The sequence below is a fragment of the Pseudomonas lini genome, assembly GCF_964063345.1.
Classification (GTDB): Bacteria; Pseudomonadota; Gammaproteobacteria; order Pseudomonadales; family Pseudomonadaceae; genus Aquipseudomonas; species Aquipseudomonas lini_B.
In genome coordinates this window covers 4,015,085-4,245,770 of the sequence record NZ_OZ061318.1, presented here as the reverse complement: position 1 = coordinate 4,245,770, position 230,686 = coordinate 4,015,085, and the positions used below count along the sequence as shown (strand labels likewise).

Annotated in this window: 183 protein-coding genes, 5 tRNA genes, 3 rRNA genes, 1 other RNA gene and 2 pseudogenes (2 of these 194 cut by a window edge); 88 read left to right on the top strand and 106 right to left on the bottom strand. The window is 58.2% G+C overall.

Translation table 11 applies throughout. The annotated features are described in order from the left end of the window. The 5 genes from AB3226_RS19070 to pmbA all read right to left on the bottom strand — a co-directional run. Positions 1 to 164 carry the beginning of a superoxide dismutase gene (locus AB3226_RS19070; RefSeq protein ID WP_367374176.1) on the bottom strand. It extends 460 nt beyond the left edge of the window, so the window shows 164 of its 624 coding nt (coding positions 1-164); its start codon is at positions 162 to 164; its stop codon lies beyond the left edge, outside the window. Position 165: 1 nt separating this feature from the next. Further along, positions 166 to 606 carry a hypothetical protein gene (locus tag AB3226_RS19065; RefSeq protein ID WP_367374175.1) on the bottom strand — a complete coding sequence of 147 codons (441 nt, stop codon included), beginning with the start codon at positions 604 to 606 and terminating at the stop codon, positions 166 to 168. 27 nt (positions 607 to 633) lie between these two features. Then, complete coding sequence (locus tag AB3226_RS19060; RefSeq protein WP_367374174.1) at positions 634 to 2,010, bottom strand: class II fumarate hydratase; 1,377 nt, start codon at positions 2,008 to 2,010, stop codon at positions 634 to 636. Then, the gene (locus AB3226_RS19055) at positions 2,003 to 2,398 is read right to left on the bottom strand and encodes a FagA protein (RefSeq protein WP_305423527.1); all 396 of its coding nucleotides are present in this window, start codon (positions 2,396 to 2,398) and stop codon (positions 2,003 to 2,005) included. Before AB3226_RS19055 ends, AB3226_RS19060 begins: the two co-directional genes overlap by 8 nt. Positions 2,399 to 2,645: 247 nt before the next feature. After that, complete coding sequence (gene pmbA / locus AB3226_RS19050; RefSeq protein ID WP_367374173.1) at positions 2,646 to 3,992, bottom strand: metalloprotease PmbA; 1,347 nt, start codon at positions 3,990 to 3,992, stop codon at positions 2,646 to 2,648. 108 nt (positions 3,993 to 4,100) lie between these two features. Here pmbA and yjgA point away from each other — a divergent pair, with 108 nt between their 5' ends. Beyond that, on the top strand, positions 4,101 to 4,625 hold the full coding sequence (gene yjgA, locus AB3226_RS19045; RefSeq protein ID WP_007901505.1) for a ribosome biogenesis factor YjgA: 525 nt from the start codon (positions 4,101 to 4,103) through the stop codon (positions 4,623 to 4,625). A 60-nt stretch (positions 4,626 to 4,685) separates the two neighbouring features. Here the strand turns inward: yjgA and tldD are convergent, their stop codons facing one another. From tldD to mreB, 8 genes are all read right to left on the bottom strand, one after another. After that, positions 4,686 to 6,128, bottom strand: coding sequence for a metalloprotease TldD (gene tldD / locus AB3226_RS19040; protein ID WP_123498976.1), 1,443 nt, complete (start codon positions 6,126 to 6,128; stop codon positions 4,686 to 4,688). A 12-nt stretch (positions 6,129 to 6,140) separates the two neighbouring features. Then, positions 6,141 to 6,995 (bottom strand): carbon-nitrogen hydrolase family protein, encoded by an 855-nt coding sequence (locus AB3226_RS19035; RefSeq protein WP_367374172.1) that lies wholly within the window; start codon positions 6,993 to 6,995, stop codon positions 6,141 to 6,143. A gap of 191 nt (positions 6,996 to 7,186) precedes the next feature. Further along, positions 7,187 to 10,990 carry a YhdP family protein gene (locus tag AB3226_RS19030; protein WP_367374171.1) on the bottom strand — a complete coding sequence of 1,268 codons (3,804 nt, stop codon included), beginning with the start codon at positions 10,988 to 10,990 and terminating at the stop codon, positions 7,187 to 7,189. Positions 10,991 to 11,065: 75 nt separating this feature from the next. Continuing rightward, entirely contained in the window at positions 11,066 to 12,523 is a 1,458-nt protein-coding gene (gene rng / locus AB3226_RS19025; RefSeq protein ID WP_008008603.1) for a ribonuclease G, read from the bottom strand. Between the two features lie 57 nt (positions 12,524 to 12,580). Continuing rightward, positions 12,581 to 13,177: a nucleoside triphosphate pyrophosphatase gene (locus AB3226_RS19020; protein WP_367374170.1), complete on the bottom strand. Its 597-nt coding sequence runs from the start codon at positions 13,175 to 13,177 to the stop codon at positions 12,581 to 12,583. Positions 13,178 to 13,268: 91 nt separating this feature from the next. After that, on the bottom strand, positions 13,269 to 13,760 hold the full coding sequence (gene mreD / locus AB3226_RS19015) for a rod shape-determining protein MreD (protein ID WP_038978956.1): 492 nt from the start codon (positions 13,758 to 13,760) through the stop codon (positions 13,269 to 13,271). After that, positions 13,760 to 14,905, bottom strand: a complete 1,146-nt coding sequence (mreC, locus tag AB3226_RS19010; protein ID WP_367375818.1) for a rod shape-determining protein MreC — start codon at positions 14,903 to 14,905, stop codon at positions 13,760 to 13,762. The genes mreD and mreC overlap by 1 nt, the downstream gene beginning before the upstream one ends. Positions 14,906 to 15,048: 143 nt before the next feature. After that, complete coding sequence (mreB, locus tag AB3226_RS19005) at positions 15,049 to 16,086, bottom strand: rod shape-determining protein MreB (protein WP_002555108.1); 1,038 nt, start codon at positions 16,084 to 16,086, stop codon at positions 15,049 to 15,051. A 210-nt stretch (positions 16,087 to 16,296) separates the two neighbouring features. On the opposite strand from mreB, the gene gatC reads away from it, so the two are divergent. From gatC to AB3226_RS18975, 6 genes are all read left to right on the top strand, one after another. After that, positions 16,297 to 16,584: an Asp-tRNA(Asn)/Glu-tRNA(Gln) amidotransferase subunit GatC gene (gene gatC / locus AB3226_RS19000; RefSeq protein ID WP_007901429.1), complete on the top strand. Its 288-nt coding sequence runs from the start codon at positions 16,297 to 16,299 to the stop codon at positions 16,582 to 16,584. A 16-nt stretch (positions 16,585 to 16,600) separates the two neighbouring features. Further along, the gene (gene gatA, locus AB3226_RS18995) at positions 16,601 to 18,052 is read left to right on the top strand and encodes an Asp-tRNA(Asn)/Glu-tRNA(Gln) amidotransferase subunit GatA (protein ID WP_367374169.1); all 1,452 of its coding nucleotides are present in this window, start codon (positions 16,601 to 16,603) and stop codon (positions 18,050 to 18,052) included. Positions 18,053 to 18,062: 10 nt separating this feature from the next. Continuing rightward, entirely contained in the window at positions 18,063 to 19,508 is a 1,446-nt protein-coding gene (gene gatB / locus AB3226_RS18990) for an Asp-tRNA(Asn)/Glu-tRNA(Gln) amidotransferase subunit GatB (RefSeq protein WP_367374168.1), read from the top strand. Between the two features lie 128 nt (positions 19,509 to 19,636). Next, a complete protein-coding gene (locus AB3226_RS18985) occupies positions 19,637 to 20,011 on the top strand; it encodes a septal ring lytic transglycosylase RlpA family protein (RefSeq protein WP_123355900.1) in 375 nt (124 codons plus the stop codon). A 50-nt stretch (positions 20,012 to 20,061) separates the two neighbouring features. After that, positions 20,062 to 21,123: a calcium/sodium antiporter gene (locus tag AB3226_RS18980; RefSeq protein WP_367374167.1), complete on the top strand. Its 1,062-nt coding sequence runs from the start codon at positions 20,062 to 20,064 to the stop codon at positions 21,121 to 21,123. After that, the gene (locus AB3226_RS18975; protein ID WP_095055134.1) at positions 21,120 to 21,500 is read left to right on the top strand and encodes a carboxymuconolactone decarboxylase family protein; all 381 of its coding nucleotides are present in this window, start codon (positions 21,120 to 21,122) and stop codon (positions 21,498 to 21,500) included. Before AB3226_RS18980 ends, AB3226_RS18975 begins: the two co-directional genes overlap by 4 nt. A 136-nt stretch (positions 21,501 to 21,636) precedes the next feature. Here AB3226_RS18975 and AB3226_RS18970 read toward each other — a convergent pair whose 3' ends face one another. From AB3226_RS18970 to kdgD, 5 genes are all read right to left on the bottom strand, one after another. Next, entirely contained in the window at positions 21,637 to 22,578 is a 942-nt protein-coding gene (locus AB3226_RS18970; protein ID WP_367374166.1) for an AEC family transporter, read from the bottom strand. 184 nt (positions 22,579 to 22,762) lie between these two features. Then, complete coding sequence (garD, locus tag AB3226_RS18965) at positions 22,763 to 24,316, bottom strand: galactarate dehydratase (RefSeq protein ID WP_367374165.1); 1,554 nt, start codon at positions 24,314 to 24,316, stop codon at positions 22,763 to 22,765. Positions 24,317 to 24,327: 11 nt separating this feature from the next. Then, a complete protein-coding gene (locus AB3226_RS18960) occupies positions 24,328 to 25,695 on the bottom strand; it encodes an MFS transporter (RefSeq protein ID WP_123355908.1) in 1,368 nt (455 codons plus the stop codon). Between the two features lie 180 nt (positions 25,696 to 25,875). Beyond that, positions 25,876 to 27,321: an aldehyde dehydrogenase family protein gene (locus AB3226_RS18955; protein WP_367374164.1), complete on the bottom strand. Its 1,446-nt coding sequence runs from the start codon at positions 27,319 to 27,321 to the stop codon at positions 25,876 to 25,878. Positions 27,322 to 27,393: 72 nt separating this feature from the next. Further along, entirely contained in the window at positions 27,394 to 28,305 is a 912-nt protein-coding gene (gene kdgD / locus AB3226_RS18950) for a 5-dehydro-4-deoxyglucarate dehydratase (protein ID WP_123498947.1), read from the bottom strand. A 234-nt stretch (positions 28,306 to 28,539) separates the two neighbouring features. Between kdgD and AB3226_RS18945 the strand changes: the two genes are divergently transcribed. Genes AB3226_RS18945 through AB3226_RS18935 form a run of 3 tightly spaced genes read left to right on the top strand, consistent with a single transcriptional unit; the run spans position 28,540 to position 30,067 of the window. Then, positions 28,540 to 28,719, top strand: coding sequence for a hypothetical protein (locus AB3226_RS18945; RefSeq protein ID WP_367374163.1), 180 nt, complete (start codon positions 28,540 to 28,542; stop codon positions 28,717 to 28,719). A 14-nt stretch (positions 28,720 to 28,733) separates the two neighbouring features. Continuing rightward, positions 28,734 to 29,861 carry a phospholipase gene (locus tag AB3226_RS18940; protein WP_367374162.1) on the top strand — a complete coding sequence of 376 codons (1,128 nt, stop codon included), beginning with the start codon at positions 28,734 to 28,736 and terminating at the stop codon, positions 29,859 to 29,861. Positions 29,862 to 29,875: 14 nt separating this feature from the next. Then, positions 29,876 to 30,067 carry a hypothetical protein gene (locus tag AB3226_RS18935; protein WP_367374161.1) on the top strand — a complete coding sequence of 64 codons (192 nt, stop codon included), beginning with the start codon at positions 29,876 to 29,878 and terminating at the stop codon, positions 30,065 to 30,067. A 137-nt stretch (positions 30,068 to 30,204) separates the two neighbouring features. On the opposite strand, the gene AB3226_RS18930 is transcribed toward AB3226_RS18935, so the two are convergent. The 4 genes from AB3226_RS18930 to AB3226_RS18915 all read right to left on the bottom strand — a co-directional run bounded on the left by AB3226_RS18930 (position 30,205) and on the right by AB3226_RS18915 (position 34,773). Then, positions 30,205 to 30,954 carry a FadR/GntR family transcriptional regulator gene (locus AB3226_RS18930; RefSeq protein ID WP_050681317.1) on the bottom strand — a complete coding sequence of 250 codons (750 nt, stop codon included), beginning with the start codon at positions 30,952 to 30,954 and terminating at the stop codon, positions 30,205 to 30,207. Positions 30,955 to 31,133: 179 nt separating this feature from the next. Next, positions 31,134 to 32,861: an ABC transporter ATP-binding protein/permease gene (locus AB3226_RS18925; protein WP_367374160.1), complete on the bottom strand. Its 1,728-nt coding sequence runs from the start codon at positions 32,859 to 32,861 to the stop codon at positions 31,134 to 31,136. A gap of 96 nt (positions 32,862 to 32,957) precedes the next feature. Continuing rightward, the gene (locus AB3226_RS18920; protein WP_007901386.1) at positions 32,958 to 33,518 is read right to left on the bottom strand and encodes a response regulator transcription factor; all 561 of its coding nucleotides are present in this window, start codon (positions 33,516 to 33,518) and stop codon (positions 32,958 to 32,960) included. Next, positions 33,511 to 34,773 (bottom strand): ATP-binding protein, encoded by a 1,263-nt coding sequence (locus tag AB3226_RS18915; RefSeq protein ID WP_007901384.1) that lies wholly within the window; start codon positions 34,771 to 34,773, stop codon positions 33,511 to 33,513. Before AB3226_RS18915 ends, AB3226_RS18920 begins: the two co-directional genes overlap by 8 nt. Before the next feature lie 386 nt (positions 34,774 to 35,159). Here AB3226_RS18915 and AB3226_RS18910 point away from each other — a divergent pair, with 386 nt between their 5' ends. After that, positions 35,160 to 35,873: an SIMPL domain-containing protein gene (locus AB3226_RS18910; RefSeq protein WP_367374159.1), complete on the top strand. Its 714-nt coding sequence runs from the start codon at positions 35,160 to 35,162 to the stop codon at positions 35,871 to 35,873. Between the two features lie 209 nt (positions 35,874 to 36,082). Here the strand turns inward: AB3226_RS18910 and AB3226_RS18905 are convergent, their stop codons facing one another. Next, the gene (locus AB3226_RS18905) at positions 36,083 to 36,454 is read right to left on the bottom strand and encodes a DUF6124 family protein (protein ID WP_367374158.1); all 372 of its coding nucleotides are present in this window, start codon (positions 36,452 to 36,454) and stop codon (positions 36,083 to 36,085) included. Between the two features lie 561 nt (positions 36,455 to 37,015). On the opposite strand from AB3226_RS18905, the gene AB3226_RS18900 reads away from it, so the two are divergent. From AB3226_RS18900 to AB3226_RS18860, 9 genes are all read left to right on the top strand, one after another. After that, positions 37,016 to 38,626 carry an ABC transporter substrate-binding protein gene (locus AB3226_RS18900; protein ID WP_367374157.1) on the top strand — a complete coding sequence of 537 codons (1,611 nt, stop codon included), beginning with the start codon at positions 37,016 to 37,018 and terminating at the stop codon, positions 38,624 to 38,626. Positions 38,627 to 38,883: 257 nt separating this feature from the next. Continuing rightward, positions 38,884 to 40,509, top strand: a complete 1,626-nt coding sequence (locus tag AB3226_RS18895) for an ABC transporter substrate-binding protein (RefSeq protein ID WP_052965609.1) — start codon at positions 38,884 to 38,886, stop codon at positions 40,507 to 40,509. 301 nt (positions 40,510 to 40,810) lie between these two features. Then, positions 40,811 to 42,412, top strand: coding sequence for an ABC transporter substrate-binding protein (locus AB3226_RS18890; RefSeq protein ID WP_367374156.1), 1,602 nt, complete (start codon positions 40,811 to 40,813; stop codon positions 42,410 to 42,412). Positions 42,413 to 42,583: 171 nt separating this feature from the next. Further along, positions 42,584 to 44,017 (top strand): OprD family porin, encoded by a 1,434-nt coding sequence (locus AB3226_RS18885; protein ID WP_367374155.1) that lies wholly within the window; start codon positions 42,584 to 42,586, stop codon positions 44,015 to 44,017. A gap of 73 nt (positions 44,018 to 44,090) precedes the next feature. After that, positions 44,091 to 45,686, top strand: a complete 1,596-nt coding sequence (locus tag AB3226_RS18880; protein ID WP_367374154.1) for an ABC transporter substrate-binding protein — start codon at positions 44,091 to 44,093, stop codon at positions 45,684 to 45,686. A 73-nt stretch (positions 45,687 to 45,759) separates the two neighbouring features. Beyond that, a complete protein-coding gene (locus AB3226_RS18875) occupies positions 45,760 to 46,770 on the top strand; it encodes an ABC transporter permease subunit (protein ID WP_007900379.1) in 1,011 nt (336 codons plus the stop codon). Between the two features lie 10 nt (positions 46,771 to 46,780). Further along, positions 46,781 to 47,692 (top strand): ABC transporter permease subunit, encoded by a 912-nt coding sequence (locus AB3226_RS18870; protein ID WP_367374153.1) that lies wholly within the window; start codon positions 46,781 to 46,783, stop codon positions 47,690 to 47,692. 10 nt (positions 47,693 to 47,702) lie between these two features. Then, complete coding sequence (locus tag AB3226_RS18865) at positions 47,703 to 48,671, top strand: ABC transporter ATP-binding protein (protein WP_052965616.1); 969 nt, start codon at positions 47,703 to 47,705, stop codon at positions 48,669 to 48,671. Continuing rightward, positions 48,671 to 49,642, top strand: a complete 972-nt coding sequence (locus AB3226_RS18860; protein ID WP_367374152.1) for a peptide ABC transporter ATP-binding protein — start codon at positions 48,671 to 48,673, stop codon at positions 49,640 to 49,642. Before AB3226_RS18865 ends, AB3226_RS18860 begins: the two co-directional genes overlap by 1 nt. 189 nt (positions 49,643 to 49,831) lie before the next feature. Here the strand turns inward: AB3226_RS18860 and AB3226_RS18855 are convergent, their stop codons facing one another. Beyond that, on the bottom strand, positions 49,832 to 50,041 hold the full coding sequence (locus AB3226_RS18855) for a hypothetical protein (RefSeq protein ID WP_367374151.1): 210 nt from the start codon (positions 50,039 to 50,041) through the stop codon (positions 49,832 to 49,834). Positions 50,042 to 50,378: 337 nt separating this feature from the next. Continuing rightward, positions 50,379 to 51,962: a peptide chain release factor 3 gene (locus AB3226_RS18850; RefSeq protein WP_007942808.1), complete on the bottom strand. Its 1,584-nt coding sequence runs from the start codon at positions 51,960 to 51,962 to the stop codon at positions 50,379 to 50,381. 340 nt (positions 51,963 to 52,302) lie between these two features. Here AB3226_RS18850 and AB3226_RS18845 point away from each other — a divergent pair, with 340 nt between their 5' ends. From AB3226_RS18845 to AB3226_RS18825, 5 genes are all read left to right on the top strand, one after another. Beyond that, positions 52,303 to 53,019 carry an ABC transporter permease gene (locus AB3226_RS18845; RefSeq protein ID WP_007900385.1) on the top strand — a complete coding sequence of 239 codons (717 nt, stop codon included), beginning with the start codon at positions 52,303 to 52,305 and terminating at the stop codon, positions 53,017 to 53,019. A 20-nt stretch (positions 53,020 to 53,039) separates the two neighbouring features. Continuing rightward, a complete protein-coding gene (locus tag AB3226_RS18840) occupies positions 53,040 to 53,933 on the top strand; it encodes a glycine betaine ABC transporter substrate-binding protein (protein ID WP_367374150.1) in 894 nt (297 codons plus the stop codon). A gap of 12 nt (positions 53,934 to 53,945) precedes the next feature. Continuing rightward, the gene (locus tag AB3226_RS18835; protein ID WP_063341568.1) at positions 53,946 to 54,599 is read left to right on the top strand and encodes an ABC transporter permease; all 654 of its coding nucleotides are present in this window, start codon (positions 53,946 to 53,948) and stop codon (positions 54,597 to 54,599) included. Continuing rightward, entirely contained in the window at positions 54,596 to 55,753 is a 1,158-nt protein-coding gene (locus tag AB3226_RS18830) for a betaine/proline/choline family ABC transporter ATP-binding protein (RefSeq protein WP_367374149.1), read from the top strand. The genes AB3226_RS18835 and AB3226_RS18830 overlap by 4 nt, the downstream gene beginning before the upstream one ends. Before the next feature lie 465 nt (positions 55,754 to 56,218). Continuing rightward, on the top strand, positions 56,219 to 57,382 hold the full coding sequence (locus tag AB3226_RS18825; RefSeq protein WP_367374148.1) for a type III PLP-dependent enzyme: 1,164 nt from the start codon (positions 56,219 to 56,221) through the stop codon (positions 57,380 to 57,382). A gap of 49 nt (positions 57,383 to 57,431) precedes the next feature. Here the strand turns inward: AB3226_RS18825 and AB3226_RS18820 are convergent, their stop codons facing one another. The 4 genes from AB3226_RS18820 to AB3226_RS18805 all read right to left on the bottom strand — a co-directional run bounded on the left by AB3226_RS18820 (position 57,432) and on the right by AB3226_RS18805 (position 62,347). Then, a complete protein-coding gene (locus AB3226_RS18820) occupies positions 57,432 to 58,328 on the bottom strand; it encodes a hypothetical protein (protein WP_367374147.1) in 897 nt (298 codons plus the stop codon). A gap of 81 nt (positions 58,329 to 58,409) precedes the next feature. After that, positions 58,410 to 60,674, bottom strand: a complete 2,265-nt coding sequence (locus tag AB3226_RS18815; RefSeq protein WP_367374146.1) for an alpha-xenorhabdolysin family binary toxin subunit A — start codon at positions 60,672 to 60,674, stop codon at positions 58,410 to 58,412. A 236-nt stretch (positions 60,675 to 60,910) separates the two neighbouring features. Then, positions 60,911 to 61,609: a tetratricopeptide repeat protein gene (locus AB3226_RS18810; protein ID WP_367375817.1), complete on the bottom strand. Its 699-nt coding sequence runs from the start codon at positions 61,607 to 61,609 to the stop codon at positions 60,911 to 60,913. Positions 61,610 to 61,666: 57 nt separating this feature from the next. After that, positions 61,667 to 62,347 (bottom strand): Fe2+-dependent dioxygenase, encoded by a 681-nt coding sequence (locus AB3226_RS18805; RefSeq protein WP_123721297.1) that lies wholly within the window; start codon positions 62,345 to 62,347, stop codon positions 61,667 to 61,669. Between the two features lie 206 nt (positions 62,348 to 62,553). Between AB3226_RS18805 and AB3226_RS18800 the strand changes: the two genes are divergently transcribed. Both AB3226_RS18800 and AB3226_RS18795 read left to right on the top strand, forming a co-directional pair. Further along, complete coding sequence (locus AB3226_RS18800) at positions 62,554 to 64,812, top strand: TonB-dependent receptor (protein WP_367374145.1); 2,259 nt, start codon at positions 62,554 to 62,556, stop codon at positions 64,810 to 64,812. Positions 64,813 to 65,133: 321 nt separating this feature from the next. Then, complete coding sequence (locus AB3226_RS18795; RefSeq protein WP_367374144.1) at positions 65,134 to 67,662, top strand: PepSY domain-containing protein; 2,529 nt, start codon at positions 65,134 to 65,136, stop codon at positions 67,660 to 67,662. 178 nt (positions 67,663 to 67,840) lie between these two features. On the opposite strand, the gene AB3226_RS18790 is transcribed toward AB3226_RS18795, so the two are convergent. The 4 genes from AB3226_RS18790 to ptsP all read right to left on the bottom strand — a co-directional run bounded on the left by AB3226_RS18790 (position 67,841) and on the right by ptsP (position 75,106). Then, positions 67,841 to 69,382, bottom strand: coding sequence for an alkaline phosphatase (locus tag AB3226_RS18790; protein ID WP_367374143.1), 1,542 nt, complete (start codon positions 69,380 to 69,382; stop codon positions 67,841 to 67,843). A gap of 170 nt (positions 69,383 to 69,552) precedes the next feature. Beyond that, entirely contained in the window at positions 69,553 to 71,292 is a 1,740-nt protein-coding gene (locus tag AB3226_RS18785; protein ID WP_367374142.1) for a PTS fructose-like transporter subunit IIB, read from the bottom strand. An 11-nt stretch (positions 71,293 to 71,303) separates the two neighbouring features. Further along, complete coding sequence (gene pfkB / locus AB3226_RS18780) at positions 71,304 to 72,245, bottom strand: 1-phosphofructokinase (RefSeq protein ID WP_367374141.1); 942 nt, start codon at positions 72,243 to 72,245, stop codon at positions 71,304 to 71,306. Further along, positions 72,245 to 75,106 carry a phosphoenolpyruvate--protein phosphotransferase gene (ptsP, locus tag AB3226_RS18775; protein ID WP_367374140.1) on the bottom strand — a complete coding sequence of 954 codons (2,862 nt, stop codon included), beginning with the start codon at positions 75,104 to 75,106 and terminating at the stop codon, positions 72,245 to 72,247. The genes pfkB and ptsP overlap by 1 nt, the downstream gene beginning before the upstream one ends. Before the next feature lie 301 nt (positions 75,107 to 75,407). Here ptsP and cra point away from each other — a divergent pair, with 301 nt between their 5' ends. Both cra and AB3226_RS18765 read left to right on the top strand, forming a co-directional pair. Continuing rightward, entirely contained in the window at positions 75,408 to 76,403 is a 996-nt protein-coding gene (gene cra / locus AB3226_RS18770; protein WP_367374139.1) for a catabolite repressor/activator, read from the top strand. Between the two features lie 3 nt (positions 76,404 to 76,406). After that, a complete protein-coding gene (locus AB3226_RS18765; RefSeq protein ID WP_367374138.1) occupies positions 76,407 to 77,183 on the top strand; it encodes a TatD family hydrolase in 777 nt (258 codons plus the stop codon). A gap of 130 nt (positions 77,184 to 77,313) precedes the next feature. Here AB3226_RS18765 and AB3226_RS18760 read toward each other — a convergent pair whose 3' ends face one another. From AB3226_RS18760 to AB3226_RS18745, 4 genes are all read right to left on the bottom strand, one after another. Beyond that, positions 77,314 to 79,344, bottom strand: a complete 2,031-nt coding sequence (locus AB3226_RS18760; RefSeq protein WP_367374137.1) for a methyl-accepting chemotaxis protein — start codon at positions 79,342 to 79,344, stop codon at positions 77,314 to 77,316. A gap of 290 nt (positions 79,345 to 79,634) precedes the next feature. Continuing rightward, entirely contained in the window at positions 79,635 to 80,471 is an 837-nt protein-coding gene (ampE, locus tag AB3226_RS18755; protein WP_367374136.1) for a regulatory signaling modulator protein AmpE, read from the bottom strand. Next, positions 80,468 to 81,043, bottom strand: coding sequence for a 1,6-anhydro-N-acetylmuramyl-L-alanine amidase AmpD (gene ampD / locus AB3226_RS18750; protein ID WP_367374135.1), 576 nt, complete (start codon positions 81,041 to 81,043; stop codon positions 80,468 to 80,470). The genes ampE and ampD overlap by 4 nt, the downstream gene beginning before the upstream one ends. 64 nt (positions 81,044 to 81,107) lie before the next feature. Next, positions 81,108 to 83,315, bottom strand: coding sequence for a DUF1631 domain-containing protein (locus tag AB3226_RS18745; protein WP_367374134.1), 2,208 nt, complete (start codon positions 83,313 to 83,315; stop codon positions 81,108 to 81,110). 365 nt (positions 83,316 to 83,680) lie between these two features. Between AB3226_RS18745 and nadC the strand changes: the two genes are divergently transcribed. Beyond that, positions 83,681 to 84,529, top strand: a complete 849-nt coding sequence (gene nadC, locus AB3226_RS18740; RefSeq protein WP_367374133.1) for a carboxylating nicotinate-nucleotide diphosphorylase — start codon at positions 83,681 to 83,683, stop codon at positions 84,527 to 84,529. A 49-nt stretch (positions 84,530 to 84,578) separates the two neighbouring features. Here the strand turns inward: nadC and AB3226_RS18735 are convergent, their stop codons facing one another. Further along, entirely contained in the window at positions 84,579 to 84,884 is a 306-nt protein-coding gene (locus AB3226_RS18735; protein ID WP_258620015.1) for a DUF6388 family protein, read from the bottom strand. Between the two features lie 302 nt (positions 84,885 to 85,186). On the opposite strand from AB3226_RS18735, the gene AB3226_RS18730 reads away from it, so the two are divergent. Further along, positions 85,187 to 85,732, top strand: coding sequence for a hypothetical protein (locus AB3226_RS18730; protein WP_367374132.1), 546 nt, complete (start codon positions 85,187 to 85,189; stop codon positions 85,730 to 85,732). Between the two features lie 9 nt (positions 85,733 to 85,741). Here the strand turns inward: AB3226_RS18730 and AB3226_RS18725 are convergent. From AB3226_RS18725 to rlmE, 16 genes are all read right to left on the bottom strand, one after another. Next, a tRNA-Thr gene (locus AB3226_RS18725) sits at positions 85,742 to 85,817 on the bottom strand. A 263-nt stretch (positions 85,818 to 86,080) separates the two neighbouring features. Beyond that, positions 86,081 to 88,186: a polyribonucleotide nucleotidyltransferase gene (gene pnp, locus AB3226_RS18720; RefSeq protein WP_052965657.1), complete on the bottom strand. Its 2,106-nt coding sequence runs from the start codon at positions 88,184 to 88,186 to the stop codon at positions 86,081 to 86,083. A 195-nt stretch (positions 88,187 to 88,381) separates the two neighbouring features. Then, complete coding sequence (rpsO, locus tag AB3226_RS18715) at positions 88,382 to 88,651, bottom strand: 30S ribosomal protein S15 (RefSeq protein WP_003176135.1); 270 nt, start codon at positions 88,649 to 88,651, stop codon at positions 88,382 to 88,384. 142 nt (positions 88,652 to 88,793) lie between these two features. After that, complete coding sequence (gene truB, locus AB3226_RS18710; protein WP_008067213.1) at positions 88,794 to 89,711, bottom strand: tRNA pseudouridine(55) synthase TruB; 918 nt, start codon at positions 89,709 to 89,711, stop codon at positions 88,794 to 88,796. Positions 89,712 to 89,714: 3 nt separating this feature from the next. Continuing rightward, complete coding sequence (gene rbfA / locus AB3226_RS18705; protein WP_122595202.1) at positions 89,715 to 90,116, bottom strand: 30S ribosome-binding factor RbfA; 402 nt, start codon at positions 90,114 to 90,116, stop codon at positions 89,715 to 89,717. A gap of 159 nt (positions 90,117 to 90,275) precedes the next feature. After that, entirely contained in the window at positions 90,276 to 92,798 is a 2,523-nt protein-coding gene (gene infB, locus AB3226_RS18700; protein ID WP_367374131.1) for a translation initiation factor IF-2, read from the bottom strand. Positions 92,799 to 92,825: 27 nt separating this feature from the next. Then, complete coding sequence (nusA, locus tag AB3226_RS18695; protein WP_008057419.1) at positions 92,826 to 94,307, bottom strand: transcription termination factor NusA; 1,482 nt, start codon at positions 94,305 to 94,307, stop codon at positions 92,826 to 92,828. Positions 94,308 to 94,354: 47 nt separating this feature from the next. Further along, positions 94,355 to 94,813 (bottom strand): ribosome maturation factor RimP, encoded by a 459-nt coding sequence (rimP, locus tag AB3226_RS18690; protein ID WP_010463487.1) that lies wholly within the window; start codon positions 94,811 to 94,813, stop codon positions 94,355 to 94,357. A 138-nt stretch (positions 94,814 to 94,951) separates the two neighbouring features. After that, positions 94,952 to 95,028 (bottom strand) — tRNA-Met (locus AB3226_RS18685). A 96-nt stretch (positions 95,029 to 95,124) separates the two neighbouring features. Beyond that, a tRNA-Leu gene (locus tag AB3226_RS18680) sits at positions 95,125 to 95,210 on the bottom strand. A gap of 21 nt (positions 95,211 to 95,231) precedes the next feature. Further along, positions 95,232 to 95,615 (bottom strand): preprotein translocase subunit SecG, encoded by a 384-nt coding sequence (gene secG / locus AB3226_RS18675; protein ID WP_017336473.1) that lies wholly within the window; start codon positions 95,613 to 95,615, stop codon positions 95,232 to 95,234. Between the two features lie 4 nt (positions 95,616 to 95,619). Next, positions 95,620 to 96,375 (bottom strand): triose-phosphate isomerase, encoded by a 756-nt coding sequence (gene tpiA / locus AB3226_RS18670; protein WP_367374130.1) that lies wholly within the window; start codon positions 96,373 to 96,375, stop codon positions 95,620 to 95,622. A 66-nt stretch (positions 96,376 to 96,441) separates the two neighbouring features. Further along, positions 96,442 to 97,779: a phosphoglucosamine mutase gene (glmM, locus tag AB3226_RS18665; protein ID WP_367374129.1), complete on the bottom strand. Its 1,338-nt coding sequence runs from the start codon at positions 97,777 to 97,779 to the stop codon at positions 96,442 to 96,444. Positions 97,780 to 97,795: 16 nt separating this feature from the next. Further along, the gene (folP, locus tag AB3226_RS18660) at positions 97,796 to 98,647 is read right to left on the bottom strand and encodes a dihydropteroate synthase (RefSeq protein WP_367374128.1); all 852 of its coding nucleotides are present in this window, start codon (positions 98,645 to 98,647) and stop codon (positions 97,796 to 97,798) included. 8 nt (positions 98,648 to 98,655) lie between these two features. Further along, positions 98,656 to 100,566, bottom strand: a complete 1,911-nt coding sequence (gene ftsH, locus AB3226_RS18655) for an ATP-dependent zinc metalloprotease FtsH (RefSeq protein ID WP_030128083.1) — start codon at positions 100,564 to 100,566, stop codon at positions 98,656 to 98,658. Positions 100,567 to 100,768: 202 nt separating this feature from the next. Next, entirely contained in the window at positions 100,769 to 101,398 is a 630-nt protein-coding gene (gene rlmE / locus AB3226_RS18650) for a 23S rRNA (uridine(2552)-2'-O)-methyltransferase RlmE (protein ID WP_007900501.1), read from the bottom strand. A 101-nt stretch (positions 101,399 to 101,499) separates the two neighbouring features. Between rlmE and AB3226_RS18645 the strand changes: the two genes are divergently transcribed. Next, positions 101,500 to 101,808: a YhbY family RNA-binding protein gene (locus AB3226_RS18645; protein ID WP_007900503.1), complete on the top strand. Its 309-nt coding sequence runs from the start codon at positions 101,500 to 101,502 to the stop codon at positions 101,806 to 101,808. A gap of 9 nt (positions 101,809 to 101,817) precedes the next feature. Here the strand turns inward: AB3226_RS18645 and AB3226_RS18640 are convergent, their stop codons facing one another. The 8 genes from AB3226_RS18640 to grpE all read right to left on the bottom strand — a co-directional run bounded on the left by AB3226_RS18640 (position 101,818) and on the right by grpE (position 112,284). Then, entirely contained in the window at positions 101,818 to 102,222 is a 405-nt protein-coding gene (locus tag AB3226_RS18640; protein WP_367374127.1) for an MFS transporter, read from the bottom strand. A 28-nt stretch (positions 102,223 to 102,250) separates the two neighbouring features. Then, the gene (greA, locus tag AB3226_RS18635; protein ID WP_010463507.1) at positions 102,251 to 102,727 is read right to left on the bottom strand and encodes a transcription elongation factor GreA; all 477 of its coding nucleotides are present in this window, start codon (positions 102,725 to 102,727) and stop codon (positions 102,251 to 102,253) included. Beyond that, entirely contained in the window at positions 102,724 to 105,945 is a 3,222-nt protein-coding gene (gene carB / locus AB3226_RS18630; protein WP_038978902.1) for a carbamoyl-phosphate synthase large subunit, read from the bottom strand. Before carB ends, greA begins: the two co-directional genes overlap by 4 nt. A gap of 117 nt (positions 105,946 to 106,062) precedes the next feature. Beyond that, positions 106,063 to 107,199 (bottom strand): glutamine-hydrolyzing carbamoyl-phosphate synthase small subunit, encoded by a 1,137-nt coding sequence (gene carA / locus AB3226_RS18625; RefSeq protein ID WP_008005476.1) that lies wholly within the window; start codon positions 107,197 to 107,199, stop codon positions 106,063 to 106,065. Between the two features lie 261 nt (positions 107,200 to 107,460). Beyond that, on the bottom strand, positions 107,461 to 108,267 hold the full coding sequence (gene dapB, locus AB3226_RS18620) for a 4-hydroxy-tetrahydrodipicolinate reductase (protein ID WP_367374126.1): 807 nt from the start codon (positions 108,265 to 108,267) through the stop codon (positions 107,461 to 107,463). A gap of 9 nt (positions 108,268 to 108,276) precedes the next feature. After that, a complete protein-coding gene (dnaJ, locus tag AB3226_RS18615) occupies positions 108,277 to 109,401 on the bottom strand; it encodes a molecular chaperone DnaJ (RefSeq protein ID WP_367374125.1) in 1,125 nt (374 codons plus the stop codon). 297 nt (positions 109,402 to 109,698) lie between these two features. Then, positions 109,699 to 111,615 (bottom strand): molecular chaperone DnaK, encoded by a 1,917-nt coding sequence (gene dnaK / locus AB3226_RS18610; protein ID WP_030128089.1) that lies wholly within the window; start codon positions 111,613 to 111,615, stop codon positions 109,699 to 109,701. Between the two features lie 102 nt (positions 111,616 to 111,717). After that, positions 111,718 to 112,284, bottom strand: a complete 567-nt coding sequence (grpE, locus tag AB3226_RS18605; RefSeq protein WP_007900531.1) for a nucleotide exchange factor GrpE — start codon at positions 112,282 to 112,284, stop codon at positions 111,718 to 111,720. A 241-nt stretch (positions 112,285 to 112,525) separates the two neighbouring features. Here grpE and recN point away from each other — a divergent pair, with 241 nt between their 5' ends. After that, on the top strand, positions 112,526 to 114,199 hold the full coding sequence (gene recN / locus AB3226_RS18600) for a DNA repair protein RecN (RefSeq protein ID WP_367374124.1): 1,674 nt from the start codon (positions 112,526 to 112,528) through the stop codon (positions 114,197 to 114,199). Positions 114,200 to 114,274: 75 nt separating this feature from the next. On the opposite strand, the gene fur is transcribed toward recN, so the two are convergent. Beyond that, on the bottom strand, positions 114,275 to 114,679 hold the full coding sequence (gene fur, locus AB3226_RS18595) for a ferric iron uptake transcriptional regulator (RefSeq protein WP_003197684.1): 405 nt from the start codon (positions 114,677 to 114,679) through the stop codon (positions 114,275 to 114,277). Positions 114,680 to 114,776: 97 nt separating this feature from the next. On the opposite strand from fur, the gene AB3226_RS18590 reads away from it, so the two are divergent. Further along, positions 114,777 to 115,304: an outer membrane protein assembly factor BamE gene (locus AB3226_RS18590; protein ID WP_305483410.1), complete on the top strand. Its 528-nt coding sequence runs from the start codon at positions 114,777 to 114,779 to the stop codon at positions 115,302 to 115,304. A gap of 61 nt (positions 115,305 to 115,365) precedes the next feature. On the opposite strand, the gene AB3226_RS18585 is transcribed toward AB3226_RS18590, so the two are convergent. From AB3226_RS18585 to AB3226_RS18575, 3 genes are read right to left on the bottom strand one after another with little or no spacing between them, the layout of a single operon-like run. Beyond that, positions 115,366 to 115,680, bottom strand: coding sequence for an RnfH family protein (locus AB3226_RS18585; RefSeq protein ID WP_367374123.1), 315 nt, complete (start codon positions 115,678 to 115,680; stop codon positions 115,366 to 115,368). Beyond that, on the bottom strand, positions 115,673 to 116,107 hold the full coding sequence (locus tag AB3226_RS18580; RefSeq protein ID WP_030128093.1) for a type II toxin-antitoxin system RatA family toxin: 435 nt from the start codon (positions 116,105 to 116,107) through the stop codon (positions 115,673 to 115,675). Before AB3226_RS18580 ends, AB3226_RS18585 begins: the two co-directional genes overlap by 8 nt. A gap of 7 nt (positions 116,108 to 116,114) precedes the next feature. Then, on the bottom strand, positions 116,115 to 117,518 hold the full coding sequence (locus tag AB3226_RS18575; RefSeq protein WP_367374122.1) for a sodium-dependent transporter: 1,404 nt from the start codon (positions 117,516 to 117,518) through the stop codon (positions 116,115 to 116,117). Positions 117,519 to 117,636: 118 nt separating this feature from the next. Here AB3226_RS18575 and smpB point away from each other — a divergent pair, with 118 nt between their 5' ends. Next, positions 117,637 to 118,119, top strand: a complete 483-nt coding sequence (gene smpB, locus AB3226_RS18570) for an SsrA-binding protein SmpB (RefSeq protein ID WP_007900551.1) — start codon at positions 117,637 to 117,639, stop codon at positions 118,117 to 118,119. A gap of 144 nt (positions 118,120 to 118,263) precedes the next feature. Here smpB and AB3226_RS18565 read toward each other — a convergent pair whose 3' ends face one another. Beyond that, positions 118,264 to 119,031, bottom strand: coding sequence for a GntR family transcriptional regulator (locus AB3226_RS18565; protein ID WP_030128095.1), 768 nt, complete (start codon positions 119,029 to 119,031; stop codon positions 118,264 to 118,266). Between the two features lie 262 nt (positions 119,032 to 119,293). Between AB3226_RS18565 and AB3226_RS18560 the strand changes: the two genes are divergently transcribed. From AB3226_RS18560 to AB3226_RS18500, 13 genes are all read left to right on the top strand, one after another. Further along, a complete protein-coding gene (locus AB3226_RS18560) occupies positions 119,294 to 120,985 on the top strand; it encodes a lactate permease LctP family transporter (protein ID WP_367374121.1) in 1,692 nt (563 codons plus the stop codon). 151 nt (positions 120,986 to 121,136) lie between these two features. Then, the gene (locus AB3226_RS18555) at positions 121,137 to 121,961 is read left to right on the top strand and encodes a (Fe-S)-binding protein (protein WP_018929467.1); all 825 of its coding nucleotides are present in this window, start codon (positions 121,137 to 121,139) and stop codon (positions 121,959 to 121,961) included. Then, complete coding sequence (locus AB3226_RS18550; RefSeq protein WP_367374120.1) at positions 121,958 to 123,412, top strand: LutB/LldF family L-lactate oxidation iron-sulfur protein; 1,455 nt, start codon at positions 121,958 to 121,960, stop codon at positions 123,410 to 123,412. The genes AB3226_RS18555 and AB3226_RS18550 overlap by 4 nt, the downstream gene beginning before the upstream one ends. Beyond that, positions 123,412 to 124,083: a lactate utilization protein C gene (locus AB3226_RS18545; protein WP_367374119.1), complete on the top strand. Its 672-nt coding sequence runs from the start codon at positions 123,412 to 123,414 to the stop codon at positions 124,081 to 124,083. The genes AB3226_RS18550 and AB3226_RS18545 overlap by 1 nt, the downstream gene beginning before the upstream one ends. Beyond that, on the top strand, positions 124,080 to 126,890 hold the full coding sequence (locus tag AB3226_RS18540) for an FAD-binding and (Fe-S)-binding domain-containing protein (protein ID WP_367374118.1): 2,811 nt from the start codon (positions 124,080 to 124,082) through the stop codon (positions 126,888 to 126,890). Before AB3226_RS18545 ends, AB3226_RS18540 begins: the two co-directional genes overlap by 4 nt. Before the next feature lie 129 nt (positions 126,891 to 127,019). Beyond that, complete coding sequence (locus AB3226_RS18535) at positions 127,020 to 127,292, top strand: hypothetical protein (RefSeq protein ID WP_367374117.1); 273 nt, start codon at positions 127,020 to 127,022, stop codon at positions 127,290 to 127,292. A gap of 306 nt (positions 127,293 to 127,598) precedes the next feature. Then, a complete protein-coding gene (locus tag AB3226_RS18530; RefSeq protein ID WP_367374116.1) occupies positions 127,599 to 127,874 on the top strand; it encodes a hypothetical protein in 276 nt (91 codons plus the stop codon). A gap of 116 nt (positions 127,875 to 127,990) precedes the next feature. After that, positions 127,991 to 128,384: a transfer-messenger RNA gene (gene ssrA, locus AB3226_RS18525) on the top strand. A 187-nt stretch (positions 128,385 to 128,571) separates the two neighbouring features. Then, positions 128,572 to 129,828, top strand: coding sequence for an integrase domain-containing protein (locus AB3226_RS18520; RefSeq protein ID WP_367374115.1), 1,257 nt, complete (start codon positions 128,572 to 128,574; stop codon positions 129,826 to 129,828). A 1,030-nt stretch (positions 129,829 to 130,858) separates the two neighbouring features. Continuing rightward, positions 130,859 to 132,259: a YfjI family protein gene (locus AB3226_RS18515; RefSeq protein WP_367374114.1), complete on the top strand. Its 1,401-nt coding sequence runs from the start codon at positions 130,859 to 130,861 to the stop codon at positions 132,257 to 132,259. Further along, positions 132,243 to 132,602, top strand: coding sequence for a hypothetical protein (locus tag AB3226_RS18510; RefSeq protein ID WP_367374113.1), 360 nt, complete (start codon positions 132,243 to 132,245; stop codon positions 132,600 to 132,602). The genes AB3226_RS18515 and AB3226_RS18510 overlap by 17 nt, the downstream gene beginning before the upstream one ends. Further along, entirely contained in the window at positions 132,580 to 133,560 is a 981-nt protein-coding gene (locus tag AB3226_RS18505) for an integrase domain-containing protein (RefSeq protein ID WP_367375816.1), read from the top strand. Before AB3226_RS18510 ends, AB3226_RS18505 begins: the two co-directional genes overlap by 23 nt. Next, positions 133,557 to 133,883 (top strand): hypothetical protein, encoded by a 327-nt coding sequence (locus AB3226_RS18500; RefSeq protein WP_367374112.1) that lies wholly within the window; start codon positions 133,557 to 133,559, stop codon positions 133,881 to 133,883. The genes AB3226_RS18505 and AB3226_RS18500 overlap by 4 nt, the downstream gene beginning before the upstream one ends. On the opposite strand, the gene qatC is transcribed toward AB3226_RS18500, so the two are convergent. The 8 genes from qatC to AB3226_RS18460 form a co-directional block, all read right to left on the bottom strand. Continuing rightward, positions 133,856 to 135,094, bottom strand: a complete 1,239-nt coding sequence (qatC, locus tag AB3226_RS18495) for a Qat anti-phage system QueC-like protein QatC (RefSeq protein ID WP_367375815.1) — start codon at positions 135,092 to 135,094, stop codon at positions 133,856 to 133,858. The two genes, AB3226_RS18500 and qatC, sit on opposite strands and share 28 nt — an antisense overlap. 68 nt (positions 135,095 to 135,162) lie before the next feature. Next, positions 135,163 to 135,915 carry a hypothetical protein gene (locus AB3226_RS18490; protein ID WP_367374111.1) on the bottom strand — a complete coding sequence of 251 codons (753 nt, stop codon included), beginning with the start codon at positions 135,913 to 135,915 and terminating at the stop codon, positions 135,163 to 135,165. After that, positions 135,915 to 137,711: a P-loop NTPase fold protein gene (locus AB3226_RS18485; protein WP_367374110.1), complete on the bottom strand. Its 1,797-nt coding sequence runs from the start codon at positions 137,709 to 137,711 to the stop codon at positions 135,915 to 135,917. Before AB3226_RS18485 ends, AB3226_RS18490 begins: the two co-directional genes overlap by 1 nt. Before the next feature lie 382 nt (positions 137,712 to 138,093). Next, positions 138,094 to 139,260: a GIY-YIG nuclease family protein gene (locus tag AB3226_RS18480; RefSeq protein ID WP_367374109.1), complete on the bottom strand. Its 1,167-nt coding sequence runs from the start codon at positions 139,258 to 139,260 to the stop codon at positions 138,094 to 138,096. Continuing rightward, entirely contained in the window at positions 139,257 to 139,814 is a 558-nt protein-coding gene (locus AB3226_RS18475) for a hypothetical protein (protein ID WP_223543431.1), read from the bottom strand. The genes AB3226_RS18480 and AB3226_RS18475 overlap by 4 nt, the downstream gene beginning before the upstream one ends. A 75-nt stretch (positions 139,815 to 139,889) precedes the next feature. After that, positions 139,890 to 142,055 (bottom strand): DEAD/DEAH box helicase, encoded by a 2,166-nt coding sequence (locus AB3226_RS18470; protein WP_367374108.1) that lies wholly within the window; start codon positions 142,053 to 142,055, stop codon positions 139,890 to 139,892. Beyond that, complete coding sequence (locus tag AB3226_RS18465; RefSeq protein ID WP_367374107.1) at positions 142,052 to 143,113, bottom strand: YhcG family protein; 1,062 nt, start codon at positions 143,111 to 143,113, stop codon at positions 142,052 to 142,054. Before AB3226_RS18465 ends, AB3226_RS18470 begins: the two co-directional genes overlap by 4 nt. Continuing rightward, complete coding sequence (locus AB3226_RS18460) at positions 143,110 to 145,902, bottom strand: class I SAM-dependent DNA methyltransferase (protein ID WP_367374106.1); 2,793 nt, start codon at positions 145,900 to 145,902, stop codon at positions 143,110 to 143,112. The genes AB3226_RS18465 and AB3226_RS18460 overlap by 4 nt, the downstream gene beginning before the upstream one ends. Before the next feature lie 675 nt (positions 145,903 to 146,577). Here AB3226_RS18460 and AB3226_RS18455 point away from each other — a divergent pair. From AB3226_RS18455 to AB3226_RS18420, 8 genes and pseudogenes are all read left to right on the top strand, one after another. After that, positions 146,578 to 147,303 (top strand): zeta toxin family protein, encoded by a 726-nt coding sequence (locus AB3226_RS18455; protein WP_367375814.1) that lies wholly within the window; start codon positions 146,578 to 146,580, stop codon positions 147,301 to 147,303. Next, complete coding sequence (locus tag AB3226_RS18450; RefSeq protein ID WP_181150620.1) at positions 147,300 to 147,467, top strand: hypothetical protein; 168 nt, start codon at positions 147,300 to 147,302, stop codon at positions 147,465 to 147,467. Before AB3226_RS18455 ends, AB3226_RS18450 begins: the two co-directional genes overlap by 4 nt. 464 nt (positions 147,468 to 147,931) lie before the next feature. Further along, the gene (locus AB3226_RS18445) at positions 147,932 to 148,300 is read left to right on the top strand and encodes a DUF6124 family protein (protein WP_367374105.1); all 369 of its coding nucleotides are present in this window, start codon (positions 147,932 to 147,934) and stop codon (positions 148,298 to 148,300) included. A gap of 35 nt (positions 148,301 to 148,335) precedes the next feature. After that, positions 148,336 to 148,593, top strand: a complete 258-nt coding sequence (locus AB3226_RS18440) for a hypothetical protein (protein ID WP_367374104.1) — start codon at positions 148,336 to 148,338, stop codon at positions 148,591 to 148,593. Between the two features lie 228 nt (positions 148,594 to 148,821). Continuing rightward, positions 148,822 to 149,862: an EamA family transporter gene (locus AB3226_RS18435; protein ID WP_367374103.1), complete on the top strand. Its 1,041-nt coding sequence runs from the start codon at positions 148,822 to 148,824 to the stop codon at positions 149,860 to 149,862. A 201-nt stretch (positions 149,863 to 150,063) separates the two neighbouring features. Continuing rightward, a complete protein-coding gene (locus AB3226_RS18430) occupies positions 150,064 to 150,627 on the top strand; it encodes a histidine phosphatase family protein (protein WP_367374102.1) in 564 nt (187 codons plus the stop codon). Positions 150,628 to 150,715: 88 nt separating this feature from the next. Continuing rightward, positions 150,716 to 150,967: an IS66 family insertion sequence element accessory protein TnpB gene (tnpB, locus tag AB3226_RS18425; protein WP_367374101.1), complete on the top strand. Its 252-nt coding sequence runs from the start codon at positions 150,716 to 150,718 to the stop codon at positions 150,965 to 150,967. A gap of 81 nt (positions 150,968 to 151,048) precedes the next feature. Then, positions 151,049 to 151,210, top strand: a pseudogene (locus AB3226_RS18420) (IS66 family transposase); the annotation flags it as partial. On the opposite strand, the pseudogene AB3226_RS18415 reads toward AB3226_RS18420, so the two are convergent. Then, positions 151,153 to 151,320 (bottom strand): annotated as a pseudogene (locus tag AB3226_RS18415) (transposase domain-containing protein); the annotation flags it as partial. The pseudogenes AB3226_RS18420 and AB3226_RS18415 sit on opposite strands and share 58 nt — an antisense overlap. Before the next feature lie 17 nt (positions 151,321 to 151,337). On the opposite strand from AB3226_RS18415, the gene AB3226_RS18410 reads away from it, so the two are divergent. The 3 genes from AB3226_RS18410 (at position 151,338) to AB3226_RS18400 (ending at position 153,288) form a co-directional block, all read left to right on the top strand. Then, complete coding sequence (locus AB3226_RS18410; protein ID WP_367374100.1) at positions 151,338 to 151,994, top strand: VOC family protein; 657 nt, start codon at positions 151,338 to 151,340, stop codon at positions 151,992 to 151,994. Positions 151,995 to 152,204: 210 nt separating this feature from the next. Beyond that, positions 152,205 to 152,612, top strand: coding sequence for a DUF3224 domain-containing protein (locus AB3226_RS18405; protein WP_367374099.1), 408 nt, complete (start codon positions 152,205 to 152,207; stop codon positions 152,610 to 152,612). A gap of 307 nt (positions 152,613 to 152,919) precedes the next feature. Then, positions 152,920 to 153,288, top strand: a complete 369-nt coding sequence (locus tag AB3226_RS18400) for a DUF6124 family protein (RefSeq protein WP_367374098.1) — start codon at positions 152,920 to 152,922, stop codon at positions 153,286 to 153,288. Positions 153,289 to 153,435: 147 nt separating this feature from the next. On the opposite strand, the gene AB3226_RS18395 is transcribed toward AB3226_RS18400, so the two are convergent. Both AB3226_RS18395 and AB3226_RS18390 read right to left on the bottom strand, forming a co-directional pair. Next, a complete protein-coding gene (locus AB3226_RS18395) occupies positions 153,436 to 154,338 on the bottom strand; it encodes a nucleotidyl transferase AbiEii/AbiGii toxin family protein (RefSeq protein WP_367374097.1) in 903 nt (300 codons plus the stop codon). Then, the gene (locus AB3226_RS18390; RefSeq protein WP_367374096.1) at positions 154,325 to 154,834 is read right to left on the bottom strand and encodes a type IV toxin-antitoxin system AbiEi family antitoxin; all 510 of its coding nucleotides are present in this window, start codon (positions 154,832 to 154,834) and stop codon (positions 154,325 to 154,327) included. Before AB3226_RS18390 ends, AB3226_RS18395 begins: the two co-directional genes overlap by 14 nt. Positions 154,835 to 155,293: 459 nt before the next feature. Between AB3226_RS18390 and AB3226_RS18385 the strand changes: the two genes are divergently transcribed. Beyond that, on the top strand, positions 155,294 to 156,733 hold the full coding sequence (locus AB3226_RS18385) for an ArnT family glycosyltransferase (protein ID WP_367374095.1): 1,440 nt from the start codon (positions 155,294 to 155,296) through the stop codon (positions 156,731 to 156,733). Here the strand turns inward: AB3226_RS18385 and AB3226_RS18380 are convergent. Further along, positions 156,684 to 157,547, bottom strand: a complete 864-nt coding sequence (locus AB3226_RS18380) for a phosphatase PAP2 family protein (RefSeq protein WP_367374094.1) — start codon at positions 157,545 to 157,547, stop codon at positions 156,684 to 156,686. The genes AB3226_RS18385 and AB3226_RS18380 overlap by 50 nt on opposite strands. 34 nt (positions 157,548 to 157,581) lie before the next feature. Then, positions 157,582 to 158,253: a histidine phosphatase family protein gene (locus AB3226_RS18375; RefSeq protein WP_367374093.1), complete on the bottom strand. Its 672-nt coding sequence runs from the start codon at positions 158,251 to 158,253 to the stop codon at positions 157,582 to 157,584. Between the two features lie 260 nt (positions 158,254 to 158,513). Between AB3226_RS18375 and AB3226_RS18370 the strand changes: the two genes are divergently transcribed. The 5 genes from AB3226_RS18370 (at position 158,514) to AB3226_RS18350 (ending at position 174,666) form a co-directional block, all read left to right on the top strand. Beyond that, a complete protein-coding gene (locus AB3226_RS18370) occupies positions 158,514 to 160,433 on the top strand; it encodes a methyl-accepting chemotaxis protein (RefSeq protein WP_367374092.1) in 1,920 nt (639 codons plus the stop codon). A gap of 202 nt (positions 160,434 to 160,635) precedes the next feature. Next, positions 160,636 to 163,503: a Tc toxin subunit A gene (locus tag AB3226_RS18365; protein WP_367374091.1), complete on the top strand. Its 2,868-nt coding sequence runs from the start codon at positions 160,636 to 160,638 to the stop codon at positions 163,501 to 163,503. Between the two features lie 26 nt (positions 163,504 to 163,529). Next, positions 163,530 to 167,363 carry a neuraminidase-like domain-containing protein gene (locus AB3226_RS18360; protein WP_367374090.1) on the top strand — a complete coding sequence of 1,278 codons (3,834 nt, stop codon included), beginning with the start codon at positions 163,530 to 163,532 and terminating at the stop codon, positions 167,361 to 167,363. Beyond that, positions 167,360 to 171,850: a SpvB/TcaC N-terminal domain-containing protein gene (locus AB3226_RS18355; protein ID WP_367374089.1), complete on the top strand. Its 4,491-nt coding sequence runs from the start codon at positions 167,360 to 167,362 to the stop codon at positions 171,848 to 171,850. The genes AB3226_RS18360 and AB3226_RS18355 overlap by 4 nt, the downstream gene beginning before the upstream one ends. After that, positions 171,847 to 174,666 (top strand): RHS repeat domain-containing protein, encoded by a 2,820-nt coding sequence (locus tag AB3226_RS18350; protein WP_367374088.1) that lies wholly within the window; start codon positions 171,847 to 171,849, stop codon positions 174,664 to 174,666. The genes AB3226_RS18355 and AB3226_RS18350 overlap by 4 nt, the downstream gene beginning before the upstream one ends. Positions 174,667 to 174,723: 57 nt before the next feature. On the opposite strand, the gene AB3226_RS18345 is transcribed toward AB3226_RS18350, so the two are convergent. From AB3226_RS18345 to AB3226_RS18330, 4 genes are all read right to left on the bottom strand, one after another. Beyond that, positions 174,724 to 175,092 (bottom strand): glyoxalase superfamily protein, encoded by a 369-nt coding sequence (locus tag AB3226_RS18345; RefSeq protein WP_367374087.1) that lies wholly within the window; start codon positions 175,090 to 175,092, stop codon positions 174,724 to 174,726. A gap of 372 nt (positions 175,093 to 175,464) precedes the next feature. Then, positions 175,465 to 176,910, bottom strand: a complete 1,446-nt coding sequence (locus AB3226_RS18340) for a SulP family inorganic anion transporter (protein ID WP_367374086.1) — start codon at positions 176,908 to 176,910, stop codon at positions 175,465 to 175,467. A gap of 205 nt (positions 176,911 to 177,115) precedes the next feature. Next, the gene (locus AB3226_RS18335) at positions 177,116 to 178,027 is read right to left on the bottom strand and encodes a LysR substrate-binding domain-containing protein (RefSeq protein WP_367374085.1); all 912 of its coding nucleotides are present in this window, start codon (positions 178,025 to 178,027) and stop codon (positions 177,116 to 177,118) included. 224 nt (positions 178,028 to 178,251) lie between these two features. After that, a complete protein-coding gene (locus AB3226_RS18330) occupies positions 178,252 to 178,842 on the bottom strand; it encodes an NAD(P)H-dependent oxidoreductase (RefSeq protein ID WP_008005541.1) in 591 nt (196 codons plus the stop codon). Positions 178,843 to 179,002: 160 nt separating this feature from the next. Between AB3226_RS18330 and AB3226_RS18325 the strand changes: the two genes are divergently transcribed. Continuing rightward, positions 179,003 to 179,317: a putative quinol monooxygenase gene (locus tag AB3226_RS18325; RefSeq protein ID WP_367374084.1), complete on the top strand. Its 315-nt coding sequence runs from the start codon at positions 179,003 to 179,005 to the stop codon at positions 179,315 to 179,317. On the opposite strand, the gene AB3226_RS18320 is transcribed toward AB3226_RS18325, so the two are convergent. Beyond that, the gene (locus AB3226_RS18320; RefSeq protein ID WP_367374083.1) at positions 179,307 to 180,071 is read right to left on the bottom strand and encodes a sulfite exporter TauE/SafE family protein; all 765 of its coding nucleotides are present in this window, start codon (positions 180,069 to 180,071) and stop codon (positions 179,307 to 179,309) included. The two genes, AB3226_RS18325 and AB3226_RS18320, sit on opposite strands and share 11 nt — an antisense overlap. A gap of 234 nt (positions 180,072 to 180,305) precedes the next feature. On the opposite strand from AB3226_RS18320, the gene AB3226_RS18315 reads away from it, so the two are divergent. The 4 genes from AB3226_RS18315 (at position 180,306) to AB3226_RS18300 (ending at position 182,683) form a co-directional block, all read left to right on the top strand. Further along, the gene (locus AB3226_RS18315; RefSeq protein ID WP_367374082.1) at positions 180,306 to 181,190 is read left to right on the top strand and encodes a LysR family transcriptional regulator; all 885 of its coding nucleotides are present in this window, start codon (positions 180,306 to 180,308) and stop codon (positions 181,188 to 181,190) included. A 45-nt stretch (positions 181,191 to 181,235) separates the two neighbouring features. Beyond that, positions 181,236 to 181,811 carry an NAD(P)H-dependent oxidoreductase gene (locus tag AB3226_RS18310; RefSeq protein ID WP_367374081.1) on the top strand — a complete coding sequence of 192 codons (576 nt, stop codon included), beginning with the start codon at positions 181,236 to 181,238 and terminating at the stop codon, positions 181,809 to 181,811. Positions 181,812 to 181,859: 48 nt separating this feature from the next. Continuing rightward, entirely contained in the window at positions 181,860 to 182,231 is a 372-nt protein-coding gene (locus AB3226_RS18305) for a MerR family transcriptional regulator (protein WP_367374080.1), read from the top strand. A gap of 107 nt (positions 182,232 to 182,338) precedes the next feature. Then, positions 182,339 to 182,683: a cupin domain-containing protein gene (locus tag AB3226_RS18300; RefSeq protein ID WP_007900627.1), complete on the top strand. Its 345-nt coding sequence runs from the start codon at positions 182,339 to 182,341 to the stop codon at positions 182,681 to 182,683. A gap of 230 nt (positions 182,684 to 182,913) precedes the next feature. On the opposite strand, the gene mmsB is transcribed toward AB3226_RS18300, so the two are convergent. Together mmsB and AB3226_RS18290 are read right to left on the bottom strand one after the other, a co-directional pair. Next, positions 182,914 to 183,801 (bottom strand): 3-hydroxyisobutyrate dehydrogenase, encoded by an 888-nt coding sequence (gene mmsB, locus AB3226_RS18295; RefSeq protein ID WP_305423693.1) that lies wholly within the window; start codon positions 183,799 to 183,801, stop codon positions 182,914 to 182,916. A gap of 10 nt (positions 183,802 to 183,811) precedes the next feature. Continuing rightward, a complete protein-coding gene (locus tag AB3226_RS18290) occupies positions 183,812 to 185,329 on the bottom strand; it encodes a CoA-acylating methylmalonate-semialdehyde dehydrogenase (protein WP_367374079.1) in 1,518 nt (505 codons plus the stop codon). 161 nt (positions 185,330 to 185,490) lie between these two features. Here AB3226_RS18290 and AB3226_RS18285 point away from each other — a divergent pair, with 161 nt between their 5' ends. Further along, positions 185,491 to 186,438, top strand: coding sequence for a LysR family transcriptional regulator (locus AB3226_RS18285; RefSeq protein WP_367374078.1), 948 nt, complete (start codon positions 185,491 to 185,493; stop codon positions 186,436 to 186,438). Here the strand turns inward: AB3226_RS18285 and AB3226_RS18280 are convergent. From AB3226_RS18280 to AB3226_RS18220, 13 genes are all read right to left on the bottom strand, one after another. Further along, a complete protein-coding gene (locus AB3226_RS18280; protein ID WP_367375813.1) occupies positions 186,435 to 186,899 on the bottom strand; it encodes an OmpA family protein in 465 nt (154 codons plus the stop codon). The two genes, AB3226_RS18285 and AB3226_RS18280, sit on opposite strands and share 4 nt — an antisense overlap. Positions 186,900 to 186,943: 44 nt before the next feature. Continuing rightward, on the bottom strand, positions 186,944 to 188,212 hold the full coding sequence (locus tag AB3226_RS18275; RefSeq protein WP_367374077.1) for a diguanylate cyclase domain-containing protein: 1,269 nt from the start codon (positions 188,210 to 188,212) through the stop codon (positions 186,944 to 186,946). After that, on the bottom strand, positions 188,209 to 188,784 hold the full coding sequence (locus tag AB3226_RS18270) for a YfiR family protein (protein ID WP_258619873.1): 576 nt from the start codon (positions 188,782 to 188,784) through the stop codon (positions 188,209 to 188,211). The genes AB3226_RS18275 and AB3226_RS18270 overlap by 4 nt, the downstream gene beginning before the upstream one ends. Before the next feature lie 116 nt (positions 188,785 to 188,900). Next, a complete protein-coding gene (recD, locus tag AB3226_RS18265; RefSeq protein WP_367374076.1) occupies positions 188,901 to 191,009 on the bottom strand; it encodes an exodeoxyribonuclease V subunit alpha in 2,109 nt (702 codons plus the stop codon). Then, positions 191,006 to 194,695: an exodeoxyribonuclease V subunit beta gene (gene recB, locus AB3226_RS18260; protein WP_367374075.1), complete on the bottom strand. Its 3,690-nt coding sequence runs from the start codon at positions 194,693 to 194,695 to the stop codon at positions 191,006 to 191,008. The genes recD and recB overlap by 4 nt, the downstream gene beginning before the upstream one ends. Beyond that, positions 194,692 to 198,144 (bottom strand): exodeoxyribonuclease V subunit gamma, encoded by a 3,453-nt coding sequence (gene recC / locus AB3226_RS18255; protein WP_367374074.1) that lies wholly within the window; start codon positions 198,142 to 198,144, stop codon positions 194,692 to 194,694. The genes recB and recC overlap by 4 nt, the downstream gene beginning before the upstream one ends. A gap of 155 nt (positions 198,145 to 198,299) precedes the next feature. Then, positions 198,300 to 198,415 (bottom strand): 5S ribosomal RNA (gene rrf, locus AB3226_RS18250). A gap of 161 nt (positions 198,416 to 198,576) precedes the next feature. After that, positions 198,577 to 201,468 (bottom strand): 23S ribosomal RNA (locus AB3226_RS18245). Between the two features lie 236 nt (positions 201,469 to 201,704). Further along, positions 201,705 to 201,780 (bottom strand) — tRNA-Ala (locus tag AB3226_RS18240). A 30-nt stretch (positions 201,781 to 201,810) separates the two neighbouring features. Beyond that, a tRNA-Ile gene (locus AB3226_RS18235) sits at positions 201,811 to 201,887 on the bottom strand. 82 nt (positions 201,888 to 201,969) lie between these two features. Beyond that, positions 201,970 to 203,508: ribosomal RNA gene (locus AB3226_RS18230) — 16S ribosomal RNA — on the bottom strand. The 16S, 23S and 5S rRNA genes sit together here with 2 tRNA genes alongside, the layout of an rRNA operon. A gap of 636 nt (positions 203,509 to 204,144) precedes the next feature. Further along, positions 204,145 to 205,638: a CoA-acylating methylmalonate-semialdehyde dehydrogenase gene (locus tag AB3226_RS18225; protein ID WP_007906810.1), complete on the bottom strand. Its 1,494-nt coding sequence runs from the start codon at positions 205,636 to 205,638 to the stop codon at positions 204,145 to 204,147. Positions 205,639 to 205,707: 69 nt separating this feature from the next. After that, positions 205,708 to 207,057: an aspartate aminotransferase family protein gene (locus AB3226_RS18220; protein ID WP_030128382.1), complete on the bottom strand. Its 1,350-nt coding sequence runs from the start codon at positions 207,055 to 207,057 to the stop codon at positions 205,708 to 205,710. 139 nt (positions 207,058 to 207,196) lie between these two features. Here AB3226_RS18220 and AB3226_RS18215 point away from each other — a divergent pair, with 139 nt between their 5' ends. From AB3226_RS18215 to AB3226_RS18190, 6 genes are all read left to right on the top strand, one after another. Continuing rightward, positions 207,197 to 208,117, top strand: a complete 921-nt coding sequence (locus AB3226_RS18215; protein ID WP_008006295.1) for a LysR family transcriptional regulator — start codon at positions 207,197 to 207,199, stop codon at positions 208,115 to 208,117. A 208-nt stretch (positions 208,118 to 208,325) separates the two neighbouring features. Beyond that, complete coding sequence (locus AB3226_RS18210) at positions 208,326 to 208,976, top strand: TetR/AcrR family transcriptional regulator (protein ID WP_367374073.1); 651 nt, start codon at positions 208,326 to 208,328, stop codon at positions 208,974 to 208,976. 7 nt (positions 208,977 to 208,983) lie between these two features. Continuing rightward, positions 208,984 to 209,565, top strand: a complete 582-nt coding sequence (locus AB3226_RS18205; RefSeq protein ID WP_367374072.1) for a YigZ family protein — start codon at positions 208,984 to 208,986, stop codon at positions 209,563 to 209,565. 620 nt (positions 209,566 to 210,185) lie between these two features. Further along, complete coding sequence (locus AB3226_RS18200; RefSeq protein ID WP_367374071.1) at positions 210,186 to 211,751, top strand: ABC transporter ATP-binding protein; 1,566 nt, start codon at positions 210,186 to 210,188, stop codon at positions 211,749 to 211,751. 11 nt (positions 211,752 to 211,762) lie between these two features. Then, positions 211,763 to 212,869, top strand: coding sequence for an ABC transporter permease (locus tag AB3226_RS18195; protein WP_367374070.1), 1,107 nt, complete (start codon positions 211,763 to 211,765; stop codon positions 212,867 to 212,869). Next, positions 212,869 to 213,795: an ABC transporter permease gene (locus AB3226_RS18190; protein ID WP_367374069.1), complete on the top strand. Its 927-nt coding sequence runs from the start codon at positions 212,869 to 212,871 to the stop codon at positions 213,793 to 213,795. The genes AB3226_RS18195 and AB3226_RS18190 overlap by 1 nt, the downstream gene beginning before the upstream one ends. A gap of 80 nt (positions 213,796 to 213,875) precedes the next feature. On the opposite strand, the gene AB3226_RS18185 is transcribed toward AB3226_RS18190, so the two are convergent. After that, positions 213,876 to 214,298, bottom strand: a complete 423-nt coding sequence (locus AB3226_RS18185) for a hypothetical protein (RefSeq protein WP_367374068.1) — start codon at positions 214,296 to 214,298, stop codon at positions 213,876 to 213,878. 83 nt (positions 214,299 to 214,381) lie between these two features. On the opposite strand from AB3226_RS18185, the gene AB3226_RS18180 reads away from it, so the two are divergent. The 6 genes from AB3226_RS18180 (at position 214,382) to AB3226_RS18155 (ending at position 220,638) form a co-directional block, all read left to right on the top strand. Continuing rightward, the gene (locus AB3226_RS18180) at positions 214,382 to 214,747 is read left to right on the top strand and encodes a MerR family transcriptional regulator (protein WP_367374067.1); all 366 of its coding nucleotides are present in this window, start codon (positions 214,382 to 214,384) and stop codon (positions 214,745 to 214,747) included. 25 nt (positions 214,748 to 214,772) lie between these two features. Then, positions 214,773 to 215,459 (top strand): SDR family oxidoreductase, encoded by a 687-nt coding sequence (locus tag AB3226_RS18175; protein ID WP_367374066.1) that lies wholly within the window; start codon positions 214,773 to 214,775, stop codon positions 215,457 to 215,459. A 266-nt stretch (positions 215,460 to 215,725) separates the two neighbouring features. Continuing rightward, entirely contained in the window at positions 215,726 to 217,084 is a 1,359-nt protein-coding gene (locus AB3226_RS18170) for an 8-oxoguanine deaminase (RefSeq protein ID WP_367374065.1), read from the top strand. Positions 217,085 to 217,397: 313 nt separating this feature from the next. Further along, positions 217,398 to 218,480: a BMP family ABC transporter substrate-binding protein gene (locus tag AB3226_RS18165; protein WP_367374064.1), complete on the top strand. Its 1,083-nt coding sequence runs from the start codon at positions 217,398 to 217,400 to the stop codon at positions 218,478 to 218,480. Positions 218,481 to 218,637: 157 nt separating this feature from the next. Beyond that, a complete protein-coding gene (locus AB3226_RS18160) occupies positions 218,638 to 219,603 on the top strand; it encodes a 2-oxoglutarate and iron-dependent oxygenase domain-containing protein (protein ID WP_367374063.1) in 966 nt (321 codons plus the stop codon). An 81-nt stretch (positions 219,604 to 219,684) separates the two neighbouring features. Continuing rightward, a complete protein-coding gene (locus tag AB3226_RS18155) occupies positions 219,685 to 220,638 on the top strand; it encodes an adenosine deaminase (protein WP_367374062.1) in 954 nt (317 codons plus the stop codon). A 116-nt stretch (positions 220,639 to 220,754) separates the two neighbouring features. Here the strand turns inward: AB3226_RS18155 and AB3226_RS18150 are convergent, their stop codons facing one another. The 3 genes from AB3226_RS18150 to AB3226_RS18140 form a co-directional block, all read right to left on the bottom strand. Continuing rightward, entirely contained in the window at positions 220,755 to 222,137 is a 1,383-nt protein-coding gene (locus AB3226_RS18150; RefSeq protein WP_367374061.1) for an MFS transporter, read from the bottom strand. Positions 222,138 to 222,270: 133 nt separating this feature from the next. Further along, positions 222,271 to 223,005, bottom strand: a complete 735-nt coding sequence (locus AB3226_RS18145) for a helix-turn-helix transcriptional regulator (protein WP_030128369.1) — start codon at positions 223,003 to 223,005, stop codon at positions 222,271 to 222,273. 315 nt (positions 223,006 to 223,320) lie between these two features. Beyond that, positions 223,321 to 224,250 (bottom strand): LysR family transcriptional regulator, encoded by a 930-nt coding sequence (locus tag AB3226_RS18140; RefSeq protein WP_367374060.1) that lies wholly within the window; start codon positions 224,248 to 224,250, stop codon positions 223,321 to 223,323. A 117-nt stretch (positions 224,251 to 224,367) separates the two neighbouring features. On the opposite strand from AB3226_RS18140, the gene AB3226_RS18135 reads away from it, so the two are divergent. From AB3226_RS18135 to AB3226_RS18125, 3 genes are all read left to right on the top strand, one after another. Next, positions 224,368 to 224,661, top strand: a complete 294-nt coding sequence (locus tag AB3226_RS18135; RefSeq protein WP_367374059.1) for a putative quinol monooxygenase — start codon at positions 224,368 to 224,370, stop codon at positions 224,659 to 224,661. 32 nt (positions 224,662 to 224,693) lie between these two features. Next, the gene (locus AB3226_RS18130) at positions 224,694 to 225,707 is read left to right on the top strand and encodes a zinc-binding alcohol dehydrogenase family protein (protein ID WP_367374058.1); all 1,014 of its coding nucleotides are present in this window, start codon (positions 224,694 to 224,696) and stop codon (positions 225,705 to 225,707) included. 184 nt (positions 225,708 to 225,891) lie between these two features. Then, positions 225,892 to 226,062, top strand: coding sequence for a hypothetical protein (locus tag AB3226_RS18125; protein ID WP_367374057.1), 171 nt, complete (start codon positions 225,892 to 225,894; stop codon positions 226,060 to 226,062). 8 nt (positions 226,063 to 226,070) lie between these two features. Here AB3226_RS18125 and AB3226_RS18120 read toward each other — a convergent pair whose 3' ends face one another. After that, entirely contained in the window at positions 226,071 to 227,267 is a 1,197-nt protein-coding gene (locus AB3226_RS18120) for a multidrug effflux MFS transporter (RefSeq protein WP_367374056.1), read from the bottom strand. A 107-nt stretch (positions 227,268 to 227,374) separates the two neighbouring features. Next, positions 227,375 to 227,572 carry a heavy-metal-associated domain-containing protein gene (locus AB3226_RS18115; protein ID WP_008069687.1) on the bottom strand — a complete coding sequence of 66 codons (198 nt, stop codon included), beginning with the start codon at positions 227,570 to 227,572 and terminating at the stop codon, positions 227,375 to 227,377. A 160-nt stretch (positions 227,573 to 227,732) separates the two neighbouring features. Between AB3226_RS18115 and AB3226_RS18110 the strand changes: the two genes are divergently transcribed. Beyond that, entirely contained in the window at positions 227,733 to 228,116 is a 384-nt protein-coding gene (locus tag AB3226_RS18110; RefSeq protein WP_048396201.1) for a hypothetical protein, read from the top strand. A 198-nt stretch (positions 228,117 to 228,314) separates the two neighbouring features. Next, positions 228,315 to 230,686: the 5' portion of a heavy metal translocating P-type ATPase gene (locus AB3226_RS18105; protein WP_367374055.1), read on the top strand. It continues 22 nt past the right edge of the window; 2,372 of the gene's 2,394 nt are visible here — the first part of the coding sequence; its start codon is at positions 228,315 to 228,317; its stop codon lies beyond the right edge, outside the window.

The following is a 230,686-nucleotide window of genomic DNA, read 5'->3' as shown; positions in this document are numbered from 1 at the left end:
TTTTCCACGGGCCATTCAGCAAACTCAGTGCCTTCGACTGCAGCGTTGAGGTTGTTGATGTAGGTCTGATGGTGTTTGGTGTAGTGGATTTCCATGGTCTGCGCATCAATGTGCGGTTCCAGGGCGTCGTAGGCGTACGGCAAGGCTGGCAGGGTAAAAGCCATTTCAATGAACTCCATGTTGTAAGGGCGCAGGCTGATGCGAGGGCGAAGCGGTGTCGGCGTGCAGCAAACGGTGGGTACGCGGATACTCGCCGTGATCGCTGATGAAATTCAGCAGCTCGACATAGGTTTTGCTGCTCTGACGCAGCGCGGCTTCACGCAAAGCTGGCGCCAGTCGCGAGTTCTGCACGGTCTGCAACAGTCGTTGATGGATCGCGCACAGGTACTCGGCGCTCTCCTCCGGCTGGTTCAGGCGCAAATGCAAATCCGCCAGGTTGTGGTGGGAAATCACGCAGGCCGCCACCGCTTCGTCGGCATCCGCCCAGCGCTCGAACAACACTTGAGCCAGCGCCAGTGCCTGCAAGTAAGCCTCGCGGGCATCAACGAGTTCGCCCAGCATGAAATGGCGGTTGGCCCTTTCGATCGTGCGTTTCCAGTGCTCCATGGTGAGCCTCCAAAGCGGTAGCAGTGATTACACGCCGCCTGCGGTGAGCTTCTCTGGGTTGAGCAATTCTTCCAGTTGGCTGCGCGTCAGGTCGGTGTGTTCCAGGGCGACATCGATCACCGGCCGGCCCTGCTGATAAGCCTTCTTGGCAATTTCAGCGGCTTTTAAATAACCAATGATCGGATTGAGGGCAGTGACCAGTATCGGATTGCGCGACAGCGCTTCCTTGAGCCGGGCCTCGTTGACCTTGAAGCTGGTGATAGCCTTGTCGCCCAGCAGACGGTTGACGTTGGCCAGCAACTCGATACTGCTCAGCAGGTTCTGGGCGATGATCGGCAGCATGACGTTCAACTCGAAATTGCCCGACTGGCCGGCGACGGTGATCACCGTGTCGTTGCCGATCACTTGAGCGGCAACCATCGCGGTGGCTTCCGGGATCACCGGATTGACCTTGCCGGGCATGATCGACGAACCGGGCTGCAAGCCTTCGAGTTCGATTTCACCGAGCCCGGCCAACGGGCCGGAATTCATCCAGCGCAGGTCATTGGCGATTTTCATCAAGGAGACCGCTGTGGCCTTGAGCTGCCCTGAAACGCTGACTGCCGTGTCCTGCGAGCCGATCAGCGCAAACAGGTCCTTACCCGGCGTGAACTGCACCTGGGTCAGTTGGCTGAGTTGCTGGCTGAAACGCGCCGCAAACTCTGGATGGGCATTGATCCCGGTGCCCACCGCCGTGCCGCCCTGCGCCAGGGATTGCAGGCTTGGCAGCAGATCTTGTAGATGACCGATATTGGCCTTGAGCTGTTGCGCCCAACCATTGAGCACCTGACTCATGCGCACGGGCATGGCGTCCATCAAATGGGTACGCCCGGTTTTGACGAACGGATGAACCTGCTCGGCCTTGTGCTCAACCACCTGCACCAGATGCACCAGCGCCGGCAGCAACTGCTCATGCAAGCTCAATGCGGCACTGACATGGATGGTGGTCGGAATGATGTCATTGCTGCTCTGACCGCAATTGACGTGATCGTTGGGATTCACCGGCTCGCCCAACAAGCGGCTGGCCAGCGTGGCGATCACTTCGTTGGCGTTCATGTTGGAACTGGTGCCGGAACCGGTCTGGAAGATATCCACCGGGAAATGCTGCATGAAGTCGCCTTCGAGCAGGCCTTGAGCTGCGTCGACAATGGCCTTGCCCTGGGATTCGCTGATCTGTTTGAGCTCGACGTTGGCTCGGGCGGCCGCAGCCTTGGCCAGAATCAGCGCCCGGATGAACTGCACGGGCATCGGTTTTCCGCTGATCGGGAAGTTATCCACCGCGCGCTGGGTTTGCGCGCCATAAAGGGCGTCTATCGGGACTTGCAGCTCACCCATGCTGTCGCGTTCGATACGTGTGTTACTCATCGGGAGATCCTTGCACCAGTTCTATGAGGGGGATGGAGGGTTGCAACTCGCAGGTCGCCAGTTGCCAGGCGTAGCTTTGCCAGCGCTTGAGGCGGCAGCCGCAGAGTGATTGCCGTTCGAGATCGCGCAATGGCCGCCAAGCCTGGTCGAGACACAGGCTGCGCCAGTGCCAGGGCAGCGCGACATCGGTGGCGGTGTCGAGCAGCAAACGGAAAGAGGTTTCGGCGATGGTCCAGGGAGAGGTGGCCGTGCAACACGCCAGATACCGGCCTTCGGCCAGGTAATGTTCGATCAGGCGCGGCTCGTCAGGGTCCATGGCGCAACGGATCTGGCGACTCATCCAGCGCCAGCTTTCGAGGTAAGGCTGCTCGTGCAAGGCAGAACTCATGATCCGGGCTCATTCGGTAATGAGATTTATTATTAGATGATAATGAGAAGCAAAACAAGCATAGCCATCCATGGAGATTTATTGTGGGAGCGGGCTCGCTCGCGAAAGCGGTGTACCAGCCGACGCAGATATCGAATGTGATGGCCTCTTCGCGAGCAAGCCCGCTCCCACAGGGTCTGGGTTGCGGCCAATAAAAAAGGCGCGCCACCCAATGGGATGGCGCGCCTTTTTGTGCAGCAGTCGGAGGTCAGCTACCCGCCACTGTCATCCGCTCGATCAACACCGAACCGGTGCGAATGTTACTGCGCAATTCCAGGTCATTACCGACCGCAATGATCTGCTTGAACATGTCGCGCATGTTGCCGGCGATGGTCACTTCTTGAACCGCGAACTGGATTTCGCCGTTCTCGACCCAGAAACCCGCCGCACCACGGGAGTAATCACCAGTGACCATGTTCAGGCCCTGCCCCATCAATTCGGTGACCAGCAAGCCTCGGCCCATGCGCCGCAGCAAGGCAGCCTGATTTTCGTCGCCATGGGTGACGAACAGGTTGTGCACGCCGCCGGCATTGGCGGTACTCGGCATGCCTAGCTTGCGGCCGGAGTAGGTGCCGAGTATGTAGGACACCAACTCGCCCTTCTCCACGAACGGCTTGGCGTAGGTCGCCAGGCCATCGCCGTCGAAGGCCGAACTGCCCAGGGCGCGCATCAGGTGCGGACGTTCATCGATGGTCAGCCATTCCGGGAACAGCTTCTGCCCCAGTGTGCCTTCGAGGAATGATGATTTGCGATACAGACTGCCGCCGGAGATCGCCGACAGGAAACTGCCGAACAAGCCACCGGCCAGTTCCGCGGAAAACAGCACCGGCACTTCGCAGGTCGGTACCGGACGCGCGCCCAGACGGCTCGCCGCCCGTTGCGCGGCACGCTGGCCGATGCTCTCCGGAGAGGCCAGCAAATTGCCCTGACGGTTCACGTCATACCAGTAATCGCGCTGCATCTGGCCATCGGCTTCGGCGATCATCACGCAACTGAGGCTGTGACGAGTCGATGCGTAACCACCGATAAAACCATGGCTGTTACCGTAAACCCGGCAGCCCTGGTGAGTGCTGAGGGTGGTGCCGTCGGCATTCTTGATCCGGCTGTCGGTGGCAAACGCCGCCGCTTCACAGCCCAGGGCCTGCTCGATGGCTTGCTCCGGGGTGATGTCCCATTGATGGAACAGGTCGAAATCCTGCAGATCCTTGGCCATCAACGCGGCATCCGCCAGGCCCGAGGCTTCGTCTTCGGAGGTGTGCTTGGCAATGGCCAGCGCGGCGGCGACGGTTTCGCGAATTGCTTCCGGACCACTGGCCGAGGTGCTGGCCGAGCCTTTGCGCTGCCCCACATACAAGGTGATGCCAAAGCCCTGATCGCGATTGAACTCAACGGTTTCGACTTCCCGCTGACGCACCGTGGTCGACAAGCCCTGCTCCAGCGACACGGCCACTTCACAGGCACTGGCGCCCTGGCGCTTGGCTTCAGCGATGATCTGCTCGACTTGTTCTTGCAGTGCCGGCAACGCTTGTGGGCCGACGCTTTCAACTGCACTCATGCTGTTCTCCACTCAAATTCTGCTTTCGGCTAGGGCCTTCGAGCGACCGGGCCGGACAAGCGGCCCCCGACTGGTTATCATGGCGGCGTTTCTTTGCGGACGGCCACCATGGTTGATTCTTACGACGACTCCCTCGATACGGGAGAAAAAAGCAAATCCCAGGTTAAACGCGAGCTTCATGCTCTGGTTGACCTTGGCGAGCGCCTTACAACGCTCAAGCCTGACTTGCTGGCAAAACTGCCGTTGACCGACGCTATGCGCCGGGCCCTGGCCGATGCGCCCAAGCACACCGCGAATATCGCGCGTAAACGGCACCTTATGTTCATCGGCAAACTGATGCGCGATCAGGACACTGACGCCATTCTGACTCTGCTCGATCAACTGGATGCCTCCACTCGGCAGTACAACGAACGTTTCCATGGTCTGGAACGCTGGCGCGATCGCTTAATCGCGGGCGACGATGCAGTCCTGGAGAAGTTCGTGCTCGACTACCCGGAAGCTGATCGTCAGCAATTGCGCTCCCTGATCCGTCAGGCCCAGCACGAACTGGCGACCAACAAGCCACCGGCTTCGAGCCGTAAAATCTTCAAGTACATCCGTGAGCTGGACGAGACTCAACGCGGTCTGCGTTAAGTCCCGAATCGGGTGAGTTGCCTCGCAACTCACCCGAAGCTTCACTTTTTCAAGAGTCCCTTACGATCCTGTGCCACCCACAGTGATCGCATCAATTTTCAGCGTTGGCTGGCCGACACCCACCGGCACCGACTGCCCATCCTTGCCACACGTTCCCACACCGCTGTCCAGCGCCAGATCGTTACCAACCATCGACACCTTGCTCATGGCTTCCGGCCCGTTGCCGATCAACGTCGCCCCTTTGACCGGGGCAGTAATCTTGCCGTCTTCGATCAGGTACGCCTCACTGGTGGAGAACACGAACTTGCCGCTGGTGATGTCCACCTGACCGCCGCCGAGGTTGGCGCAGTAGATGCCCTTTTTCACCGAGGCGATGATTTCCGCCGGGTCGCTTTCGCCAGCCAGCATATAAGTGTTAGTCATGCGCGGCATCGGCAGGTGCGCGTAGGATTCGCGACGACCATTACCAGTGCGGGCTACGCCCATCAGGCGCGCATTGAGCTTGTCCTGCATGTAACCTTTGAGGACGCCGTTTTCGATCAGCGTGGTGCACTCGGTCGGCGTGCCTTCGTCGTCGACACTCAGCGAACCACGGCGCCCGGCGAGGGTGCCGTCATCGACGATGGTGCAGAGCTTCGAGGCAACCATCTCGCCCATGCGACCGCTGTAGGCCGAACTGCCCTTGCGGTTGAAATCGCCTTCCAGGCCATGGCCAACCGCTTCGTGCAGCAACACGCCGGACCAACCCGAACCCAACACCACCGGCAATGTACCGGCCGGGGCCGGGATCGCTTCCAGATTCACCAGCGCCTGACGCAACGCTTCGCGGGCATAGCCCATGGCGCGGTCATCGCTGAGGAAATAGCGGTAATCGGTACGACCGCCGCCGCCATGACCACCGCGCTCACGACGGCCATTCTGCTCGACGATCACGCTGACGTTGAAACGCACCAGCGGCCGCACATCCGCCGCCAGCCCGCCGTCGGTGGAAGCAATCAAAATCCGTTCCCAGACGCCGGCCATGCTCACAGTGACTTGCTGGATACGCGGGTCGAGGGCTCGAGTCGCCACATCGATGCGCTTGAGCAGTTCGACTTTCTCGGCACGGGTCATCACTTCCAGCGGGTTATCCGGCCCGTACAATTGAGCGACATCCTGGGTGGTGAACGCTTGCACAGTACCGTTCTGCCCGGCCCGGGAGATCGAACGGGCCGCACGGGCAGCCGCGCCCAGCGCTTCGAGGGTGATCGCATTGCTGTAGGCGAAACCGGTTTTTTCGCCCGATTGCGCCCGCACGCCGACACCCTGGTCGAGGTTGAAGCTGCCTTCCTTGACGATCCCGTCTTCCAGCGCCCAGGACTCGGAAATCTGCCCCTGGAAATACAGGTCGGCGGCATCGATGCCCGGGCCGGCCAGATCGCCGAGCACACCTTGCAGGCTCTCGATCGTTACGCCGCCGGGTGCCAGGAGGTGTTCACTGACGGAGGACAACAACTCGCTCATATGCTTTACGCCTTAAATTCGTCGTTCTGATGCAGGTCGCTGGGCGCCCTGCGAGAAAAAGCGCCGATGAGTAGACACCGGCATCCGCGCCCTGATGGACGCCTGTTCGCTGCTGTCGCGTTCGGCCAGCAGCACGGCCTCGCCTTGGTCCTGTTGTGCCAGCACACGTCCCCATGGGTCGACGATGGCGGCATGACCAAAGGTTTCTCGTGGCCCCGGATGCGTCCCACCCTGGGCGGCCGCAAGCATGTAACACTGAGTCTCGATGGCCCGCGCGCGAATCAGCACGTCCCAATGAGCCGCGCCGGTCACCGCGGTAAAGGCTGACGGCGCGGTAATCAACTCCGCGCCGGCTGCACGCAATTCACTGTAAAGCTCTGGAAATCGTAAATCGTAACAAACCGTCAGGCCGACTCGACCGACGGGCGTGTCGGCAACCACCACGCCACTGCCATAAGCATAGTCATCGGATTCGCGATAACGCCCGCGATTGTCCGCCACGTCTACGTCGAACAGGTGCAGCTTGTCATACCGTGCAACGGTTTCGCCCTGATCATCAACCAGCAACGAGCATGCATGCACTTTGGCTGTCGGTTGATCCACCGGCGGCAACGGCAATGTGCCGGCCACTATCCATAACTTGAGGTCGCGGGCGGTCTGTTTCAACCACGGCAGGATCGGGCCTTCGCCCAAGGCTTCGGCGCGGCCGATGTCGGCAATGTCGCGACGGCCCATGGCAGCGAAGTTTTCCGGCAGCACGGCAAGCCGCGCGCCACCGGTCGCCGCCTGCTCAAGCAGACGACGGGCCTGGGCCAGATTGGCCAGCACATCGCTTTGGCTGACCATTTGAATCACCGCTACAGACATGGCCTATTCCCTATGTGAAATCTACGCAGACCTGTAGGAGCGAGGCTTGCCCGCGAAGGCGTCTTTCCTGACGCACCGTGGTGCGTCGTTTCGCGGGCAAGTCGGACCGCCGCACCGCTCGCTCCTACAGGTGCATTAGAACGTAGGGACATGCTACTCCATAGGCCCAAGGAGTGCTTTTTCAAAAGAATTCAAAAAGGCTTGTCGAAGGTGATTTTCGGTTCTTTCCATGGGCCTTTGACGGTGTATTTAACGCTGGCAAAGCGCGCCACGCGGTCACCGATCAGCTTATCGATCAGGAACAGCGCCCCGCCGACGGCCGGGGCACCAACGATTAGCGCGGCAATCGGCAGATTGTTGGTCACCGGTAAAGTCACCAGCAACTTGGCATCGACCTGATCACCCACCAGGTCCAGTGTGCCGTTGAGCTCCACGTTGCTCGACGGCCCGGTCAGCAGAATCGGTTCACGGGTCACGTAGACCCCGTTACTGGCGACCAGCAGGCCTTTGACCCGGTCATAGCTCAAGCCTTTGCCAAACAGGTCGGAAAAGTCCAGGCGCAAGCGGCGGCCAATGGAGTTGAAGTTGAGCAGGCCGAATACCCGCAGCGCCTGAGCGCTGCCCTCGACTTCAACGAACTGACCTTTATTCAGTGACGCATCAAGGCTGCCGGAGAAACGCTTGGTCGCCAGCCACGCCGGTGACCCAGGCCAGCGACCGTCGACATTCATATGAAATTCTTCACTGGTGACGCTCGGCGCAAAGCCCCAGCCCTTGAGCACGTCGGCGAGGTTCTTGCCACTGACCCGGCCCTTGTACCAACTGCTGGAATTACCCGGCATGCCTTCCCAGCCACCGCTGCCCTGCAAGAGGATGCCCTTGAGGCCCAAATCCAGGGAATTGAAGGCAATGCCCTTGGCGGTCGGCCGAACTTTCAGATGCCACGCGCCCACCAGATCCGGCCCCTGGAACAGCTGATTGATAGTGACATCCAGCGCCGGAATCTTCGTCGGATCCACGGAGGCCAGCGGATCCGGCGAATTCTCGTCAGCCAGCACCGTAGGGTCTGGTGCCGGCAAACGTACGTATTGCAGATTGACCGCAATCGGTGCGGCTTTCGCATCGGGAATACCGATGCTGCCCTTGGCCTGCTGACTGTCGAGTTGCAGGGCCCACGCGGCGGGTTTACGCGTCAACTGCACCGACGCCTGATCGAGGGTGGTGCCGAAACCAGTGAGTTTTCCAACCTTCAAATCCACGCCGCTGAGCAGCTGTTTGGCGCTGCCACCTGGATCCTGACCGGCATACCTGGTTACCAGATCCTGCCAGGGGGCGACATCCAGCTCGGACAGTACTCCACGCACGCGCAAGCCTTTGGCACCGGGTAACACGGCATTGCCGCCACCGAGAAGCAACTCACCGCGACCGTCGGCGAAATTGCCGGTTGGTGCCGCAAACGTGAAGTTTGCCAGCTCACCGTAGTTGACCCAGTAACGCCGCTCCGGTCCTTGCAGGGTCATGCGGAACACGGTATCGCGCCCGACATCGGCCGCCATGCCGAACGGCGCCGGCAAATCCACCGCCACGCCCCTGAGGTTGGAGCTGACCATCAATTGACTGTCGGCGCCATCAAGGTTCAGCTGCAACTGATAAGGGATCATCCCCGTCACTGGCAATGGCTGAGTGACATTCAGCCAATCGGTGAGTTTCTTGACCTCGACCTCACCCGATGCGGCAACCCGAGTGTTGAGCTTGCCCGGGCTGCCTTCAGCGAAGATCTGTGCGGTCACTGGCTTGTCGAACGCACGCGCCGTGATCTTTTGCCCGCTTAAACCCTTGGTGCTGTCGAAACGGAAATCGCCCTTGAGTTGCGTCAGCTCCAGGGTGGGCTCGCGGAGCTTCAAACGGGCTTTGTCGGTCTTGAAGTCGACGAGGATTTTCGGCTTCTCGCCTTTGACCAGCGGGATATCGAGTTTGAGCTTGCCTTGCAGATCGCCCTCGCCTTCCCAACCGACGAAGGTGTCGGCGGTGCCGATCGGCGCTTCCTGCAGAATCTTCAGGCCATCGCCCAACCCGCCAGCGAACGCGCCATCGAGGAACAGATGAGTGCTCTGCCCGGCAGGTACACGGGGAATATTGACGTAGACGTCGCTGACCTGGGTGTCGAGCAATTGGCCCTTGCTGGCGATGATCCGCACACCGCTGTCTTCGATGAACACATCGCCGCTGACCTTGCTGACATGCGGCCAGCCTGGCTGAAACGCCAGTTCGGCATCGTGGACCTTGAAGAACAGGCTGATGCTGCGGGCCGTTTCGGCGGCGCCGTGGTTCAGCGAACCCTGGTACTGGAAGAAACCTTCATCCACCGCGCCTTTGAGAATCGCGGTGCGCAGCCATTCGTCCAGCCCCGGGCTGAGAACCGTGGGCAGGTACTTGGCGGTGTAGCGACCGTCGCCGTCGACCAGGCCGACCCGCAGGTCCATGTAGTCTTCCTGGGTGTGATCGAAATGCAGGCGGATCAGGAAGTCGCCGGCAATCTTGCCCTCCTCGCCCAGTACCTTCAGGTACGGTGCAATCAGGGTGAAACCTTCTTTGTCGAGTTTCCAGGTCAACCGGGCGTTGGCCTGAATGTACTGCCATGGCTTGGCGAAAATCGGGTCCAGGTGCAGGGAGAAATCCTTGCTGTCCATGCGCAGCTCGCCCTGCCCGAGGTCGCCGCCGATGTTGCCGCTGACATTTCGCACCGCTGGTGCACCGCGATAAGCGTCGAAGCCGACCTTTTCCAGATTGGCGGCAAAGCTGAATTTGCTGTCATCGGTAGCGGCTGGGCGGAAGTCGATCAGCACGTTGCGCAAAACTCCGGTGACCTTGAGCCGCTCGACCGCCGTGGCGACACCTTCGGGCAATGGGCCCAGGGCGTTCAGCAGCGGAGTGAGCGGTGTGAGATCGAGACGGTCGGCTTGCAGGTGCAAGAGCTCTGGCACCGTATCGGTCGCGGCAGTTTGTTGAAATTGCAGTTTCGATTCCCAGCGGGTGTCACCCAGGCTCATCGCCAGAGAATCCAGGGTTACCAGAACGCCTTTGGAACTGCGCTGGAAATACCCGTTCAGCGCCAGATTATTGATCTGGATCGGCTTGCGCTCGGCGTAGGCGCCCTTGAGTTGCGGCGCGTTCAAACGAATCGCGGCGCGTTGCAGGGTGCCCTTGCTCCAGTTCACCCAGAGCTCGCCACCGGCCTTGATCTCGGAGAAGTTCCATTGCTGGGTCAGGCGCTCGGGCAACCATTTCGACCAATCACTCTGCGGCAGGCTCAGGTAAGCGTCCGCTTCGCCGTCCTTCCATTGGGCAGCGCGCAAATGGGTGCGCAGGCTCATCGCTACCGGCTGACCGTCGGGCAGGGTCAAACGGGCATCGAGCCGTTGGTGGGATGGACCGGTTTTCAGATTCAGGCCGACGTATGTCAAGGTCAGCGGCGACTCCCCTAACGGCTGCAAGGTGATCTGGCTGTCGAGTACCGATAGCTGCTGGACGATCTGCATGCGATTGAGCAGTTGTTCCGGGTTCAGCGGCTGGTCCTGCTGCACCGGCAAACCTTCCAGCGCCCAATGACCGTCTTCGCCTTCCTTGAGGCTGATCTTCAGGCCGTTGAGCTCCAGATGTGCAATGCGCACTTCGCGCGCCAGCAAGCTGGCCCAAAGATCCGGCACCGCGCGCACCTGATCCAGGCGCAGGGCATTGGAGCCCTCGCCGACCATCACGTCGTGGGCCAGCAGAACCGGGGCGAGGCCACTCCAGTTACCTTCCAGCTTGCCGATCTGCAGGGGCATGCCCAAGGCATTGCTGGCTTTATCTTCGACGTCGGCACGGTACTCGGCCACCAGCGGCGTCAGTTCCCGGCCGAGGCTGACGAACAGCGCCATCAGCACTAAAACCAACGCACACAGGCCCAGACCCCAGCGGGTCAGTGCGGCCAAAATGCGTGTCAGACGCTCCATGTCAGGTGGCTCCCATGGCATAAATACTGCAAAAAGCTGAGGCCAGCCGTTCTAGTGGAGGTGAAACACAGCGATTCAGAGCAACACCACGTCGTATTGTTCCTGGGAATACATGGTTTCCACCTGGAACCGAATAGTGCGCCCGATAAAGCCTTCGAGCTCGGCAACGTTGCCCGACTCTTCGTCGAGCAAACGGTCGACCACTTTCTGATTCGCCAGCACCCGATAGCCTTCAGCCTGATAGGCCCGGGCCTCACGCAGGATTTCGCGGAAGATCTCGTAGCACACGGTTTCCGGAGTCTTGAGTTTGCCGCGACCCTGGCAGCTGCTGCACGGTTCGCACAGCACTTGCTCAAGACTTTCGCGGGTGCGCTTGCGGGTCATCTGCACCAGGCCCAACTCGGTGATGCCGATGATGTTGGTCTTGGCGTGATCGCGTTCCAGTTGCTTCTCGAGCGTGCGCAACACTTGACGCTGATGCTCTTCATCTTCCATGTCGATGAAATCGATGATGATGATCCCGCCCAGGTTACGCAGGCGCAACTGACGGGCAATGGCGGTGGCGGCTTCGAGGTTGGTCTTGAAGATGGTTTCTTCGAGGTTGCGATGACCGACAAAGGCCCCGGTATTGACGTCAATGGTGCTCATGGCTTCCGCCGGATCGACCACCAGATAGCCACCGGACTTGAGCGGCACCTTACGTTCCAGGGCTTTCTGGATTTCGTCTTCGACGCCATACAGGTCGAAGATCGGCCGTTCGCCAGGGTAATGCTCCAAGCGGTCGGCGATTTCCGGCATCAGTTCGGCGACGAACTGCGTGGTTTTCTGGAAGGTCTCCCGGGAGTCGATGCGGATCTTCTCGATCTTCGGGCTCACCAGGTCGCGCAAGGTGCGCAGCGCCAGGCCGAGGTCTTCGTAGATCACACTCGGCGCGCTGATGGTCTTGATCTGTTCGTTGATCTGGTCCCAGAGCCTGCGCAGATAGCGGATGTCCATGAGGATTTCATCGGCCCCGGCCCCTTCGGCTGCGGTACGCAAAATAAAACCGCCGGCTTCCTTGATGCCTTCTTTGGCCACGCAGTCGGTGACCACTTGCTTGAGGCGTTCGCGCTCGGCTTCGTCCTCGATTTTCAGGGAAATGCCGACATGAGCGGTGCGCGGCATGTACACCAGATAGCGCGAAGGAATCGACAGTTGCGTCGTCAGGCGTGCGCCTTTGGAACCGATCGGGTCCTTGGTGACTTGCACCACCAGGCTCTGACCCTCATGAACCAGCGCGCTGATGCTCTCCACCGCCGGGCCTTCGCGCAGGGAAATTTCCGAGGCATGAATAAATGCGGCGCGGTCCAGACCGATATCAACGAAGGCGGCCTGCATGCCCGGCAATACCCGCACGACCTTGCCTTTATAGATGTTGCCGACGATCCCGCGCTTTTGCGTGCGCTCGACGTGGACCTCTTGCAGGACACCGTTTTCGACCACCGCCACGCGCGATTCCATCGGCGTGATGTTGATCAGGATCTCTTCACTCATGGCAGGGTCTCGTTCAGGCATGTTCACGATAATGGCCGCATCTTGTCAGTACGACGCTCAACGCGCGTTAAAGGTTTGCCAACAGGGTATGCCGAAATGGCCGAGTAGCTCGCAGGTTTCGCACAGGGGCAATCCGACCACTGCCGAATAACTGCCATTGAGCCCGGCGACGAACACCGCGCCCAGCCCTTGAATCCCATAACCGCCAGCCTTGTCCCCAGGTTCGCCGCTGGCCCAGTAGGCCGCCGCTTCGTCGCGGTCGATGTTGCGAAAACGCACCAGGCTGCGCACCGCCAAAGACTCGCAGCGCTCGCCATCGCGCACAGCAATCGCCGTCAGCACTTCATGTTCGCGCCCGGACAACAGCATAAGCATGGCGCATGCATCGGCTTCGTCCACCGGCTTGCCGAGAATTTTCCCGTCCAGCACCACGGCGGTGTCGGCGCCCAGCACGCAGAAATCCGCGTCGGACACGACCGTCCCGTGTCCGGCCTCAGCCTTGCCGCGCGCCAGACGCTCGACATAGGCCGATGGGGATTCTTCAGGTAAAGGGGTTTCATCAATGTCCGCGCTGATGACGGAGAACGACACGCCGATCTGCGTGAGCAGTTCACGTCGACGCGGCGAGCCTGAGGCGAGGTACAGCTGCTTCATCGAGACATCTCCCTGTCCAGTGCCCTGTCTCACAAATACTGTTCCTTTTTGGCGAGACAGGGCACCAGGTGCGGGCACATGCCTGACCGAATTAATTGATTTTGTAGCGTCGACGCAAACCGCGCAAACCGTAGCTGATCCATGGCCAGAGCAACGCGCTGACCAGTGCCGGCAACACCAGCGCCAGGGTCGGCTGACGATTGCCGGTCAGGGCGCTCAGCCACAACTGAACCAGTTGGGCGAGGCCGAAGATCACCAGGATCACCAGGCTCTGTTGCCACATCGGGAACATGCGCAGGCGCTGTTGCAGCGATAGCACCAGGAAGGTAATGAGCGTGAGGATCAACGCGTTCTGACCCAGCAACGTGCCATACAGCACGTCTTCGGCCAGCCCCAGGCACCAGGCGGTCACCATGCCGACTTTCTGCGGCAGGGCCAACGCCCAGAAGGCCAACAGCAAGGCCAGCCACAGAGGACGCAGGATTTCCATGAATTGCGGCAACGGCGAAACGCTGAGCAGCATGCCAATGGCAAAGGTCAGCCAGACCATCCAGCCGTTTCGGGAGGAAGTTGCACCGCCCATTATTCTCTTCCCCCAGTGGTGGCCGGCGCGGAGACAGGCGGTTTGGCAGCAGGCTTCACGGCTGCGGGTTGGGCTGCCGGTGGTTTGGCGGCTGGTGCCGATGCGGGTGGCTTGCTGGCAGCATGGGCAGCGGCAGGTTTTGCCGGGGGCGCGGCAGCAGGTGCGATAACAGGTGCAGCCGCCGGAACAGCCGGAGCAGCGACAGTAGCCGGTATCACCGACACGGCCGGTTTCGGCACGGTCGCAGGAATGATCGGCCCACCGCCGTGCTGGTCCAGAGCTTCCTGAGCCTGGGCGGCTTCGTTGGCGCGCTCCTCGGCTGTGCGACCGTCACTGAACACCAACAGCAGATAACGGCTGCGATTCAACGCGGCGGTCGGCACCGCACGGACGATGGCGAACGGCTGACCGGAATCGTGAATCACTTCCTTGACCGTCGCCACCGGGTAACCCGCCGGGAAACGCTGGCCGAGGCCGGAGCTGACCAGCAGATCGCCTTCTTTAATGTCGGCGGTATCGGCCACATGACGCAGCTCAAGGCGCTCCGGGTTGCCGGTGCCGCTGGCAATCGCCCGCAGACCGTTACGGTTCACCTGCACCGGAATGCTGTGGGTGGTGTCAGTCAGCAACAGTACGCGGGAGGTGTACGGCATCAACTCCACCACCTGACCCATCAGGCCGCGGGCATCGAGCACCGGCTGACCGAGGATCACACCGTCGCGCTCACCTTTATTGATGATGATGCGATGGGTAAAGGGGTTGGGGTCCATGCCGATCAATTCGGCCACTTCGACCTTCTCGTTGACCAGCGCGGAAGAGTTGAGCAACTCGCGCAGCCGAACGTTCTGCTCGGTGAGGGCGGCCAGCTTTTGCATGCGCCCCTGCAACAGCAGGTTTTCGGTTTTGAGTTTTTCATTTTCGGCGACCAGTTCGGTACGGCTGCCGAATTGGCTGGCCACACCTTGCCATAGCCGCTGCGGCAGGTCGGTGATCCAGTAAGACTGCATCAGCACCAGCGACATTTGGCTACGCACTGGCTTGAGCAGTGTGAAGCGGGCATCGACCACCATCAGCGCGACCGATAGCACAGCCAGCACCAACAAGCGCACGCCCAGTGAGGGGCCTTTGGTGAAAAGCGGTTTAATAAGCCGCTCCTCCCAGGCAAATGTTCTCTTTATTCATACGGCATCAAACCGGCCTGGATGCAGACTGACAGAAGATAAACGTCAACAGGCAGCACTGCAAAGTGCTGCCTGCGCGCTCAACAGCATAGAGGCGATCCGGCGACTTATTCGCTGGAAAGCAGATCCATGGTGTGTTTATCCATCATTTCCAATGCACGGCCACCGCCACGAGCAACGCAGGTCAGCGGGTCTTCGGCGACGATCACCGGCAGACCGGTTTCCTGGGCCAGCAACTTGTCGAGGTCGCGCAGCAAGGCGCCACCACCGGTCAGTACCAGACCACGTTCGGCGATATCCGACGCCAGCTCCGGAGGCGACTGCTCCAGCGCGCTTTTCACTGCCTGAACGATGGTGGCCAGGGACTCTTGCAGAGCTTCCAGCACTTCGTTCGAGTTCAGGGTGAATGCGCGTGGAACGCCTTCGGCCAGGTTACGGCCACGAACGTCGACTTCACGAACTTCGCCGCCCGGGTAGGCCGTACCGATTTCCTGTTTGATGCGCTCGGCGGTGGATTCGCCGATCAGGCTGCCGTAGTTGCGACGCACGTAGGTGATGATCGCTTCGTCGAAACGGTCGCCGCCAACCCGTACGGATTCGGCATAGACCACACCGTTGAGGGAGATCAGCGCGATTTCAGTGGTACCGCCACCGATATCGACAACCATCGAACCGCGAGCTTCTTCTACCGGCAGGCCAGCACCGATCGCAGCAGCCATCGGCTCTTCGATCAGGAATACTTCACGGGCACCGGCACCAAGGGCCGATTCACGGATGGCACGACGCTCAACCTGGGTCGATTTGCATGGAACGCAGATCAGCACACGAGGGCTAGGCTGCAGAAAGCTGTTTTCGTGAACCTTGTTGATAAAGTACTGCAGCATTTTTTCGCAGACGCTGAAGTCGGCGATCACACCGTCCTTCATCGGACGAATGGCAGCAATGTTGCCCGGCGTACGGCCGAGCATGCGCTTGGCCTCGGTGCCGACAGCAACGACACTTTTCTGGTTACCGTGTGTCCGAATAGCCACAACGGAGGGCTCATTCAGGACGATACCGCGCTCGCGCACGTAAATAAGGGTGTTGGCAGTGCCCAGGTCAATGGAAAGATCGCTGGAAAACATGCCACGCAGTTTCTTGAACATGGGAAAGGGACCCTAGGCAACGCGTGGGTAAAAAAGTGCGGCAAACTCTAACAACGACAGGGATTTTGGGCAAGGCGCCAATATGTTAAATTGGCCGCTTTTCTGTGCACCAAGCCCCACAATCGCGGCCTTGAGACCGTAGAAATGCGGTAGTGTTCCGACAATCTAACACACGGACGCCGTCCGTTCTGTTTTCCACTGGAGAATCCCATGGCGCTTGAACGCTCCGACGTGGAAAAAATCGCTCATTTGGCCTGCCTTGGCCTCAATGATGCCGATCTTCCACACATCACTTCGGCCCTGAACAGCATTCTCGGGCTGGTCGACGAAATGCAAGCGGTCAATACCGACGGTATCGAGCCGCTGGCCCACCCATTGGAAGCGAGCCAGCGCCTGCGTGCAGACGTCGTGACCGAAACCAATCATCGCGAGGCCTATCAGTCCATCGCACCAGCGGTCGAAAACGGCCTGTATCTGGTTCCGAAAGTCATCGACTAAAGGGAAAGAGCCTGCAATGCATCAATTGACTCTGGCCGAGATCGCCCGCGGACTCGCCGATAAAAAGTTTTCTTCCGAAGAGCTGACCAAAGTCCTGCTGGCGCGTATCGCCCAGCTCGACCCGCAGCTCAACAGTTTCATCAGCCTCACCGAAGACCTGGCGCTCCAGCAGGCGAAAGCCGCTGACGCTCGTCGGGCCAATGGTGAGAGCGGCGCCCTGCTCGGTGCGCCGATCGCCCACAAAGACCTGTTCTGCACCCAGGGCATTCGCACCAGCTGCGGCTCGAAGATGCTCGACAACTTTAAAGCACCGTACGACGCCACCGTGGTCGCCAAACTGGCTGCGGCCGGGGCCGTGACCCTGGGCAAGACCAACATGGACGAATTCGCCATGGGGTCGGCCAACGAGTCGAGTTACTACGGCGCGGTGAAAAACCCGTGGAACCTGGAACACGTTCCGGGCGGCTCGTCTGGCGGTTCGGCGGCTGCGGTTGCCGCTCGTCTGTTGCCAGCGGCGACGGGCACCGACACCGGCGGCTCGATTCGCCAGCCCGCCGCGCTGACCAACCTCACCGGCCTGAAACCGACGTACGGTCGCGTTTCGCGCTGGGGCATGATCGCTTACGCGTCCAGCCTCGATCAGGGCGGTCCATTGGCCCGCACCGCCGAAGACTGCGCGATCCTGCTGCAAGGCATGGCCGGTTTCGACCCGCAGGACTCCACCAGCATCGACGAGCCCGTGCCTGATTACAGCGCCGGCCTCAACGGTTCGCTGCAAGGTCTGCGCATCGGCGTGCCGAAGGAATACTTCAGCGCAGGTCTCGACCCGCGCATCGCCGACCTGGTCATGGCCAGCGTTGAAGAGCTGAAAAAGCTCGGCGCCGTGGTCAAGGAAATCAGCCTGCCGAACATGCAGCACGCAATCCCTGCGTACTACGTGATCGCCCCGGCGGAAGCGTCTTCCAACCTGTCGCGTTTCGACGGCGTGCGTTTCGGCTATCGCTGCGAAGACCCGAAAAACCTGGAAGACCTGTACAAGCGTTCCCGTGGTGAAGGTTTCGGGGCGGAAGTGCAGCGCCGGATCATGGTCGGTGCCTACGCGCTGTCGGCCGGTTACTACGACGCCTACTACCTGAAGGCGCAGAAAATCCGTCGCCTGATCAAGAACGACTTCATGGCTGCCTTTAATGAGGTCGACATCATCCTCGGCCCAACCACGCCGAACCCGGCCTGGAAACTCGGCGCCAAGAACAGCGACCCGGTCGCTGCGTACCTGGAAGACGTCTACACCATCACCGCCAACCTCGCCGGTCTGCCGGGCTTGTCCATGCCTGCAGGTTTTGTCGATGGCCTGCCGGTCGGCGTGCAACTGCTCGCCCCGTATTTCCAGGAAGGCCGCTTGCTCAATGTTGCCCATCAGTACCAACTGAACACTGACTGGCACACTCGCACCCCAACCGGCTTCTGAGGAGAAACACATGCAATGGGAAGTCGTGATCGGGCTGGAGATTCATACCCAGCTCACCACCCGGTCGAAAATCTTTTCCGGTAGTTCCACCACCTTCGGTTCCGAGCCGAACACCCAGGCCAGCCTGGTAGACCTCGGCATGCCCGGCGTATTGCCGGTGCTGAACCAGGAAGCGGTGCGCATGGCGGTGATGTTCGGTCTGGCCATTGATGCCGAGATCGGTCAGCACAACGTGTTCGCCCGTAAAAACTACTTCTACCCGGACCTGCCCAAGGGCTACCAGATCAGCCAGATGGAATTGCCGATCGTGGGCAAGGGCCACCTGGACATCGCCATGGAAGACGGCACGATCAAACGTGTTGGTGTGACCCGTGCGCACCTGGAAGAAGACGCCGGCAAGAGCCTGCACGAAGAGTTCACCGGTGCCACCGGCATCGACCTGAACCGTGCCGGTACGCCGCTGCTGGAAATCGTTTCCGAGCCGGACATGCGCAGCGCCAAGGAAGCCGTGGCCTACGTCAAGACTGTCCACGCGCTGGTGCGTTACCTCGGCATCTGCGACGGCAACATGGCCGAAGGCTCACTGCGTTGCGACTGCAACGTGTCGATCCGTCCAAAGGGCCAGGTTGAATTCGGCACGCGCTGCGAGATCAAGAACGTCAACTCGTTCCGCTTCATCGAGAAAGCGATCAACAGCGAAGTGCAGCGCCAGATCGAGCTGATCGAAGACGGCGGCAAGGTGATCCAGCAGACCCGTCTGTACGATCCGAACAAGGACGAAACCCGTCCGATGCGCAGCAAAGAGGAAGCCAACGACTACCGTTACTTCCCCGATCCGGACCTGCTGCCAGTGGTCATCGAGGACTCGTTCCTCGACGACGTGCGCGCCACCCTGCCGGAACTGCCACCGCAGAAACGCGAGCGCTTCCAGGAACAGTTCGGTCTGTCGGTCTACGACGCCAGCGTCCTGGCTACCAGCCGCGAGCAAGCCGATTACTTCGAGAAAGTCGTGAGCATCGGCGGCGACGCCAAACTGGCGGCCAACTGGGTGATGGTTGAGCTGGGCAGTCTGTTGAACAAGCAAGGCCTGGACATCGACCAGTCACCGGTTTCGGCCGAGCAACTGGGCGGCATGCTGCTGCGCATCAAGGACAACACCATCTCCGGCAAGATTGCCAAAGTGGTGTTTGAAGCGATGGCCAACGGCGAAGGCAGTGCGGACGAGATCATCGACAAGCGCGGCCTCAAGCAAGTGACCGACACGGGCGCGATCTCGGCGGCGCTGGACGAAATGCTCGCGGCCAATGCCGAGCAGGTCGAACAATACCGCGCGGCAGACGAAGCCAAACGCGGCAAGATGTTCGGTTTCTTCGTCGGCCAGGCCATGAAAGCCTCCAAAGGCAAGGCCAACCCGCAACAGGTCAACGAACTGCTTAAAAGCAAGCTCGAAGGCTAACCACAGTGATCGTTCCCACGCTCCCGCGTGGGAACGCCTCACTGGACGCTCTGCGTCCGCTTTTGTGACGCGGAGCGTCACGGGCTGCATTCCCACGCGGAGCGTGGGAACGATCATGGGGTCACCTAATGAAGCGTCTGCTCAGTGCCTGCGCCCTGCTCTCTCTGCTGGCCGGTTGTGCCAGTACGGATACCATCGATCCACACGGCTACGACAAGACCGGCGTAGCTTCGTATTACGGCGCCAAACACCATGGCAAACGCACCGCCAGCGGCGAGCGTTTCAACCAGCACGGCCTGACCGCCGCCCATCGCCAATTGCCATTCGGCACCCGGGTGAAGATTACCAACCTGAATAACGACAGGTCCTGCGTGGTGCGCGTCAACGACCGCGGGCCATACTCTCGTGGGCGCCTGATCGACGTGTCACGTGAAGCGGCCGAACAGTTGGGCATGCTGCGCAGCGGCACCGCGAAGGTTCGCGTGCAAGCCCTCGACGACTGATAGACGGAGCGCTGACTATTTTCGGACTTGCCGATTTACCCCTGATCAGCGTGATTGAATTGTTCAGCGGTCTGTTTTTACTGATCGCGGGCGCCGAACTGATGGTGCGCGCCGCCGTGCGCCTGGCCGCGCGACTGCATGTGCGGCCGCTGATCATCGGCCTGACCATCGTGGCCCTCGGCAGCAGCGCACCGCAGATGGCGGTCAGCCTGCAAGCCACCCTGGCGCAAAACGCCGACATCGCCGTCGGCAGCGTGATCGGCAGCAGCATCTTCAACATCCTCGTCACCCTCGGGCTCTCGGCGCTGATTATTCCGCTGCGGGTTTCGCGGCAATTGGTGCGCCTGGATATTCCGCTGATGATCGGCGCCAGCCTGCTGGTGTTCGTACTGGCGTGGAACAAAGAACTGAACCGCACAGACGGCATTATTCTGCTGGGTGCGCTGGTGCTGTACCTGGGCTTGCTGCTGCGCCAGTCGCGGCACTCGACCCGTCCGCCATCGGGGGCGCATGAAGCGCCACAGGCACCGTGGTTCAGCAGCCTGCTGATGATCGTCGCCGGGCTGGCGATGCTGGTGTTCGCCGGGCACTTGCTGCTCGGCGCCGCAGTGGCGGTCGCGACCGACCTGGGGTTGTCGGAGCGGATCATCGGCCTGACCATCGTCGCCGTCAGCACGTCCTTGCCGGAGCTGGCCACTTCGTTGATCGCCGCGTTACGCGGTCAGCGGGACATCGCGGTGGGCAACGTGATCGGCAGCAACCTGTTCAACCTCTTGGGCGTGCTCGGGCTTACCGCATTGATCGCGCCTTCGCCGCTGTCGGTCTCGCCCAACGCCCTGGATTTCGACCTCCCGGTGATGCTCGGTGTCGCGGTGCTGTGCCTGCCGGTGTTCTATTCCGGCTACCGGGTGACTCGCGCCGAAGGCCTGCTGTTTTTGGGTTTGTACCTGGCCTATGGGCTGCACGTGGTGTCGTTCACCACCGGCATGCCGCTGGCCGGCAAGCTTGAACACCTGATGCTGTTTTTCGTCCTGCCGGCGCTGGGGGCGTTTTTGCTGTTCACGTCGCTGCGCGCCTGGCGTCGCCAACACCACAAGAGGGAATTGCCATGAGCACTGATAAAAAGGCTGGGGTTGAAGTCCGTCGCCAAGTGATGGGCGACGCTTTCGTCGACCGCGCATTGGGCAATGCCACCGAGTTCACTCAGCCGCTGCAGGACTTCGTCAATGAACACGCTTGGGGTGGTGTGTGGAATCGCGAAGGTCTACCGCTGAAAACCCGCAGCCTGATCACCCTCGCCGCGCTGACCGCATTGAAGTGCCCGCAAGAATTGAAAGGTCACGTGCGTGGTGCGCTGAACAACGGCTGCACCGTGGAAGAAATTCGCGAGGCGCTGCTGCATTGCGCGGTGTATGCCGGCGTGCCGGCGGCGATCGACGCGTTTCGGGCGGCGCAGGAAGTGATTGATAGCTACCAGAAGCCTGAGTGACTGATCTGACGCCTTCGCGGGCAAGCCCGCTCCCACAGGTTTCAGTGTTGTTAATCAAATTCCATTCACACCGAAGATCCCTGTGGGAGCGGGCTTGCCCGCGATGAGGCCCTAGAGAACACTACAGCTCCCGAGGTTAAATCCACCCACCCCACTGCAACAAGAAGATCCCGACGTTGGTAGTGACCGCCGCCATCAGCGTGGTAATCACGATGATTGCCGCCGCCAGTTCATGATTGCCATTAGCCTGCCGAGCCATGACGAAACTGGCTGCGGCGGTCGGGCTACCGAAGTACAGAAACAGAATCCCCAATTCCGCCCCGCGAAAACCCCAGAGCCAGGCACCGAGTGTCGCCAGCACCGGCAGGCCGATCATCTTCACCAGGCTTGAACTCAGCGCCATCGTGCCGCTTTTGCGCATCGCCGCCAGCGACAACGTGCCACCGATACAGATCAACGCCAACGGCAAAGTGGTTTGCGCCAGGTACTGGCCGGACTTTTCCAGCCACCCCGGCAAGCCGATTCCGAAATAGGCAAATGGCGCCGCCGCAAACACGCTGATGATCAACGGGTTGACCATCACGCTCTTGCAGATGCTCCAGGGGTCAGACTTGATCACCGGGCTGTAGACCGCCAGCACGATGGTCGAAAGCGTGTTGTAGAACAGGATCACCAACGCCGCGAGAATGGCCCCGAGGGAAATCCCGTAATCGCCGTACATGCTCGCCGCCAATGCCAGACCGATAACGCCGTTGTTGCCGCGAAACGCGCCTTGGGTGTAGATGCCCCGATCTTCCCGCGGGCATTTCCAGATCGCCCAGCCCCAGGCAATCGCAAAACATACCAGTGTGGCGATCGAGAAATAGATCAGCAGCGCCGGTTGCAGCGCGGCATGCAGGTCGGCATGCAAGATGCCCAGAAACAGCAACGCCGGCATGGTGACGTTGAACACCAGGGCCGACGCGGTATGAATGAAATTGTCGTTGATCCAGTCGATGCGCTTGAGCAGCGCCCCCAGAAACAGCATGGCAAACACCGGCGCGGTGATGTTCAGGGTTTCGAGGAAAATAGCCAGCATGCCGGGAGAACCTTGGGTGGGCGTCGTTAGGGGGCTAATGATAAGCCACCAAGTCCCCTGCCGTCTGGTAGATCGCCATCGCGGGCAAGCCCGCTCCCACAGGTTTCAGTGTTGTTAATCAAATTTGGTGAACACCGAAGATCCCTGTGGGAGCGGGCTTGCCCGCGATGAACGATGACGCGGTCTACGTGATCGGCGCAGGGTTGAACAAGGTAATGTCGTTATGCAGCTTGTGCTGCTCCGCCCACGTCTGTTTCTTGCCGCTGGCCACGTCCAGGTAGTAGTGGAACAACTCCCAGCCAAGGTCCTCAATCGACGCCCGCCCGGTGGCAATCCGCCCGGCATCGATATCGATCAAATCCGGCCAGCGTTGCGCCAGCTCTGTGCGGGTCGACACCTTCACCACCGGTGCCATCGCCAACCCATAAGGCGTACCCCGCCCGGTGGTGAACACATGCAGGTTCATCCCCGCCGCCAACTGCAACGTCCCGCAGACAAAATCACTGGCCGGGGTCGCGCAGAAAATCAGACCTTTGCGCTTGAAGCGCTCACCAGGACCGAGCACCCCATTGATCGCGCTGCTGCCGGATTTGACGATCGATCCCAAGGACTTCTCGACAATGTTCGACAACCCGCCCTTCTTGTTCCCCGGCGTGGTGTTGGCACTACGATCCGCTTCGCCCTTGGCCAGGTAACGGTCGTACCAGTCCATTTCCCGCACCAGTTCCTGAGCCACTTCCTCGGTTTCGGCGCGGGACGTCAGCAGGTAGATCGCATCACGCACTTCGGTGACTTCGGAAAACATCACCGTCGCCCCCGCCCGCAACAACAGGTCCGAGGCATAGCCGAGCGCCGGGTTGGCAGTGATGCCAGAGAACGCATCGCTGCCGCCGCACTGCATGCCGAGGATCAGTTCGGACGCCGGCACGGTTTCCCGGCGACGCAGATCGAGCTTCTTCAAACGAGTCTCGGCCAGCGCCATGATCTGCTCGATCATCTCGGTAAAACCGTGACTGGAATCCTGCAAGCGGTACAACCACGGATCGCTCAAATCCACCGAACTGTCGTTCTCGTGCATCACCTGCCCGGCCTGCAATTTCTCGCAGCCCAGGCTGATCACCAGCGCTTCGCCACCCAGGTTCGGATTGCGTGCCAAGTTGCGCACGGTACGAATCGGGATGTACGCGTCGGTGGCGGTGATCGCCACGCCGCAGCCGTAACTGTGGGTCAGCGCCACCACGTCATCGACGTGCGGATACTTGGGCAGCAACTCGTCCTTGATGCGCTTCACCGCGTGATCCAACACCCCAGTGACGCATTGCACGGTGGTGGTGATACCCAGAATGTTGCGCGTGCCGACGGTGCCGTCGGCGTTGCGATAACCCTCAAAGGTGAAGCCTTCCAGCGGTGCCTGCGCGGCCGGCACTTCGGTGGACAGCGGCAGGCTGTCCAGCGGTGGCGCGGTCGGCATGCGCAGTTGATCTTCCTTGACCCAGCTGCCGCGAGGAATCGGCTGCAATGCGTAGCCAATCGTCTGGCCGTAACGAATCACCTGGCCGCCTTCGGGAATATCCTCGAGCGTGACCTTGTGGCTCTGCGGCACGAAATCCACGGTGACCAGGCCATCGGGGAATTCAGTGCCGGCCGGAACGCCCTGATCGTTGACCACGATCACCACATTGTCCCGCTCGTGCAGGCGGATGTAGCGCGGCGAGTCGGAATGTTCAATCAACTGCATGACGCCGCTCCTCAGGAATGCGCTTCAGATAACTTATTGTTGGTTTCAGGACCGCTGACTGGCGGCTCTTTGAGCACTACACGCTTGATCGGGCCAACGATCACCAGATAGCTGAATACTGCCACCAGCGCGTTGCAACCGACGAACACCAGCGCCCATTTAAACGAGCCGGTGGAGCTGATGATGTAACCGATAACGATCGGCGTGGTGATCGACGCGATGTTGCCGAAGGTGTTGAACAAGCCACCGCTGAGACCGGCGATCTGTTTCGGCGAAGTATCGGACACCACCGCCCAGCCCAACGCACCGACGCCTTTGCCGAAGAATGCCAAGGCCATGAAGCCAACGACCATCCATTCAACGTCTACATAGTTGCAAGCCACGATGCTACTGGAAACCAGCAAGCCAGCGATGATCGGCGCCTTGCGGGCGAAGGTCAGCGAATGGCCTTTACGCAGCAGGTAATCGGAAATCACCCCGCCAAGCACACCACCGATAAACCCGCAGATCGCCGGCAACGAGGCAATGAAACCAGCCTTGAGGATGGTCATGCCGCGCTCCTGCACCAGGTACACCGGGAACCAGGTGAGGAAGAAGTAAGTGATGCCGTTGATGCAGTACTGGCCCAGATACACGCCGAGCATCATGCGGTTGGTGAGCAGTTGGCGGATGTAATCCCACTTCGGACCGTCGCCCTTTTTGCCTTTGCCTTTGTCCGAGTCCATGTCGACCATGCCGCCGTTGTCGGCGATGTGCTTGAACTCGGCGTCGTTGATCATCGGGTGTTGGCGCGGGCTGTGGATAACCTTCAGCCAGATCCCCGAGAAGATGATGCCGATTACGCCCATGACGATGAACACATGCTGCCAGCCAAAGGAATAAACGATCCAGCCCATCAGCGGTGCGAACAACACGGTGGCGAAATATTGCGCAGAGTTGAAGATCGCAGACGCTGTCCCGCGTTCAGCGGTCGGAAACCAGGCCGCCACGATGCGTGCGTTGCCGGGGAAGGATGGCGCTTCGGCCAGGCCCACCAAAAAGCGCAGCATGAACAGCGCAACCACCGCCGTGGACATGCCGAACTCACCAACATAGCCCTGCAGCACGGTGAACAGCGACCAGGTGAAGATACTTAGCGCATAGACTTTTTTCGAACCGAAACGGTCCAGCAGCCAGCCACCGGGAATTTGCCCGGCCACATAGGCCCAACCGAATGCGGAGAAGATATAACCGAGGGTGACCGCGTCGATGCCGAGGTCTTTTTGCAGGCTGGAGCCGGCGATTGCGATGGTGGCCCGGTCGGCGTAGTTGATCGTGGTCACCAGGAACAGCATGAGCAGGATCAAATAGCGGACGTGAGTCGGCTTGGTCGATTGCATTGTAGAGGTACTCCCACTGATTATTTTTATGCGCGGGTGATCATGTTGTTATGCGGGAACCGCTTTATGTGGGAGCCGGGCTTGCCCGCGATGCAGGCACCTCGGTATGTCAGTCACACCGCGGTGATGCTATCGCAGGCAAGCCAGCTCCCACACAAGCCGGTGCCTACAGGTGTTGCATTACGAACCGATGTAGCTGGTCTTCACGACCGTGTAAAACTCTTGCGCATAGCGACCTTGCTCACGTGATCCATAGGATGAACCTTTACGCCCACCAAACGGAACGTGGTAATCCACGCCGGCGGTCGGCAGGTTGACCATCACCATCCCGGCCTGGGAGTGGCGCTTGAAGTGGTTGGCATACTTCAGCGACGTGGTAGCGATGCCCGCCGACAGACCGAATTCGGTGTCGTTGGCCATGGCCAGCGCCGCCTCGTAATCGGCGACGCGAACGATGTTGGCCACCGGGCCGAAGATCTCTTCGCGACTGATACGCATCGCAGCGTCGCTGTCGGCAAACAGCGTTGGGGCGAGGAAGTAGCCTTCGGTGTCGCACGTCACCAGACCACCGCCGCTGACCAGACGCGCACCTTCGGACTGGCCGATGTCGATGTACTTCATGTCTTGTTCAAGCTGAGCCTGCGAGACGACCGGACCGATATCAGTGCCGGTTTTCAGCGCGTGGCCGACCTTGATCGACTTCATGCGCTCGGCCATGGCTTCGACGAATTTGTCGTGAATCCCGGCAGTAACGATGAAGCGGCTCGACGCGGTGCAACGCTGGCCGGTGGAGTAGAAAGCGCTCTGTACCGACAGCTCGACCGCTTGCTTGAGGTCGGCGTCATCCAGAATGATCTGCGGGTTCTTGCCGCCCATTTCCAGCTGAACCTTGGCCTGACGCGACACGCAGCTAACAGCGATCTGGCGACCCACGCCCACGGAACCGGTGAAGCTGATGCCATCAACTTTCGGGCTCTGCACCAGCGCATCGCCAACCACGCGACCGCTGCCCATCACCAGGTTGAACACGCCGGCCGGGAAGCCTGCGCGGGAGATGATTTCCGCCAGCGCCCAGGCACAGCCCGGCACCAGATCAGCAGGTTTCAGGACGACGCAGTTGCCGTAAGCCAGAGCCGGAGCGATTTTCCACGCCGGGATCGCGATCGGGAAGTTCCACGGGGTGATCAGGCCGACCACCCCGAGCGCTTCGCGGGTCACTTCAACGTTGACGCCCGGACGCACCGACGGCAAATAGTCGCCGGACAGGCGCAGGCACTCACCGGCGAAGAACTTGAAGATGTTGCCGGCGCGAGTCACTTCGCCGATGGCTTCGGGCAGGGTCTTGCCCTCTTCCCGGGCCAGCAAGGTGCCGAGTTCTTCGCGACGGGCGAGGATTTCAGTACCGACTTTATCCAGTGAATCGTGACGTGCCTGAATGCCCGAAGTGGACCAGGCCGGGAGCGCGGCGCGAGCGGCGTCGATGGCGGCGTGGACCTGAGCCAGATCAGCCTTGGCGTAATCGCCGATGGTATCGGTCAGCTCGGACGGGTTGATGTTGGCGCAGTAATCACTGCCCGCCACCCATTCGCCGTTGATGTAGTTATTGAAACGCTTTGAATCAGCCACGGGCTGCTCCTTTAAAAGAAGTCCTCACGCAAAAAGCCGCTGATTGCTCAGCGGCCCTGGTTTTGTGGGGTGTTACTGAGCACCTTGCTTGTCGATCAGCGCGGCGAGCATTTCGTACTCTTCGCCCGTCAGATCGGTCAGCGGTGCACGCACAGGGCCTGCGTCATAACCGGCAATTTTTGCCCCGGCCTTGACGATGCTCACGGCGTAACCGGCCTTGCGGTTACGGATGTCCAGGTACGGCAGGAAGAAGTCGTCGATGATCTTGCCGACGGTGGCGTGATCTTCGCGAGCGATCGCGTGGTAGAAATCCATCGCGGTTTTCGGAATGAAGTTGAACACCGCCGAGGAGTACACCGGCACGCCCAGCGCCTTGTAAGCCGCGGCGTAGACTTCAGCGGTCGGCAAACCGCCCAGGTAGCTGAAGCGATCACCGAGGCGGCGACGGATCGACACCATCAGCTCGATATCGCCCAGGCCATCCTTGTAACCGATCAGGTTCGGGCAGCGCTCAGCCAGACGTTCCAGCAAAGGAGCGGTCAGGCGGCAGACGTTGCGGTTGTAAACCACCACGCCGATTTTTACCGATTTGCATACCGCTTCAACGTGGTCGGCAACACCGTCCTGGCTGGCTTCGGTCAGGTAGTGCGGCAGCAGCAACAGGCCTTTGGCGCCCAAACGCTCGGCTTCTTGAGCGTATTCGATGGCTTGACGAGTTGCGCCACCGACACCGGCCAGGATCGGCACGCTGGTAGCGCAGGTGTCGACGGCAGTCTTGATGATTTCCGAATATTCGCTGGCCGCCAGAGAGAAGAACTCACCGGTGCCGCCGGCGGCGAACAATGCCGAGGCGCCGTATGGGGCCAGCCATTCGAGACGTTTGATGTAGCCCGCGCGATGGAAATCGCCCTGAGCATTGAAGTCGGTGACCGGGAACGACAGCAGGCCGGAAGAGAGGATGGACTTCAGTTCTTGTGGATTCATTATTCGAACACCCTGGAAGCAACGTTGTGTGAGAAAACCGTTCAGCCTTCGCCGAAGTTGTAGGTCATCGTACAACTTAAAATACAGCCGTCAACTGCATTTCATCGCTGCACTCAAAAATTGCGTCGGAAAAGGTAATTCCTTGACGTAGGAAAGATCTCATCTACGATCCAAACAGCTGTATATGCATACAGTTAAATTTGATTCTACCTACGACATATCAAGGAGCTAGAAATGTCAGGTCTACACGCAAAACCGAAGGAAAACCTGAAACAGGTCATTGCCGATCTGGATGATCTTTTTACCGAGCACGGCATCGCCCTTTCTGGCGATGTCGACACGCTTAAACTCACCGCCGGCAGCCATCACGGCCTCAAACATCAACGCCGAGGCCCGCTGCCGAAAAATCGCTGAAAGGCGCGCCCCAGTTGAGGTTTGAGGGTGCAGAACATACCGCGATCGGCGACAGCACCCTGCTGCGCTTCGTCAAGGATGCACCTGCCATACCGGCCTCGCAGGTGGAGTTGCACCTGCCCAATGGCCTGGCATTGACCTATGGACAAGTGATTGCGCTGGGGGGTGATTTTTATGGAATTCCCGACCAACCGATCTGCGAAGGCTCAACAGCAGCGGACCGAATCCAGCGCTTTACCAACGCCTTCAACTCCCTGGCGGTACTGCCGGCCTCAAACGCCGAGGCGAAGTTGATCCTCGGCGTCATGCAGAAGGAAATCGCCGCCATCAATCAAGCGATCAGGGACGGTAAACAACCTCACGAAGCTTATGACGCCCTCGGTGATACGTTGTCGGAAGAGTGGAACAAGATCACTGGCGGCGGCAGTTTCGTCTCGGCGCTGTTCCCTTTGGGGCGTTATCTGAAGCTGGCCGCCAACAATGCCGACCACTTTGCCGAATGGGCACTTCTGGCCTACATCGCCGGCCACGCCGCCGCGCTGCAACAAGCGGTGCTGGCCCACAACAGCGGCGATGAAAAGCAGTTGGAGCTGGCCTATGCGATGAACGCTTTTGCCGATCACTACCTGACCGACCTGTATTCCGCCGGCCATTTACGAGTGCCACGCAAACAGTTGGCGGCGGTGGTCACGCCCAGTGATCTCGGTTCGTTGATTACCCGTTTCATGCACGATGAAGACAGCAAGTTCGGCCTCAATGTGAGCAACGGCAACGGCGAACGCTGGCACGCCTACGGCGACAAGCGCTACTTCGACGCTATCGACAGCGCCAATCGCGCCCAAGTGAATCAAGCGGTTCAGGTGTCGGCGGATGAAGTGTTCGCGGCGTACCTCAGCGGCACGGCTCCATCAGCCGGCAGTTTTGCTGCGTTGAAAAGACTGCCCGACCTGCAAGCAGTACTGAACCCGGCAGGCAATTTCTCGCCACTGTTCAAGGTTGAGGGCAGCAAGGTGTTGCGGCGCAAGGACGTCAACAACCTCAACGACACCGCCACCATTGACGACTGGTGGGGCTGGAGCACTTATCTGCTGCTCAAGGACTACCAACCAACCGGCGTGCTGAATTCAGCGGCCAATGCCTGATAAGGAGATCACTGATGACTATCAAATTGAAACTGGAACTGGCTTCGGGCCAATCGATGAAAGGTGCGCCGCTGGAGTTGCTGTCGAAAGGCTTGCCGATTGCCCGGGCGCTTGTGGATGAGCGCGGGCATGCGGTTTTCGATGCCAAACCTGGGGCTGCTGAGTTGGCGGTGAGGGTGGATCGGGGAATTTTGAAGACAATCTGAAAGATTAATTGATGGCTACTGACCCCATCGCGGGCAAGCCCGGCTCCCACAGGTTTTGTGTGTGTTCACACTATTGTGATCGACACAAAACCTGTGGGAGCCGGGCTTGCCCGCGATGGCGTCCTTTCTGGCGACGCTCAGCCCCGCTGTGCCTGCGCCTCTTCATGGGCCTGGCGCAACCGCTCACGGCTATTCGTCAGGTGCAACCGCATCGCCGCCCGCGCCGCATCGGAATCCTGGCGGGCAATGGCGTCATAAATCTCTTCATGCTCGCGACTCAGTCGACTCATGTAGTGCTGCTGGTCGTCGTGGGCCAGGCGCGCAGAGTTGAGGCGCGTGCGCGGAATGATGCTGGTACCCAGGTGGGTCATGATGTCGGTGAAGTAGCGGTTGCCGGTGGCCAGGGCAATTTGCAGGTGGAACTGGAAGTCCGAAGCCACCGCATCGCTGGCGTGGGAAGCGCTTTCATTCAGCGCATCCAGCGCCGCTCGCATCAACGCCAACTGCTCAGGACTGCGGCGTTGCGCGGCAAGACCGGCGGATTCCACTTCCAGGCTGATGCGCAATTCCAGAATCGCCAATACGTCGCGCAAGGTCACCACGGTGGCCGGATCGATACGGAAACCGCTCGGGCTCGGCGTGTCGAGCACGAAGGTGCCGATGCCGTGACGGGTTTCAACCTGGCCTGCGGCCTGCAAACGGGAGATCGCTTCGCGCACCACAGTGCGGCTGACGCCATGGGCGTCCATGATCGCCGACTCGGTGGGCAATTTATCGCCACGTTTGAGATGACCGTCGCGGATCTGCTCGGACAGCACCGTCACCAGTTCCTGAGCGAGGCTGCGGCGCTTGCGAGGGAGGCGAGGTGCGTCGATCGGGTTTTCCATGGTGAACGTCTGTCTCGAAAATTCGGCTGAATCCGCATCATAGCTCAACGCGGTTGTACGATCACCACCACTCCCTCTGTAGGAGCGAGGCTTGCCCGCGAAGAACGATAACGCGATTCTGCAGGTGAACCGCGTCGAGGCCATCGCGGGCAAGCCCGCTCCCACAGGTCAAGTGGTGTTTATGCGGTCACGGTTTGGTCCACCAAGTGGCCATTCTCGATGCGCACATGCCGTGGATGGAAACGCTTCAGGCTACTGCGATGCCCGACGCTGACGATGCTCAGCCCCGGCAATTCATCGATCAACGCCTGATACAGCGACGCTTCATCCTCTTCATCCATCGCCGAAGTGGCTTCGTCCATGTACAGCCATTGGGGTGCATAAAGCAGCGCACGGGCGAAGGCCAGACGTTGTTGCTCACCCGGTGAGAGCATGCGCTGCCAGTGATTGGCTTCATCCAGACGCGAAACCAGGTGCGGCAAGCGGCAGGTTTCCAGCACATGGACGTAGCGCTCATGCGGGTAGGTGTCGCCAGGCTGTGGATAACTCAGCGTCTCGCGCAGGGTGCCAATCGGCAGATAGGGTTTTTGCGGCAGGAACAGATAACGCCCCGTCGGCAGACGGATGCTGCCGTGGCCGGCCGGCCAAAGGTGCCCCATCGCCCGCAGCAAAGTCGATTTGCCGCTGCCGGAACGACCGCTGAGCATGACGCGCTCGCCCTCCTCCACGGTCATGTCGGCGTTGGTCAGCAGGTGACGACCGTCAGCGAGGTCGAGGCCAAGGTTATGCACCTTCAACGCCGATCCCTGATTCTGCACGTCGATGGCCGGTGCGCGTTCTTCGTTGTCGGTCATGGCCTGGCGGAAACTCAGCAGACGATCACTCGTGGCGCGCCATGCCGCCAGATCCGTATACGCGTTGATGAACCAGCTGAAGTTCTCCTGCACGTTGCCAAAGGCCGAGTTGATTTGCATCAGCTCACCGAGTTCGATCTTGCCGGTGAAGTAACGCGGCGCCGCAACGATGAACGGGAAAATGATCGCGATCTGGCCATACCCCGAGGTGAAGAAAGTCAAGCGTTTGGACACGCGCATGATGTCCCAGAAGTTGTGCCAGACCAGCCCGAAGCGGTTGCTCAAACGTCGGTTTTCGTTCGGCTCGCCGTTGTACAACGCGATGCTTTCGGCGTTTTCGCGCACCCGCACCATGGAGAAACGCAGGTCGGCCTCAAAGCGCTGCTGGTTGTTGTTCAGGCCGATCAACCGTTTGCCGATCAGGTGCGTCAGCCAACTGCCGACCATCGCATACACCAGCGCGCACCAGAACATGTAACCGGGAATGGTGAAACCGAGCACCTCGATGCTGCCCGAGACGCCCCACAAAATGATCGAGAACGACACCAGGCTCACCACGGTGCGGATCAGCCCGATACTGAGGCTCAGGGTCGTAGTGGTAAACGTGTTGAGGTCTTCGGAAATCCGCTGGTCCGGGTTATCGGTGTAACCGCCCTGCTCCAACTGATAGTAATTTTTTTGCCCGAGCCAACGGGCGAAGTGCTTTTCGGTAAGCCACGCCCGCCAGCGTATGGTCAGCATCTGGGTCAGGTACAGACGATACACTGCGCCAAGGATCGCCACCGCCGCGATGCCGCAGAAATACAGAATCAACTGCCAGAACGCCGCTTCGTCCTTCTTCTGCAAGGCGTTGTAGAAGTCCTTGTACCAACTGTTGAGCCACACTGAAATCGCCACGCTGAACAATGACAGCGCGATTACTGCGATCAGTAACGTCCAGGCCTTGCCCTTCTCTTCGCTGCGCCAGTAAGGCGTGGTCATCGCCCAGACTTTGCGAAAAAACTGCCCGCGCACAGCATCGTTGACCGCGGAATATTCAGCGTTCTGATTCATGGATAAGGCTCGATAAAGAAAAGAACACACACGAGCCGATCATAAATGATCGACCCGGCTTGTAACGAGGTGTGACAACAATTGTTCAGCGCCAGTTCAGCGACGGACCGGACGCTTCTGCAGTTTGCGCTGCAGCGTGCGACGGTGCATGCCCAAGGCGCGGGCAGTAGCGGAGATGTTGCCTTCGTGCTCGGTCAGTACGCGCTGGATGTGTTCCCACTGTAGACGGTCCACGGACATCGGGTTTTCCGGCACCAGCGTGTCGAGGTCGGCGTGCTCAGAGAGCAACGCGGCCAGCACGTCATCGGCGTCCGCCGGTTTGCACAGGTAATTGCAGGCGCCACGCTTGATCGCCTCGACGGCGGTGGCAATGCTCGAGTAACCGGTGAGGATCACCACGCGCATTTCCGGATCGAGTTCGAGCAGTTTGGGCAGCAACACCAGGCCCGAGTCGCCGTCCATTTTCAGATCAAGGGCGGCGTAATCCGGAATGTCGGCCTGGGCGATGGTCAGGCCTTCTTCGGCGGAACCTGCTGTGCTGACGCGAAAACCACGGCGGGCCATGGCGCGGGCCATCACGCGGGTGAAGGTTGCGTCGTCGTCTACCAGCAGCAAATGCGGCAGTTCTTCGCCTTCGACTTGGATCTCGTCACTCATGTTCGTCTCCTCGGGCGACACGGGGCAGGCGCAGCTCGGTAAGCGTGCCACCTTCCTCATGACTGTAGAGTTTCACTGAGCCGCCGGCGCGTGTCACGCTGGCCTTGCTCAAAAACAGGCCCAGGCCGAAACCTTTGCCCTTGGTGGTAAAAAACGGTTTGCCAATCTGCTCGGCAATGGCCAATGGCACACCGGCACCGTGGTCGCGAATGCTGATGGTCAAGTCCTCGGCATTCCAGTCCAGGGTCACTTGCAAGCCTTCGGGGCACGCATCGGCGGCGTTGTTCAGCAAATTCAGCAGGGCCTGGGTCAGGTCTGGCGGTGGCGCCATGCGCGGCACGGTCCCCTGGCCCAGGCGCTGGAAGCGATAACTGGCTTCCGGGCGCATCAGGTGCCAGCGGTTCAGGGCTTCGTCGAGCCAGTCAGTGACGTCCTGCATCTCCACCGCCAGACGACGATTGGCTTCCGCTGCCCGAACCAACTGTTGCAAGGTCTCTTTGCAGAGTTTGACCTGATCTTGCAGCACGCTCAAATCGTCCTGCAACAACGGGTCGGGGTGGTCCTGACGCATTTCCTTGAGCAACACGCTCATGGTCGCCAGCGGCGTGCCCAATTCATGGGCGGCGCCGGCAGCCTGGGTCGCAACGGCCAGCAATTGCTGATCGCGCAGGCCTTCTTCGCGACGAATGGCACGCAGTTCTTCCTGGCGACGCAGCTCTTCGGCCATGCGGGCAGCGAAGAACGTGATGACCGCTGCGGCCAGGGCGAAGCTCAGCCACATGCCGTAAATCTGCAAATTCTCCCGTGCGATCGGGAACGTTTCCAGCGGGTAAAATCGCGCCAGCAGCAACGTATAAAGCGCCAACGCGATACCCGACAGAATTACCGAATAGCGCCACGGCAGCGTCACGGCGGCAATGGTCAGCGGCACCAGGTAATAAGAGACGAACGGGTTGGTCGAGCCGCCGGAGAAGTACAGCAAAGCACTGTGGATAAACAGGTCGCAGGCCAGTTGCACAGCGTATTCGAGCTCGGTCACCGGCCACGACGTGCGCAGACGAATTGCGGTCAGCGCGCAGAGCACCATGGAAAAACCGAGGGTGATCGCCAATTGCAGCCAGGGTAACGGCAGCAGGTCGAACCAGTAGGCCAGGCCTACGGAACCGGCCTGAGCGGCCAGCACCAACGTGCGGATGAACGTGAGCCGCCAGAGGTTCTGGCGAGTGGCGGAAGTGATTTGAACGGGGGCGAGCATGAGCTCTCCTGATGAGCGCTCCAGGCGGATCGCACGGAGTATAACCAAGCCACGGGCTTGAGAGGCGAAAGTGCGGCAAACGACCACAGTTACTGCGCGTGAATTTACCTTCAGCGGTGAGTTCCCCTGTGGCGAGGGAGCTTGCTCCCGCTGGACTGCGAAGCAGGCCACAACCATTTGACCGGATGAAACTGACAAACTGTGCATACCGATTTTGCGACTGCTTCGCAGCCGAGCGGGAGCAAGCTCCCTCGCCACAAAAGCCCTGGCATCACTTGAGACTGTATAGAAGTTGTAACTGTGCGAACCGGACCATTGAAGCTAGAGTCTGATGGTTTCACGCAGGTTCGGACCTCAACCCCTGCGCACCGTCCAAGGAGCTTTTCATGCACACATTGCGCCGCAGCGCCGCCCTTCTTGCCTTAAGCGTTGGCACCGTCGTCAGCCTCCCGGCCCTGGCCGTCGACGAACTGCATTACAACCAGATCTCCCTGCGCGCCGAAGTCAGCCAGGAAGTGGCCCGCGACCTGATGATCGTGACCCTCTACACCGAAGAGCAAAACACCGACCCGGCCAAACTCGCCGCCGACGTCAGCACCACCATGAACAAAGCACTGGCCCAGGCTAAAGAAGTCAAAGACATCACCCTGCGCCAGGGCAGCCGCAACAGCTACCCGATCTACGACACCAAAGGCCAGAAAATCACCGGCTGGCGTGAACGCGCCGAACTGCGCCTGGAAAGCTCGGACTTCGCCGCCCTCTCCAAACTCACCGGCGAACTGCTCACCGACCTGAAAATGGGCGGCATGGACTTCGCCATTGCCACCCCTACCCGCAAGGCCAGCGAAGACGCCCTGCTCAAAGAAGCCGTGACCGCCTTCAAGTCCCGCGCCCAACTGGCCACCGACGCCCTGGGCGGCAAAAGCTACAAAATCGTCAACCTGAACCTCAACAGCAACGGTTATCCACAACCGTACATGCGTGGGCCGATGATGATGAAAGCGGCGGGCATGGATTCTGCGCCGGTGACGCCCGAGGTTGAAGCGGGTACCAGCCAGGTCAGCATGACGGCGGATGGGGCGATTGAAGTGTTGATGTAGTGATTCGATAAGTCTGTACAAAAAAACGCCGATCACTGTGATCGCCGTTTTTTTGTGCCGGAAGAATCTGGTTAGTCAGTCCTGTGGTGAAAGCACGGCCGCCATCGCAGGCAAGCCAGCTCCCACAAGGTCATGCGCCATTTCAAGATCTATGCAGAGCCTGTGGGAGCTGGCTTGCCTGCGATGAACGATGACGCGGTGATTCAGGATTAAGACTGCGGGTCGACATTATCCAGCGCCCGATTCACCGCCAATTCCGCCAACATGATGATCTGTTGAATCGCCAATACTGTATTGCGCTGCGGGCCGATCAGGTTTGTGGCGAAATCACTGGCCAGGACACTGGCCGAGGCCAATGACTCGCAAGCTTGAACCAGAAGACTTTCAGTGTCGCTGTCCGGGGAAACCAGGAACATCGTGCTGGGGCGGCGTGGTTTTGCGGCGTAAGGTTTGGGCGGATCGAGGTAGTAGTCGAGGGCGCGTTTTATGGCTTCGCGGTCTTTGAGTAGCTCTTCGGTGCGCGAAGCTTCGGCGTTGGGTGTGGTGGTGTTGAAGGGTGGGTCGGGGATTAACTTATCCATAAAAACTCCTACTTATTGAGTGGGAGCCATCCGCTTGTCGTTTCCACACGACAAAGAGGTGGCAGCTGTACGCGGGGTGGAAAACCGGTAAGTAGGCACCCGGCCAGACCGAAGTCTGCCCACGCACAGCCGCCATAACGCAGTTTGCAGACGAAAGAAGACATCGGCAACGATTACGGTGGTGATGCAATGCAACTACTTAAGGTTCAGGTTTCCACACCTGCTCGCTGGTTTTGCAGCGACAACCAAAGACTAGGGAGCCCGCTTCCGACGCACAACCTGAAAAACATGTGGGAAGGTTCTGATGTTTTTACCAATCAATAAACATCGTTGCCTGTAAGGCCGCCATCGCGGGCAAGCCCGCTCCCACAGTGGAGCGGTGTATGTCTGCAATGAATTGGTCGGCTGTCAGGCCGCCAAGATCAAAAGATCGCCGAGATTCCGAATGATCCGGGGTGTATGCCACAACAGAGGGGTCCCCCTCAAAAAACGATATTTCCGCCGATCCCACCAACAACGCTACCCTCAGGAAAACACCGCCGCCAAGCCCTCGGGGACTCCATGGAAAGAACCACCGTCAAACCACTTCTACTCGCCCTTACCCTCGCAACAATCGCCACCACCGCACCACTCGCCCAAGCCGCCACCACCCTGGTCTATTGCTCCGAAGCCAGCCCCGCCGGCTTCGACCCCAGCCAATACACCAGCGGCACCGACTTCGACGCCTCCGCCGAAACCGTCTTCAACCGCCTCACCCAATTCAAACGCGGTGGCACCGAAATCGAACCCGGCCTGGCCACTAGCTGGGAAGTGTCCAAGGACGGTCTCAGCTACACCTTCCACCTGCGCGACGGCGTGAAATTCCACACCACCGACTACTTCACCCCGACCCGCGACTTCAACGCCGATGACGTGTTGTTCACCTTCCAGCGCCTGCTCGACCCGGAGAATACTTTCCGCAAGGCTTATCCCGCCGAGTCACCGTACTTCACCGACATGGGCCTGAACACGACGATCAAAAGCATCGACAAGCTCGACGACCACACCGTGCGCTTCAGCCTGAACAACATCGACGCCGCGTTCGTGCAAAACCTCGCCATGAGTTTCGCCTCGGTGCAATCCGCCGAATACGCCGCGCAACTGTTGAAAGAAGGTAAAGCCGCCGACCTCAACCAGAAACCGGTCGGCACCGGCCCATTCGTGTTCAAGCGCTATCAAAAGGACTCGCAGATCCGCTACGCCGCCAACAAGGCTTACTGGAAACCCGAGGACGTGAAACTCGATAACCTGATTTTCTCGATTACCCCGGACGCCGCCGTGCGCTTGCAGAAACTCAAGGCCGGCGAGTGCCAGGTCAGCGGCTACCCGCGTCCGGCGGACATCGAAGTGATGGAGAAAGACCCGAATCTGCAGGTACTCAAACAAGCAGGTTTCAACCTCGGGTTCCTCGCCTACAACGTGACTCACCCGCCGCTGGACCAGCTCAAGGTCCGTCAGGCCCTGGACATGGCCATCGACAAACCGGCGATCATCAAGGCTGTCTACCAGAGTGCCGGGCAACTGGCGCAGAACGCTTTGCCGCCGGCGCAATGGTCCTATGACCCGAGTATCAAGGACGCACCGCACGACCCGACCAAAGCCCGCGCGCTACTGAAAGAAGCAGGGGTTGCGCCCGGTACCACCATCGATTTGTGGGCCATGACAGTGCAGCGCGCCTCCAACCCCAACGCGCGAATGTCGGCGCAGATGATCCAGCAGGATTGGGAGAAAGTCGGCATCAAGGCCAATATCGTCAGCTACGAATGGGGCGAATACATCAAGCGCGCCAAGAATGGCGAACACGACGCCATGATCTACGGTTGGACCGGCGACAACGGTGACCCGGACAACTGGCTTGGCGTGCTCTACAGCTGCGCCGCAGTAAAAGGCAGCAACTACGCCAAGTGGTGCGACCCGGTCTACGACAAGCTGGTGCAGCAAGCGAAGGTGTCCACGGACAAACAGCAGCGGGTCAATCTGTACCAACAGGCACAGCAAATCCTTAAGCAACAGGTGCCAATTACACCGATTGCGAATTCGACGGTGTTCCAGCCACTGCGCAAGGAAGTGACCGACTTCAAGATCAGCCCGTTCGGCCTCACTCCCTTCTATGGAGTGGGTATAAATAAGTAACACCAGGCTCCAACCGGGTGCGCGAGACGCCCCGGTTGCCCCTTATCGGTGCGCGATTTGCACCGTAAAAAACCTGCGCAAATGGTCAAATACTTCAGTATTTATACATATGCGACATTAAGGTACGTTCGTGCCACTGTTTAAGGTTTGTGGCCATTCAGGATCTTGCATTGGGTATGGCCCCTGCATAAGTATCCGCAGGTCGACTCACGAGGTCGTCCTCTAATTCCAAAAATGACAACAATCATGAGGCCACCATGCTTAAACACGCGGTCATTCCGTTTTTAGTCGGCGCAAGCTTATTAGCCAGCGCACCTTTCGCCGTCGCTGCGACTAACCTGGTGTTTTGCTCCGAAGGGAGCCCGGCCGGTTTTGATCCTGGTCAGTACACCACCGGAACCGACTTCGACGCCTCTGCAGAAACCATGTTCAACCGCCTGACCCAGTTCGAGCGCGGCGGTACCGCCGTTATTCCTGGCCTGGCGACCAAGTGGGACATTTCCGATGACGGCCTGACTTACACCTTCCACCTGCGTGAAGGCGTCAAGTTCCACACCACCCCGTACTTCAAGCCAACTCGTGAGTTCAACGCCGACGACGTGCTGTTCACCTTTAATCGCATGATTAACAAGGATGACCCGTTCCGCAAAGCGTATCCGACTGAATTCCCGTACTTCACCGACATGGGGATGGATACCAACATCACCAAGATCGATAAAGTCGACGACAAAACCGTCAAGTTCACCCTCAAAGAAGTTGATGCCGCGTTCATTCAGAACATGGCCATGAGTTTTGCCTCGGTCCAGTCCGCCGAGTACGCTGCCCAGCTGCTCAAGGAAGGCAAAGCCGCCGACATCAACCAGAAGCCGGTCGGTACTGGCCCTTTCGTATTCAAGAGCTACCAGAAAGACTCCAACATCCGCTACACCGGGAACAAGGACTACTGGAAGCCTGATGACGTGAAGATCGACAACTTGATCTTCGCCATCACCACCGACCCGTCGGTGCGTATTCAGAAGCTGAAGAAGAACGAGTGCCAGATCACCCTGTTCCCACGTCCAGCCGACTTGAAGGCGCTGAAGGAAGACAAGACCCTGAAGGTGCCTGACCAGGCTGGTTTCAACCTGGGTTACATCGCCTACAACGTGATGGACAAGATCAAGGGCAGCGATCAGCCGAACCCGATGGCTCAGTTGAAAGTGCGTCAGGCACTGGACATGGCCGTCAACAAGCAACAAATCATCGATTCGGTTTATCAGGGTGCAGGCCAACTGGCCGTCAACGCCATGCCACCGACCCAATGGTCTTACGACACCACCATCAAGGATGCGCCGTACAACCCTGAGAAAGCTAAAGCGCTGCTCAAGGAAGCCGGCATCAAGGAAGGCACCGAGATCAACCTGTGGGCGATGCCGGTTCAGCGTCCATACAACCCGAACGCCAAGCTGATGGCAGAAATGCTGCAGTCTGACTGGGCCAAGATCGGTATCAAAGCCAAGATCGTGACCTACGAGTGGGGCGAGTACATCAAGCGCTCCAAAGGCGGCGAAAACGGCGCGATGCTGATTGGCTGGAGCGGCGACAACGGTGACCCGGACAACTGGCTGAACGTGCTGTTCGGCTGCGACTCGCTGCAGGGCAACAACTTCTCCAAGTGGTGCGACAAGAAATTCGACGGCATCGTCAAGGAAGCCAAGCGCACTACCGATCAGGCCAAGCGCACCGAACTGTACAAGCAGGCGCAACACGTCCTCAAAGACGCCGTTCCAATGACACCTATCGCTCACTCGACGGTGTTCCAACCCATGCGCGACAACGTGCAGGACTTCAAGATCAGCCCGTTTGGCTTGAACTCCTTCTACGGCGTCAGCGTCAGCAAATAAGAAAAGGCAGCGGCGACGTTTTCAGCGTCGCCGCTGCTTTTTTCTTCCGAGAACCTAGGAATTTGCCTACATCCAAATCCGCTGTCTCGTACAGCAGGACTTAGGACGCGTTGCCTTTTCCTACGAGTCTTTAGGACTCAGCGCATTTACTGCCAGACCCACGGCCCCTACCGTCGGGCTCTGACCAGTGACTGTGTGGGCTATCGGTTTGCTGCCCGTATTGGTTTGAACTCAATGCAGCCACAACGTCCCCGGACGGAATCGCGGCGCATTGAATAACACTACAAAAAGAGGGAGCGTCATGCGCCATACCTTGGTTTTATCCGCATTGCTGAGCACCGGCCTGCTGGCCGTCACTTCCATCAGCCAGGCCGCCAATAACAGCCTGGTGTTCTGCTCCGAAGGCAGCCCCGCCGGTTTCGACACGGCGCAGTACACCACTGCGACCGATAACGACGCCGCCGAGCCGCTGTACAACCGATTGGCAGAGTTTGAAAAAGGCGCCACCAACGTCGTACCAGGTCTGGCAACGAGGTGGGATATTTCCGAGGATGGCCTCAAGTACACCTTTCACTTGCGCGAAGGGGTGAAATTTCACACGACCAAATACTTCACACCGACCCGCGATTTCAACGCTGATGACGTGCTGTTCACCTTCAATCGCATGCTCGATCCGCAGCAACCCTTTCGTAAGGCTTATCCGACCGAGTTCCCGTATTTCAACGGGATGAGCCTGAACAAGAACATCGCCAAGGTCGAGAAGACCGGGCCGCTGACCGTGGTGATGACGCTCAACAGCGTCGACGCCGCGTTCATCCAGAATATTGCCATGAGCTTCGCCGCGATCCTTTCCGCCGAATACGCCGACCAGTTGCTGGCCTCCGGCAAGCCGAGCGACATCAACCAGAAGCCGATCGGCACTGGCCCGTTCGTGTTCAAGAGCTACCAGAAAGATTCCAACATCCGTTACAGCGGCAACAAGCAGTACTGGGACCCGAGCCGGGTCAAGCTCGACAACCTGATTTTCGCCATCAACACCGATGCTTCGGTGCGCGTGCAGAAACTCAAGGCCAACGAATGCCAGATCACCCTGCATCCGCGCCCGGCCGACGTGACCGCACTGAAAAACGATCCGAAACTGCAACTGATCGAGAAGCCCGGCTTCAACCTCGGTTACATCGCCTATAACGTGCGGCACAAACCGTTCGATCAGCTCGAAGTGCGCCAGGCGCTGGACATGGCGGTGAACAAGCAAGGCATTCTCAACGCCGTCTATCAAGGCGCCGGCCAACTGGCGGTCAACGCCATGCCACCGACCCAATGGTCTTACGACGAGACGATTAAAGACGCCGCCTACAACCCGGAAAAAGCCAAGGAACTACTCAAGGCTGCCGGCGTGAAGGAAGGCACTGAAATCACTCTCTGGGCCATGCCGGTTCAGCGTCCGTATAACCCCAACGCCAAGCTGATGGCCGAAATGCTCCAGGCGGATTGGGCGAAGATCGGCCTCAAGATCAAGATCGTCAGCTACGAATGGGGCGAGTACATCAAGCGCACCAAGAACGGCGAGCACGACATCAGCCTGATCGGCTGGACCGGTGACAATGGTGATCCGGACAACTGGCTCGGCACGCTTTACAGCTGCGATGCCATTGGCGGCAACAACTACTCCATGTGGTGTGATCCGGCTTACGACAAGCTGATCAAGCAGGCCAAGGTCGTGACCGATCGCGACCAGCGCACCGTGCTCTACAAACAGGCGCAACAGTACCTCAAGCAGCAGGTGCCGATCACGCCGGTCGCCCACTCGACGGTCAACCAGCCGTTGAGCGCCAAAGTCGAAGGATTCAAGGTAAGTCCTTTCGGCCGTAACGTGTTCTCGGGCGTCAGTATCGACCAATAACCGATTAGCCAGAACGCTGGGGGCGGAATCCGCCCTCACGCAAGCGTATTGCCGTAATTCGCCAATTCGGCCTGTAGCAAACGTTTGCGATGCGTGCATAAGTTCTAAACCAAATAGCCGGATCACCAAAAAAGACCGGCATTAAAAAAAAGTAAGTAAGGAGCTTCACCCATGAAACTGAGCAGCACCGCGTTATTGGCCTTGGCCATCAGCAGCGTGACCGCCACGGCGTACGCTGAATCCCAGAGCCAGGCTTTCACCCCGGTTACGGTCAACACCAAAAGCGCTCAAGCCGAAGCAACCGGCTTTGTCGAAGGCCAATCGGTCACCGGCAGCACGCGTAACTGGTACGCCAACGAGCAACTGAAACGTGGTGCCAAGTTCGCCTATAAGAAGGATGGCGTTTCAACCCCGACTGATCGTCGTATCAACTGGGTCCAGGGCACCATCATCAAGTACAACTCGGGCTTCACTGAAGGTACCGTGGGTTTCAGCACAGAAGTGGCGGCCTACAACGCCATCGCTCTGGATCGTGATCGCAAGGATCTGGCGTCCAACAACGGCGGCGCACCGGGTACCCGTCCTGGCGCGGGCAACAACCGTACCCTGACCGAAGAAGGTGGCGACGCCGTCGGCCAGTGGAGCAAACTGGGCCTGGCCAACGTCAAGGCCCGTGTGTCCAACACCACCCTGACCGCTGGCCGCCAGAACTTCAGCAGCCCGATGGTCGATGTCATCGGTAACCGTGCGCTGCCTTCGAGCTTTCAAGGTGTGGCCATCCACAGCGAAGAGCTGAACAACCTGGCTTTCGACCTGGCCACCTTTGATCGCAACTCTCCGCGTACCGAAGAAAGCCAGCGTAAATTCCGTACCGAATACGCCAACGGCATCGTTGAAACCGATCACGTCTACACGGGCGGCATCACCTACACCCCATTCGCCAGCCTGACCACCAGCCTCTGGGCGACCCAGGCCGAAGACATCTGGAACCAGTACTACTTCGGCGCCAGTCATGTGCTGGGCGACAGCCAGGTCTTGAGCCTGACCACAGGCCTGAACTACTACAAAACCCAGGAAGAAGGTAAAGCGCTGATCGGCAAGATCGACAACGACACCTACTCCCTGTCGTTCGGCCTGACCCACCAGGCTCACAGCCTGACCTTCTCCTATCAGGAAGTGAACGGTAACGAGTACTTCGACTACCTGCACGAAACCAACGGCATCTACCTGGCCAACTCCCTGCTGTCGGACTTCAACGGCCCGAACGAGAAATCCTTCCAGATTGCCTACGGTCTGAACATGGCCGAATACGGCGTGCCTGGCCTGAAATTCAACATCTACCAGGCTCGCGGCTGGGGCATCGACGGCACTCACTACACCGGCAACGGCGGCGTGGCAGACAAGGGTTATGACGGCATCCAGAGCCAGGATGGCGAACACCACTATGAATACGGCATCGGCGCTTCGTACGCCGTGCAGAGCGGCCCACTCAAGGCCACCGCCATTCGCGCGACCTACACCGCTCACCGCGCCAGCGAAAACCAGGCGGATGGCAGCATCAACGAGTTCCGTCTCGTGACCACCATCCCGTTCAACATTTTGTAAAACGCATGCCTGCGGCTGACTCATGATGAGTCAGCCGTGGCTTTTCTGTTCAACCGATTGCAGAGGGCTCTAGATGAAAATGCTTCCCCTACGAGCGGCCATCGCTGCCGCGTTGCTGAGTGTCGCCGTCGGCGCCTCGGCCAAACCCTTGGTGGTCTGTACCGAAGCCAGTCCGGAAGGCTTCGACATAGTCCAGTACACGACTGCAGTCACAGCCGATGCGGTGGCCGAAACCATCTTCAATCGTCTGGCAGACTTCAAGCCCGGCACCACTGAAGTGATTCCGGCACTGGCCGAGTCGTGGGACATCAGCGACGACGGTCTGACCTACACATTCCACCTGCGCAAAGGCGTCAAGTTTCACACCACCGATTACTTCAAGCCGACCCGCGACATGAATGCCGACGACGTGGTCTGGAGCTTCCAGCGTCAGCTGGACCCCAAACACCCGTGGCACAACAAGTCGAGCGTGGGCTTCCCGTACTTTGAAAGCATGGGCTTCAAAGAGCTGCTAAAAAGCGTCGAGAAGGTCGACGACAACACGGTCAAATTCACCCTGACCCGCCGTGAAGCGCCGTTCCTGGCCGACATCGCCATGGCCTTCTCCTCGATCTACCCCGCCGAGTACGCCGACCAGTTGCTCAAGGCCGACAAGACCGGCGACCTGAACAACAAACCGGTCGGCACCGGTCCGTTCATCTTCCAGCGTTACGCCAAGGACGCTCAGGTGCGCTTCAAGGCCAACCCTGACTACTTCCGTGGCAAACCACCGGCGGAAGCCCTGATCCTGGCGATCGGTACCGACAACAACGTGCGCCTGCAAAAGCTCAAGGCCAACGAGTGCCAGATCGCGCTGTATCCGAAACCGGATGACATCCCGAGCATCAAGAAAGACGACAAGCTGAAGGTCGATGAACTGAACGCAATGACCGTGTCTTACATCGCGATGAACACTCAGCACAAATACATGAGTGACGTGCGGGTGCGCAAAGCCATCGACATCGCGTTCGACAAGGAAGCCTACGTCAACGCGCTGTTTGGCAAAGGCAATGCGACCGTGGCGGTCAACCCGTACCCGCCCACCCTGCTGGGCTACAACCACAAACTGACCAACCCGCCACGTGATCTGGACAAGGCTCGCGCCCTGCTCAAGGAAGCCGGCGTACCGGAAGGCACCACGTTTACCCTGTTCACCCGTAACGGTGGTGGCCCGACCAATCCGAACCCGATGCTCGGCGCGCAGATGATGCAGGCCGACCTGGCCAAAGTCGGGATCAAAGTCGATATTCGTGTCATGGAATGGGGCGAAATGCTCAAGCGCGCGAAAAACGGCGAGCACGATATGGTGTCTGCTGGATGGGCCGGCGATAACGGCGACCCGGATAACTTCCTGACGCCTATGCTCAGTTGTGAGGCCGCCAAAAACGGCGAAAACTATGCACGCTGGTGCAACGAGAAATTCCAGGCACTGCTCGACCAGGCACGGGCCAAAGTGGATCCGGCCGAACGCGCCGCGCTCTACGAGCAGGCCCAGGCCATTTTCAATCAGGACCAGCCGTGGATCAGCATGGCGCACACCCGTATGTTCACCGCAATGCGCACCAACGTAGAGGGCTATCACATTAGCCCCCTCACCACTAATAACTTCGCCACCACTCAGGTGAAGTAGATAAGAAACGCCCGGCATCGCTGATCCCAGCGCTGCCGGGCATGCCTAACCGGCTGATGAGGTACCACACAAGATGTTTAGTTTTATTGCCCGCCGATTGGGGTTATTGATCCCCACGTTCTTCGGCATCACCTTGCTGACTTTCGCGTTGATTCGCATGATTCCAGGCGACCCCGTGGAAGTAATGATGGGCGAACGCAGAGTCGACCCCGAAATGCATGCTCAGGCAATGGAACGCCTAGGTCTGAACAAACCCCTGTATGCCCAATACCTGGATTACATCGGCAAGTTGGCCCACGGCGATCTCGGCGAATCCCTGCGCACCCGTGAAAGCGTCTGGACCGAGTTCAGCTCTCTATTCCCCGCGACCCTGGAGCTGTCCATGGCCGCCCTGTTGTTCGCCGGCATCCTGGGCCTTCTGGCCGGGGTGATCGCGGCACTCAAGCGAGGATCCCTGTTCGACCACGGGGTGATGGGCATCTCCCTGGCGGGATACTCGATGCCGATCTTCTGGTGGGGCCTGATCCTGATCATGTTCTTCTCGGTGAGCCTGGGCTGGACCCCGGTGTCCGGGCGGATCGACCTGCTCTACGACATCGAGCCGCGCACCGGTTTCATGCTGATCGACACGCTGCTGGCCGATGACGTCGGGGCGTTCTTCGATGCCCTGCATCACCTGATCCTGCCGGCCATCGTGCTCGGCACCATCCCGCTGGCGGTGATCGCGCGGATGACCCGTTCGTCGATGCTCGAAGTGCTGCGTGAAGACTACATCCGTACCGCCCGCGCCAAAGGCCTGTCGCCATCGCGCGTGGTGTTCGTTCACGGCCTGCGCAACGCACTGATTCCGGTCCTGACCGTGGTCGGCCTGCAAGTCGGCACGTTGCTGGCCGGTGCGGTCCTGACCGAAACCATTTTCTCCTGGCCCGGCATCGGCAAATGGCTGATCGAAGCCATTGGCGCACGGGACTATCCCGTGGTGCAAAACGGCATCCTGTTAATCGCCTGCCTGGTGATTCTGGTCAACTTCGTGGTGGACATCCTCTACGGTTTTGCCAACCCACGCATCCGTCATCAGCGCTGAGATCAAGACCATGACCACTCTCACTACACCGGTAGCAGTCGATCAAAGCCTGCTATATCCGTCCCCGTATAAAGAATTCTGGCACGCGTTCTCCAGGAACAAAGGCGCCGTCGCCGGCCTGATGTTCATGCTGCTGGTGATCTTCTGCGCGATCTTCGCCCCTTGGGTCGCACCGCATAACCCCAGCGAGCAATTCCGCGACTTCCTGCTGACCCCGCCGTCCTGGCTGGAAGGCGGGCAAATCCAGTTCCTGCTGGGTACCGATGAACTCGGTCGCGACCTGCTGTCGCGTTTGATTCACGGTTCGCGCCTGTCCCTGTTGATCGGCTTGTCGTCGGTGGTGATGTCGCTGATTCCGGGCATCCTTTTGGGTCTGTTCGCCGGGTTCTTCCCGCGCGTGCTCGGCCCGACCATCATGCGTCTGATGGACATCATGCTGGCCCTGCCGTCCCTGCTGCTGGCTGTGGCGATTGTCGCCATCCTCGGCCCTGGCCTGATCAACACCATTATTGCCATCGCCGTGGTTTCATTGCCGTCCTATGTTCGTCTGACCCGCGCTGCGGTAATGGGCGAGCTGAACCGCGACTACGTGACCGCCGCGCGCCTGGCGGGTGCCGGTCTGCCACGCCTGATGTTCGTCACCGTGCTGCCCAACTGCATGGCGCCGCTGATCGTTCAGGCCACTTTGAGCTTCTCCTCGGCGATTCTCGATGCCGCGGCACTGGGCTTCCTCGGCCTTGGCGTACAACCGCCAACGCCTGAGTGGGGCACCATGCTGGCTTCGGCTCGCGACTACATCGAACGCGCCTGGTGGGTGGTGAGCTTGCCTGGTTTGACCATTTTGCTCAGCGTGCTGGCAATCAACTTGATGGGCGACGGCCTGCGCGATGCGCTGGACCCGAAACTCAAGAACGCCGCCTGAGGAGATTCAAATGTCCCTGTTAGAAATCAAGAATCTCAACGTTCGCTTCGGCGACGCCAACGCCGTTCCGGTGGTCGACGGTCTCGACATTACCGTGGACAAGGGCGAAGTGCTGGCCATCGTTGGCGAATCGGGTTCCGGCAAGTCCGTGACCATGATGGCGCTGATGGGCCTGATCGAGCATCCGGGGATCGTCACTGCCGACGCCCTGAATTTCGACGGCAAGAACATGCTCAAGCTCAGCAATCGTCAGCGTCGGCAAATCGTCGGCAAAGACCTGGCCATGGTGTTTCAGGACCCGATGACCGCGCTGAACCCGAGCTACACCGTCGGTTTCCAGATCGAAGAAGTGCTGCGCCTGCACCTGAAAATGTCCAGAAAGGACGCCCGCAAGCGCGCCATCGAACTGCTGGAAAAAGTAGAAATCCCGGGCGCCGCCAGCCGTATGGACGCCTACCCGCATCAACTGTCCGGTGGTATGAGCCAGCGTGTTGCGATCGCCATGGCAATTGCCGGCGAACCGAAACTGCTGATCGCCGACGAACCGACCACCGCGCTGGACGTAACGATTCAGGCGCAGATCATGGACCTGCTGCTGGCCCTGCAGAAAGAACAGGACATGGGCCTGGTGCTGATCACCCACGACCTCGCGGTCGTGGCCGAAACCGCCCAGCGCGTGTGCGTGATGTACGCCGGCCAGGCTGTTGAAGTCGGTCAGGTGCCACAACTGTTCGACATTCCGGCGCACCCGTACAGCGAAGCACTGCTCAAGGCCATTCCGGAACACAGCCTGGGTGCCGCGCGCCTGTCGACACTGCCGGGCATCGTTCCCGGTCGCTACGACCGCCCGCAAGGCTGCCTGTTGTCGCCGCGCTGCCCCTACGTGCAGGACAACTGCCGCACCCAGCGTCCGGCCCTTGACCCGAAAAGCAACAGCCTCGCCCGCTGCTTCTACCCGCTGAATCAGGAGGTGGCGTAATGGCCGTCGTACTTACCGCCCGCAACCTGACCCGTCACTACGAAGTGTCCCGTGGCCTGTTCAAGGGTCATGCGACCGTGCGCGCCCTTAACGGGGTGTCGTTCGAACTGGAAGCCGGCAAAACCCTCGCCGTTGTGGGCGAATCGGGTTGCGGCAAATCCACCCTGGCCCGTGCCCTGACGCTGATCGAAGAGCCGTCCTCCGGATCCTTGAAAATCGCCGGGCAGGAAGTCGCCGGCGCCGACAAGGCTCAGCGCAAGCAGCTGCGTAAAGACGTGCAGATGGTGTTCCAGAGCCCATACGCGTCGCTGAACCCACGGCAGAAAGTCGGTGACCAACTCGCCGAGCCGCTGCTGATCAACACCAACCTGAGCGCCTCGGAACGTCGCGAGAAAGTCCAGGCGATGATGAAACAGGTGGGCTTGCGGCCTGAGCACTACCAGCGCTATCCGCACATGTTCTCCGGCGGTCAGCGCCAGCGGATTGCCCTGGCCCGCGCGATGATGCTGCAACCGAAAGTGCTGGTGGCGGACGAACCGACCTCGGCGCTGGACGTATCGATTCAGGCGCAGGTGTTGAACCTGTTCATGGATTTGCAGCAAGAGTTCAACACCGCCTACGTGTTCATCTCCCACAACCTGGCCGTGGTGCGCCACGTCGCCGATCACGTGATGGTGATGTACCTCGGTCGCCCGGTGGAAATGGGCCCGAAAGAGGACATCTACACTCGCCCTCTGCACCCGTACACCCAAGCGCTGTTGTCGGCCACTCCGACCATCCACCCGGATCCGGACAAGCCGAAAATCAAGATCGTCGGTGAGTTGCCGAACCCGCTGAACCCGCCGTCCGGCTGCGCCTTCCACAAGCGCTGCCCGTACGCGACCGAGCGCTGCACCACCGAAGAACCGCTGCTGCGCCTGGTCGACACCCGCCAGGTGGCTTGTCACTACGCCGAGCAATTCTTGGGTTAAAGGAGGGCGAACAGAAATTACTGTGGGAGCGGGCTTGCCCGCGAAGAGGCCGGCACATCCAACATATGTGGTGCCTGACACTCCGTCTTCGCGGGCAAGCCCGCTCCCACAGGGATTGTGCTTCTCAACCAACCCCTTCCGCCAGATTGCGCATCAGTCCGGCAGGAGGGGTTTTCTTTTGTCCGTCATCTACGTTTGCTTGTCTTCCTCATCCTCGTCGGCGTCTGGGTCGTCTTCGTCTGATTCGGTCGCAGCGATCATCAGCTCGCTGTGCACACCTTGCCCGTTAAAGGCCTGTTTTTCATGGTCCTGACATTCTGCCCACGCCACCGCCGACGTGCCGAGGGACAGCATCACCAAAACTTTAAGCAACAACACAATGCGTTGAAAAATACTCATAGTCGATTCCATCCTTTCTTGGGTGACGCGTGGATGCCTGAAAGGTACTGAATGAAATTTAGTTCCGATTGACCGGGTTCTCCAGACAGGACGCTACCGGGTAGCAGAAAATCCCGTTGGCGAAGAGATTGGTTTCGAATAAGTCTTATATCCAAACCCACTAACAATGATGATCCCATGTGGCAGCGGGCTTGCTCGCGAAGGCGTCGGGTCAGTCGACATCAATGTTGAATGAACGGCCGCTTTCGCGAGCAAGCCCGCTCCCACTGTTGACCGAGGCGGCACAAAAAAGCCCCGAGGCTTACGCATCGGGGCTTTGGGCGTTACAGCTCAGCGCTTAGTGATGCTCACGCGTCGCACGGAATTTCACGTCCGGCCAGCGCTCCTCCATCAGCGCCAAGTTGACCCGCGTCGGGGCCAGGTAGGTCAGGTGACCACCGCCATCGACCGCAAGGTTTTCCACGGCCTTGACCCGGAATTCCTCGAGCTTCTTCTTATCGTCGCAATCAATCCAGCGCGCGGAATAAACGGTGATCGGCTCATATGAGCACTCGACCTTGTATTCCTCTTTCAAACGGCTGGCGACCACATCGAACTGCAGCACACCGACGGCGCCGAGGATGATGTCGTTGCTGCGCTCAGGGAAGAACACCTGAGTGGCGCCTTCTTCGGCCAATTGCTGCAAGCCCTGACGCAGTTGCTTGGATTTCAGCGGATCACGCAGACGCACGCGACGGAACAGTTCCGGGGCGAAGTGCGGGATGCCGGTGAAGCCCAGGACTTCGCCTTCGGTGAAGGTGTCGCCGATCTGGATGGTGCCGTGGTTGTGCAAACCGATGATGTCGCCGGCAAACGCTTCTTCCAGTTGCTCACGCTCGGAGGAGAAGAAGGTCAGCGCATCGCCGATCCGTACATCTTTGCCGGTGCGCACGTGGCGCATTTTCATGCCTTTTTCGTACTTGCCGGAGCAGATCCGCATGAAGGCGATGCGGTCGCGGTGTTTCGGGTCCATGTTCGCCTGGATCTTGAACACGAAGCCGGCGAATTTCTCTTCAACCGGTTCCACGGTGCGTTCGTTGGCGACACGGGCCAGCGGTTTCGGCGCCCAGTTGACCACGGCGTCGAGCACGTGATCGACACCGAAGTTGCCCAGTGCGGTACCGAAGAACACCGGCGTCAGTTGGCCGTCGAGGAATTCCTGTTGATTGAATTCGTGGCAGGCGCCTTGCACCAGTTCCAGCTGATCAACAAAGCGATCGTACTCGTCGCCCAAGTGCGCGCGGGCTTCATCGGAGTCGAGTTTCTCGATGATTTTCACATCGGTGCGCTCGTGGCCGTGGCCAGCGGTGTAGACAATGATGTAGTCGTCGGCGAGGTGATAAACACCCTTGAAATCGCGGTAGCAACCGATCGGCCAGGTGATCGGCGCAGCCTTGATCTTCAGGACCGCTTCAATTTCGTCGAGCAGTTCGATCGGGTCGCGGATGTCACGGTCGAGTTTGTTGATGAAGCTGACGATCGGTGTATCACGCAGACGGCAGACGTCCATCAGGGCGATGGTCCGTGGCTCTACACCCTTACCGCCGTCGAGGACCATCAATGCCGAGTCCACCGCCGTCAGAGTGCGGTAGGTGTCTTCGGAGAAGTCTTCGTGGCCCGGGGTGTCGAGCAGGTTGATCATGTGGTCGCGATACGGGAACTGCATGACCGACGTGGTAATGGAAATACCCCGTTGTTTTTCCATTTCCATCCAGTCGGAGGTGGCATGGCGGTCGGATTTTCGAGATTTCACCGTGCCCGCAATCGCAATCGCCTTGCCCATCAGCAAGAGCTTCTCGGTGATGGTGGTTTTACCGGCATCGGGGTGGGAAATAATGGCGAAAGTGCGGCGTTTCGCGACTTCGGCGGCCTGTTTGGTCATGGGAAATCGCCTGGCAGGTGATTCAAAAAAGGGCGGCGAGTATAGCGCAAACCGACATCTACGGACCACCGTTCGCCCTGGGTAAACCGAGATGCGGGGTGGCTAAATGCTGTTAATTATGGAACCTTTTAAAAGGTGCAGACGTCCACTCCCCTGTTACGGCACTCGTACCAGGGGCTGAAAAATCAGCAAGTTAGCCTGACGAGGCTGCGCTTATGGCTCGATTCATGTCCCTTTGCGGACATAGAACGCGCTGCTTTTCGCGAACACTGACTTCGGCAGCCAGGAATGGCATTGCCACACGAAGCGGTGTTCGCCGACTGAAAAAAGGAGTCCGCCTGTGGCTATTCGCTATGGCAAAGGGCTGATAGGAGGTGCGGTTGTCGTCGCCCTTCTGGCCCTGCTGGTCCACTGGATTGGCATCAACACGATCGAACAGTACCGCGACGATTTGTTGTTTTACCTGCAAGCTCATCTGATTCTCGTCCTCGTTTCCATGCTGGCCGCCCTTGTAGTGGGCATACCCGCCGGTATCTTCCTCAGCCGCCCGACCATGGTTGGACGCGCAGAACGCTTCATGCAGATCTTCAACATCGGCAACACCGTGCCGCCTCTTGCCGTACTGGCCATCGCCCTGGGTATCCTCGGCATCGGCAGCGGCCCTGCGATCTTCGCCTTGTTCCTCGCCTCACTGTTGCCGATCGTGCGCAACACCTATGAAGGCCTGAAAAATGTTCAGGGTTCGTTGAAGGAAGCAGCCGTCGGCATCGGCATGACACCGACTCAGGTGCTATGGCGGGTCGAACTGCCGAACGCCGTGCCGATCATCATCGGTGGCGTGCGCGTGGCGCTGGCGATCAACGTCGGCACCGCACCGCTGGCGTTCCTGATCGGCGCCAACAGTCTGGGCAGCCTGATTTTCCCCGGCATCGCCCTGAACAATCAGCCGCAACTGCTGCTCGGCGCGGCCTGCACCGCCCTGCTGGCCTTGCTGCTCGACGGTCTGGTGACACTCGCCAGCCGCCTCTGGCTCGAACGCGGCCTCCGCCCGTCTTAAGCCTCGGCAAAGGAATATTTATGAAAAAGCTAAGCCTATTACTGGGCTGCGTTCTGCTGTTCGCAGGAGTTGCCCAAGCCGCTGAAAAACCGGTGATCCGCATCGGTGCCCGAGTGTTCACCGAACAAACCCTGCTGGCGGAAATCACTTCCCAATACCTGCGAACCAAGGGTTACGACACCCAAGTGACCGGCGGTCTGGGCAGCAACCTGGCTCGCAGCGCCCACGAAAGTGGCCAGCTGGATTTGATGTGGGAATACACCGGCGTGTCGCTGGTGGCTTACAACCATGTCACCGACAAGCTCGACAGCGCTCAGTCCTACGCCCGGGTGAAAGAACTCGACGCGAAAAAAGGCCTGGTCTGGCTCACCCCGTCGAAGTTCAGCAACACCTACGCCCTGGCACTGCCGGAAAACACCGCGAAGGCTTATCCGCAGATCAACACCATGAGCGAGCTGAACACGGTGATGCAGGCTGAGGCGAAGACCAATCACCTCGTCGCGTTGGACACTGAGTTTGCCAACCGTTCCGACGGTCTCGAAGGCATGGTGGATCTCTACGGCATGAACCTGACGCGTAAAAACATCCGTCAGATGGACGCAGGGCTGGTCTACACCGCCCTGCGCAATGGCCAGGTGTTTGCCGGTCTGGTCTACACCACCGACGGTCGTTTGAACGCCTTCAAGCTCAAGTTGCTGGAAGACGACAAGCACTACTTCCCGGACTACACCGCCGCGCCAGTGGTGCGTCAGGTTTACCTCGACGCCCATCCGAAACTTGCCGAAGAGCTCAAGCCGCTGGCCGAACTGTTCGATGACGCCACCATGCGTCAGCTCAACGCGCGGGTCGATGTCGATCACGAAAGTCCTTCATCCGTTGCTGCAGATTTCCTGCGCCAGCACCCCATCAACTGAGGAGGAAAAGCCATGGAATTTTTGAACGCCTTTTCCCATCTCGATTGGCCGCAGGTTTTGCACCTGACCTGGCAGCACATCACCCTGGTTGGCATCGCGGTGACGTTAGCGATTGTGGTCGGCGTGCCGCTGGGCATCCTGATGACCCGTTTCCCGACACTGGCCGGCCCGTTGCAAGCCAGCGCTACGGTGTTGCTGACCGTGCCATCGATTGCGCTGTTCGGCCTGCTGCTGCCGTTCTATTCGAAATTCGGCCAGGGCCTCGGCCCGATGCCGGCGATCACCGCAGTGTTTCTGTACTCGTTGCTGCCAATCATGCGTAACACCTATTTGGCGCTGACCGGCGTCGAACCGGGCATTCGCGAAGCAGCGCGCGGTATTGGCATGACCTTCGGCCAGCGCCTGCGCATGGTCGAACTGCCGATTGCCGTGCCGGTGATCCTCGCCGGCGTGCGCACCGCCGTGGTGATGAACATCGGCGTGATGACCATCGCCGCGACCATCGGCGCCGGTGGCCTCGGTGTACTCATTCTCGCTTCCATCAGCCGCAGCGACATGTCGATGCTGATCGTCGGCGCCGTGCTGGTCAGTCTCCTGGCCATCTTCGCCGACCTGCTTCTGCAATGGCTGCAACGCACGCTGACTCCAAAAGGATTGCTCAAATGATCGAACTTCAAAACCTCAGCAAGACCTTCCAAAGCAACGGCAAAGATGTGAAAGCCGTGGACTCGGTAAGCCTGACCGTCAATGAAGGCGAAATCTGTGTGTTCCTCGGGCCATCGGGTTGCGGCAAAAGCACCACGCTGAAGATGATCAATCGCCTGATCAAACCGACCTCGGGCAAGATCCTGATCAACGGCGAAGACACCACTGACCTCGACGCCGTGACCCTGCGTCGCAACATCGGCTATGTGATCCAGCAGATCGGTTTATTCCCGAACATGACCATCGAAGAAAACATCACCATCGTTCCGCGCCTGCTCGGCTGGGACAAACAGAAATGCCACGACCGCGCCCGCGAGTTGATGAGCATGATCAAGCTCGAACCCAAGCAGTATCTGACTCGCTATCCGCGTGAATTGTCCGGTGGCCAGCAGCAACGGATCGGCGTGATTCGTGCGCTGGCGGCGGATGCACCGCTGTTGTTGATGGACGAACCGTTCGGCGCGGTCGACCCGATCAACCGCGAGATGATTCAGAACGAATTCTTCGAGATGCAACGGGCGCTGAACAAGACCGTGATCATGGTCAGCCACGACATCGACGAAGCGATCAAGCTCGGCGACAAGATCGCGATTTTCCGCGCGGGCAAACTGCTGCAGATCGACCATCCGGACACGCTTCTCGCGCACCCGGCGGACGACTTTGTCAGCAACTTCGTCGGCCAGGACAGCACCCTCAAGCGCCTGTTGCTGGTCAAAGCCGAAGACGCTGCGGACAACGCGCCATCGGTGAGCCCGGGAACTCCGGTGGCCGAAGCACTGGAACTGATGGACGAACTGGACCGTCGCTACGTGGTGGTTACCTGCGCCGAGAACAAGGCCTTGGGCTACGTGCGCCGTCGCGACCTGCACCGCCAGGCCGGTACTTGCGCGCAATACCTGCGTCAATTCAACGCCACCGCAGCCTACGACGAGCATTTGCGCATCCTGCTGTCGCGCATGTACGAGTTCAACCGCTCGTGGCTGCCGGTGATGGACGCCGAGCGGGTGTTCCTGGGTGAAGTGACTCAGGAATCGATTGCCGAGTATTTGAGCTCTGGTAAGTCCCGTGGGGGCAAGACCAGTATTGTTTCGCCGGCCGAGACTGCATTGGCCTGACTGACGCTATCGCGGGCAAGCCCGCTCCCACAGGGTTCTTGGCGTACACAAGATTTGTGTACGCCGCAAATCACTGTGGGAGCGGGCTTGCCCGCGATTGGGGGCACAACAAATCCCTCTGACACCCCTCAAATATCCCTTCTACGGGAACATCACACTGTCATGCAGGTCGGTTACATCAGTAGCTGTCCGGGACCGCACGACGGAAGCGTGCAAAAACGCGACATTTTTTGTTGATCTCAAGCTCCTCACGCCCTAAAGTTCGCGCCGAACGTCCATGCTGGAAACGATCCATCCGGCTCAAGTACTGACGACGAGACAGCAAGGCCAAGGGAAAGCACCGCCTCCCGTGGCCTTTTTGCTTTCGGCGACATGCCTTGGGAAGTAGGCGAACCAAAGTGGGGATACGGAGGACGTTCATTTGCACCCATTGTTAATTTCAGTTTGCCAGTAGGAGTTCCCAGCATGTCGATCAACGTCGAAGACTATTTCGCGCGCGATACCTTCAACAAAATGAAGGCCTTCGCCGACAAACAAGAAACCCCGTTCGTGGTGATCGACACCGCGATGATCAGCCAGGCCTACGACGACCTGCGCGCCGGTTTCGAATTCGCCAAGGTCTACTACGCAGTCAAGGCCAACCCGGCCGTTGAAATCATCGACCTGCTCAAAGAGAAAGGCTCGAACTTCGACATCGCCTCGATCTACGAGCTCGACAAAGTGATGAACCAGGGCGTCGGCCCGGATCGCATCAGCTACGGCAACACCATCAAGAAATCCAAAGACATTCGCTACTTCTACGACAAGGGCGTGCGTCTGTACGCCACCGACTCCGAAGCCGACCTGCGCAACATCGCCAAGGCCGCTCCCGGCTCGAAAGTCTATGTGCGCATCCTGACCGAAGGCTCGACCACCGCCGACTGGCCACTGTCGCGTAAATTCGGCTGCCAGACCGACATGGCCATGGACCTGTTGATCCTTGCTCGCGACCTGGGCCTGGTGCCTTACGGCATCTCGTTCCACGTTGGTTCGCAACAGCGCGACATCAGCGTCTGGGACGCGGCGATCGCCAAGGTCAAAGTGATCTTCGAACGTCTGAAAGAAGAAGACGGCATCCACCTGAAGCTGATCAACATGGGCGGCGGCTTCCCGGCCAACTACATCACCCGCACCAACAGCCTGGAAACCTACGCTGAAGAAATCATCCGCTTCCTCAAGGAAGACTTCGGCGACGAGCTGCCGGAAATCATCCTGGAACCAGGCCGTTCGCTGATCGCCAACGCCGGCATTCTGGTCAGTGAAGTGGTGCTGGTGGCGCGTAAATCCCGTACCGCCGTCGAGCGATGGGTGTACACGGATGTGGGCAAATTCTCTGGCCTGATCGAAACCATGGACGAAGCCATCAAGTTCCCGATCTGGACCGAGAAGAAAGGCGAGATGGAAGAAGTGGTTATCGCCGGTCCAACCTGCGATAGCGCCGACATCATGTATGAGAACTACAAGTATGGTTTGCCGTTGAACCTGGCGATCGGTGACCGTTTGTACTGGTTGTCGACCGGTGCTTACACCACCAGTTACAGCGCGGTTGAGTTCAATGGCTTCCCGCCGCTGAAGTCGTTCTACGTGTAAGCGCTACTCGTAGAAATGAAAAAGCCCATGACACGTCATGGGCTTTTTTTTAAAGCACTTTCGCCATCTGAACCAATTGTTCAGACATCGTTTTTACTTCTTCGAGCGAACCCGTCAACAACGGCAGCGAAGCCTTGGCGCGCGCCATCGTCTGATGGGGATGAGAGGTGCGAAGCGTTCGCTTGGCCTCCTCCACCATATACGCCCATCGGTAACAGAAATCGCCGAGATTGTTTGCTGCCGTGCTGGCTTGCCGATAAAGGTTGAACAGCCGACCGATATGCGCCTTGGCCATTTCTAGCCGTTGGTCTTCCGAATACCCTTGGTTTGGGTTGTAACCCATTCCCGGCAGACCGATTCGGCCCAAGGTGTAGTAAGCCTCGATCTTGGGTATTGGACCATCGCAACTGCAAAGTGGCAGGGACAGCGATTCGATGAAACGGACAAATAAACCATGGATCGATTCGGCCAGTGTCGTTACCTGCGCTTTGAATTTCGCCACTGACTGCTGGCAATGCTCCAGCCGCGCATCAAGCTCGCGCATGACATCAATCACATCGGCGCATGGCGCATTTCCCCATCCGACGGATTTCACAACCGTGAACTGCTGCGGATCAATCCGGGATATTGGCAATCGTCGATTCTGAGTGACAGAGACAACGGTTTTAAATTCACTGATAAAACCGCTTACTTCCTGTAATACCCGGGCGGAAGTATTGCCCAACACAGGCACTGTAATGCCAATCGCACGCCAACATTGAGCATTGGTGAGCCCGGCCTGAATCAATGTTTGAGCATCGGGTGGTCGCAACAGCGTGTGCCCGGCCCGGGCTATGGAGTCGGAGAATCGATTGATTTCTCGTAGCGCATCGGGCAGCTCATTCAAAAAATTAACGTACTGCTTCAAGGTGGCAAAATTCTTTTCTGCCAATAAGTAATCAAGCATCAGGCATTCCTTTGTCTGACAAACTTCTACTGCCAGCCAGCCCGCCCACGACTGACTGGCAGTAAACGTTTATGGAGGGGCTTATCGCAGTGGCAACGACACTGGAGCAAGGAAGTTGATAAACAGCGAGGCCTGCTCTTTGAACGCAGCACTGCGCTCATCGTCATTGGCAAACTGTTTTGCATCGATGGTGGTCAGAAACTTGTCAAAGTTTGAAACAGCGACGCTGTATTCTCCAACGTATTTTTCTCGCGAATCTTCGATCGAGTGAACGGCCTGAAGGTAAATAACCTTCCCTGTCGATGCGTGAATAATGGAGTTCTCACGATCAATCTCGTTGATCAGGACTTCAATTTTTTGCTGCAGCTTGTCGCTCTCACGAAGCATATCCAAAAAGCGAACAGCCTTGCCGGCGTCGTTGATGGTTTTTTTCAACTGGTCGATCGCCATCATGACCAATTTAATTTCCGGCGGTGCCAGCCCCAGCTCGGTGATCTTGCCAAGCGTCAGCTCAATGTCCTTGCCCAGCTCTTCAATACCGCTCTTCTTCAGGATTATCACTGCGTCAATGATGACCTGACGCTCCTCATTGAACGCCGCCATCTTCGATTGCAGAGCCACGATTTCGGCGTTTGCCTGTTGCTCATCACGCTTGAAGTCAAGGATATAAGCCTCTGTCAGGCGCCGATCGAACCGATCCTGCATGTTGCCCAGGCAACGACGAACCTGCCCAGCCTTATCGGCAATAGCACGCGTTGCGCTATCCAGCAGATGCTTGCGCTCATCCTCAATTTCCTCGATAACCTCGGGGTCAGTTTCTTCCTGCCGTTCCTTTTCGTTACGCGCTATGCGGCGCAAGGTGTTTTCAAGTTCATTAATACAGTCCAGGGCCGAACTCTGCAGCTGGCTCGCGCCCTGACCAACGTTGGTCACCAGACGATTGAAGCGATCGAACAAATCGGGCAAGTAACCGAGCTTGATCAACCAGACGTTCGCCTGGGTGCGATCATCGCGCATTTGTTCATGACTGGAGGCCAACGCTGTCAGATTCAACGGTGGATAGGCCGGACTGAAAAGGCTGACAACATTCATCATGCGTGGAGCCAACGAGTAGTTACGCTCATATTCATCATCTGCCTCTTTGAAGACCTGGATGAGTCGATCCGAATCGGTTTCGATCTGTTTCCACGGATTAACCACTTCTTCAAACTCGGTCATGAAAATCCTCAAGCTCAACGCATCATTGATTTGATTGACGGCACCGACCGAGTTTTTGATGCACAGGTGCAAGACACTCCAGACGTGCATCAGGTTTCGCGTGGCGACATCAGCATCAATCGTCACGATCATCAGGCTTTGCAAATCGTGTTTTACACGTGCCAGAGAACCCAGTGTCTGGTTCTTGTTGGCCAGAACTTTAATATCCCGCTCCTGATCGGCATACAACTGGTTACGAGCCGCACGAATATTTTCAGCCTCGACCCCCATATAGATGGCCATCGCCAGGCCCACAATATTCATCCCCGCCGCGGCCTTAAGAGCTTCTTGTACGGCAGCCTGGTATTCGGTGTTTTTAATATCAATTTCCTTGGCCCGGTCTTCAATAACTGCTTTCAACAGTTTTACATCCGCCGCCAGGGAACTGCTGTCAATCAACCCCACCCTTAACTTGATACCAGGCAAGATATGTTCTCGAAGATCATAGCCGAACAGATCCAGGTCGGTTTTTATGCCCTCTACCACTTTCAGATTGCTGTCTATTTTCTCAAAAATCCGCGACAGATAGTAATCCAGCGTCTCGACAGTATCCGACTCGAGCTCAATACCCGGAAACTTATCGCCCAGTTCCAGCTCAAGCGCTTTCAGTTGGGCAAGGGTCTTGATATTGCGCTCTTGCAATAAACCGGATGCCTTGACTTCGCTGTACACCTCTTTCATCGAGGCGCCGTAGGTCAGCATACTGCTGGCAAAGTCCTTGAGGCCGCGTCCCGTCATCATGATGCGTTCGCGCAGTGGCGACCAACGCCTGGCGTGATTGCGGGTGTTCTGGAATGTGGTCAGAAAGTCGGCGGGGTGCAGGCCGGCCCCACCGTTCTGACCCGCGCCAAATCGCAGATAATCTTCGACGTCTTTGAGTGTGTAAGGGAGCGCAAGACCTGCGGCTTCGTATTTGCGCAAATCAATGATTTGTTTTTTTGTCAGCAGCAACCCTGTGTCTCGGACACCCACATCAGCATTTGACATAGAGGCATTTGTTAATAGCTTCGGCGCTCCGACCGCAAAGCCAATGACTTGTTCTGGCGTTGCATTCTTCAGGGCTTCGCCCCACAAATTAGTGCTAGACATAATTATTCCTTTAATTAGTCAACTTAAATTTAACAGCCACAAACATGGCCATTCAGCCAAATGAATAATCATTGAACTGCGAGCACAGAATAATCATAAAACTGATCAAAACCCAAGTAACAACCACGCTGAAAATGTATGTAAATATACAATTCCAACATTCTTCTCCAGCAATGAAATCATTCTTGACTGCGACAATTTTATATTTGTATTTGCGGGCGACGCACAGAGTTTATTTAATTACTTATCAGTTTTGCTTGCACACCGTATTCCCTGGCCATTGATTGCACCTCGGCGTGAGGCACTTTCAATAATGTCTGGGCACTGATTTCAAGAAAGGCCGAATGCCCTCCGAGCATTGCCTGCCGGAACCAGGCAAGTGCTTCTTTTATTTGCGTGCGCTCGACCAAAACACTGGCATAACTGAATTGACCGCGAAAATCTCCGTTTTCCGCTGAGCGTCGATACCACTCAAACGCCGCCGAGGGGTCAGCGCAGCAATACTGCCCTTCTTCCAGATACCGTCCTAACAGGTTCATCGATTTGGCATGGCCGAGTTCGGCGGCGTTGCGGTACAGCCTCAAGGCTTGCAGCTGATTCACCGCCACACCACGACCAGTCGCCAGCAGATTGGCGTAGTTGTACATCGCCCAATCCAGTCCGTCTTCAGCGGCAACACGATAATGCCCCGCGGCTATCGAAGCATCGGCGGTGCAACCCCAGCCATGTTCATGACAACGGCCGAGCATGTTGCGCGCCATCAAGTGTCCACCCTGAGCGGCAATCTCGAACCAGCGCACGGCCAGCGGCTGATCCTGAGCGATGCCTCGCCCGTCCAGCAGGATCTGCCCGAGCAACGCCTGAGCATCAAGCACGCCTTCACGCGCGGCGATCAGAATCGCCTGAGCCGCCCGCGCCGGGCTTTCTTCGAGCATTGATTTGAGGTGGTCGCCATCGAGGATTTCCTCGCGGCGTAACCGAAAGTCCGTCACTTACACCTCGACCCAGCGACGCAACAGGTTGTGATAGGTGCCGGTCAGGCGGATCAATGAAGGGTGGTCGGGCATGTCTTGGGTCAACTGTTGAATCGCGCCGTCCATCTCGAACAGCAAGGCACGCTGGCTGTCTTCCCGCACCAGGCTTTGCGTCCAGAAAAACGAGGCGTAACGGGTGCCACGCGTAACGGCGTTGACCTTGTGCAGGCTGGTGCCCGGATACAGGACCATGTCGCCGGCCGGTAATTTCACGCGCTGGGTGCCGAAGGTGTCCTGGATTTCCAGTTCGCCGCCGTCGTAGTCCTCCGGTTCACTGAAGAACAACGTCGCCGACAGGTCGGTGCGCACCCGCTCGATGCTGCCCTTGGGCTGACGCACGGCGTTGTCGATGTGGAAGTCGAAACTGCCGCCAGCCGTGTAGCAGTTCAGTAACGGAGGGAAGACCTTGTGCGGTAATGCCGCTGACATGAACTGCGGATTTTTCCACAACCGTTCGAGCATCGCCGCACCGATTTCCTTGGCCAGCGGATGCCCTTCAGGCAGTTGCAGATTGTGCTTGGCCTTGGCCGACTGATAACCGGCAGTGATTTTGCCATCGGCCCAATCCGCCTGCGTCAGGGCCTCGCGAATGCGCTGCACTTCTTCTTTCGCGAACACGCCGGGAATGTGCAGCAACATGAAAAGACACCTGAAGGCAAAGGAGCGCCAATGGTATTGATTCTTATTGCCCATGTAAAACCCGTGTGACGAATGAAACGACAAAAACCGTAAAGGTAAATTGTAAAGAATGTAAATTCATCGCAAATAGTAACGTTTCGCAATTGATACAGATACGTGTTTACCCTATATTCCGCGGCCTCAAATCCTTGGGGAGGGGAATTCACATGTCACGCCAACAACTACAATTAACGGTCAGCTCACCGCGTTTGCTCGCGTCTGCAATTGGCATGGCGATCACTGCCGGCTCTGCGGGCCACATGGTTTTCGCGGCCGAGAAGACCGACGAAAAAGCACCGAACAATGCCATTTCCCTGGACGCGACCAGCGTTGTGGGCGAGCAGAATGACACCTCCTACAAGACCGATACTTCGGTCTCCAAAAAGTACACCGCGCCACTGCGCGAGACGCCGAAAAGCGTCACTGTGATCCCGCAACAAGTGATTCGCGACACCGGCGCCACCAGCCTGGTCGACGCCCTGCGCACTACCCCGGGCATCACCTTCGGTGCCGGCGAAGGGGGCAACCCGGCGGGCGATCGTCCGATCATTCGCGGCTTCAACGCCGAAAGCGACACGTTCGTCGACGGCATGCGCGACCCGGCGTCCCAGAGTCGCGAGATCTTCAACGTTGAATCGATCGAAGTCAGCAAGGGCCCGGGCTCAGCCTTCACCGGCGCCGGTTCCACCGGTGGCAGCCTGAACCTGGTGAGCAAGACCGCCAAACTGGGCAATGCCTACAACGGCGGCTTCACCTGGGGTTCAGACCAGACCAAGCGCACTACCCTCGATCTGAACCAGCAGATGACCGACACCTCGGCCGTGCGTCTGAACCTGATGAAGCATGAAGCCAACGTCGCCGGCCGGGATACCGTGGACGTCAGTCGCTGGGGTGTGGCGCCATCCTTCGCCTTCGGCCTGGGCACCGATACCCGCTTGACCGTCGGCTACTACCACGTCGAAACCGACGACATGCCCGACTATGGCATTCCGTTGACCTTGAGCCCCAACCGCAGCAAGCACAACGTCGATAAACCTGTGAATGTCGATCGCGACAACTTCTACGGCCTCACCAGTCGCGACTTTCGCGAGACCACCAATGACAGCGGCACCCTCAAGATCGAACACGATCTGAATGAAGACCTGACCGTGTCGAACAGCTTCCGTATGTCCCGCTCAACCCTGGACTACATCGTCAGCAACCCGGACGACAGCAAGGGCAACGTGGTCAATGGCAACGTTTACCGTGGCGCGAAGAGCCGTAACTCGACGTCCAGCGGATGGATCAACCAGACCGACCTGAGTGCCAAGTTCAACACTGGCTCCATCGAGCACAGCCTGGTGACCGGCCTGGAGTTTTCCTATCAGGACACCCACAACCGTCCGTACACCCTGACTTCCACTGCCAGCGGCACCCGATGCAACCGCGCCCTGTTCACCTCCGGCGACTGCACCAGCCTGTACAACCCGACGCCTGGGGATAACTGGAACGGCACGATCGCCGACAGCACCGCGTTCACTGACACCGACACCAAAACCGCCGCGGCCTACGTGTTCGATACCCTGAAGTTCAACGAGCAATGGTCCCTGAACCTGGGCCTGCGTTATGACAACTACCAGGTCGAATCCAGCGGCCACGCCAACGCCAGCAGCACAGCGCCGGCGAACGATTTCTCCCGGGCGAACACCAGTGACCTGGTGAACTACCAGATCGGCGTGGTCTACAACGTGTTGCCTAACGGCAGCATCTACGCGGCCTATTCGACCTCCAGCAACCCGGCCGGTGAAACCAGCGGCAACGGTGGCCTGGAACTGGCAGCGAACAACAGCCGTCTGGATCCGGAAAAGAACCGCAACTACGAAATCGGCACCAAGTGGGACTTCTTCGGTGACGATCTGTCGCTGACCGCCGCGCTGTTCCGCACCGAGAAAACCAACGCGCGGATCAACGATCCGGACGGCGGCACCACGCAAGTGCTGGACGGCGAACAGCAGGTCAATGGCCTGGAACTGAGCTACGCCGGCAAGCTGACCCGTAACTGGAGAGTCTTCGGCGGCTACACCTACATGGACAGCGAAGTGGTCAAAACCACCCTCGCCGCCGATGAAGGCAACCACATGCCAAGCACCCCACAGAACAACTTCACGTTCTGGTCGACTTACGATCTGGTGCCGGACAAGTTGACCGTCGGTGCCGGTGCGACCTACGTCGATTCCCAGTTCGGCAACGTCGCCAATTCGGTGGAGATCCCGTCCTACTGGCGTTACGACGCGATGGCCAGCTACCGCCTGACCAAAAACGTCGACCTGCAACTCAACGTACAGAACCTGACCGACAAGCGTTACTTCGATCAGATACTCCAGAACCACTACGCCCACGTGGCGGCGGGCCGTACCGCCCTGCTGAGTGCCAACTTCCACTTCTGATAACAGAAGCGAAAGGCCAAAGCCCCAATGCGAGTCGTTTAGGCGTGATACTGAACCTGTGGCGAGGGAGCTTGCTCCCGTTGGACTGCGAAGCAGTCCCCCTCTTTTGGGATAAGGGGGCCGCTTCGCGGCCCAGCGGGAGCAAGCTCCCTCGCCACAGGTTACTCATCGCTTGTTCTATCTCTTAACTGACTGGCATCAGGCCAAAGCCCCGTTCATCGAAGTGAACGGGGCTTTTGTGTGTAAAAAAGAATCCTTCTCGACAACTCACGGCATAATGCGCGCCGTGATGATGACTTTTGAACGAACAAGGCGAGCGACGTGTTGAAGAAATCCCTGTTCCAGTTGCACTGGTTTTTCGGCATCAGCGCCGGACTGGTCCTGGCCCTGATGGGCATCACCGGGGCGGCGGTATCGTTCCAGGATGAAATCCTGCGAGCGTTGAACCCCTCTGTGCTGCACGTCGAGAAGCAGATTGCCGGCGTACTGCCGCCTGCCGAGCTGGTGGAAAAAATCGAAGGCGCTTCGGGCAAAAAAGTCTCGATGCTCTGGGTCGAGACCGACAGCGGCAACGCCGCGCGGGTGATCTTCACCGCGCCACCCGGTGAACGTCGCGGGCCGATGCGGTACTTCGACCCCTACACCGGCGAGTTCATGGGCGATGTCACGGGCCAGGATTTCTTTGGCCTGATGCTGCAACTGCACCGGGTCCTGGCCATGGGCGATACTGGCCGGCAGATCACTGGCGCCTGTACGCTGATTCTGCTGTTCTTCTGCCTGTCCGGCCTGTATATGCGCTGGCCGCGCCAATGGAAAAGCTGGCGCGCGTGGCTGACCCTGGACTGGAATAAAAAGGGTCGCAGCTTCAACTGGGATCTGCATTCGGTGGCCGGTACCTGGTGCCTGGTGTTCTATCTTTTGGCGGCGCTGACCGGTTTGTCCTGGTCGTACGAGTGGTACAACAAAGGCCTGACCCGGCTGCTTTCCGATTCGCCGCAGAACGAACGAGTGCGCAGTGGTCGCGGCCCTGCGCCAAGCGGTGCCGCTCCCACTGCCGATTACGCCGCCATATGGAGCAGCATCTACAGCGCCGCCGGTCCTGGTCTTTCGTCCTACAACGTGCGTATGCCGCCCGTGGCCGGGCAACCGGCAACCGTGTTCTACCTGCTGAAGAACTCACCCCACGACATGGCACGGAACCAGCTCACCCTCGATCCGGCGACCGGCATCGTCAGCCGTCATGACCGCTACAGCGACAAGAGCCTCAAGGCGCAACTGCTGACCAGTATCTACGCACTGCACGTTGGCAGTTACTTCGGGATTATCGGGCGGATTATGGTGACGATCGCCGCACTGGCCATGCCGCTATTTTTTGTCACTGGCTGGTTGCTGTACCTGGACCGTCGACGCAAGAAACGTCAGATCAAGGACGCCCGTAAAGGCCTCGTACAACCGGGCAGTGATGCGCCGGCATGGCTGATCGGCTTCGCCAGTCAGAGCGGATTCGCCGAACAACTGGCCTGGCAGACCGCCGGACAATTACAGGCCGCAGGGTTGCCGGTGAAGGTCCAACCATTGGCCAATGTCAGCGAACAAGACCTGCAGGATTCCAGCAACGCGCTGTTTGTGGTCAGCACCTTCGGCGACGGAGAGGCACCTGACAGCGCCCGAGGATTCGAACGCAAAGTGCTGGGCCGTGCGCTGAGCTTCGACAGCCTTAACTATGCCGTGCTTGGCCTCGGTGACCGCCAGTATCAACACTTCTGCGGCTTCGCCCGCCGCTTGCACAACTGGCTGGGCGAACACGGCGGCAAGACCTTGTTCGCCCCGGTGGAAGTCGACAGCGGCGACCCTTACGCCTTGCGTCACTGGCAACAGCAACTCGGCCTGCTGACCGGCCAGGCGCCAGTGGATACCTGGCAAGCACCAAGCTACGACAACTGGACCCTGACCCGCCGCGAATTGATGAACCCGGACAGCAGCGGCTCGCCCGTGTACTTGCTGGGCCTCAGCGCCCCCACCACCAGCAGCTGGCTGGCCGGGGATCTGGTGGAAGTGCTGCCGCGCAATTGTCCGTGGGCCATCGAGCATTTCCTCGACGGCCTGGGGATTGACGGTCGGGCCACGGTTGAATTCGATGGCCTGTCGCAAACGCTGGAACAAGCTCTCGCCAGTCGCCAACTGCCCGAGAACCGCGCCCATCTGGTCGGCCTGCACGCGCAAGCGCTGGCGGATGCCCTGGTGCCGTTGGCCATGCGCGAATACTCCATCGCCTCGATCGCCGCCGACGGGGTGCTGGAGTTGATCGTGCGTCAGGAATTGCACGCCGACGGCAGCCTGGGCGTCGGTTCCGGCTGGTTGACCGAACACGCTCCCGTGGGTAGCAGCATCAGCCTGCGAGTACGCCGCAACAGTGGTTTCCATCTCCCGAACGAACCGGTGCCGATGATCCTGCTGGGCAACGGCACCGGGCTGGCCGGGTTGCGCAGTTTGCTCAAGGCACGGATTGCCGACGGGCAGCAGCGTCACTGGCTGCTGTTCGGCGAGCGTAATCGCGAGCATGACTACCTGTGCCGCGCAGAGCTTGAAGAATGGTTGACTGCTGGAGATCTGGAACGACTGGACCTGGCGTTTTCCCGAGATCAGGCCGAGAAGATCTATGTGCAGGATCGCCTGCGCGAGTCGGCCGATGAGTTGAAAAAATGGCTGGCCGATGGCGCCGTGATTTACATCTGCGGCAGTTTGCAGGGGATGGCGTCAGGGGTGGATCACGCGCTCAACGAATTGCTGGGTATTGAAGAGGTCGACCGCCTGATCGAACAAGGCCGCTACCGCCGCGACGTCTACTGACACCCTTGATCCCCTGTGCGGGCTTTTGTGGCGAGGGAGCTTGCTCCCGTTTGAGTGCGTAGCACTCACAAGGTCTTTGGTACATCTGAGATTTTGGGGCCGCTTCGCAGCCCAACGGGGGCAAGCCCCCTCGCCACAGGTTTGCTCCCACATTGATAGAGTGTCGGCTTACTTCTTCTCACGCCGGCGCCAACTTGCGCTCAAACACCCCCACCCCATCCAGATCCCGCAGCACCACACTCATCTCCCCCGTCGGCCCATCGATATTCACCTCGCCAAAAAACTGAAACCCGGCAAACGGCGAGGTGTTCTGCGCCGGTGGGGCTTTCTCGAACACCACTTCGGGGCCGAAGGTTTTATCCAGCGCATTAGGCCCGAAGCTCCCCGCATTCAGTGGTCCCGCAACAAACTCCCAGAACGGTTCGAAGTCCTGGAACGCCGCGCGGTCCGGGTGGTAATGGTGCGCGGCGCAGTAATGCACATCCGCCGTGAGGAATACGAAATTACGCACCTGCTGCGCCCGCAGAAAACCGAGCAATTCAGCGATTTCCACTTCACGGCCCTGAGCCGGGCCAGGGTCACCATTGGCCACCGCTTCCCAACGCGCCACACCGGGGCTGACTTCGCCGTCGGGTACGCCGAGGCCGATGGGCATGTCGGCGGCGATGACTTTCCATTGGGCCCGGGAGCCTTTCAATTCACGTTTGAGCCAGTCCAATTGTTCTCGACCGAGAAACGGTTTGGCGGCACCCAGGTTGTCGTCATTGGCTTCGCGATAACTGCGCATGTCGAGCACGAATACATCAAGCATCGGCCCATAACTCAGCTTGCGATAAATCCGCCCGCCGTCATCGGCACTCTGCAAACGCATCGGCGCGTATTCCAGCCAGGCCTGGCGCGCACGGCCCACCAGGCTGTGGATATCTTTGCTCTTGTAACGCTCATCCAGTTGCTTGCCCGGCGACCAGTTGTTCACCACTTCGTGGTCGTCCCACTGCCAGATTTGCGGGACCTCGGCGTTGAAGCGGCGGATGTTTTCGTCCATCAGGTTGTAGCGGTAATTGCCGCGATAGTCGTCGAGGGTTTCGGCGACTTTGCTCTTGGCTTCGCTGGTGATGTTGCGCCACACACGGCCGCTCTCTGTTGCGAGCTGCGCAGGTACGGGACCGTCGGCGTAGATGGTGTCGCCGCTGTGGATAAAAAAGTCCGGCAGGCGCAGACGCATGGCTTCATAGATGCGCATGCCGCCAATGTCCGGGTTGATGCCGAAACCCTGGCCGACCGTATCGCCACTCCAGACAAACCGAATATTGCGCCGGGCAGTTGGCACACTGCGCAGATGGCCAAACCAGGGTTCACTGGCGACACCGCTCTGGGCGTCTTCGAACGTCACGCGGTAGAAAATCGACTGATCGGCGGGCAGGCCAGTGAGTTCGACCCGGGCGGTGAAATCGGTGCGGGCATCGGCCAATGGCGAGACGAATCGACGAGGGTTACTGAACAGGCTGCGCGTGTCCCATTCCACCACCATCCGCGCCGCACGGTCGCTGCGGCTCCAGATCATCGCCCGGTCGCCCAACAGGTCGCCGGACTGCACGCCATCGGTGAGTTGCGGCCGATCCTTGACCGAAGCAATCACCGCCGGCGCCAGGCCAGGCATCAACAGGCCAGCGCCAACGGCTTGCATGATACGACGGCGGCCGAGGTCGAATTCGCTCATGGTGTTCTCCCTGAAAAAGGAAAACTTAAGCACGTGCAAATGACGCCCGTGTGAAAGCGCGGTCCCTGTGGGAGCGGGCTTGCCCGCGATAGCGGTGAAACAGTCACCGAATGGGTTGAATGTTAAGCCGTCATCGCGGGCAAGCCCGCTCCCACAGGTTTTGTGGTGTGTCAGGCACTGGCCGGTTCCAGCGCCAACTCCACCATTTCCGGCCGCTTGAGCAGCGCATACGTCACCGCCGTCAGCAAACTCCCGGCCACGATCGCCAGCAGATACAACAGCGCATGGTTGATCGCATTCGGAATCAGCATCACGAATAACCCGCCGTGGGGCGCCATGAGTTTGCAGCCGAAGTACATCGACATCGCGCCAGTCAGCGCGCCGCCGGCGATGCTCGCCGGAATCACCCGCAACGGGTCTTTCGCTGCAAACGGAATCGCCCCCTCGGAGATAAAGCACAACCCCAATACCAGCGCCGCTTTACCGGCCTCGCGTTCAGTCTGGGCGAACTTGCGCCGAGCAATGAACGTGGCGATGCCCAGGCCAATCGGCGGCACCATGCCGGCGGCCATGGTTGCGGCCATCGGTGCATAACTTTGCGACGCCAGCAGCCCTACCGAAAACGCGTAAGCCGCCTTGTTGATCGGCCCGCCGAGATCGACGCACATCATGCCGCCCAGCAGTACACCGAGCAGGATGGCGTTGGTGGTGCCCATGCTGTCGAGGAAGTGCGTGAGCCCCGCGAGCATCCCGGCCACCGGCTTGCCGACCACGTAGATCATCACCAGACCGGTGAACAGGCTCGCCAGCAACGGGATGATCAGGATCGGTTTCAGCGCCTCAAGACTTTGCGGCAAGCGCGCATAGCGGTTGATCGCCTGGGCTGCATAGCCGGCGATGAAACCGGCAATGATCCCGCCGATGAAACCGGCGCCCAGGGTGCTCGCCAGCAAACCACCGATCATCCCCGGCGCCAGGCCCGGGCGGTCAGCGATCGAGTAGGCGATGTATCCCGCCAGCAGCGGCACCATCAGCTTGAACGCGGTGTCGCCGCCGATCTGCATCAGCGCCGCCGCGAGCGTGCCTTCCTCCTTGAACGCGGTGATGCCGAACACGAAGGACAAGGCGATCATCAGACCGCCCGCCACCACCATCGGCAACATGTACGACACACCAGTCAGCAGGTGTTTGTAGATGCCGGTCTTTTCTTGCTTGGCCGGGCCTTTGGCGCCGGTCGAAGCGCTTTCCTGCTTGCCTTCGGCCAGGGCTTTGTTCAGCGTCGCTTCGGCCTGTTTCAGCGCAATACCGGTGCCGCAACGGTAGATTTTCTTGCCGGCGAAACGCTCGGTGGCGACGTCGATGTCTGCCGCCAGCAATACCACGTCGGCATCGGCAATCGCCGCTGCGCTGAGTGGATTGCGAGCGCCGACCGAGCCTTGGGTTTCCACTTGCAGGTCGTAGCCCAAGCGCTTGGCCGCTTGCTGCAAGGCTTCGGCGGCCATGAAGGTATGGGCGACGCCGGTCGGGCACGCGGTGACAGCCACCAGGCGTGGCGCATTTTTAACCACGGTAGCCGGTTCGGCGACGGCTTCGGGCGCGACGTAAACCTCGGCCTCCTCCACCCCGCGACGCAGCACCGCTTCGACATCTTGCAGGGCCTGGGCCGGAGTGCTCTGGAACACACGTTTGCCGACGAACCGCGACATATCCACCGGCGCGCTGGTGACGAGCAACACCCACTCGGCGGCCTCGATGGTCGCGGCCGACAGTTGGCGTTCCGGATGGGCCGCATCAACGACTTCGACACTGGTGCTCCAGCCCTGACGCTGGGCCGCTGCATCGAGCAGACGAGCACACAGCACACTGGTGACCATGCCGTTCGGGCAGGCCGTAACAATGGCTAACTTCATTGCAAACCCTCTTATTGTTCTGTCAGGGGGCGCAGGCGCACGCCCTGTTCGAGCTGCGCCAATTGCGCGGCGTCGCCAATACCAAAACCGATCTGGGTGACGGCCATGGCGGCAATCGCGGTGGCGGTGCGCAAGGTTTGTTCGGGCGTGTCGGCGCTGAGCAAACCGTGGAGCATGCCCGCCAGCAACGAATCCCCGGCCCCAACGGTGCTGACCACACTGACCTTGGGCGGCGTGGCGTGCATGGCCGAGCCGACACTGAACCAGTTCACCCCGTCGGCACCGTCGGAAATCACCACGTGTTCGATGCCATGTGCATGCAAGCGGCTCGCTGCCTCGGCTTGGGCACCCACGGAAACCACTTCGCAACCCAGCGCATCAGCCAGTTCTTCGGTGTTGGGTTTGATCAGCCACGGGCCGGCAGCCAGACCTGCGCGCAAGGCTTCACCGCTGGTGTCGAGCGCCACTTTCAAACCGCGTTTTTTCAAGCGCTGGATCAACTCCCGCAACCACTGAGGATTCACGCCACGGGGCAAACTGCCGGCCACGACGACCGCGTCATGCCCTGGAGCAATCTGGTCGAGACGATCGAGCAAAGCTTGCTGCGCCGCTTCACTGACCCTCGGCCCCGGGCCATTGATGTCGGTGATGCGACCATCGCTTTCCGCCAGTTTGATGTTGCTGCGGGTCTCGCCGGGGACACGGACAAACGCGTCGGTAAAACCGCGTTTGGCGAACAGGGTTTCGAACGCTTGAAGGTTGTCTTCCCCGAGAAAACCGCAGACGGTCAGCTGATGCCCGAGGTCGGCCAGCACCTGCGCCACGTTCACCCCTTTGCCGGCGGCGTGGGTGTGCATTTCGTCGCTGCGATTGACCTGACCAGGGGTAAGTAGCGGCAATTGGACGGTGAGGTCCAGCGCAGGGTTAAGGGTCAGGGTTAAGATCTTGGCCATTACAGGGCCTCCACTAATGCACGAACTTCGTTCGCACTGCCCACGGCCAGGGCCTGTTGGGCAAGGGTTTGAGTCTGGGTCAGGCTGAGTTCACGAATGCGCGCCTTGACCTCGGCAATGCTGCGGCCCGACACGCTCAACTCATCCACACCCAGGCCCACCAGCACCGGCACCGCCAGCGGATCGGCCGCCAGTTCACCGCACACGCCGACCCACTTGCCATGAGCATGAGCCGCACGCACGGTGATGTCGATCAGTTGCAGCACCGCCGGATGCAAGCCGTCGGCCTGGGCCGACAAGGTCGGATGACCACGGTCGATGGCCAAGGTGTATTGCGTCAGGTCGTTGGTGCCGACGCTGAAGAAATCCACTTCCTTGGCCAGCACCGGCGCCAGCAAAGCAGCCGACGGCACTTCGATCATGATCCCCAGTTGCAGATCCGCAACCGGGATTTCCAGGCGTAGCCGTTCGGTCATGTCCCGGGCCTGACGCCATTCATCGACGCTGCCGACCATCGGGAACATGATCCGCAATGGACGGTTGTCAGCCGCACGCAGCAAGGCGCGCAACTGCGCTTCCATGACTTGCGGACGTTGCAGGGTCAAGCGAATGCCCCGCACGCCGAGGAACGGGTTTTCTTCTTTGGCGATCGGCCAGTACGGCAGCGGCTTGTCACCACCGACGTCAAGGGTGCGCACCACCAGCGGGCGACCGGCCAGGCCATCGAGGACACGACGGTATTCGATTTCCTGAGTCGCCTCGTCCGGCGCTTGGGAGTGAGCCATGAAAATCAGTTCGGTGCGCAGCAGGCCAATGCCTTCGGCGCCCTGCTCCACAGCACTGGTGACGCCGGCGCTTTCGCCGATATTGGCGAACACTTCCACTGCGTGGCCGTCGGTGGTCAACGCCGGTTGATGGCGTTGTTCGGCGGCGGCTTTCAAGCGCAGTTCGCGGGTGTCGCGTTCTTCGGTGGCGCGCTGCAAGGTGGCGGAATCGGCGTCCACGTGCAGGCGACCGCGCTGGCCATCGATCAACAGAGGCGTGCCCGGCTTCAGCAACAACACGGCGGCGCCGGCGCCCACCAGCGCTGGAATACCGAGGGCGCGGGCGACGATGGCGCTGTGGGCCGTGGCACCACCGCGAGCGGTGAGGATGCCGGCGACGCGCGTCGGATCGAGACGAGCCACGTCGGACGGGCCGACTTCATCCATCACCAGAATGTACGGCTGCTCTGGCTCGGCCGGGGTTTCGACGCCACTCAATTGCGCCAGCACCCGTCGGCCAATGTCGCGCAGGTCGGCGGCACGTTCGGCGAGCAAAGCGTCCTGCAACGATTCCTGCTGTTTGGCGGCGGCTTCAATCACTGTCATCCACGCCGCTTCGGCGCTTTCGCCCTGCTTGAGGCGGGTGTCGACTTCGTCGGTCAGTTCCGGGTCGTCGAGCATTTCCTGATGGGTGATGAAAATCTCGCGAATCGCTTTGGCCTTGCTGCGCTCGATCAGGCCTTCGATGTCGCGACGCACATCCGCCAACGCTTGCTTGAGACGTTCGCGCTCGATGGCGGCGGACTCACCGCGCAGCGGGTAATCGATGACTTGCAGCACTTGAATATGCGCCGGGCCGATGGCGATCCCCGGCGCGGCAGCAATCGCCTGAATCAGGCTGCCGGACGCGGGTGCAAGCAGCACTTCGGCGACGTCGGCAATCACTTCGCGCTGTTGGCTCACGACCGGCAGCGGCTCGACTTCTTCACCGAGGCCTTCTTCGATGGCCGCCAGCAAGGCAGGCAAAGCATCGGCGGCGATGGTTGGCTCGGCGATGAATTCCAGCACTTGGCCGCGACGGGCGCCGAGGCTGAGCAGTTTGCTCAAACTCTTCACCGACACCGCGCTGTCCTGGCCATCGACGATGCGCACGCGGATTTCGCCTTCAAAACTTTTCGCCAGTTGCGCGAGAATCTTCGCCGGACGCGCATGCAAACCGTGGGCGTTGGCCAGGGCAATGCGTGCGCTCGGCCAATCCGCCGGCACTTCACCGCCGAGGACTTCCAGCACCGCGCGGCTGCTGGTGGCACGGCCCAATTCATGACCACGGCCTTCGATCAGCAACGCGCAAAGGCGTTCGAGCAGCGCCTGATGGGCTTCACCCAGGCTGGCCAGACAGAACAGCCCGCTCAACGGCTGACCGAGGTAGCGCATGGGTTTGTCCGGGGTCACGAACGCCAGGCCCGGACGCTTCACCGTTTGTTCACTGTGCAGCCACCACAGGCCATCGCCCAGCGGCAGCGCGTCGACCTGCTGCAAGATGCCGGCAAAACCGTTGCTCACGCAATCGGCCTGACGCAGCAAACGGGCGCCGCGCCAGACCAATTCTTCAAAGTCATCGGCAGAAACACTGAGGCCGATCATCTGTGCGTCCAGCGCCAACTCCTGTGGCGCGCCTTGCAGCAGTTTCAACAAGGCTTCGGCGGAACTGGCGCGGCGCAGGGCCTGGCCCAGATCGGTTTCGCCGAGGGCGCGGGTCAGCAGTTGCAGCAGGCGCAGGTGTTCATCGGATTTGGCGGCGATACCAATCGCCAGATAAACGATCTGGCCATCGCCCCAGTCCACGCCGTCAGGAAACTGCATCAGTCGCACGCCAGTGGCGAACACCTGATCACGGGTTTCCGGGGTGCCGTGGGGGATGGCAATACCTTGGCCGAGAAAGGTCGAGCCCTGGACTTCCCGGGCCTGCAAGCCCGCAAGGTAACCATCCGCCACCAGGCCATCGGTCACGAGTCGGTCAGCGAGTAATTGCAGGGCGGTGGCTTTATCCACAGCCGACTGGCCCATGGATATCTGCTCTATGGTGAGCTCGAGCATGCTTTCTCCTTTTTGGCGCCGTGTGACGCCAGGTATTGTTTTGATTGATTCAGCTTAAGCCTTTGGGAGCGCCTTTTCAGGGGCAGTTTTGGCGGTTTCGCGGCAGAACCGACCAAAGCGACCTTTAGCGTAGAAAATACGCCTGCTGAAACGTTTAATCTAGAATGTTAGGCACGTTACTCGATAATGTCTCATCCTTGAAGTCCAATTGTCGGATCTGCTGCGACAATGGTCGCCTGCCCGAATCGGGTAGGATTGGCGAAAATGTCGGGCAAGCTCGAACAAAAAAGGAAAACCCGGGTTGAAACTCAGTGATATTGCACAGTTGGCCGGCGTCTCCGTGACCACCGCCAGTTATGTCATCAATGGCAAGGCTGAACAGCAACGTATCAGCAGCGCTACCGTCGAGCGCGTGCGCGCGGTGGTCGAACAACACGGCTTCACCCCCAATCCTCAGGCCGCCGGGTTGCGCAGTCGGCACACCCGCACCTTGGGGTTCATTCTGCCGGACCTGGAAAACCCCAGTTACGCACGAATCGCCAAACTGCTGGAACAAGGCGCCCGGGCTCGCGGCTATCAGTTGTTGATCGCCAGTTCCGACGATGCGCCGGACAGTGAACGGCAATTGCTGCAACTGTTCCGGGCCCGGCGTTGCGATGCATTGATCGTCGCCAGTTGCCTGCCGGCCGGCGATGACAGTTATCGTCAGTTGCAGGCCAAAGGCATTCCGATCATCGCCATCGACCGGGTGATGGAGCCTGAGTACTTTTGCTCGGTGATCAGCGACGACCGCGAAGCCAGTCTGCAGCTTACCCGCAGCCTGCTGAACCCGTTGCCCAAGCAGATCGCGCTGATCGGTGCCCGTCCCGAATTGAGTATCAGCCAGGAACGGGCGGCAGGTTTCAAGGAAGCGCTGAACGGCTTCAAAGGCGAGGCGCTGATCGAACACGGCGAGTCGTTCAGTCGTGAGTGCGGTAAACAATTGATGGAGGAATTGCTTCAGCGCCTGGGCCATTTACCGGATGCGCTGGTGACCACCTCCTACGTGCTGCTTCAGGGTGTATTCGATGCCTTGCACGACTTCCCTCTGAAGTCCCGCCCGCTACGTTTGGGCACTTTCGGTGATACGCAGTTGCTGGACTTCTTGCCGCTGCCGGTCAACGCCATGTCCCAGCAGCATCAGCTGATCGCCGACAAGGCGCTGCGACTAGCGTTGGCAGCCATTGAACAGGCCGATTACCAACCCGGCGTGCAGGCCATCGCGCGGACCTTCAAGCAGCGAATTCATCAGGACTGAGCCGTGGAACTGATCGACACCCACACTCATCTGGATTTCCCGGATTTCGACGTGGATCGTCAGGCGCTGCTGGCCGAGAGCCGCGCTCTCGGCGTGCGGCGGATGGTGGTGCTGGGGGTTTATCAGGCCAATTGGCAGCGGGTCTGGGATCTGGTGCAAAGCGATCCCGATCTGCACGCTGCGTTCGGTTTGCACCCGGTGTATCTGGATGACCATCGCCCTGAGGATTTGACCGAACTCGGTGACTGGCTGACGCGTCTGGCGGGGCATCGACAGCTATGCGCGGTGGGCGAGATCGGTCTGGATTACTTCATCGAAACCCTGGATCGTGAACGCCAGCAAGCGTTGTTCGACGCCCAACTGCAACTGGCGGCGGACTTCAATCTGCCAGCGCTGATTCATGTGCGACGCAGCCATGCGGCGGTGATTGCCACGCTCAAACGGTTTCGCTTGAAACGCGCGGGGATTATTCATGCCTTCGCCGGTAGCCAGGAAGAGGCCCGCGAATACATCAAGCTGGGTTTCAAACTCGGCCTCGGCGGCGCCGCAACCTGGCCGCAGGCCCTGCGCATGCACCGGGTACTCGCCGGTTTGCCTGTTGAATCGGTGGTACTGGAAACCGACTCACCGGACATGGCCCCCGCCATGTTCCCCGGTCAACGCAACAGCCCGGCCCATTTGCCGGCGATCTGCGAGGCACTGGCCGCCCTCATGGCGATCAGCCCCGAACAACTGGCTGCCGCCAGCACGGCCAATGCGTGTGAGTTGTTCAGCTGGTAGTCCGCTGATTCACGCAATACTTGTGGGAGCGGGCTTGCCCGCGATGACGGACTGTCAGTCAACATTGATGTTGAATGTTAAGACGCTATCGCGGGCAAGCCCGCTCCCACAGTAAATCTGCTGCGTGGCATCAAACCCGGAACGCGCTGATCAATTGTTTGAGTTCAACCACCTGCGCCGACAACGCTCGGCTGGCATTTTCAGTCTGGTGCGCGCCGTCGGCGGTGCGCTCACCGGCGCGGTTGATCTCGACAATGTTCTGATCGATGTCGTGAGCCACGGCGGTCTGCTGTTCTACGGCTGCAGCAATCTGCTGATTCTGATCGACGATCATGCCGACGGCGCCAAGGATGTTTTCCAGCGCCTGCTGGACCTTTTCCGACTGCCCGACCGTGCCGTTGGCCATCTGATGGCTGGTGCCCATCGCCTTGACCGCCGCCCCGACACCGCTGTGCAGCTTGGCGATCATTTGCTCGATTTCTTCGGTCGATTGCTGGGTGCGTTTGGCCAGGGTCCGGACCTCGTCCGCCACCACCGCAAAACCACGACCCTGTTCGCCCGCACGCGCAGCTTCGATGGCCGCGTTAAGCGCCAGCAGGTTGGTCTGTTCGGCGATGCTCTTGATCACTTCCAGCACACTACTGATGGACTGGCTGTCGCTGGCCAGTTGGTTGATCACCCGCACCGACTGATCGATTTCACTGGCCAGTGCAGCGATACTGCCCTGCTGGGACTCCACCAGCCCGCGCCCACTAATGGTTTCGTCGTTGACGCTGTGGGCGCTGCTGACGGCCGCCGCGGCACTGCGCGCCACCTCCAGAGACGTGGCTGACATCTGGTTCATCGCGGTGGCGACCTGCTCGATCTGTGTACGCTGCCCCGCCACTGCCTGATTGCTCTGCGCGGACACGTTTTCAACCTGGCCAGCCTGGCGCTCGACCTCACTGACGGTCTGGCCCACGCGCTCGATCAGATCATGGATCTTCTTCACGGTGCCGGTGAATACCTCGCCCAACTCGCCCAGCTCATCGCGGCTGTTGGCGCTGAAGGTCACGGTCATGTCGCCGGCCGCCACCTTGTCCATCACCGCGCCAAGACGCTTGAGGGTGGTGCGGGTCGAGGCGTAGAAACCGCCATAGAGGTAAAAAATCAACACAAACACCACCGCCAGTGCCACCGCCTGCAAAATCATGTGAGTGCGGTGCTGCTCCAGCCGCTGCTGCAACTGGGTACCGAGAAACTTCAGGGTGGCTTCATTGAGTTGGTAGGTCTGGTCGATCAAACCCGTAACCTGATCGTAAAAGCCCTGCCACGGTGCATCGAGGGTGTCAGCCATCACCACCTGTTCTTCGAACAGTTCACTGGCCTTTTTCAGAGAGGTCTTGCTGCTTTCAGCTTGAGCGGCCAGGGTTTCGTGCGCTGCTTTACTGGAACCCAAAGCATCCTGCAATTTCAGACTGTATTCGGCCTGAAGCTTTTCGATCTGCGCCAGCAACTCATCGAAACGGGTGCTCGACGCCGAATTGAGAAAGCCCTGCCCCAACGAGTAAGAACCCATCGCCCGGCCTTCGCCGAGCGTTTGGGTGACGGCTGGCGTGACGTTGGTAATGAGCTCGCTCAGCTGACGCATGTCGCTCTGGCTGTCGCGGCTCAGGCCGGCCTGACTGGCAATGATCTGGCTGAAAATCTGCGCATTGCCGAGCAACTTGCCGATCAGCGCACTTTTGCTTTGCAGGGAGGTTTCCGTTTGCTGGGCCTTGAACGCGGCGATCATTTCATCGCGCTTGCCATCGAAAAAGCTGATTTGCTCCGGGTCAGTGGTCATCGCCGCCAGCCCTTGCAAACGGGTCAGAACGCTTTGTTCCAGAGCGCTGATAGTCGATTCGACATGACCGGCCTTGCCGGACTGGCCAAGGGTAACGTTGATCTGCACCAGGTTGTTCAGGGTTTCCAGATCCCGGCGCAGGCTCAGGCCACTGCCCAGCAGGTCGAGGCTCTGCAGCTCGACCCGTGTGCCCTGGAATTCGCGATAGGAATCGCGCACCAGATAGAAGTTGGTCACCAGCATCGGCACGAGGAATAGCACGCTGATCAGGCTGAACTTCATGCCGAAGCTCAGGCGGTTCATCAGCGCGACGGCGGGATAGAGCAAGCTCTTCACTGTGAAGTCTCCCTTTGAATTCTTATTTTTATGGCGGGCGCGCAGAGACAGCAGATAGCCACTATTGGCGCTGTCTCTGTATAGCCTAAATCGACGGAGGGTTTTGTAACTTAAGGTTAACGGCGGGGTGCCGTTATTGGAGCGGATGAGCCCCCTGTGGCGAGGGAGCTTGCTCCCGCTCGGCTGCGAAGCACAGTCGTAATTCCGGATAACTTAGTCTGTCTGGACGGGCGCCGGGGGCCGCTTCGCGCCCCAACGGGAGCAAGCTCCCTCGCCACATGTGTTGTGGATTATGACAAAACAGTCCACAACGCAAACCCGGCATACCAAAGCACTGCCGCGCGCAGCAGCAGTTCCCAGATCCGGTCGAGGCTGTTGATGCCGTCCGGCCCGACCACCGGCGCCGGAATTTCACCGGCCACCAAGCCGACCTTCTCGATCAGTTGGGCGGCGCTGATGTTCCAGTTCAGCAGCTCGTGCAGCATCACCCGGCCGACCGCGACAAAGTTGCCGACCAGCGCAAAACTCGCCGCCAGCAGTCGCACCGGTACCCAATCGAACGCATGACGTAGCTGTGCTGCTCGCTCGACCACGGCCGGGTTCTGCCCGTGTTCCTCGGCCAGCGCCAGCAATCGATAGCTCAACGCAGCAACCGGGCCCAGCAGGAAGTACCAGAAGATCACCGCGAAAAAGCTCTGATAGGCCTGCCACAGCAGATGCCCTTCAACTCGCTCCAGCAGTTGCTCGCCGTTGTCAGCGCAAATGTTCAAATCGCGTTTGGCCACATGCGCGGCGGCTTGCAGGTCTTCCCGGCGCCAGGCATCGCGGAACGGCCCGAGGCCAGCCAGCAGATCACCTCGGCCCAGACTGTAAATCACCACCAGCAGGTGCACCGGTAACGCCAGCAAACCGTAGGCTACCGGCTCCAGCACCACCAACAGCAAACCCAGCAGCGCCACCGGCAACAACACCAGCACCACCAGTATCAGCCACGGACGGTTTGTCATGCGGGGGCTGGCTTCAAGCTTGTTCAGCTCGCGCACCCAACCGCCATCACGTTGAACCCGATGGCGCAGGGCCGAGAACTTTTCGATCCACACCGCCAATAGCAGCACCAGAAAACTCATTGTTGCTCCTTTTTTTCCAGAGCGGCTTCTGTCAGAGCCGCGCGATAGCGTACCCAGTCAAACGCCGGTCCCGGATCAGTCTTGCGCCCGGGTGCAATATCGCTATGCCCGCAGATGCGTTGTGCGGTGATACCCGTAAAGGCGCTTTGCAGCTGTAAAGTCAGGGCCGTCAACGCTTGATATTGGGCGTCGGTGAACGGCAGATCATCCGTGCCTTCAAGCTCGATGCCCACGGAAAAATCGTTACAGGTGTCCCGTCCTTCGAAACACGAGACGCCAGCGTGCCAGGCGCGCTCTAGACAGGAGACAAACTGAGTGACGGTGCCGTCACGTTCGATCAAAAAGTGTGCAGACACCCGCAGGTCGGCGATCCCTGCAAAGTAGGGATGTTCCGTGACATCCAGGCGATTCTGGAAAAATTCCTGCACCTTGCCGGTCAGAAACTGCGCGGGCGGCAGACTGATGTTGTGGATCACCAGCAGGGAAATTTCGCCCTCGGGGCGCGCATTGAAGTTGGGCGAGGGGCATATGCGCACGCCCTGACACCAACCGCTCGCGGGGTCCAACTGCATACAGGTTCCTTCAACGACGACTGTGTTGGTGCCCAGTATGCCGCGATAGACCCTCGGCGCGCGATCACTTGCCGCGATTGATGCGCCGCAGGTTGGCCAGCACCGACTCCAGCGCCCGGTCGAACAGCAAGGTGTCGTCCAGCGTTCGCACCGCGCCACGCCGAAACTTCAGGGCCAGACCGGTACGACTGTGCTCCAGCACTTTCATCCCGGTACGGTTGACGAAGATGTACTTGCCGGTGGCTTCAATGATCGCCGCCAGCTTGCAGCGCAGGGTGTTTTCCTCGTCCTCCTGAAACTCGACCCAGCAACCCAGGTGCAGCTGATCGACCTGAAGCAGAGCGATATCGCCCTCCGGCAAACGCATCGATGCCATTTCGACCGGGCCTTCGTCAGCGGTGCGAAGCACGATTTCCTGCTGCACTTCGACCATCATCGGTGCGTCAACAGTCGTGCTTTTCTGGTCTGGGCGTTCGAACAACTGAAGGTGCAAAACTTCCAGCTCGCTGAAAAACTCGCCGGTGGCAAACGGGTCGAATGCCGAACGGTTCAAGCCATCGCGCAACGACTTGAGCAACCCCGGCACTAGCGACAACAAGCGCAGGCTCGCGTCAGGTTCGTCATGGCGTTGCACACTCCAGATCAATTGCGCCATGGTCTGCACATCGGCATGCCATTCGGCGGACTGATCACCCTGCTTGAGGCAGGTCAGCAACAGCACTTTGCTCCAGGCCTCCTGGACAAACGCCACCACGCTGTGCGGCAGCACCTTGCCCACCAACGCCTGGTTCAGCGCCTGCTCGACGCGCTGACGCGCCAATTCGGTCCTGGCTCGGCCTTCTTCGGCGTCACGGGTACGCTGCTCGAGTAATTCGCTGCGACGGCGTTCGTCACTGGTGAAGGCGAGAAAATCCGCCAGCAACTCGGAAAAGATCGCCGGGTCATCGACAAAGTCATTCAACAAGCGCTGCACCACTTGCTCGATGCGCAGGTACAGGCTGTCGCGCTCACGGTCATCGCACTCGCCCCAGCCCATGGCCGCAGCGGCGATTTCGTTGAGTAAACGCCGGGCGGGATGGCTGCTGCGGCTGAAAAAGCTCTTGTCGAGTACCGCGACTTTCAGCATCGGAATCTGCAAACGGCCGATCAGCGCCTTGAGCGAGTCCGGCAGATTGCGGTCATCGAGGATGCATTCGAAGAGCATGGCAATCAGGTTGATCACGTCTTCGTCGGCCACCCCGACCACGCGCGACTTGCCACTTTTGACGCTGCCCCGGGTCAGCAGTTGTTCGAGCTGGTTACGCAGATCGAAGTCGTCCTGAGCCGCCAGCGTCGGCACGTATTGCTGCAAATGCGAAAGCAGGCGCAGCAGGTCGCGGGTAGAAATAGGCTGGGTCTGGGCACTGACTTCCAGGGTCGGCGCAACACTGCCACGCACGTGGAACAGCAACTCCTGCAATGCGGCGAAGACTTCCTGCACGCCTTCGTCAATCTGCGTATTGCCAGTCCGCACGCTTGTTTCGGCGGGGTCAGCACGAACACTGGCAGCCGCCCGATCGGCGGCACGCCGCGCCGGGGCGGGCTTGAGGTCCGGCAGCACGCCGGTGGCGATCAGCAGTTGATTGGCTTCGGCGTAGAGCTGATCAGCATCGCTGAGCACATAACGTTCGAACAGCTTGAGGATGATCAGCTTGACCTTGATCTCCATGCCCAGGTTGCGCCCGGCCTGCAAGAAATACTCACAGAGCAGCGTCGGCCCCAGGGGGTTGTGCTGTTCGACCAGCGTCTTGCTCAACAGTGTGCTGAGTCGGGCGGTGAGCTGGTCGAGGGCGAAACCGTCGCGATTGAGCACTTTGCCGACCATGGCCTCCACCGCCACGTTGCGCTCCATGTCGTCATTGGGCATCGACGCCGAGGCATCGAAAGCCAATGCCCGGGGCAAGGCAGCTTGGGAAATGTCGTACTGCGCAAGGCTGACGAAGGCCTCGAAGAATTGCTCGAGAAATCCGCGTTCGATGCTTTTGCGCTTGAGGCGCAAATCACGCATGGCTTCGAAGAAGATGTTTTGCTCGACGTTGTTTCGGGCCCGATCGGCCATTTCGAACAGGGTGTCGTCGGCGTTATCGAACAACTCCTGCAAACCTTGCTTGAGCTGTTGAGCGGCCTTGTCGCGAACCTGAAGCAGAATCACGGGCAGGCGGGCGAGCGGCGAGTGAATCGCCTGGTCGGTAGCGGCCTTGTGCAAAGGCACTACATTCCCGTCGATGTGCATCCAAGCCTCCTGAAACGGTGATTCTTCGGTTCGGTTCGGTAAGAAAGATCGAGTACGCAGGCCATACAGCCGACGCTCAACGGGGACAGTCACCACCCGTTGTCATTCAATCATCAGGAATCCAGAGTTACGTCAAAGCTATGACGTCAAATGCAAGGCGAATTATCTGCAAAAGACTCCCCTTGTGCCAGCAGACTCTGCGCTCCCCCAAGAAATAGACGCTATGAGGGAGCCCCTTGCTTAACACCGATTGCTGGCGCGAATCGACCAAATGCAGGTTTGCGAACAATTGAATGGCCGTTGATGCCTTGGGTTGCCTCGCACCATGGCCCTATAATCGGGCCACTTTGTTTGTGGAGCCCGTTATGCCGAATCTACGTCTCGCCGATTTGACCGCCGAAATCGAAGCCAACGTGCGCCGTGCGTTGCTCGAGGACATCGGCAGCGGCGATATCACCGCGCAACTGATCCCGGCCGAACGCCTGGCCAAAGCCACCATCATCACCCGCGATGAGGCTGTCATTGCTGGCACCGCGTGGGTCGACGCGGTTTTCCGGCAATTGGACCCACGGGTTGCCGTTCATTGGCAGGTGCGCGACGGCGAACGGGTGAAACCCAATCAGGCGCTATTCCATCTCGAAGGCCCGGCGCGCTCGCTGCTGACGGGTGAACGCAGCGCACTGAATTTTCTGCAAATGCTTTCCGGCGTGGCCACTCGCGCACAGTACCTGGCCGATTTCGTCGCCGAGACCCAGGTTAAGTTGCTCGACACCCGCAAAACCTTGCCGGGGCTGCGCCTGGCCCAGAAATACGCCGTGACCTGCGGCGGTTGCCACAATCACCGTATCGGTCTGTATGACGCCTTCCTGATCAAGGAAAACCATATCGCCGCCTGTGGTGGCATCCCTGAGGCTATCGCAGCCGCGCACAAGATCGCCCCGGGCAAACCGGTGGAGATCGAAGTGGAAAGCCTGGCGGAACTGAAGGAAGCACTGGCGGCGGGTGCCGACATCATCATGCTCGATGAACTGAGCCTGGATGACATGCGCGAAGCTGTGCGCCTGAACGCCGGCAAGGCAAAACTGGAGGCTAGCGGCGGTATCAACGAAAGCACGTTGCTGCCAATCGCCGAAACCGGCGTGGATTATATTTCGATTGGTGCGATGACCAAGGATGTGAAGGCTGTGGACCTGTCGATGCGGCTGAGTATCTGATCACGCCTTTGATAAAAAAATGCCAGCCTGATAAAGGCTGGCATTTTTTTTAGACCACCAGATTATTCATCTCGCAGTACTCTTCCCACTCGACGCCCAATACCTCGGCCGCCTCCTTGTGCAGTTCCAGACGCTTGGCCTCGAACTCCTCCGGCGTGCTCGTGTATTTGAGCGTCAGCTCCCACGGCTGCAAGCCCTGAGCTTCCGCCTCATCCTCAAACGCCCACTGGATCTGGTCTTTCTGATCGTCGGCGGGCAAGTCCTTGATCTCTTCCAGCAACTGGGGCGCGTCCAGCACGTACTTTTTAAGCGCTTCTTCGTGTCTGGCTTCTTGGGTCAATTCTTTAACGGTCATGGCGTTCTCGCTGATCTGGGGAATGGAAGATGGATCTGGATCATCAAGGATCTCTCTGACGCAAAAAACCGTTAGAAGCCCGGTTTGTCTGGCCTTCAGAACCATTCGGGATCATCTGAAAACTGCTGGGCGATGCTCATGCAGACAACGAATATAGGATGTTTTGTCGAGGATTCACACGGGTCTTTACATCTATTCCACAAAAAGCCACGAGCATAAGGTGCAGGAGGCCTTGGGAACATAAGTCGAAATCCCAAGTCATAGCGATGTGCCATATCAGCACTTCACAAGGAACTCCAGTGATGCACAGTTTTTCGAAGCTTTTGTCTGCCCAGCTTGCCACCGCTACCCTGCTGCTCTCCTGCCTGACATTGGCCAGTGCCGCCCAAGCGGCTGTCGAAGTCACCTCTGACCCTTCGTTGTACTCCGACAAAATCTCGGCTCTCCACAACTCATTCGGTAAAGACACGCTCGTCAGAACCAGCGTCAGCATCGATGATCTGGAAAACCTGCAAAAAACCGTGAAGGCCAATGCCACCGAACTGGAAAGCCAGAAGCGCACCATCAGTGAGCAGGCCCGTCAGATCGACGAACTCAAACGCAACAGCGGTTCCAGTTCAAACTCCAGCGGCAAGGAGATTGACGATCTCAAGCGCACGGTCAATGAACAGGAACGCGATCTGAACAACCTTGGCAAACAAGTGGAAGAGCTAAAGCGCAACAGCGGCTCCAGCTCAAGCTCGAGTAACAGCGAAATCTCCAATCTCAAACGGGAGATCAGCGATCAGGATCGCGCGATGGATCAGCTCAAACGCACTGTCGAGGACCTGAGCAGAAAGGTGAAGTGAAGAAGAGAATGGTGCCCGAGACAGGAATCGAACCTGCGACCTTCGCGTTACGAGTGCGCTGCTCTACCGGCTGAGCTACACGGGCGGTGGGCTAAACCTAGCATCAGGATCGGAGACCAGCAACTTGTGGCGAGGGAGCTTGCTCCCGCTCGGCTGCGCTGCAGCCGTAAACCGGTACACGCAGTGGCCTGCCGTAATACATCAGGGTCGCTTCGCAACCCAGCGGGAGCAAGCTCCCTCGCCACAGAAAGTTCATGTTCAGTTACTTTCCTGTACACAAAAAAATGCCCCGCCGTTTTCACGGCGGGGCATTTTTTATAACGATGAAGCGGTCAGACGCGGGGGTGTTTAAACGCCCGAAGCCTTGGCTGCTGCTACGTCTTTGATGGACAGCTTGATACGGCCGCGGTTGTCCACGTCCAGTACCAGTACTTCCACTTCCTGGCCTTCTTTCAGGATATCGGTCACTTTTTCAACGCGAGCATCGCTCAGCATCGAGATGTGAACCAGACCGTCCTTGCCCGGCAGGATGTTGACGAATGCGCCGAAGTCGACGATGCGCTCAACCTTACCGACGTAGATCTTGCCGATCTCGGCTTCTGCGGTGATGCCCAGAACGCGCTGACGTGCCGCTTCAGCCGCTTCCTTGGTTTCGCCGAAGATCTTGATCGAACCGTCGTCTTCGATGTCGATCGAAGCCTTGGTTTCTTCACAGATCGCACGAATGGTCGCGCCGCCTTTACCGATGACATCACGGATTTTGTCGGTGTCGATTTTCATCGCGATCATGGTCGGAGCGTTTTCCGACAGCTCGGTACGCGACTGGCCAATGATCTGGTTCATCTGACCGAGGATATTCAGGCGCGCTTCCAGGGCTTGGCCCAGAGCGATTTCCATGATTTCTTCGGTGATGCCCTTGATCTTGATGTCCATCTGCAGCGCGGTAACACCTTTGGCGGTACCCGCTACTTTGAAGTCCATGTCGCCGAGGTGATCTTCGTCGCCCAGGATGTCGGTCAGGACAGCGAATTTCTCGCCTTCTTTAACCAGACCCATGGCGATACCGGCAACCGGTGCCTTCATCGGAACGCCGGCATCCATCAGAGCCAGGGAAGCACCGCAGACCGAAGCCATGGAGCTCGAACCGTTGGACTCGGTGATTTCCGACACAACACGAATGGTGTACGGGAACACGTCGGCAGCAGGCAGCATGGCCTGAACCGAACGACGGGCCAGACGGCCGTGACCGATTTCGCGACGACCAGCACCACCCATGCGACCACACTCACCTACCGAGAACGGAGGGAAGTTGTAGTGCAGCATGAACGGGTCTTTTTTCTCGCCTTCCAGGGTATCCAGCAGCTGTGCGTCACGGGCAGTACCCAGAGTCGCGACTACCAGGGCCTGGGTTTCGCCACGGGTAAACAGTGCCGAACCGTGGGTCTTTGGCAGAACGCCGACTTCGATGTTCAGCGGACGTACGGTCTTGGTGTCGCGACCGTCGATACGTGGCTTGCCGTTAACGATGTTTTCGCGAACGGTGCGGTATTCGATTTCACCGAAAGCCGCTTTGACTTCAGCGGAAGTCGGCTGACCTTCTTCACCGGACAGGTTGGCAACAACCTGGTCTTTCAGCTCGCCCAGACGTGCATAACGGTCGGCTTTGACGGTGATGGTGTAAGCCTGGGAGATCGCTTCGCCGAACTCGGCGCGGATAGCACCCAACAGAGCGGTGGCTTCTGGCTGTGGAGCCCAGGTCCAGGTTGGCTTGGCAGCTTCAGCGGCCAGTTCCTTGACGGCGTTGATCACCACCTGGAACTCGTCGTGAGCAAACAGTACAGCGCCCAGCATCTGGTCTTCGGTCAGCTCTTTGGCTTCCGATTCAACCATCAACACGGCTTCCGAAGTACCGGCAACGACCATGTCCAGGCTCGAAGCTTTCAGTTGTTCGTAAGTCGGGTTCAGCAGGTAGCCGGTGCTTTCATGGAACGCAACGCGGGCAGCGCCGATCGGGCCATCGAAAGGAATGCCGGAGATGGCCAGGGCAGCCGAGGTACCGATCATCGCAGCGATGTCCGGATCGGTCTTCTTGCTAGTGGAAACGACGGTGCAGACAACCTGCACTTCGTTCATGAAGCCTTCTGGGAACAGCGGACGGATCGGACGGTCGATCAGTCGGGAAGTCAGGGTTTCTTTCTCGGAAGGACGGCCTTCACGCTTGAAGAAACCGCCAGGGATCTTACCGGCAGCGTAAGTCTTTTCCTGGTAGTGAACGGACAGAGGGAAGAAGCCCTTGCCTGGATCGGCTTGTTTGGCACCGACAACAGTCACCAATACGCTGACGTCGTCGTCAACGGTGACCAATACTGCGCCGGAGGCCTGACGGGCGATACGGCCAGTCTCGAGGGTAACGGTCGACTGACCGAACTGGAATTTTTTGATTACCGGGTTCACGGTGTCCTACCTTCTTTTGTGGCTCTTGGGGAACTTGTCTTCTTGCGAAATTCTTGGGCAATGTCGGGAATCGGCCCAACGCCTGTCCAGGGTAAAACGTATATCCAGATAAAACTTGAGGCTGGGAGCCTGCCATGCGCCAGCGGGAAACCCACTGACGCACGACAGACAACCAACCTCTAGCGCAATCGCTTATTAGCGACGCAGACCCAGGCGACCGATCAGAGCCTGATAACGACCCAGATCCTTGCCTTTCAGGTAGTCCAGCAGCTTACGGCGCTGGTTTACCATGCGGATCAGACCACGACGGGAGTGGTGATCTTTACCGTTGGCCTTGAAGTGACCTTGCAGTTTGTTGATGTTGTGGGTCAGCAGTGCAACTTGCACTTCTGGCGAACCAGTGTCACCAACAGCTTGCTGGTAGTCAGCTACGATTTGAGCTTTTTCTTGAACGTCGAGAGCCATGAGGCAATCCTTTTATCAGGAAACTGTTTCAAGGAAACAGCTTCAACAGGCCAGGGACAAATCCCTGTATCTATAAATGAGTAGTGACCGTGCCTGTTAACAGCCACACTCGCCGGCCTGCTGTTACACAGGCCGGTTTCGGTCATTCTGACCGAATCAGTCGACGCGGCGCGATGCGCCCGTCTTCGCTCACTTCACCGATACCGATGAAGCGACCGTTGTGATCCTGTACCCGTACCATGCCGAACTTCGGTGCATCCGGGGCGCGGACCGGTTGGCCGTTAAGCCAGTAGAACGCGCTGTGCTCCGAGAAATGCAACAGTGGCCAGTCCAGCAGGCCGCTGTCCGATGGCATCAGGAAGCGGTCGACCGCTTCGTTGCCGCCTTCGGCATGTACCGCTTCAAGCTCTTCCAGAGTGACGGTCTGTGCAAGCGTGAAAGGCCCGGCCTGGGTACGTCGCAATTCAGCGACGTAAGCGCCACAACCGAGTTGCTCACCGATATCCTCCACCAGGGTGCGGATATAGGTGCCTTTGCTGCAATCCACTGCAAGCCGCGCAGTATCACCCTCAAAGGCCAGTAATTCCAAGCGCGCAATAGTAACAGAACGCGGTTCGCGCTCCACTACTTCGCCTGCACGGGCCAGCTTGTACAGCGGCTGGCCATCACGCTTGAGCGCCGAGTACATCGGCGGTATCTGACTGATTTGCCCACGAAATTTCGGCAGCACAGCTTCGATATCGGCGCGACCAACGGTCACCGGGCGCTCCAGCAAAACTTCACCTTCGGCATCGGCCGTGGTGGTGGTCTTGCCCAGTTGCGCCAGGGTTTCATAAGCCTTGTCGGAATCAAGCAGGTATTGCGAGAACTTGGTGGCCTCACCGAAGCACAACGGCAGCACGCCGGTGGCCAGCGGATCAAGACTGCCGGTGTGCCCGGCCTTCTCGGCATTGAGCAACCAGCGGACCTTCTGCAACGCCGCGTTGGAGGTGAACCCCAACGGCTTGTCGAGCAGGATGATGCCGCTGACGTTACGACGGATACGTTTGACCTGAGCCACCGATTACTCCTTGGCGTCTTCGGGTTCAGCCGCTACCGGGTGCTGATTGTCTTCAGCCACCGCACGCTCGATCAGGGCAGACAGATGCGCGCCACGCACGACGCTCTCGTCGTAATGGAAGTGCAGCTGCGGAACGCTGCGCAACTTCATTTCGCGAGCCAACTGCATGCGCAGGAAACCTGCGGCTGCGTTGAGCACCTTGATGCTTTGCGCGATGTCTTCAGCGTTGTCCTGACCCATCACGGTGATGAAGATCTTGGCGTGACCGACGTCACGGCTGACTTCAACAGCGGTAATGGTGACCAGGCCGACGCGCGGGTCTTTTACTTCACGACGGATCAGCTGTGCCAGCTCACGCTGCATCTGATCGCCGATACGTTGGGTACGGCTGTATTCTTTTGCCATGTCTTGTTACCTGTTACTGCCCCACGGTGAAACCCGAGGGGTCTGAAAGCGGCAAACGCCCGGCCTGACAAAAGCCAGACCGGGCGTTGCGTTTAGAGTCCGGACGTTGCGCCGCGCATCTGCATGCGGCGGCTCATCGTGGCCCTTGAAGTGCGCGAGTTAGAGGCTGCGAGCAACCTGAACCTTCTCGTAGACTTCGATCTTGTCGCCAGCTTTGACGTCGTTGTAGCTCTTCACGCCGATACCGCATTCCATGCCGGCACGTACTTCGGAAGCGTCATCCTTGAAGCGGCGCAGGGATTCCAGCTCGCCTTCGAAGATAACGATGTCTTCACGCAGCACACGGATTGGACGGTTACGGTGAACAACACCTTCGATAACCATGCAACCGGCGATCGCGCCAAACTTCGGCGAACGGAACACGTCACGCACTTCAGCGGTACCCAGGATGTTCTCGCGAACATCGCTGCCCAGCATACCGGTGAGGGCTTTCTTGACGTCTTCGATGATGTCGTAGATCACGTTGTAGTAACGCATATCCAGACCTTCCTGCTCGACGATCTTGCGAGCGCCAGCATCGGCACGCACGTTGAAGCCGAACAGTACAGCGTTGGAGGCCAGTGCCAGGTTGGCGTCGGACTCGGTGATACCACCGACACCGCCACCGACAACACGCACTTGCACTTCGTCGTTACCCAGGCCGTTCAAGGCACCGTTCAACGCTTCCAGCGAACCACGGACGTCGGATTTGAGGACGATGTTGAGCGTCTTCTTCTCTGCCTGGCCCATGTTTTCGAAGATGTTTTCCAGCTTGCCGGCGTGAGCACGGGCCAGCTTGACTTCGCGGAACTTGCCTTGACGGAACAGAGCCACTTCACGGGCTTTCTTCTCGTCCGACAGCACGCTCATCTCGTCGCCAGCGTCCGGGGTACCGTCCAGGCCGAGGATCTCGACAGGGATGGAAGGACCGGCTTCCTTGATTGGCTTGCCATTCTCGTCGAGCATGGCACGTACACGGCCATAGTTCGAACCGACCAGCACCATGTCGCCTTGGCGCAGGGTACCGTCTTGAACCAGAACGGTTGCAACCGGGCCACGACCTTTGTCGAGACGCGATTCAACCACGACGCCACGGCCAGGAGCCGAAGGAGTCGCTTTCAGTTCCAGAACTTCAGCTTGCAGCAGAACAGCTTCGAGCAACTCGTCTACGCCAGTACCGACTTTCGCCGATACCGAGACGAAAGGCGTATCACCGCCCCACTCTTCGGAAGTCACGCCGTGAACCGACAGTTCGCTACGGATGCGATCGAGATCAGCGCCCGGCTTGTCGATTTTGTTCACTGCAACAACCAGTGGAACACCGGCAGCCTTGGCGTGCTGGACCGCTTCAATGGTCTGCGGCATTACGCCGTCGTCCGCTGCAACGACCAGGATCACGATGTCGGTCGCCTTGGCGCCACGGGCACGCATTGCGGTAAACGCAGCGTGACCCGGGGTATCGAGGAACGTGACCATGCCGCGATCAGTTTCAACGTGGTACGCACCGATGTGCTGGGTGATACCGCCGGCTTCGCCAGCAGCAACCTTGGCACGACGGATGTAGTCGAGCAGCGAGGTTTTACCGTGGTCAACGTGGCCCATTACGGTCACAACCGGTGCACGGGAGAACGTCTCACCTTCAAACTTCAGGGACTCGGCCAGGGAATCTTCCAGAGCGGTGTCGCTGACCAGGGTCACTTTGTGGCCCAGTTCTTCGGCTACCAGCTGAGCAGTTTCCTGATCAAGCACCTGGTTGATGGTCGCTGGAGTGCCCAGTTTGAACATGAACTTGATGATTTCAGCAGCCTTGACCGACATCTGATTGGCGAGATCGCCAACAGTGATGGTCTCGCCAATCTGCACATCACGCACGACAGGGCCGGTTGGGCTCTGGAAACCGTGGGCGTTGCGTTTCTTCAGCTTGGCCTTGCCGCGACCACCACGACGGAAGCCATCGCTTTCTTCGTCGGTAGTACGTGGGGCAACGCGTGGTGCAGGCGCTTTCTCTTTGACCGAAGCACGATGCGGAGCGTTTTTGCGCTCGCCATCGCCACTGCCACGACGATTGCTATCGTCGGCACGTGGTTTGTCCGGACGGCGCTGTTCGTTCTGCTTGTTGCGAACGTCAGCAGACGGTGCAGCTGCAACAACCGGCGCGCTTTCACGCACTGGCTCGGCAACGGCAGCAGGCGCTGCAACGGCGTTGTTAGTAGCGGTTTGCGCAGCAGCAGGCTGGCGACGCGCTTCTTCTTCGGCGCGACGCTTGGCTTCTTCTTCAGCCTTTTGACGTGCAGCATTTTCTACTGCGCGACGTTCTTCCAGTTCGCGTTTGCGCTCGGCTTCGATTTCTTCCGGGCTGCGTTGTACGAAGACTTTCTTCTTGCGTACTTCAACGCTGATGCTCTTGCTACCAGCAACACGCAGGGTGCTGGTGGTTTTGCGCTGCAATGTAATCTTGCGCGGTTCTTCCACTTTCGCCTTGTGGCTGCTCTTCAAGTGAGTCAGCAAAGACTGCTTCTCACTATCGCTCACACCTTCATCGGCGGCGGTGTGCGGCAGACCTGCCTCACGCATCTGCTGCAACAGGCGCTCTACCGGTGTTTTGACCTCATCGGCCAGTTGTTTCACCGTGACTTGCGTCATGCACTTCTCTCCTCAGGCCGCGCCTAATTACTCGAACCAATGGGCTCGGGCGGCCATGATCAACTTGCCGGCACGATCATCGTCAATGCCGTCGATGTCGAGCAGGTCGTCAATAGACTGCTCGGCCAGGTCTTCGCGGGTAATTACGCCGCGCACCGCCAGTTCCATCGCCAAATCCTTGTCCATACCCTCAAGCGAGAGCAGGTCTTCGGCCGGATGGGCGTCTGCCAGCTTTTCCTCAGTAGCGATGGCTTTAGTCAACAAACGATCCTTGGCCCGAGCGCGAAGCTCGTTGACGGTGTCTTCGTCAAAGCCATCGATGTTGAGCATTTCTTCCAACGGTACGTAGGCAATCTCTTCCAGGCTGGTGAAACCTTCATCTACCAGCACCTGTGCCAGGTCTTCGTCGACTTCCAGCTCGTCGATGAAGTTGCGCAGGATGTCGCCGGTTTCTGCTTGCTGCTTAGCCTGGATGTCCGATTCGGTCATCACGTTCAGGGTCCAGCCAGTCAACTGGCTAGCCAGACGCACGTTCTGACCACCGCGACCGATGGCCTGAGCAAGATTGTCTGCGCCAACGGCGATGTCCATTGCATGGGCATCTTCGTCAACGATAATTGCCGCCACTTCAGCCGGCGACATTGCATTGATCACGAACTGCGCCGGGTTATCGTCCCACAGGACGATGTCCACACGCTCACCGCCCAATTCGCCCGACACTGCCTGGACGCGCGAACCGCGCATACCGATGCAAGCGCCTTGCGGATCAATGCGTTTGTCCTTGGAGCGGACCGCGATCTTGGCGCGCGAACCCGGGTCGCGGGACGCAGCCATTACTTCGATCAGGCCTTCAGCGATTTCCGGCACTTCGATGCGGAACAACTCGATCAGCATTTCCGGCGCGGTACGCGACAGGATCAGCTGAGGGCCGCGGTTCTCGGTGCGGATTTCCTTGAGCAGCGCACGCAGACGCACGCCAACCCGGAAGGTTTCGCGAGAAATGATGTCTTCACGGGCCAGCAACGCTTCAGCGTTATTGCCCAGGTCGACGATCACGTTGTCGCGGGTGACTTTCTTCACGGTGCCGGAGATGATTTCTCCCAGGCGCTCGCGATAGGCGTCAACGACTTGAGCACGCTCGGCTTCGCGAACTTTCTGCACGATGACCTGCTTGGCGGTCTGTGCAGCAATACGGCCGAACTCGATGGATTCGATCTTTTCTTCGACAACATCGCCGACCTTGGCACCAGGATGCGTTTCAGCAACCTTGCTCGGCCAGGTTTCGATGGCCGGATCGTCCAGATCTGCTTCTTCGACGACCGTCCAGCGACGGAATGTCTCGTAAGCACCGGTGTGGCGATTGATTTCCACACGCAGATCGACTTCGTCCTCGAAACGCTTTTTGGTAGCAGTGGCCAGAGCCAGCTCCAGCGCTTCAAAAATTACGTTTGCCGGTACGCCCTTTTCATTGGATACCGACTCAACAACCAGCAGTACTTCTTTGCTCATCGTACGCCTCGCCTTTCGCAAGCCATTGGATCCGCGGGATCCGCGTCTCAGTCAAAACTGGGAATAATGTTGGCCTTGTCGATCATATCGATCGGCAACAGGAACTCATGGTCTTCAACCTGCACCACGACGTCCTGTTCTTCTACACCGCGCAGAAGGCCCTGAAAGTTGCGCCGACCTTCAAAAGGCGAGCGCAGCTTGATCTTCACTTGTTCACCGGCAAATTTTGCAAACTGCTCAATAGTGAACAGTGGGCGTTCCATGCCAGGCGAGGAAACTTCAAGGGTGTATTCAACGGCGATCGGATCTTCAACATCCAGCACACCGCTGATCTGACGACTGACGATGGCACAATCGTCCACCAGCACGCCGCCCTCTTTATCAATATAAACGCGCAACATTGAGTGGCGACCTTGAGCCGAAAACTCAATACCCCAGCATTCATAGCCTAGGGCCACGACCACCGGGGCCAGCAAGGCCTGCAACTCTTCTAGCTTGCTCGACACCTGAACCCCCTCGTGCATGTATGTGCATGCTGTGCAAAATAAAAAAATGGGCGAAACGCCCATCCTTGAAACGCCGTTGAACAGCGGCGTTGAAAGTGTCCAGCTAACAAAAAGCCCCTGAAAAGGGGCTCCTTAAACTGGTTGCGGGGGCCGGATTTGAACCGACGACCTTCGGGTTATGAGCCCGACGAGCTACCAGACTGCTCCACCCCGCGACAAAGCTGGGGCGGAAGTATACGACCGATCCCTAACAGGGTCAATGTAACCTTCCACCTACAAGAAAGCCCGCAACAGCGGGCTCTCCTGATAATTGGTACCGAGAAGGGGACTCGAACCCCTACACCCTATGGGCACAACCACCTCAAGGTTGCGTGTCTACCAATTCCACCACCTCGGCAATACTACGTTTGAAACCTTCTTACTTCTGCTCTTGAGCTGGAGGCACGTCAGTCGCTGGAGTAGCCGACTTTTGCTCTTGAAGCACCGGGACATCATCAGAAGCCGGTTGTTGCTTTGGAACTTCCAACACTGCTGGATTTGGCAACCCTACTTGAGTCAGCTGATGAGCCTTCTCTTTAGCAAAGTAACCTAACCCCAAGCTGGTTATGAAGAAACCGGCGGCAAGTATAGCAGTAAACTTACTAAGAAAGGTAGAGGAACCTTGGCTTCCGAACACAGTATTTGAAGCACCTGCTCCGAAAGACGCGCCAGCATCCGCACCTTTACCCTGCTGCAGCAAAACCAGAGCAACTACGCCCAATGCACCCAGCAGATGAAAAACGACTACGACTGTTTCCAGCATTTTTTCAGTTTCCCGCGGCGCGACAAATCGCACCGAACTCATCTGCATTCAGGGAAGCTCCACCAATGAGCCCCCCATCGATATCCGGCATGCCGAACAGTTCGACCGCATTGGCCGCCTTCACGCTGCCGCCGTATAGAAGCCGCACACCTTGCGCGACCTCAGAATTCTCTGCCGCCAACTGAGCGCGAATGGCTGCATGCACATCCTGCGCCTGTTGCGGCGAAGCAGTCAGCCCGGTACCAATGGCCCAGACCGGCTCGTAAGCAATTACTGCGTTTGCAAAGGCACCTACACCCAGCTCCTCAATGATACTGCCAAGCTGACGCCCGACAACCTCAAGAGTTTTCCCGGCTTCGCGCTCTTCGAGGGTCTCCCCTACGCACAACACCGGAATCAAGCCACATGCCTGCGCCGCTGCGAACTTGCGAATCAGCATTCCATCCTGCTCGCCCATTATCTGGCGGCGTTCGGAGTGCCCGACAAGCACCAGGGAACAACCTGCATCCACCAACTGACTCGGCGCAACTTCACCAGTCAATGCACCTTGCATGGATTCCACTGCAGAATTCTGCGCGCCGACCGAAATCGACTTGCCTTTCAAGCCATCAATCACTTGATTGATATGCAAGCAAGGCGGGAATACCGCGACATCAACACCGCTAGGCAAGGCCAGATGACTAAGGCCTTTGATCAGCTCAGCGACGCTGGCGCGGGTACCGTGCATCTTCCAGTTACCAGCTACCATAGGGCGACGCATGCTGTACCTCGTCGGTCAAAGTGGGCGCAGATGTTACCCAACACAATCATGGCTGGCAAGCCGAAATCAGACAGAAACTTCAGTTACCAGTTTTGCCAGCTCTTCGGCGTAACCGCGAACCTGCGTTTCGTCCTCGCCCTCGACCATGACCCGCACCAGCGGCTCTGTCCCGGACTTGCGTAACAGTACGCGCCCACGACCGGCCATCGCCTGGGTCACACGATCACTGGCCTCTTTGACTGTCGGATGTTCGATCGGATTCGCACCACCGCCAAACCGGACATTGATCAGCACCTGAGGACACTTGCGCAGCGCCTGACGGGACTGAGCCAGGCTTTCTACGCGCCTCTTAAGGGCCATCAACACCTGCAGCGCAGCAATGATCGCATCACCAGTGGTGGTGTGACTGAAGCAGACAATGTGCCCTGAGTTTTCCCCACCCACCAGCCAATCGCGCTCCAGCAACTCGGAGATCACGTAACGGTCGCCAACGTTGGCGCGCACAAAAGGAATTGCCAGATCCGCCAGGGCCAATTCCAGCCCCAGGTTACTCATCAGCGTACCGACGACACCGCCCTGCAACTTGCCGCGCTCTTGCAGATCGCGAGCAATGATAAACAACAACTCGTCGCCATCGACGACAGTGCCGGTGTGATCGACCATCTGGACCCGGTCACCATCACCGTCAAAGGCAATACCCAAATCGGCTTGCTCGGCCAATACAGCAGCTTGCAGCGGCTCCATATGGGTCGAACCGCAATTCTCATTGATGTTCAGGCCATTAGGATGAGCAGAAAGCACAACGACATCGGCTCCCAGCTCTCGGAACACACTAGGCGCCACTTTATAGGTCGCACCGTGGGCACAGTCGATCACGATCTTCAGCCCAGCGAAACTGGTGCCGGTCGGAACGCTGCTCTTGCAGAATTCGATATAACGACCCGAGGCATCGTTGATTCGCGATACTTTGCCGATTTTGCTCGACTCAACCACGGTCATCGGGGTGTCGAGCAACTCTTCAATCATCAATTCGACTTCATCCGGAAGCTTGGTGCCCTTCCCGGAGAAAAATTTGATGCCGTTATCATCATGAGGATTGTGCGAAGCGCTGATCACGATGCCGGCTTCGGCATGAAAGGTACGTGTCAGATAGGCGATGGCCGGCGTCGGCATCGGCCCCAGGAGCATCACATCAGCACCTGCCGAGGTCAGCCCGGCCTCAAGCGCCGATTCGAACATGTAACCGGATATCCGGGTGTCCTTGCCCACGAGCACCTTGCAGGCACCCATGCTGCGAAATGCCATGCCTGCCGCCCAGCCAAGCTTGAGCATGAAATCAGGAGTTATCGGGTATTGACCGACCCGACCACGAATGCCGTCGGTGCCAAAGTATTTTTTACTCATAAGTACTCCATCATTCTTATTCGGCTGATTCTACCGCAGCAATCATTCGCACTACGTCGACCGTTTCAGCCACATCATGGACGCGCAATATACGCGCCCCCTTGATTGAAGCCAGTGCCGCGAGCGCTAAACCGCCATGCAGGCGTTCTCCCACCGGCCGATTCAAGGCTTGCCCGATCATGCTCTTTCGCGAAACCCCGACCAACAGGGGCCGCCCCAAGGCATGCAAGGCCTCCATATGCTTAAACAAGCTCAAGTTGTGCTGCAAGGTTTTCGCGAAGCCGAACCCCGGATCGAGGATGATCCGCTCGGCAGGGATGCCTACCGATGCGCACTGAAGCATGCGTTCAGCGAGAAACTCACCGACCTCTTTCGTCACATCCTGGTACTGCGGATTGTCCTGCATGTCGCCCGGCTCACCGAGCATATGCATCAGACACACCGGCAAACCGGTGGCCGCTGCTGCATCCAGGGCTCCGTCTCGGCGCAACGAACGCACATCATTGATCAAGCCCGCCCCCAGTCTTGCGGTTTCACGCATGACCGCTGGCGTGGATGTATCGACCGAGATAATCACATCGAGTTCACGACTGATACGCTCAACGATAGGCGCTACACGCTCGAGCTCTTCAAGCGGTGAAACCGCCCGGGCACCCGGCCGGGTCGATTCGCCACCAACGTCGATCAGCGTCGCGCCAGCCGCCACCATCGCCTCGGCGTGGCGCAGCGCCGCATCCAGCTGGCTGTATTGGCCGCCATCGGAGAAGGAGTCGGGAGTGACATTGAGAATGCCCATGACATGCGTCTGGGCCAAATCAAGAACCCGGTTGCCGCAAGGCAACCGGGTTGAGGACTGAACAAAAGTCATTTCAAACCTTATACGTCAGCAGCCGGGCCACCGATTGGTGTTTCCGGACGCCCATCCTGCACCGCCGGAGGCGTGCCGGAAGTATCACTGCCGCCAGACCAGTCGCGAGGCTCGCGAGGCGCACGACCCGCCATGATGTCATCGATCTGATCAGCATCGATCGTCTCGTACTTCATCAAGGCATCCGCCATGGCATCAAGCTTGTCACGGTTATCCGTAAGGATCTGTTTGGCCGTGCCGTAGCATTGGTCAATGATGCTGCGTACTTCGGAGTCGATCAGCTTGGCTGTCTCGCCGGAGAAGCTGGCATGTTGACCACCGCCGCCACGACCGAGGAACACTTCGCCCTCTTCTTCGGCGTACATCAACGGACCAAGTTTTTCCGACAAGCCCCACTTGGTTACCATGTTCCGTGCGATCTGGCTGGCACGCATGATGTCGTTGGATGCACCGGTAGTGACGCCATCGAAGCCCAAGGTCATTTCTTCAGCGATACGACCGCCATACAGCGAGCAGATCTGACTGATCAGCGCACGCTTGGACAGGCTGTAGCGATCTTCTTCCGGCAGGAACATGGTCACACCAAGCGCACGACCGCGCGGGATGATCGACACTTTGTAGACCGGGTCATGCTCAGGGACGACACGACCGACGATAGCGTGGCCAGCTTCGTGATAAGCAGTGTTCTGCTTCTCTTTCTCGGACATGACCATGGATTTGCGCTCGGCACCCATCATGATCTTGTCTTTGGCCAGCTCGAACTCTTTCATCTCGACGATGCGCTTGCCGGCACGGGCTGCGAACAGCGACGCCTCGTTCACCAGGTTGGCCAGGTCGGCACCGGAGAAACCAGGAGTACCACGCGCGATCACGGCCGGAGCGACGTCGTCACCCATTGGCACTTTGCGCATGTGGACTTTGAGAATCTGCTCGCGACCACGGATATCCGGCAGGCCGACCACGACCTGACGGTCGAAACGGCCCGGACGCAGCAATGCAGGGTCCAGCACGTCGGGACGGTTGGTCGCTGCAATGACGATGATGCCGTCATTCATTTCGAAGCCGTCCATCTCTACCAGCAACTGGTTGAGTGTCTGTTCGCGCTCGTCGTGACCGCCGCCCATGCCGGCACCACGGTGGCGACCGACGGCGTCGATTTCATCGATGAAGATGATGCATGGCGCGTGTTTCTTCGCCTGCTCGAACATGTCACGAACACGACTGGCACCGACACCGACGAACATTTCGACGAAATCGGAACCGGAAATAGTGAAGAACGGCACTTTGGCTTCGCCGGCAATCGCCTTGGCGATCAAGGTTTTACCGGTACCAGGAGGACCAACCATCAGCACGCCACGAGGAATGCGACCGCCCAAACGCTGGAACTTGCCCGGATCACGCAGGAATTCGACCAGCTCGCCAACTTCTTCCTTGGCTTCGTCGCAACCAGCAACGTCAGCCAAAGTGGTTTTCACCTGATCTTCGGAGAGCAGGCGCGCCTTGCTCTTGCCGAAGCTCATCGGCCCGCCCTTGCCACCGGCACCGCCCTGCATCTGTCGCATGAAGAACATGAAGACAGCGATGATTACCAGGATCGGGAAGCTTGCGACCAGGAGTTGAGTCCAGATGCTTTGCTGCTCAGGCTGTTTGCCTTCGACTACCACGTGGTTATCCACGAGGTCGCCGATCAGGCCATTGTCCTGGATTGCCGGACGAATGGTCTTGAAGCTGTCGCCATCGTTGCGCTTGCCGGTAATCACGTAGCCATCAACCGCTACGCGCTCGACCTTGCCATCCTTGACCTGCTGGATGAAGTCGGAATAGTTGAGGGTCTGCGGCTCGTTAGGGCTGGAGAAGTTGTTCATCACCGTCACCAGGACAGCCGCGATGATCAACCACAGGATCAGATTCTTTGCCATATCGTTCAATTAACTACCCTCTGAAGCAAGCTCCGCTAATGGCGCGTGCTTCGCATGATATTCACCGGCCTAACTTACTACATTACCTACGGCTCTGGCAGGCGCCGTCTGTAACCCTTTGTGAAACACTTTCTACACAATATTCGCTAATGCTCACGGGACGAAATACGAAAATCCTATCGACCCGCAAAAAAACCTCGATTTACTCACTACGGCCGCGGTAGCCCCAAGCCAGCATGTATTGCTCGCGGGAACTGCCACGGGAAGAGTCCGGCTTGATCATCTGGACCTTGTCGAATTTCTGACGAGCGTCCTTCACGTAAGCATCAAACCCTTCGCCCTGAAACACCTTGATCACGAAATTACCACCCGGCTTGAGTATCCGAGCCGCCAGATCAAGAGCCAGCTCACATAGAAACATGGCTTTTGGCATGTCCACCTCAGGCGTACCACTCATATTGGGGGCCATATCGGAAATCACAAGGTCCACCTGCGAATTACCCACGGCTTCAAGGATCTGAGCGAGCACTTCGTCCTGGGTGAAGTCACCCTGGATGAAAGTCACGTCCGGAATGCTGTCCATTTCCAGGATGTCCGAGGCGATCAGACGCCCCTGACCACCGATCAGCCGACTAGTGACCTGCGACCAGCCGCCGGGCGCCGCACCCAGGTCGACAACGCTCATACCCGGACGGATCAGCTTGTATTTCTCCTGGACCTCCAGAAGCTTGTAACTCGCACGCGAGCGGTAACCATCCTTCTGCGCCTGCTTCACATAGGGATCATTGACATGTCTTTTCAGCCAACCAAGGCTTGTCTTGGAACGCGCCATTGGGCACCTCGATGATAAGGGTCGTGATTAATTGGGCGGATCCACGAACCCTCGGGTAAAATGGCCGCCATTTTACAGAATCCAGACTAAAGGGTCAGATTATGCCGCTCACTCAAGAGCAGAAGAAACAGTACAAATCCATTGGCCACCATCTGAAACCAGTTTTGATTGTGGCTGACAACGGTTTGACTGAAGGTGTGTTAGCCGAACTTGAACGCGCTTTGGCGGATCACGAGCTGATCAAAATCAAGCTCAACATCCTTGATCGCGAATCGCGCCTGGCAGCCATTGCAGAACTCTGCAAGGCCGGCAAAGCCGATCTGGTTCAGGTCATCGGCAAGATGGCACTGATTTACCGCAAGAACTTCAGCGTCAACAAGCAGCTGTCGAACGTCCATCGCTTCAAGTGATGACAAGGGTCAAGGGTGTGCTTCGCGCACCCTCACACTCCATCCCGGCACCGGTTGCATCACCAGCACCAGCCCGGAAAATCCCAGAACAAGATAGCTGAACAGCTGCCAATGCGCCGCGTGCGGCCAGCCGACGTGGACCGCGAAATACATCGCGCCCCCATACAGTGCCATCAGCAGCAGTTGCCCACGAATATCGCGCCATAGACTGGCAAGGCCCTTGGCCTGAACCAGCACCAAAGCCTGAAAACCCACACACGCCGTGGCAAATCCCACCATCAGCGTATTCAGCATGCCTGCAATTTCGTCGATCAGCAGCGGTGCCAGGCCTATTCGCCCCAGCACCGGCAGCAGACCGATGTGCAACAGCCACAAGCCGCCAACCCACAACATTTGGGTCAGCTGCCAAAGCATGGCGCCCGCACGTAGCGGGCGCCTTCTTTCAGATGTGGCGAACTTCGACAATCTCATACTCGATAACGCCACCTGGCGTTTTCACGGCGACCACATCACCCTCTTCCTTGGCAATCAAGGCGCGGGCCAGTGGCGAACCCACCGAAATCTTGCCGAGTTTGAAGTCAGCCTCATCCTCACCCACGATGTGGTAAGTGACGCTTTCATCAGTCTCGACGTTGGCGATTTCAACGGTGGTGCCGAAAATCACTTTGCCGGTGTGGGGAATGGTCGTGACATCAATGATGACCTGATTCTGAATCCGGCCTTCGATATCACGAATCCGCGCCTCGACCATACCCTGCTGCTCGCGAGCAGCGTGGTATTCGGCGTTTTCCTTCAAGTCACCCAACTCGCGGGCCGTACCGATGTCCTGGCTCAGCTTCGGACGGACGACCTTGGTCAGGTGAGCGTGCTCTTCTTCCAGGGCTTTCGCGCCCTGGACGGTCATTGGGTATTTGATCATGCCTTCAATCCTGCGTGTAGATCCTGCAAGCGGCGCACAGTCTTCTCGGGACCGAACTTCAGCGCTTCGCAGATAGCTTCGCCAGCAGCAATGGTAGTAGTGCAGTAGATCTTATGCTGCAAGGCATTACGACGAATGGAGTAGGAATCGGCGATCGACTGGCGACCTTCGGTGGTGTTGATGATCAGGGTGACTTCGTCGTTCTTGATCATGTCGACCACGTGCGGGCGACCCTCGGTCACCTTGTTCACACGGCGCACTTTCAGGCCTGCTGCTTCGATCAGCTTGGCAGTACCGGCAGTGGCGACCACTTCGAAGCCCAAGTTGATCAGATCACGGGCCACGCCTGCAACCAGTGGCTTGTCATCGTCACGCACGCTGATGAACGCGGTACCGCCAGTCGGCAGCACTTCGCTGGCACCCATCTGGGCTTTGGCAAAGGCTTCGCCGAAGGTGTCGCCCACGCCCATCACTTCACCGGTGGACTTCATTTCTGGGCCCAGGATCGGGTCCACGCCAGGGAATTTTGCGAATGGGAACACCGCCTCTTTCACGCTGTAGAAGTTCGGAATGATTTCTTTGGTGAAGCCGATTTCCTTCAGGGTTTTACCGGCCATCACGCGAGCCGCGATCATTGCCAGGGAAACACCGATGCACTTGGACACGAACGGTACGGTACGGGAAGCGCGCGGGTTGACTTCGATGACGTAGATGTCTTCGCCTTGCAGCGCCAACTGAACGTTCATCAGGCCGACAACGCCCAGTTCCAGGGCCATTTTCTTGACCTGTTCGCGCATCTCGTCCTGGATGTGAGCAGGCAGCGAGTACGGCGGCAGGGAGCACGCGGAGTCACCGGAGTGAACGCCGGCCTGCTCAATGTGCTGCATGATCGCGCCGATCACCACGTCGGTGCCGTCGCAGACCGCATCCACGTCCATTTCGATCGCGCAGTTGAGGAAGTGATCGAGCAGCACCGGGCTGTCGTTGGACACTTTCACCGCATCACGCAGGTAGCGCTTGAGTTCTTCTTCTTCGTAGACGATTTCCATCGCACGGCCGCCCAGTACATAGGACGGACGAACCACCAGCGGGTAACCGATCTTGGCGGCGGCACGAATCGCTTCGTCTTCGCTGCGCACGGTGGCGTTTGGCGGCTGACGCAGGTTCAGACGCTCAACCATTTGCTGGAAGCGCTCACGATCTTCGGCACGGTCGATGGCGTCAGGGCTGGTGCCGATGATTGGCACGCCGGCTTCTTCCAGGGCACGCGCCAGTTTCAACGGAGTCTGGCCGCCGTACTGGACGATCACGCCTTTCGGCTTCTCGACACGGACGATTTCCAGTACGTCTTCCAGGGTCACTGGTTCAAAGTACAGACGATCGGAGGTGTCGTAGTCGGTGGAAACGGTTTCCGGGTTGCAGTTGACCATGATGGTCTCGTAACCGTCTTCGCGCAGAGCCAGTGCCGCGTGTACGCAGCAATAGTCGAACTCGATACCCTGGCCGATACGGTTTGGACCGCCACCGAGGATCATGATCTTATCGCGGCCCGACGGAGCGGCTTCGCACTCTTCCTCGTACGTCGAGTAGAGGTAAGCGGTGTCGGTGGCGAACTCGGCCGCGCAGGTGTCAACGCGCTTGTAGACCGGGAAGATTTCGAGCTTGTGACGGTGGCGACGCAGAGCCTTCTCGGTCACGCCCAGCAGCTTGGCCAGACGCATGTCGGAGAAGCCTTTGCGCTTGAGGCGGAACATCAAGTCGTGGTCGATGCTGGCCAGACCCAAGGTCTTGACCTTCTCTTCTTCCTTGATCAGATCTTCGATCTGCACCAGGAACCACGGATCGATCATGTTCATGCCGAAAATATCTTCGACCGACAGGCCGGCGCGGAACGCGTCAGCGACGTACCAGATACGCTCGGCGCCCGGCACGGTCAGCTCGCGCTTGAGGATGCTCATGCTTTCCGGGTTGCTCAGGTCGAGCTTCTCGTCCAGGCCGCAAACGCCCACTTCCAGACCGCGCAGGGCTTTCTGCAGGGATTCCTGGAAGGTCCGGCCGATGGCCATGACTTCACCGACCGACTTCATTTGAGTGGTCAGGCGTGCGTCGGCTTTCGGGAATTTCTCGAAGGCGAAGCGCGGCAGCTTGGTGACGACGTAGTCGATGGACGGCTCGAAGGATGCAGGAGTAGCGCCGCCGGTGATTTCGTTCTGCAGCTCGTCCAGGGTGTAGCCGATCGCCAGCTTGGCAGCGATACGCGCAATCGGGAAACCAGTGGCTTTCGAGGCCAGTGCCGAAGAGCGGGATACACGCGGGTTCATCTCGATCACGACCATACGGCCAGTGTCCGGGCAGATGCCGAACTGAACGTTGGAGCCGCCGGTTTCCACGCCGATCTCACGCAGTACCGCCAACGAGGCGTTACGCATGATCTGGTATTCCTTGTCCGTCAGGGTTTGTGCCGGAGCAACGGTGATCGAGTCACCGGTGTGCACACCCATCGGGTCAAAGTTTTCGATGGAGCAGACGATGATGCAGTTGTCCTTCTTATCGCGGACAACCTCCATCTCGTACTCTTTCCAGCCGATCAGCGATTCGTCGATCAGCAGCTCTTTGGTCGGCGACAGGTCCAGACCGCGGGCGCAGATTTCTTCGAATTCTTCCCGGTTGTAAGCGATACCGCCACCGGTGCCGCCCATAGTGAAGGACGGACGAATGATGCACGGGAAGCCCAGGCGCTCAAGAACTGCGTTGGCTTCTTCCATGCTGTGGGCGATACCCGAACGCGGGCAGTCCAGACCGATGGATTTCATCGCCTTGTCGAAGCGCGAACGGTCTTCGGCCTTGTCGATGGTGTCCGCGTTGGCGCCGATCATCTCTACGCCGAACTTCTCCAGAACGCCTTCGCGCTCCAGGTCCAGCGCACAGTTCAGAGCGGTCTGGCCACCCATGGTTGGCAGCAGCGCGTCTGGACGCTCTTTCTCGATGATCTTGGCAACGGTCTGCCATTTGATCGGCTCGATGTACGTGGCGTCGGCCATGTCCGGATCGGTCATGATGGTCGCCGGGTTGGAGTTCACCAGGATGACGCGGTAACCCTCTTCGCGCAGGGCTTTACAGGCCTGGGCGCCGGAGTAGTCGAATTCGCAGGCCTGGCCGATCACGATCGGGCCAGCGCCGAGAATCAGGATGCTTTTAATGTCTGTACGTTTTGGCATGGGTTGTCACTCAAATCCGCAGGTCAGTCGGCAAGCCGTCTTGTTCAATCTCTGAAGCCTTGAGGGGGCCACCGGTTTCGGGACCGCCCTCAGGCTTCGCTACATCAGGGCGAGCGATTAGCGTCGCTTGGCCATTTCATTGATGAAGCGATCAAACAGTGGCGCTACGTCGTTCGGGCCAGGGCTGGCTTCAGGGTGACCCTGGAAGCTGAAGGCGCTCTTGTCGGTACGCTCGATGCCTTGCAGGGTGCCGTCGAACAGCGATTTGTGGATCGCCCGAACGTTACCTGGCAGGGTCGCTTCGTCTACCGCAAAACCGTGGTTCTGGCTGGTGATCATCACCACACCGCTGTCCAGATCCTGGACCGGGTGGTTGGCACCGTGGTGGCCGTGACCCATTTTCAGGGTCTTGGCGCCGGAGGCCAGAGCCAGCAGCTGGTGACCGAGGCAGATGCCGAATACCGGAATTTCGGTTTCCAGCACATCCTTGATTGCCTGGATCGCGTAGTCGCATGGCTCAGGGTCGCCCGGGCCGTTGGACAGGAACACGCCGTCCGGTTTCAGTGCCAGTGCTTCGGCGGCCGGAGTCTGTGCAGGCACCACGGTCACGCGGCAACCGCGCTCGACCAGCATGCGCAGAATGTTCAGCTTGACGCCGTAGTCGTAAGCCACCACGTGATATGGCAGCTCGGAGGCTTCCAGAGTCGCGTGGCTGTCGGTTTTCAGATCCCAGACCGTCGAGCGCCACTCGTACTTCTCTTTGGTGCTGACGACTTTTGCCAGGTCCATGCCTTTGAGGCCAGGGAAACCCTGAGCTGCGGCGATGGCAGCTTCTTCGGAAATGTTGTCACCGGCCATGATGCAGCCGTTCTGTGCGCCTTTCTCACGCAGGATGCGCGTCAGGCGGCGAGTGTCGATACCGGCGATTGCCACCACATTGTTGGCTTTCAGGTAGTCGGACAGTGACATCGTGTTGCGCCAGTTGCTCGCAACCAGTGGCAGGTCACGAATGACCAGGCCAGCGGACCAGACGCGGTCGGACTCGGCGTCTTCCGGCGTAGTGCCGGTATTGCCGATGTGCGGGTACGTCAGGGTAACGATCTGTTGGGCGTAGGAAGGATCGGTAAGGATTTCCTGATAGCCGGTCATTGCGGTGTTGAACACCACCTCACCAACGGTTTGACCGTCGGCTCCAATGGCTTCGCCGCGAAAAATGCTGCCATCAGCAAGGGCGAGTATGGCTGGCTTAGTCAAGAAGACCTCCCGTAAATATAAAGCCTGAAAGGGCGATCGCAGGTTGTAAAAAAGCGGAGTGACGTATGGACACGTCACCCCGCTTCTTCACCGAATTATTCTGCGCGCTTTTAGTGGACACACTAAAGCTGTAGCTTACAGAAAAAGGCATTTTTGGTCTACCGCCAATGAGCCCTAAAGGCCGGAGAATGCGACAGGACGTCGCTTGGCGGAATAAAACCGGGTCCAAACGATGAGTTTGAACCCGATTTCGGGCACATCTTACCGCAGGTCGAGCACGTCTTGCATGTCGTAAAGGCCCGGCTCACGACCGTCCAGCCACAAAGCCGCACGTACCGCGCCCTTGGCGAAGGTCATGCGACTGGATGCCTTGTGAGTGATTTCCAGTCGCTCGCCCTCACAGGCGAACAGTACCGTATGATCACCAACCACATCACCACCGCGAACAGTGGCAAAGCCGATCGTTTCACGCTCGCGCACACCGGTGTGACCTTCACGACCATAGACCGCGACCTTCTGCAGATCACGATCCAGCGCGCTGGCGATGACTTCACCCATGCGCAGAGCCGTGCCTGAAGGCGCATCGATCTTGTGCCGATGATGGGCTTCGATGATTTCGATATCAGCGTCATCGCCCAGCACACGAGCCGCCATGTCGAGCAGCTTCAGCGACAGGTTTACACCGACACTGAAATTGGCCGCGAACACAATCGCAATATCTTCGCTTGCCTCGACCAGCAACTGCTTCTGCGCGGCGTCCAATCCCGTCGTGCCGATCACCATGGCCTTGCCCGCCTTGCGGCAGAACTCCAGGTTTTTCAGCATGACTTCAGGGAGTGTGAAGTCGATCAACACATCGAACTCATCGGCCACCGCATCCAGCTTACCGGACAGCGGCACACCAATTCGTCCCAGCGATGCCAGCTCACCGGCATCCACGCCAATCAGCGTGCTGCCGGGGCGCACGATGGCTGCCGTCAGGCCAGTCAGCGGTGCGCGCTGCTGCACCGCCTCGACCAGAATCTTGCCCATGCGCCCGGCAGCGCCCATCACAGCTATACGTCGCATGCCGACTCCTTACAAATCGCCGAAGAAGCGCTTCACGCCTTCGAACCAACCGGTGGTTTTCGGCGAATGACTGTTGTCGTCCGCCAGGGAGCTGCGGAACTCCTCAAGCAATTCGCGCTGACGCCGACCCAGGTTGACCGGGGTTTCGACCGCCACACGGCACATCAGGTCACCAGCACCGCCACCACGAACCGGCGCGACGCCTTTACCGCGAACACGGAACTGCTTACCGGTCTGAGTCCCTTCAGGGATCTTCAGTTTGACCCGACCATCGAGGGTCGGAATCTCCAGCTCGCCGCCCAGCGCTGCATCGACGAAGCTGATCGGCACTTCGCAGAACAGATGCTTGCCGTCACGCTGAAAGATCGCGTGCTCACGCACGTTGATCACCACGTACAGGTCGCCGGTCGGGCCACCCTGCGCTCCCGCCTCGCCTTCACCGGACAGGCGAATACGGTCACCCGTATCGACACCGGCCGGCACTTTCACCGACAGGGTCTTGTACTCTTCGACACGACCTTCGCCGCGGCAGGAATCGCACGGATCGGAAATGATCTTGCCCTGGCCATGGCAACGCGGGCAGGTCTGCTGCACCGAGAAGAAGCCCTGCTGCATGCGCACCTGACCGATACCGCCGCACGTCGGACAAGTGACCGGAGAGGAGCCTTTCTTGGCGCCCGAGCCGTCGCACGGCTTGCAGTTGACCAGTGTCGGAACGCGGATATTCACGGTCGTGCCGCGCACCGCTTCTTCCAGGTTCAGCTCCAGGGTGTAACGCAGGTCGCTGCCGCGCTGAGCGCCGCCACGAGCACCGCCGCGACCGCCACCGAAGAAGTCACTGAAGACATCGCCAAAGATATCGGAGAAGTTCTGACCGCCAAACCCGGCACCGCCGCCACCCATGCTCGGGTCGACACCGGCATGACCGTATTGGTCATAGGCCGCGCGCTTGCTGGAATCGGACAGCACTTCGTAGGCCTCGTTGGCCTCCTTGAACATATCTTCCGACGCTTTGTCATCGGGATTACGGTCCGGGTGGTGCTTCATCGCCAGGCGACGGTAGGCCTTTTTCAGGTCCGCTTCGCTTGAACCACGCTCAACACCCAATACTTCGTAATAGTCACGCTTTGCCATAAGTCTTTGCACTCTTAAGGACGTTCGGCAAACCTCTCCTGAGCCTCGCCAAACTCGTTGAGCCCCAATACAGGCCCGGACCCAACTCACGTCAATTCAACGATCCTGGTCTTTGATTCGATGCGGTACTTTCGACTCGAAAAGCAGGAGCATTTCCGGTCATACCTTCAGCACCCGAGCGCTGTCGCATGCTGTAAAAATTCGCTAACTCCAGACACGCCAACGCGGGAGCAAGCTCCCGCGCGGCGACATCCTACCAGTCACCGCCTGAAGGCAGTCAACCGGGCGACCAACAACTTACTTGTGGTCTTTGACTTCTTCGAACTCGGCATCGACAACGTCGTCAGCCTTTTCAGCCGATTCGTCTTTCGGCGCCGCGCCTTCAGCTGGCTGAGCCTGATCAGCGTACATTTTCTGAGCCACTGGCGCGGAAACCTTGGACAACTCTTCAACCTTGGCTTCGATAGCGGCCTTGTCATCACCTTTGATGGCGGTTTCCAGGGCAACGACAGCGGCTTCGATTGCAGTCTTCTCTTCAGCGCTCACTTTGTCGCCAGCATCAGCGACCATTTTGCGCGTCGAGTGAACCAGGGCATCGCCCTGGTTACGGGCGCTGGCCAGCTCTTCGAACTTGCGGTCTTCTTCAGCGTTCACTTCAGCATCGCGAACCATCTGCTGAATTTCTTCCTCGGACAGACCGGAGTTGGCCTTGATCACGATCGACTGAGTCTTGCCGGTAGCCTTGTCTTTCGCGCCGACGTGCAGGATGCCGTTGGCGTCGATGTCGAAGGTCACTTCGATTTGTGGCACGCCACGTGGTGCTGGTGGAATCTCGGCCAGGTCGAACTTGCCCAGGGACTTGTTCTGTGCGGCTTGCTTACGCTCACCTTGCAGCACGTGAATGGTCACTGCGCCCTGGTTGTCGTCGGCAGTCGAGAACACTTGCGATTTCTTGGTAGGAATCGTGGTGTTTTTCTCGATCAGCGCGGTCATCACGCCGCCCATGGTTTCGATACCCAAGGTCAGCGGGCTGACGTCGAGCAGCAGAACGTCTTTCACGTCACCGGCCAATACCGCGCCCTGGATAGCAGCACCCATGGCAACAGCTTCGTCAGGGTTGACGTCTTTACGTGCTTCTTTACCGAAGAAATCGGTCACCAGCTTCTGAACCAGTGGCATACGGGTCTGACCGCCGACCAGGATCACGTCGTTGATCGCACCAATCTCGATACCGGCATCTTTCATGGCGATGCGGCAAGGTTCGATGGTGCGCTGAACCAGGTCTTCCACCAACGCTTCGAGCTTGGCGCGGGAGATTTTCACGTTCAAGTGCTTAGGACCGGTAGCGTCTGCAGTGATGTACGGCAGGTTCACGTCGGTCGACTGGCTCGAGGACAGTTCGATCTTGGCTTTCTCAGCGGCTTCTTTCAGACGCTGCATGGCCAGCGGGTCACCCTTGAGGTTCATGCCGCTTTCTTTCTTGAACTCGTCAACGAGGTAGTCGATCAGACGGATGTCAAAGTCTTCACCACCCAGGAAAGTGTCGCCGTTGGTGGCCAACACTTCGAACTGGTGCTCGCCATCGACTTCAGCGATTTCGATCACGGAAACGTCGAAAGTACCGCCGCCCAAGTCGTAAACGATCACGGTGTGATCGCCTTTCGCCTTGTCCATACCGTAGGCCAGTGCCGCTGCGGTTGGTTCGTTGATGATACGTTTAACGTCCAGACCCGCGATGCGGCCGGCGTCTTTGGTGGCTTGACGCTGGCTGTCGTTGAAGTAGGCCGGAACGGTGATGACCGCTTCGGTCACTGGCTCGCCGAGGTAGTCTTCGGCGGTCTTCTTCATTTTCTTCAGAATTTCAGCCGAAATTTGTGGCGGCGCCATTTTCTGGCCGTTCACTTCAACCCAGGCGTCGTTGTTGTCAGCCTTGACGATCTTGTAAGGGACCATCTGGATGTCTTTCTGTACGACTTCTTCGTCAAAACGACGACCGATCAGACGCTTCACCGCGTACAGGGTGTTATGCGGATTGGTCACTGCCTGACGCTTGGCCGACTGACCAACCAGGATTTCACCGTCGTTGGCATAAGCGATGATCGACGGCGTGGTACGCGCGCCTTCAGCGTTTTCAATAACTTTGGCTTTGCCGTTTTCCAGCACGGAGACGCAGGAGTTGGTAGTCCCCAGGTCGATACCGATAATTTTGCCCATGTTCACTCTCCCGAAACTTTGGATTTGGATGCCGCAGTAGTGGTGGCTGACTGCGGTAGCACTTAAACGCTTGACTTCTAAATGGGGGCCTTGCGGCTAATTTCAAGCCTGCTCGTCAATCGAAGGCGAAACGGGTGCAGGTGCCTTGCTGACCACAACCATGGCCGGGCGCAGCAGGCGACCGTGGAGCTGGTAGCCCTTCTGAAACACCTTGAGCACGCTGTTTGGCTCGACATCGGCGCTTTCCTGCATGGCCATTGCCTGGTGATGCGAGGCGTTGAAGGGTTCGCCTTCAGGATCGATCGCTTCCAGGTGATAGCGCTTCAGGGTGTCCTGGAACATTTTCAGGGTCAGCTCGATCCCTTCGCGCATCGGACGAATGTTTTCGTCGTCAGGGTTGGATAGCTCCAGGCCGCGCTCCAGGCTGTCGATGATCGGCAGCAGGTCGCCAGCGAACTTTTCCAGGGCGAATTTGTGAGCCTTTTCAACGTCCTGCTCGGCACGGCGGCGGACGTTCTGCAGATCGGCGGCTACACGCAAAGCCTGATCCTGCGCACCAGCCAATTGCTCTTCGAGCACTTGTACACGAGCCGCCAGGTCTTCACCCGAAGCCTCGGGGCCCTGGTTGGCGTCTAGATTTTGCGTATCCACTGTCTGTTCGTCAGCCATAGATTTCTCCTTCCAATATCGTCCGCGAGCTCAACTCGCGCTTCTGCCCCGGTATATGGGGCCGCAAAATTCAGCTTCAAGGGCTATTTGTTGATTAACCCTACAAAAAACAGCTGCATTGTCATTCCTCACCGCACTAAGGATTTCCTTCGATCAAGCAAATCGACCTAAGAGGGGGCATTGTCAGCCCGAAACAAAACACTGTATAAATAACCAGACCTAAAGCTTGGGAGCGGCCTTTATGCTGGTGCACCTGTCCGTACACAACTACGCCATCGTTGAACATCTCGATCTCGAACTCGATCGCGGGATGAGCGTGATCACAGGGGAAACCGGCGCCGGCAAGTCGATCATGCTCGACGCCCTGGGCCTGACCCTGGGCGATCGCGCCGACAACGGCGTGGTCCGCCCGGGTGCCGACAAGGCCGATATCCTGGCCACTTTCGACCTGATCGACATTCCGGAAGCCAGCGCCTGGCTGGCCGAGCGCGACCTCGAGAGCGACGGGCCGTGCATTCTGCGTCGAGTGATCACCGCTGAAGGGCGCTCGCGCGGCTACATCAACGGCACCCCCTGCCCTCTCGGCGACCTGAAGGCCTTGGGCGAGTTGCTGATTGATATCCACAGCCAGCACGAACACCAATCCCTGCTCAAAACCGATACTCACCGCCGCCTGCTCGACGAATACGCCGGCGCCACGGACCTGGCTCGCCAGGTGCAACTGGCCGCCCAACGCTGGCGCCAGACCCGCCAGGAACTGGAACGCCTCTCCAACTCCGGCGACGAACAGCGCGCTCGTCATCAGTTGCTCAGCTACCAACTCGAAGAACTGGAAAACCTCGGCCTCGGCGAGAACGAACTGGAGCAGCTGGAACAGGAACACAAAAACCTGACCAATGCCGAAACCCTGCTGGGCATTTGCCGGCAAGTGGTCGAACAATGCAGCGAAAGTGATTCCGGCAACGTATTGAATGCACTCACTGCCAGCCTTAACCGCCTATCGAGCGTAAACAATTCGATCGGCGCCCTGGGCGAAGCCAGCAGCCTGCTGACCAGCGCGCAGATTCAGGTTGAAGAAGCCGTGGGCGAGCTGAACCGCTTTCTCGACAATTTCGACGCCGACCCGGCCCGCCTTCAATACCTGGAAGAGCGCCTCGATGCCATCTACACCTTGGCGCGCAAACACCGCATCCAGCCGACTGAAGTCGCCGAGATGCAGCAGAGGCTACTCGATGAAATCGAAACCCTGAACGCCAACGACGAATCCATCGAGCGATTGAGCGATGAACTGGCCTCCTACGCCCGCCATTATCAGGAGAAGGCTCGGGAGCTGAGCGACTTGCGGCATCAAGCCTCAAGCAGCCTGGCCAGTGCCGTGGAACAGGAAATCCAGCGCCTGGGCATGCCCGGCGGCCGCTTCACCATCGAACTTCGCCCCAACAGCAGCGACGAACTGCTGCCTAACGGGCTCGAACAGGTAGAACTGCTGGTGAGCGCCAACCCGGGGCAACCGTTGAAAGCCCTGGCGAAAGTGGCATCGGGTGGCGAACTGTCGCGTATCAGCCTGGCGATTCAGGTGATCACTGCACAGACCTCGCGCGTACCGACCCTGGTGTTCGACGAAGTGGACGTGGGTATCGGCGGCCCGACCGCCGAGATTGTCGGCCAGTTACTGCGACGCCTCGGGGAGCGCGGGCAGGTTCTGACCGTGACTCACTTGCCGCAAGTGGCGGCGCAAGGGCATCAACATCTATTTGTACACAAGGTGCGCGGTGAAGACGCTACGCGTACGGCCGTTTCCAAACTGAGCAAGACCGATCGTGTCGAAGAAGTGGCACGGATGCTGGGTGGCATCGACCTCACCAAGGAATCACTGGCTCACGCGAAAAAGATGGTCGTTACCGCGAAAATTTAAGAACGGCAGAAAGCACGAAGGCGACCCTGGGGTCGCCTTCGTTCGTTTCGCGAACCTGAAGTTCGCGCGACATGCTTACTTTTTCTTGCGCACGTACAGTACAAGATTGTGATCAACCATCTCGAAGCCATACTTGTCGACGATTGCTTTCTGCAGCCGCTCGATTTCTTCGTCGAAGAATTCGATCACTTCACTGGTCTCGACGTTGACCATATGGTCGTGATGCTTGCCGTCGTCCAGCTCGAAGACCGCATGGCCTCCGTCGAAGTTATGCCGCACCACAAGGCCAGCTGCCTCGAACTGGGTCAGAACACGGTAAACCGTGGCCAGACCGACGTCCTCACCAGCCTCCATCAGCGCCTTGTAGACATCCTCGGCACTCATGTGGCGTTGCTCGGCGGAATCGAGCATTTGCAGAATTTTGACCCGTGGAAGGGTCACTTTGAGGCCGGCTTTGCGTAGTTCGCTATTTTCAACCATGGTCAGCTTTCTCGCGATGCTGCTTCGCAGCTTCTCTTAATGCGGGTATGATCGGCGTTTACGTTGTCCCAGCCAAGATAGTGGAAGTCGCCCACCGATGCAAAACACCAAGCTCTTGCTAACCAGTTTCACCTTTGTGGGACTGCTCGCACTCGCCGGTTGTTCATTCCCCGGGGTTTACAAAATCGACATCCAGCAGGGCAATGTCGTCACGCAGGACATGATAGACCAGTTACGCCCGGGAATGACCCGCCGGCAAGTACGGTTTATCATGGGTAACCCTCTGCTGACTGACACGTTCCATGCCGATCGCTGGGATTATCTCTACAGCCTGCAGCCGGGTGGCGGTGAACGCCAACAGGAACGCATTAGCGTTATCTTCAACCCAAATGACCAACTTGTCAGCCTCTCTGGCGATTTCATGCCGGGCGTGAGCCGCGACGAAGCCATTCTCGGCAAGGACAGTGGCACTACCGTGACCACACCTGCAGAAAACGCCGAGAAGCCGAAGCCAGAAAAACCGGTCAAGCCAGGTTCGTTGCTGGACCAGATCCAGAAGGACGTGGACAACGTAGAAACCGTTCCAGTCCCGACGCCAGAACCGCTGGAAACTTCGCCGCAATAATTTGCGACGCAATAAAAAACCCGGCATGTCCGGGTTTTTTATCGCCTGGCGTTTAACCGGATCACTGATTCCGGGCTTTGGTCTCGGCCGCTTTGGCGGCGCGTAACCGGCGAACTTCTTTTGGATCGGCAAGCAACGGCCGGTAAATCTCGAGGCGATCCCCAGGCTGGACCGGACGACTGGCCGGCTCAGCAATCACTTTGCCAAAGATCCCAACCGGACAACTGGCCAGATCCAGCTCAGGAAATTCGCTGTTCAGGCCGGATTTGAGCAACGCTTCTCGTACCGTTGCGCCCACCGGCACCGTCACGGCCAGCAATACCTGACGATCAACAGCGGCATACACCACTTCGACCTTGATCATTGCCTCAACCATGCATCTGTTTCGCACGCTGGCAAAACGCGTCCATCAGTGTGTTCGCCGCCTGATTGAACAAAGGCCCCAACGTGGCACGCACCAGCGGTCCCGAGTAGTCGAACGACAAGTCCAGACTGATCTTGCAGGCCTTCTCGCCCAACGGCTTGAACACCCAGACGCCGTGCAACTGGCTGAATGGACCTTCCTCGAGGTTCATCTCGATCGAACGCCCTGGCACCAGGGTGTTACGCGTCACGAAATGCTGACTCAGGCCACCCTTGGCCACGCCGACGCTGGCACGCATAAGCTCAGGAGTGCTTTCCAGGACTTCCGCCGACGAACACCACGGCAGGAATTCCGGATAGCGGGCCACGTCGTTGACCAAGTCATAAAGCGCTTGTGCCGGATACGGCAGCAGGGCCGAACGTTGAATGTGTGTCGTCATGTCAGCGTTACTTCCACAGCTGGGCGGCAAACACTACGAGAATGCCGATGGGCGCCACATAGCGCATCAAGAACAGGGACAGGGCGAACAGCACCGGACGATGGATCGACAACTCGTCGCGCACCGCTTCACGCCCCATCACCCAGCCCGCAAACATCACGAAACACAAACCACCGAGTGGCAACATGATCCGCGAGGTGAAGAAATCGATCACACCGAAGAAGTCCAGACCACCGGCTGCCCCCCATTGATAGAGGTGGAACATCCCGCCTTCGTTCACGAAAAACTTGGCTTCCTTCCAGATATTGAAGGAGAACACGGTGCCCAGACCGACGAACCAGCAGGTGAACGCCAGCCAGAAGGTGACCCAGGCGCGGCTGATCTTCGTGCGCTCAACCAGGTAAGCCACCATCGGTTCGAGCAGGGAAATCGCCGAACTCCATGCAGCAATCGCTACCAGCACGAAGAACACTACGCCCATCAACTGGCCGAACGCCACGTTGCCAAATGCAAATGGCAGGCTGACGAACATCAGGCCAGGGCCTTCGCTCGGGTTCAGGCCCGCGGCAAACACAATCGGAAACAATGCCAGACCGGCCACCAGGGAAACGAAGGTATCGAGCAGCGCCACGCCGACCACAGTCCCTGAGATCGACGAATTCTTCGGCATGTAAGCGCCGTAGATCATGATCGAACCGACGCCTACGCTCAGGGAAAAGAAAGCGTGCCCCATCGCCGGCAGCAAACCGTCGAGCACTTTTTCCGGATGAAAGTCGAACATGAAATGCACGCCTTCCATGAAATGGCCCGTGGTCATGCTGTAACCCAGCAGCACCAGGATCATTACGAACAGCAGCGGCATCATGATTCGCAAGCTGCGCTCAAGCCCGGCAACAACGCCTTTAGCGATCACCACCGCAGAGAGGAGCATGAAAATCGTATGCCAAAGTGTCAGGCGCCATGGGTCGGCGATCACATTGCCGAAATAAGCCCCGACCTGGTCAGGCGTTACACCCTGGAAGTCGCCACGCCCCATGTCGATGATGTAATCCAGCGACCAACCGCCGACCACGCTATAGAAGGAGAGGATCAGCAGCGCCGTGATCATCCCGGCAAATGCGCCCCAGGACCACTTCGCCGAATGCCCCGCTTCCAGTGCCAGGACCTTCAAGGCATTGGCCGGGCTCTGCCGCGCGCGGCGGCCGATCAGGGTTTCGGCCAGCATGACGGGCATACCGATCAGCGCGATACAGGCCAGGAACATCAGCACGAAGGCTCCGCCACCGTAGACGCCGACCATGTAAGGGAATTTCCAGATACTACCCAACCCCACGGCCGAACCGGTCGCGGCGAGTATGAAGACCCAGCGGCTAGCCCAACTGCCGTGGACAGAAACCTTGTCTGTCGACATCGTTATCACGCCCAAGCGATCAAAAAAGAGGCCGCATTGTCCGGGATTCAATCAACCTGCTCAAGCACGTAGCGTCACCGTAGCCGACTTGCTTGCAACTCCCTATAATGCCGCCCCTATGGCTAAACAGAAGAAACACCCAACAGGGACCATCGCGCAGAACAAAAAGGCGCGACACGATTACTTCATCGAGCATAAGTTCGAGGCTGGTCTGGTCCTGGCCGGCTGGGAAGTAAAAAGTTTGCGGGCTAGCAAGCTACAACTGGTTGACAGTTACGTATTGCTCAAGGATGGCGAAGCTTGGCTGCTCGGCAGCCACATTACGCCGCTGATGACTGCCAGTACGCACGTCATCGCTGATCCGACCCGCACCCGAAAATTGCTGCTCAACCGGCGCGAGCTGGAAAAGCTGGCCGCTGCCGTGCAGCAAAAAGGTTACGCCTGCGTATGCCTTTCCTGGTACTGGAGCAAGCACATGGTCAAGTGCGAGATCGCTCTGGGCAAGGGTAAGAAGGAATACGACAAGCGCGATACCGAACGCGAACGCGACGCCGGTCGTGAATTGCAGCGCGCGGTGCGAAACAAGGGTAAGGAAGATTAATTTTCCACCCTGATCGCGGCTTTTGTGGCGAGGGAGCTTGCTCCCGCTCGGCTGCGAAGCAGTCGTAAACGATCTGCTTAACGGTGCTGGCCTGGGGGCCGCTTCGCGCCCCAACGGGAGCAAGCCCTCGCCACAGTGAACTGATTACATCCCCTTGCGCCGCTCCGCCCGAGCCACGCGCTGCACTTCCTGACGCACCTCTTCCAGCACTTCCTGCACATACAAAATGTGCCGACTGGAAACTTCCCGCGCCTGCTCCGCCCGACCTTCGATAATCGCCAGATACAATTCTCTGTGCTGCGCAATCAGCATGTCGCGGGTTTCAGCACGCTGCTTGTACATGCCGCCGATGTTGGTCACCACGTTGCGCTTGAGCAGGTCGAACAGGCCACGAATGGTGTGCAGCAACACCGCGTTATGACTGGCCTCGGCGATCGCCAAATGGAATTTCGCATCTGCCGCGCCCTCTTCCGCCCGACCCACTTCGTCATGGCGCGAATAGCAGTCTTGCAACTCGTCGAATGCCGCCGTCAGCCGCTCGCGATCCACGTCCGTGGCGCGCAATGCCGCGTAGTAAGCACAGGATGCTTCCAGCGTATGACGAAACTCCAGCAAATCACGCTGAGCCTCGGGGTTGCTTTCCAGCAGATGCAGCAGCGGATCGCTGAACGTCGAGCCCAGGGATTCCACCACATAGTTACCACCGCCCTGACGGCTGACCAGCAGACCTTTGGCCGCCAGTTTCTGAATCGCTTCGCGCAACGAAGGGCGTGACACGCCGAACTGCTCGGCCAACGCACGCTCCGCCGGCAGCCGCTCGCCGGCCTTCAATGTGCCCTCGAGAATCATCCCTTCGAGCTGCTCGACAATATCGTCAGACAAACGGCGCTGCCGAATCTGATCAAACCCCATCACTCAATTCTCCACGATCCCGGCGGCTCGCCGGGCTCTCTATTCTGGCCTATTGACGCCGCACCAGCACCTACCAGTCGACGCTTGATCGAACGAATCAGATGCGTTCTGCACCGCTTATTCGACAAAAGTTTTAGGGCGGCAAATTGACACACCGTATACAAGGCTTTTACCCTAGCCAACAGCGATTGTAAATTGGTATTACCAATTATCCAAGAACGCTGACCAGTGCCTGACCAACAACAATTAGGGGCCACCCCATATGCAAACCTGGCAACAGCTCTACAGCCCGCTCGGCAGTCTCGGCGTGTCCGCACTCGCGGCCGTCATCCCCATCGTATTTTTCTTCCTGGCTTTGGCCGTGTTCCGCCTCAAAGGCCACGTGGCCGGCAGCATTACCCTCGCGCTGTCGATTGCCGTGGCAATCTTCGCGTTCCAGATGCCGGTCGATATGGCCTTTGCGGCAGCCGGCTATGGCTTCGCCTACGGCTTGTGGCCGATTGCGTGGATCATCGTGGCAGCGGTGTTCCTGTACAAACTGACGGTCAAGAGTGGCCAGTTCGAAGTGATCCGCAGCTCGGTGTTGTCGATCACTGACGACCAACGTCTGCAAGTGCTGCTGATCGGCTTTTGCTTCGGCGCCTTCCTGGAAGGTGCCGCCGGTTTCGGCGCACCGGTAGCGATTACCGCCGCGCTGCTGGTAGGGCTGGGCTTCAACCCGCTGTATGCCGCAGGCCTGTGTTTGATCGCCAACACTGCGCCGGTGGCCTTTGGCGCACTGGGGATTCCGATCATCGTCGCCGGGCAAGTCACCGGCATAGACGCGTTCAAGATCGGCGCCATGGCGGGTCGGCAACTGCCATTGTTGTCGGTGTTCGTGCCGTTCTGGCTGGTGTTCATGATGGATGGCCTGCGCGGCGTTCGGGAAACCTGGCCTGCCGCACTGGTGGCCGGTTTGAGCTTTGCCGTCACCCAATACTTCACTTCGAACTTCATTGGCCCGGAGCTGCCGGACATCACCTCGGCGCTGGTCAGCCTGATTTCTCTAACCCTGTTCCTGAAAGTCTGGCAGCCAAAACGCGCTGCAGGCGCACACATCGTCGGTGCCGTCTCGGCTTCCGTGGTGTCCAGCGCCGGTGGTTTCGGCCAGAAACGCACCACCGTGGCTTCGCCTTACAGCCTGGGGGAAATTTTCAAAGCCTGGTCGCCCTTTCTAATCCTCACCGTGCTGGTCACGATCTGGACGCTGAAACCGTTCAAGGCGATGTTCGCTGCAGGTGGCTCGATGTATAGCTGGGTGTTCAACTTCGCTATCCCGCACCTGGATCAAATGGTGATCAAGATCGCACCGATCGTGACCGCACCGACGGCGATGCCGGCGGTATTCAAACTCGATCCGGTTTCCGCGACCGGCACGGCGATTTTCTTCTCCGCGCTGATCTCGATGCTGGTGCTGAAGATCAATCTGAAAACTGGTCTGACCACTTTAAAAGAAACCTTTTACGAACTGCGCTGGCCGATTCTGTCCATCGGTATGGTGTTGGCCTTCGCCTTCGTCACCAACTACTCGGGCATGTCGTCGACCATGGCTTTGGTCTTGGCAGGCACGGGGGCGGCATTCCCGTTCTTCTCGCCGTTCCTCGGCTGGCTCGGCGTGTTCCTGACCGGTTCCGATACTTCCTCCAACGCACTGTTCAGTTCGCTGCAAGCAACCACCGCGCACCAGATCGGCGTCAACGACACCTTGCTGGTGGCGGCAAATACCAGCGGCGGCGTGACCGGCAAGATGATTTCGCCGCAATCGATCGCCGTGGCCTGCGCCGCGACCGGGCTGGTGGGCAAGGAATCGGATCTGTTCCGCTTCACCCTCAAGCACAGCCTATTCTTTGCAACGATCGTCGGCCTGATCACGTTGGCTCAGGCTTACTGGTTCACCGGCATGCTGGTGCACTAAGAACTACACGCGACACGGAAAAAACCGACGCCGGGTTACGCCCCCGGCGTCAGCTATTCACAACCGGGTCTGCAAGGCTGCTGAAAGCTTCCCTCTCTATATTCAGCAGCCTCAGCGGACGGATAACCGGGACCACCCGGAGACACGCCTGATGAGCGAGCTTTTTTACAACGCCGTGCCGAACGCGACCCGCGTCGCCCCGCCACTGCCCGAGCCTCGGCAATACCCCAGCGAAAAACCGTCACGGGTCTACCTGTTCGGGACTTGCGTGGTGGATCTGTTTTACCCGGAAGCCGGGATGGACGCGATTCATCTGCTGGAACGCGAAGGCATTCGTGTCGAATACCCGCAAGGGCAAAGCTGCTGCGGGCAACCGGCCTACACCTCGGGTTACACCGAACAAGCCCGGACCGTGGCGCGCTCGCAACTGGCGCTGTTTGCCGGTGATTATCCGGTGGTGGTGCCGTCGGGGTCTTGCGCGGGCATGTTGCGCGAACACTACGCCGACTTGTTCAAGGACGAGCCGCAAACGCTGAAACAGGTCCAGGCCCTCGCGGCACGGACTTATGAGTTGGCCGAATTTCTGCTGTTTGTCTGCAAGGTGCAACTCAAGGACAGTGGCGAACCGGTAAAAGTGGCATTGCACACGTCGTGCTCGGCACGCCGTGAAATGAACACCCACCTGCACGGCCGTGAGTTGTTGGCGCAGCTAAGCAATGTGGAGCGAGTCGACCATAGTCACGAAAGTGAATGCTGTGGCTTTGGTGGGACTTTCAGCGTCCGTATGCCAGATATTTCCGGCGCGATGGTGGCTGACAAGACCCGAGCGTTGAAGGAATCCGGCGCGCACAAGGTACTCAGTGCCGACTGCGGCTGCCTGATGAACATCAATGGCTCACTGGAGAAACAGCAGGAAGCATTGCGCGGTCAGCATCTGGCCAGTTTCCTGTGGCAGCGTACCGGGGGTGCCCGATGAGCACTTCCACGATTATTCCTACGGTGGCCGTAGAAGAAGATTTTCGCGCCAGGGCTCACAAGGCTTTGGCTGACACGCAACTGCGAAACAACTTTCGCAGCGCGATGGATTCACTGATGAGCAAACGGGCAGCGTCCTTCAGCGATGCCTTTGAGCGAGAACATTTGCGAGCACTGGGCAATGCTGTCCGCGCCCGTGCTTTATCCAAGTTGCCCGACCTGCTCGAGCAGCTTGAACAGAACCTGACCCGCAACGGTGTGACAGTGCACTGGGCGGAAACGGTGGACGAGGCCAATGGCATCGTCTTATCGATCATCCGCGCTCACGAGGCGCGGCAAGTGATCAAGGGCAAATCGATGGTCAGCGAAGAGATGGAGATGAACCATGTCCTCGCGGCTCAAGGCATTGAATGCCTGGAGTCGGACATGGGCGAATTCATCGTCCAGCTCGACCACGAGAAGCCTTCACACATCATTATGCCGGCGATCCACAAGAATGCCGGTCAGGTCGCGTCCTTGTTCCACGACAAACTTGGCGTGGAGTACACCAAGGACGTTGACCAACTCATTCAGATTGGTCGCAAAGTCTTGCGACAGAAATTCTTCGAAGCAGACATCGGCGTCTCCGGCGTCAACTTCGCCGTGGCCGAAACCGGCACCTTGCTGCTGGTGGAAAACGAAGGCAACGGGCGCATGTCGACCACCGTGCCGCCCGTACACATTGCCGTCACCGGCATCGAGAAAGTCGTCGAGAACCTGCGGGACGTTGTACCGCTGTTGTCGCTGCTGACCCGTTCCGCCCTCGGCCAACCGATCACCACCTACGTCAACATGATCTCCGGGCCGCGCAAGGAACATGAACTCGACGGCCCGCAGGAAGTGCACCTGGTATTGCTCGATAACGGTCGCAGCCAGGCGTTTGCCGACAGCGAATTGCGCCAGACCCTGAACTGTATCCGCTGTGGCGCCTGCATGAATCATTGCCCGGTCTACACCCGAATCGGCGGCCATGCCTATGGCGAGGTCTACCCTGGGCCTATCGGAAAAATCATCACTCCGCACATGGTCGGCCTGGCGAAAGTCCCCGACCACCCGAGCGCATCTTCGTTATGCGGCGCTTGCGGTGAAGTCTGCCCGGTAAAAATTCCGATCCCCGCATTGCTGCGTCGCCTACGGGAAGAGAACGTCAAAGCCCCGGACAGCCCGCATCAAGTGATGCGCGGTCAGGGCAGCAAGTTCTCACGCAAAGAACGGTTTATCTGGAATGCCTGGGCGAAGCTCAACAGTTCGCCAACGCTCTATCGTTTGTTCGGCTTTTTCGCCACTCGCCTGCGAGCGCTGACACCGAGCAACGTCGGCCCGTGGACCCAGAACCACAGCGCACCGAAACCCGCCGCCCGCTCACTGCATGACATGGCCCGCGAGCATTTGGCCAAACAGGGAGACCGCTGATGAGCGCCAAGCAAAATATCCTCGCCAAATTGCGCAACAGTCTGACAGGCACCACGCCGGTGCCTGACAACTTCGATGTCGAATTGGTGACCGAGCCTTACACCTACACGCCAGAGCAACGCATCCCACAACTGCGCAAACTGATGGAAGCAGTGCACACAGAAATTCATCTGACGCCCGGAGAAGGCTGGCCAGAATTGCTGGCGCAACTGCTGCAGGATCGCCAATTGCCGAGCCTTTTGATTGCGCCGACGACACCTCATGGTCAACGCATCACTCAGCATTGGGCGAAAAATCCTGGCCTGCCCGCGCTCAAAGCCTACGACCGTCCGGTCGAGGAATGGAAAGCCGAGTTGTTCAACGACACCCCGGCCAGCCTCACCACCACCCTCGGCGCAATCGCCGCGACAGGTAGTCTGATTCTCTGGCCGACGCGGGAAGAACCGCGCCTGATGAGCCTCGTGCCGCCAGTGCATTTCGCCCTGCTCAAAGCCAGCGAAATTCGCGACAACTTCTATCAGGTACAACAGGAATTCGAATGGGCCCAAGGCATGCCGACCAACGCCTTGCTGGTGTCCGGCCCGTCGAAGACTGCCGACATCGAGCAAGTACTGGCCTACGGCGCCCATGGCCCCAAAGATCTGGTCGTTCTGATTCTGGAGGACCAATGAGTCTACCGGCAGCTTTCCTGCGAGATGCGCAGCAACTGATTCCTCAGGCACGACGTTTCGACGATCCGCTATCGACCTTGGCCTTCGGCACCGACGCCAGTTTCTACCGGCTGATTCCGAAACTGGTGATCCGCGTCGAGTCCGAAGACGAAGTGGTGGCGCTGCTCAAACTGGCGCAACGGGATAAAGTCCCGGTGACATTCCGCGCCGCCGGTACCAGCCTGTCTGGCCAGGCCATCAGCGATTCGGTGCTGATCGTGCTGGGCGACAACTGGAACGGTCGTGAGATTCGCGGACAAGGAACACAGATCCGCCTGCAACCGGGCGTGATCGGTGCCCAGGCCAACGCCTGGCTGACACCGTTCGGACGCAAGATCGGTCCGGATCCGGCGTCGATCAACGCCTGCAAAATCGGCGGCATCGTCGCCAACAATGCCAGCGGCATGTGCTGCGGCACGGCGCAGAACACCTATCACACGCTGGCCGGGATTCGTCTGGTACTGGCCGATGGCAGCCGTCTCGATACCGAAGACGCCGCCAGTGTGGCGGCCTTCCGAGAGAGCCACGCCGATCTGTTGGAGCGTCTGGCGACGTTGGGCCGCGAGACCCGCGCCAATGCCGAACTGGCTGCGAAAATTCGCCACAAGTATCGTCTGAAAAATACCACCGGGCTGTCACTCAATGCCCTGGTGGATTTCGACGAGCCTGTGGATATCTTGAGCCACTTGCTGGTGGGCTCCGAAGGCACGCTCGGGTTCATCAGCGCGGTGACCTACGACACGGTGATCGACCACCCGAACAAGGCGTCGGCGCTGATCGTGTTCCCGGATGTAGAAACCTGCTGCAACGCCGTGACCGTCCTAAAAAGCCAACCCGTATCGGCGGTGGAATTGCTGGACCGTCGCAGCCTGCGCTCGGTGCAGGACAAGCCCGGCATGCCGGCTTTCGTACAACAACTGTCGACCAATGCCTGCGCCCTGCTGATCGAATCCCGCGCTGCTTCTTCCACTTTGCTGCAGGAACAACTGGCGCAAATCATGGCGTCGCTGACGGGTTTCCCGGTAGAGAAACAAGTCGACTTCACCGAAGACCCGGTGGAAAACGCCCGGCTCTGGGCGATCCGCAAGGACACCTTCCCTGCCGTCGGTGCGGTGCGCAAAACCGGCACCACGGTGATCATTGAAGACGTAACTTTCCCGGTGGAACAACTGGCCAGCGGCGTGAACCGCTTGATCGAGCTGTTCGACAAACATCACTACGACGAAGCGATCCTTTTCGGACACGCCCTGGAAGGCAATCTGCACTTCGTCTTCACCCAAGGCTTCAACAGCGCGGAAGAAGTCGCACGCTACCAGGCGTTCATGGACGACGTCGCGCAATTGGTGGCCGTTGAATTCGGCGGATCTCTGAAGGCTGAACACGGCACCGGTCGCAACATGGCGCCCTTCGTCGAACTGGAATGGGGCAGCGATGCTTACCAGTTGATGTGGCAGCTCAAACGCCTGCTCGACCCTAACGGCATTCTCAACCCGGACGTGGTACTCAGCGAAGATCCGCAGATCCACCTCAAGCACCTGAAACCGTTGCCCGCCGCCGATGAGATTGTGGATAAGTGCATCGAATGCGGTTTTTGCGAACCGGTGTGCCCATCGAAAGGCCTGACCTTGAGCCCACGCCAACGCATCGTGATCTGGCGTGACATTCAAGCGAAGAAACGCGCTGGGACAGACACCGCCGAACTGGAAAAAGCCTACGAGTACCAGGGCATCGAAACGTGCGCCGCCACCGGCCTGTGTGCACAACGTTGCCCTGTAGGAATCAATACCGGTGAGCTGGTGAAAAAACTCCGCGGCCGGCAAGCAACGCATACGAAAACCGCCAACTGGATTGAAGGACATTTCGCCACCGCGTTGCAAGGCGCGCGCTTCACCCTGCACGTCGCCAACGGTGCACGGATGTTGTTGGGCGCGCCGCGCCTGGCAAAGCTGTCGGCATCGCTGACGCGGTTGTCCAAGGGGCAGGTTCCGCAATGGACCAACGCCATGCCACAGCCGGAAAGGGCTATTCGCTTCAGCCCGACCGTGTCGGACGAGCGGCCTCGGGTGGTGTACCTGGCGGCCTGCGTGTCGCGGGTGATGGGCCCGGCGGCGGGCGATAAAGAGCAAATGTCGCTGTACGAAAAAACCCGTGGCCTGTTGGAAAAGGCCGGTTACCAGGTAGTTTTTCCGGACAATCAGGACAACCTCTGCTGCGGTCAGCCATTCGCCTCCAAAGGCTACGCCGAACAGGCCGAACACAAACGCCAGGAACTGATTGGCGCACTGTTGCACGCCAGTCGTGGCGGCCTCGATCCAATCTACTGTGACACTAGCCCCTGCACCTTGCGGCTGGTTCAGGACTTGGGCGATGTGCGACTCGACCTGTACGACCCGGTGCGTTTCATCCGCACTCACTTGATGGATCGTCTCGATTTCACCCCCCAGGAAGCGCCGATCGCGGTGCATGTGACGTGCAGCACTCAGCATCTCGGCGAGAGCCAGGCGTTGATCGATCTGGCGCGCAAATGCAGTAAAAACGTGGTCATCCCGGAAGGCATTCACTGCTGCGGTTTTGCCGGTGACAAGGGCTTCACCACCCCAGAATTGAATGCTCACTCGTTACGCACGCTCAAGGACGCGGTACAGCAATGCAGCGAAGGGATTTCTACCAGCCGTACTTGTGAGATTGGTCTGACGCAACACGGTGGAATTGATTATCACGGGCTGGTCTATCTGGTGGATCGGGTGACCAAGGCCAGGGTGATCTGAAGAAAAATAGAACCCTGATGTACTGCCGCAGTCCACCGATCAAGTCCCGCAAACGCGGGACCTTTCCCAAAATTGGCAGCCCGTCCTGATGGCCAGCGATGCCTGGACCCTCAGTTCAAGGAGATACACATGAAACGCTCTGTACTGTTAGGTCTGTTCGTTACTGCCTCAATGCTGGCGTCTCCCTCATTTGCCGCCGAAGACCTCTGTGCGGTCAACTTGAAAACCATCGAAAATGCCAAGGCACAGACTCCTCCAGAGATGACTGATCAGGTAATGGAAAGCGTCACGAAAGCCAAAGCCGATCAGGCAAAAGGCACCAAGGAAGGGACTAATGATTGCATAGCCGAGACCGAACAAACTATCCAGCAACTCAAGAACGCGAACAAAGGCGGGAAGTAATCCAGCACAAGGCCAACCTTCGGGTTGGCCTTCTGAGCCATGTAAACCCTAAGCTTGCGGAGCATCAGGCAGACTCACGACTGCTTCGCGGCCGAACGCAGCCTCGCGAGCTCGGCAGCTGCAACAGATCGCATTTCGTCTTAACTGACTGGCATCAGGCGTTTCTTGTCCCTTTTTCGCACCCGCCTCCCGGAAAAATCTTTCACCCTAACGCCCGCAAAAACAGAACCCTTGCCCGCCATCACAGTCCATTTGTTAAGCCCCAATCAGCGTGGCCCATCCCCACCCCCGTTCCAGGAGATACCCATGAAGCGTTCCGCCCTGGCTGGACTGCTCATCGCTGCAACAATGCTGGCCTCCTCCGCATACGCCTCAAACGATAGCGATCAATGCGTAATGAAGCTCCAGGAAGTCAACAGCAAGCTGTCCAGCGCAGCCACGCTGGACGCTGCCACCAAAGGCGTCGTCATCACCAAAACCGAACAAGCCAAGGCCGCCCACGCCGCCAACAATGACAAAGAGTGTGTCTCCCTGACGCAGCAGGCGCTTCAGGACATTCAAAGCCACATGAATAGCCATTAGGGCCGGGCCAGAGCCAATCCGACGCTGGTCCCGATGCACAGGTAAGGACAGAAGGTCGACTCGCCGCGCGCATTGGCGTACACTGCGCTTGCCTGCTGGTTACACACAGCAGGTTCGGGGCCGTTTAGGATTCGACGCCGGTTGCGAAACTTTAGGTGCATGCCGAGTTGGTAACAGAACTCGTAAATCCACTGTTGCAACTTTCTATAGTTGCCAATGACGAAACCTACGGGGAATACGCTCTCGCTGCGTAAGCAGCCTTAGCCCTTCCCTCCTGGTACCTTCGGGTCCAGCAATCATCAGGGGATGTCTGTAAACCCAAAGTGATTGTCATATAGAACAGAATCGCCGTGCAGTACGTTGTGGACGAAGCGGCTAAAACTTACACAACTCGCCCAAAGCACCCTGCCCGTCGGGTCGCTGAGGGTTAACTTAATAGACACGGCTACGCATGTAGTACCGACAGCGGAGTACTGGCGGACGGGGGTTCAAATCCCCCCGGCTCCACCACTTCATCATCTAAAGACGTCCACGGACGTCTTTTTTTGTGCCTGAAATTCAGTGAAATCAAGGGTTTAAGCGCTACTGGGCGCTGGAGAGGTTTTTTGAGTTCCAGCTGTTTGGGTATTCCAAATGGTATTCCAAGCCATCCGGTGCTATTTTTTGGAATACCAAAACGGTGTCAGAGGTAGCTCTCATGCCCGCTCTAGCCCTTCGCCTTTCCGACCGCCAGCTCAAGGCAGTCAAGGCAAAAGACAAGGATTACGTCCTCAGCGATGGTGACGGCCTTCAGCTCCGAGTCAGGAGCAATGGCTCGATGCTGTGGAACTTCAACTACCGCGAGCCGGTAACCAAAAATCGTATCAATATGGGGCTGGGCACATACCCAGAGCTCTCGCTAGCGAACGCCAGGAAGAAAGTGGTGGAAGCACGCGAGCTGCTTGCACAAGGCATTGATCCCAAGGTGCAACGCAATGCACAGGACGAAGCCAAACGAGCGGAGACGGAACATACATTCGAGAACGTGGCCACCGCCTGGTTCGAGCTGAAGAAGGACTCCGTCACGCCGGCGTACGCCGAAGACATTTGGCGATCGCTCACGCTGCACGTATTCCCAGACCTGAAAACAACGCCGCTCTCGAAAATTACCGCACCGATGGTCATAGAACTGCTTCGCCCGATTGAGGCCAAAGGCAGTCTCGAGACAGTGAAGCGACTGAGCCAACGGCTCAACGAGATCATGACCTACGGGGTGAACTCCGGGTTGATTTTCGCTAACCCCCTCAGTGGCATTCGGGCGGTATTCAAGAAGCCCAAAAAACAGAACATGGCCGCGCTACGACCCGATGAGCTTTCCGAGCTCATGATCGAAATTGCGAACGCCAGCATCAAGCGGATCACCCGCTGCCTGATCGAATGGCAACTGCACACCATGACCCGTCCTGCCGAAGCGGCCACCACCCGCTGGGCAGACATCGACTTCGACAAACGCATCTGGACCATCCCGCCGGAGCGTATGAAAAAGCGTCGTCCGCACACCATCCCGCTGACCGAACAGGCACTCGCGTTACTGGAGGCGCTCAAACCCCACAGCGGCCACAGGGAATACGTGTTCCCGGCAGATAGAAACCCGCGCACCCACGCCAATAGCCAGACCGCCAACATGGCGTTGAAACGCATGGGCTTCCAGGACCGCTTGGTCAGCCACGGCATGCGCTCCATGGCCAGCACCATCCTGAACGAGCATGGGTGGGATCCGGAGCTAATCGAAGTCGCGCTGGCGCATGTCGACAAGGACGAAGTCCGAAGCGCTTACAACCGAGCTGACTACATCGAACGCCGCCGTCCGATGATGGCTTGGTGGAGTGAGCACATCCAGAAAGCGGCCACTGGCAACCTGTCGGTAGCGGCCATCAATGACACCAGGAATCACAACGTCGTGCCGATACGGTGAGCGCTCACCGGACGCCGCCGGTAACCGAAAATGACTCCCCAGATGGAGTGATGGTTGATTTGGCGACAGCGGCGACACCGGCGACAACCCGCGTAATATCTGGTCTGCAGCATGGCGACAGAAGTGGCGACTGTCGCCACTGCAAGCCTCTCTCTTGAGGCTTTCTCGACCAAGCCCACGCGAGCGGGAAGGCTCCGCATTCCCACTCGCATGGGCTCACATTAAAAACCGACGAACGACCACCCGGCCATGGGAAACCACCGGTCTCCAAGGTCTTCCAGCATTACCGATTGGCGCAAGAGTCGCCCCCAAAATACTGTTGACCGCGAGCAGAACGAGCGCTAAATCAGAGCCGTACAAGCGCTGTCCTCGACAGGCCCCCAGGTAGCCAGAACCTTTGAGGCTACGCCACACCGTGGTGGTTCACCCCCAAGTGCGATTAGCGTCCGGCGGCTCGCACGGTCACAGCGATGTGATGGACGCCCACTCTTCCAGAATGCCCACTGCGGCAACTCAGGCCTTCTCCTGGCTGCCCTGCAGCAACTTATCCGCTTGGCCATTTCTTGCGCCAACCTGTTGCCCGTCTCTTTGCCCCCTAAAGAGACGGGCGCATCTCATACTGCTGCAGCCCTGCTCGCATGGGGCTTTGCGGCTTTCCCCCTCGTGACAATCGGCGTGACAAACACCGAATGCTCACTCACCACAGCGATGCCGATAATGGTGCCGCAGCCGATGGACAGGCTGCACCTGACTGACAGTCAGGCATGCCCCGGTCATCGCATAGCTGTCTTCACCCGACTCAGGATCTCGCGGCATTGGTCTCGTCAGCCAGTGCAGCCTCCACCCGCCCACTTCTTCGGAGGTGTTCAGGAGGCCGGATCATGAGATGCCCAAGCTCCCGGTCGTAAGGAGCCGCCAGTCCCGCGTTAGTGGAAAACCCTCACAGGTCGCAGGGACCTTGATCCCTGATAACACTCAACAACCGTGGCGGGATGAGTGAGGACGAATCGATAATCTCAGGAGAATTGCGATGCAACTGTGCGAAGCGTTCGAGCCACCACAACCGTTGCTGGAATATCAGCAGGCGCCACTGTCCTACCCGGTCGAAGCACTGGGGGAATTGTTGGGCCCTGCGGTCGAACGACTGGCCGAGGTGATCGGCGTGCCCTGCGCCATGGCCGCGCAATCGGTGCTGGCCAGCGCTGCTCTGGTGAGCCAGGGTCATGCCAATGTCCAACTCGACGGCCGAACCTATCCGCTGTCCCTCTACCTACTGACAGTGGCGTCCTCGGGTGATCGCAAAAGCGCGGTGGACCATCTGGCACTGAAGGCCGCGCGTGACTGGGAACGACAGCAGTGGACCCTGTATGCGGAAAAGCTCAAAGCCTATCGCGCCGCTACCAGCATCATGGCCAAACCCAAAACCGCAAAGAAACACGCGAAGTCGGAAAGCAGCGAACTATCTGAGCCGGTACCCCCGAGGCTGATCATTGCCGAACCGACCATTGAGGCCCTAGTCAAAAGTCTGTGCCAGGGCTTGCCCAGCATGGGCTTGTTCAATGATGAGGGCGGCCAGTTCTTGGGCAGCAGCACCATGAGCAAAGAGAATCGGCTCAAGGCGATCACTACCTTGTCGACACTGTGGGATGGCAGCCCGATCGACCGGGCGCGCTCTATGCCTGGAGAAAGCCTGCGGGCCTATGACCGCCGTCTCAGCCTGCATCTGATGCTTCAGCCCTACCTGGCCAATCAACTGTTCAAAGACCCGGTGATCAATGGCCAAGGCATCCTCGGCCGTTGCCTGATCAGTTGGCCCGAGCGCCTGGCCGGCCAGCGACTCTACAAGGCGATCGACCTAACCCGAGATGCCAAACTCCAGCGCTACCAACAGCGGATCACCGCCCTGCTGCAACAGCCCTGGTCGCTTCACCAGGATGGATCACTGAATCCCGCCACCCTGGAGCTGACTGCCCATGCCCGCCGGGCCTGGATTGATATTCACGACACCATCGAGTGTCAGTCTGGTGAGTTTGGCGAGCTGGCCGGCGTCCAGCCTGTCGCGGGCAAGGCCGCGGCAAATGTGCTGCGTATCGCGGGTGTGCTGGCCATGGTTGAAGAGGCCAGTCAGCTGGACGAAGCACACATCCAGCGCGCCTCCACGTTGATGGATTACTACCTGGCCGAGATCCAGCGCCTGACCGAACAGGAACCGGTCAATAGCCGATGCGAAGAGGCGGATCGGCTGCTGCGCTGGCTGGTGCAGAAAGGCTGGACCCACTTCACCATTCGCGACGTCAATCGCAACGGCCCTCGTTTTGCCCGCAAAAGCGCTGACCATACCGCCTCTTTATTGGTCGTGCTGATCACTCATCGCTGGCTGAGCAGCCGCGATGGAACGACCTTCGAGGTACGCCATGTTCCGCCTCAATGACGCGGTGCGCCGCTACCAAGCGCAACATCGACCACAGCCAGAATCGCGGAGTGTCGCCGCCTCTGTCGCCACCCTGTCGCCACGCGCCAGGCCAGAAACGACGCGGGTTGTCGCCACTGTCGCCGCTGTCGCCACACCACCATTTGAGCCTGCCAACCTCGCCCTGCTGATCGAGCAACTGCGCGAAGAAGGGGCACTGCTGCAACACCAGGAGAACGCCCTCCTGATCCGCCCGACACACTGGCAGCAGGTGGACAGGATCAGCCCCCACTGGAAAGCCCTGCTTCGCTTTCTGCAAACAAACGAAAACGGTGATGACGATGGCACTGGTCGGTCGGCGTGAGGGTCGCAACTTTGGCTATGGCCGCCAGCTGAGCTACGCCGGCCCACAAGCGCTAAAGGATCTGTTTGCCGGCGGCCACTTCGCCACGGTGAAAGCGCATAGCGATCGCTGGCAAGCGTTCGTGCGTTGGTGTCGATCAGAGGACGGCCCCGGTTACAACGATGCGCGCCAGATCGATCGACGGACGCTGCAAGACTACGCCGCTTACCTGCGTCAGCAGATCCAGCAAGGTGAACTCTGCATCGCCACCGCGCAGAACCGCCTGAGCAGCGTCAACCGCACCCTCGCTGCGCTGCGCGGTGATCAGGACGTGAGGATCGCCAGTCCGAGTCAGGCGTTAGGACAGCAGCGCTCGACCGTACGCACCCGCGCGCCGTATGGCCAAGACCACCAACAGGTGCGGCGAGTACTCGAGGCGCTTGGCGAACAGCAACACGAGCGGGTGGCCGCGATTGTCCTGTTGGCCCGAACAACCGGCATGCGCCTGCGCGAAGCGATCCTCGCCGACCTGCCACGCTTGCACCGCGAAGCCGAACACTTAGGCCGCATCAACATCCAGGACGGCACCAAGGGCGGCCGCTCAGGCGCATCAGCGCCGCGATGGGTCGCGGTAAATGAAGAGGTGAAAGCGGCGCTGCAGTTTGCTCGCAAGGCATCGCCGCCCCGCAGCCGCAACTTACTGGCCCGCGACGAAAGCTACGCCGCGTTTCTGCAACAGACCGTGCTCCCCGCCCGAGAAACGCTGCATGAACAAGGGCTGAAGGGTTTCCATGAACTGCGAGCAGCCTACGCCTGCGAGCGCTACGAACAGCTCACGGGGCACGCCGCACCAGTCAATGGCGGCCACTGCTATCGCATTGACCGCGACCTTGATCAACAGGCGCGCCAACAAATCAGCCTAGAGCTCGGGCATAACCGGATCGATGTGGTTTCGGCCTACATTGGAGGTCGAGAGTGACCAAACCATTCGATATAGCGCTGTTCCTGAGCGGCGTACTGACCGGCTCGCAGGTCACGCAGCAACGACACCTACGGCAAGCCCGAATCATGCAAGCGGCCATTCAACAGCGATGGCAGCGAGACAATCCCTGGACCTGGCAGCTCAAGCATGTGCGCTGGTTTCTCACTCAGCACCTGAGAGACCACTCGGACGCCTCCCGGTATTATTATCAGCTCACCGCCCAATTGGTCTGGAAGCGATTAGGGAACGACCGAGAATTGCTGATCTGGCACCTCGAGATTACAGCCCCCCTTCAGAGCAGACCGAGAGACCATAGATAGTTTCTGACCTCTCCCATGCCTCTAGTGGCCACGCCTATTAAACAATCACGAGACTGGCGTTGGAGTGGAAGCGGGCCGGATTGACGCACCCATTTCGCGACATCTTCTGCAGGCAATCTGCGGGCCGCCAGGATCATGGCCATCAAATCATCTCTGGCATTCGCATCCCGAATTACTGAAGTCAGATCCGCTCCTCTGGCATGGTACGCGGTGCCGTCCGTCATTCCGGCAGCGTGGAACGAGGCGCGTCGGATGACGCACGGGACGCACTTACCACACTGCCGGTGTGTCCGCTTCCACTTACCACACGATACCGTTTCCGATGCCAGGACCCTCAAGTTCGCTTGATCTAAGCACCCAGAAAGCATCTCTCCCTTCGTCTGAAGCGCGTACGGATTCTCGACTCGTACAGGCAGGCCGACCGTATCCAGGATTTTTTGGAATAGGCCCAAAAAATGTGGGTGCGTCGTCCTAGTACTCAACGCGCCAATGCGGCGAGCAGTCATTGGAGGGTTCAGCGCAATGAGCCCGTTCTCGGGAACGAAAAGTTCTACTGGTGTGCCAGTGACTCGTAGCTGCGCCAGTGTGGCCCCAACCAGTGCACCATAGGCGAGGAAATTGAAGCTTCGAGTGCGCATCTGCACATCGGTTTTTCTCCCAGTCAAGGACACCGGATTTGCCACCGCAGCGAATCTTGAGACCTCCACCGGTAGATGATCCCGAACCATGATTTGCTTTTCCGAGTCACCTCGATATGCATGACTTATCAACAATGGGCGCCTGCCCTCTGCTAATAAATTCAACGCTCCAATGCCGCTATCCATCCCCCCCGAGAACAAACTGACGCAATCGTGGCCGGCCATAACGGTGATGCGACCACGGTTCTGAGACGTGAGCTGTCTGGGTCCATCAGGCAATAGGATGATCTCCCAAAGATCGCCGCTTAAGAAATGCAGAGCCTTCTGTAAAAGCGGTATCGCGGGCTGCCAAAGTTGCGGATCAGCGATGGGGATGAATAAGCGAAGGTCCCGGGCCCAACCATCATCAGCTTCTGCTTTATCAACAAAAGTATCTGCGGCTGTTACGGCCATGGCTATGGTCAACAAATCGAACCCGGTTCTACTGACCGGAGCCCCCAAACGCCTCACTGCGGCGCGAACCGGCCCCCCTATAGAGCAAGTGCCCCGCGCCGGTGGGCGACTGCCGTACATCAGTACGGGAATTTCATTAGCCGTTTGCGAGCGAAGCTGATCAGCTTCGTGATGGAAAATGAGGTCTGTCACTCTTGGTATGCCTCCCATTCACTCCACACTTCGCGGATGGCGGCCATCTGAATCTTTTCAATTTGAGTGCTGGAGAGCGCTTTCAGACTGCCTCCCAACAAGGAACGCATGTGCTTGTCGGTCACCGATTCAACGAGAGAGTACAGTTCCTTCTCGGCCTGCTCGACTTGGCCAGGTGATTCAGCTTTTGCGAACGCATCGTTCGAATCGAGCACCACTTGTCCAAACACGCATTTGGTGACGTACACCAGCATCATCTGTACAAGCATCTCGTCAGTGATGCTCGCGAAATCGAACTCTTGGTAACCCTCTAGGCATTCAGAGAGCGCCTCGTTCATCGCAACCCGAACGCGATCAGAATCGCCGTCCTCAGTGGCAAGCGCCTGCACGATCATGTCGATAGCAATGTCCGTGTCCTGGCCGTTCAACGCAGCGAGATCCAGCCCCAGAGGGGAATGCCCTTCCCTCAATGTGGCCATCGCACCAAATAAGGCTCCCCCGGCTCCGGCCATGGAGCCAAACCGGGCAGGTCCAATGCCACTGCCACCGGTTGCACCGCCTGCATAGCTGCTTATCGCAGAGCGAAGGTAATCGCCGTCTCCTGTCGAGACGAATCTCCCCAGATTTGTGCGGAAGTCTTTAAATCGCTGCGGAGGAGCCTCGGGTACCTGCTGCCCATCGGTGTCCACCCACCCAGGCACAAATGGAGAATTACCCCCAGGCCCTTTGCTTGACGTAGAGGTTCCCATTACTTCTTCTCCCGCTCCTTGTACCAGCTCGCGCCCTTAAGCTTGCTGCTGAGCCAAGGCCGAATTTTGTCCGGCATTACGGTGTGAATGAAGTCCGATAGCAGCGCACCGGCTTCTGGTGACTTCTCGGCAAGCAACTGCGCACCGTCGAAGCCGACTGGCTTGCTTGTCCACTCAGAATGCGACCGCATCGATTCAATTAACTGGATCATGACGGCCGCGTGCTCACCACCGGATATGGTCTGTAGAGCAGCTTTTGCAGAAGGTGACGAGGTGTTGGACGTCCGTTTGAGCACAGCAAGCGCTTCGGCCGCATCAGCAGAAAGACCTGCGCGCAATACCCGTAAGGGAGTGGTTTCCCTGCTCAGATAAACGACCGGACGAAGGTCTACAGTCGAAAGCTGCGGTTCGAGCCTGATCCAATCTCGCACGAGGTCTACTTTGGTCCATAAATCCGGACAAGCCTCCGCAAATTTCACGGGATCTTCCAGTAGTCCCTCCAGTTCGGCCAGCACTTCAGGTTTGCCACCGGCAGCACCATTTATCATCGAGTAAAGATGGGCGACCGCTTTCTCCTCCATGCAACGCTCAAAAAGAGCTACCTTGGCGATTAGGGCCTCGTTTACAGGCATTTCACGCAGTGCCGCTACCCGTACCCTCATTCGAACGACGTTGAGCATACGCTTCACGATTCTGGGGTTACCCAACACGGAGCTGGAGCTTGCGAGCATTGGCGCAATTCGATCAGCAATCGGAAAAGCTTCGGCAACTTCCACTGGCACATTCGAGCCCAGCAACTCTAAGGCCCTCTCTGTGCTGATGGGCTCGTCTCTCCATGCCTTGCGCAAGTTATCTTCAAGCCCGATTCTCAAGGCCTCGATGCGCTCGCCAGGGACCTTGTTACCGGCCGAGGCAAACAGCATGAATAGGTACGCCCGAACCTCCTGAACGCCCAACCTTGGCACACGAACAGGCACTTGAATAAGTTTGTCCAAGTAATCAGTCACATGACGATCACCAGGATCTTTGAAATGCTCACTGACCGAATGGCGAACCATCTCCTCATCTGCCGCCACGACAAAAGCCGTATGGTTCATGAAGAGGAATAGACGCAAAGCCTCCAAGGTATGGATCGTCTGCTTGGGCAAGCAGCGATCTAAGTTGTCGACAAAAACGACCAACGTTTTGTCGAGACCAATGAGGACATCTGAGAACTCCTTTCGGAACGCCTCGATCTGTTGGGGGGGAGTTTGCTGCTTTTCTGGGCCAAGCAGCCCGGTAAAGCTGTCCTTCGCTTTACCACCTTCATCTTTGAGAGTTCCTAACGAGTCATGATCCGCTTCACCGGAAAAGAGCTTCCCCAGAGCTTCCACCCCTTTCGCACCAAAACCGAAAGCAGGCATACCCAAAGCAAGCGCTCCACCTTCGACCATGAGACCAAGCATTCGCATTTTGTTGGCCCGCGCAAAAAGCTTCTTCGCTTCAGGTAGAAAGCTGGTTTCTTTGGCAGCGTCGATAAGGGTGGAGGCGATGACCTCCATCAGCGCGGCGCGGGAGTCATCGAAGCCCTGATACAACCAGGCGTCAAAACGAACGACGACGAATTCAGACGCTCCCTGAGGAGGGTTCAGTCCATGCTCGATCAGATTGAGCAGCGTGGACTTCCCAGTACCCCAGGAACCGAACACGCCTACGGTAACCGGACGCATGGACGGATCACGGATGACGTCCACAACAAGATCGGCCACTTCTGAGTAATTCAGAAAATCGTTTTTTGTATCGACATCAGCCCACATCTGAGCCTCCTTGCTTGCGGACCATCCTTTGCTTACGAACTGGACTTACTGCCACAGACACGCAGCATCGCCTTCATAACCGCTATCATTCGTTAAAAAGCGATTCAATGCCATCATTTAGACATCCAGTGGATAACACCCTTCCTATCAGTCCATCGGGCCGTGTAGTCGCAGGCAAAAGCTCAGGAACGAGAAAACGTAAAGCACAACGAGCGGCAGCGCGAAAGCCGGGACCTGTAGATATCGTGCATACCATACTGACATCGGCAGTACCGCCACTTGCAGTTAGCGGACGCCCAGAGGAGTTTCGGGATCAGACGAGATCGATATCGCGCGTTTGCGCACGGCATCGATCTAGTCATCGCGTACCTCATCAGTGTCTTTAGCTGACGAGGCGAGCCGAGTGGGGATCATAGACCACGTCGGTAACCGACCCATCCCGAATGCGCTCAACCGCTTCGTCAATTACATGGAGAGGTACTAAAAACCACTCCCTGGGCTTGACCGGATGGCCGAAGCGATCTTCGATGGTTAAGTCGAGCTGAGCCCCACCGAACAGACGGTGGAAGATGTTTTCTAGCCTGGTGCGGTTCAGGTTATGCAGCTTGTAGGTGGCGACAACCTCCACGTCGGCCAGCAGATAGGTCGCATCTTTTTGCGCGTTAGCAATGCGTGTCTCCACTTTGCCGCCGGTCACGCCGATCTTGTGGATCAGCTCGCGGTGCTCGGCGACAAATGGGTGGCTAGACAGGCTGCGCAGCACATAAATTGTCCCGTTTTCAATATCGTCTGGCTCTGAAGCATTGCCAAACAACGGTCCCATGTCCGGATCGGTTACTCGCCGACCGGTTTCATCTTTGTAAAGCGCCCGTTGGAGCGAACGACGCAACAAGTTGCTTTCCGTTCCGTTGGCGTAGATGACACGCAGGCGTGCATCGCTTTCGCCATTGGGCGCCTTGATGGTTTCGCCGATTTCCGCCACGTAGGCCAACTGCCCGCCGACGATGAAGTAGTTCCCCGATTCAATGCTGGCATCGCGACCAAAGCGCAAGGTTTTGCGAACTTCAGATTTCAGATCCCTTTCAGCCAGCTCGAACAGTGGTTGAAACCTGTCAAAATCCGCACATGGCGTACGGTCGGCGATTTCCTCAGCTGCACGTTTTTCAGTGCTGGAGCGTACATGACGAAGCACGGTGATGTCGTCCTGGCCTGCGGGTTCACCGCCAATACCCAGCTCGGCCAGCAAGGCGTCCTCATCTAGGTCATTCACATCCAGCGTTACGGTCCCGGTCAGTAGATCGGGGCCATCCAGCTCAGCCAGTAGTATTTGCGCTTCCGGTAATTTGCGCAGCTGATCCAGGCGTACGGCGTACAAACGCTCGAAAACATCACGGTCTTCACCATGCAGTGGCGCGTGACCGTGGGTCTGATAAAAGCGCAGAATGTCCTCGAAACCAGCGATGATGCGTTCTTCACGAGGGGTTCGAGTGACTGTTTTGAGAGAGGGAACCTCTACCCCTAGAGCATCCAGTAGGTCGTCATCATTCATGTTAGCGCTCCATCTTTAGCGGCTTCTTTTGTGGTGCCGAACGATTTGGAGGGTTCATACTCTTCAGGGTAGTAGCGAGAGAAGTAGTTTGCCGCATCCTGCTCAGCCCGGTCAGCAAACCTAGGGTTCTCCGGAAAAATGCTGGTAGGCATATACTTATTTAAAATATTGCTCTTCTGTTTGTGCAGCAGTGTGCGTTCACTATCTATTTTCTGAGCGTACATGCTTCCGTCCGCAACAGATTGCCACTTATGCTCAGCCTCAATAAATAAAAGTTCAAGATCTTTAAGCATCAACGAAAACGTTTTGAGACGATCCGCGTAGGGGAGTAAAGGGTAGATGACTGAGAGCACCTGTGAGCCTGCGATAATAGCACCCCAGAGCACAGCCAGTTCTTTCCAGACAACCCAAGCACCGATACTTGCGCTAGAAGTTATTGCTATGACTGCTTTAATGAGGCGCTCTTTTGCCTCAGCTTCAAGCAAGAGCCGCTGAACGAAACCAATATTGAACTTCAATTCATGAAGTTCTTTCCAAAATCGCTCTTGCGCCATCCTTTACATCCCCGACACCGACATTAATAAAACCAATCAAGCTGAAACAAGTCGCTAATAAGCTTTTCTGCTCGGCTATTTTTCCGTCTTTTTAGGCGCTGCTACTTTTGGCATAGTTGGTGTTTCTTTAGGTATTGGTAGCCCCTTTTGGCCTGCTAATGCCTGAGCACGATAACGTGTTAAAGCAGCTACACCTTCGGCCATGCGCTTTTCCCAGCCGTCAGCGGAATTAATGTCTGGCAAGCGACCACGCTCGTTCTTGAACTGCAACGCACGCTTCGCCAGGTCGCGTGCTTCGTCTTCCGGGATGCTAACCTTCTTGGCAGAAATGCTGGCTTGGACTTGACGCAGGGATCTTTCATCCATCGCTTTCGCCAGCACAGCATAGGCGGCATCGAAGGGATTGATGCGATCGATTAAATCAATGTCCAGCTCGCGCACGTTAACGAACTTACGCACACCATCCAACAGCGCCGTACTGCCCTGCACTGCGTCGCCACCGTTTACATCGGCCTGGCCCAAGGCCAACTTGGCCTGCTGAGTAATGTTCATGGCGGCGATGGCGTGCTGGCGGATGGCTTCCTGATCGACGTCGCTCAAGTCTGGGTAACGCTCACGTACGATCTTGCCCATGCGCAATTGGGTCAGCTCTTCGGGCAGTGTATTTTCCTTGTCGAAAAGGCCGCGTTCCAGCACGGTTTTGTCCTGCAGGAAGTTGGTCACCACTTCGTTCAAATCTTCCTTGCAGATGCGCGTAGCCTCTGCGCTTTGCGGCGTGATCAGCCCCTTTATCTCGACATGGTACTGGCCTGTGGTTTCATTTACACCCAAGTTGGTGCCGCCTGGTTGATAACCATCAGGCCCATAAGTGAAACCCTCTTTCGGTCCTGTATCTTTCGGGGTGAACTCATAGCGCGGGGCTAACACCTGTTCCATCAGCAAGCTGGCGGAAATGGCCTTGAGCATATCGTTCACCGCCTCAGCAACAGCGGCTTGATCGGCTGCGGGCTCTGCGATCAGGTTGGTGAAGCGTGAGCGCTCCTTACCCTCGGCATCACGCGTTGCACGGCCAATGATCTGCACAATTTCGGTCAGGCTGCTGCGGTAGCCAATGGTCAGTGCATGTTCACACCAGATCCAGTCAAAGCCTTCCTTCGCCATACCCAATGCGATGATCACATCCACGTGGTCGCGGTTGTTCTTCTGCGCCGGGTCTTTCAGCGCGCCGAGCACTTTGGAGCGTCTGGTCGCGTCGCTGTCATCCACCAGGTCGGCCACTTTCAGCGTGCGACCGTCCTTGGCTTTGATGAGGTGGAAGCCGGTGGCCGGGTCGACACCCTGCCAATCGCCCAGCGCACTCATGATTTCGTTGACCTCGCGCTCCTTGTCTTTGAGGCTTTCGCGGGCATTCACATTAGGGATATGGATGATGGTTTTCAGCACTGGGTCCAGCACCTTGGCGACGGCATCCACATACTTGCCGGTGTAGAAGAAGTAGCCGATATCCAGCGACTTGAGCCAGCGGTAGCCGTTAAGCTGCTCGTAGTAAGTGTAAGTCACCGTCTCAAACCTGGCTTCTTCCGCCGGGGCCAGCACGGCCTCGCTGTCGCCACGGAAATAAGAGCCAGTCATGGCCACCAAATGCACTTTATCGCGGCCGATAAACGCGCTTAGCTGGCCGCCCAACTTGTTGTCCGGGTTGGCTGAAACGTGGTGAAATTCGTCGATGGCAATCAGGCGATTGTCGAAGGCTTCGATACCTAGCTCTTCCACGGCAAAGCGGAAGGTGGCATGGGTGCAGACCAGTGTCTTGTCGGCGCTTTTCAGGAAAGCGCGTACGGATTCCACCTTGGATTTGGCCACACGCGGCTCATCGATGCCAGGAGCATTGCATAGGTTCCACTGTGGAGCCACTTGCCAGTCCCAGTAAAAACCAAACTTGCTCAGCGGCTCATCGGCGAAGCTGCCGCCAATGGAGCGCTCCGGCACCACGACAATTGCCTGTTGCAAGCCCTGGTTATGCAGCTTATCCAGCGCGATAAACATCAGGGCGCGGGACTTGCCTGATGCGGGGGGCGACTTGATCAGTAGGTACTGTTCGCCGCGCTTGGTATAGGCGCGTTCCTGCATGGTACGCATACCCAACTCATTGGCTTTGCTGGAAGCCCCAGTGTGCGCCGTGGTGATGGATACCGATGGCACCGTGTAAGAGTTGGTTGGGTTGTGGTTCTGTTCGTTCATTGCGAGTCATCGTCCATGGATGCGTCATCACTTGCCAGTTCGCGCTCGATCTGTTCGATGCTGGGCAGGCTGGTTTGCAGCTCTGCCGGCAGGGACTCCACCAATTGGTATTCGGCCACACCGATGGGGCGGGCGTTATCACGCAGGGCGTATTCGGCCACTACCTTGTTCTTGCTCTTGCACAGCAGCAGACCGATGGTGGGGCCGTCCTGTGGGTGCTTGAGCTGGGCATCCACTGCAGTGAGGTAAAAACTCAACTGGCCCAGGTGCTCGGGCTTGAACTTGCCGGCCTTGAGTTCGATCACCACATAGCAGCGTAGCTTGAGGTGATAGAACAGTAGGTCGATAAAAAACTCGTCACCGCCCACATCCAGCAGCACTTGCTGACCGACGAAGGCAAAGCCTGCACCGAGTTCCAACAGGAACTCGGTGACATGCTTGACTAGAGCGTTTTCGATCTCACGCTCCTGCGCATCACAGGTCAGGCCAAGGAAGTCGAAGCGGTAAGGATCTTTCAGCGACTCGCGGGCCAGGTCGGACTGCGGTTTGGGCAGATGGCTCTCGAAGTTACTGACTGCCTTGCCACTGCGCTCCAACAGACGGGCCTCGATCTGCATCACCAGAATGTTGCGCGACCAGTTGTGCTCGATGGCCTTGGCGGCATACCAGCGGCGGGTTTCCGGGCCGGGCAACTTGTCCAGCAGCACCAAATTGTGACCCCAAGGCAATTGTGCAGCAGCCTGTTGCACAAACTCCGCATCAGGCCACGCCTCGGCAAAGGCACGCATATACTTGAGGTTGCGTGGCGAAAACCCATTCATATCGGGAAAGGCTGCGCGCAAATCCTGCGCCAAGCGCTCGATTACCTTGGCACCCCAGCCCTGTTGTGCTTGCCGGGTCAAAATATCGTGACCGATCTGCCAGTAAAGCTGCACCAGTTCGCGGTTCACTGCCAGCGTGGCGCGCTGCTGAGCATTATGGATGCGGCCTTTGAGGTCGGTCAGCCAGTCGCCGTAGCCCTCGGGTGGCATGCTCAGGCTAACAGGGGTGTCGCTCATGCCTTTATCCCTCGTGGCTTTTTCGGCGCGGCCTTCGCTGCGTTTGCCGCCATCTTGGTGTAGAGGTCAAACAGCTTTTCCAGCCGCTCGGTGTCGTTCTTGAAGCGACGGCCAATATAGATGCGCTCCAGCACTTCATCGTTGCGCTCGTGGGCACGGCGTAGGTTGTCCGGCATGCTGTCCGGGTTGTACAGATCGGCAATGGTGGCGGGGAAGTGCGCCTCTCGGGCCAACAGGATGTTTTCGGCGCAGGCGGTTAGGTCGGCCTTGTTTTGCTCTGTGAGCAGGGGGATCGGGAAGGTATTCCAGCCGAGGGTGTTGGAGTAGCGAAAGTCTGTTTTCATTTTGCCACAAACAGTACCAATCCAAACCAGGTGCAAACGGGAAGCGATAAGGGCCATATTCCAAAGAGGTGCATCGTAAAGAGCAAAGGCTAAGTCTGTGACTATTGAGCCTCTGGGAAGTAATCCTACGGGAAGATATTCACGGGACTCCGACGAAACCTTCGGAACAATCGTTACGACTTCATTGCCTATTTGTTTAACCTCTTCAAACTTGTGAGGCCAGGCAGCACCTTTCTTAGTGGCAGCCTTTGGGCTTTTTAGTCGAAAAGCAGCAACCGCATTTAATTTGCAATTGATGTCACTATTAGACTTAGCCTCTTGCTCTTGGCTGTCAGAAATCCACAAGCAGAAACGCACTTCACCTCGAATATACTCACTTGCACCATATACGCGCTTAAGAAATTTAACTACATCCACATTACCTTCTACTAGCCTTTGCTTTTCCTCCTCTGCGAAAAGCAAATTCCCACCTTCGACCGGCTTACCACCGGCATCCATCTGGCTTCTTTCATCGGCTGGGTACGTCTGTTTATCGACTATGACGTCTGCGCCGGATACCAAGTAAGCATTGATTCTATCGACATCTTTAACCGCCACCTCTCCATTGCTATTGGTCGAATAAATCCGCCGACTCCTCTCAGAGTCGTTAGAAATACAGACAATTACAACGGTCACACCTGCATTGTGACTTGCAAGATTTGTCCACTTAAATGAGGTATATGTAAATACGATCTGGTAGTTTTTTGCAAAAATTAACGGCCAGAGAATCGGTACTTGCTGCCCCTGACAAATGGAGTTGGTAGATACAAATGCAGCTTTTGCCTTGGTTTTGATACCATAGTCGGCAGCTTTCATAAACCAGCCCGCCACATAGTCTAGCGATTTCCAGTTTTTTGTGCGGGAGGCAAAGATGGCTTCCAAGTCTGCCTTCTGCTCATCAGTCTGCCAAGTTGAACCAAGATAAGGCGGATTACCACATATGTACGTCTCGCCACCTTCGTTCTCGAAATCGATTTCCGCCTGATTTAGTGGCGTGCCAAATAAGTCATCCGCAATTATCTTGACCGCCGTACCCGTAGGCCGGCAGACACTCAACCAATCTATTCGCAGCGCATTGCCACAAACAATCCAGTTCTGCGCATTCAGCGGTAAAAACTCCGCCAGAGCATCCTGCTGGCCGCGATAAAGCACATCGCATTGGAACTCGGCAATGATCAGCGCCAAGCGGGCAATCTCTGCCGGAAAGTCGCGCAACTCTATGCCGCGAAAGTTGGTCAACGGAATTTCAGACCTGTTGTTGGCCTCGCCTCGGCGGCGATTGATCTCTGCCTCGATCTCGCGCATCTGCTTATAGGCGATGACTAAGAAGTTCCCGGAGCCGCAGGCTGGGTCAAATACGCGGATACGCGCCATACGTTTGCGGAGGTTGAGCAGCTTGGCTTTGTTGTCTCCTGCCACATCGAGCTGAGCACGCAAGTCATCAAGGAACAGCGGATTCAGCACCTTGAGGATGTTGGGCACGCTGGTGTAGTGCATGCCCAGTGAGCCGCGCTCCTCATCATCGGCTACGGCTTGGATCATGCTGCCGAATATGTCTGGGTTGATTTTTTTCCAGTTCAGTTTGCCGGCATGAAACAAGTAAGTGCGTGCCATGCGTGTGAAGCGCGGTGCCTCGGTACTGCCTGAAAACAGGCCGCCATTCACGTAGGGGAAGCTGTTGGCCCAGTTGGGCAAGCGAAGCTGAACAGTGGCTCGCTCGGCCAGCTTGATGTTCATAGCGCGGAAAATTTCAGACAGCACCTGATGGGCGTTGGAGCCATCGCGTTCGGTGTACTGCTCAACCGTTTTGGTAAACAGGCCATCGCCATTAAAAATGTCGGTATCTTCAGCAAAAAAGCAGAACACCAGCCGCGCCATAAAATGGTTCATGTCGGCGCGGCGTTCGTCCTTGGCCCAGTCAGGGTTCTCGTTCAGCAACTCGACGTATAGCTTGTTCAGGCGGCTGGTAGCGCGCACGTCGATGGGGTTGTCCTTGATCTCCTTAATGGTGGAGATACCGGCCAAGGGCAACAAGAAGCCGAAATGGTTGGGAAAGTCCGGGTAGTCGCAGGCGATGGTTTCACCCGTAATGAGCTCTTCGGACTCCAGCGTTTGCCCGTCTGTGGCAAGGATGAACTTTGCTTTGGCCTTTGTGGTAGCCGGGCTGGCGCGCAATGCCTTGAGCGTTTCGCCCACGCTACCAGATTCGCATGCGGCGATATGAATGTTATTGCGCAGTAGCACGCCGCCAGGCACGTCGGAAGCGTTGTTGTTGCCGGCACGCAAGCGTTTGAGGGCTGTTTCCTTATTGCCAAAAGCGGCCAGGAAGACAAACGGAAATTCCACCGCGTCAAAGGGCTCAAGGGCCAGGTCCGAAATAGCGGACTCAATTTCTACTGCATTCATGATTTACCACTGTCCAGATCGCGTATGAACGAGTACGGCGAATTAAGCCGTTAATTTTGCGGATGATGACTAGGCCACTTGAGTGCTTCAACCTTCGTGCCGGCCACGGCCTGACATGATAACCCCGATAGCCTCGAACAAGGTCGTATCGCGTGTGGCGACAGCGGAACTACTAGAGCGGCGATGGCAGCATTGCAGCTGGATCACAGCAGTGACAGAAGAAAAACTTAACCCATTTCTGAAATTTAGTGGGGAAGCACGTTTGGGCTAAACGCAGAGGGCAGCTCACTGCCAATCATGGTAACGAAGCGTGCTGGTCAGATTGAATGAAATTGGGTGGCCAAGTGGAGTGCAGTATTCCAATTGGTATTCCAACCAAAAATAAAAATCGATATTAGTCTTATAAATCAATAAGATGCTAAGCGGATTCAAATTACCCCGGCCCACCAATCGAAGCTGACAAAGCCCGCCAAGTGCGGGCTTTGTTGCATCTGGGGTTTGGTAATCGATGGCTCACACATTCCCCTTTGCTGGCTCCTTTGCTTTTGAGTGTGCTGAACGGTTCTTGAAATGGTGCTTTGTAATCAGTAGGTCCCTGGGTCGACTCCGGGGCCGGTACGAAACCGACAAAGGAGTTTACTTGTGGCGAATGAGGTAACCCCAGCAAGGCAAGTAATGACACCCGAAGAGCTAGAGACTTCGGCTAAAGCAGTCAGCTTCGCTCGCGCACACAAGAAAGCAATCGCCAAGCGCCGGACTGACAAAACCATTTATCCGCCAGAGGAAGCTCCCGTGTCAGTGTTTATGGCCGGCTCCCCAGGGGCAGGTAAAACTGAAGCCTCAATCGCGCTTGTGAACCTTTTCGCTGACACGAAGATTCTAAGGATTGATCCAGACGAGCTTCGAAACGAATTTTCTGAATACTCGGGTAGAAACTCTTGGCTTTTTCAGGGTGGTGTTTCGATCCTGGTTGAAAAGATTCTCGACTTTGCTATCGATCAGAGACAGTCTTTTCTTCTCGACGGGACATTCTCCAACATCGATGTAGCCAGAAGAAATGTCGAACGGTCCTTGAAAAAGGGCAGATTTGTACAAATCTTGTACGTCTATCAGAACCCTCATCTTGCATGGGGCTTTGTCAAAGCTCGAGAGGAGGCAGAGGGTAGAAGGATTCGCAAGGAGCATTTCATCGATCAGTATTTCGCGGCGCGTGACGTTGTGAATACACTTAAGCTAGAGTACGGCGGCGATGTCCACGTGGATCTACTGCTCAAGCATATCGACAACTCGGGACGACTTTACAAAGCTGGTGTCGATAAAATTGACTACCATATACCTGAGCGCCACACGCGGGCCGATCTAGAGGCCGAGCTCGGGTTACCATCAGGAGCGCATTCATGATTTCGATTAAGCTAGGCCTTACCAAGGGCGCTAAAAGCCCATTTGCCGACTTTATTCGTAACGCGAAGTCGGAGCAAAAAAAGCGCGTTTACAGTGAGGTTCTGACCGAGGCGACCAAGCAACAAAACCTCGTGATGATGCAGGCCGAGGCGAAGCAAGCCTAATAGACCTGTATAGAATCAAAGAGAAGCCCGGCCAGATGCCGGGCTTTTTAGTTCCCGTATACGCTCGACATCCCCTTTCAGGGCCATCTTCATTGCGGCGGGACTCACGGCACATCCTTGAAAAAGACGGGGGTGCCCAAGCTCCAGCGTCGGCTTGGTCTTCAAGTCCCATGTTGGTGGCTTCACCATGGTGGCCGCATAGCGAAGGGACGGCCGGACGGTAAAGCACGGTACTCACTTCGATGTCGCTCAATAACGCCTGCGTCCGCCTCTCCCGATTTGCCTTCCCAACCTAGACCTTAATTGCAGCTTTACGTCCTAGGAAATTTCCCTCAAGTCGTGGCGAACTCCATGAACTGGCGAGTAACGATCCAAGAAGATAACCTTCCATCTTCGCTGCAACTCGGCGGACGGTTTTGACAGGCCGAAAAGCGTAGGGATCCCTAACCTTTCGGAGTTCCTGCATGAAAAAGACCAACCCACTTGAAAACCCAGCCCTTTCAGAGTCGGAAGACCTCGACCTGACCCAACTCTCCAAAGCCACCCAACGCGCCGTCAGCGCCCGCTTGCGCGACCCGAAACAGCCCGATCCCGTGAGTCATGTTTTCACCATTCTCCCCGACGTCGACACACCCACCCTGCTCGGCCACGCCAGCGAAACCCTGGCCTCCATGAACGTCATGACCACCGACCTGGCCGACCAGCTCGAAGGCTCGCATCGCAACGTGGCATTGGCGATTCAGCAATTGGCCGTGCTGGCCGAGATGTTGATCAATCGAGCACTGGATAACCTCGATTCGCCCACGCCTGCGGTCACGCCCGTCTGCCACTAAGTGATCACGCTCGTTGATCGAATGGAGGTTTTGTCATGGATCGATACATGCCGGTCACCGGCATCGACTGCACCATTGCGTCGCTGCTGATCGACACCGAAGCACCGTTGGATGTGCTGCATGAAACAGCGGCCTACCGCATCCGCACCGCGACTCAATTGCTGGAGAGCTTCGCCGTAAGCGAAGGCGTTCACAGTGAGCTGGCGCGGGTGTTGGTGACTTCGTTGCGCGATGGTTGCGATTTGCTGGATGTAGTTGGGCGGCGATTGCAGATGCAGGTTTCAGCGTCTTAACGAACCCGGCATAGAAAATCGTTGCCGCGCACCCAACGCAGAAAGGCACCTGACGAGCCTATCGCAGGTGCCTTTTTTGTGGATTTGGAATGTTGCGAATGTCCCCGCGCGCTCAGGTATTCTTCAGGGGCCCCGCCATTTTTTAGCGCACCCGCTGCGATTCAATGCACTATCCATGCGTGACGGGTATCGTGTTTCTCAACAATGCCTTTTGCTACGGAACAGACGATGACCAAAAGCGTCTTATACGCCTTGGGCGCTGCAGCCCTCTTTGGTGCCAGCACACCGCTAGCCAAGGTCCTGGGGCTGAACGTCTCCCCAGTCTTGCTCGCCGGTTTGCTTTACCTGGGAAGCGGCTTGGGTCTCACAATCACCAGGCTGATCCGTGATCGCGGTTGGCAGCCTGTCGGCTTAACAACCTCCGAATGGCCATGGCTCATTGGCGCTATCGCGTTCGGCGGAGTGCTGGGGCCGGTGTCTCTAATGTTCGGCCTTACCCTCACATCGGGTACCACTGCTTCGCTATTGCTAAACCTTGAGGCGGTGTTAACCGCCCTGCTTGCCTGGATGGTTTTCAAGGAGAACGCCGACCGGCGGATCGTCGTCGGAATGATCGCAATAGTGGCGGGTGGCGTGCTCTTGGGTTGGCCTCAAACTTCCGAGCAGATCCATGGTTGGGTTGGTCCGGTCGCAGTGGCGATTGCATGTTTTTGTTGGGCCATCGATAACAACCTGACCCGGAAGGTTTCCGCATCGGACGCATTGTTCATTGCAGGCATCAAAGGATTGGTCGCCGGGGGCGTGAACTGTGTTTTAGGGATTGCTCTTGGAATGCATCTCCCTGATTTGGCTCTGCTAGGGCCAACGCTACTCGTAGGATTTTTAGGCTACGGCGTTAGCCTGGTGCTATTCGTTCTAGCTTTGCGGGGGCTTGGAACAGCACGCACAGGTGCTTACTTCTCTACTGCACCGTTCTTGGGGGCCGCTATTTCAATCCTGTTTTTAGGCGAAGCAGTGACATGGGTGTTTTGGATTGCGGCAGGCCTGATGGGGTTGGGTGTCTGGATACACCTTACCGAGAGCCATTCTCACGAACACCAACACGATCCGCAAACGCATGACCATCCGCATATTCACGATGAGCACCATCAACATGAACATGCCTTTGAGTGGGACGGTACTCAACCTCATAGCCATTTACATGACCACGCTCCCATCCAACACAGTCATCCGCACTTTCCCGATATCCATCACAGGCACTCACACTGAGCGACTGAGATGGACGGCAGCGTGACCATACCGTTGAGTCGACAGCTATTTCGCAGAGGCAAGTGCACCGCTCGCCGGGGATAAAATCTGGATGCTGATCAATGCTTCAGGTTTATTATTCAGGCATGATCATCCCCCTCCAAATACCCGCAAGCGTGCATCCTTTGCACTCGCGGGGCCGCAGACAAGGACGTAATTACAATGGAAAGGGAAATTATCTTAATGCGTCATGGCCAGCCGAATCTGGCTGTGATCGACAAGATTTCATCAGTCGATATGAAACACTGGATCGAACAATACGACCTGTCCGAAATCATCAACCAGCTCGCCCCTGAGGCGAGTGTGGAGGTGGCCGCTACCGCCAAAGTGATCGTGTCGAGTACTGCGCCTCGGGCGTTGACATCCGTTCGGGCGCTGGGCCTGCAGCCCAGCCTTGTAGATGAGATCTTCTGCGAGGCGCAGTTGCCCTATGGGCGATGGACACGGCCGCGCCTTTCACCGTTTACGTGGGCATTTATTCTTCGAATCCTATGGTTGTGCGGTTTCTCAGGGACGGTCGAGTCTGCCCGCAAGGCTAAAATACGGGCCAATACGGCCGCTCAACAACTTCAATCGCTTGCCAGCGAAGGGCCAGTTCTCCTGCTCGGTCATGGATTCATGAATCGAATGATCGCCAAGCGATTGGAGGCTGCCGGATGGACTCGCCATAAAAGCAATGGCAACCGGTACTGGAGCGCGACGGCCTATCGGATGAATCAGGGTTAAGGCACGGTGATAGCCCTGCCTCGAAGAGTGATGGTCGGTATGCGTCCGGCAAAAGCATCTAGCCCGCTCTGCTAAGCCAAGACATGGTGTGCACTTCAATTTGACGCAGCCGCACTGTGCTTATCTATTTGCCAATCGTCGCGCCACGCGCATCAAAGTGTTGGTGCACGACGGGTTGGGTATTTGGCTGGCGGCCCGCCGCCTGCATCAAGGCAAGTTTTTCTGGCCGGGCTCTCGGCACGGCGCTCACGTGGAATTGAGCGCTGAGCAGTTGCACGTCCTTGTGCTCGGGCTACCCTGGCAAAGAGTCGGGCCAGGCGTCGCGATTTCTATCGTGTGACGCCTGCCATGACCTGCCTGGCCGTGCAATTGTCCGATGAGTCTATCGCTGGTATTGGCCTGCTCTGGCAAAATCGGCGGAATGACTTCGCTTCCCAATCTCGACCAACTAAACCCTGAACAACTGCGTGCCTTGGCGGCGCAGTTGATCCAACGCGTCGAGACGATGGACAAGCAAATTACCCATCACAAGTCGGTCAACGAGAAACTGGCCCACGAGTTCGTGCTGCTCAAGCGCTTCAAGTGTGATTTGATTGCCCAATTATTCGGCAACAGGTCAGCAACTTCACTCGCCCACTGCGTCGGCAGGCGCGTGAGAACGTCTTTCAGGTAAGCATATGGATCATGACCATGATTAAAGGGAATTAACGATGGAAATAGATCACATTTTTATTTGTGTGAATGATGACGGTATAGACGCTGATGCTCTGAAAGCCCTCGGGCTTGCTGAAGGGACGCCAAACGTACACCCCGGCCAAGGCACTGCCAATAGAAGGTTCTTCTTCCGAAACTCATTCATTGAGCTTTTACATCTCACCGACGAGTTAGAAGCTCAAAGTCAGTTAACAGCGCCAACCCAACTCTTTGACCGCCTCAAGTGCACAGATGGAGTCGCCTCGCCCTTTGGAATTTGCTTCAGACCATCCACCGAAGGCGAGAAACCAATATTTCCGGTCTGGGAGTATCGACCTGTTTACTTACCAGCTGCCCTGAAAGTCGACGTGGGACATGCGCCTATATCCGAACCGATGTGGTTTTTTCTTTCGTTTGCCAAGAGACCAGATGAGGCTCCGATTGAGCGAACGCAGCCGTTTGAACATCCCAACGGCTTTCGTGACATTACATCTGTGCGAGTTACCACTCCCAACAGCCAGGCTTTTTCTACCCCAGCCAACTGCGCAAACCAGCTGAAAGGATTTGAAATTGTTCATGGTGATGAGCATCTGGTCGTATTGGAAATCGATCATGGTGCAAGCGGCCATACACACGATTTCCGTCCAGAGTTGCCGATGATTATGAACTGGTGATGCATTGACCTAACCATTTAATCCCAACGCTGGGGGCGCTAGTTTGTGCTTCATTGAGGTTTGGATTCAGGAGGGTGGTTGGCCGGGCGCTTACGGAGTTGCTGCCGCATAGATGGAAATAGGCTTAGCTCCACAGAGCGTTTTGGCTCCATGCGTGCTGTGCTGTGGAGTAGAATGAGAACTTCACTCTTTGGATAGAGACGGATGTGAATGGAAGCGTTAGCCACTTTTTCTACTAAGAATTTCAAACCAACAGGTCTGAGCCCAACCCCCGAGATTACTACCTCCTTGCCAGTGTCTATCAGCACCATGGAGAAATGCTACTCGGGTGCTATCGACGGTGTTTCTTCAACAGTTTTTACTGCGGCATTCGACCAGACGACCAGGACAGGCAGTTACATCGCAATTGAGAGCTTCAAAGGTGCGGTGAATGGGAAAGAAGGCGCCTTCAATTTCATCCACTCTGCCTCCACAACCGGCACTGATCGGGCAGATGAGTTTTTCTGCATAGTCGGAGGCAGTGGTACAGATGATTTGAGAGGGATCTCGGGATCAGGAGGGATCAAGATCGACACCGATGGCACGCACCATATTTGGTTGAATTACCAACTCGAATAGATCAGAAATAGTTTTGAGGTAATGCCGCAGAGGACACCATTGCCCTGGATACTGCATCAGGGTAGGTGTCTTCGCCGGACGCTTACGATGGGCGCTCCGGGTCATGCGGGCTGAACGTAGCTAAAAAGAGTTTCTCTGACAGATTAGAGCCACGTCATCCTGGGAAATTTCCCGCAACCCGTAGCGGCTTCCATGAACTGGCGAACAAGGTTTCCGGAAGATAGTCTTCATTCTTCGCTACAAACCCTGCGGACGGTTTTCACAAGCCGAAACAGCGTAAGGATCCCTAACCCCATGGAACGCCCTTATGAAAAAAATCACCCTGCATTTAGTTGAAAATCCGGCCACTTCAGAGCCTGAAACCCTCGACCCAACCCAACTTCCCCAAGCCACCGAACGCGCCGTCAGCGCCCGCCGGCGCAACCTGAACAGAAACATCTTCAGCGTCCGCCCCGACGTCGATACGACCACCCTGCTCGCTCATGCCAGCGAAACCCTGGCGTCGCTCAACGTCATGACTTTGGACTTTGCCAATCAACTCGAAGGCTCGCAGCACAATGTGGCGCTGGCTCTTCATCAGTTGACGGTGTTGACCGAACTTTTGGTCAACCGAGCGAAGGATAACCTTGATCCGAACGGGTCGGTGACCGTGGGCAAACCTCCCGTCTTTCACTGAGTGATCGCGCTCGTTGATCGAATGGAGGTTTTGTCATGGATCGATGCATGCGACGGTCACAGACACAGATTTCGGCGTAGAAAAGCAAAATGGGCGACCTCATTGAGGTTGCCCATTTTTACGACTGCTATCGATTGTCCTTCGGTTTCACATCTTGAAGCCAAAACTCTGAACACTCTCTTGGCCGCTCAGCGCTTTATTTGTAGCCACATACAAATCACGTACATGTCCAACCAGAAACGCCCAAAACGCCGGTTCATTAACGGTTTGACTTACCAACTCCCCCGGCAGGAACCGACTCATTTCCTTGCGAAATTCAGTGGCTACTTTCGGATCGGTACCTAGCAGCGTTGAACGCTTCTTGAACAATCTCAAGAACTCGTCCTGTTCGCAGTGATGATCGCCCAGTTTTTTCGCAATCAGATCCAGTTGCGGTGTTATGCCTTGCTGACGTAGCCAAACCATGTCCCAAAGATCACGATTCTTGATTCGGTTAGGGCGCAGAGCAAACGCTACGATCTTGTCCGCATAGATTTCTTCGCGTGTCTCAGCCTGCAAGGTCAGACCGCTTGTGCCCATTTCGACACCATAAGGATTAAGCAACTGCATTGGCTGTGGCTGATAGCTCGGGATGGAGCACACGTCGATATTGATGCGCTGTGCCGGCAAGTCTTTGCGCCCTGGTCTGGTTTGAACCTTCAGTTTCCAGGTGTCGACATTCCCTTCCTCACGAACAGGCTCACCGACCTCAACTTCAAGGCCATATTTGGTTTTTAGTGTGGTGACCAATACATGGGCAAGCTCGGTCAGGCTCTCGCGATTGAAATCTGCACCACCGGTGAAATCCAGGTCCTCACTCAAACGGTTAGAACCGTAGCAAGCACGCAAACAGGTACCGCCAATAAAGGTCAGTTTAGCGAGCATGCCAGCAGAACTCAGCGCCAACATGATGTCGTGGTGCAGCAATTCCTTTTCTACCACGACCCGCAATGGCGCCAGATCCTGCTTGTTTTTTAGTGCCTCATCTACCAGTTCATCAAACAAACTCATTGGCAACGCTCCAATCGATCAAGTCCATATTTCGTTTCGCCGCCTTCATGTCTCGCAATGCCTGTTGTGGTGTTGCCCGCCATAGACGGCAACGTGCGTCATAGTGGAGCTGACCGACCAGATCCTGAGGTTTCTGGCGGGTGTGCACAAATTCGATAGTGCCCCAACGTCCGCATGAAAGAGTGCTGCTGCGCCCGGAAGACATCAGCGTGATCCAGTTGATGGGAATCTGCGAGATGACACCACAATCACTCAATGCTGTTTCAAGGCTGATGTAGTTGAACTGCATGGCACGCAGCCTGGCGGCGGCATGAAACAGCACCAGTCCGCTGGACGGCATGGTCGCTTCAAACAGGTAAAGCCCTCGGCACACTCGCGCCAAATAACCTTCCGAGGCCGCACGACTCAACAAGGTTTTGTACGCGCCTTCAGAAATGTCGGGCACCAACGCCCTGAGATCGTCCGGGGTGAACAGATAGCGCTCGTCACTGGCCAACTGGGTCAGTTTCCGGAGAAGGCGCCCCATTGGCTGGGTGGATTTTGAGTGTGAGTGCATACCCATGGCTCTACAGAAAGTTTCACTTTGTGTAACTTACTGTTGAGTCACCTCGCAAAGCAATGATTTTTTCAGCGCCTCTTCGGCAGTGAGCAACACGGAGAAGCCTTCCATCCACATGAATTTTTCTTCACCCCACCGCCTCTCTCCAACCTGTACATTCCTCTCGCTCATTCAAGAAACTACGGTTTGCCCGCCTCCCGCGGGCTTTTTTTTGTCTGTCGTTTTTTAGCGGTCATTTCGCGTGACCGGCACTCGGCCCCGGATGCTTCAGCGGTACAAACACGAATCCTGCTCCGCACACCGCGCCCGATAACAACGCGAGGCTGTTCACCCTTCGTTAAGCATTCCCTCGATATGCTCAAGCTTCCCGGTCCCCCGCTCGGTAGCCAGAAACTCATGTCACGTACCGCCTCTTCACTGTTTCTGCTCGCCGCTCTGTTGTTTTTCTTCGCGTTGGGCAATCACCAATTACAAGGCTCCACCGAGGCCCGGGTTGCCGGGATTGCCATGCAGATGCACCTGGATAACGACTGGGTGACGCCTCGTTTGTTCGGCGAACCGTTTCTTGAAAAGCCGCCCTTGAGTTTGTGGCTCGATACCGGGGCGATTCGCGCATTTGGCGGTACGCCATGGGCGGTGCGGCTGGCGTCGGCGTTTGCCGGGCTGTTCAGCGTGATGCTGTTGTACGCGATGCTGCGGCGGTTCGGCCGGCCCGAGGCAGTTGCCTGGATGGCGGGGATACTGCTGGCGACCATGGCCAGTTACTGGAGTAACGTGCGCGGCGTCGGTGAAGACGCGTTGCTGGCCCTTGGTGTGACCATGGTGTTGCTAGGTTTTTTTCAGAGTCAGCGACACTCAAGCATCGGCAACGCGTTACTGTTTGCTTCAGGAATCGCCATCGCGACCTTGAGCAAGGGCGTACTGGGGCTGGCGATGCCAGGGGTGGTGATCTTCGCGCATCTGTTGACCGAAACCTTGATGGATAAGCGCCTGAAGCCCTCGGACTGGCTGCGCCCCGGCGTGTTGACTCTGTTGGGATTGGTGCCGCTGATGATCTGGCTCGCGGTGCTGTATCAGCGCGGAGGGGCGAATGCCGTGGAGGAAGTGTTGCTGACCAACAGCATCGGGCGCTTCAGCGGTTCCTTCGTCGAGGCCGGGCATTACGAACCGTTCTACTACTACCTGGCCAAGCTGCCGGAGGCCTTCCTGCCCTGGAATATTCTGGTGTATCTGGGGCTGTGGCATTTTCGCAAAAGTTTGATGGCCAATCGTTACGTGTTGTTCTTCACGGTGTGGCTGCTGGCGCAGTTCGTCATGCTGACCCTGGCGTCGAGCAAGCGCACGGTGTACCTGATGTCCATGACGCCTGCGGCGGCGGTGATGGCTGCTGAATATGCGAGCGTGCTGTTAGAACGATTCAAAGCCCACATCGAAGCCCCGACCTGGCTGGGGCTCATTGCCCGACACCGTCACGGTGTTGCCATGGGCGTACTTGCCGTGGTGATCGGCGGTTACCTCGCCGCAGCGCAATGGGCATTGCCTAAGGCTGATCGCAAGCTGTCCTTCCTGCCGCTGACGGAGCAAATTCAGATGTTGCAGGCCAGCGGGCAACAGGTCGCCTTGTTTCAGGCGAACGAACGGGTGGGCGGCGCCAGCGTGTTCTACACCCGGCGCGTGCTCAAAGGTCTGGATACCGAGGCGCAACTGCATGAGTTTCTGCGTGCTTCGCCGTCCAACGTGGCACTCATGGCCGGGGCACATGAACCCGCTGCCCCCTTGAAGGTGCTCAAGACAATGAAGGTGGGACGTCAGGCTTACTACTTTGTAAACCTGTAAACGGCTCAACGACTGGTAGCGCGACCTTTTGCAGCACTGGCAGCTCCAGCCGCGCCCGTCCATAGAACGCCAACGCCGTCAGCAAACATGCCAGCCACACGAAGATTCCGGCCCAGAAAGTGTGGGACATGTAGTGCCAACCCTGTAGAACCCGCGTCGTGCCGTAGACGAAACCGAGCAGCAGCGAGCCATACATCAGCGCTTTGGAATACCGCCAGCGATAGCGGCGCGCCACGAAGTACAGCGCGAGCATGGTGAAGCCGCCCGACGCATGTCCACCCGGCCAGCAGCGACCGTCGCCGGCAACTTTCAGCAGATCGAAATTCTGGTACCACTCCTTGTGTTCGATTTTCCCGGCGTACTGAGTCGTCTCGACTGGGCAATACACACTGGTGTGGCCCTTGAGGTAATGGATAACGCCAGTGCTGATGGAAAACGCGAACACCACATAGAGGAAGTCCCGACGGTGTTTACTGGCGAACCGAAGCACCGGTGCGACTTTGATTTTTTCCAGGAACGCGATGATCTTCGAATGTTTTTCAATCTTCAGACGCGGCCAGAGAAACGACAACAAAGCGCCGATCATCGCGACCTCACCGGTCCAGTTCGGAATGATCCGCGCCCATTTGTGAGTGATTTTTTCGAACAGATGGACATGCTGCAACGGAAACAACCGTGTGGCCGGATCATAAAAAAGATCGCTGAAGGCGATGTCGATTTTGGTCATGTCAAACAGCAGGAACACCACGACCGCGCAGGCCAGCGCAATACCGAAGTTCGCCCAATAAAAGCGGTAACGGGAAGCAGTCAGCATCGTACGTTCTGATCCAGAGGAATAATGAAGAAACTCATTCGGTGGTCACCGAATGCCAATCAGAGGCTTCGATGAAACCGAGCATGCGCGGTGCCTGAGGCTTTTCAGCGGAGATAAACAGAGAGGCGCCGTAGCCAAGGGTGGCGGTCGGTAACTTGAGGTCTTGTTCCAGTTGCGACATGCATTCGCTGTGGGTCACCAGGATCAGGTTGCGTCCGGCCACCTTGTGCGCCAGGACATCACGCAACATGCTGCCTCTACAGTGAACCAACCAGTCTTCGCCAACGCCGACCTTGTTGAACATGTAACCGGCGGTTTGCGCCGTGCGCATCACCGGGCTGTTGTAGATGTCGGCCCGATCCAGGCCCAAATGCTCGAACTGCGCACCGACACGCACTGCCACGCTACGCGAGCGATCCGTAATGCCATCGTTGCCGATCAGACAGGCCGCGGAGGAGTGATCGCAGCGCTCGACGTGACGGACCAGCACGATCATGTCGCCCTTGGCCCAACCGACCGCCAACGCTCGGGCCCCCATTACATTGCCATGGGCCAAGTCCGGCACAGCAGCGGGCCGCAACAGCCAAACCGTCAACGGAATAACCAACAAGGCAGACACCAGCACGACTGCGGCGTTTCGATAACGGGCCAAACGACTCAGATCAATCGAGCGTTTTATCCCGAACAGACTCAGTCTCAATTCCACATCAAGCCGCCTCGCCGGCATGCACCCATTGTCATTCGATGACGCGAGGGTAAAGAGGCGCGCGTCGGCAGCTGGTGAAACCCATGTGAAAAAAAGCTTAAGACCCGCCAAAAAATCTTGTTACAGAATCCCTCCAGCAAAATCCTTTCAGCTCTCGGCATTACCGCCGATATAGAGCTGCTAACCCTTGCTGGCTCTTAAAACAACAATCTTCCAGCCAACCGACGATCAAGAAACACAACGTTCCTGGAGGAATATTGATGAATAACTGGTTCGGTAATATCAGCGTGAACCTGAAACTGGGCCTGGGATTCGGCCTGGTCCTGGCACTGACCTGCGTCCTCGCCCTGACCGGCTGGACAAGCCTGGGCGGGTTGATTGACCGCAGCAACTGGATGAGCGACATCACTCAGCTAAACGCTGGCCTGACCAAGCTGCGCGTGGTTCGCCTGCAATACATGCTGACCAACGGCGATGAAACTGCCGCACAGAATGTGCAGTCCACCCTCGACAGTTTCGTCGCTCAGCAACAAGCGTTGCTGTCGAGCTTCAAGAGCCCGGAAAACCTCAAGCTGCTCAAAGAGCAGAGCGCGACCATCAGCGCTTACCAGATATCCCTGAACAAAATGCGCAGCGCCTACCGCACCGGTAACAGCGCCCGCGACGCCATGGGCGCCAATGCTGAAACCGCCAGCAAGTTGATCGACGCGATCAACACCCGCGTGCAGCAAATGCCCCTGAGCGACCAACGCTTCGAACAATTCCAGGCGATCACTTCGGCCAAGGAAGCGTTCATCCTGGCTCGCTACGAAGTGCGTGGCTACACCGCCAGCACCAACGCCGAGACCGAGCAAAAAGCCGTCGGCCAACTGGACACGGCCATCGACAGCCTGAAACAGCTCAACGTGCTTTTTGCAGAGACTCAGCAAGATGCTCTGCGTCAGCTGGAAACCGCGCTGAGCAACTACCGCAGCGCCTTGCAAGCGTATAAAGCCGCCAATACCGATGCGGTGCAGGCGCGCAAGGAAATGACCGAACAAGGCGCGACCATCGTGACCCTGAGCGATCAGCTGTATCAGATCCAACTTGACCGTCGTGACGTCGAAAGCGCCCAGGCCCGCACACTGCAACTGATCAGCACGTTGCTGGCGTTGCTGGTGGGCGTCATTGCCGCCGTGATCATCACCCGTCAGATCACCGGCCCGTTACGCGACACCCTGGCCGTGGTCGAGCGCATCGCCAGCGGCGATTTGTCCCAGGACGTCAAAGTGACCCGCCGCGACGAACTCGGCGTGTTGCAGCAAGGCATCGCGCGCATGGGCGTGACCCTGCGCGATTTGATCAGCGGTATCCGTGATGGCGTCACCCAGATCGCCAGCGCCGCCGAAGAACTGTCGGCGGTGACCGAGCAAACCAGCGCCGGGGTCAACAGCCAGAAGATCGAGACCGATCAGGTGGCCACCGCCATGCACGAGATGACTGCCACGGTGCAGGAAGTCGCGCGCAACGCTGAAGAAGCGTCCCAGGCCGCAGCCGCCGCTGACGGCGAAGCACGCGAAGGCGATAAAGTGGTCAACGAAGCCATCGCCCAGATCGAGCGCCTGGCCAGCGAAGTGGCGCGCTCCACCGAGGCCATGAGCGTGTTGCAGAAGGAAAGCGACAAGATCGGCAGCGTCATGGATGTGATCAAGGCCGTGGCCGAACAGACCAACTTGTTGGCCCTCAACGCCGCCATCGAAGCAGCCCGTGCCGGTGAAGCCGGTCGTGGTTTTGCCGTGGTGGCCGACGAAGTTCGCGGCCTGGCCCAGCGCACGCAGAAATCCACCGAAGAAATCGAAGGCCTGGTGGCCGGTCTGCAAAACGGCACCCAGCAAGTGTCGGCCGTGATGAACAACAGCCGCGCCCTGACCGACAGCAGCGTGGCGCTGACCCGCAAGGCCGGCGTGTCACTGGATAACATCACCCGCACGGTGTCGAACATCCAGTCGATGAACCAGCAGATCGCTGCCGCCGCCGAGCAACAAAGTGCAGTGGCCGAAGAGATCAGTCGCAGCATCATCAACGTACGCGACGTGTCCGAACAGACCGCCGCCGCCAGCGACGAAACCGCTGCGTCCAGTGTTGAGCTGGCGCGGTTGGGTAATCAGTTGCAGATGATGGTGAGTCACTTCAGGGTGTAATGCCCTGTCTCTTCCCGCCAGTTCCTGCACTAGCGGGGAATTCAAGAACGCTCGGCCGTGGGGTTTGCAAATCCCACGGCCGCCTCCCCTTTTTCCCCGACCACGTGCTGAAAATTCCAGTCTTCCATCAGCGAAGTGACTGACAGCCCGCCCTCACGCCACGCCCTAATGTTGTTTGCTCCATCAAAGGAGCCCAATCGGCATGGACGACAATCCGTTACTCACCTCCCTGATCGGCGCCTACAGCACCGAGAAAACCCACAAAGAGTCACTTGAAAAGCTTTTTAAAAACACGCTGAAACTCACCTCGGTGTTCGATATCACCCGGCTCACCGAAACTCAATTCAAGGAGCGTTTACACAACGCCATCCAGAACGACGAACAGCTCAAAGGCTACGCAAAAAGTATCTACGACAATGCCAAATGCCTGGCCGCCCAGATCAGCCATTTGTATCGGGAGCAGCGGCTTTCAGACGGACTTGCTCAACACCAATGGCACCCTCTCGGCATTCGTGCGGTCGAGCAACAGGGGCCTTCCTACACCAATCTGTTCAAGGAAAACTGGAACGAAGCGTGCAAGACTGATTCGATCGCATCCATTGACTCACCGGTCGCCTACCTCAGGGCGCTGTACCTCTTTGCATTGCAACTGGAGTCCAGCACGTCGCAATCGGCGACTGAAAAAGCCAATCGAATCTTGCTGGAAAAACGACGACCCGACCTGGCAGATCTGTCGATCGATCAGCAAAGCACCTTCGCGGCACAACCGATGCTCGGGCTGGTCAATTCGATACTGGACCGCAATATTCAGAAGGCGCTGCCCCCCTCCGACCAGGGAAAATCGACCTATGACGTTCTGGCGCAAAAGTCCTATCCCTTCGCACTCCCCTATGAGTTTTTTCAACATCAGTGCCTGCTGGGACTGAGCGGGGGCAAACCGGTACTGGGAGAGCTGAACTACCTCATCAGCGACGTCCTGCCTCTGAATCCAAACCGAAACACACAGTACGGCAATGTATTGGAGACCACCTCTGATACCGCTCAGATGCTGATGTCCGGGCTTGGACCGAAACGCCAGGCACTGCTGACAGAGACGGCTTTCGCCAAAAACACCGACTGGACGCAGATATACGGCACCGCGTCAGTTTCCGACCTGAAGAAAATAAACAGCTTTCTGGAGCGAACCGAGCTCAAAGCCGAACAACTGGAGGCCTTGCTCGCACAAGGCAAGCACGCACCGAACACATCGCCTAACGTCTCAACCGGGGCACCACTCGTCCATCCATTCGGAGCCCGCTACGTAAACGGACCTCCTGCTGAAAACAGCACATCCATGAGCCTGGACACGGAAACAAAACCCAGGGAAATCGCCCATCTCACAGAGAAACGACTCGAGCGTCTGCATCGAATGATCCGTCTTCAACGTTGGCTCGACATTCCGTTCAGCGATCTGGACACCTTGATTTGCAGTGCATTCGAATCGCAGATACCGCGCAATCAAAAGATGCAGCTCGACGTTTATCTCATGCGGACTCTCGGCACTTACCGTTATCTGAGCCGCAGATATTCGATTACGGCTGAAGAGTTTGCAGCGCTGCTGTATCAGGTATCACCTTGCGCCAGCGGCGAAAACATCCCCCTGTTCGACAAGGTGTTCAATCGGGCCCGACTGTTCGATACGCCATTGAAACTGGATGGCCGAACGTTTACCGCGGGCGGTTCCGATCCCGATTCGCACACCGTGCTCCAACACTTGAGCGCCAGCCTTGGCTTGCCGCTTACAGAGGACTCGCTCCTGCAAGTGGTCAAGAACACGCAGAAACACCTGGGTTCGCTCAAATGTGATCTGCACACGCTGTCTTCCATTTATCGCCAGGTACGCACGGCTCGATTGTTCGGGCTTTCGATCACCGAACTGACGACATTGACGAATTTGCTCGCAGGGGAAAGCATTTCACTGTGTCTGGTAACCGGGCAAATGCCTGCGTCCGACATGTTCAACGTGCTGATGCAATTGGACTGGGTGACCCGCTGGATCAAAGAGTCCATCTTCGACATCCCCATGCTGCAACGCGTTCTTGCACTGTCGGACGCTGGCGACTATCCCTTGGGGGATCTGCAGCAACATCTCATTCAATTGAAACAGCAAACACGCCTGAACCTGATAACCCCACAGGAACTCGCAACGTTGGCGCTGCCGCAAACGGTGGATTTGCGCGCGGATCTGGCCAAGACACTGCTTGATGAGAAGGGTCTGGTGAAAAACTTTGCGCCCGGGATTTACAGCGATACATCGCAAAGTCTGACCCGGGCCGTGAACACAGCAATCGATGTCGAGACGCTCATCCTGGATGAGGACGCCGGAAAAAACCTGAGGCTCAAAAACGACTGCAAGCCAAAACTGACAAACCTTCTCCTGCGGGCCCATGACCGCCAACAGCATCTGGTCGAAGTGTTTTTGCAGGAAGCGCTCCTGCTGCCCATGAACTGCGCAAAGGATGTCGTGATCTGGGCGAACACCTCGGTGCATCAGATTCTCACCACGGTACTGGAGTCAAAGGACTCGCATCAGCTGGCGCGCCAGTTGCATTCGCTGTTGCGCCACGCGGAGGTCGCTGCACGGCTGCAGTTGAGCAACAAGGCCCTGACCAATTTGCTGCGCCGGCCCTCGTGGCTGGACACGCCCGACGGCCAACTGAGACTGTCATTCAAGGTTTTGTATCTGTTCGATCGCTTCATCCATTTCCTTGATGCTTACCGGCAACCGGAAGAAAGCCTGCTGAGTTACCTGGAGCTGGCTGACCTGCGCCATAGCGGAGGTGACTACAACGGCCGTCTGGCGCAATTGCTGAGCTGGACCACGGCAGAAGTAACCGTACTCACCTCGAACCTGACGTTCCGGCGCGCCATGACCATGAAGGAAATCGATTGGGTAGCGCGCTGCCACGCCACCTGCAAGGCCACCGGCCTCAGTGCCGCCGCCCTGCTCAAGGCCACTAGCCTGGACAACGCCAGCCCGGCCGATCAATGGAAAACCGTCGGTGAAGCGGTCATGGCTGCCAGCCACTGACTCCACTGCATGCTCAAGGAACGAACATGTGTGCTGCTATTGAAAAACAACTCAACGAGAGCCTGCGTGATGCGCAACTCGGGTTCTATCTGTCTGCAATCGTCCCTCAGGATGCAACACTCAAATCCCTGAAGATTGCAGAGCACCTCAAGACCGCCGATGACCTTTACCAGTACTGGTTGCTGGACGTACTGGTCAGCCAGGACGTGCCGACCAGTCCGGTGGCCTGTGCCATTGCCAGTCTTCAGCAATACATCAACAGCATTCTGGCCAATATGGAGCCTGGCTATCACACCGCGCAAATTCCTGCCGAGCAGGTCGAAGCCTGGCGCCTGGTCATGCATCACTACCAGGACTGGGCGAGCAATCAGCGTCTGTACCATTTCCCCGCGGCCTATCTTGACCCGACGCTTCGCAAGACCAGAACAGATAGCTTCGGGCAGCTGGAAAACGACCTCAACCGCAACCAGCTCACTGCCGAATCAGTGCAGACGGCGGTGCTGGCCTACCTGAGCCGACTGGAGGAAGTGGCCAACCTGGAAATCGTCAATGGGTACATCGATGGAAGCGATTTTGCCAACAGCACCTACTACTTCATCGCCAGGTCACGTGCGGCCAACACCTGGTATTGGCGCTCGCTGGACATGGCCTGTCGCCCCTTCATGCCGGGCTCCCGGACCGCAAAATACGATGCCCCGGAACCGCAGGCATGGTCCGACTGGCATCGGATCGATCTGCCAGTAAGCGACAGCACCATCGAACACACCACACGTCCGGTCATGTTCAATAATCGCTTGTATGTGATCTGGGCGGAATGCATCTGGCAGGATCAATCGGCGACAGATAAGCAGAGCGTAACCCGACCGCTGTTTCGCCTGAACATGTGTTTCAAAAAATACGACGGGAGTTGGAGCGCGCCACGAACCTGTGCACAAAGTTATGCCCCCAAAACTCTCGGAACGTCGAACTTGGCGATGTTGCAAAAAAGCACCCAGACCCTTGCTATGCAAACTTACAAGAGTGATTCCACAGTTCTGTTCATCGGTCTGTTCACCAAGGTGAAAATAACGGAGACACAGACTGAACTGTTCATGATGTCGGCCCGCATCGACAAGGATCACGTCATATCCACCGATATCATTTTCAAGGAATCAACCCCTGGGGTTGATGCTCATCTGTCGAAGCTGATCGAATTCTTATTGTTGGCCGAGCATAAACACTTCCAGTTCAAACTCACCCAGCCAATTTTCGAGCTTGATAAACAGCCCGACAAGAACGCCCCCAAGATTGATTCCTACACGGATACTGCGTTAGGCACGACAGACTTCATCGACTTCAAAAATACTGCGATAGAAAAAAGCGAAGTTCAAACCGACCAACCTCGCCATCCCATCCGTATGAACATCACCTTCGCCAGACACCTGATCGAACGCGCCGAAGAAAGCATGGACAAGTTGCTGAACTGGCCTTCTCAACATCTGCAGGAACCACCCTTCGAGAACAGTAAACCGTCAGAGCAACTGGATTTCTACGGCGCCTACGGCCGCTACTTCGTGGAGCTGTTCCTGTACCTTCCCTGGCTGGTGGCGCACCGCTTCAACCAGGAACGCCAATACAGCGAGGCCGAACGCTGGATGCATTACCTGTTTGATCCCGGCCGAAAAGAAGTCAGCGACGGTCATCCTGACTATTGGAACGCCGAGCCACTGATCAACAAAACGCCTACATCAGCCCAGTCCAGCCATGCCATTCAGGATCCACAAGATCCGCACCAGATTGCACTGAGTCATCCCGTGCACTTTCGCAAAGCCTTGTACATGCTCTACATCGACATTCTGCTCAACCACGGGGACCACGCGTACCGCGAATTGACCCCGGACAGCCTGACAGACGCGAAGCTCTGGTATCTACGCGCCCAGAACCTGCTAGGCCCCCGCCCCGATATCCGGCAGACCGATCTATGGACATCCCTCCCGCTGAAAACCTTCAGCGAGCAGACCAGCACAAAGCTGCGGGAGTTTGAAAAAACGCTGGGGTCAGAGGGCCAAAATCACCTGAACGTGTCCTCGACGGGGCTGGCTCCTGCGGTGTGCGTCCGCCCTTATGTACGCCCGCTTTCCACACAGGCCATTGACTCCCCGCATTTGCGCCTGCCCTTCAACCCCATACTGGTTCCACACTGGGACAAGCTCGAAAGTCGCTTGCACAATCTTCGGCATAACCTGGACATCGTTGGCCGTCCCCTGAGGCTCTCGCTCTTCGCCCCACCAGCCGTGGCAAATGAACTTATCGGCGCCAACACCCCACGCGCAGCAGAGCCCGGCACTGACCGACACCAGGGCGAAGAGATTCCGCCTTATCGCTTCAGCACGCTGCATGCCCATGCCATGAGTGCGGTAGAGACCGTGATCCAGTTCGGCGCCGCCTTGATGTCGTTCATCGAACGCAGTGAGCAAGCCAGCTACCAGGAACTTCAGCAACAACATGTCTGGGATATCGCCAACATCGCAGTAGACCTGCAGACCCAGGCCCTGAAGATCGATCAAAAATCCCGGGAAGCATTGATTGCCGGTAAAGCCATCGCCGAGGGTCGCCGTGATTACTACAGTCAGTTGGTCAACGAGGTGGTCAATCCAGAAGAAGTGGCAGCCGCCGCTTTGCATTTGACGGGGCGTATCACAGAAGGAGCGGCTCATGCGGCACATGCCGTCGGTGAAGGGCTGAAGGTTCTTCCCAACGTATTTGGCCTGGCGGACGGCGGCGCTCGCCTTGAAGGTCCTCCCTTCGCCGCGATGGCCCTGGCCCAAGGCGCGGCATCCGCGGCGTATGGCGCGGGCGATGCTCTGGAACGTGCTGCGCAGTACCGTCGCCGTCACCAGGATTGGACGCTTGCACGCGATCAGGCGACCCTGGAAATCGCCCAGATCGATGCACAACTGGCGCTGCAGGTCGAACGGGAAACCGCCTCACGACTGCTATTGCGGCAGACCCAAACGTCTCTCGACCAGGCCCGGGCCTCCTATGTTTTCCTCAGCAAGCGCTTCACCAACTCCCAGCTTTATCAGTGGTTCACCCAACAATTCTCCAGTTTCTATTATCAGGTGTATGACTCGACCTTCTCTCTGTGCCGGTCCACCGAACGGAGTTGGCGCTACGAGTCGGCCGACAACTCCACTCAACCGCTCTTCCAGAATTTGTCCTGGAACAGCACTTACCGTGGACTCGGCCCCGGCGAACGTATGAAGCTGGGCCTGCTGAAGATGAAGAATGCCTTCCTTCTGGGCAACGAGCGTGAGCTGGAAATCCGCAAGACCGTGTCGCTGTGCCAACTCAAGGCGAAAGACCAGACGCCGGCATCGATCAACAAGCCGTGGGATGACACGGCCGCATCAGACATCGGGGTAACGCGCACAGGAATCAAATCCGACCTCGTCAATAACGGCTGGTGCGAATTTGAACTGACGGCGCTGCTGTTCGACAACGACTACCCCGGGCACTGCCTGCGCCGGATCAAGAGCATCAGCATTTCCCTGCCTGCCGTCGTTGGTCCCTATGAAGACATCCGCGCCACGCTGACCCAGACCAGCAGCGAAGTGCTCATGCCCGGCGACGACAAGACCGTCCTGAAAGGTCTGAGAGCCAATCAGCAAATCGCACTCTCGACGGGTGTCGATGACAACGGTCTGTTCACGCTGAACTTCCAGGATGAACGCTACCTGCCGTTCGAGTACACCGGCGCTGTTTCGAAGTGGAAGTTGGCGTTTCCCAACCACACCGCTCAAAAAGTCATGCTCCAATCCCTTACCGACATCATCGTCCATGTTTGCTACACGGCCCGGTCAGGCGGAGGTTCGCAATGAACGGGCAGTCTGAAATTTCCGTGAACGCTCCGTCACTGCCCAAGGGTGGCGGTGCCATTCAGAGCATTGGTAAAGGCGCGGACAGTATCGGCCCCAACGGCGCGGCGACCTATGAGATCGCATTGCCGATTTCGCCGGGACGCGACTTTGCCCCGTCACTGGCACTGAGTTACCAAAGCTCTGCCGGCAATAGCGTGTTCGGCATCGGTTGGGCAATCTCATTGCCGGTTGTGGCGCGACGCACCAGCAAGGGTGTGCCGACCTATACGCAAGACGACGAGATTGTCGGTCCGGGCGGGGTTGTATGGTTGCCGGAGCGCGACACAAACGGCGCGCTCGTTGAACTCCAAATCAGCAAGTACAACGAGCTTCAACTGGATACGGCTTACTCAGTCGTGCGTCATTTTCCTCGTGTCGAAAGGACGTTTGAACGCATTGAGCATTGGTCCTCGGAAACCGACAAAGCAGGCTTCTGGCTGATCCACGGTGCAGATGGCAGCCTTCACTTGTATGGAAAAAACGCCTCTTCGCGTCGTGCCGATCCACTGAGCGCTAACCGGGTCGCAGAATGGTTGCTGGAGGAGAGCATGAATGCCCATGGCGAACACATTGTCTACCGGTACAAACCCGAAGTGAACAATGAGGGCCCCACGGCACAGCGCTATTTGAGCGATGTCTGCTATGGCAACTTTGCTGCGGATGCTCACCTGTATTCATGGAAAGAAGAGCGCCTGAAAACGGTGGAATGGCACTTCGAAATGCTGTTCGACTATGGCGAACGCAGTATCGGCTACACCGGAAAACCGTCCTACACGGCGCAGCAGTGGCTAAGGCGCGAAGACAGTTTTTCCAGTTTCGCTTATGGTTTTGAACTGCGTACCGAACGCCTGTGCCACCAGGTCCTGATGTTTCACCGCTTCCCTTGCGAGTTGGGCGTCGATCCGGTTCTGGTTCGGCGCCTGTTGCTGGAATACCGCCAAACGCCATTGGGTTATCACCACCTGTGCGCGGCTCATGAGCAGGCGTTTTCCGAATCGGCCACCGCCGATAATCATCCCCCGGTCGAATTCAGCTACAGCCCGTTCAATTTGAATTTTTCCGGCCAACGGTGGCAACCGTTTGACCACATGCCGGGGTTCAACGACGGACAACGCTATCAGCTGGTTGACCTCTATGGCGAAGGACTGCCAGGGATCCTCTACGCCAGTGACAATGCCTGGCTCTACCGCGAGCCCACGCGAGCCAAGGGCAAACAAGAAGCAGTGGCGTACGGTCAATGGCACACCTTGCCCGCTATCCCGATGTCCAGTGCCACAAAAAAGTCACTGAGCGATCTCACCGGTGATGGTCGTCTGGACTGGGTGATCAGCCGGCCCGGGCTCCACGGGGTTTTTTCTCTCAACCCTGACCGTACCTGGTCGAATTTCGCCGCTTTCAGTCAATTCCCTCTCGAGTTTTTCAACCTTGAAGGGCAACTGGCCGACCTGACGGGCCAGGGGTTCAGTGACCTGACGCTGATCGGCCCTCGCAGCGTGCGCTTGTACACCAACCAGCGAGAAGGGGGTTTTGCGGCGGCCCGCGAAGTCCCTCGTGCCCTGCATGACGATTCCCTGCCGGTGCTCAGACCATCACCCGCCGAACTGGTCGCTTTCAGCGATGTACTGGGCAGTGGCCAGCAGCACCTGGTGCGCATTCGTCACAACGAAGTGAAGTGTTGGCCAAACATGGGCCATGGACGCTTCGGCAACGGGATTGTGCTGGGCTCGCTGAACATTGCTCGCGAGACATTCGACGCGTCACGTATTCGACTGGCGGATCTGGATGGTTCTGGCGCTACCGATCTGATTTACCTGGACGCGGATCATGCACAGATCTTTATGAACCGATGCGGCAATGGCTTCGATGCGCCCATTGTCCTGCCCTGGCCGGCGAGCGTGAAGTACGACCGGCTATGCCAGGTGAGCGTCGCCGATCTGCAGGGGCTCGGCTGCTCGAGCCTGATTCTGAGTAGTACCCATGAAGCTACCCGGCATTGGCGCTACGATTTCATCAGTGCCAAACCCTACTTGCTCACCGGCACCAATAACAACATGGGCGCTGCCATCAGCATCGATTACCGCAGTTCAGCGCAGGAATGGCTGGATGAAAAAGAAGAGGAGCTCAAAGCGGATCGCCCTCCCATTTGCCATGTGCCGTTTGCCCTGCCCGTGGTTTCAAAGCTGACCCGACTTGATGAGATCACCGGCAACCGATCAAACCAGAGCTTTTCCTACAGAAAAGGCTATTACGATGGCATCGAACGTGAATTTCGCGGCTTCGGTCTGTTGGAGCACACCGACAGAGAAGAGACAGAGGGCAGTATCGACGGGGCAGCTTTCACCCCGTCATTTCTGCAAAGACGCTGGTTCCATACCGGGCAAAACATCGACATGCCACGTACCCGGTACAACCGGGCAGACAAGCAAGCGGTCCCCTTGGGCAAAACACTGCTCTGTCAGTATTCGGCAGATATCGGCAGCGACACTCTGATCCAGACACCGGATGAGCTGACCATCCTTGAAATGGCCCGAGCCCTTAGCGGTTATCCGCTGCGTACCGAGCTCTTTGGACTCGATAAGCGCAGCAAAACCAGAACACTTTATTCGATTGAAGAAAACCGCTTCCTGATTCGGCAGTTGCAGCCCCGAGGAATTTACCAGCGATACGCCAGGCTGTTGCCACTGCAATTGGAGGCCATCCGTTACCAGTACGAAAACGTTGCTGATGACCCTCAATGCCAGCACACGATCAATTTGCAACACGATGCCTATGGCGCCCTGACTCATAGCCTGAACGTCCATTACGCGCGACGTAAAACGGTCGACGACACGCCGCCGTACAGCGACGAAGACCCACAAAAATGGTGGCGCGACGCCCATGATCCGGAGCAACAGTTCTATTACCTGACCGAAACCCGTGCCGCATTCATTCATCTGGATCAGGTTCAGGGTTGGCGCCTGGGTCTGCCCTACCGTCAGCGCATCAATGGGTTGAAATTTCCCAAACTGCCGGAAACCGACGGTTTGACCGCCAAGGGCATAACCTATGAAAAACTTGTCACGCTCGTCACAAGTGCCATGTGGATGGATCGGTGCGTCCTGACCGGATTGAGTGTGCAACGCTACAGGCACGCATCAAACCCGCAGACCTTGCCGGATGGCATCGCAAGCTTCGAGGCGCTGATCGATCATGTGGAAACGGCTGAACTGGACAGAACGGCCTTCAGCGCATTCGACGTCCTGCCGCAAGCCTCAAGACCTAAAGGAGGGTTGCTCGAACGCAGCGGCTATCAGCGCATGAGCGATTTTTTCCCCGAGTGCTCCACCACGAAACTCTGGTCAGTCAAAAGCGCTTTCGTGACGTATGCCGCAGTGGAAGGTTTTTACCGACCGAAAACCTTTCAGCCCAGCAAGAGCCTTGGTGTAACCGAACTTCGCTACGACAACCGTTACTGCTTCATCACCGAGTTCAAGGGGCCCGATCGCTGCATCACCAAAGCCAATCATGATTACCGGACGTTCCAGCCTAAAAGCATCAGTGATCCCAATGGCAATGTGCAGGAAGGTCTCTATAACGGTTTCGGCCAACTGTTGGTCAGTAGTTTCCATCGCTATACGAACAACAAGCTTGTCGGCTTCAAACCTGTCACCGAGTACCAACGACCGGCATTCGAAAGTCCGGAAAACGCGATCACGCAAGAAAAAGCGGCCCTCCAGAACGCCGCCAGTGCCAGCTATTACGCGCCAATGAGCTGGATGGGCCGCGTTTCGGACGCCGCATTGGCGGACCCAGCCTGGCTGAACCGCTGCGTGAGCAACCACGACCTGCTCCCGACGGGGCATATCCGTTCTTCGGCACGAACCCGATTGGCAAACCTTCAACGCCCCTCGGTCGACGACGACACACTGCAAAACGAACTCGCTGCTGCGCCTCGCGAACCGGTGCACATGGCCGTCCTGGTTTGCGATCGTTTTCCAGATGACGATCAGAAACAGATCCGCCTATCGGTTACTGACTTCGACGGCTTTGGCCGCATGCTCCAGAACAAGCAAAAGGTCGAACCGGGAATAGCCTTTGTCGTCAACGACCAGGGTCAGTTGACAAGCGAAGGAACGGCCCTCCGGCAACAGGCCACCGCACAACGCTGGCGCGTCAGTGAGCGGGTGGAATACAGCGATAAGGGATTGCCGATCCGAATCTACCGTCCTTACTTCGCCGATCAGCATCGTTACGTCGATGACGCGTCCCTGCGTGCTCACGGCTGCCACGACGAGCAGTTTTACGATCCGTTGGAGCGGCTCGCCTGCACGCGTCTAGCCAAACAAAACGGCGTGTCACCTATGCGCCGATATACCCGTCACCCCTGGTACACCGTGTACGAAGACGAGAACGACACTCTGGAAGAGGTCATGTCTGAACTGGCCAAAACAACCGGAGGTGAGGCATGAGCGTACACAACAAGACCCCGACGATCACCGCCATCGACAGTCGCGGACTGCCCGTACGACATATTGCCTATTGGCGACGCAATACCGGTGACATTTGCCAGGCGCGGATCAGCAGCCAAAGCCATGACCTTTCCGGGCGCCTGGTGGCACAAAGGGATCCGCGGCTGTTCGGTAGGCTTACGAAGGCCAATCTGCTGACCCACTACAGCCTGTCGGGCAAGCCATTGCTGACCGACAGCATCGACGCCGGTTGGCGCGTCAATCTTCCAGGGGACGCCGGGCAGATACTGCGCATCTGGGATCAGCGAGGCAGTCATTGGCAAACGACTTTCGACAATCAATTACGGCCAGTCACGATCAGGGAAGAGGCGGCGGGACAACCGGCACGTATCGTCGAGCGCTTCAGCTACGGCGACAACTCGGCAGACTCGGCCGCGCTCAATCGATGCGGCCTGCTGATCCGCCACGACGACGAAGCAGGCACTCTGTTCATCGACGAATATGCCCTCGCAGGCAAACCTTCGCATCAGACACGCCACTTTCTGTTGAACACCGAACCTGTGAACTGGCCGGTAGAGGAACACAGTCGGGATCTGTTACGGGAAACAGGCGACGGCTTCAAAACGGTCTGGCATTACGACGCAACGGGAACGGTAGTCCGGCAGGAGAATGCCGGCCACCATCAACAGCGCTTTGCCTTCGACGTCGCCGGCCAGCTCAAAACCGTGGGGCTGACACTCAAAGGCGCCGCCAGAGAAAATATCCTGGTAAAGGACTTCGTGTACGACGCCGCCGGCCAGATTGAATCCCAGACCAGCGGCAACAACGTCATCAGCCGTGCGACATTCGATCCCGCCAACGGCCGCATGACCTCGCTGACCGCATCCGTATCAGGCAAAACCTTGCAAGCGATGCACTACAGCCATGACGCGGTGGGCAATGTGACGAAAATCGAGGACAGCGCCCAAGCGGTGCAGTTTGCCAGCAACCAAAAGATTGAAGCCGTCAGCACCTTTACCTATGACAGCCTCTACCAATTGACCAGTGCAAGCGGGAGGGAAGCAGCCGGCACAAGTGCTGCGCCATACATACCGCCTCTCGGCAGAATTCCCGACAACGCCCGACAACTGTTCAACTACACCCAGCACTACACATACGACGCAGGCAGCAACCTGACCGAGTTACGCCATGTGCGCGATCGCAACAACTACACCCGAACCTTCAATGTGGCAAACGTCAGCAATCGGCTTATGTCATGGCGGCAGGGCAGCGAGTCGCAAGACACTTCAATCACCTGTGATTCCAACGGTAATTCGCTCGCCTTGCAATCCGGACAGTCGTTGCAATGGAATGCCCGTAACCAACTGATCGGCGTGGTGTTGGTCAAGCGTGAAGGCGCCCCCAACGACCATGAGCGTTATTGCTACGACAGCAGCGGTCAACGCCTGCAAAAAACGACGGTCATCCTGGGTGCATCGGTCACTCACACTCAGGAAGTCCGTTACTTGCCAGGGCTTGAAATTCGTATCCGAGCGAAGGAGCGCCTGGAAGTCATTACCGTGCGAGCCGGTCGTGGCAGCGTTCGTTGCCTGCACTGGATCGAGGGTCAACCGTCGGGAATACCTGAGGATCAATTGCGCTATAGCCTTGACGATCATCTGGGATCAAGTTCACTGGAACTTGACGGCAACGCTGAGCTGATCAGTCAGGAGAGTTACTTCCCATTTGGCGGAACGGCATGGGCAGCCTCTCGTTCAGAGGTGGAAGCCAATTACCGGACCATTCGATATTCCGGCAAGGAGCGCGATGCCAGTGGCCTCTATTACTACGGGCAAAGGTATTACGCACCGTGGTTGCAGCGCTGGATCAGCCCCGACCCGACGGGGGTGGTTGACGGGTTGAACCTGTATTGCATGGTGAGGAACAATCCAATGCGTTACACCGACAAACACGGTTACAACAGGGAGGAACTCGACATCAAGGAAGAGATAGCCACCTATCCAGGCATTCTGTCCGAGGTGCGCAAAAGAGTCGGTTTGTTGAACCACCAGATCTACAACAGCACGAGCAATAAGGACATCACCAGACAACTGTTCCAGATTTACGGCTATAACGCAGCGCGACACTTGCTTAGCGTCGGAGCCGGCATACTGGCCTCACCTGGCGGCCCTGTTGCAGTGGTGGGGGCCATGACTGGCACCTCGTTAACAGTTGACGCGATCGCAGGGAAAGTTGGACCTGCACAGCATTTGACCGTGCCGATGTACCCGCAAACCAGTCGGTTGGCCCCCGACGAAATTGAACATGAGGGACGGACAGGTTTCTTTGACGTAACGACAAAGTCGCGCAAAGCGATCAAAGATCTGGATCCTCACAATCCCGCCGGACAGAAAAAACTGTCACTCATGATAACCAGCTTTATCCTGACAAAAGTCGCCGCAGTCAAAGGGGCCTGGATTGCCAATTTCGAAGCGTCCACTCAGGCAGCCAAAGCCATCAACGGCATTCCTTCACAAAAAATCCAGCGTCTGAACAACGCACTGGTTGAGCTTGATGGCTATCTGGAGAACGACTCCCGCGCCATTAATGACGCGTTTGATCAGTTGGGTATGGAAGAGATAGAACCGGGCGGACTGAAAGGTGGAATCAACCGGGTAAAGAGCTCGATTGCCAATCGAATGGGCATTGAAAGTTCAAATCCGTTAAGTCGCACAGCGATGCAACACGAAATAAACAATTCACGAGCAGAGATATCCAGAGGGAGGGAGCTTTTGTACCGGCTTAACGAGTACAACAAATCCCTGGGCAGAATGTGAGTGAAATCATCCAGCGAGTCTATCCAACAATCGATAGGCCTCGCTTGATCAGCTCACTCAAACACTAATTGCATTGGTAAACACCAACCGATTCCCGAACGGATCAGTCACGGTCATGTCTTGGCTACCCCATGGCATGGCCTGGATCTGTGGGTGCGCGAACTTGTAGTGCTTGGCCAGCAATTGCTGTTGAAAAGCTTCCAGCTCGTCGGTCTCGATGCGTAGGGCCGAGCCCGGTGTGCTGTCGCCATGGTGTTCGGACAGGTGCAGTACACATTCGCCGCGAGAGATTTGCAGGTACAGCGGGAAGTTTGTTTCGAAGCGATGCTGCCAATCGATCTTGAACCCCAGGAAGTCGACGTAGAACTCCACTGCCTTGGTTTCATCGAAAATCCGGAGGATTGGGGTGGTTTTGCCGAAGCTCATGGAGTTGCTCCCAAACTGAAAAGGCCCAGAGTGTAGCTGGGCTGGATGTCAGCGCTTCGGCTTGGTTGCGGCTTTCTTTAACTGCAATGTGCCACCATGAGGCACAGATCAAAAGATCGTCCGAACGCGGCCCGAGCCTTCGGCAGCTCCTTGTATCTCGACTATCGCTCCGTCAGGAGCGATAGTTCTCGACTGATCATCGAGGGAGGGACCTGGAAGCCGTGCAGCTCCTTAGGCTTTTTTCCTGTGACGTAGATCGTGCTCCAACCCTCCACATTCACTCGTACAGTTCGAACGGTATCTTGGGCCTGATCCGCCGCAGACGTTCTTTGATCGTTCCCACACGCTCGTGGGAACGATCACTTATCGATTTCAGTCGTGATGCTCACTGGCGCGTTTGAGCAGTTTCTTGCAGCGTTCGGACAAATGCAGAACACGTAGCTGCTTGCCAGCCTTGGCGTAACGCTCGCGCAATGTCTTCAGCGCAGCAACGGCCGAGTAGTCGACAAAGCTCAGGTGGCGACAATCAAGGGTCACCTGGGCCGGATCATTGGCTGGGTCGAACTGGTTGAGAAATGGCGTGGTAGAAGCGAAAAACAGGGTGCCATGCAGGCGGTAGAGTTTGCTGCCGTCGCTTTCCTGATGAATATCGGCATACAGCTCACGAGCCTGTTGCCAGGCAAAGTTGAGCGCCGCAATGATGATCCCGCACAACACGGCGATGGCCAGATCGGTGAACACCGTAATGACCGTCACCGCGATGATCACCAAGACATCGTTCAGCGGCACCTTGTTCAGCACCCGCAGCGAAGCCCAGGCGAAGGTCTGCTGCGACACCACGAACATCACCCCAACCAGTGCGGCCAGCGGGATACGCTCGATCAGCGGCGACAGAAACAGGATGAACAGCAGAATCATCATCCCGGCCACTGCACCGGATAGTCGACCACGACCACCGGAGCTGAGGTTGATCACGGTTTGCCCGATCATGGCGCAACCGCCCATCCCGCCGAACACGCCAGACACTATATTGGCGGCACCCAATGCCACGCACTCGCGATCCGGGTAGCCACGGCTCTCGGTGACTTCGTCGGTCAGGCTCAGGGTCAACAGGGTTTCCAGCAAACCGACCATCGCCATCAATATCGCGTAAGGGCCGATGATGCGCAGGGTGTCCAGGTTCCAGGGGATGTCTGGCAGCGCAAAAACCGGCAAGCCACCGGCAATGTGCGCCATGTCGCCCAGGGTTCGGGTCGGCAGACCGAGCAGATACACCGCCAGCCCAACGCCTAGAATCGCCACCAGCGCTGGCGGCACGGCACGTGTCAGGCGCGGCATCAGATAGACGATGGCCATCGTCAGCGCCACCAGCCCGATCATCAGGTACAGCGGCGAGCCACTCAACCACCCTTCACCACTTTTGAAGTGCTCGAGTTGGGACAGGGCGATGACGATCGCCAGACCATTGACGAAGCCGAGCATTACCGGGTGCGGCACCATGCGCACCAGTTTGCCCAGCCTCAACAGACCGAACGCCAGCATGATCAACCCGCCCAGCAGCACAGTCGCCAGCAAATACTGCACGCCGTGCTGCACCACCAGCGCGACAATCACCACGGCCATCGATCCGGCGGCGCCAGACACCATCCCCGGCCGTCCACCAAACAGCGCAGTCAGGGTGCAGATAATGAAAGCGCCGTAAAGCCCCATCAATGGATTGAGGTGGGCCACCAGAGCGAAGGCGATGCATTCGGGCAACAGGGCGAAAGAGGTCGTGAGTCCGGCCAGGACATCGGCACGCAGACGTTTGGGTTTCATGGCTTACCTAAAAATACAGGCGGGAGAAGAGAGGGCGGATGTTACGGAATTGAGGGCAGGCCGGCCAGTGAATGAGCCGGCAGAAACGCTTTCGCGAGCAAGCCCGCTCCCACAGTGGTCCTGTGTCGTTCCCATCATCGTGAATCGACGCAAGTCCACTGTGGGAGCGGGCTTGCTCGCGAAGAACGACGACGCGGTCTACGAATCAGCCCTTGAAATCCGCAATCGCATAAGCCGCCAATTTGCCCTGGATGAAGTCCAGGAAGCACTGAATCCGTAAGGCAAGTTGCGAGTTGCGGTAGTACACCGCGTTGATCGGTTGGCGATATCCGCTGTTGAACTCCGCCAGTAGCACCTGCAAGCGACCGGCGCGGATGTCGTCGATGGTCATGAAGTGCGACAAGCAGGCGATGCCCTGCCCTGCCAGCGCCAGGTGCCTGATCGTCTCGCCACTGGACGCACTGATCGACGCCTGGATCGGCCAGCGATCACCATGGACATAGCGCAACGGCCATTGGTTGAGGCCTTCGTTCTGGGTGAAACCCAACAGCGTATGTTCAGCCAGATCGGCAACAGCGGCCGGTACGCCGTGTTGTTCCAGATACGTCGGGCTGGCGACGATGTGCAGCGGGCTGCAACCCAGTGAGCGGGCGTGCAGGGTCGAGTCGGCCAGCGTGCCGATGCGGATGGCGATGTCGGTACTTTGTTCGAGCAGGTCGATGATCAGGTCGTTGCTGTTGAGTTCGAGCTGGATGTCCGGGTACAGACGGCGGAACTCATCGATGTACGGCACGATGGCGTGCAGCATGAACGGCGACGCGGCATTGATTCGCAGACGCCCGGAAGGGGTTTGCTGGCGTGAGGACAGGCGCTCTTCGAGTTCGTCCATCTGATCGAGAATCAGCTTGGCGTGTTCGAAGAAGTACTTGCCCTCCTCGGTCAAATCCATGCGCCGCGTGGTGCGGTTGATCAGCGTGGTGTCGAGCTTGGCCTCCAGTCGCGACAACGTGCGACTGACCGCCGACGGCGTTTGCCCGACCTGTTCGGCCGCAGCTGAAATCGACCCGCATTCAATTACGCAGACGAAAATCTGCAACTCATCGGATCTGGCTTTCACGGGTGTCCCTTATCGATTGTCCTGCGCCGTTCTGCTGCGGAGCGGGGCTTGCCTGTGGCGAGGGAGCTTGCTCCCGCTGGTGCGCGAAGCGGACCCAAAACCAGCACATGCGGTGGTTCAGCAAACCGCGTCGGCTGACTTTACGACGGCTTCGCCGCCGAGCGGGAGCAAGCCCCCTCGCCACAGATTCAGTGCCCGCTTCAGACATCGATAGTAGCTGAGCGTTATGCCTTAAGGCCAAACACCTCGCTCAAGTGCTGCTCATAACGCGCCACATCGGCTTCGACGTTCGGGCGTTTCATCACATCCACGCACAAGAAGGTCGGCAAACCGGTCATGCCGAGGAAGGTGTTGGCCTTGTGGAACGGGAAGTACACCGCGTCCACACCTTTGGCTTCGAAGAAATCGGTCGGGTCGTCGAAGGCTTGCTGCGGCGCGTTCCAGGTCAGCGACAGCATGTATTTTTTACCGTGCAGCAAACCGCCGCTGCCGTACTTCTGCGACGCGTCGGAGCGCGTGCGGCCATCGCTGGCGTAGAGGCTGCCGTGGCCTTCGGTGAAGACTTCATCAACGTACTTCTTGACTGTCCAGGGCGCGCCCATCCACCAGCCGGGCATCTGATAAATGATCACATCGGCCCAGAGGAATTTGGCGACTTCCTCCGCAACGTCGTAGCCCTCGTCGATGAAAGTGGCTTTTACATCCACACCGCCGCGATCCAGCACGCTCAGCGCCGCTTCGTGCAACGTCGTGTTGTAGCGACCATCGGAGTGGGCAAACTTTTTTCCGCCATTGAGCAACAGGACTTTTTTCATGAGAAGTCTCGCAAGGTTGAAATTCGATGGCGGCAGAGTAGCGAGTCGACTCGCTCGGAATAAGCGCTCAATCAGCAAAAAACATTTGACCAATACGCACGAATCGATAGGGAATTGTTGCCATAAACTTGCGCCGACTCTGACTTTCAAGGACAACCAGATGAGCGAACTGCAAGGCTTCATCCTGCACGCCAAGACCCGCCCGGAAAAAGCCGAGGCCTTCGAAGCGTTCTTCCGTGCCTATGTCGAACCGAGTCGCGCCGAGCCCGGCTGCATCGAGTACCACATGCTGCGCGACAAACAAGACCCGACGCTGTTTATCTTCTACGAAATCTGGCAATCCCAGGCGCATCTGGACGTGCACTCGAACCTGCCGCACATGCAGCAATTTCTTGAGGAGCGCATGGAGTATCTGGAACGGGATTTCGATATCCGCTCAATCGAAATGCTCAGCACTTCGTCCGCTAGCCGCTGATCAGCAAGTGGCCGCCGAGCACGCCGAGGCCGATGAAGAACACGCGTTTGAACAACACGGCGCTGATCCGCTGACGCAGCCATTGCCCCAGCAGCATGCCGAGCACCGCCGGAATCAGCGCCAACAGCGACGCGCTCAACTCGCCACCGCCGAGGGCGCCGCGCCATAACAGGCCGGCGGCCAACGCGAGGGTCGAGACGGTGAACGACAGGCCCAGTGCCTGCACCAGTTCATCCTTGCTCAAGCCCAGCGCTTGCAGATAAGGCACCGCCGGAATCACGAAGACGCCGGTGGCCGAGGTGACGATGCCTGTCAGCACGCCACAGAGCGGACCTAGCCAACGCTCGGTGCGACCTCCGACGCGCAAAGTCGGCAGGAACAACCCGCTCAAGGCGTAAATCAACAACGCCGCCCCCAGCCCCCGCACAACCCAGTGCCCACCGGTGATGCCGATCCACAAAGTGCCGGCGCCCGTGCCGATGAAAATCGCCAGCAGCATCGGCCACAACCGCTTCAGCAGCCCACACAAATGACCGCCGAATGCCAGTTGCCAGATGTTGGTCAGGGTCGCGGGGATGATCAACAACGCCGCAGCCTGCGATGGAGCCATAGCCAGACCGAGCAAGCCCATGGCGATGGTTGGCAGGCCGAGGCCGATCACGCCTTTGATCATCCCGGCCAGCAGGAAGGTGGTGATGACCAATAAGGACAGGGTCAAACCCAGATGTTGATAGAACGCGGCGAGTGTATTCATGGGGCTATGGTGAGCCCTGAAGGTTGCCTTGAAAATCTGCCATATACTGAGGCTGCCTCTTGATTTGGTAGAGGCTGGAATTTTCATTCCTGCTGCTGACGCCTTCGCGGGCAAGCCCGCTCCCACAGGTTTTTGAGGTGTAGTCCAGATTGCATGAACTCCACAGATCCCTGTGGGAGCGGGCTTGCCCGCGAAAGGGCCCGTCCAGACAACAAACCTCCCGAGGCTGTAACGATGCACTTCGACCTGACCGACCTGCGCCTCTACCTGCACATCCTCGACACCGGCAACATCACCGCCGGCGCCGCCCGCAGTCATTTGTCCCTGGCAGCGGCGAGTGCGCGAATACGCGCGATGGAATCTTCACTCGGCACTGATTTTCTGGAACGCGGCCGTCGCGGCGTAACGCCGACGCCCGCCGGCAAAGCCCTGGCGCAGCACGCCCGAGTTCTTTTGCAACAGGCCGAGCGCATGCAGCAGGACTTGGCCGAATACGCCAAAGGGGTCAAAGGCCAGGTGCGGTTGTTGTGCAACACCACAGCGATCACCGAGTACCTGCCGGAGTTGCTGGCAGACTTTCTGCGCGACCATCCGAACCTCGACATCGACCTGCAAGAGCTGCCCAGCGCGCGCATCACCCACGCCCTGCGCCAAGGTGCGGCAGACCTGGGCATCGTGTCCGACGCTGTCGATACAGACGGCCTTCAGACTCGCTATTTCCGCGACGATCCGCTGGCACTGATCCTTCCGCACGATCACCCCTTGGCCGACACCGGACCGATAAATTTCAGCGCCACCTTGCATCATGATTACGTCGGCCTGAACGCCAACAGCGCCTTGGCCGTGTACCTGGAAGAGCAAGCCCTGCACAGCGGCTTACGGATGCAGATCCGCATCCGTGCCGATGGTTTCGATGGCGTGATGCGCATGGTCGCCCGAGGTGCCGGGCTGGCGATCGTGCCCTTGGCGGCGGTCGAACGCTGGTCAGCTGAAACGCCGCTCAAAAGCATCGCACTGAAAGAGCCGTGGGCCCGACGCAAACTGTTGCTGTGCGCCCGGGACTTCGCCGTGCTGCCCGGTTACGCCCAGGCCTTGCTGAACGCCTTGACTCTCCCCTGAGGGGCAGACTTTACCCTTGAGGTTTCATCTTCAGGGACCGTTACGATGAGCAAACGAATTCTGGTGATCCTCGGTCATCCTTCAAGCAACAGTTTCTGCGGCGCACTTGCCGAACGCTACGCACAATCGGCGTTGCGTGCCGGGCATGAGGTGCGTCAGTTGTTTCTAGGAAAAATGGATTTTGATCCGGTGCTGCGTGAAGGCTATCAACAGATTCAGCCACTGGAAGCCGACTTGCGCCGTGCTCAGGCGGACATTCTGTGGGCCGAACACCTGACCCTGGTCTACCCGATCTGGTGGGGCGGCGTACCGGCCTTGCTCAAGGGTTTTCTTGATCGGGTGTTGCTTCCGGGCTTCGCCTTCAAGTATCGCGAAGGCAAAGCCTTTCCCGACAAATTGCTGCATGGCCGCAGCGCGCATCTGCTCGTGACCATGGACACGCCACCCTGGTACTACCGCTGGATCTACCGCATGCCCGGCCTGCATCAAATGCGCAAAACCACCCTGGCGTTTTGCGGCATCCAACCTCAGCGCACGCTCACCTTCGGGCCGGTTCTGGGGTCCAGTGTCGGTCAGCGCGAAACCTGGCTGCTGCAAGCCCAGGCTATCGCCAGCCGATGAGTCTGCCGATAATGGGGCTGGCTTACCCTCGGCAAAAAAGGACTTTTCATGTACATCGGCCAAGCCGCGCATCGCTCGGGCACGACGATCAAGAGTATTCGCCATTACGAGTCGATCGGCTTGCTGCCTGCCCCTCGGCGACAAGGAAAATACCGTGTCTATGATCAGCACAGCGTCGACCTGCTGATCTTCATCAAGTGCGCTCAACACTTAGGTTTCAGGCTCAAGGAGTTGCAGGCGATCTTTGCCGGGCATCAAGGCCTGGCGATGCCCTGGTCATTGGCGCAGCAAGCCATCGATGCCAAGAAGTGCGAAATCAGCGAGAGGATTGCCGCACTCACGCATCAACACGAGCAATTGGTCAAGTTTGAAGCCAGCCTCATACAGGCCAGAGCCGATTGCCCGTTGGAAAGTCTTTGAGAGTCTGCGCGTTTCTGGACAGCTCAATGTCGAATACAGACAACTGAACGGTGTGTGGGCGCTATAGGGTGCGACTTCAGTTCTTGAACCCACTGCCCGGAGTCATCATGACCGCACCGATTACCGTCCTTCGCGACACCCATCCGCTGCCAGTACTCGACGCCTGCAAATGGGAAAAGCTGGAAGGCGACCCGCACACCGTCAACCTCAACGCCTACACCAGCGAAGATGGCAGCAAGATCATGGGCACCTGGATCTGCACGCCGGGCAAGTGGTACGTGGAATACGTGAAGTGGGAGTACTGCCATTTCCAGGAAGGCTACTGCATCATCACCCCGGAAGGCATGGCGCCGATCCATCTGCGCGCCGGTGATATTTTCGTCATCGAGCCAGGCATGAAAGGCACGTGGGAAGTGGTTGAGACCGTGCGTAAGTATTTCGTGTTTGCCTGATGCAAAAAACCGAGAGACCACCCGACGTGGTCTCTCGGCAAAAAAACTGATTGGAATGTGCATCCCTTGTGGCGAGGGAGCTTGCTCCCGCTGGTTCGCGAAGCGAACCCAACAAGCTGATGCGGTGTTTCAGATACACCGCATGCTCAGGACTTACGACTGCTTCGCAGCCGGACGGGAGCAAGCTCCCTCGCCACAAAAGCTCCTTCGCCACAGCCTCTGGAAGCCCTTTATTGGGGCTTGCGATAGCTGTTGATGATCGCCGAGAAGTCCTTACCGCCTTCCCCGCGCTGGCTCATCGCCTGATACAACTGCTGGGCTACCGCGCCGAGCATTACCGGTTGGTGCGCCTGACGCGCCGCCTCAGTGGCCAGCCCCAGATCCTTGAGCATCAGTTCGGCACCGAAACCGCCGGTATACCCGCGCGAGGCCGGTGCCGTTTCGACGATACCCGGCCACGGGTTGTACATCTCCGAACTCCAGCAACGCCCGGTGGAACTGTTGATGATCCCCGCCAGCACCGTCGTGTCGATCCCCAGCGCATCGCCCAAGGCCATGGCTTCGCTGACACCGACCATAGAAATCGCCAGCAGCAGGTTATTGCAGATCTTGGCGATTTGCCCGGTGCCGACTTCGCCACAGTGGACAATATTGCGGCCCATCTGCGCCAGCACCGGTTGCAGGGTCGCGAACAGTTCAGGCGTGGCGCCGACCATAAAAGTCAGCGTCCCGGCCGCTGCACCGCCAGTACCGCCGGAGACCGGTGCATCGGCCATTGCCACGCCTTGTTTGGCAGCCGCTGCGGCAACGTCGCGTGCCGTCTGCGGATCGATGGTGCTGCAATCCACAGCGGGCACGCCCTTGGCGATCCCGGCCAGCACGCCATCTTCGCCCAGCCAGACGCTGCGCACATGCACAGCGGCTGGCAGCATGGTGATCACCAGCTCTGCATCTTGAGCCGCTTCACGTGCCGAAGCGCTGATGCTGCCGCCCAGTTGCTCGAGCTCTGCCAGCACAGCTTTGTTCAGGTCGACCAGGCGCAGCGAATGGCCAGCCTTGATCAGGTTGCGCGCCATCGGCGCGCCCATATTGCCGAGACCGATAAAAGCGATTTTCATGTCCGGCTCCTTAACGCAAGTGAATGGTGGTATTCACACCGTCGTTGACGCTGTCGTCGTCGAACCAGCGCGCGGTAACGGTCTTGGTTTGAGTGTAGAACTGCACCACTTGCTTGCCATACGGACCGAGGTCACCGAGCTTCGAACCACGGGAACCGGTGAAGCTGAAGAACGGCACCGGCACCGGAATCGGGATGTTGATGCCGACCTGGCCGACGTCGATTTCCGTCTGGAATTTACGCGCCGCCGCACCGCTCTGGGTGAACAAACCCGTGCCGTTGCCGAAAGGGTTGGCGTTGACCAGGGCGATGGCCTGATCGAGGGTATCGACTTCCAATACCACCAGCACCGGGCCGAAGATTTCCTGGGTGTAGATTTGCATCTCGGGAGTGACGCCAGAGAACAGGGTCGGGCCAACAAAGTTACCCTTCTCGTAGCCCGGAACGCTGATGTCGCGACCGTCCAGTTCGAGCTTGGCGCCTTCCTTGATGCCGCTTTCGATCAGATCGAGAATCCGCGCCTTGGCTCGCTTGGAAATCACCGGACCAACATCAGTGCCCGGCTCGCTGCCGGCATTGACCTTGAGTTTCTGCGCCAGTGCTTTCAGATCTGGCAGCCATTGCTTGGCCGCGCCCACCAGCACCACCACCGAGGTGGCCATGCAACGTTGCCCGGCCGCGCCAAAACCGGCGCCGACCAGAGCGTTGAGGGCTTGCTCGCGGTTGGCATCGGGCAGCACAACAGCGTGGTTCTTGGCGCCCATCATCGATTGCACGCGCTTGCCGTGTTTACCGGCCAGGTCGTAGACGTGAGTACCGACTGCGGTCGAACCGACGAACGAAACAGCTTTGATGTCCTTGTGGGTGCAAAGCGCATCCACCACATCCTTGCCGCCATGAACGACGTTGAGCACACCCGGCGGAATGCCGGCTTCGATGGCCAGTTCCACCAACAGCATGGTCGACATCGGGTCCTGTTCGGATGGCTTGAGCACGAAGGTGTTGCCGCAGGCGATGGCCATCGGGAACATCCACAGCGGAATCATCGCCGGGAAGTTGAATGGGGTAATGCCGGCACAAACGCCGATCGGCTGACGCAGGGTGTAGGTGTCGACACCGCCAGCGACGTTCTCGGCGAACTCGCCCATTTGCAGGCTGCCAATGGAGCAAGCGTGTTCGACCACTTCCAGGCCTCGGAAGATATCGCCTTCAGCATCGGCAATGGTTTTGCCCTGCTCATTGCTGAGCACCACGGCAATACGCTTGGAGTGTTCGCGAATCAGCGCCTGAAGCTTGAGCATGATGCGCATCCGCGCGCCAATCGGCGTCAGCTTCCAGGTCTGGAAGGCGCGATGGGCGGCGCTAATGGCGGCATCGACTTCGGCGGCTGTGGCGAATGGGACTTTGGCCAACACTTGTTGGGTCGCCGGGTTGACGATGTCGTGCCATTCGGTGGTCTGGGATTCGATCCACTCGCCATCGATCAACAATTTGACCTTTTGCACGGTGGTTTCTAACGATGCGTTCATTTTGGTCTCCGGACGTTGTTCTTATTTAGAGAGCGATCTTTGGAGCCAAGGCGAGAAAGTCGCCTTGAGATGAGGCGTGTGTCGCGAATTGGTTGTCGGACTGTTTTTGGAGTATAGATGTGCAAACTTCTAATAAGAACGCACATAAAAGCCGGTCCATCATGCAAAAAAACATCACGTCTTTAGGCTCGTTGAACTGGGATGACCTCAAGTTTTTCCTCGAGGTTGCCCGCACTCGCAAGGCCAGCACCGCGGCCAAGCGCCTGGCGGTGGATTACACCACCGTGTCGCGACGCATCAGTTCGCTGGAAGCTTCGTTGGGCACGTTGCTGTTCGAAAAGTCCCGGACCAGCGGTTTCGTCCTGACTGCCGAAGGCCAGCGGCTGCTGGGTTACGCCGAGTCGATCGAAAGCACTCTGCACATGGCCTGCGAGCAGGTTTCGGGCTCAGGCGTAGCGTTGTCCGGCCATGTGCGCATGGGCTGCACCGAAGGGTTCGGCAGCTTTTTCATCACTCCGCAGCTGAGCCATTTCGTCGACGCCTACCCGGCGATCTCGGTGGACATCCTGCCGCTGCCGCACTTCATCAGCCTGTCCAAGCGCGAGGCAGACATCGTCATCGCGCTGGAGCGGCCGGAGCACGGCCCGTATGTCTGCTGCAAACTCTGCGATTACAAATTGCAGCTGTATGCGACCCAGGATTATCTGGACAAGCACCCACCAATCCGCCGCCCGGCAGACTTGGGCAAGCATCAATTCATCAGTTATGTGGACGATTTGGCGTTCAGCTCGGAGCTGCTGTACCTGGCGAATGTGTTGCCCGGTGCCAGTGCCAATCTGCGCAGCACCAGTGTGATTGCGCAGTTCGTGGCGGCGCAGCAGGGACGGTCATTGGCGATTCTGCCGTGCTTCCTGGCGGCTCAGGACCCGCGATTGCTGCCGGTGTTGCCGCAAGAGATCACCATTACCCGGCAGTTCTGGATGTACTGCCGCGAAGACCTGCGCAAGCTCAAGCGGATCACGTTGTTGTGGGATTACATCCGTAGCGTTACCGAGCAGAATCAAGGGCTGTTGATGGGGGAAAGTCGGGAGATGTTGTTCGCCGATTAATCCGCGCTCACCACGATCGACACCCGACGGTTCTCGGTGCGTCCGACCGCGGTGTCGTTGGAAGCGACGGGCTTACTGCTGCCCAGGCCGTGCAGTTGGATGTTTTGTTCTTTTATGCCGACTGCGGCCAAAACCTTGCCGACGCTTTTCGCCCGCCGCAGGGAAAGCTGTTCGTTATAGGACTCTTGGCCCGAAGCATCGGTGTGGCCGTCGATTCTCACGCGCTCGATTTCCACACTTAATAACGCCTTGCCAATGCGCTCGACGATCTCGGTACTGGAGGTGTTGAGACTCTCGACATCACTGCCGAACAAAACTTTGCCTGACAGATCATAGGCCCAGCCATCATCCGTCATTTCGAAACCTTGCTGCTTGAGCACAGCGAGCTGCGCTGGGGTCAGGCCCTTTTGCGGTGCCGTCTGGCAACCGGTCAATGCCAGCAAGGCCAGGAAGAGGGTCATTGTGAAACGTCGTAACGAATGCTGATTGAAGGTGAACACAAAAATTAGCTCCTGGTTTGAACATGGACGACAGGGAGCTCCGCCCCTGCCGTTTGCTGCGCGCCTCGGGAAAGGCGTTTGGCCTGGTACATCGCGGCATCGGCAGCATGGAGCAACTCACCCGGTGTGACCCCATGATCGGGGTACACGGCGATGCCGATACTGAGTGAAGTCAACACCTGGATACTGCCCGGCAAGGGGATTGGCACTTCCATGCTGGCAATGATTTGGTTGGCAATCCGTTCGGCGTCTTCGGCCTTGTGCAGCGGTGTGAGCAGGATTGCAAACTCGTCGCCGCCCAGACGCGCGACCAGATCCTCTTCACGCAGTTGTGCACGAACCCGGGTTGCCACGGCGACCAGCACCGCATCGCCGGCAGCGTGGCCGAAGTTATCGTTGATCTCCTTGAACCGGTCGCTGTCGAGAAACAGCACGGCCACTCGCTCATCGAGCTTGCCGGCATTGCGCAAGGCACGCATCAGGCGGCCTTCGAAAAACGCTCGATTCGGCAGTCCGGTCAGGCTGTCATGGCTGGCTTGGTGGGCCAGGGTTTCGTTTTCGCTTTGCAGGTGGGTCTGCCAGGACTCGAGTTCATCGAGCAAGGCATTGAAGTCATTGCCCAGGTTGTCGAGTTCGGCAATGTCGGCGGGCGGTACGCGCTGGTCAAAGGCTCGCTCGCTGCGGGCGGCGTGAGCCACAGTAGCCAGGCTGCGCAAAGGGCCCGTGATCCCCCGCAATTGCCGCCGCGCCAGATAGAGCGCAACCCAGGCACTGATGGCGGTACACAAGACGATTCCCATCAGACCGCTGAGCAAAAAGCGCATCAGGCTGCCACCGTGCCCGATCAGCAAGATGCTGCCGATTTCCTGACCTTGATGGACGATCGGCATGCTGATGGGCTTTTCCAGAATCACCCGGGCGATCTGCATTTCAAGATCGGAGAGCAATCCCGTTTCCGCTCGTTGCCAACGTGCGAGCAACTCGCCTTGCTCGTCCATCACCTGTGCGTCGGCCACTTCTTCGGTGGACGCGATCAACGCCAGCGCCTCAGTGGCGGCGACCTTATCGTTGAACACCACCGCGGCTTCCACGGTGTAATTGATCGAACGGGCGATCAGATGCAGGTTGTGATCGGCATAAACCCGCAAGGCCAGAACACCCAGCAGGGTCAACGAAATACTGGCCATGGCCACGCCCACCAAGGCGACGATCAAATGCCCACGGCCGATAAGCGACCCTAATGTCGGACGTATACGAGATTTGAATAGACTCATGGTGCCGCCGGTTTGCGGCGCGACAGTTGCAGCACACTGGGATGAATGCGCACACCGCTGCGGGCGACCGAGTCGAGGTTGACCTCGAAGGACACCTGTTCATCGCCGACACGCAGACAGAACAGACTGCCGACGGTGCATTGATCGCCGCCTTCGCTGATGCTCACCACCGGGCGCCCTGTCAGCGAGGCGAATAATCGACTGCGTTCGTCGCTGGTCAACTTGCCGATGTACACCGCGTCGCATTCACCGGCAATCGCCGGGTTGTCGGCCAAAAGCCGTCGCACGGTGACAGGCCGACCAGTAGCCTGGGTAGCGCCCTTGACCAGGTCGTCGGTGTACTCGGTAGGACCGACCACGCACAGACGCAACTGTTGAGGCTCAACAGGCCACCGGGCATAACTGAGGATCCCGAGCACCACCTGAGTGACCGATCTGGCACGCTGGTCGGCCTTGCTCAGGGCGGTTTCCGGCTGAGCGAAGGCAACGCCCGTCAACAAACAGAGAAGGCCGGCAAGCAGCACTTGCTTGCAGCCAACAACGCGCTCTGTCGCCCAGACAGCCACCTTCATGCAGGGATTCTCTTCGATCGCAACGAAATGATGCCGCAACGATAGCACAGCACCGAAACACCAGCGAGGCCACGCACCACCGCACTTCGGACAGATTCCGTCGTCTGCGCCCCTTTTCAGTGACCCGGTTCGATCCCCTCTTCCAGCTCCAGCATCAACCCGCTCAAACGCTTGACCTTGCGCCGCACAGCCTCTTCGAATACACCGGCGCGAGGCTCAATCAGGGTGAACCAGTGTTTGGCCCGGGTTATTCCGGTATAGATCAGTTCCTTGGTGAGCACAGGGTTCAGGGCGTCCGGCAGAATCAACGCCGTATGGGCAAATTCCGAGCCTTGGGATTTGTGTACGGTCATGGCGTACACGGTGTCGACATCGTTCAGCCGACTTGGCAGGACGAAGCGCACACCGCCCTGACCATCGTTGCGCGGGAAGGCCACACGCAACACTTGCCGTCCAGCGTCGGGGCCCTCACGTTCCGGCAGCTTGAGGGCAATGCCAATATCGCCGTTCATCAGCCCCAGGCCATAGTCATTGCGAGTCATCAGCACGGGTCGACCTTCGTACCACTGGTGGTCGCTGTCGATCAGCCGAGCCTTGAGCAGCGCGTCGGTCACTCGCTGATTCAAGCCTTCCACCCCCCAAGGCCCTTTGCGTACCGCGCACAATAGCTGGAAGGCGTCGAAGGCTTGCAGCACCAGTCGAGCCCAATCGGCCCAGCATGGATCGTCGAGCGGGCTGTTGAGCGGAGGCCGTTGACTGCGCAAAAGACTCAGGTAATGCCGATAACCTTGCGGCCCCTCGCCATGCCCCTCGAGCAACAACCGCTCCAGCGCCCGGTCCTGCTCACCCTTGAGAGGCAGGGAAAATACGTCGCCATGGCTTCCAGCCGCCAGTAACTTGCGGGCTTCCTCAGGTTGCTGCTGGTTGACCCAACGGGCCAACTGACCGATGCCACTGCCCTCGCCGAAGCGCCGCGAGTGACGCAGCATCACAACTTGCTGAGCCAGGGGATGCGTTCCGTTGATGTCTTCGTGCAAACCGCTGCTACGGAGGTTTTCACCGCTGACTGCCTCCAGCCACTGACGTGTCTGCGGGCTGTACCAACCGGCTTCGGCATCGCGGCACAGATCGCCCAGGACGGCACCGGCCTCTACCGACGCCAGTTGATCCTTGTCACCGAGCAGCACCAGACGGGCATGGGCCGGCAATGCGTCGAGCAGATTGGCCATCATTTCCAGGTCGATCATCGAGGCTTCATCCACCACCAATACATCCAGCGGCAAGCGATTGCCGGCGTGGTGCCGGAAATGCCGGGTACCGGGACGACTGCCGAGCAAACGGTGCACGGTGGTCACATCCGACGGGATCTTCTCCCGCACTGTTTCAGCAACCTCCAGGGTTTGGACCTGCTGGCTGATGGACTCGGTCAATCGTGCGGCAGCTTTGCCAGTGGGTGCCGCGAGACGAATGCGCAGCGGTTTGCCGGCCTCAATCGCGGGAGCCTGGAGCAATGCGAGCAAGCGCACGACCGTGGTGGTCTTGCCGGTCCCCGGGCCACCGGTGACGATGCTGAATGCGCTACGGGTAGCCAGGGCGCAAGCGAGCTTCTGCCAGTCGATCACTTCATCAGGCCTGGCTGGACCGAACAGGCCGGTCAGGCGTTGGGGCAAATCACTCGGTGTTGTTTCGTGTGCAGCCAGGCGCTGATGCAGGGCGTTATCGATCCGCCGTTCGTAAGCCCAGTAGCGGCGCAGGTACAGGCGTTTGCCCGACAGCACCAACGGCCGGTGCTGCGCGGCTTCACGCCCGTCGACGGCCAGAGCCACCAGGGTGCTGGACGCCAGGACCTTGCACCAATGAGCACCCTCCAACGCCTCAAGCAATTGCGACGGCAGCAACATCGCGCCACTTTGCAGATCACCTTCCGGCGGCAGCGACAGGGCGAAGTCTGGCTCTTTCAGCGTTTCGAACAGATCCAGGCAAACATGGCCGTGGCCCAACTGATGACTGGTCAACGCGGCGGCCAGCAGTACCAGTGGATCATCGTCGGGGGCGAGTTCGTGGAGAAAGGCCACGAAGGCTTTATCCAGCGCCCGCAGCCAACCGCGTTCGACCCAGCGGGTGAGCAGCAGCAACAAGTCATCTGCGCGACTCAGGGGGGCCAGGTCCGCCAGACTTTCGGCCGCCAACGGCGTGGGCAGCAAATCGGCGAAGGTGCGACTCATAGCAGTACTCCCTGTTCCCAGGCGGGTTCGGCCTTGGGCTCTGGCTTGCCTTGGAACAACCGGTCCAGACGCTCGATCAGCTCCCGTGGCGGACGGGCGAAATACACGCCCTGGCTGGCCGCGCGCGTACCGCGAAGGAACAGGTACAACGCTCCTCCGACATGCCGGTCGTAATCGTAATCGACCAGCCGCGCCTTGAGCTGGCGATGCAAGGCGAGCAGGTACAACACATATTGCAGGTCGTATCGGTTATCGAGAATCGACTGCTCCATGGCCTGCTCGGTATAGGCCGCATCATCGATGCCCAGCCAGTTGGACTTGTAGTCAGCGACGTAATAACGACCGTCGTGCTCGAATGTCAGGTCGATGAAGCCTTTGAACATGCCATTGAGCAGCACCGGCTCGGCAGCCACCCTGGCCACGCCGTTGTGGGTGTATTGGCGCACCAGTTCATCGAGTTTGAGCACATCGACTTTGTGACTGGCGAACCAGAACTCCATCTCGACCCGGTATTGGGTCAGTTGCTCGAACACCACCGGTGCCTGCCCGCCGCCGATGTGCAGCGGGGATTTGAGCAAATGCTGTAGCCAGTCACTCAACGTCGTGATCCAGCCTTCCCAGCCGCGGCGATTGCAGCGGCGGGCGATGGCGTCTTCCACAGTCTGTGGTGCAGCGGTAAAACCTTCGTCACCGGCCCACTCAAGCAATCCATGGAGAAAAGTGCCGGGGTTCGGCCCGCGAGGGAATCGATGGATATCCGCACCGCCAGCAATCACTTCTCGCGGCGCTTGCGGATCGAGACGTTCGTCGTCAAAAAGCTTTTGTGCTTGCGGGCTCTCCGGAGCTTCGTCACTGCCCACGCTCAGACTGTCGCCAATGCGCAAGGCGCTGTAGGAGGCAATCCACCAGTTTTCGCTGGCCTTGCGTTTGGGTATCAGCGGCGCAAGCAAGGTCGCTTCATTGCGTGGCGGGTGGTAATGCTCGGCGCTCGCTTCAGGCATTTCACCGTAGTTCAGCGCCGGGCAGTCCTGCTGCAAATCTTCCAGCCAACGCCGCAACCCTGCCGACTCGACCAATGGCGCACCACCGCCCAGCAGATAACCCAACGCTGAAAGGTGCAACATCGAGCCGTTGTTATTGCCGCGCTTGAGGTCAGTCACACCGAGCCAGCAGGCATGTTGTGCCCGGGTCAGGGCGACATAGAGCAGCCGAAGATCCTCGGCCAAGCGCTCATCATCGGACTGGGTGACCAACTCCGGCGTTGGCTTCAAGCTCACCTGAGCCTTGCCCGTCGCATCGTGGTAATACAACGGCAATCGGCTGCCATCCACTGGTTTTGCCGAGCAAATGAACGGCAGAAACACCAACGGATATTCAAGCCCTTTGGATTTGTGGATGGTCACAACCTTGACCAGTTGCTCGTCGCTTTCCAGGCGCAGGATCTGTTCTTCGCCAGCCTGACAGGACAATGCCAGATGCTCGGACAAGTGACGGATCAAGGCTTGCTCGCCATCAAGCTCGGCGGCGGCCTGCTGTAGCAACTCCGACAGGTGCAGCAGGTTGGTCAGCACCCGTTCACCATCGTTGCGGGCGATTAACGCTTGGGGCAGTTGGAAGTCGTGCAGCAAACGTCGCAACATTGGTAGCACGCCCTGCTTGCGCCAGAGCTCGCGATAACCGCGGAACTGCATGACGCGCGCTTCCCAGGCCAGTTCGTCCTGATTCAACCGCTCCAGTTCAGCCAGCGAAAGGTTCAGCGTGATGCACGCCAGCGCGGCGCGGAGGGGGCGCTCGACATCTGGTTCGGCACACGCCTTGAGCCAGGTCAGCAGGTCATGCGCTTCCTGCGCAGCGAACACGGAGTCCTTGTCTGACAGGTAAACACTGCGCACACCGCGAGCCGAAAGTTCGCCACGCACAGCCTGGGCCTCTTTGCCGTCGCGCACCAGAATCGCGATATCCGCCGGCAGCAAACCTCTGAAGTCCTTAGCGTCCTGGATAAAGCCAGCACGACCTTGCTGGCCGCCATTGAGCAGCGCGGTGATTTCACTGGCGCAGGCGGCGGCCAACTGTTGTCGATACACCGCGCCAGACAGAGGCTGATCGGCGGACAGGTGCCAGATGTTCAGGGCCGGTACAACCTGACCATTGATGCGCAGGACTTCTTTGCGCCCTTGGGATTCGACGGGCAGGAACGGTACCGGGTTCTCGCCATTTTTCTCACGAAACAGGAATGCTCCGCGCCCCTGCTCACGAGATTCGGCGCGCTCGAACACATGGTTCACCGCATTGACCATGCCATGACTGGAACGGAAGTTGGTGCCAAGGGTATGCAGGCGGCCAGTGGTGGCCTGGCGGGCACGCAGGTAGGTATAAATGTCGGCCCCGCGGAAGGCATAAATCGCCTGCTTCGGGTCACCGATTAGAAATAGACCGGTTTCAGGGTTGTTGTCTTCGATACGATAAATGCTCTCGAAGATTCGATACTGTACTGGGTCGGTGTCCTGGAATTCGTCGATCAACGCGACCGGGAACTGCTCGCGGATCAGTGTTGCCAGGCGCTCACCGCCTTCGGACTGCAAAGCTGCATCGAGGCGCAGCAGCATGTCATCGAAGCCCATTTCCGCGCGGCGACGCTTTTCTTCCTCGAACCGTGCACCGACCCAGTGAGCGGCGTGTTGCAGCACGGCGGCATCGGGGGTCGGCAAACTATCGAGACTGGTCTTGAGACCTGGCATTGCATCGAGACCGGGATGACGGGGAGCATCACCCTTCCAGGCTTCAGCCATACCATCGGGGGTCAGGCGAGTGAAACCGGTGCCAATGTCCAACTGCTCGAGAGATTCGTCTTCGGCCCAGGCCCGGAGCTTTTCGAACCAGGGTTCGAAGTAGCGCGGCTGCATCTTGCGGCCATCGACGCTCTTGCTTGCGACGCCCTGGTGACAGATGGCAAGCAACTCATCCGCCCATTGGCGCCAGGGCATCTTGAGTTCGAGCAAAGCGGCCTGTCGCTCCAGCAGGCACTCGGCAATCAACTCGGCAGGTTCTTTACCTTCAACGCTGTCACGCTCGCTGGCGAACAACCCACGCACTCGCGGCAACAACGCCGCCGGGCCGCCCCAATTGCCGCGAACCCAGTTCAGTGCATCGCCTTGCATTGGATAGCAGAACAGTCGCCAGTAGTCGCGCAAGACTTCGCCGAGCAAATCGCTGTGATCGGTTTCCAGGGTCTGGGTGAACAGGCTGCCACTGTCGAACGCATGTTCGCGCAACATGCGCTGGCACCAACTGTGGATGGTCGATACCGCCGCTTCATCCATCCACTGGGCGGCGATGTCCAGGCGGTTTGCACATCCGGACCACTGTTCGGGGAGGTACTGCTCGCGCAACTCGGCAATGAGGCCATCCGGTGCCGGTGTCTCATCGCGGAAAAACCGTGCGGCTTCAGCCAGCCGTGTGCGAATACGTTCGCGCAGTTCTTTGGTTGCGGCATCGGTGAAGGTCACCACGAGGATTTGCGGCGGCAGCAACTCACGGCCAAAACCACTCGACTCACCGCCGTGGCCAAGGACCAGACGCAAGTACAGCGCAGAAATGGTGAAGGTCTTGCCGGTGCCGGCGCTGGCTTCGATCAGTTGGCTACCACGCAGAGGGAATGCCAGGGCCAGCGGTGTTTTCGTGGTCATGAGCGCGCCTCCTCGCTGCTCAATGAACGCCAGGAGGCCTCAAACAGCGGCCGATACAAAGCGTCGCACCAATCGGGGAAGGTCTCGTCGGCAATCAGTGCATCGTAATCGGCGTATTGCCGAGTGAGCGCCGGGCTTTCGCGGCGCTCGCCGTCAGTGGTCTGGCCATCGCCTTCATAGGCCTTGCGGGCAGCGGCGTCAGCTTTGGCCGGGTCGGTTTGAGCGAGCCAGGCGAACGCTGTTTTTACTGCAATCGGCAGCGGCTGGCGCATGCCCGATTGCCAGGCCAACAACAGATCGCCCAGAACCCGGGATGCTGCCGCCTCCTCTATCGGACCGAGCAGCAAACTGTCGTCGCTGGCCACCAACGCGGTTGTCATCGGCATGCCGCTGGCACAGGCAACCAGGTGATTGACCCAAGGTCGCGTCAGGCGATGCCATTTGCGGGCCTTGATCGAACCGATGCTGTTGGGAATCGTAGTCACCGACAACAACCCGCCATCTGCGCGTTGATGCAGGCCACTGAGCCAGCCCTCCAGACGCAATCCTTGTAGTTCCAGACTCACCGGCAACGCGCTGGTGAGCGGGGTCGGCCATAACGCCAGAAGTTGCTGATAGCGCAGCAGCAGATCCGGCAGCGGCTCGATCAACTCTCTCTGAAGACATTCGCCAAAACCGGCCATGGGCAAAAGCCCGCTGTTTTGCAGGCGTTTTGCCTGCGCCTCCAGTACCTGATCGGTTTGCTCCAGTTGCCCCAGCGCCGCTTCGAGCAAGCTGTCGCTGAGGCTATAGCGTTGCAGCGCATCGAGAACGAATGGCTCTTCATCTGCCAAAGGCACTTCGGCAGCCTCAAAGAACACTTTGAGCCGCTGACTGAAGAAATGTCGTACCGGGTTGCGCAGAAAATCCTGCAACTGACCCAGGCTCAGCGGTTCGTCCTGGACGTAGGGTTCAAGTACTTCGATATCAGTCGCCAGATCACCGGTTTGATGAAGAACCTGCCACTCGCTGGCGTAGCTGAATAGATCATCGCCTTCGTGAAAGTAGCGAGCGCTGAAAGGTTGCAGCGGGTGTTCCTGGGTCATGGACTCAAGCAGGTCATCATTGTCATCGCACAGTCGCCAGCCGCTGCCGAGATGGTCACGCAACTGCCCTATCAACACCGAAGCAGGACGCTCGCTGTTGTCCCGAATACTGCGGCCGACCCAGCTGATATAGAGTTGGTCGCGTGCTGACAACAATGCTTCCAGCAACAGATAGCGATCATCTTCGCGTCGGGAACGATCGCCGGGGCGGTAGTCACTGCCCATCAGGTCAAAATCCAGCGGCGGTTGCGCGCGAGGGTAATCGCCGTCATTCATGCCAAGCAGGCAGACCAGTTTGAAGGGGATCGCTCGCATGGGCATCAAGGTACAGAAGTTGACGGCCCCGGCGAGGAAACGCTGGGATAGGCGACCTTGGTCGAGACCCGCCAACCAGGCTTCCCGGACTACGGTCAGCGGTAAATCGTCCTGCAAACCTACAGACTCACAGGTCTCAAGCCAGGTCTCACGCAGCTCTTCGAGTTGGGCCAACAAATAGTCGTCATGCTCGTTACTGGCCAGGAAGAACAACTGCACCAGAGCTTGCAAGCGCGAGCCCCATTGTTTGGGCGCTGCAGGTTGAGTGAGTTCCTGGTGGGCAATTTCCAGCGCATCCAGCAGGGCGACCAAAGGACCTATGAGTGCGGCATCCAGACCACCAATCTCGTCATAGGGTTCGATCCCCTCGCAGGCACTGGCGCTACCCACGGCATAACCCAGCAGCATCCGTCGCAGTCCGAAACGCCAACTGTTTTGCTCCAGCTCATCAGGCAGGCCCAGACCCGCGCGCTGTTCGGCGTTCATCCCCCAGCGAATACCTGCGCCTTCAATCCAGCGATGCAAGGTCGGCAGGTCACGCTCCTCTACGCCAAACCGAGCGCGTAATGCCGGAACGTCGAGCAGATCAAGGATCTCGCTGACAGGGAAGCGACTGTCGGGCAGCTTGAGCAGATGTTCGACAGCGATCAGTAGCGGATCCCGGCCGCGCTGGCCTTGATCCGCAAGCGTGAAAGGAATGAAGCGCGGATCAAAGCGATCAAGCTGACCAAAGACAGCACGGATGTGCGGGGCATAACTGTCGATGTCCGGGACCATCACGATGACATCGCGAGGCCTCAGGGCTGGGTCAGCACTGAATCGTGCAAGCAACTGATCGTGGAGTATCTCCACTTCACGCTGAGCGCTATGGGCGATGTGAAAACGGATCGATTCGTCCTTTTTCAGATCGACAGCAGGCCAACGCTCGCGGGTCTCGTTCAGGGGACGCAATTCCAGGATGTCGTCCTGCAACTGATTGAGCATGTTCTGTGGCTGGTTTTCGCTGAATAAATCGATACGCCCGTCACGAAACGCCGAGCGATAGCTATTAGGATCGTCGTAGCTGTCGAGCAGATTGATGTAGTCCCGCCCCTGCTTACCCCACGCGGCCAGTAGCGGGTGGGCATGCTGATGGAGCGTTTGCGAGTCGAGCACAATCGGCATGCCGCTCTTGCGAGCCTGACGCTTGTACTGATGTCGCAACAGATCTTTATCGGCGACGATGTCCGCCCAATGGTGACGACATGGGTTGTGTACGCACAGCAAGACCTGGCTGAATCGAGCAAGCCCCGCAAGCGCTTCCAGGGCTTGAGCAGGCAGTGAAGAAATCCCGAAAACGATCACCCGTGAAGGCAAACCATTAGGCGCTACGTCGAGAGTATTGATCCGCTCGATAAAGCGTTGGTGGACGCCTGCGCGGCTTTGCGCCATGCCTTGTTCACCGACATCCAGCAACAACGCACGCCACAGCTCCGCCTGCCAGCAGTTGGCCGGAGTCAGGGCTTTGGCTTCGCCTCTGCCATTTCGTAGCTGATGGCGACCTTCTGCCCAGTCTTCGAGCCAGTCGGCACGGTAGACCTGATATTGGTCAAACAGGTCTGCCAGTCGCTCCGCCAATTGATAGCGTTTACGTAAGTCGGTGTCATTGGTAAGAAAGCGCTGCAGGGGTTCGAAGTGCGGTTGGTTGATCAACTGTGGTAGCAGACGCATCAGACGCCAGGTCAGCGGGGCTTTATCGAGCAGGGATTTGACCGGGATTTCGTCACGTCCCAGCACCATACGATAGAGCTGCCACATGAAGCTGCCCGGTAACTGCACGTCGATGGCGGCGGCGATTCCGCAGCCGCCCATGTCGTCATCTTCGGGGTCTTCGGCCAGTGCCAGCTTCAGCCATTGGGCGATGCCGTTACTCTGTACCAGAGCGATTTCATTTTCCAAGGGAGCCAACGGGTAGCGCCGCATCCAGCTGACCACCAGGCTGCGCAACTCGTCCAGGCGGTTGCCGTGAACCACCATAAAACCAGCACTGAGGGACGTAGCGTCCGGCATAAAGGCTTCCTTGGGAAATACAAAAGCTAGGGCCGAACCTTAGCACTGTCGGCAGACTGTGACAGCCGTGAACGGTCCGATAATGCTGTACGAACTTTCCTGCGGGCAAAACAAAACCCCTACCTGCATACGCAGATAGGGGTTTCGGAATTTAATCTTGACGATGACCTACTCTCACATGGGGAAACCCCACACTACCATCGGCGATGCATCGTTTCACTGCTGAGTTCGGGATGGGATCAGGTGGTTCCAATGCTCTATGGTCGTCAAGAAATTCGGTAGCCAGCTCGTTCTCTCTTGCGAGATCACGCTCCAGCGAATGGGTATGTGATAGATCTGGTGTTTCGTGAGTGTCACAAACTTTCGGTTCGTTTCGTCTTCACACACCGCAATCTGGCGCCTCTTCAGGTCAGCAAATTGCTTGGGTGTTATATGGTCAAGCCTCACGGGCAATTAGTATTGGTTAGCTCAACGCCTCACAGCGCTTACACACCCAACCTATCAACGTCGTAGTCTTCGACGGCCCTTCAGGGGACTCAAGGTCCCAGTGAGATCTCATCTTGAGGCTAGTTTCCCGCTTAGATGCTTTCAGCGGTTATCTATTCCGAACATAGCTACCCGGCAATGCCACTGGCGTGACAACCGGAACACCAGAGGTTCGTCCACTCCGGTCCTCTCGTACTAGGAGCAGCCCCTCTCAAATCTCAAACGTCCACGGCAGATAGGGACCGAACTGTCTCACGACGTTCTAAACCCAGCTCGCGTACCACTTTAAATGGCGAACAGCCATACCCTTGGGACCGGCTTCAGCCCCAGGATGTGATGAGCCGACATCGAGGTGCCAAACACCGCCGTCGATATGAACTCTTGGGCGGTATCAGCCTGTTATCCCCGGAGTACCTTTTATCCGTTGAGCGATGGCCCTTCCATACAGAACCACCGGATCACTAAGACCTACTTTCGTACCTGCTCGACGTGTCTGTCTCGCAGTCAAGCGCGCTTTTGCCTTTATACTCTACGACCGATTTCCGACCGGTCTGAGCGCACCTTCGTACTCCTCCGTTACTCTTTAGGAGGAGACCGCCCCAGTCAAACTACCCACCATACACTGTCCTCGATCCGGATAACGGACCTGAGTTAGAACCTCAAAGTTGCCAGGGTGGTATTTCAAGGTTGGCTCCACGCGAACTGGCGTCCACGCTTCAAAGCCTCCCACCTATCCTACACAAGCAAATTCAAAGTCCAGTGCAAAGCTATAGTAAAGGTTCACGGGGTCTTTCCGTCTAGCCGCGGATACACTGCATCTTCACAGCGATTTCAATTTCACTGAGTCTCGGGTGGAGACAGCGCCGCCATCGTTACGCCATTCGTGCAGGTCGGAACTTACCCGACAAGGAATTTCGCTACCTTAGGACCGTTATAGTTACGGCCGCCGTTTACCGGGGCTTCGATCAAGAGCTTCGCGTTAGCTAACCCCATCAATTAACCTTCCGGCACCGGGCAGGCGTCACACCCTATACGTCCACTTTCGTGTTTGCAGAGTGCTGTGTTTTTAATAAACAGTCGCAGCGGCCTGGTATCTTCGACCGGCGTGGGCTTACGCAGTAAATGCTTCACCCTCACCGGCGCACCTTCTCCCGAAGTTACGGTGCCATTTTGCCTAGTTCCTTCACCCGAGTTCTCTCAAGCGCCTTGGTATTCTCTACCCAACCACCTGTGTCGGTTTGGGGTACGGTTCCTGGTTACCTGAAGCTTAGAAGCTTTTCTTGGAAGCATGGCATCAACCACTTCGTGTACTAAAAGTACACTCGTCATCAGCTCTCGGCCTTAGAATCCCGGATTTACCTAAGATTCCAGCCTACCACCTTAAACTTGGACAACCAACGCCAAGCTGGCCTAGCCTTCTCCGTCCCTCCATCGCAATAACCAGAAGTACAGGAATATTAACCTGTTTTCCATCGACTACGCTTTTCAGCCTCGCCTTAGGGACCGACTAACCCTGCGTCGATTAACGTTGCGCAGGAAACCTTGGTCTTTCGGCGTGGGTGTTTTTCACACCCATTGTCGTTACTCATGTCAGCATTCGCACTTCTGATACCTCCAGCAAGCTTCTCAACTCACCTTCACAGGCTTACAGAACGCTCCTCTACCGCATCACCTAAGTGATACCCGTAGCTTCGGTGTATGGTTTGAGCCCCGTTACATCTTCCGCGCAGGCCGACTCGACTAGTGAGCTATTACGCTTTCTTTAAAGGGTGGCTGCTTCTAAGCCAACCTCCTAGCTGTCTAAGCCTTCCCACATCGTTTCCCACTTAACCATAACTTTGGGACCTTAGCTGACGGTCTGGGTTGTTTCCCTTTTCACGACGGACGTTAGCACCCGCCGTGTGTCTCCCATGCTCGGCACTTGTAGGTATTCGGAGTTTGCATCGGTTTGGTAAGTCGGGATGACCCCCTAGCCGAAACAGTGCTCTACCCCCTACAGTGATACATGAGGCGCTACCTAAATAGCTTTCGAGGAGAACCAGCTATCTCCGAGCTTGATTAGCCTTTCACTCCGATCCACAGGTCATCCGCTAACTTTTCAACGGTAGTCGGTTCGGTCCTCCAGTTAGTGTTACCCAACCTTCAACCTGCCCATGGATAGATCGCCCGGTTTCGGGTCTATTCCCAGCGACTAGACGCCCTATTAAGACTCGCTTTCGCTACGCCTCCCCTATTCGGTTAAGCTCGCCACTGAAAATAAGTCGCTGACCCATTATACAAAAGGTACGCAGTCACCCAACAAAGTGGGCTCCCACTGCTTGTACGCATACGGTTTCAGGATCTATTTCACTCCCCTCTCCGGGGTTCTTTTCGCCTTTCCCTCACGGTACTAGTTCACTATCGGTCAGTCAGTAGTATTTAGCCTTGGAGGATGGTCCCCCCATATTCAGACAAAGTTTCTCGTGCTCCGTCCTACTCGATTTCATGACCAAGAGATTTTCGCGTACAGGGCTATCACCCACTATGGCCGCACTTTCCAGAGCGTTCCGCTAATCTCAAAGCCACTTAAGGGCTAGTCCCCGTTCGCTCGCCACTACTAAGGGAATCTCGGTTGATTTCTTTTCCTCAGGGTACTTAGATGTTTCAGTTCCCCTGGTTCGCTTCTTAAGCCTATGTATTCAGCTTAAGATACCTAACTTATGTTAGGTGGGTTCCCCCATTCAGACATCTCCGGATCAAAGTCTGTTTGCCGACTCCCCGAAGCTTTTCGCAGGCTACCACGTCTTTCATCGCCTCTGACTGCCAAGGCATCCACCGTATGCGCTTCTTCACTTGACCATATAACCCCAAGCAATCTGGTTATACTGTGAAGACGACATTCGCCGAAAATTCGCGATTAAACTCACAAATTTTACCTTAGCCTGATCCGTTACCAGTGAAAGTAACGTTCAGTCTATCTTTCTATCACATACCCAAATTTTTAAAGAACGATCTAATCAAAGACTAGAAATCAACATTCATCACCGTCTTGGTGGAATGCTCATTTCTAAGCTTTCAACAAACAGAAGCAGTAGTGGTGGAGCCAAACGGGATCGAACCGTTGACCTCCTGCGTGCAAGGCAGGCGCTCTCCCAGCTGAGCTATGGCCCCGTATTTCTACAGGCGTTTCCCACACAAAATTGGTGGGTCTGGGCAGATTCGAACTGCCGACCTCACCCTTATCAGGGGTGCGCTCTAACCAACTGAGCTACAGACCCAATTTCGGGCTGCTTCTTATCGTCTTCTTCAATGAATCAAGCAATTCGTGTGGGAACTTATGGAGCAGCTGATGTCGTCGATTAAGGAGGTGATCCAGCCGCAGGTTCCCCTACGGCTACCTTGTTACGACTTCACCCCAGTCATGAATCACACCGTGGTAACCGTCCTCCCGAAGGTTAGACTAGCTACTTCTGGTGCAACCCACTCCCATGGTGTGACGGGCGGTGTGTACAAGGCCCGGGAACGTATTCACCGCGACATTCTGATTCGCGATTACTAGCGATTCCGACTTCACGCAGTCGAGTTGCAGACTGCGATCCGGACTACGATCGGTTTTCTGGGATTAGCTCCACCTCGCGGCTTGGCAACCCTCTGTACCGACCATTGTAGCACGTGTGTAGCCCAGGCCGTAAGGGCCATGATGACTTGACGTCATCCCCACCTTCCTCCGGTTTGTCACCGGCAGTCTCCTTAGAGTGCCCACCATGACGTGCTGGTAACTAAGGACAAGGGTTGCGCTCGTTACGGGACTTAACCCAACATCTCACGACACGAGCTGACGACAGCCATGCAGCACCTGTCTCAATGTTCCCGAAGGCACCAATCCATCTCTGGAAAGTTCATTGGATGTCAAGGCCTGGTAAGGTTCTTCGCGTTGCTTCGAATTAAACCACATGCTCCACCGCTTGTGCGGGCCCCCGTCAATTCATTTGAGTTTTAACCTTGCGGCCGTACTCCCCAGGCGGTCAACTTAATGCGTTAGCTGCGCCACTAAGAGCTCAAGGCTCCCAACGGCTAGTTGACATCGTTTACGGCGTGGACTACCAGGGTATCTAATCCTGTTTGCTCCCCACGCTTTCGCACCTCAGTGTCAGTATCAGTCCAGGTGGTCGCCTTCGCCACTGGTGTTCCTTCCTATATCTACGCATTTCACCGCTACACAGGAAATTCCACCACCCTCTACCATACTCTAGCTCGTCAGTTTTGAATGCAGTTCCCAGGTTGAGCCCGGGGATTTCACATCCAACTTAACGAACCACCTACGCGCGCTTTACGCCCAGTAATTCCGATTAACGCTTGCACCCTCTGTATTACCGCGGCTGCTGGCACAGAGTTAGCCGGTGCTTATTCTGTCGGTAACGTCAAAACAATTACGTATTAGGTAACTGCCCTTCCTCCCAACTTAAAGTGCTTTACAATCCGAAGACCTTCTTCACACACGCGGCATGGCTGGATCAGGCTTTCGCCCATTGTCCAATATTCCCCACTGCTGCCTCCCGTAGGAGTCTGGACCGTGTCTCAGTTCCAGTGTGACTGATCATCCTCTCAGACCAGTTACGGATCGTCGCCTTGGTGAGCCATTACCTCACCAACTAGCTAATCCGACCTAGGCTCATCTGATAGCGCAAGGCCCGAAGGTCCCCTGCTTTCTCCCGTAGGACGTATGCGGTATTAGCGTCCGTTTCCGAGCGTTATCCCCCACTACCAGGCAGATTCCTAGGCATTACTCACCCGTCCGCCGCTCGCCACCAGGTACAAGTACCCGTGCTGCCGCTCGACTTGCATGTGTTAGGCCTGCCGCCAGCGTTCAATCTGAGCCATGATCAAACTCTTCAGTTCAAACATCTTTGGGTTTTTAAGAAACCCTAAACTTGGCTCAGCAATCGTTGGTTACATCTTTGATTTCTCGCGGAGTAACTTGTGATGCTGATAATCTTGTTGACTATCAGTCTGACTCCACAAGCACCCACACGAATTGCTTGATTCAGTTGTTAAAGAGCGGTTGGTTAAGATCTTTCGTCTCAACCGAGGCGCGCATTCTACAGCAGCCTCTGTTGCTGTCAAGCGGTTATTTTCAGAAGTTTTCAAAGTTTCGCTTGGAAATCTTTAACAACTTCAACCACTTGCGCTTCCGATCTCTCGTTAGCGGGAGGCGAATTCTACAGCGTTACTCGCTGCTGTCAACACCTCTTTTTCTCCGCTTTCGACCGAGATGATCGAACCGTCAATAAGGCGAAAACACACGGCCTTACCAACTCCTTCTGGCTTCGATGAACTGAAGCGTAACCGCTGTCGAAAACTGCGTAACTCTTTGTTTACCAAGGAGTTTTCCGTTTCGACTGCGCCGGAAGTGGGGCGAATTATAGACTTCCAGAATCTGCCGTCAACAGCAATTTTCACATTTCTGTCATATAAGTCCAAAAAGCCCGAAAACACGAAGGCCGACCTCAAGAGGTCGGCCTTCTGCCCTTCTACTTACAAGCTAGGGAATGCGAACTGCGAAGCCTCATGGCTCGCTCGTTGCGGCCAGCGCTGGGTAATAGCCTTGCGACGAGTGTAGAAACGCACGCCATCCGGACCATACGCATGCAGATCGCCGAACAGCGAACGCTTCCAGCCGCCAAAGCTGTGATAAGCCACTGGCACCGGCAATGGCACGTTGACGCCGACCATGCCCACTTCAATCTCATCGCAGAACAACCGCGCTGCTTCCCCATCACGCGTGAAGATACAGGTGCCGTTGCCATACTCGTGATCGTTGATCAGTTGCATCGCCTCTTCCAGGCTGTTGACCCGGACGACGCACAATACCGGCCCGAAGATTTCTTCTTTATAGATGCGCATTTCTGGCGTGACGTTATCGAACAGGCAACCGCCCAGGAAGAAACCTTCCTCATGACCAGCCACGCTCAGACCACGACCATCCACCACCAAGGTCGCACCTGCTGAAACGCCGTCTTCTATATAGCCACTGACTTTATCGCGAGCCTGACCGGAAACCAGCGGCCCCATGTCCAAGCCACAGGTGGTACCCGCACCGATTTTCAGCGCCTTGACCTGCGGCACCAGTTTGGCCACCAACGCATCCGCCACCTGATCGCCAACGCACACGGCCACCGAGATTGCCATGCAGCGCTCACCGCACGAACCGTACGCCGCGCCCATCAGTGCGCTGACTGCGTTATCCAGATCCGCATCCGGCATCAATACCGCGTGGTTCTTCGCCCCGCCCAAAGCCTGGACGCGTTTGCCGCGCTTGGTGCCTTCGGCGTAAATGTATTCGGCAATCGGCGTCGAACCGACGAAGCTCAGCGCTTTGACTTCCGGCGCTTCAATCAAGGCATCCACCGCTGCCTTGTCGCCATGCACCACACTCAGCACGCCTTTCGGCAGGCCGGCTTCCAACAGCAGCTGAGCAATCAGCAGCGTCGAGCTTGGATCACGCTCGGACGGTTTCAGAATAAAGCAGTTGCCGCAGACGATCGCCAGCGGATACATCCACAGCGGCACCATGGCCGGGAAGTTGAACGGGGTAATACCGGCCACCACGCCCAATGGCTGGAAATCCGACCAGGCATCAATGTTCGGCCCAACGTTACGGCTGTACTCGCCCTTGAGAATTTCCGGTGCCGCGCAGGCGAACTCGACGTTCTCGATCCCGCGCTTCAACTCACCGGCCGCATCTTCCAGGGTCTTGCCGTGCTCTTCGCTGATCAGTTGTGCAATACGGGCTTCGTTCTGTTCCAGCAGTTGCTTGAAGCGGAACATCACCTGAGCACGCTTGGCCGGCGGAGTGTTACGCCAGGCCGGGAACGCAGCTTTGGCCGAGTCGATGGCTTTTTGAATGGTTTCACGGCTGGCCAATGGCAGCTTGTGGATCGCCTGACCGGTGGACGGATTGAACACGTCGGCCGTACGACCGTCTTCGGTCACCAGTTCGCCATTGATCAAATGCGGGATAAGGCTCATGCAGGGCTCCTGAAAAAGTTGTCCACGGGCGCCCTTCAAAGGGCGCCTTTATATATAGAGAGAGGAAGATCAGTCGATTTTGTTCAGCACTTCGCCGACCGCGTCGAACAGACGATCGAGGTCTTGCGGCTTGCTGTTGAAGGTTGGGCCGAACTGCAAGGTGTCGCCGCCGAAGCGCACGTAAAACCCGGCTTTCCATAGAGCCATGCCGGCTTCGAATGGACGCACAATGGCATCGCCATCGCGAGGCGCAATCTGGATGGCACCGGCCAACCCATAGTTACGAATGTCGATGACGTTCTTGCTGCCTTTCAAACCATGCAACGCATTTTCGAAGTGCGGCGCCACTTCCGCCACGCTTTGCACCAGGTTTTCCTTTTGCAGCAGGTCGAGTGCTGCCAGGCCCGCAGCACAAGCCACCGGGTGCGCGGAATAGGTGTAGCCGTGCGGGAATTCCACCGCGTACTCAGGCGTCGCCTGGTTCATGAAGGTCTGGTAGATCTCGGAGCTGGCAATCACTGCGCCCATCGGGATCGCGCCGTTGGTGACTTGCTTGGCAATGCACATCAGGTCCGGGGTCACGCCGAAGCTGTCGGCGCCGAACATCGAACCGGTACGGCCGAACCCGGTGATCACTTCGTCGAACACCAGCAGGATATTGTGCTGATCGCAGATCTCGCGCAGACGCTTGAGATAACCCTGTGGCGGAACCAGTACACCAGCGGAGCCGGCCATTGGCTCGACGAATACCGCAGCAATGTTCGAGGCATCGTGCAACTCGATCAGCTTGAGCAGTTCATCGGCCAGGGCGATACCACCTTGCTCCGGCATCCCACGGGAAAACGCATTGCTCGCCAGCAAAGTGTGCGGCAGGTGATCGACATCCATCATCGCCTGACCGAACAGTTTACGGTTGCCGTTCACGCCGCCGAGGCTGGTGCCGGCGATGTTTACGCCGTGATAACCACGAGCACGACCGATCATTTTGGTTTTGGTGGCCTGGCCTTTCAGGCGCCAGTAAGCACGCACCATTTTCACCGCTGTGTCTGCACACTCGGAACCCGAGTCGGTGAAGAACACGTGATTCAGATTGCCCGGCGTCAGGTCGGTGATTTTTTCGGCCAACTGGAACGACAGCGGATGCCCGTACTGGAAGCCCGGCGAGTAATCGAGGGTGCCCAATTGCTTGGCCACCGCTTCCTGGATTTCCTTGCGGGTGTGTCCGGCGCCGCAGGTCCACAGCCCCGAGAGCGAATCGTAGACCTTGCGGCCCTTGTCGTCTGTCAGCCAACTGCCCTCGGCAGCCACGATCAGTCGCGGGTCGCGCTGGAAATTGCGGTTCGCGGTGTAGGGCATCCAGTGAGCATCGAGCTTGAGCTGGCTGGCCAGGGAAGTCGGGGCGTTTTCAGGCACGTTCATGGGCAAAACCTCGCAGGGCAATAAGCGGCGTGGAGATGAAAAGCGTTCTTGCAGCTAAATTGCCACGGAGATAAAGTCGTTGAAATCCAACTTTTCTAACCTTCAGTCAGCCCATCACTAAACTTTGAGCAAACAAAGCATGAGCAGCCGTCGTCCCGATCCGCTGGCGCAAGTCAGTGACTTTGATATCCGCCTGTTGCGGATTTTTCGCAGCGTCGTGGAATGCGGCGGCTTCTCCGCGGCAGAATCGGTGCTGGGGATCGGTCGCTCGGCGATCAGCCAGCAGATGAGCGATCTGGAGCAACGCCTCGGCCTGCGTCTGTGCCAACGCGGTCGCGCCGGTTTTTCCCTGACCGAAGAAGGCCGCGAGGTTTATCAATCTGCGTTGCAACTATTAAGTGCGCTGGAAAGTTTCCGCACTGAGGTTAATGGCCTCCATCAACACCTGCGCGGTGAGTTGACCATTGGCCTGACCGACAACCTGGTTACCCTGCCCCACATGCGCATTACTCACGCCCTGGCGCAGTTGAAGGAGCGTGGTCCGGACGTACAGATCCAGATCCGCATGATCGCGCCCAATGAAGTCGAACAAGGCGTGCTCGACGGTCGCTTGCACGTCGGTGTGGTGCCACAAGCCAGCGCGCTATCGGGTCTGGAATATCAGCCGCTCTACAGCGAACGTTCGCTGCTGTATTGCGCGGTCGGCCACCCGTTGTTCTATGTCGACGACAAACAACTGGACGATGAACGCCTCAATAGCCAGGACGCCATCGCCCCGACCTTCCGTTTGCCCGCCGAGATTCAGGCCCATTACCAGGCACTCAATTGCACCGCCAGTGCGTCGGATCGCGAAGGCATGGCATTTCTGATTCTGACCGGGCGCTACATCGGTTATCTGCCGGATCATTACGCCAGCCTCTGGGTGCAACAGGGCCGATTGCGTGCACTGAAACCCAAGGCGCGTTTTTATGACCTGAGCCTGGCATCGGTCACACGCAAGGGCCGTCGTCCCCACTTGGTGCTGGAGAGTTTTCTGGAGAGTCTGGCGGCGACGCGTTGAACAACTATAGAAACCGGTGGGAGCCGAGCTTGCTCGCGATGGCTCCAGGTCAGTCACCATCGATGCTGAATGCTAAGCCGCCTTCGCGAGCAGCTCGGCTCCTACAGGGATTGCGGTGTTCAGGTTTTTCGCAACAGGACTTGTCTGCGGCCTGCGGGTGCGCTATCAACGCATCTGGTTGCACCCATTTACTTGTTCGGAAGTGCCTATGACCTTTGAAGTCCCAGCCCACGGCGGCAAACCCGCCAGCCGCATTCGTCAGAAGAACGAAGAGACCATCATCAAAGCCGCCGAAGACGAGTTCGCCCGTCACGGGTTCAAAGGCACTAGCATGAACACCATCGCGCAGAATGCCGGGTTGCCCAAAGCGAATCTGCATTACTACTTCACCAACAAACTCGGTTTGTACGTGGCGGTGCTGAGTAACATTCTTGAATTGTGGGACAGCACTTTCAATACCCTGACCGTCGAGGATGATCCGGCAGAAGCATTGACCCGATACATCCGCGCAAAAATGGAATTCTCCCGACGCCGGCCACAGGCTTCGCGGCTCTTCGCCATGGAGGTCATCAGCGGCGGTGAATGCCTGAGCGCGCATTTCAACCAGGACTATCGCACCTGGTTTCAGGGCCGGGCCGCAGTGTTTCAGGCGTGGATCGACGCCGGCAAAATGGACCCGATCGACCCGGTGCACCTGATCTTCCTGCTGTGGGGCAGCACCCAGCATTACGCCGATTTTGCCACGCAGATCTGCCGTGTCACCGGGCGCACCAAGTTGACCAAGCAAGACATGGAAGACGCCGGCAACAACCTGATCCGCATCATTCTCAAAGGCTGCGGCCTGACGCCTGCTATCTAAGACACTTATGCCTTTCACCCTCAGTGGTTCTTGCGAATACCGCGAAGAGATTCGCAAAAGCCGCTTCATCGCCCTCGCCGGACCCATCACTAGCGCAGCTGATGCCCAAGCGTTCATCGAGCAGCACAGTGACTTGAACGCCTCGCACAATTGCTGGGCCTGGAAACTCGGCGATCAATACCGCAGCAATGACGATGGCGAACCCGGCGGCACCGCTGGCCGGCCGATCCTGGCAGCGATCGAAGCGCAAGATTGCGATCAGGTCGCGGTGCTGGTTATCCGCTGGTATGGCGGCATTCAACTGGGCACCGGCGGCCTCGCCCGGGCCTATGGCGGCGGTGCCAACAAATGCCTGCAAGGGGCACCGAAGATCGAGCTGATCAGCCGGGTGCCGGTCAGTTGTGCCTGTGCGTTTGGCGAGTTGGCGCTGGTAAAGCTTCGGGTAGCGGAACTGGGCGGTTTGGTCGTGGAGGAAACCTTCACGGCCAATGGCGTGGAACTGCAATTGGCGATCGGCGATCGGCAGATAGATACCTTGCAAACGCAGCTGGCAGATTTGAGTCGCGGGCGCATTTTGTTGCAGCGATAAAAGAAAGATCAAAAGATCGCAGCCGTCGGCAGCTCCTGCGTCGACCGTGTACATCCGTAAAAAACATAATCCCATCGGAGCCGCCGAAGGCTGCGATCTTTTGGGGCGCCGCGATTTGCCCTGCCTTCGATACTTGCCCACATCTGCTGTGCACCCGGCTGTGGATAACCTGAGCACATTGCGCTGTAACCCTTCTGTCATGCGGCTTTGCGGGCTTTGCTCATTTTTCATCCAAATCCCCAGCAACAACATTTATTCCACGTAAAAACAATCAGTTAGAGCGGTTTATCGCCATTAGAAGAAAGCCCCTCAGTGCTTATGCCCCTCCGGTCGGCTTGCGCACAAATACTGTGGAACAACCTGTGGATAACCCGTTCATGGCTGGCGCAGCCCCATGTCCGACATAGCCTGCAGGGTATTGCTTGTTTTTTGATCAATTCACCGCGCGCAAAACCAGAGCCTGATCAAAGAACGTGCCCTCAAGTGGTGCCTGATTCAGAATTGGAATATGACGAGGCACCGTCCACAAGACCTATTCCAGCAAGGCTTTGCCGATTTCCTGACTCAATGGCCAGGAAATTGCTTTATCCAGGCACAACCTCTGTCGACCTGAGCCTGTCATGTCCAACCCCGTGCCGATCCCCGATCAAATACCCCGCCTGCAATTGCGCAGAATCAGCAAACGTTATCCCGGTTGCCTGGCCAACGATGCCATCGACTTGAGCATTGCGCCCGGTGAAATCCACGCCCTGCTCGGCGAAAACGGTGCGGGCAAAAGTACCCTGATGAAGATCATCTACGGCGTCACTCACGCCGACTCAGGGGAGATGATCTGGCAGGGCCAGCGTGTGACCATGCGCAACCCGGCCCAGGCTCGCGGTCTCGGGATTGGCATGGTGTTCCAACATTTCTCGCTGTTCGAAACCCTGAGCGTGGCGCAGAACATCGCGCTGGCAATGGGCGCGGCGGCGGGTACGCCGAAGCAACTTGAGCCGAAGATTCGTGAAGTGTCCCAACGCTACGGCATGGCGCTGGAACCGGAGCGACTTGTCCACAGCCTGTCCATCGGCGAGCGTCAACGGGTGGAAATCATTCGCTGCCTGATGCAGGACATCCGCCTGTTGATTCTCGATGAGCCGACGTCGGTACTGACACCGCAAGAGGCCGACGAATTGTTTGTCACATTGCGCCGACTGGCGAGCGAGGGCTGCAGCATTCTGTTTATCAGCCACAAGCTCGGCGAAGTACGCGCGTTGTGTCACAGCGCCACGGTGTTGCGCGGCGGTCGGGTGGCCGGGCATTGCGTGCCGGCGGAGTACTCGGATCGGCAACTGGCGCAGTTGATGGTCGGTGAAACCGCCGAACTGATCACCGACTATCCAAAGGTCATGGGCGCTGATGCGTTTTTGAACGTGACGAGGTTGTCCTGGCACAACCCGGACCCGTTCGGCTGTTCTCTGAAGAACATTGATCTCGATGTGCGCAGCGGCGAAATCGTGGGGGTCGCCGGGGTGGCCGGCAATGGTCAGGATGAGTTGCTGGCCTTGCTCAGTGGTGAAGAACGGTTACCCCGCGATGACAGAGCAACGATCAGTTTCGGCGGGCAAGCAGTGGCCCATTTGCGCCCGGATACTCGACGCAAACTTGGCTTGGCATTCGTCCCCGCCGAGCGTCTGGGCCATGGCGCGGTGCCGGAGCTGAGCTTGGCAGATAACGCCCTGCTCACCGCCTTTCAACAGGGGCTGGTCAGCAACGGCCTGATCCAGCGCCGCAAGGTCGAAGCGCTGGCCGAAGACATCATTCGCCGCTTCGGGGTCAAGACACCCGATGCCCAGGCACCGGCTCGCAGTCTGTCCGGTGGCAACTTGCAAAAATTCATCCTCGGCCGGGAAATCCTCCAGCAGCCTGAATTGCTGGTGGCCGCGCACCCGACCTGGGGCGTGGACGTCGGCGCGGCCGCGACCATTCACCGAGCGTTGATTGCCTTGCGCGATGCTGGCGCGGCGATTCTGGTGATCTCTGAAGACCTCGACGAATTGTTCCAGATCAGCGACCGCCTCGGCGCCCTGTGTGGAGGTCGGCTGTCGCCATTGCAGTCCACCGTCGACACCCATCTGAGCGACGTCGGCGGCTGGATGGCCGGCCAGTTCGACGCACCTCAATCACCTGCCCCCGTAGCGCTTTAACGGAGTTCCACATGCTGCTTTCTCTCGAACCCCGTGGCCAGCAATCACGCCTGATGTTGTGGTGCTCGCCCTTGCTGGCGGCCGTGTTGACGCTGGGCTGCGGCTCATTGCTGTTTATCGCGCTGGGCCACGATCCGTTGCTGACCTTGCACACGTTGCTGATTGCACCGATCAGCGACTTGTACGGCGTCTCCGAATTGTTGGTCAAAGCGTTGCCGATTCTGCTCTGCGCATTGGGCCTGGCGGTGGCGTATCAAGCACGGATCTGGAACATCGGCGCCGAAGGTCAGTTGCTGCTCGGCGCCCTTGCCGGCAGTGCGTTGGCAGTGAACATCATCGATATGCAAAGTCGCTGGGCGCTGGTGCTAATCCTGGTGGTCGGCACCTTGGCCGGCGCAGCGTGGGCCGGGCTGACGGCGTGGTTGCGCACGCGCTTCAACGCCAATGAAATCCTCACCAGCATCATGCTCAATTACATCGCCCTGAACCTGCTGCTGTTCTGCGTCCACGGCCCGCTGAAGGACCCGGCCGGGTTCAACTTTCCAGAGTCGGCGATGTTCGGCGATGCCAGTCGACTGCCGCTGTTGATGGAGGACGGTCGGGTTCACGCCGGGGTCTATTTCGCCTTGCTCGCGCTGGTGGCGGTGTGGGTGTTGCTGCAGAAAAGCTTTGTCGGCTTCCAGATCAAAGTGCTCGGGCTGGACAAGCGCGCCGCCGGTTTCGTCGGCTTTCGAGAGAAGCGGCTGATCTGGCTAGCGCTGTTGATCAGCGGCGGTTTGGCGGGGCTGGCCGGCGTGTGCGAAGTCACCGGGCCGATCGGTCAATTGGTGCCGCAGGTGTCGCCGGGTTACGGCTATGCGGCGATCACCGTGGCGTTTCTCGGGCGGTTGAATCCCATCGGCATTCTGTTTTCCAGCCTGTTGATGGCGCTGCTGTACATCGGCGGCGAGAGCGCGCAGATGAGCATGAACCTGCCGCAAGCCATCACTCAATTGTTCCAGGGGATGATGCTGTTTTTCCTGCTGGCCAGTGACGTGCTGATTCTCTACCGACCGCGTTTGAACCTGCGCTGGGCTCGCCGTGCACCAACCACCGCCGCACACGCAGGAGCCTTGTGATGGATATCGATCTGCTCAGCAATATTTTCTACGCCATGGTCCGCTGCGGAACGCCGTTGTTGCTGGTGGCGCTGGGCGAGCTGATTTGCGAGAAGAGTGGCGTCCTCAATCTGGGGCAGGAAGGCATGATGCTGTTTGGCGCGGTGATCGGTTTTATCGTCGCGCTGAACAGCGGCAATCTCTGGCTTGGCGTGTTGCTGGCGATGCTCGCCGGTATGCTGTTGTCGTCGCTGTTTGCCTTGGTGGCACTGGCGTTCAACGCCAATCAGGTGGCGACCGGGTTGGCGTTGACGATCTTCGGCGTGGGCCTGTCGACCTTTGTCGGCGCAGCGTGGGTTGGTAAACCGTTGGCAGGTTTTGAGCCAGTGGCGATTCCGTTGTTGAGTGAAATCCCGCTGATCGGACGGATGCTGTTTGCCCAGGATTTGTTGGTGTACCTGTCGTTCGCGCTATTTGCCCTAGTGGCGTGGGTGATTCTGAAAAGTCGCGTCGGGTTGATTATTCAGGCAGTCGGCGAAAACCCGGACGCGGCCAGCGCCATGGGCTTGCCGGTGTTGCGCGTGCGTACGCTGGCGGTACTGTTTGGCGGGGCGATGGCGGGGTTGGCCGGGGCTTATTTGTCCCTGGCCTACACGCCGATGTGGGCGGAAAACATGAGCGCCGGTCGTGGCTGGATTGCCTTGGCGCTGGTGGTGTTTGCCAGTTGGCGGGTATGGCGATTGCTGCTCGGGGCGTATCTGTTCGGGCTCGCCAGCATCCTGCATTTGGTGGCGCAGGGGTTGGGGCTGGCAATTGCGTCGAGCCTGCTGGCGATGCTGCCGTATGTCGCGACCATTGTGGTGTTGGTGCTGCTGTCCCGGGATGCCGTGCGCACACGGTTGTATGCGCCGGTTTCGCTGGGGCAGCCGTGGCAGGCCGGGCATTAGAGTCGGCTTCAAGGGCCTCATCGCGGGCAAGCCCGCTCCCACAAGTTTTGTGTCGATCGAAAATTCCGTGTTCGCCCAAATCACTGTGGGAGCGGGCTTGCCCGCGAAGGCGCCCGAACAGGCAACACTTGAACTACGCCCCACGCCAATTCAAAGAACAGGAAAATCGCCAGCAATGAACTGGCGCCATGGAGCAAGGCATACAGCTGCCAAGCCGAAAACAGAAACCGCCCCACCGCGTCATACCGCCCAAACACCAACTGCGGATCACGAATCCGCAGCACCGCCCAGACGCACACAATCGAACCCAACAAATTCGCCATCAGCATGTGCATCGGCTCGAACGGCGGTAGCTCGCCAGGCAACTTGAAAGTCTGGCTCAGGCTCAACAACACGCCATGCAACGCCGCAAAACTCCACGGTGTCACAAAAGCAGCGGTCACGATCAGGTCGTACCAGGCACTGCCACGCACTACTTGACGATATTGCGTTGAAGTCCACATCCGTCTTGCTCCATAAATTCAGGGAGCAACAAGGCTAAAGCCTGGAGTATGCTCCAGGGTCAAGCCCTCTCGAGACATTCAAGATGCGCATCGGTGAATTAGCCCAGGCCAGCGCCGTCAGCCGCGACACATTGCGCTTTTACGAGCAGCGCGGATTGATCGCCGCGCAACGCAGCGCCAATGGTTATCGCGACTATCCGGCGGAGATGGTGCAACTGGTGCTGTACATCAAGACGGCTCAGCGGCTGGGGTTTACCCTTGGCGAAATCGGTAATAGCGTTGCCGCGTTGTGGCAGTCGCCCGACCCGGACAGCGCCGTCACGCAACTGCTGCAAGACAAGCTCAAGCTGATCGAAACTCGCATGACCGAGCTCGATGTCTTGCGTCAGGAATTGCAACATCGGCTCGGTCAGCAGTGTCCTTTGAATCAGTATCCATTGAATCCGTGATTCTCATCCATCAAGGAAGCCATTCATGTCCAAGGCAAAAACCGCACTCATCATCGGTGCCTCCCGGGGCCTGGGCCTCGGTCTGGTGAAAACCCTGCTGGCCGACGGTTGGCAAGTCACCGCCACCGTGCGCAACCCGCAGAGCGCCGAAGCCTTGCAAGCGTTGGGCAAGGTGCGGATCGAAAAACTCGACATGGACGATCAGCAAGCGGTTATCGCCCTGAGCCAACAACTCAAGGGTGAAGTGTTCGACCTGTTGTTCGTGAATGCCGGAGTCAAGGGCCCGGAGGTCCAGACGCCGGGCGGCGCGACGTTGGCCGAGGTCGGTCAGCTGTTCTTCACCAACGCCGTGGCGCCGATCAATCTGGCTCAGCGTTTCGTCGGGCAGATTCGTGAAGACAGCGGCGTGCTGGCATTCATGAGTTCGGTGCTGGGCAGTGTGACCATGCCCGACGCGCCGGAGCTGGCGCTGTACAAGGCCAGCAAAGCGGCGCTGAACTCGATGACCAACAGCTTCGTCACACAATTGGGCGAACAGAAACTCACCGTGCTATCGCTGCATCCGGGTTGGGTGAAGACTGATATGGGCGGTGAAGGCGCGGACATTGATGTGCAAACCAGTACCCGCGGGTTGATCGATCAGGTGAATGCGTATGCCGGCAAGGGCGGGCATCATTTTGTGAACTACAGGGGTGAGACCATTCCCTGGTAACACCACCGCACCCTGTGGGAGCTGGCTTGTCGGATCGCCGCACCGCTGCGATAGCATCACCTCGGTATCGCTGAAAGACCGAGGTGCCTGCATCGCGGGCAAGCCCGGCTCCCACAGGGTTCTGCATCGTCTGGTCGGGGGAGGCTTGCCCGCGAAGCTTTTTTGTTCGAAACTCCGCACCTCGCCCCCGTGGCGACCCTGGATCAGCAGACAGGGCAACACTGAGCTGGCAACCCTGAACCCAACCTTCAGAGGAGCCGGCCACCATGCCTGCGACCCGTATCTGGTTAAAAAATCCCCTCGCCATTTTCACGGCCAACGCGCTCGATGCCCGTGGCGGTCTGGTGCTGCAAGACGGTTTGATCGTCGAAGTGCTCAGCGCCGGTCAGCAACCCTCCGCGCCCTGTGACCACGTTTTCGATGCGCGCGAACACGTGATCCTGCCGGGGCTAATCAACACCCATCACCACTTCTATCAAACCCTGACCCGTGCCTGGGCGCCGGTGGTCAATCAGCCGTTGTTCCCATGGTTGAAAACCCTCTATCCGGTCTGGGCTCGCCTCACCCCTGAAAAACTTGCCCTCGCCACCAAAGTTGCGTTGGCCGAATTGCTGCTGTCCGGTTGCACCACCGCGGCCGATCACCATTACCTGTTTCCGGAAGGTCTGGAAAATGCGATCGATGTGCAGGTCGAGAGTGTTCGCGAACTGGGCATGCGCGCCATGCTCACTCGCGGTTCCATGAGCCTTGGCGAAAAAGACGGCGGCCTGCCTCCGCAGCAAACCGTCCAGGAAGGCGAAGTGATCCTCGACGACAGCCAACGTTTGATTGCCGCATACCACGAGCGCGGCGATGGGGCGCAGATTCAAATCGCCCTGGCGCCGTGCTCGCCGTTCTCGGTAACCCCGGAGATCATGTCCGCCAGCGCCGAACTGGCAAATACCCTCGACGTGCGCCTGCACACGCACCTGGCAGAAACCCTCGATGAAGAAGATTTCTGCCTGCAACGTTTCGGCCTGCGCACCGTGGATTATCTGGACAGCGTCGGCTGGCTCGGCCCGCGCACGTGGCTGGCCCACGGCATTCATTTCAACCCCGACGAAATCGCCCGTCTCGGCGCGGCCGGCACGGGTATTTGCCATTGCCCGAGTTCGAACATGCGCCTGGCCTCCGGCATTTGCCCGACGCTGGACCTGACCGCTGCGGGTGCGCTGCTGGGTCTGGGCGTGGACGGTTCGGCGTCCAACGATGCGTCGAACATGATCCTCGAAACCCGTCAGGCGCTGTACATCCAGCGGCTGCGTTATGGCGCGGAAAAGATTACGCCGGAGTTGGTACTGGGCTGGGCGACCAAAGGTTCGGCGAGTTTGCTCGGGCGCAGCGATATCGGTGAACTGGCGGTGGGCAAGCAGGCGGATCTGGCGCTGTTCAAACTGGATGAACTGCGCTTCTCCGGCAGCCACGATCCGGTGTCGGCGCTGCTGCTGTGCGGCGCGGATCGGGCGGACCGGGTGATGGTCGGCGGCAAATGGCGGGTGATCGATGGGCAGGTTGAGGGGCTGGATCTGAAAGGGTTGATTGCCGATCATAGCCAGGCGGCCAGACAGCTGATCGCCGGTGTCTGATCGGACAACGATCTAATGTGGGAGCAACTGTCTTGATGGTCTTTATTTTGAAGGCATATTGATAGACAGCCGAACTCCCACAGTTTTGTGTAAGGCGTCCGCACCAGTGGATGGCGTGAGTTGGACCCGTTGCACCGGGTTGGCTCTAGTGAGGAATTGAACATCAAAAGATCGCAGCCTGCGGCAGCTCCTACAGGGGTACGCGAAATCATGTAGGAGCTGTCGCAGGCTGCGATCTTTTGATTTTGTTGTCCTGTTGGTCAGCAATTTGCATTGCCCTCCTCCATCTCACAACAAAATGGAGTTCCAGTTCATGCATAAACGTCCGTTGAAGCAGCTGCTTTGCGCCGTCGCCGCCACCATCGGTCTGAGCGCCAGCCTGACCGCCAGTGCTGCCGACCCGCTGAAAGTCGGCTTCGTCTATATCGGCCCGATCGGTGACCACGGCTGGACGTATCAGCATGAACAGGGACGCAAGGAGCTGGCTGAGAAGTTCGCCGACCAGATCACCACCAACTACGTGGAGAACGTCGCCGAGGGCGCCGATGCCGAGCGGGTGATCCGCAACATGGCCAAGGACAAATATGACCTGATTTTCACCACGTCTTTTGGCTACATGAACCCGACCCTGAAAGTCGCCAAGCAATTTCCCAAGGTGACCTTCGAACACGCCACTGGCTACAAGCAGGACAAGAACCTCGGCACTTACCTGGCGCGCACTTATGAAGGCCGCTACGTCGGCGGTTTCCTTGCGGCGAAGATGACCAAGACCAAAAAAGTCGGCTACGTCGCCTCGTTCCCGATTCCGGAAGTCATCCGCGATATCAACGCCATTCAACTGGCTCTGAACAAGTACAACCCGGGCACCGAGATCAAAGTGGTATGGGTCAATTCCTGGTTCGACCCGGGCAAGGAAGCTGACGCCGCCAACGCGCTGATCGACCAGGGCGTGGACGTGGTGTTCCAGCACACCGACAGCCCGGCACCGATCCAGGCGGCCGAACGACGCGGCGTGTACGCCGTCGGTTATGCATCGGACATGGCGCACTTCGGGCCGAAAGCGGTGCTGACGTCTATCGTCAATGACTGGGGGCCGCATTACATTCAGGCGACCCAAAGCGTGCTCGACCACACATGGAAATCCCAGGATTACTGGGGCGGTCTGAAGGAGGGCACGGTTGAGCTGCCGATCAGCGACCTGGTGCCGGCTGCGGTGAAAACCGAAGCCGAGCAGATCATCGCCGACATCAAGAGCGGCGCGTTGCATCCGTTCACCGGGCCGATCAAGGATCAGGCCGGCGTGGAGAAAATCCCGGCGGGCGCGACGGCAACCAATGCGCAGCTGGCATCGATGAACTATTACGTCGAAGGCATGAAGGCCGAGATACCGAAGTGACTTAGTCAGACACGAAACCCTGTGGGAGCGGGCTTGCCCGCGATGAGGCCATTACATTCAGCATCATTGTTGACTGTCAGTTCGCTATCGCGGGCAAGCCCGCTCCCACAGGGCTCTGCGGTGCGTTTTCAATCTGCGTACTCTTCAGGACAATCGCATGAACAGCCTCCCGATCATCGACATCAGCCCGCTCTACAGCGCCGATCAAAACGCCTGGCAATCGATCGCCACACAAATCGACCATGCCTGCCGCGAATGGGGCTTTTTCTATATCAAGGGCCACCCGATCGCCCCGTCGCGTATCGCCGCAGTGCTCGAGCATGCCCAACGTTTCTTCGCCCTGCCCCCCGCCGAAAAACTCAAGATCGACATCACCCAGACCCGCCACCACCGTGGCTATGGCGCCATCGCCACCGAGCAACTCGACCCGAGCAAACCCAGCGATCTGAAAGAAACCTTCGACATGGGGCTGCACCTGCCGGTCGATCATCCCGAGGTTATTGCGGAAAAACCCTTGCGCGGTCCCAACCGTCATCCGTCGATGCCCGGCTGGGAATCGCTGATGGAGCAACACTACGTTGACATGCAGGCGCTCGCCCAAACCCTGTTGCGAGCCATGACCCTGGCGTTGGGCATCGAGCGCGATTTCTTCGATACACGTTTCAAAGAACCGGTCAGCGTACTGCGGATGATTCATTACCCACCGCGCCACACTGCCAGCTCCTTCGATCAGCAAGGTGCCGGCGCTCACACCGATTACGGCTGCATCACCCTGCTCTATCAGGATGCCGCTGGCGGTCTGCAAGTGCGCAACGTGCAAGGCGAATGGATCGATGCGCCGCCGATCGAAGGCACGTTCGTGGTCAACCTTGGCGACATGATGGCGCGCTGGAGCAACGACCGTTACCTGTCGACGCCGCACCGGGTGATCAGCCCGCTAGGGGTGGATCGGTACTCGATGCCATTCTTTGCCGAACCGCACCCCGATACACCTATCGAATGCCTGCCCGGCTGCCAGGATGAACGGCACCCGGCGAAGTATCCGGCCACCACCTGCGCCGAATTCCTGCTGTCGCGCTTTGCCGATACCTACGCCTATCGGCGGGAACAGCAAGCCGTGTAATGAACCGGCTGGTCAGGTTTTGCTCATTGTTTCTGCGGGCATCTGTAGAATGTCCTCATTGCACCTGACGAGATTTCATAAATGTACGACTGGCTGAACGCTCTGCCCAAGGCAGAATTGCACTTGCACCTGGAAGGTTCGCTGGAGCCTGAGCTGCTGTTCGCCCTGGCCGAACGCAACAAGATCGCCCTGCCGTGGAGCGATGTTGAAACCCTGCGCAAGGCTTACGCCTTCAATAACCTGCAAGAGTTTCTCGACCTGTATTACCAGGGCGCCGACGTGTTGCGCACCTCGCAGGATTTCTACGACCTTACCTGGGCCTACCTGTTGCGCTGCAAGGCGCAGAACGTGATTCACACCGAACCGTTCTTTGACCCGCAAACCCACACCGACCGTGGCATCCCGTTCGAAGTAGTGCTCAACGGCATCGCCGCCGCACTGAAGGATGGCGAGCAGCAGCTGGGCATCACCAGCGGTTTGATCCTCAGTTTCCTGCGTCACTTGAGCGAAGACGAAGCGCAGAAAACCCTCGACCAGGCACTGCCGTTCCGCGATGCGTTTGTCGCCGTGGGCCTGGACAGTTCGGAGATGGGCCACCCGCCGAGCAAGTTCCAGCGGGTGTTCGATCGGGCGCGCAACGAAGGCTTCCTGACCGTGGCGCACGCCGGTGAAGAAGGCCCGCCCGAGTACATCTGGGAAGCCCTCGACCTGCTGAAAATCCAGCGCATCGACCATGGCGTACGCGCCATCGAAGACGAGCGCTTGATGCAGCGAATCATCGACGAGCAGATCCCGCTGACCGTGTGCCCGTTATCGAACACCAAACTCTGCGTGTTCGATCACATGTCCCAGCACAACATCCTCGACATGCTCGAGCGCGGTGTGAAGGTCACGGTGAACTCCGATGATCCGGCCTACTTCGGCGGGTATGTCACCGAGAACTTCCACGCGCTGTATACCGATCTGGGCATGACCCAGGATCAGGCCAAGCGCCTGGCGCAGAACAGCCTGGATGCGCGGTTGGTAAAGCAGTAAGCAACACCGCAAAACCCTGTGGGAGCGGGCTTGCCCGCGATGAGGCCATCAGCTTCGACATCTCGTTGACTGACAGACCGCTATCGCGGGCAAGCCCGCTCCCACAGGGACTGTGTTCAGCCGACGATCTCTACTTCGCTCAACTCCTCCAACGTCTTGCCCCGGGTTTCCATCCCGAACATCCACACCACCCCCGCCGCAATCGCAAAGCACATCGCCCCCAACGCAAATACCCCGCCCTGCCCGGTCATCGGGAACACCAGCCCGGTCACCAACGGCCCGAGCAATGACCCCACACGGCCGATGGCCGACGCAAACCCCGAGCCCGTGGCGCGTGCCGACGTCGGGTACAACTCAGGGGTGTAGGTGTAGAGCACCGCCCACATGCCGAACAGAAAGAACTGCATCAGCAGCCCCGAGGTAATCAACAGACTGACGTTGCCGCCGAACACTGCACTCTGGCCATAAAGAAACGCCATGACCCCGCCGCCGAGCAACGTCACGACGCACACCGGTTTACGCCCCCAACGCTCCACCAGCCAGGCAGCCATGAGGAACCCGGGAATCCCGCCGAGGGAAATCAGCACCGTGTAATACACCGACTGGGTCACGGCGAAGCCCGATTGTTGTAACAGCGCACTGAGCCAGGACGTCAGGCCATAGAAACCCAACAAGGCGAAGAACCACACGCTCCAGATCATCATCGTGCGCTGGCGATACTGCGGCGACCAGATCTCCCGTAGCGCCGAGAAGAAAGTGCCCGGTTGACTCGCCACCCGGGGCAGACGAATCGGTTCAGGCAGATCCGCACGGCCCAGTGAAGTCCGAACCCGGTCTTCAATGCCGCGCAAGACCTTATCCGCCGCATCATGATGCCCGGCTTGCTCCAGCCAGCGCGGTGACTCGGGGATGAAAAAACGAATCGCCAGGACGAACACCGCCGGCACCGCCAACACCAGAAAAATGTCGCGCCAGCCAATCACCGGCAACAGGAAGTACGACAGCACCCCGGCGGCGACGAAACCGAGCGGCCAAAAACCATCCATCAGCGCGATGTAACGCCCACGTCGCTTTGCCGGAATCAGCTCGGACAGCATCGACTGGGCAATCGGAAACTCCATGCCCATGCCGATCCCCAACAGAATTCGGAACAGTGTCAGCGTTTCGACATTCTGCGCCGTGGAGCACAGGTAGCTGGCGATGCCCCACAGCACAATGCTCCACTGGAACACCGGTTTGCGGCCGAAGCGGTCGGCCAGCATGCCGGACAGCGATGCGCCCAGAACCATGCCGAAGAAACTCGAACTGGCCAGCAACCCGGCCTGTGCCGTGCTCAGGCCGAACTCGGTTTTGATCGAGCCGAGCAGGAAGGTCATCATCGCCAGGTCCATGGAGTCGAAGAAAAACGCCAGGGCAATGATGATGAAAATGATGCGGTGATAACCGCTGATGGGCAGCCGTTCCAATCGTTCTGCCGCGCTGAAGCTTCGTGTTTCCATGCCACATTCCCCCAATCCTGAAAGTCCCCGGATCGAGTGTGCGCGATAGCGGCTGGGGATTATTGCTGGATGCGACCTGTCCACAGCTCTGAACGACGCCTGAAACAAATCCCGGACGTCGCACCTCAATGGTCTAAAGCGCCATTTCCAGCTCGGTTTCCTTGGCGAAGCGATGTATTTCCCTTTGCCCCGCAGCGGTGATCTGCAACGCTCGCGAATCGTTGGGCAGGCTCAACCAGCCGGATTGCATGAACAGCTGCAACAACGCCGCGCCCAATGAACCGCCCATGTGCGGGCGTCTTTCGCTCCAGTCCGGGCAAGCGCAAGCGACTCTGCTGTTGCGATGAGCCAGCGCCTGGATGAACACACCGCGCGTCGCCAATTGTGTGGCGCCCTTGTGGGTGATCATGACCCGCTGATCGAATTGCTCGATCCAGCCCGCATCCAGCAGGCGCTGATAGAGATCGGCGGCAAGGGTGCCACCCAGATGGTCGTCGCAAAGCCTGGCTCGCAACAATGACGAAGGCGCCGCCTGAGGTTTGGCGATAGGGCTGGTGCGTTTGAAAACCTCTGGAATGTCCCGAGGCGCGCTGGCCAGGGTCGCGCTGGCCAGGGCCTCTATCGCGGCGCCGACTTCGGGCGCGGCAAGCCGGAAAAACCGTTTGCGTCCACGGGTTTCGACTTTCAACAGACCTCCGGCCGACAAACGCCCTAAATGCGCACTGGCCGAAGACGGCGACAGGCCGGCCAGCAACGCCAGCTCTTCGGTTTGCCGCGCCGAGCCGTCCATCAAGGCCCACATCATTGCGCTGCGCTTTGGGTCAGCCAGCAATGTGGCGATCTGGCTGATGCAAGGTGCATGTTCCATGTATTCACTCCCTGTTGAATCGTTTCGTCTACTGCTCAGAGACATCTTGACCAGTAATGTGTCGTCGGCCAAGACGCGAAAACCGCCATAAACCGGCAAAGTCACCCACTCACCCAAGCGATTGCTTCGGGGGTGCAATGAAGGTCCGGCGATGACCATCGGGTCTGACCGAATCGAACCTGAACTCGCCATTGCGAGGTCGACGGTGCGTACATGAGGCGAGCGCTAGTATAAGCGGGTTAACCGCCGGTTCCTGCCCTCGGGGATCCATTGGTGGTGATAGTTCCTGACAGAAATTTCGCTATTTGCCTGCGACTAATGATCGACATCCGATTTAGTCGGAAATTGACTGCTTATACGAGCGCATCGGCTGGCAAGCATTTCCCGCAAAAGGTTCACCGGCTTACTCAATTGTGCGCGATGGGCGCACAGCAAATTCAGCGGTGCGCGCTCACAGAGCAGCTCCGGCATCAGCACTTTCAACCGACCGGCCAGCACATCGGCGGCGACATCGAGCCAGGACTTATACGCAATCCCTGCTCCCGCTACGGCCCACAGACGCACAACATCGGCGTCGTCACTGAAGCGATCGCCACTGACCGTCAGGCTTACTTCTCGTTTGCCATCGTGGAAACTCCAGTGATCGTGAACCCGGCCGCCGAGCATGAACAACAGGCAATTGTGCTGAGCCAGTTGCTCCAAATGCCGAGGTTCACCATGCCGAGCCAGGTAACTCGGTGCCGCACAGAGCACGCGACGGTTCTGCGGGGCGATGGGCAATGCCACCAGGCTCGAGTCTTCCGGCTCGCCATAACGCAGGGCGATGTCCACCGGTTGGCGGAACAGGTCGGCGATGCGGTCGCCCAACAGCAACCGAACCGTGAGTTTCGGATGCTCGCGCTGAAACTCGTCGAGCCAGGGCAACAGCAGGTTGCGACCGAAATCCGACGGTGCCGACAGCTGCAAAATCCCGCTGACCTGATCCTGCCCGCTGGCCAGCAAGCGGCGACCCTCATCGAGATTGCTCAAGGCTGCCCGGGCGTATTCCAGAAAGCCTTCGCCTTCAGCGGTCAGACGCAGACTGCGGGTAGAACGGGCGAGCAAGCGCGCGCCGAGTTGTTGTTCGATGCGCTTCAACGCCGCACTGGCCACCGCCGCCGACATATCCATCACCCGCGCCGCCGCCGACAGACTGCCCAGGTCCGCAGCCCGAACGAATAACTGCAAGTCATCGAAACGCAACATCGTCAGCCTCGATTATCAAAAAAATATTGAAAGAGACTGCTCTTTTAGCGGGTTTTATCTTTCCGGGAAATAACCAATCATCTGTCCCATCGAAATCATTCCGTTCCGGAGTCGAACATGTCCCAGCCATTTACCGCTATTGCCACCCTCATTGCTAAAACCGGTCAGCAGGACGCCCTCGAACAGCAACTGCGTGCGCTGCTGGAACCGACCCGTGCCGAAGCCGGTTGCAGTCAATACGACCTGCATCAAGACCTCGCCAATCCCCTGGCCTTTTACATGATCGAACACTGGAGCAGCGACGAAGCCCTGCAAGCCCATGACGCCAGCGCCCACATTCAGAACTTTCGTGCCAAGGCCGGCGACTTCCTCGAACACTTCGACCTCAAGCGCCTGCGCACCGTGGCTTGATTCCTTCTTCCATCACTTTTCAGGAGCCCCACATGAAAGCCATCGCCTACTACGCCTCCCTGCCCATCAGCGACGAAAAATCCCTGCAAGACATCGAACTGCCAGAACCGGTCGCCGGCCCGCGCGACCTGTTGGTGGAGGTCAAAGCCATCTCGGTCAACCCGGTGGATACCAAGGTTCGCCAGAACGTCCAGCCTGAAGGTGGCGCGGCAAAGGTGCTGGGCTGGGACGTGGCCGGTGTGGTCAAGGCCGTCGGCAGCGAAGTGACCTTGTTCAAGGCTGGCGACAAGGTGTTCTACGCCGGCTCCATCGCCCGTGCCGGCGGCAATAGCGAGTTGCATGTGGTGGACGAGCGAATCGTCGGCCATATGCCGAAAACCCTCGGTTTCGCCGAAGCCGCCGCCCTGCCGCTGACCGCCATCACCGCGTGGGAATTGCTGTTCGAACGCCTGCAAGTGCGCGAAAGCAAAACCGATGAGGGCCAAAGCCTGCTGATCGTCGGTGCTGCTGGCGGTGTCGGTTCGATCCTCACGCAACTGGCCAGCCAGCTCACCGGGCTGAAGGTCATCGGCACCGCTTCCCGTGCACAAACCCAGAGCTGGGTGCGTGACCTGGGCGCCGATCAGGTGATCGATCATAGCCAGCCGCTGAGTGAAGAACTCAAACGCGCGGGATTCGAGCATGTGACCCATGTCGCCAGCCTGACCCAGACCGATCAACACCTGGATCAATTGGTGGAGGCGTTGGCGCCGCAAGGCAAACTGGCGCTGATCGACGATCCGAAGTCGCTAGACGTGACCAAGCTCAAGCGCAAGAGCCTGTCGCTGCACTGGGAATTCATGTACACCCGCTCGCTGTTCGAAACCGCAGACATGATCGAGCAACACAAACTGCTCAACCGCGTCGCCGGGCTGATCGATGCGGGCACCCTGAAGACCACAGTCGGCGAGCACTTCGGAACCATCAACGCGGCCAACCTGCGGCGTGCCCATGAGCTGTTGGAGAGCGGCAAGTCCAAGGGCAAGATTGTGCTTGAAGGGTTCTGAAGATCTAAGGCAAATGATCGCAGGCTTCTGTAGGAGCTGCCGAAGGCTGCGATCTTTTGCCGTCAGTCAGAGAGTTGACCGTTGTCACAATTGCGATCGTATTCAGGTCTACAATCGAAAACTCTGCGAACAATCATTTACGTGATGTCTTTTACGAAACGTCTTTTACGAAAGGAGCTCAGCAATGAAGATCCAGATAAAAGAAGTGGCAACATCCCGCTGGCAGGTCCGACTGGATCAACACGCTGTGACGTTCCGCAGTGAAGCCGAAGCGCTGGCCTTCACTAAAACGCTTGAAGCGCGCTTGCACGCGCCCCATCAGTTTCCCGACCGTCAGCAGCGCGCTGCTGGCTGAGTCCGTCCTCAGACCTGGGCTTGCGTCAGCGCCCGGGCATTTTGCAAACGTCGGGTGAGCGTCGCCGCGCTCACCACCAGAATCCCGCACAGGCTGATGACCATGGCCATCGGCATGGCGCTGCCATCATGCAAAACACCCACCAATGCTGCGGCTCCGGCGGCGACGCTGAACTGCAGGCAACCAAGCATCGCCGAGGCACTGCCCGCCCGCGCGCCTTGCCCATTCATGGCGCAGGCCGAGGCATTGGGAACAATACAACCCAGACTGGCGATGCAGATAAAAAGCGGAATCAGCAACGGCCACAACTGCGCGGTATGCAACACGCTGACCGCCAACAGGGCCAGACCGCCCGCCAGATAGAGCCAGACGGTACGGGCCAATAAAAAGGCCGGACCGCGCTTGGCCAGCATCCGGGCATTGACCTGGGCCACCAGAATGAAACCCGCCGCATTAATGCCGAACAGCCAGCCGAAATGCTCGGCCGGTACGCCATAGAGTTTGATGAAGACGAACGGTGAACCGGCGATGTAGGCAAACATCCCGGCGATGGCGATACCACCGGTCAGGGCATGACCGAGGAAGATTGGGTCCGCCAACAACCGACCGTACTGACGCAGTGCGCCCGACAACGGTTGGCGCGGCACATGGGCCGGCAGACTTTCCGGCAGCCCGAGAGCCACTGCCAACCCTGCCAGTGCACTGAAACCGGTCAGCACCAGAAAGATCGACTGCCAGCCCGTCGTATTGACCAGCAACCCGCCCAGCATCGGCGCAAGAATCGGCGCCAGGCCCATCACCAGCATCAACTGCGAAAAGACCTTCGCCGAACCCACCGCATCGCATTTATCGCTGACCACCGCCCGGGAGATCACCATGCCCGCGCAACCGCCCAGCGCCTGGACGAAACGTGCACCGATCAGCCACTCCAGAGTCGGCGCATAAGCACAGGCCAATGACGCAGCAGTGAACAAACCGACGCCGGTCAGCAAGGGAATCCGTCGCCCAAAGCGATCCGCCACCGGGCCATAAGCCAATTGGCCGATGGACAGGCCGAGGAAATAGGCCGCCAGGGTCAGTTGAACGTGTTTTTCGTCGGTGCCAAAAGCGAGCGCCATCGCCGGGAATGCCGGCAGATAGAAATCGATCGCCAGCGGACCGAAAGCGCTCAAGGCGCCGAGAATCAGGATTGCGCGGAAGTTCATCAGGCGTCCAGGTTAGGCATGCAGGTTGGCCATGGATCGGCAGGCCAACAGTTTAGCCGGGCGTGGACGCCTTGAACATTCCGTTAGGTCGCTAACTATTAAAAAACTCAGGCCAGTTTGACGCCATAACCCTCTTCGCTGATCGCGGCAATCACCTGATCGGCCGTCAGCGCGCTTTCAACGCCGACTTCTTTTGCCGCCAGATCAATGCGCACGCTGGCCGCGGGATCCTTGGCTTGCAGCGCCTGAGTGATGGCCTTGACGCAATGACCGCAGGACATGCCTTCAACGTTGAACACTTGCATGGGACGTCTCCTTAATGGGGCCCTTTAATGAGGGTTGGTGGCAGTCTCGAGCTTGCCACCATGGCAAGGTCAAGTTCTAAGGCAAGCTGCCGGGCTGGCAATCGGCGCGGTGCTCGGCCAAGCTGCGTCCATCTATGACTCGACATCAGGAGATTCAGCCATGCGCTGGTCAGCTCTCAGCCTGTTTGGCTTCCTCAGCCTATTTGCCGCGACACCTTCGGTTCAAGCCGCCGGGGAGGATTACGGCGTGCTGATCATTTCCCGCGAGCGCCTGGAAGTGTCGACTTCCTGCGAAATCGGTGTGTACATCCAGGATCAGCTATCGGCGCGACTATTCCAGGAACAGAGCACCTCGTTCAACCTGCCGCCGGGCAATGTATCCCTGCGCCTCAAACTGCTGCCGGGCCAGGCGCCGGGTTGCAACCCGGGCATGCTCGCGCCGGGTTCACAGAACATCACGCTCAAGGCCGGGGATGTGTTGAAGTTCCGGATTGCGATGACGCAGGAAGGGATGTACCTCAAGCCTGCCGCCCTCGAATACTGATCACCACCTACCTGTAGGAGCGAGGCTTGCCCGCGAAGACGTCATAAGAGTCAGCATTGATGTTGAATGTTATGGACCCTTCGCGGGCAAGCCTCGCTCCTACAAAATGCAGGGTCGCAGCGATTTGCAGAGTGGCGCTTGACCTTGCCCGCATGGCAAGGTTGATCCTGTAGGTAATTTCTACAGGGAGCGTGACCGATGTCCGAATCCACCACTTTCGATCTGCCGATTGCCGGCATGACCTGTGCCAGTTGCGCCGGGCGTGTCGAACGAGCCTTGAGCAAAGTCATTGGCGCCACGGCCGTCAGCGTCAATCTGGCCACCGAACAGGCCCGGGTTCAAGCGCCCAGCGACAGCCTGCCGGCCTTGATGGAGGCGGTGCAGCAAGCCGGTTACAGCGTGCCCCAGCAGAGCCTGGAATTGAGCATCGACGGCATGACCTGCGCGTCCTGCGTCGGACGCGTCGAACGGGCACTGGCCAAGGTGCCGGGGGTCAAAAGTGTCAGCGTCAACCTGGCCAACGAACGTGCGCACCTCGAACTGCTCGGCCAGGTCGACCCGCAAGCTTTGCTCGACGCCGTGACCAAGGCTGGTTACTCCGCCAGCGTCTGGAAAGTCGAACACCCGCAAACCGACAATCAACAACAACGATTGCACCGCGAACGCTGGGCCTTGCTGGCGGCTATCGCCCTCGCTTTGCCGCTGGTGCTGCCGATGGTGCTGCAACCTTTCGGCGTGCACTGGATGCTCCCCGCGTGGGTGCAGTTTGCGTTGGCCACGCCGGTGCAGTTCATCTTCGGCGCGCGCTTCTATGTCGCTGCGTGGAAAGCCGTGCGCGCCGGCGCCGGCAACATGGATTTGCTGGTAGCCCTGGGCACCAGCGCCGGCTATGGCTTGAGCGTTTACGAGTGGGCCACCGCTGCCGGTCGCCTGCCGCACCTGTATTTCGAAGCCTCGGCAGTGGTAATCGCTCTGGTGCTGCTGGGCAAATACCTGGAAAGCCGCGCCAAGCGCCAGACCGCCAGCGCCATTCGCGCTCTGGAAGCCTTGCGTCCGGAGCGAGCCATTCAGGTAATCGATGGCCGCGAGCAGGACGTCGCGATCAGCGCTTTGCGCCTCAACGATCTGGTCATGGTCAAACCCGGTGAACGCTTCCCGGTGGATGGTGAAGTGGTGGAAGGCCAGAGCCACGCCGATGAAGCACTGATCAGCGGCGAGAGCCTGCCGGTGCCAAAACAGCCGGGCGACAAGGTCACCGGCGGCGCCATCAATGGCGAAGGTCGGCTGCTGGTTCGGACTTTGGCGCTCGGTGCAGAAACCGTGCTGGCGCGGATCATCCGCCTGGTCGAAGACGCGCAGGCGGCAAAAGCACCGATCCAGAAACTGGTGGATAAAGTCAGCCAGGTGTTCGTGCCGGCGGTGCTGCTGATCGCGCTGGCGACTTTAGTCGGTTGGTGGCTGTACGGCGCGCCACTGGAAACCGCGTTGATCAACGCCGTCGCGGTGTTGGTGATCGCCTGCCCTTGCGCACTCGGGCTGGCCACGCCGACAGCAATCATGGCCGGCACCGGTGTGGCGGCGCGCTACGGGATTCTGATCAAGGATGCCGAAGCGTTGGAGCGTGCCCATGAAGTCAGCGCCGTGGTGTTCGACAAGACCGGCACACTGACTTCGGGCACACCGCGCATCGCTCATCTGAGTGCCAGCGAAGGTGACGAAGCTGCCCTGCTGCAAATGGCCGGTGCGCTGCAACGCGGCAGCGAACACCCGTTGGCCAAGGCTGTGCTGGATGCGTGCGCCGAGCGCGGCTTGACCGTGGCTGATGTCAGCGACAGTCAATCGCTGACCGGGCGCGGCATTGCCGGCAATCTCGATGGTCGACGGTTGGCCTTGGGCAATCGGCGTCTGCTGGAAGAAAGCGGCTTGAGCGCCGGACCATTGACCGACTGCGCAACCGCTTGGGAAACCGAAGGCAGAACCCTGTCCTGGCTGATCGAACAAAGCCCTGAACCGCGAGTGCTCGGCCTGTTCGCCTTCGGAGACACACTCAAACCCGGCGCCTTGCACGCGGTGCAACAGCTGAGTGCACGGAACATCAGCAGCCACTTGCTGACCGGCGATAACCGCGGCAGCGCCAAGGTGGTCGCCGAGGCACTGGGCATCAGCGATGTCCACGCCGAAGTATTGCCGGCGGACAAAGCCGCCACCGTCGCCGCACTAAAAAAAACCGGCGTGGTGGCGATGGTTGGCGATGGCATCAACGACGCGCCGGCCCTCGCCGCGGCAGACATCGGCATCGCCATGGGCGGCGGCACCGACGTCGCCATGCACGCGGCCGGGATCACCCTGATGCGCGGCGATCCACGGCTGGTGCCGGCGGCGCTGGAAATCAGCCGCAAGACCTACGCGAAGATTCGCCAAAACCTGTTCTGGGCCTTCGTCTATAACCTGATCGGCCTGCCACTGGCGGCGTTCGGCTTCCTCAACCCGGTGCTGGCCGGCGCGGCCATGGCGCTGTCGAGCGTCAGCGTGGTCAGCAATGCGTTACTGTTGAAAACCTGGAAACCCAA

Excerpts from the sequence above, each read along its gene's own strand:
- AB3226_RS19020 (WP_367374170.1), bottom strand. The coding sequence starts at position 13,177 with ATGAAGCAGCTGTACCTCGCCTCAGGCTCGCCGCGTCGACGTGAACTG.
- AB3226_RS18840 (WP_367374150.1), top strand. The coding sequence starts at position 53,040 with ATGAAAAAGCTAAGCCTATTACTGGGCTGCGTTCTGCTGTTCGCAGGA.
- AB3226_RS18150 (WP_367374061.1), bottom strand. The coding sequence starts at position 222,137 with ATGGAAACACGAAGCTTCAGCGCGGCAGAACGATTGGAACGGCTGCCC.
- AB3226_RS18850 (WP_007942808.1), bottom strand. The coding sequence starts at position 51,962 with ATGACCAAACAGGCCGCCGAAGTCGCGAAACGCCGCACTTTCGCCATT.
- AB3226_RS18435 (WP_367374103.1), top strand. The coding sequence starts at position 148,822 with ATGACCAAAAGCGTCTTATACGCCTTGGGCGCTGCAGCCCTCTTTGGT.
- AB3226_RS18450 (WP_181150620.1), top strand. The coding sequence starts at position 147,300 with ATGATTTCGATTAAGCTAGGCCTTACCAAGGGCGCTAAAAGCCCATTT.
- AB3226_RS19055 (WP_305423527.1), bottom strand. The coding sequence starts at position 2,398 with ATGAGTTCTGCCTTGCACGAGCAGCCTTACCTCGAAAGCTGGCGCTGG.
- AB3226_RS18315 (WP_367374082.1), top strand. The coding sequence starts at position 180,306 with ATGCACTTCGACCTGACCGACCTGCGCCTCTACCTGCACATCCTCGAC.
- fur (WP_003197684.1), bottom strand. The coding sequence starts at position 114,679 with ATGGTTGAAAATAGCGAACTACGCAAAGCCGGCCTCAAAGTGACCCTT.
- AB3226_RS18195 (WP_367374070.1), top strand. The coding sequence starts at position 211,763 with ATGCTGCTTTCTCTCGAACCCCGTGGCCAGCAATCACGCCTGATGTTG.
- qatC (WP_367375815.1), bottom strand. The coding sequence starts at position 135,094 with ATGTACGGCAGTCGCCCACCGGCGCGGGGCACTTGCTCTATAGGGGGG.
- AB3226_RS18815 (WP_367374146.1), bottom strand. The coding sequence starts at position 60,674 with ATGTCTAGCACTAATTTGTGGGGCGAAGCCCTGAAGAATGCAACGCCA.
- AB3226_RS18565 (WP_030128095.1), bottom strand. The coding sequence starts at position 119,031 with ATGGGGTTTGATCAGATTCGGCAGCGCCGTTTGTCTGACGATATTGTC.
- AB3226_RS18205 (WP_367374072.1), top strand. The coding sequence starts at position 208,984 with ATGCCTTTCACCCTCAGTGGTTCTTGCGAATACCGCGAAGAGATTCGC.
- recC (WP_367374074.1), bottom strand. The coding sequence starts at position 198,144 with ATGCCGGACGCTACGTCCCTCAGTGCTGGTTTTATGGTGGTTCACGGC.
- AB3226_RS18165 (WP_367374064.1), top strand. The coding sequence starts at position 217,398 with ATGCATAAACGTCCGTTGAAGCAGCTGCTTTGCGCCGTCGCCGCCACC.
- AB3226_RS18380 (WP_367374094.1), bottom strand. The coding sequence starts at position 157,547 with ATGCTGACTGCTTCCCGTTACCGCTTTTATTGGGCGAACTTCGGTATT.
- AB3226_RS18550 (WP_367374120.1), top strand. The coding sequence starts at position 121,958 with ATGAGCACTTCCACGATTATTCCTACGGTGGCCGTAGAAGAAGATTTT.
- AB3226_RS18825 (WP_367374148.1), top strand. The coding sequence starts at position 56,219 with ATGTCGATCAACGTCGAAGACTATTTCGCGCGCGATACCTTCAACAAA.
- AB3226_RS18465 (WP_367374107.1), bottom strand. The coding sequence starts at position 143,113 with ATGAGCGACACCCCTGTTAGCCTGAGCATGCCACCCGAGGGCTACGGC.
- AB3226_RS18180 (WP_367374067.1), top strand. The coding sequence starts at position 214,382 with ATGCGCATCGGTGAATTAGCCCAGGCCAGCGCCGTCAGCCGCGACACA.
- AB3226_RS18170 (WP_367374065.1), top strand. The coding sequence starts at position 215,726 with ATGCCTGCGACCCGTATCTGGTTAAAAAATCCCCTCGCCATTTTCACG.
- AB3226_RS18860 (WP_367374152.1), top strand. The coding sequence starts at position 48,671 with ATGGCCGTCGTACTTACCGCCCGCAACCTGACCCGTCACTACGAAGTG.
- AB3226_RS18520 (WP_367374115.1), top strand. The coding sequence starts at position 128,572 with ATGCCCGCTCTAGCCCTTCGCCTTTCCGACCGCCAGCTCAAGGCAGTC.
- AB3226_RS18300 (WP_007900627.1), top strand. The coding sequence starts at position 182,339 with ATGACCGCACCGATTACCGTCCTTCGCGACACCCATCCGCTGCCAGTA.
- dapB (WP_367374126.1), bottom strand. The coding sequence starts at position 108,267 with ATGCGACGTATAGCTGTGATGGGCGCTGCCGGGCGCATGGGCAAGATT.
- nusA (WP_008057419.1), bottom strand. The coding sequence starts at position 94,307 with ATGAGCAAAGAAGTACTGCTGGTTGTTGAGTCGGTATCCAATGAAAAG.
- rpsO (WP_003176135.1), bottom strand. The coding sequence starts at position 88,651 with ATGGCTCTCGACGTTCAAGAAAAAGCTCAAATCGTAGCTGACTACCAG.
- yjgA (WP_007901505.1), top strand. The coding sequence starts at position 4,101 with ATGGTTGATTCTTACGACGACTCCCTCGATACGGGAGAAAAAAGCAAA.
- AB3226_RS18325 (WP_367374084.1), top strand. The coding sequence starts at position 179,003 with ATGAGCGAACTGCAAGGCTTCATCCTGCACGCCAAGACCCGCCCGGAA.
- AB3226_RS18885 (WP_367374155.1), top strand. The coding sequence starts at position 42,584 with ATGAAACTGAGCAGCACCGCGTTATTGGCCTTGGCCATCAGCAGCGTG.
- AB3226_RS18160 (WP_367374063.1), top strand. The coding sequence starts at position 218,638 with ATGAACAGCCTCCCGATCATCGACATCAGCCCGCTCTACAGCGCCGAT.
- gatC (WP_007901429.1), top strand. The coding sequence starts at position 16,297 with ATGGCGCTTGAACGCTCCGACGTGGAAAAAATCGCTCATTTGGCCTGC.
- ampE (WP_367374136.1), bottom strand. The coding sequence starts at position 80,471 with ATGAGTTTTCTGGTGCTGCTATTGGCGGTGTGGATCGAAAAGTTCTCG.
- ftsH (WP_030128083.1), bottom strand. The coding sequence starts at position 100,566 with ATGGCAAAGAATCTGATCCTGTGGTTGATCATCGCGGCTGTCCTGGTG.
- AB3226_RS18370 (WP_367374092.1), top strand. The coding sequence starts at position 158,514 with ATGAATAACTGGTTCGGTAATATCAGCGTGAACCTGAAACTGGGCCTG.
- AB3226_RS18405 (WP_367374099.1), top strand. The coding sequence starts at position 152,205 with ATGGAAGCGTTAGCCACTTTTTCTACTAAGAATTTCAAACCAACAGGT.
- secG (WP_017336473.1), bottom strand. The coding sequence starts at position 95,615 with ATGCTGGAAACAGTCGTAGTCGTTTTTCATCTGCTGGGTGCATTGGGC.
- AB3226_RS18975 (WP_095055134.1), top strand. The coding sequence starts at position 21,120 with ATGAGCACTGATAAAAAGGCTGGGGTTGAAGTCCGTCGCCAAGTGATG.
- AB3226_RS18555 (WP_018929467.1), top strand. The coding sequence starts at position 121,137 with ATGAGCGAGCTTTTTTACAACGCCGTGCCGAACGCGACCCGCGTCGCC.
- pmbA (WP_367374173.1), bottom strand. The coding sequence starts at position 3,992 with ATGAGTGCAGTTGAAAGCGTCGGCCCACAAGCGTTGCCGGCACTGCAA.
- AB3226_RS18925 (WP_367374160.1), bottom strand. The coding sequence starts at position 32,861 with ATGAATCAGAACGCTGAATATTCCGCGGTCAACGATGCTGTGCGCGGG.
- grpE (WP_007900531.1), bottom strand. The coding sequence starts at position 112,284 with ATGGCTGACGAACAGACAGTGGATACGCAAAATCTAGACGCCAACCAG.
- AB3226_RS18215 (WP_008006295.1), top strand. The coding sequence starts at position 207,197 with ATGAGCAGCCGTCGTCCCGATCCGCTGGCGCAAGTCAGTGACTTTGAT.
- AB3226_RS18470 (WP_367374108.1), bottom strand. The coding sequence starts at position 142,055 with ATGAACGAACAGAACCACAACCCAACCAACTCTTACACGGTGCCATCG.
- AB3226_RS18645 (WP_007900503.1), top strand. The coding sequence starts at position 101,500 with ATGCCGCTCACTCAAGAGCAGAAGAAACAGTACAAATCCATTGGCCAC.
- AB3226_RS18930 (WP_050681317.1), bottom strand. The coding sequence starts at position 30,954 with ATGGAAAACCCGATCGACGCACCTCGCCTCCCTCGCAAGCGCCGCAGC.
- tpiA (WP_367374130.1), bottom strand. The coding sequence starts at position 96,375 with ATGCGTCGCCCTATGGTAGCTGGTAACTGGAAGATGCACGGTACCCGC.
- AB3226_RS18910 (WP_367374159.1), top strand. The coding sequence starts at position 35,160 with ATGCACACATTGCGCCGCAGCGCCGCCCTTCTTGCCTTAAGCGTTGGC.
- AB3226_RS18480 (WP_367374109.1), bottom strand. The coding sequence starts at position 139,260 with ATGAATGATGACGACCTACTGGATGCTCTAGGGGTAGAGGTTCCCTCT.
- pfkB (WP_367374141.1), bottom strand. The coding sequence starts at position 72,245 with ATGGCCAAGATCTTAACCCTGACCCTTAACCCTGCGCTGGACCTCACC.
- AB3226_RS18800 (WP_367374145.1), top strand. The coding sequence starts at position 62,554 with ATGTCACGCCAACAACTACAATTAACGGTCAGCTCACCGCGTTTGCTC.
- AB3226_RS18220 (WP_030128382.1), bottom strand. The coding sequence starts at position 207,057 with ATGAACGTGCCTGAAAACGCCCCGACTTCCCTGGCCAGCCAGCTCAAG.
- infB (WP_367374131.1), bottom strand. The coding sequence starts at position 92,798 with ATGACGCAAGTCACGGTGAAACAACTGGCCGATGAGGTCAAAACACCG.
- kdgD (WP_123498947.1), bottom strand. The coding sequence starts at position 28,305 with ATGAATCCACAAGAACTGAAGTCCATCCTCTCTTCCGGCCTGCTGTCG.
- AB3226_RS18855 (WP_367374151.1), bottom strand. The coding sequence starts at position 50,041 with ATGAGTATTTTTCAACGCATTGTGTTGTTGCTTAAAGTTTTGGTGATG.
- tldD (WP_123498976.1), bottom strand. The coding sequence starts at position 6,128 with ATGAGCGAGTTGTTGTCCTCCGTCAGTGAACACCTCCTGGCACCCGGC.
- AB3226_RS19060 (WP_367374174.1), bottom strand. The coding sequence starts at position 2,010 with ATGAGTAACACACGTATCGAACGCGACAGCATGGGTGAGCTGCAAGTC.
- AB3226_RS18135 (WP_367374059.1), top strand. The coding sequence starts at position 224,368 with ATGTCCCAGCCATTTACCGCTATTGCCACCCTCATTGCTAAAACCGGT.
- AB3226_RS18985 (WP_123355900.1), top strand. The coding sequence starts at position 19,637 with ATGAAGCGTCTGCTCAGTGCCTGCGCCCTGCTCTCTCTGCTGGCCGGT.
- AB3226_RS18305 (WP_367374080.1), top strand. The coding sequence starts at position 181,860 with ATGTACATCGGCCAAGCCGCGCATCGCTCGGGCACGACGATCAAGAGT.
- mmsB (WP_305423693.1), bottom strand. The coding sequence starts at position 183,801 with ATGAAAATCGCTTTTATCGGTCTCGGCAATATGGGCGCGCCGATGGCG.
- AB3226_RS18175 (WP_367374066.1), top strand. The coding sequence starts at position 214,773 with ATGTCCAAGGCAAAAACCGCACTCATCATCGGTGCCTCCCGGGGCCTG.
- AB3226_RS18790 (WP_367374143.1), bottom strand. The coding sequence starts at position 69,382 with ATGAGCGAATTCGACCTCGGCCGCCGTCGTATCATGCAAGCCGTTGGC.
- recN (WP_367374124.1), top strand. The coding sequence starts at position 112,526 with ATGCTGGTGCACCTGTCCGTACACAACTACGCCATCGTTGAACATCTC.
- gatB (WP_367374168.1), top strand. The coding sequence starts at position 18,063 with ATGCAATGGGAAGTCGTGATCGGGCTGGAGATTCATACCCAGCTCACC.
- AB3226_RS18920 (WP_007901386.1), bottom strand. The coding sequence starts at position 33,518 with ATGAGTGACGAGATCCAAGTCGAAGGCGAAGAACTGCCGCATTTGCTG.
- ptsP (WP_367374140.1), bottom strand. The coding sequence starts at position 75,106 with ATGCTCGAGCTCACCATAGAGCAGATATCCATGGGCCAGTCGGCTGTG.
- AB3226_RS18830 (WP_367374149.1), top strand. The coding sequence starts at position 54,596 with ATGATCGAACTTCAAAACCTCAGCAAGACCTTCCAAAGCAACGGCAAA.
- AB3226_RS18895 (WP_052965609.1), top strand. The coding sequence starts at position 38,884 with ATGCTTAAACACGCGGTCATTCCGTTTTTAGTCGGCGCAAGCTTATTA.
- AB3226_RS18385 (WP_367374095.1), top strand. The coding sequence starts at position 155,294 with ATGTCACGTACCGCCTCTTCACTGTTTCTGCTCGCCGCTCTGTTGTTT.
- AB3226_RS18430 (WP_367374102.1), top strand. The coding sequence starts at position 150,064 with ATGGAAAGGGAAATTATCTTAATGCGTCATGGCCAGCCGAATCTGGCT.
- rlmE (WP_007900501.1), bottom strand. The coding sequence starts at position 101,398 with ATGGCGCGTTCCAAGACAAGCCTTGGTTGGCTGAAAAGACATGTCAAT.
- AB3226_RS18820 (WP_367374147.1), bottom strand. The coding sequence starts at position 58,328 with ATGCTTGATTACTTATTGGCAGAAAAGAATTTTGCCACCTTGAAGCAG.
- AB3226_RS18735 (WP_258620015.1), bottom strand. The coding sequence starts at position 84,884 with ATGACCGTTAAAGAATTGACCCAAGAAGCCAGACACGAAGAAGCGCTT.
- AB3226_RS18280 (WP_367375813.1), bottom strand. The coding sequence starts at position 186,899 with ATGACCCTCTTCCTGGCCTTGCTGGCATTGACCGGTTGCCAGACGGCA.
- AB3226_RS18130 (WP_367374058.1), top strand. The coding sequence starts at position 224,694 with ATGAAAGCCATCGCCTACTACGCCTCCCTGCCCATCAGCGACGAAAAA.
- AB3226_RS18730 (WP_367374132.1), top strand. The coding sequence starts at position 85,187 with ATGCACAGTTTTTCGAAGCTTTTGTCTGCCCAGCTTGCCACCGCTACC.
- AB3226_RS18285 (WP_367374078.1), top strand. The coding sequence starts at position 185,491 with ATGCAAAAAAACATCACGTCTTTAGGCTCGTTGAACTGGGATGACCTC.
- AB3226_RS18935 (WP_367374161.1), top strand. The coding sequence starts at position 29,876 with ATGACTATCAAATTGAAACTGGAACTGGCTTCGGGCCAATCGATGAAA.
- AB3226_RS18340 (WP_367374086.1), bottom strand. The coding sequence starts at position 176,910 with ATGAAACCCAAACGTCTGCGTGCCGATGTCCTGGCCGGACTCACGACC.
- AB3226_RS18530 (WP_367374116.1), top strand. The coding sequence starts at position 127,599 with ATGAAGCGTTCCGCCCTGGCTGGACTGCTCATCGCTGCAACAATGCTG.
- AB3226_RS18270 (WP_258619873.1), bottom strand. The coding sequence starts at position 188,784 with ATGAAGGTGGCTGTCTGGGCGACAGAGCGCGTTGTTGGCTGCAAGCAA.
- AB3226_RS18355 (WP_367374089.1), top strand. The coding sequence starts at position 167,360 with ATGAACGGGCAGTCTGAAATTTCCGTGAACGCTCCGTCACTGCCCAAG.
- AB3226_RS18345 (WP_367374087.1), bottom strand. The coding sequence starts at position 175,092 with ATGAGCTTCGGCAAAACCACCCCAATCCTCCGGATTTTCGATGAAACC.
- AB3226_RS18880 (WP_367374154.1), top strand. The coding sequence starts at position 44,091 with ATGAAAATGCTTCCCCTACGAGCGGCCATCGCTGCCGCGTTGCTGAGT.
- AB3226_RS18835 (WP_063341568.1), top strand. The coding sequence starts at position 53,946 with ATGGAATTTTTGAACGCCTTTTCCCATCTCGATTGGCCGCAGGTTTTG.
- AB3226_RS18440 (WP_367374104.1), top strand. The coding sequence starts at position 148,336 with ATGGATCGATACATGCCGGTCACCGGCATCGACTGCACCATTGCGTCG.
- AB3226_RS18890 (WP_367374156.1), top strand. The coding sequence starts at position 40,811 with ATGCGCCATACCTTGGTTTTATCCGCATTGCTGAGCACCGGCCTGCTG.
- mreD (WP_038978956.1), bottom strand. The coding sequence starts at position 13,760 with ATGGGCGGTGCAACTTCCTCCCGAAACGGCTGGATGGTCTGGCTGACC.
- AB3226_RS18400 (WP_367374098.1), top strand. The coding sequence starts at position 152,920 with ATGAAAAAAATCACCCTGCATTTAGTTGAAAATCCGGCCACTTCAGAG.
- AB3226_RS18395 (WP_367374097.1), bottom strand. The coding sequence starts at position 154,338 with ATGAGTTTGTTTGATGAACTGGTAGATGAGGCACTAAAAAACAAGCAG.
- AB3226_RS18945 (WP_367374163.1), top strand. The coding sequence starts at position 28,540 with ATGTCAGGTCTACACGCAAAACCGAAGGAAAACCTGAAACAGGTCATT.
- rng (WP_008008603.1), bottom strand. The coding sequence starts at position 12,523 with ATGAGTGAAGAGATCCTGATCAACATCACGCCGATGGAATCGCGCGTG.
- AB3226_RS18200 (WP_367374071.1), top strand. The coding sequence starts at position 210,186 with ATGTCCAACCCCGTGCCGATCCCCGATCAAATACCCCGCCTGCAATTG.
- carB (WP_038978902.1), bottom strand. The coding sequence starts at position 105,945 with ATGCCAAAACGTACAGACATTAAAAGCATCCTGATTCTCGGCGCTGGC.
- AB3226_RS18330 (WP_008005541.1), bottom strand. The coding sequence starts at position 178,842 with ATGAAAAAAGTCCTGTTGCTCAATGGCGGAAAAAAGTTTGCCCACTCC.
- AB3226_RS18745 (WP_367374134.1), bottom strand. The coding sequence starts at position 83,315 with ATGCACATCGACGGGAATGTAGTGCCTTTGCACAAGGCCGCTACCGAC.
- AB3226_RS18485 (WP_367374110.1), bottom strand. The coding sequence starts at position 137,711 with ATGTGGGCTGATGTCGATACAAAAAACGATTTTCTGAATTACTCAGAA.
- AB3226_RS18805 (WP_123721297.1), bottom strand. The coding sequence starts at position 62,347 with ATGTTGCTGCACATTCCCGGCGTGTTCGCGAAAGAAGAAGTGCAGCGC.
- AB3226_RS18875 (WP_007900379.1), top strand. The coding sequence starts at position 45,760 with ATGTTTAGTTTTATTGCCCGCCGATTGGGGTTATTGATCCCCACGTTC.
- AB3226_RS18545 (WP_367374119.1), top strand. The coding sequence starts at position 123,412 with ATGAGCGCCAAGCAAAATATCCTCGCCAAATTGCGCAACAGTCTGACA.
- glmM (WP_367374129.1), bottom strand. The coding sequence starts at position 97,779 with ATGAGTAAAAAATACTTTGGCACCGACGGCATTCGTGGTCGGGTCGGT.
- AB3226_RS18360 (WP_367374090.1), top strand. The coding sequence starts at position 163,530 with ATGTGTGCTGCTATTGAAAAACAACTCAACGAGAGCCTGCGTGATGCG.
- AB3226_RS18575 (WP_367374122.1), bottom strand. The coding sequence starts at position 117,518 with ATGTCGACAGACAAGGTTTCTGTCCACGGCAGTTGGGCTAGCCGCTGG.
- AB3226_RS18410 (WP_367374100.1), top strand. The coding sequence starts at position 151,338 with ATGGAAATAGATCACATTTTTATTTGTGTGAATGATGACGGTATAGAC.
- AB3226_RS18460 (WP_367374106.1), bottom strand. The coding sequence starts at position 145,902 with ATGAATGCAGTAGAAATTGAGTCCGCTATTTCGGACCTGGCCCTTGAG.
- nadC (WP_367374133.1), top strand. The coding sequence starts at position 83,681 with ATGCCGAATCTACGTCTCGCCGATTTGACCGCCGAAATCGAAGCCAAC.
- gatA (WP_367374169.1), top strand. The coding sequence starts at position 16,601 with ATGCATCAATTGACTCTGGCCGAGATCGCCCGCGGACTCGCCGATAAA.
- AB3226_RS18350 (WP_367374088.1), top strand. The coding sequence starts at position 171,847 with ATGAGCGTACACAACAAGACCCCGACGATCACCGCCATCGACAGTCGC.
- AB3226_RS18185 (WP_367374068.1), bottom strand. The coding sequence starts at position 214,298 with ATGTGGACTTCAACGCAATATCGTCAAGTAGTGCGTGGCAGTGCCTGG.
- AB3226_RS18810 (WP_367375817.1), bottom strand. The coding sequence starts at position 61,609 with ATGCTCGAAGAAAGCCCGGCGCGGGCGGCTCAGGCGATTCTGATCGCC.
- AB3226_RS19065 (WP_367374175.1), bottom strand. The coding sequence starts at position 606 with ATGGAGCACTGGAAACGCACGATCGAAAGGGCCAACCGCCATTTCATG.
- recB (WP_367374075.1), bottom strand. The coding sequence starts at position 194,695 with ATGACCACGAAAACACCGCTGGCCCTGGCATTCCCTCTGCGTGGTAGC.
- AB3226_RS18445 (WP_367374105.1), top strand. The coding sequence starts at position 147,932 with ATGAAAAAGACCAACCCACTTGAAAACCCAGCCCTTTCAGAGTCGGAA.
- dnaJ (WP_367374125.1), bottom strand. The coding sequence starts at position 109,401 with ATGGCAAAGCGTGACTATTACGAAGTATTGGGTGTTGAGCGTGGTTCA.
- AB3226_RS18640 (WP_367374127.1), bottom strand. The coding sequence starts at position 102,222 with ATGCTTTGGCAGCTGACCCAAATGTTGTGGGTTGGCGGCTTGTGGCTG.
- mreB (WP_002555108.1), bottom strand. The coding sequence starts at position 16,086 with ATGTTCAAGAAACTGCGTGGCATGTTTTCCAGCGATCTTTCCATTGAC.
- AB3226_RS18865 (WP_052965616.1), top strand. The coding sequence starts at position 47,703 with ATGTCCCTGTTAGAAATCAAGAATCTCAACGTTCGCTTCGGCGACGCC.
- smpB (WP_007900551.1), top strand. The coding sequence starts at position 117,637 with ATGGCTAAACAGAAGAAACACCCAACAGGGACCATCGCGCAGAACAAA.
- greA (WP_010463507.1), bottom strand. The coding sequence starts at position 102,727 with ATGATCAAATACCCAATGACCGTCCAGGGCGCGAAAGCCCTGGAAGAA.
- dnaK (WP_030128089.1), bottom strand. The coding sequence starts at position 111,615 with ATGGGCAAAATTATCGGTATCGACCTGGGGACTACCAACTCCTGCGTC.
- folP (WP_367374128.1), bottom strand. The coding sequence starts at position 98,647 with ATGACTTTTGTTCAGTCCTCAACCCGGTTGCCTTGCGGCAACCGGGTT.
- AB3226_RS18515 (WP_367374114.1), top strand. The coding sequence starts at position 130,859 with ATGCAACTGTGCGAAGCGTTCGAGCCACCACAACCGTTGCTGGAATAT.
- AB3226_RS18275 (WP_367374077.1), bottom strand. The coding sequence starts at position 188,212 with ATGAGTCTATTCAAATCTCGTATACGTCCGACATTAGGGTCGCTTATC.
- AB3226_RS18455 (WP_367375814.1), top strand. The coding sequence starts at position 146,578 with ATGACACCCGAAGAGCTAGAGACTTCGGCTAAAGCAGTCAGCTTCGCT.
- garD (WP_367374165.1), bottom strand. The coding sequence starts at position 24,316 with ATGCAGTTGATTGAACATTCCGACTCGCCGCGCTACATCCGCCTGCAC.
- AB3226_RS18115 (WP_008069687.1), bottom strand. The coding sequence starts at position 227,572 with ATGCAAGTGTTCAACGTTGAAGGCATGTCCTGCGGTCATTGCGTCAAG.
- AB3226_RS18125 (WP_367374057.1), top strand. The coding sequence starts at position 225,892 with ATGAAGATCCAGATAAAAGAAGTGGCAACATCCCGCTGGCAGGTCCGA.
- AB3226_RS18155 (WP_367374062.1), top strand. The coding sequence starts at position 219,685 with ATGTACGACTGGCTGAACGCTCTGCCCAAGGCAGAATTGCACTTGCAC.
- AB3226_RS18310 (WP_367374081.1), top strand. The coding sequence starts at position 181,236 with ATGAGCAAACGAATTCTGGTGATCCTCGGTCATCCTTCAAGCAACAGT.
- ampD (WP_367374135.1), bottom strand. The coding sequence starts at position 81,043 with ATGCAGTTGGACCCCGCGAGCGGTTGGTGTCAGGGCGTGCGCATATGC.
- AB3226_RS18870 (WP_367374153.1), top strand. The coding sequence starts at position 46,781 with ATGACCACTCTCACTACACCGGTAGCAGTCGATCAAAGCCTGCTATAT.
- AB3226_RS18590 (WP_305483410.1), top strand. The coding sequence starts at position 114,777 with ATGCAAAACACCAAGCTCTTGCTAACCAGTTTCACCTTTGTGGGACTG.
- AB3226_RS18145 (WP_030128369.1), bottom strand. The coding sequence starts at position 223,005 with ATGGAACATGCACCTTGCATCAGCCAGATCGCCACATTGCTGGCTGAC.
- AB3226_RS18140 (WP_367374060.1), bottom strand. The coding sequence starts at position 224,250 with ATGTTGCGTTTCGATGACTTGCAGTTATTCGTTCGGGCTGCGGACCTG.
- AB3226_RS18505 (WP_367375816.1), top strand. The coding sequence starts at position 132,580 with ATGGCACTGGTCGGTCGGCGTGAGGGTCGCAACTTTGGCTATGGCCGC.
- AB3226_RS18210 (WP_367374073.1), top strand. The coding sequence starts at position 208,326 with ATGACCTTTGAAGTCCCAGCCCACGGCGGCAAACCCGCCAGCCGCATT.
- AB3226_RS18365 (WP_367374091.1), top strand. The coding sequence starts at position 160,636 with ATGGACGACAATCCGTTACTCACCTCCCTGATCGGCGCCTACAGCACC.
- AB3226_RS18290 (WP_367374079.1), bottom strand. The coding sequence starts at position 185,329 with ATGAACGCATCGTTAGAAACCACCGTGCAAAAGGTCAAATTGTTGATC.
- AB3226_RS18475 (WP_223543431.1), bottom strand. The coding sequence starts at position 139,814 with ATGGCGCAAGAGCGATTTTGGAAAGAACTTCATGAATTGAAGTTCAAT.
- AB3226_RS18120 (WP_367374056.1), bottom strand. The coding sequence starts at position 227,267 with ATGAACTTCCGCGCAATCCTGATTCTCGGCGCCTTGAGCGCTTTCGGT.
- AB3226_RS18225 (WP_007906810.1), bottom strand. The coding sequence starts at position 205,638 with ATGAGCCTTATCCCGCATTTGATCAATGGCGAACTGGTGACCGAAGAC.
- AB3226_RS18785 (WP_367374142.1), bottom strand. The coding sequence starts at position 71,292 with ATGAAGTTAGCCATTGTTACGGCCTGCCCGAACGGCATGGTCACCAGT.
- AB3226_RS18560 (WP_367374121.1), top strand. The coding sequence starts at position 119,294 with ATGCAAACCTGGCAACAGCTCTACAGCCCGCTCGGCAGTCTCGGCGTG.
- AB3226_RS18970 (WP_367374166.1), bottom strand. The coding sequence starts at position 22,578 with ATGCTGGCTATTTTCCTCGAAACCCTGAACATCACCGCGCCGGTGTTT.
- AB3226_RS18905 (WP_367374158.1), bottom strand. The coding sequence starts at position 36,454 with ATGGATAAGTTAATCCCCGACCCACCCTTCAACACCACCACACCCAAC.
- AB3226_RS18490 (WP_367374111.1), bottom strand. The coding sequence starts at position 135,915 with ATGGGAACCTCTACGTCAAGCAAAGGGCCTGGGGGTAATTCTCCATTT.
- rbfA (WP_122595202.1), bottom strand. The coding sequence starts at position 90,116 with ATGGCAAAAGAATACAGCCGTACCCAACGTATCGGCGATCAGATGCAG.
- AB3226_RS18580 (WP_030128093.1), bottom strand. The coding sequence starts at position 116,107 with ATGACGACACACATTCAACGTTCGGCCCTGCTGCCGTATCCGGCACAA.
- AB3226_RS18540 (WP_367374118.1), top strand. The coding sequence starts at position 124,080 with ATGAGTCTACCGGCAGCTTTCCTGCGAGATGCGCAGCAACTGATTCCT.
- AB3226_RS18900 (WP_367374157.1), top strand. The coding sequence starts at position 37,016 with ATGGAAAGAACCACCGTCAAACCACTTCTACTCGCCCTTACCCTCGCA.
- AB3226_RS18915 (WP_007901384.1), bottom strand. The coding sequence starts at position 34,773 with ATGCTCGCCCCCGTTCAAATCACTTCCGCCACTCGCCAGAACCTCTGG.
- AB3226_RS18190 (WP_367374069.1), top strand. The coding sequence starts at position 212,869 with ATGGATATCGATCTGCTCAGCAATATTTTCTACGCCATGGTCCGCTGC.
- AB3226_RS18110 (WP_048396201.1), top strand. The coding sequence starts at position 227,733 with ATGCGCTGGTCAGCTCTCAGCCTGTTTGGCTTCCTCAGCCTATTTGCC.
- recD (WP_367374076.1), bottom strand. The coding sequence starts at position 191,009 with ATGAGTCGCACCTTCGCCGATTTGCTGCCCACGCCGTTGGCGGCCGAA.
- AB3226_RS18585 (WP_367374123.1), bottom strand. The coding sequence starts at position 115,680 with ATGGTTGAGGCAATGATCAAGGTCGAAGTGGTGTATGCCGCTGTTGAT.
- AB3226_RS18960 (WP_123355908.1), bottom strand. The coding sequence starts at position 25,695 with ATGCAATCGACCAAGCCGACTCACGTCCGCTATTTGATCCTGCTCATG.
- AB3226_RS18535 (WP_367374117.1), top strand. The coding sequence starts at position 127,020 with ATGAAACGCTCTGTACTGTTAGGTCTGTTCGTTACTGCCTCAATGCTG.
- AB3226_RS19035 (WP_367374172.1), bottom strand. The coding sequence starts at position 6,995 with ATGTCTGTAGCGGTGATTCAAATGGTCAGCCAAAGCGATGTGCTGGCC.
- AB3226_RS18320 (WP_367374083.1), bottom strand. The coding sequence starts at position 180,071 with ATGAATACACTCGCCGCGTTCTATCAACATCTGGGTTTGACCCTGTCC.
- AB3226_RS19030 (WP_367374171.1), bottom strand. The coding sequence starts at position 10,990 with ATGGAGCGTCTGACACGCATTTTGGCCGCACTGACCCGCTGGGGTCTG.
- AB3226_RS18510 (WP_367374113.1), top strand. The coding sequence starts at position 132,243 with ATGTTCCGCCTCAATGACGCGGTGCGCCGCTACCAAGCGCAACATCGA.